173 protein-coding genes (2 of these 173 running past the window's edge) are annotated in these 230,686 nt (G+C 42.7%); 85 read left to right on the forward strand and 88 right to left on the reverse strand.

Annotated elements, in window-relative coordinates; translation table 11 throughout:
- Together BW980_RS06980 and tsaD are read right to left on the reverse strand one after the other, a co-directional pair.
- Positions 1-370, reverse strand: partial view of a 16S rRNA (uracil(1498)-N(3))-methyltransferase gene (locus BW980_RS06980; RefSeq protein WP_076454204.1) — the 5' portion only. The gene continues 338 nt to the left of window position 1, outside the view; only the first 370 of its 708 coding nucleotides appear in the window; it begins with the start codon at positions 368-370; the stop codon falls past the left edge of the window.
- A gap of 74 nt (positions 371-444) precedes the next feature.
- A complete protein-coding gene (gene tsaD, locus BW980_RS06985; RefSeq protein WP_076454205.1) occupies positions 445-1,482 on the reverse strand; it encodes a tRNA (adenosine(37)-N6)-threonylcarbamoyltransferase complex transferase subunit TsaD in 1,038 nt (345 codons plus the stop codon).
- 81 nt (positions 1,483-1,563) lie between these two features.
- Here tsaD and BW980_RS06990 point away from each other — a divergent pair, with 81 nt between their 5' ends.
- The 4 genes from BW980_RS06990 to BW980_RS07005 all read left to right on the forward strand — a co-directional run bounded on the left by BW980_RS06990 (position 1,564) and on the right by BW980_RS07005 (position 9,210).
- Positions 1,564-5,994 (forward strand): translocation/assembly module TamB domain-containing protein, encoded by a 4,431-nt coding sequence (locus BW980_RS06990; RefSeq protein WP_083690398.1) that lies wholly within the window; start codon positions 1,564-1,566, stop codon positions 5,992-5,994.
- 271 nt (positions 5,995-6,265) lie between these two features.
- The gene (pfkA, locus tag BW980_RS06995) at positions 6,266-7,252 is read left to right on the forward strand and encodes a 6-phosphofructokinase (RefSeq protein ID WP_013995063.1); all 987 of its coding nucleotides are present in this window, start codon (positions 6,266-6,268) and stop codon (positions 7,250-7,252) included.
- Positions 7,253-7,274: 22 nt separating this feature from the next.
- Positions 7,275-8,276 carry a type I glyceraldehyde-3-phosphate dehydrogenase gene (gene gap, locus BW980_RS07000; protein ID WP_013995064.1) on the forward strand — a complete coding sequence of 334 codons (1,002 nt, stop codon included), beginning with the start codon at positions 7,275-7,277 and terminating at the stop codon, positions 8,274-8,276.
- Between the two features lie 82 nt (positions 8,277-8,358).
- A complete protein-coding gene (locus BW980_RS07005; protein ID WP_076454206.1) occupies positions 8,359-9,210 on the forward strand; it encodes an N-acetylglucosamine kinase in 852 nt (283 codons plus the stop codon).
- A gap of 61 nt (positions 9,211-9,271) precedes the next feature.
- Here the strand turns inward: BW980_RS07005 and BW980_RS07010 are convergent, their stop codons facing one another.
- Complete coding sequence (locus BW980_RS07010; RefSeq protein ID WP_076454751.1) at positions 9,272-9,652, reverse strand: RidA family protein; 381 nt, start codon at positions 9,650-9,652, stop codon at positions 9,272-9,274.
- 66 nt (positions 9,653-9,718) lie between these two features.
- Complete coding sequence (locus BW980_RS07015) at positions 9,719-12,460, reverse strand: putative LPS assembly protein LptD (protein WP_076454207.1); 2,742 nt, start codon at positions 12,458-12,460, stop codon at positions 9,719-9,721.
- 104 nt (positions 12,461-12,564) lie between these two features.
- On the opposite strand from BW980_RS07015, the gene BW980_RS07020 reads away from it, so the two are divergent.
- The 9 genes from BW980_RS07020 (at position 12,565) to BW980_RS07060 (ending at position 23,774) form a co-directional block, all read left to right on the forward strand.
- Positions 12,565-13,944, forward strand: coding sequence for an N-acetylmuramoyl-L-alanine amidase family protein (locus tag BW980_RS07020; protein WP_076454208.1), 1,380 nt, complete (start codon positions 12,565-12,567; stop codon positions 13,942-13,944).
- A 100-nt stretch (positions 13,945-14,044) separates the two neighbouring features.
- On the forward strand, positions 14,045-15,025 hold the full coding sequence (locus tag BW980_RS07025) for an MlaD family protein (RefSeq protein ID WP_076454209.1): 981 nt from the start codon (positions 14,045-14,047) through the stop codon (positions 15,023-15,025).
- Positions 15,026-16,354, forward strand: coding sequence for a 4Fe-4S dicluster domain-containing protein (locus tag BW980_RS07030; protein ID WP_076454210.1), 1,329 nt, complete (start codon positions 15,026-15,028; stop codon positions 16,352-16,354).
- A gap of 49 nt (positions 16,355-16,403) precedes the next feature.
- Positions 16,404-17,195, forward strand: coding sequence for a (Fe-S)-binding protein (locus tag BW980_RS07035; protein ID WP_076454211.1), 792 nt, complete (start codon positions 16,404-16,406; stop codon positions 17,193-17,195).
- A 39-nt stretch (positions 17,196-17,234) separates the two neighbouring features.
- Positions 17,235-17,717, forward strand: coding sequence for an ABC transporter ATPase (locus BW980_RS07040; protein ID WP_076454212.1), 483 nt, complete (start codon positions 17,235-17,237; stop codon positions 17,715-17,717).
- Positions 17,718-17,824: 107 nt separating this feature from the next.
- Entirely contained in the window at positions 17,825-20,734 is a 2,910-nt protein-coding gene (locus BW980_RS07045) for a serine hydrolase domain-containing protein (RefSeq protein ID WP_076454213.1), read from the forward strand.
- A gap of 151 nt (positions 20,735-20,885) precedes the next feature.
- The gene (bshA, locus tag BW980_RS07050) at positions 20,886-22,031 is read left to right on the forward strand and encodes an N-acetyl-alpha-D-glucosaminyl L-malate synthase BshA (protein ID WP_076454214.1); all 1,146 of its coding nucleotides are present in this window, start codon (positions 20,886-20,888) and stop codon (positions 22,029-22,031) included.
- Between the two features lies 1 nt (position 22,032).
- Entirely contained in the window at positions 22,033-22,476 is a 444-nt protein-coding gene (locus BW980_RS07055) for a hypothetical protein (protein ID WP_076454215.1), read from the forward strand.
- Positions 22,477-22,595: 119 nt separating this feature from the next.
- Positions 22,596-23,774: an OmpA family protein gene (locus BW980_RS07060; RefSeq protein ID WP_076454216.1), complete on the forward strand. Its 1,179-nt coding sequence runs from the start codon at positions 22,596-22,598 to the stop codon at positions 23,772-23,774.
- Here the strand turns inward: BW980_RS07060 and BW980_RS07065 are convergent, their stop codons facing one another.
- From BW980_RS07065 to BW980_RS22550, 25 genes are all read right to left on the reverse strand, one after another.
- A complete protein-coding gene (locus tag BW980_RS07065) occupies positions 23,775-25,826 on the reverse strand; it encodes an HAD family hydrolase (RefSeq protein WP_076454217.1) in 2,052 nt (683 codons plus the stop codon).
- A 299-nt stretch (positions 25,827-26,125) separates the two neighbouring features.
- Entirely contained in the window at positions 26,126-27,307 is a 1,182-nt protein-coding gene (locus BW980_RS07070) for a GNAT family N-acetyltransferase (RefSeq protein WP_076454218.1), read from the reverse strand.
- A gap of 34 nt (positions 27,308-27,341) precedes the next feature.
- Positions 27,342-28,313 (reverse strand): hypothetical protein, encoded by a 972-nt coding sequence (locus BW980_RS07075; RefSeq protein ID WP_076454219.1) that lies wholly within the window; start codon positions 28,311-28,313, stop codon positions 27,342-27,344.
- A 6-nt stretch (positions 28,314-28,319) separates the two neighbouring features.
- Positions 28,320-29,774 carry an MBOAT family O-acyltransferase gene (locus BW980_RS07080; RefSeq protein WP_076454220.1) on the reverse strand — a complete coding sequence of 485 codons (1,455 nt, stop codon included), beginning with the start codon at positions 29,772-29,774 and terminating at the stop codon, positions 28,320-28,322.
- A gap of 60 nt (positions 29,775-29,834) precedes the next feature.
- Positions 29,835-31,079 carry a GNAT family N-acetyltransferase gene (locus tag BW980_RS07085; protein WP_076454221.1) on the reverse strand — a complete coding sequence of 415 codons (1,245 nt, stop codon included), beginning with the start codon at positions 31,077-31,079 and terminating at the stop codon, positions 29,835-29,837.
- 12 nt (positions 31,080-31,091) lie between these two features.
- A complete protein-coding gene (locus BW980_RS07090; protein WP_076454222.1) occupies positions 31,092-32,141 on the reverse strand; it encodes a peptidoglycan bridge formation glycyltransferase FemA/FemB family protein in 1,050 nt (349 codons plus the stop codon).
- 323 nt (positions 32,142-32,464) lie between these two features.
- Positions 32,465-33,121, reverse strand: a complete 657-nt coding sequence (locus BW980_RS07095; protein WP_076454223.1) for an HAD family hydrolase — start codon at positions 33,119-33,121, stop codon at positions 32,465-32,467.
- A complete protein-coding gene (locus tag BW980_RS07100; protein WP_076454224.1) occupies positions 33,105-34,073 on the reverse strand; it encodes an ATP-grasp domain-containing protein in 969 nt (322 codons plus the stop codon). Before BW980_RS07100 ends, BW980_RS07095 begins: the two co-directional genes overlap by 17 nt.
- Complete coding sequence (locus tag BW980_RS07105) at positions 34,070-35,095, reverse strand: glycosyltransferase (RefSeq protein ID WP_083690399.1); 1,026 nt, start codon at positions 35,093-35,095, stop codon at positions 34,070-34,072. Before BW980_RS07105 ends, BW980_RS07100 begins: the two co-directional genes overlap by 4 nt.
- Entirely contained in the window at positions 35,086-35,703 is a 618-nt protein-coding gene (locus BW980_RS07110; protein ID WP_076454753.1) for a sugar transferase, read from the reverse strand. The genes BW980_RS07105 and BW980_RS07110 overlap by 10 nt, the downstream gene beginning before the upstream one ends.
- A 232-nt stretch (positions 35,704-35,935) precedes the next feature.
- On the reverse strand, positions 35,936-37,081 hold the full coding sequence (locus tag BW980_RS07115; protein WP_076454226.1) for a glycosyltransferase: 1,146 nt from the start codon (positions 37,079-37,081) through the stop codon (positions 35,936-35,938).
- Between the two features lie 49 nt (positions 37,082-37,130).
- A complete protein-coding gene (locus BW980_RS07120) occupies positions 37,131-38,270 on the reverse strand; it encodes a glycosyltransferase (RefSeq protein ID WP_076454227.1) in 1,140 nt (379 codons plus the stop codon).
- A gap of 81 nt (positions 38,271-38,351) precedes the next feature.
- Positions 38,352-39,434 (reverse strand): glycosyltransferase, encoded by a 1,083-nt coding sequence (locus BW980_RS07125; RefSeq protein WP_083690401.1) that lies wholly within the window; start codon positions 39,432-39,434, stop codon positions 38,352-38,354.
- The gene (locus tag BW980_RS07130; RefSeq protein ID WP_076454228.1) at positions 39,421-40,371 is read right to left on the reverse strand and encodes an ATP-grasp fold amidoligase family protein; all 951 of its coding nucleotides are present in this window, start codon (positions 40,369-40,371) and stop codon (positions 39,421-39,423) included. The genes BW980_RS07125 and BW980_RS07130 overlap by 14 nt, the downstream gene beginning before the upstream one ends.
- Positions 40,372-40,495: 124 nt before the next feature.
- A complete protein-coding gene (gene asnB, locus BW980_RS07135; protein ID WP_076454229.1) occupies positions 40,496-42,352 on the reverse strand; it encodes an asparagine synthase (glutamine-hydrolyzing) in 1,857 nt (618 codons plus the stop codon).
- Between the two features lie 326 nt (positions 42,353-42,678).
- Entirely contained in the window at positions 42,679-43,725 is a 1,047-nt protein-coding gene (locus tag BW980_RS07140; RefSeq protein ID WP_139327624.1) for an O-antigen ligase family protein, read from the reverse strand.
- Positions 43,726-43,731: 6 nt separating this feature from the next.
- Positions 43,732-44,832, reverse strand: a complete 1,101-nt coding sequence (locus BW980_RS07145; RefSeq protein WP_076454231.1) for a glycosyltransferase — start codon at positions 44,830-44,832, stop codon at positions 43,732-43,734.
- A 265-nt stretch (positions 44,833-45,097) separates the two neighbouring features.
- A complete protein-coding gene (locus BW980_RS07150) occupies positions 45,098-46,003 on the reverse strand; it encodes a glycosyltransferase family 2 protein (RefSeq protein ID WP_076454232.1) in 906 nt (301 codons plus the stop codon).
- A 197-nt stretch (positions 46,004-46,200) separates the two neighbouring features.
- Positions 46,201-47,739, reverse strand: coding sequence for a lipopolysaccharide biosynthesis protein (locus BW980_RS07155; RefSeq protein WP_076454233.1), 1,539 nt, complete (start codon positions 47,737-47,739; stop codon positions 46,201-46,203).
- Positions 47,739-48,752: a glycosyltransferase gene (locus BW980_RS07160; RefSeq protein WP_076454234.1), complete on the reverse strand. Its 1,014-nt coding sequence runs from the start codon at positions 48,750-48,752 to the stop codon at positions 47,739-47,741. The genes BW980_RS07155 and BW980_RS07160 overlap by 1 nt, the downstream gene beginning before the upstream one ends.
- Positions 48,753-48,906: 154 nt before the next feature.
- The gene (locus BW980_RS07165) at positions 48,907-50,715 is read right to left on the reverse strand and encodes a hypothetical protein (RefSeq protein ID WP_139327625.1); all 1,809 of its coding nucleotides are present in this window, start codon (positions 50,713-50,715) and stop codon (positions 48,907-48,909) included.
- Between the two features lie 424 nt (positions 50,716-51,139).
- The gene (locus tag BW980_RS07170; RefSeq protein WP_076454236.1) at positions 51,140-52,420 is read right to left on the reverse strand and encodes a nucleotide sugar dehydrogenase; all 1,281 of its coding nucleotides are present in this window, start codon (positions 52,418-52,420) and stop codon (positions 51,140-51,142) included.
- A gap of 6 nt (positions 52,421-52,426) precedes the next feature.
- The gene (locus BW980_RS07175; RefSeq protein ID WP_076454237.1) at positions 52,427-53,425 is read right to left on the reverse strand and encodes an SDR family oxidoreductase; all 999 of its coding nucleotides are present in this window, start codon (positions 53,423-53,425) and stop codon (positions 52,427-52,429) included.
- Positions 53,426-53,666: 241 nt separating this feature from the next.
- Complete coding sequence (locus BW980_RS07180; protein ID WP_139327626.1) at positions 53,667-54,776, reverse strand: hypothetical protein; 1,110 nt, start codon at positions 54,774-54,776, stop codon at positions 53,667-53,669.
- 270 nt (positions 54,777-55,046) lie between these two features.
- Positions 55,047-57,110: a hypothetical protein gene (locus BW980_RS22550; RefSeq protein WP_083690402.1), complete on the reverse strand. Its 2,064-nt coding sequence runs from the start codon at positions 57,108-57,110 to the stop codon at positions 55,047-55,049.
- A 540-nt stretch (positions 57,111-57,650) separates the two neighbouring features.
- Between BW980_RS22550 and BW980_RS07190 the strand changes: the two genes are divergently transcribed.
- Complete coding sequence (locus BW980_RS07190; protein ID WP_175609865.1) at positions 57,651-59,057, forward strand: DUF2264 domain-containing protein; 1,407 nt, start codon at positions 57,651-57,653, stop codon at positions 59,055-59,057.
- 103 nt (positions 59,058-59,160) lie between these two features.
- Here the strand turns inward: BW980_RS07190 and BW980_RS07195 are convergent, their stop codons facing one another.
- Together BW980_RS07195 and BW980_RS07200 are read right to left on the reverse strand one after the other, a co-directional pair.
- Positions 59,161-60,174 (reverse strand): NAD-dependent epimerase, encoded by a 1,014-nt coding sequence (locus BW980_RS07195; RefSeq protein WP_076454240.1) that lies wholly within the window; start codon positions 60,172-60,174, stop codon positions 59,161-59,163.
- On the reverse strand, positions 60,171-61,568 hold the full coding sequence (locus BW980_RS07200) for a nucleotide sugar dehydrogenase (RefSeq protein WP_076454241.1): 1,398 nt from the start codon (positions 61,566-61,568) through the stop codon (positions 60,171-60,173). Before BW980_RS07200 ends, BW980_RS07195 begins: the two co-directional genes overlap by 4 nt.
- A gap of 403 nt (positions 61,569-61,971) precedes the next feature.
- Between BW980_RS07200 and BW980_RS07205 the strand changes: the two genes are divergently transcribed.
- The 6 genes from BW980_RS07205 to BW980_RS22970 all read left to right on the forward strand — a co-directional run bounded on the left by BW980_RS07205 (position 61,972) and on the right by BW980_RS22970 (position 76,174).
- Positions 61,972-62,958 carry a UDP-glucuronic acid decarboxylase family protein gene (locus BW980_RS07205; RefSeq protein ID WP_076454758.1) on the forward strand — a complete coding sequence of 329 codons (987 nt, stop codon included), beginning with the start codon at positions 61,972-61,974 and terminating at the stop codon, positions 62,956-62,958.
- A 445-nt stretch (positions 62,959-63,403) separates the two neighbouring features.
- Complete coding sequence (locus tag BW980_RS07210; RefSeq protein ID WP_076454242.1) at positions 63,404-64,489, forward strand: DegT/DnrJ/EryC1/StrS family aminotransferase; 1,086 nt, start codon at positions 63,404-63,406, stop codon at positions 64,487-64,489.
- Positions 64,490-64,493: 4 nt separating this feature from the next.
- A complete protein-coding gene (locus BW980_RS07215; protein ID WP_076454243.1) occupies positions 64,494-66,425 on the forward strand; it encodes a polysaccharide biosynthesis protein in 1,932 nt (643 codons plus the stop codon).
- Between the two features lie 46 nt (positions 66,426-66,471).
- A complete protein-coding gene (locus tag BW980_RS07220; protein WP_083690403.1) occupies positions 66,472-67,269 on the forward strand; it encodes a polysaccharide biosynthesis/export family protein in 798 nt (265 codons plus the stop codon).
- Between the two features lie 26 nt (positions 67,270-67,295).
- A complete protein-coding gene (locus BW980_RS07225) occupies positions 67,296-69,677 on the forward strand; it encodes a GumC family protein (RefSeq protein WP_245799986.1) in 2,382 nt (793 codons plus the stop codon).
- Positions 69,678-70,051: 374 nt separating this feature from the next.
- The gene (locus BW980_RS22970; protein ID WP_076454244.1) at positions 70,052-76,174 is read left to right on the forward strand and encodes a malectin domain-containing carbohydrate-binding protein; all 6,123 of its coding nucleotides are present in this window, start codon (positions 70,052-70,054) and stop codon (positions 76,172-76,174) included.
- 89 nt (positions 76,175-76,263) lie between these two features.
- Here the strand turns inward: BW980_RS22970 and BW980_RS07235 are convergent, their stop codons facing one another.
- The 12 genes from BW980_RS07235 to BW980_RS07295 all read right to left on the reverse strand — a co-directional run bounded on the left by BW980_RS07235 (position 76,264) and on the right by BW980_RS07295 (position 88,510).
- Positions 76,264-77,004, reverse strand: a complete 741-nt coding sequence (locus BW980_RS07235) for a tyrosine-protein phosphatase (protein ID WP_076454245.1) — start codon at positions 77,002-77,004, stop codon at positions 76,264-76,266.
- Positions 77,005-77,181: 177 nt separating this feature from the next.
- Positions 77,182-79,413 carry a TonB-dependent receptor gene (locus BW980_RS07240; RefSeq protein ID WP_076454764.1) on the reverse strand — a complete coding sequence of 744 codons (2,232 nt, stop codon included), beginning with the start codon at positions 79,411-79,413 and terminating at the stop codon, positions 77,182-77,184.
- Positions 79,414-79,514: 101 nt separating this feature from the next.
- The gene (locus BW980_RS07245; RefSeq protein WP_076454246.1) at positions 79,515-79,994 is read right to left on the reverse strand and encodes a hypothetical protein; all 480 of its coding nucleotides are present in this window, start codon (positions 79,992-79,994) and stop codon (positions 79,515-79,517) included.
- A 6-nt stretch (positions 79,995-80,000) separates the two neighbouring features.
- Positions 80,001-80,315: a phosphopantetheine-binding protein gene (locus BW980_RS07250; RefSeq protein ID WP_076454247.1), complete on the reverse strand. Its 315-nt coding sequence runs from the start codon at positions 80,313-80,315 to the stop codon at positions 80,001-80,003.
- 160 nt (positions 80,316-80,475) lie between these two features.
- On the reverse strand, positions 80,476-81,780 hold the full coding sequence (locus tag BW980_RS07260) for a DUF3570 domain-containing protein (protein WP_076454249.1): 1,305 nt from the start codon (positions 81,778-81,780) through the stop codon (positions 80,476-80,478).
- Positions 81,781-81,794: 14 nt separating this feature from the next.
- Positions 81,795-82,007, reverse strand: coding sequence for a DUF4266 domain-containing protein (locus tag BW980_RS07265; RefSeq protein ID WP_076454250.1), 213 nt, complete (start codon positions 82,005-82,007; stop codon positions 81,795-81,797).
- Positions 82,004-82,984 (reverse strand): FAD:protein FMN transferase, encoded by a 981-nt coding sequence (locus BW980_RS07270; protein ID WP_076454251.1) that lies wholly within the window; start codon positions 82,982-82,984, stop codon positions 82,004-82,006. Before BW980_RS07270 ends, BW980_RS07265 begins: the two co-directional genes overlap by 4 nt.
- A 109-nt stretch (positions 82,985-83,093) precedes the next feature.
- The gene (locus BW980_RS07275) at positions 83,094-84,122 is read right to left on the reverse strand and encodes a Gfo/Idh/MocA family protein (protein ID WP_076454252.1); all 1,029 of its coding nucleotides are present in this window, start codon (positions 84,120-84,122) and stop codon (positions 83,094-83,096) included.
- Position 84,123: 1 nt separating this feature from the next.
- On the reverse strand, positions 84,124-85,392 hold the full coding sequence (locus BW980_RS07280; protein ID WP_076454253.1) for an MFS transporter: 1,269 nt from the start codon (positions 85,390-85,392) through the stop codon (positions 84,124-84,126).
- A gap of 9 nt (positions 85,393-85,401) precedes the next feature.
- The gene (locus tag BW980_RS07285; protein WP_076454254.1) at positions 85,402-86,787 is read right to left on the reverse strand and encodes a four-carbon acid sugar kinase family protein; all 1,386 of its coding nucleotides are present in this window, start codon (positions 86,785-86,787) and stop codon (positions 85,402-85,404) included.
- Complete coding sequence (locus BW980_RS07290) at positions 86,787-87,431, reverse strand: cyclase family protein (RefSeq protein ID WP_076454255.1); 645 nt, start codon at positions 87,429-87,431, stop codon at positions 86,787-86,789. Before BW980_RS07290 ends, BW980_RS07285 begins: the two co-directional genes overlap by 1 nt.
- Before the next feature lie 14 nt (positions 87,432-87,445).
- On the reverse strand, positions 87,446-88,510 hold the full coding sequence (locus BW980_RS07295) for a tartrate dehydrogenase (RefSeq protein ID WP_076454256.1): 1,065 nt from the start codon (positions 88,508-88,510) through the stop codon (positions 87,446-87,448).
- A gap of 173 nt (positions 88,511-88,683) precedes the next feature.
- On the opposite strand from BW980_RS07295, the gene BW980_RS07300 reads away from it, so the two are divergent.
- Genes BW980_RS07300 through BW980_RS22920 form a run of 4 tightly spaced genes read left to right on the forward strand, consistent with a single transcriptional unit; the run spans position 88,684 to position 93,583 of the window.
- Positions 88,684-89,721, forward strand: a complete 1,038-nt coding sequence (locus BW980_RS07300; RefSeq protein ID WP_076454766.1) for a LacI family DNA-binding transcriptional regulator — start codon at positions 88,684-88,686, stop codon at positions 89,719-89,721.
- A gap of 52 nt (positions 89,722-89,773) precedes the next feature.
- Positions 89,774-92,734: a DUF5060 domain-containing protein gene (locus BW980_RS22735; RefSeq protein ID WP_217694790.1), complete on the forward strand. Its 2,961-nt coding sequence runs from the start codon at positions 89,774-89,776 to the stop codon at positions 92,732-92,734.
- 7 nt (positions 92,735-92,741) lie between these two features.
- Positions 92,742-93,401, forward strand: coding sequence for a 3-keto-alpha-glucoside-1,2-lyase-like domain-containing protein (locus BW980_RS22795; protein WP_076454257.1), 660 nt, complete (start codon positions 92,742-92,744; stop codon positions 93,399-93,401).
- 2 nt (positions 93,402-93,403) lie between these two features.
- Complete coding sequence (locus BW980_RS22920) at positions 93,404-93,583, forward strand: 3-keto-alpha-glucoside-1,2-lyase-like domain-containing protein (protein WP_076454258.1); 180 nt, start codon at positions 93,404-93,406, stop codon at positions 93,581-93,583.
- A gap of 51 nt (positions 93,584-93,634) precedes the next feature.
- Here BW980_RS22920 and BW980_RS07320 read toward each other — a convergent pair whose 3' ends face one another.
- The 4 genes from BW980_RS07320 to BW980_RS07335 form a co-directional block, all read right to left on the reverse strand.
- On the reverse strand, positions 93,635-95,203 hold the full coding sequence (locus tag BW980_RS07320; protein WP_076454259.1) for a sulfatase family protein: 1,569 nt from the start codon (positions 95,201-95,203) through the stop codon (positions 93,635-93,637).
- A gap of 10 nt (positions 95,204-95,213) precedes the next feature.
- Entirely contained in the window at positions 95,214-96,785 is a 1,572-nt protein-coding gene (locus BW980_RS07325) for a DUF4955 domain-containing protein (RefSeq protein ID WP_076454260.1), read from the reverse strand.
- Positions 96,775-97,998, reverse strand: a complete 1,224-nt coding sequence (locus BW980_RS07330) for a glycoside hydrolase family 88 protein (protein WP_076454261.1) — start codon at positions 97,996-97,998, stop codon at positions 96,775-96,777. The genes BW980_RS07325 and BW980_RS07330 overlap by 11 nt, the downstream gene beginning before the upstream one ends.
- Positions 97,999-98,137: 139 nt before the next feature.
- Complete coding sequence (locus tag BW980_RS07335) at positions 98,138-102,217, reverse strand: hybrid sensor histidine kinase/response regulator transcription factor (RefSeq protein WP_076454262.1); 4,080 nt, start codon at positions 102,215-102,217, stop codon at positions 98,138-98,140.
- 194 nt (positions 102,218-102,411) lie between these two features.
- Between BW980_RS07335 and kduI the strand changes: the two genes are divergently transcribed.
- The 3 genes from kduI to BW980_RS07350 are packed head-to-tail and all read left to right on the forward strand — an operon-like array spanning position 102,412 to position 105,249.
- Positions 102,412-103,251, forward strand: a complete 840-nt coding sequence (gene kduI, locus BW980_RS07340) for a 5-dehydro-4-deoxy-D-glucuronate isomerase (protein ID WP_076454263.1) — start codon at positions 102,412-102,414, stop codon at positions 103,249-103,251.
- Between the two features lie 2 nt (positions 103,252-103,253).
- Entirely contained in the window at positions 103,254-104,048 is a 795-nt protein-coding gene (locus BW980_RS07345) for a gluconate 5-dehydrogenase (protein WP_076454264.1), read from the forward strand.
- 4 nt (positions 104,049-104,052) lie between these two features.
- On the forward strand, positions 104,053-105,249 hold the full coding sequence (locus BW980_RS07350; RefSeq protein ID WP_076454769.1) for a DUF4861 domain-containing protein: 1,197 nt from the start codon (positions 104,053-104,055) through the stop codon (positions 105,247-105,249).
- Between the two features lie 52 nt (positions 105,250-105,301).
- On the opposite strand, the gene BW980_RS07355 is transcribed toward BW980_RS07350, so the two are convergent.
- Positions 105,302-105,874, reverse strand: coding sequence for a sugar O-acetyltransferase (locus tag BW980_RS07355; protein ID WP_076454265.1), 573 nt, complete (start codon positions 105,872-105,874; stop codon positions 105,302-105,304).
- Positions 105,875-105,943: 69 nt separating this feature from the next.
- On the reverse strand, positions 105,944-106,417 hold the full coding sequence (locus tag BW980_RS07360) for a nucleoside deaminase (RefSeq protein WP_076454771.1): 474 nt from the start codon (positions 106,415-106,417) through the stop codon (positions 105,944-105,946).
- Positions 106,418-106,813: 396 nt separating this feature from the next.
- Between BW980_RS07360 and BW980_RS07365 the strand changes: the two genes are divergently transcribed.
- The 12 genes from BW980_RS07365 (at position 106,814) to BW980_RS07425 (ending at position 127,226) form a co-directional block, all read left to right on the forward strand.
- A complete protein-coding gene (locus BW980_RS07365) occupies positions 106,814-109,576 on the forward strand; it encodes a helix-turn-helix and ligand-binding sensor domain-containing protein (RefSeq protein WP_245799987.1) in 2,763 nt (920 codons plus the stop codon).
- A 264-nt stretch (positions 109,577-109,840) separates the two neighbouring features.
- Positions 109,841-112,879 carry a SusC/RagA family TonB-linked outer membrane protein gene (locus tag BW980_RS07370; RefSeq protein ID WP_076454267.1) on the forward strand — a complete coding sequence of 1,013 codons (3,039 nt, stop codon included), beginning with the start codon at positions 109,841-109,843 and terminating at the stop codon, positions 112,877-112,879.
- A 12-nt stretch (positions 112,880-112,891) separates the two neighbouring features.
- Positions 112,892-114,430: a RagB/SusD family nutrient uptake outer membrane protein gene (locus BW980_RS07375; RefSeq protein WP_076454268.1), complete on the forward strand. Its 1,539-nt coding sequence runs from the start codon at positions 112,892-112,894 to the stop codon at positions 114,428-114,430.
- Between the two features lie 25 nt (positions 114,431-114,455).
- Positions 114,456-116,252 (forward strand): LamG-like jellyroll fold domain-containing protein, encoded by a 1,797-nt coding sequence (locus BW980_RS07380; protein ID WP_076454269.1) that lies wholly within the window; start codon positions 114,456-114,458, stop codon positions 116,250-116,252.
- A gap of 41 nt (positions 116,253-116,293) precedes the next feature.
- On the forward strand, positions 116,294-117,652 hold the full coding sequence (locus BW980_RS07385; protein ID WP_076454270.1) for a glucoamylase family protein: 1,359 nt from the start codon (positions 116,294-116,296) through the stop codon (positions 117,650-117,652).
- Positions 117,645-119,030, forward strand: a complete 1,386-nt coding sequence (locus BW980_RS07390; RefSeq protein WP_394333490.1) for a glucoamylase family protein — start codon at positions 117,645-117,647, stop codon at positions 119,028-119,030. The genes BW980_RS07385 and BW980_RS07390 overlap by 8 nt, the downstream gene beginning before the upstream one ends.
- 112 nt (positions 119,031-119,142) lie before the next feature.
- Positions 119,143-121,416, forward strand: a complete 2,274-nt coding sequence (gene bglX / locus BW980_RS07395; protein ID WP_076454272.1) for a beta-glucosidase BglX — start codon at positions 119,143-119,145, stop codon at positions 121,414-121,416.
- Between the two features lie 16 nt (positions 121,417-121,432).
- A complete protein-coding gene (locus BW980_RS07400) occupies positions 121,433-123,067 on the forward strand; it encodes a sulfatase family protein (RefSeq protein ID WP_076454273.1) in 1,635 nt (544 codons plus the stop codon).
- A 513-nt stretch (positions 123,068-123,580) separates the two neighbouring features.
- A complete protein-coding gene (locus BW980_RS07410) occupies positions 123,581-125,194 on the forward strand; it encodes a glutamate synthase-related protein (protein WP_076454275.1) in 1,614 nt (537 codons plus the stop codon).
- Positions 125,195-125,205: 11 nt separating this feature from the next.
- Positions 125,206-125,940, forward strand: coding sequence for a hypothetical protein (locus tag BW980_RS07415; RefSeq protein ID WP_076454277.1), 735 nt, complete (start codon positions 125,206-125,208; stop codon positions 125,938-125,940).
- Between the two features lie 2 nt (positions 125,941-125,942).
- On the forward strand, positions 125,943-126,596 hold the full coding sequence (locus BW980_RS07420; RefSeq protein ID WP_076454279.1) for an NAD(P)H-hydrate epimerase: 654 nt from the start codon (positions 125,943-125,945) through the stop codon (positions 126,594-126,596).
- A 6-nt stretch (positions 126,597-126,602) separates the two neighbouring features.
- Complete coding sequence (locus tag BW980_RS07425; protein WP_076454281.1) at positions 126,603-127,226, forward strand: Pycsar system effector family protein; 624 nt, start codon at positions 126,603-126,605, stop codon at positions 127,224-127,226.
- Here the strand turns inward: BW980_RS07425 and BW980_RS07430 are convergent.
- On the reverse strand, positions 127,223-127,582 hold the full coding sequence (locus BW980_RS07430) for a hypothetical protein (protein ID WP_076454283.1): 360 nt from the start codon (positions 127,580-127,582) through the stop codon (positions 127,223-127,225). The genes BW980_RS07425 and BW980_RS07430 overlap by 4 nt on opposite strands.
- 216 nt (positions 127,583-127,798) lie before the next feature.
- Between BW980_RS07430 and BW980_RS07435 the strand changes: the two genes are divergently transcribed.
- Positions 127,799-129,244 carry a sulfatase gene (locus BW980_RS07435; protein ID WP_076454773.1) on the forward strand — a complete coding sequence of 482 codons (1,446 nt, stop codon included), beginning with the start codon at positions 127,799-127,801 and terminating at the stop codon, positions 129,242-129,244.
- A gap of 10 nt (positions 129,245-129,254) precedes the next feature.
- On the opposite strand, the gene BW980_RS07440 is transcribed toward BW980_RS07435, so the two are convergent.
- The 7 genes from BW980_RS07440 to BW980_RS07470 form a co-directional block, all read right to left on the reverse strand.
- Entirely contained in the window at positions 129,255-129,923 is a 669-nt protein-coding gene (locus BW980_RS07440) for an SCO family protein (RefSeq protein WP_076454285.1), read from the reverse strand.
- A 13-nt stretch (positions 129,924-129,936) separates the two neighbouring features.
- Positions 129,937-131,664 carry a tetratricopeptide repeat protein gene (locus tag BW980_RS07445; RefSeq protein ID WP_245799989.1) on the reverse strand — a complete coding sequence of 576 codons (1,728 nt, stop codon included), beginning with the start codon at positions 131,662-131,664 and terminating at the stop codon, positions 129,937-129,939.
- Positions 131,665-131,965: 301 nt separating this feature from the next.
- Positions 131,966-133,309, reverse strand: coding sequence for a hypothetical protein (locus BW980_RS07450; protein ID WP_083690406.1), 1,344 nt, complete (start codon positions 133,307-133,309; stop codon positions 131,966-131,968).
- Between the two features lie 251 nt (positions 133,310-133,560).
- Positions 133,561-134,679, reverse strand: a complete 1,119-nt coding sequence (gene dnaN, locus BW980_RS07455) for a DNA polymerase III subunit beta (protein WP_076454287.1) — start codon at positions 134,677-134,679, stop codon at positions 133,561-133,563.
- Between the two features lie 130 nt (positions 134,680-134,809).
- Entirely contained in the window at positions 134,810-136,480 is a 1,671-nt protein-coding gene (gldG, locus tag BW980_RS07460) for a gliding motility-associated ABC transporter substrate-binding protein GldG (protein ID WP_076454289.1), read from the reverse strand.
- A complete protein-coding gene (gene gldF / locus BW980_RS07465; RefSeq protein ID WP_076454291.1) occupies positions 136,480-137,211 on the reverse strand; it encodes a gliding motility-associated ABC transporter permease subunit GldF in 732 nt (243 codons plus the stop codon). The genes gldG and gldF overlap by 1 nt, the downstream gene beginning before the upstream one ends.
- A gap of 168 nt (positions 137,212-137,379) precedes the next feature.
- On the reverse strand, positions 137,380-138,213 hold the full coding sequence (locus BW980_RS07470) for an SAM hydrolase/SAM-dependent halogenase family protein (RefSeq protein ID WP_076454293.1): 834 nt from the start codon (positions 138,211-138,213) through the stop codon (positions 137,380-137,382).
- Positions 138,214-138,503: 290 nt separating this feature from the next.
- Between BW980_RS07470 and BW980_RS07475 the strand changes: the two genes are divergently transcribed.
- Entirely contained in the window at positions 138,504-139,457 is a 954-nt protein-coding gene (locus BW980_RS07475; RefSeq protein ID WP_076454295.1) for a PhoH family protein, read from the forward strand.
- A 38-nt stretch (positions 139,458-139,495) separates the two neighbouring features.
- On the forward strand, positions 139,496-140,446 hold the full coding sequence (locus BW980_RS07480) for a phosphoribosylaminoimidazolesuccinocarboxamide synthase (protein ID WP_076454297.1): 951 nt from the start codon (positions 139,496-139,498) through the stop codon (positions 140,444-140,446).
- A 4-nt stretch (positions 140,447-140,450) separates the two neighbouring features.
- Here BW980_RS07480 and BW980_RS07485 read toward each other — a convergent pair whose 3' ends face one another.
- Both BW980_RS07485 and BW980_RS07490 read right to left on the reverse strand, forming a co-directional pair.
- The gene (locus tag BW980_RS07485) at positions 140,451-141,107 is read right to left on the reverse strand and encodes a 3'-5' exonuclease (protein WP_083690407.1); all 657 of its coding nucleotides are present in this window, start codon (positions 141,105-141,107) and stop codon (positions 140,451-140,453) included.
- Complete coding sequence (locus BW980_RS07490; protein WP_076454299.1) at positions 141,107-143,032, reverse strand: DUF294 nucleotidyltransferase-like domain-containing protein; 1,926 nt, start codon at positions 143,030-143,032, stop codon at positions 141,107-141,109. The genes BW980_RS07485 and BW980_RS07490 overlap by 1 nt, the downstream gene beginning before the upstream one ends.
- 190 nt (positions 143,033-143,222) lie before the next feature.
- On the opposite strand from BW980_RS07490, the gene BW980_RS07495 reads away from it, so the two are divergent.
- The 7 genes from BW980_RS07495 to BW980_RS07525 all read left to right on the forward strand — a co-directional run bounded on the left by BW980_RS07495 (position 143,223) and on the right by BW980_RS07525 (position 153,755).
- Complete coding sequence (locus BW980_RS07495; RefSeq protein ID WP_076454301.1) at positions 143,223-145,442, forward strand: FUSC family protein; 2,220 nt, start codon at positions 143,223-143,225, stop codon at positions 145,440-145,442.
- Positions 145,443-145,565: 123 nt separating this feature from the next.
- Complete coding sequence (locus BW980_RS07500) at positions 145,566-146,000, forward strand: Hsp20/alpha crystallin family protein (protein ID WP_076454303.1); 435 nt, start codon at positions 145,566-145,568, stop codon at positions 145,998-146,000.
- Between the two features lie 262 nt (positions 146,001-146,262).
- Positions 146,263-146,856, forward strand: coding sequence for a DUF6134 family protein (locus tag BW980_RS07505; protein WP_245799991.1), 594 nt, complete (start codon positions 146,263-146,265; stop codon positions 146,854-146,856).
- Between the two features lie 51 nt (positions 146,857-146,907).
- Positions 146,908-148,344: a cardiolipin synthase gene (gene cls, locus BW980_RS07510; RefSeq protein ID WP_076454305.1), complete on the forward strand. Its 1,437-nt coding sequence runs from the start codon at positions 146,908-146,910 to the stop codon at positions 148,342-148,344.
- 70 nt (positions 148,345-148,414) lie between these two features.
- On the forward strand, positions 148,415-149,191 hold the full coding sequence (locus BW980_RS07515) for a patatin-like phospholipase family protein (RefSeq protein WP_076454307.1): 777 nt from the start codon (positions 148,415-148,417) through the stop codon (positions 149,189-149,191).
- Positions 149,192-149,431: 240 nt separating this feature from the next.
- A complete protein-coding gene (locus BW980_RS07520) occupies positions 149,432-152,710 on the forward strand; it encodes a PAS domain S-box protein (RefSeq protein WP_076454309.1) in 3,279 nt (1,092 codons plus the stop codon).
- Positions 152,688-153,755 (forward strand): response regulator, encoded by a 1,068-nt coding sequence (locus tag BW980_RS07525; RefSeq protein WP_076454311.1) that lies wholly within the window; start codon positions 152,688-152,690, stop codon positions 153,753-153,755. Before BW980_RS07520 ends, BW980_RS07525 begins: the two co-directional genes overlap by 23 nt.
- Positions 153,756-153,773: 18 nt before the next feature.
- Here the strand turns inward: BW980_RS07525 and BW980_RS07530 are convergent, their stop codons facing one another.
- Genes BW980_RS07530 through BW980_RS07540 form a run of 3 tightly spaced genes read right to left on the reverse strand, consistent with a single transcriptional unit; the run spans position 153,774 to position 154,687 of the window.
- Positions 153,774-154,004, reverse strand: coding sequence for a DUF6327 family protein (locus BW980_RS07530; RefSeq protein ID WP_076454313.1), 231 nt, complete (start codon positions 154,002-154,004; stop codon positions 153,774-153,776).
- Positions 154,001-154,351, reverse strand: a complete 351-nt coding sequence (locus BW980_RS07535) for a hypothetical protein (protein WP_076454315.1) — start codon at positions 154,349-154,351, stop codon at positions 154,001-154,003. Before BW980_RS07535 ends, BW980_RS07530 begins: the two co-directional genes overlap by 4 nt.
- Positions 154,352-154,357: 6 nt before the next feature.
- Positions 154,358-154,687, reverse strand: coding sequence for a YtxH domain-containing protein (locus BW980_RS07540; protein ID WP_013995176.1), 330 nt, complete (start codon positions 154,685-154,687; stop codon positions 154,358-154,360).
- 161 nt (positions 154,688-154,848) lie between these two features.
- On the opposite strand from BW980_RS07540, the gene BW980_RS07545 reads away from it, so the two are divergent.
- The 3 genes from BW980_RS07545 (at position 154,849) to BW980_RS07555 (ending at position 156,707) form a co-directional block, all read left to right on the forward strand.
- Positions 154,849-155,352 (forward strand): hypothetical protein, encoded by a 504-nt coding sequence (locus tag BW980_RS07545; RefSeq protein ID WP_076454316.1) that lies wholly within the window; start codon positions 154,849-154,851, stop codon positions 155,350-155,352.
- 91 nt (positions 155,353-155,443) lie between these two features.
- Positions 155,444-156,214 carry a sigma-70 RNA polymerase sigma factor region 4 domain-containing protein gene (locus BW980_RS07550; protein WP_076454317.1) on the forward strand — a complete coding sequence of 257 codons (771 nt, stop codon included), beginning with the start codon at positions 155,444-155,446 and terminating at the stop codon, positions 156,212-156,214.
- 85 nt (positions 156,215-156,299) lie between these two features.
- A complete protein-coding gene (locus BW980_RS07555; RefSeq protein WP_076454319.1) occupies positions 156,300-156,707 on the forward strand; it encodes a hypothetical protein in 408 nt (135 codons plus the stop codon).
- Between the two features lie 363 nt (positions 156,708-157,070).
- On the opposite strand, the gene BW980_RS07560 is transcribed toward BW980_RS07555, so the two are convergent.
- The 9 genes from BW980_RS07560 to BW980_RS07600 all read right to left on the reverse strand — a co-directional run bounded on the left by BW980_RS07560 (position 157,071) and on the right by BW980_RS07600 (position 167,937).
- The gene (locus BW980_RS07560; protein WP_076454321.1) at positions 157,071-158,270 is read right to left on the reverse strand and encodes an ABC transporter permease; all 1,200 of its coding nucleotides are present in this window, start codon (positions 158,268-158,270) and stop codon (positions 157,071-157,073) included.
- Entirely contained in the window at positions 158,267-159,454 is a 1,188-nt protein-coding gene (locus BW980_RS07565; RefSeq protein WP_076454323.1) for an ABC transporter permease, read from the reverse strand. The genes BW980_RS07560 and BW980_RS07565 overlap by 4 nt, the downstream gene beginning before the upstream one ends.
- Before the next feature lie 4 nt (positions 159,455-159,458).
- A complete protein-coding gene (locus tag BW980_RS07570) occupies positions 159,459-160,433 on the reverse strand; it encodes an HlyD family secretion protein (protein ID WP_076454325.1) in 975 nt (324 codons plus the stop codon).
- 7 nt (positions 160,434-160,440) lie between these two features.
- Entirely contained in the window at positions 160,441-161,919 is a 1,479-nt protein-coding gene (locus tag BW980_RS07575; RefSeq protein WP_083690409.1) for a TolC family protein, read from the reverse strand.
- 100 nt (positions 161,920-162,019) lie between these two features.
- Complete coding sequence (locus tag BW980_RS07580; protein WP_076454327.1) at positions 162,020-163,291, reverse strand: MgtC/SapB family protein; 1,272 nt, start codon at positions 163,289-163,291, stop codon at positions 162,020-162,022.
- A 29-nt stretch (positions 163,292-163,320) separates the two neighbouring features.
- A complete protein-coding gene (locus tag BW980_RS07585) occupies positions 163,321-165,003 on the reverse strand; it encodes an ABC1 kinase family protein (protein ID WP_076454329.1) in 1,683 nt (560 codons plus the stop codon).
- Positions 165,004-165,017: 14 nt separating this feature from the next.
- Complete coding sequence (locus BW980_RS07590) at positions 165,018-165,401, reverse strand: hypothetical protein (RefSeq protein ID WP_076454331.1); 384 nt, start codon at positions 165,399-165,401, stop codon at positions 165,018-165,020.
- 189 nt (positions 165,402-165,590) lie between these two features.
- Positions 165,591-167,588: an ATP-dependent zinc metalloprotease FtsH gene (gene ftsH / locus BW980_RS07595; RefSeq protein ID WP_076454333.1), complete on the reverse strand. Its 1,998-nt coding sequence runs from the start codon at positions 167,586-167,588 to the stop codon at positions 165,591-165,593.
- 1 nt (position 167,589) lies between these two features.
- The gene (locus tag BW980_RS07600; protein ID WP_076454335.1) at positions 167,590-167,937 is read right to left on the reverse strand and encodes a carboxymuconolactone decarboxylase family protein; all 348 of its coding nucleotides are present in this window, start codon (positions 167,935-167,937) and stop codon (positions 167,590-167,592) included.
- Positions 167,938-168,238: 301 nt separating this feature from the next.
- Between BW980_RS07600 and BW980_RS07605 the strand changes: the two genes are divergently transcribed.
- From BW980_RS07605 to BW980_RS07615, 3 genes are all read left to right on the forward strand, one after another.
- Positions 168,239-168,892 (forward strand): WG repeat-containing protein, encoded by a 654-nt coding sequence (locus BW980_RS07605; RefSeq protein WP_076454337.1) that lies wholly within the window; start codon positions 168,239-168,241, stop codon positions 168,890-168,892.
- A gap of 146 nt (positions 168,893-169,038) precedes the next feature.
- On the forward strand, positions 169,039-169,824 hold the full coding sequence (locus BW980_RS07610) for a universal stress protein (RefSeq protein ID WP_076454785.1): 786 nt from the start codon (positions 169,039-169,041) through the stop codon (positions 169,822-169,824).
- 56 nt (positions 169,825-169,880) lie between these two features.
- Entirely contained in the window at positions 169,881-170,312 is a 432-nt protein-coding gene (locus BW980_RS07615; RefSeq protein WP_076454339.1) for a hypothetical protein, read from the forward strand.
- 57 nt (positions 170,313-170,369) lie between these two features.
- On the opposite strand, the gene glk is transcribed toward BW980_RS07615, so the two are convergent.
- The 6 genes from glk to ppsA are packed head-to-tail and all read right to left on the reverse strand — an operon-like array spanning position 170,370 to position 177,645.
- Entirely contained in the window at positions 170,370-171,443 is a 1,074-nt protein-coding gene (glk, locus tag BW980_RS07620; protein ID WP_076454341.1) for a glucokinase, read from the reverse strand.
- A 17-nt stretch (positions 171,444-171,460) separates the two neighbouring features.
- A complete protein-coding gene (locus BW980_RS07625; RefSeq protein ID WP_083690432.1) occupies positions 171,461-172,507 on the reverse strand; it encodes a class I fructose-bisphosphate aldolase in 1,047 nt (348 codons plus the stop codon).
- 22 nt (positions 172,508-172,529) lie between these two features.
- On the reverse strand, positions 172,530-173,471 hold the full coding sequence (locus BW980_RS07630) for a 1-phosphofructokinase family hexose kinase (RefSeq protein WP_076454345.1): 942 nt from the start codon (positions 173,469-173,471) through the stop codon (positions 172,530-172,532).
- Positions 173,472-173,502: 31 nt separating this feature from the next.
- A complete protein-coding gene (locus BW980_RS07635; RefSeq protein ID WP_076454348.1) occupies positions 173,503-174,192 on the reverse strand; it encodes a 2,3-bisphosphoglycerate-dependent phosphoglycerate mutase in 690 nt (229 codons plus the stop codon).
- Between the two features lie 7 nt (positions 174,193-174,199).
- Positions 174,200-175,189 (reverse strand): 2-hydroxyacid dehydrogenase, encoded by a 990-nt coding sequence (locus BW980_RS07640; RefSeq protein ID WP_076454350.1) that lies wholly within the window; start codon positions 175,187-175,189, stop codon positions 174,200-174,202.
- Positions 175,190-175,236: 47 nt separating this feature from the next.
- Complete coding sequence (ppsA, locus tag BW980_RS07645; RefSeq protein ID WP_076454352.1) at positions 175,237-177,645, reverse strand: phosphoenolpyruvate synthase; 2,409 nt, start codon at positions 177,643-177,645, stop codon at positions 175,237-175,239.
- Between the two features lie 174 nt (positions 177,646-177,819).
- On the opposite strand from ppsA, the gene atpD reads away from it, so the two are divergent.
- The 9 genes from atpD (at position 177,820) to BW980_RS07690 (ending at position 184,619) form a co-directional block, all read left to right on the forward strand.
- On the forward strand, positions 177,820-179,298 hold the full coding sequence (atpD, locus tag BW980_RS07650) for a F0F1 ATP synthase subunit beta (protein WP_076454353.1): 1,479 nt from the start codon (positions 177,820-177,822) through the stop codon (positions 179,296-179,298).
- A gap of 15 nt (positions 179,299-179,313) precedes the next feature.
- A complete protein-coding gene (locus BW980_RS07655; RefSeq protein ID WP_076454355.1) occupies positions 179,314-179,703 on the forward strand; it encodes a F0F1 ATP synthase subunit epsilon in 390 nt (129 codons plus the stop codon).
- The gene (locus BW980_RS07660) at positions 179,700-180,032 is read left to right on the forward strand and encodes an AtpZ/AtpI family protein (RefSeq protein ID WP_076454357.1); all 333 of its coding nucleotides are present in this window, start codon (positions 179,700-179,702) and stop codon (positions 180,030-180,032) included. The genes BW980_RS07655 and BW980_RS07660 overlap by 4 nt, the downstream gene beginning before the upstream one ends.
- Positions 180,025-180,327: an ATP synthase subunit I gene (locus BW980_RS07665; RefSeq protein ID WP_076454359.1), complete on the forward strand. Its 303-nt coding sequence runs from the start codon at positions 180,025-180,027 to the stop codon at positions 180,325-180,327. Before BW980_RS07660 ends, BW980_RS07665 begins: the two co-directional genes overlap by 8 nt.
- A gap of 1 nt (position 180,328) precedes the next feature.
- Positions 180,329-181,057 carry a F0F1 ATP synthase subunit A gene (locus tag BW980_RS07670; RefSeq protein ID WP_076454361.1) on the forward strand — a complete coding sequence of 243 codons (729 nt, stop codon included), beginning with the start codon at positions 180,329-180,331 and terminating at the stop codon, positions 181,055-181,057.
- 62 nt (positions 181,058-181,119) lie between these two features.
- On the forward strand, positions 181,120-181,389 hold the full coding sequence (locus BW980_RS07675; RefSeq protein ID WP_076454363.1) for a F0F1 ATP synthase subunit C: 270 nt from the start codon (positions 181,120-181,122) through the stop codon (positions 181,387-181,389).
- Positions 181,390-181,396: 7 nt separating this feature from the next.
- Positions 181,397-182,143 (forward strand): F0F1 ATP synthase subunit delta, encoded by a 747-nt coding sequence (locus BW980_RS07680; RefSeq protein WP_076454366.1) that lies wholly within the window; start codon positions 181,397-181,399, stop codon positions 182,141-182,143.
- Positions 182,144-182,165: 22 nt separating this feature from the next.
- Positions 182,166-183,695 (forward strand): alternate F1F0 ATPase, F1 subunit alpha, encoded by a 1,530-nt coding sequence (locus BW980_RS07685; RefSeq protein WP_076454368.1) that lies wholly within the window; start codon positions 182,166-182,168, stop codon positions 183,693-183,695.
- An 18-nt stretch (positions 183,696-183,713) separates the two neighbouring features.
- The gene (locus tag BW980_RS07690) at positions 183,714-184,619 is read left to right on the forward strand and encodes a F0F1 ATP synthase subunit gamma (RefSeq protein ID WP_076454370.1); all 906 of its coding nucleotides are present in this window, start codon (positions 183,714-183,716) and stop codon (positions 184,617-184,619) included.
- A gap of 108 nt (positions 184,620-184,727) precedes the next feature.
- Here the strand turns inward: BW980_RS07690 and BW980_RS07695 are convergent, their stop codons facing one another.
- From BW980_RS07695 to BW980_RS07710, 4 genes are all read right to left on the reverse strand, one after another.
- The gene (locus BW980_RS07695) at positions 184,728-185,180 is read right to left on the reverse strand and encodes a pyridoxamine 5'-phosphate oxidase family protein (RefSeq protein ID WP_076454372.1); all 453 of its coding nucleotides are present in this window, start codon (positions 185,178-185,180) and stop codon (positions 184,728-184,730) included.
- A 291-nt stretch (positions 185,181-185,471) separates the two neighbouring features.
- Positions 185,472-186,452, reverse strand: a complete 981-nt coding sequence (locus tag BW980_RS07700) for an MlaD family protein (RefSeq protein WP_076454374.1) — start codon at positions 186,450-186,452, stop codon at positions 185,472-185,474.
- A gap of 3 nt (positions 186,453-186,455) precedes the next feature.
- The gene (locus BW980_RS07705; protein WP_076454787.1) at positions 186,456-187,241 is read right to left on the reverse strand and encodes an ABC transporter ATP-binding protein; all 786 of its coding nucleotides are present in this window, start codon (positions 187,239-187,241) and stop codon (positions 186,456-186,458) included.
- Positions 187,241-188,017 carry an MlaE family ABC transporter permease gene (locus BW980_RS07710; RefSeq protein WP_076454377.1) on the reverse strand — a complete coding sequence of 259 codons (777 nt, stop codon included), beginning with the start codon at positions 188,015-188,017 and terminating at the stop codon, positions 187,241-187,243. The genes BW980_RS07705 and BW980_RS07710 overlap by 1 nt, the downstream gene beginning before the upstream one ends.
- Before the next feature lie 193 nt (positions 188,018-188,210).
- Between BW980_RS07710 and clcA the strand changes: the two genes are divergently transcribed.
- On the forward strand, positions 188,211-189,542 hold the full coding sequence (gene clcA / locus BW980_RS07715) for a H(+)/Cl(-) exchange transporter ClcA (RefSeq protein WP_076454789.1): 1,332 nt from the start codon (positions 188,211-188,213) through the stop codon (positions 189,540-189,542).
- Between the two features lie 67 nt (positions 189,543-189,609).
- Here the strand turns inward: clcA and BW980_RS07720 are convergent, their stop codons facing one another.
- From BW980_RS07720 to BW980_RS07730, 3 genes are all read right to left on the reverse strand, one after another.
- Complete coding sequence (locus tag BW980_RS07720; RefSeq protein ID WP_076454378.1) at positions 189,610-191,982, reverse strand: glycoside hydrolase family 15 protein; 2,373 nt, start codon at positions 191,980-191,982, stop codon at positions 189,610-189,612.
- Positions 191,983-192,259: 277 nt separating this feature from the next.
- Positions 192,260-192,751: a DUF2271 domain-containing protein gene (locus BW980_RS07725; RefSeq protein ID WP_076454380.1), complete on the reverse strand. Its 492-nt coding sequence runs from the start codon at positions 192,749-192,751 to the stop codon at positions 192,260-192,262.
- Positions 192,752-193,072: 321 nt separating this feature from the next.
- Positions 193,073-193,978, reverse strand: a complete 906-nt coding sequence (locus BW980_RS07730; protein ID WP_076454791.1) for a DUF6607 family protein — start codon at positions 193,976-193,978, stop codon at positions 193,073-193,075.
- Between the two features lie 120 nt (positions 193,979-194,098).
- Here BW980_RS07730 and BW980_RS07735 point away from each other — a divergent pair, with 120 nt between their 5' ends.
- The 4 genes from BW980_RS07735 (at position 194,099) to BW980_RS07750 (ending at position 201,275) form a co-directional block, all read left to right on the forward strand.
- Entirely contained in the window at positions 194,099-196,225 is a 2,127-nt protein-coding gene (locus BW980_RS07735) for a TonB-dependent receptor plug domain-containing protein (protein ID WP_076454382.1), read from the forward strand.
- Positions 196,226-196,236: 11 nt separating this feature from the next.
- Positions 196,237-197,661 carry an HmuY family protein gene (locus tag BW980_RS07740; RefSeq protein ID WP_245799992.1) on the forward strand — a complete coding sequence of 475 codons (1,425 nt, stop codon included), beginning with the start codon at positions 196,237-196,239 and terminating at the stop codon, positions 197,659-197,661.
- A gap of 147 nt (positions 197,662-197,808) precedes the next feature.
- Positions 197,809-198,147 (forward strand): hypothetical protein, encoded by a 339-nt coding sequence (locus BW980_RS07745; RefSeq protein ID WP_139327628.1) that lies wholly within the window; start codon positions 197,809-197,811, stop codon positions 198,145-198,147.
- 629 nt (positions 198,148-198,776) lie between these two features.
- On the forward strand, positions 198,777-201,275 hold the full coding sequence (locus BW980_RS07750; protein WP_139327629.1) for a hypothetical protein: 2,499 nt from the start codon (positions 198,777-198,779) through the stop codon (positions 201,273-201,275).
- A gap of 218 nt (positions 201,276-201,493) precedes the next feature.
- On the opposite strand, the gene BW980_RS07755 is transcribed toward BW980_RS07750, so the two are convergent.
- From BW980_RS07755 to BW980_RS07770, 4 genes are all read right to left on the reverse strand, one after another.
- Entirely contained in the window at positions 201,494-201,889 is a 396-nt protein-coding gene (locus BW980_RS07755) for a response regulator (RefSeq protein WP_076454389.1), read from the reverse strand.
- Between the two features lie 11 nt (positions 201,890-201,900).
- Positions 201,901-205,881 (reverse strand): chemotaxis protein CheB, encoded by a 3,981-nt coding sequence (locus BW980_RS07760; protein ID WP_076454390.1) that lies wholly within the window; start codon positions 205,879-205,881, stop codon positions 201,901-201,903.
- A 184-nt stretch (positions 205,882-206,065) separates the two neighbouring features.
- On the reverse strand, positions 206,066-206,701 hold the full coding sequence (locus BW980_RS07765; protein ID WP_076454392.1) for a response regulator: 636 nt from the start codon (positions 206,699-206,701) through the stop codon (positions 206,066-206,068).
- Complete coding sequence (locus BW980_RS07770) at positions 206,691-208,694, reverse strand: ATP-binding protein (protein ID WP_076454394.1); 2,004 nt, start codon at positions 208,692-208,694, stop codon at positions 206,691-206,693. The genes BW980_RS07765 and BW980_RS07770 overlap by 11 nt, the downstream gene beginning before the upstream one ends.
- Before the next feature lie 254 nt (positions 208,695-208,948).
- Between BW980_RS07770 and BW980_RS07780 the strand changes: the two genes are divergently transcribed.
- From BW980_RS07780 to BW980_RS07855, 16 genes are all read left to right on the forward strand, one after another.
- On the forward strand, positions 208,949-209,371 hold the full coding sequence (locus tag BW980_RS07780) for a hypothetical protein (RefSeq protein ID WP_076454398.1): 423 nt from the start codon (positions 208,949-208,951) through the stop codon (positions 209,369-209,371).
- 6 nt (positions 209,372-209,377) lie between these two features.
- Complete coding sequence (locus tag BW980_RS07785; protein ID WP_139327630.1) at positions 209,378-210,160, forward strand: hypothetical protein; 783 nt, start codon at positions 209,378-209,380, stop codon at positions 210,158-210,160.
- A gap of 128 nt (positions 210,161-210,288) precedes the next feature.
- Complete coding sequence (locus BW980_RS07790; RefSeq protein ID WP_076454402.1) at positions 210,289-211,575, forward strand: PQQ-binding-like beta-propeller repeat protein; 1,287 nt, start codon at positions 210,289-210,291, stop codon at positions 211,573-211,575.
- 158 nt (positions 211,576-211,733) lie between these two features.
- Positions 211,734-213,023 (forward strand): PQQ-like beta-propeller repeat protein, encoded by a 1,290-nt coding sequence (locus tag BW980_RS07795; protein WP_076454405.1) that lies wholly within the window; start codon positions 211,734-211,736, stop codon positions 213,021-213,023.
- A 209-nt stretch (positions 213,024-213,232) separates the two neighbouring features.
- Entirely contained in the window at positions 213,233-213,814 is a 582-nt protein-coding gene (locus BW980_RS07800) for an outer membrane beta-barrel protein (protein WP_076454407.1), read from the forward strand.
- 322 nt (positions 213,815-214,136) lie between these two features.
- The gene (locus tag BW980_RS07805) at positions 214,137-214,565 is read left to right on the forward strand and encodes a hypothetical protein (protein WP_076454409.1); all 429 of its coding nucleotides are present in this window, start codon (positions 214,137-214,139) and stop codon (positions 214,563-214,565) included.
- A 172-nt stretch (positions 214,566-214,737) separates the two neighbouring features.
- Positions 214,738-215,226 carry a YybH family protein gene (locus BW980_RS07810; RefSeq protein WP_139327631.1) on the forward strand — a complete coding sequence of 163 codons (489 nt, stop codon included), beginning with the start codon at positions 214,738-214,740 and terminating at the stop codon, positions 215,224-215,226.
- Positions 215,227-215,253: 27 nt separating this feature from the next.
- Positions 215,254-215,718 carry a hypothetical protein gene (locus tag BW980_RS07815; protein WP_076454412.1) on the forward strand — a complete coding sequence of 155 codons (465 nt, stop codon included), beginning with the start codon at positions 215,254-215,256 and terminating at the stop codon, positions 215,716-215,718.
- Between the two features lie 18 nt (positions 215,719-215,736).
- The gene (locus BW980_RS07820) at positions 215,737-216,090 is read left to right on the forward strand and encodes a tellurite resistance TerB family protein (RefSeq protein ID WP_076454414.1); all 354 of its coding nucleotides are present in this window, start codon (positions 215,737-215,739) and stop codon (positions 216,088-216,090) included.
- 475 nt (positions 216,091-216,565) lie between these two features.
- Entirely contained in the window at positions 216,566-217,129 is a 564-nt protein-coding gene (locus tag BW980_RS07825; protein ID WP_076454416.1) for a sigma-70 family RNA polymerase sigma factor, read from the forward strand.
- Positions 217,130-217,243: 114 nt separating this feature from the next.
- The gene (locus tag BW980_RS07830; protein WP_076454418.1) at positions 217,244-218,404 is read left to right on the forward strand and encodes a FecR family protein; all 1,161 of its coding nucleotides are present in this window, start codon (positions 217,244-217,246) and stop codon (positions 218,402-218,404) included.
- 166 nt (positions 218,405-218,570) lie between these two features.
- The gene (locus tag BW980_RS07835) at positions 218,571-222,053 is read left to right on the forward strand and encodes a TonB-dependent receptor (RefSeq protein WP_076454420.1); all 3,483 of its coding nucleotides are present in this window, start codon (positions 218,571-218,573) and stop codon (positions 222,051-222,053) included.
- A gap of 18 nt (positions 222,054-222,071) precedes the next feature.
- Positions 222,072-223,751: a RagB/SusD family nutrient uptake outer membrane protein gene (locus BW980_RS07840; RefSeq protein ID WP_076454421.1), complete on the forward strand. Its 1,680-nt coding sequence runs from the start codon at positions 222,072-222,074 to the stop codon at positions 223,749-223,751.
- 130 nt (positions 223,752-223,881) lie between these two features.
- Complete coding sequence (locus BW980_RS07845; protein ID WP_175609866.1) at positions 223,882-226,320, forward strand: glycosyl hydrolase family 95 catalytic domain-containing protein; 2,439 nt, start codon at positions 223,882-223,884, stop codon at positions 226,318-226,320.
- A gap of 51 nt (positions 226,321-226,371) precedes the next feature.
- Positions 226,372-228,261, forward strand: coding sequence for a beta-L-arabinofuranosidase domain-containing protein (locus tag BW980_RS07850; RefSeq protein ID WP_175609867.1), 1,890 nt, complete (start codon positions 226,372-226,374; stop codon positions 228,259-228,261).
- A 20-nt stretch (positions 228,262-228,281) separates the two neighbouring features.
- Positions 228,282-230,686, forward strand: the 5' portion of a protein-coding gene (locus BW980_RS07855; RefSeq protein WP_076454425.1) for an alkaline phosphatase D family protein. It continues 214 nt past the right edge of the window; the window shows 2,405 of its 2,619 coding nt (coding positions 1-2,405); its start codon is at positions 228,282-228,284; the stop codon falls past the right edge of the window.

Raw genomic sequence — 230,686 nt, forward strand, 5'->3', positions numbered from 1 at the left:
CCAAGCGTTCCTTTTTGATGACTTTTCGTTCCGATCTATCGCAAAAGATGGGGGTAATCTCGTTTACCCCAATTTCGGTAGCTTTTTCTAAAAACCACTCAAAACGATCATTGTTTTTCGTCGGGGCGACCACCATATGTAGCCAATGTCTTTGAGGGTGCTTCTTTGTTGTCGAGATCACATGGGCCTTGCACCTTTTTGTGTCGGCCAGTAAGATTTCCGATTCAAAAATAAATCCCTTTCCGTTGGTAATGTGTAGAGTATCACCTTCTTTTTTACGTAATACTTTAACTATATGGCGGCTCTCTTCTTGTGAGAAAGTGAACTGTGAAACGCTCTGGTCTAAGTCTGGATTGTAAAATAATTGCATAGGTCTAAGATACGAACAATATGGTGGGAACGAAATTTGTTTAACACTCAAGGCTCCATTGTGGCGGGCTATAGTTAGAGGTTTTTTTGGGAAAGCACATAGCGGGCCTTTGCGGATATGTCCTGTTCTGAGAATTTGTCCTGTTGGTATTTTAAGTAGCCTACTACGCCGATCATTGCCGCATTGTCGGTGCAGTATTCGAATCGGGGTATGAAGGTTTTCCAGCCCCGATTTTTTTCGGCCATTTTAAGTGCCTTCCTGATGCCTGAATTGGCACTTACCCCGCCCCCGATGGCTATTTGGGTAATTCCGGTTTCTTCTACGGCCTTTTTGAGCTTGTCCATGAGAATATGGATGATTGTTTTTTGTATCGATGCACAAATATCTTTCAGGTTTTCTTGGATGAAATCCGGATGCTTTGCGGTTTCCCTTTGTATAAAATATAAAATACTGGTTTTTAATCCGCTGAAACTAAAATTTAGTCCATCGACCTTAGGTTTGGGGAAAGGAAAGGCCTTAGGGTTTCCTTCTTGGGCATATTTGTCTACTAGTGGTCCTCCGGGGTAGGGTAGGCCTAAAATTTTGGCGCTCTTGTCAAAGGCTTCCCCAACGGCATCGTCAAGTGTTTCGCCAAGAATTTCCATGTCGAAAAAATCTTTTATAAGAACAATTTGCGTGTGGCCGCCACTAATGGTCATCGCTAAAAAGGGAAACTCGGGAGTGCCGTCTTGTTGCCCTTCTATAAAGTGGGCCAAGATGTGCGCCTGCATGTGGTTGACCTCGATTAGTGGGATGTTCAGGCCCAATGAAAGCGACTTTGCGAACGAGGTTCCGACGAGAAGTGAACCCATCAATCCAGGACCGCGCGTAAAAGCTATGGCGGATAATTGTTTTTTGTCGATATTTGCTTTGTTCAAAGCTTGGTGTACTACCGGAACTATGTTTTGCTGGTGCGCCCGTGAAGCGAGTTCGGGTACAACACCTCCATATTCTTCGTGAATTTTTTGTGTGGCCGTTATGTTGCTGAGTACTTTTTTATTGCTCAAGACCGCCGCAGAAGTATCGTCACATGAAGATTCTATGGCAAGGATATAAATAGTTTCGTTTTTCACCGAGTTTGGAATAAAAGTTGAACGCGCAAAGGTAAAACATATAGACCTATCAAAAAACTGAGAAAAATACTGATTAGAACCATGATGGTACTCGTGCTGATCTGTATTTTAGCTACGGTCATACTTTCCTTGCCTTTCGTTCAGACAAGCTTTGCCAAATATGCCACGGATACGATCAACAATGACTTTGGTACGAATATCAATATCGATAAACTCAGAATTTCACTGATTACGTGGGATACCAATCTTGAAGGAATCTATATTGAGGACTACAGAAAAGATACCCTCTTCTACGTAAACAAGCTTACGACTTCCATTCTTAGTATAAGAAACCTGAGCAAGGGCAAACTCGAGTTTGGTGACATAAAAATAGATGAGCTGGATTTTAAGTTGAAAACCTACTTGGACAATAGGAGTACCAACCTAGAGGTGTTCATCGATAAGTTCGATGACGGAAAACCGCGTAAACCTGGTACGGATCCTTTTCTTTTTTCGTCTTCGGATGTTGAGATTGCCAACAGTACTTTTCGTCTGATCGATGAGAATTTTGAAAATCAACTCTTGCTCGATTTCGAAGAGTTGAATATCGGGGCGAGCGATTTTCTTATTCTTGGTCCTCAGGTGTCGGCCAAGATCAATACTATGGCCTTTAATAGTCAGCGGGGCATCAACGTTCAGCAAATGGCTACCGAGTTCAAATATACAAAACAACAAATGCGTTTTGATTCGTTGAAGATACAGACTGTTGGTTCGCATTTAAAAGGGGATTTGGTCTTTGATTATGAGCGGAAAGATTTTGCCGACTTTTTGAACAAGGTCAACTTAACGGCCGAATTTGAAGAATCTGTCGTATCATTTGATGAGATAAATATGCTCTATGATCAGTTCGGTAGGGGTAAGGAGGTCAATTTCTCGTCTAAGATATCGGGGGTGTTAAATGATCTTAATACCGAAGAATTGTTCTTGCAGTCCGACAATACGGGTATTAGGGGCAATTTCAATTTCAAGAGCCTGTTCGATCGTAAAAAGCCCTTCATAATGCGGGCCGATATGAAGAATGTTACCTCTAGCTATTATGAACTACGTGCCCTTATGCCGAATATATTGGGAAAATCATTGCCTTCAAGTTTTCAGAAACTGGGGCAGTTCACTATACGGGGCGATGCGGTCATTACCGAAAATTCAATAGATGCTAAAGTAAACCTTAATACAGCTATAGGAAGCAGTTATGCCGATCTTGAGCTTTCCGATATCAACAATATCGACAACGCAACCTATAAAGGTTTTGTGTCCCTTATTGATTTTGATTTGGGCGATTTTACCGAAAACGAAAGATTGGGCAAGACCTCCCTCGATTTCAATGTGGAGGGACAGGGCTTTGTTCGGGAAACCTTGAATACCGAAGTTATAGGTGAGGTGTATTCGGTGGAGTTTAACAACTACGATTATAAGAACCTCAAGGTCTCGGGAATTTTAAAGGAACAATTGTTCGATGGTACGGTACTGAGCAATGATGAGAATATAAAATTCAGCTTTAAAGGGCTTGCCGATTTCGGGGAGGATCGCAATGACTTCAATTTTATAGCTTCCGTCGATTATGCCGACCTCAATAAGTTGAATTTTGTCAACGACAGCGTTTCCATATTTAAGGGAAATGTGAATATGGACGTTACCGGAAATACTCTGGATAATCTTGTGGGGGATGTTAAATTCACCAAGACCATCTTTCAGAATAAGAACGACACCTATTACTTTGAAGACTTTAAAGTGTCCTCGACCTTTGAGAACGATACGATTCGCGTGATCGATATCAACTCGCCGGATATTATCACCGGTTATATGAAAGGAAAGTTTAAGGTGGGTGAGTTGGGGCGCTTAGTGCAAAACTCCTTGGGAAGTATCTATACGAACTATAGACCTTTTAAGATATCGGGAGGGCAGACGCTTGCCTTTAATTTTAAGATCTACAACAAAATTGTCGACGTCTTTTTTCCGGAAGTGAAATTTGACCCGAATACCTTTATCAAGGGGAATATTGTGGCCGATGAGGGCGACTTTAAGTTGAATTTTAAATCCCCTAGTATAGTCGCATTCGGTAATGAGGCCGATAATATCGATATCAAGATCGATAATAAAAACCCATTGTTCAATACCTATATATCGGTTAGCGATCTTTCTACCAACTACTACGATGTGAAAGATTTCAACCTGATCAACACAACTCTAAAAGATACCTTGTTCTTTAGAACGGAGTTCAAAGGGGGGAGCGATTTGAACGATAGCTATAATCTTAACTTTTATCACACCTTTAATAAAGATAACAAGTCGGTAATCGGTTTAAAGACTTCCGATGTAAACTTTAAAGGGAATAAATGGATCCTCAATAAAGATGGCGACAATAAAAACAAGGTGGTCATTAACCGTACGCTCGATAGTATCGATATACGGGAAATCGTAATGAACAATAGCGCCCAAGAACAGATTCGTCTTAAAGGGCGGTTGGCCGATTCTACCTATAAGGATTTGCAGCTTCAGTTCAAGATTGTTTCGCTGAACAAAATAACACCCGCTATAGATAGTCTTAGATTGCAGGGGGAAGTGAACGGAACACTCAATATTTTGCAGAAAGACAATATTTATTTGCCTTCTTCCAACCTTGCGGTCGATGATTTCTCCATTAACGATATGCGCTTGGGGGATCTTACCGTAGGTATTGTCGGCAATAAAGATTTGACGGAGTTCGCGGTAAATTCACAGATTACCGATAAGGGATTGGAGAAATTGAGCGTGGTAGGGAGCGTCAACAATAAGGAAGATATGCCCAAAGCCAATCTTTTGGTAAGCTTTGATCGGTTTGATTTGGAGCCTTTTGCTCCCCTAGGGGAAAACATTATTAGCCATATACGGGGGTATGTCAGTGGTAATGCACGTATCCAGGGCCCGGTAGATAACCCTGATTTTAGCGGTGTACTTACTTTGGATAAGGCGGGTCTGGGTATTCCGTATTTAAATGTTGATTATGATTTTGCGGCCAACTCTAGGGTGAACCTGAGTAAGCAGACCTTTGATTTTGATCAGATAAAAATTACGGACGTAGACAAGAAGACCAAGGCGGTCTTGGATGGAACGATAAGCCATTCCTTTTTTGATAATTGGTTGCTCGATATCGACGTAGATACGAATAACGATAGGCTTTTGATTTTGAATACCGACTTCGAAGAGGAGGTGCTTTACTACGGTACCGGTTACCTAGACGGGAAGGGTCGGATTTTCGGGCCCACCAAGGCTTTGAATATTAAGGTGGAAGGAAAAACGGCAAGGGGGACTTCCCTAAAGATCCCGCTTAGTGATGTGGCTTCCATTGGGGATTATTCCTTTATCAATTTTGTGGAGAAGAACCAGTTGAACCATGTGGAAGAAGAGCGTACCCTAGACGAGTTTCAGGGACTTGAGCTTACTTTCGACCTTGATGTTACCCCTGATGCCGAGGTGGAGATCGTGACCGATACCAAGACCGGCAGTTCTTTAAAAGGAAGCGGGGTCGGTATTTTGTTGATCCGTATCAATACCCGCGGTGCCTTTGAGATGTACGGAGATTTTGTTGTGGTCGAAGGACAGTATAACTATAAGTTCGGTGGGGTGATCAATAAAACCTTTCAGGTGAAACCTGGGGGCACCATCGTATGGGATCGTGAGCCTCTAAAGGCGACCTTGGATCTCGAGGCGGTATATGCCTTAAATGCCAACCCGGCGCCTCTGTTGGACAATCCGGGCTATACGCGGCGTATACCTACGGAAGTGGTGATTAAGCTTACTGATGACCTTGAGAGTCCTGATATCGAGTTTAATATTGATTTCCCAGGGACCAATAGTATCGTGCAGTCTGAGTTGGAATATCGATTGCAGGATCCTACGGTGGAAGAGCGCAATGCCCTTTTCCTGCTGGCGCAGGGTTCTTTCGTGAACGATCAAACGGGCATCGACCAACAGGCGGTAACGGGGAATCTTTTGCAATCGGCCTCGGGATTGTTGAACCAAGTGTTGGGCAATAACGATAAATTTAACCTTGGTCTTTCGTACGAGCAGGGCATTCTTGACCGAAGTGCCGATTACCAGACGGAAAACAGAATTGGGGTAACCGTTTCTACCCGGATCAGTGACCGAATGCTCTTCAATGGAAAAGTAGGGGTTCCGGTAGGGGGAACCACGGAAACCGTCGTAGCGGGAAATTTTGAGATACAATTGCTGCTGAACGAAGAAGGGACCTTGAGTGCCAAGTTTTTCAATAGGGAGAACGAGATACAGGAATATTTGGCCGATAGGCTGGGGTATACCCAAGGTGTCGGTATTTCGTATGAAGTAGATTTCAATAGTTTTAGGCAGCTCTTCCGGAATATCCTAAAAAAGGAAGCGGCTAAAGAAGAACTTCCAGAGCCCGACCAGGTACCTAGTGCCGTAATGGGTAAGGATAGTTTGCTGAAATTTTATCCTAAGGATAAGCGGTTAAACTAAAAGGGGTTATACGGTTCTTTTTAGTGGTAATCTGTCTAAAACGGGTGTGTTTTCTTAAAAACCACCTCTAAAAAGAACGAAAAGTTCACTTCCATAGTAAAATCCCGCTTTTGCCATATTCTCAGTAAGGGGAAAGCGAGGGGCGTAAAAATGTTATAATTGATTACATATTTTAAGAAAATGTGAGCTGAGTTATCAAGACGTTAAATTAGATGGATAACAGGATCGGAATTCGAATAAGTTTGTTAGTTTTGCAACTTAGTTTTTTTTAATGGCTTCAGAAATAAAGAAAATAGGTGTTTTGACCTCCGGAGGTGATTCCCCCGGCATGAATGCTGCAATACGCTCCGTGGTTAGAACTTGTGCCTACATGAAAGTAGATTGCGTAGGTATCTACAGAGGATATCAGGGCATGATCGAGGGGGATTTTAAGCCGATGGACGCGCGTAGCGTCAATAATATAATCAATAAAGGAGGAACGATTCTCAAATCGGCCCGTTGTGATGGCTTTAGAACGCCCGAAGGGCGCAAAAGAGCCTATGAGCAATTAAGGGCAGAGGGTATCGATGCTTTCGTGGTTATCGGGGGCGACGGTAGTTTTACCGGAGCTATGGTGTTTAACCAAGAGTATCACTTTCCGATCATAGGCATTCCGGGTACTATCGATAACGATATATTCGGTACATCTAATACGGTAGGTTTTGATACGGCCATGAATACGGTGGTTGAGGTAATCGATAAGATTAGGGATACCGCCAGTTCGCATAACCGACTTTTCTTTGTTGAGGTTATGGGTAGGGATGTAGGTCATATCGCTTTAAATACCGGCGTTGGTGCGGGGGCCGAAGAGATATTGATTCCTGAGGCGAACCGAGGTCTTGAGCGTTTGCTCGAATCTTTAAAGCGTAGTAAAAAATCGGGTAAGTCTTCTAGTATCGTTGTGGTGGCTGAAGGTGATAAGATCGGAAAAAGTGTTTTTGAACTTAAGGAATATGTTGAGGAACACTTACCTATTTACGATGTGCGAGTGTCCGTATTAGGGCATATGCAGCGTGGAGGGGCGCCATCTTGTTACGACAGGGTCTTGGCCAGTAGAATGGGGGTGAAGGCCGTAGAGAGCTTGTTGGAAGGGCAAACCAACTTTATGGTGGGGGTCCAGAACAACAAGATTATTCTTACGCCGATCAGCAAGGCTATCAAAGGACATACGAAAATAGATAAGGAACTTATTCGAGTTTCAGAAATAATGACAACATAATTTAATTCAAAACAAGAAGAACATGTCAGATTTAAAAATAGGAATTAACGGATTCGGCCGTATCGGAAGATTGGTCTTTAGGGAAACTGTAAGAAGAGAAGGTGTAGATGTAGTCGCCATTAACGATTTGTTGGATGTTGAGCATTTGGCCTACCTTTTAAAGTATGATTCCGTACATGGTAAGTTCGAAGGTACTGTTGAGGTTCAAGATGGTAACTTGATCGTTAACGGAAAAACAGTAAGGATCACAGCTGAGCGTGACCCAAAAAATATCAAGTGGGATGCCGTTGGTGCTGAAATCGTTGCTGAATGTACCGGTATCTTCACTACTTTGGAAACTGCACAATACCATATCGATGGTGGTGCCAAAAAAGTGGTAATCTCCGCTCCGTCCAAAGATGCCCCAATGTTTGTAATGGGTGTTAACCATAAAGAAGTTACGGCTTCTAACACTATCGTATCTAACGCATCTTGTACTACCAACTGTTTGGCTCCAATGGCCAAAGTGTTGAACGATAACTTCGGTATCGAGGAGGCATTGATGACTACGGTTCACGCTACTACGGCTACTCAAATGACCGTTGATGGTCCTTCTAGAAAAGACTGGAGAGGTGGTAGAAGTGCTATGTTGAACATTATTCCTGCATCTACAGGTGCTGCTAAAGCGGTAACTAAGGTTATTCCGGCATTGGAAGGTAAACTTACGGGTATGGCCTTTAGGGTTCCTACTGCTGATGTATCTGTAGTGGATTTAACGGTTCGTCTTCAAAAAGACACTTCTTACGAAGAAATCAAAAAAGCGTTCAAAGCGGCTTCTGAAGGCGAGTTGAAAGGTATTTTAGGTTATACTGAAGAGGCTCTTGTTTCTCAAGATTTCGTAAGTGATAAACGTACAAGTATTTTTGATGCGGGTGCAGGTATCGAATTGAACTCGAAGTTCTTCAAATTGATTTGTTGGTACGATAACGAGGCTGGTTTTTCTAACAAAATGGTAGATTTGACTCAGCACGTTGCCAGCTTATAATTTTTCTGAATATTACTAATGGTAATCCTGAGAGTGGGCAAAAAATTGCTTATTTTCAGGATTATTTTTTTAAACGAAAATTATGATTTTAATTGTAGATAGTGGGGCCACAAAATCAGATTGGATTGCCTTGGATGAAAAGGGAAATCAGTTGTTTATGACCCAAACGTTAGGGTTGAGCCCAGAAGTTTTGACTAGAGAGGTAATCGAAGATAGATTGGCCAATAACTTTGAGCTTTCAAAGAATAGGGATAAGGTTTCCAGATTGCATTTTTACGGGGCGGGATGTGGTACCGACCGGATGAAAAAATTCCTTGGGGATATCTTTAAGGATTTTTTTCCCAATGCAAAAACCGATGTAAAAGAGGATACCTATGCGGCTATTTTTTCGACGACCAAAATAGGCCACCAAGGAATCGTTTGTATCTTGGGGACAGGCTCTAATTGTAGTTACTACGACGGACATCAGCTGTTTCAGAAAGTGACTTCCTTAGGTTATATCCCCATGGATGACGGTAGTGGTAATTTCTTTGGACGAAAGTTGATAAGGGACTATTATTTTCACAAAATGCCCCAAGACTTAGGTATCAAGTTTGCCAAAGAGTATAATTTGGATGCCGATGTCATAAAAGAGAACTTGTACAAGCAACCCAATCCGAATACCTATTTGGCTACCTTTGCCCGGTTTTTAGTGGAAAACAAAAACCATCCGTACTGTAAAGGGGTTATCGATAAGGGGTTCCAGCAGTTTGTAAACAACTATATCATGCAGTTTGAACTGGCGACCAAGGTGCCGATCAACTTTGTGGGGAGTATAGCGCATTACTTAAGGGATGAACTCGTAACGGTCCTTGAGCGTAACGACTTGATCGTTGGGGTTATTAGACAACGACCGATAGAAGGTTTGATGGAGTTTCACGTAGAAACCATCTAGCTTTGTTTATTACAATATGTCACAGGCCTTGATTTTTCATCAAGGCCTGTTTTGTTTTGGACTAACGTACCGCAATCATTGAAATTTCAACATTGACGAATTTGGGTAGGTTTGCGACTTCTACGGTTTCCCTGGCGGGTGCCGTTTCACTGTCGAAATAAGTCGCGTACACTTCGTTGATCTCTGAAAACTGCTTCATGTCCTTCAAGAAAATAGTACTCTTGACTACATTTTCAAAAGTCATATCGGCTTCGGTAAGTACCGCTTTTAGGTTTTCCATAGATTGTCGCGCCTCTTTTGCGATGTCGCCCTCAATGAGCTTTCCGGTGGCCGGGTCTATGGGAATCTGTCCTGATATATAAAGGGTGTTTCCGCTTAAGACGGCTTGGTTGTAAGGACCAATAGGGGCAGGGGCATTAGGAGTATTGATTATTTTTTTCATCGTTTTGTGATTTTTGTTTTTAGCTGTAGGCTGTTTTAGCAAATGTAGCTAAGAATGTCGACCTTGTTAGCGTTGACTTCGGTTTTCCCACTTCAAGTCGCTAAGGATGGAGCTTTTTATTCCGATAAAGAAGTACCATCGGGAGTATTGGCCAAAAGGGGTCCAGTTAAAGTTCATCCTAAAACTTTTTAGGTCGCGTTCAAAGCGTAACTGGGTAAGGGTAAAACCTTTGTTTTTAAAATCGTATCCACTGGAGCCGCCTACCTTCCAACGGGGGGAAAGCTCAATGTCGCCCGAGAACATCAATGAATGGCTGCTGAACTCGTTCTGTCGGGCCGAGTTAAAGTAACTTGCGGAATAGGCCAATCGGAAATTCCATGGGATTTTAGTGGCGTAACGCGGGTTGTCTACGTCTTCGCCCTTATCGTTTTCATCTTCATCGATTCTTCGCCTGTCAAAGTCGTCGGCCCTACCGAAAAGGTCGTCGTCCCTACCTCCACTTTGGGCTACGTAATCGTAGGCACCGGCCTCTTCCTCTTCTTCCTCTTCTTCCTCCTTTTTTCCAAAAGTCTTACTGTCTATGGAATACCCAATGTTTATGTTGGCTTGGGTCAACCTAAAAAGGCTTCCTCCATTATCGATGTTGAATTTATCGATTCTACTGCCATTGTTGTCTATGGCGTATGGGTCAAGGCCTGCAGAAAAGTTAATAGACATTTTATTGTCTAAAATGTTCGTTCCGCCGTTAATTCTAAGAGGGCTTAATTTTAGGGAGTCCGACTCAAAATTATATCCGGTGGAAATATTGAAATTGCTAAGGATCGGAATCTTTTTAGGTTCGGTGGCCGTTGAATCCTTATCCCTTACCTTGGCCTCGAGGGTGTTTGCCAAAGAAAAGCTAAGGCTGTTGCTCTTGCCGAGGCTAGGGGCTCCGTTTAGTGTACCTTCAAAACGGCTATATTGTACGACCTCTCCGGTGTCGTTGTTCAGGTATTCGTCGTAGAACTGGTCAAAGGAAGGGGAGTAGCCGTAGCTTAACGAGGGCCGCATAACGTGGCGTAAGGCTTGTAACTTTTTGTCTTCCCCAAAATTGAAAGTACCGTAGACCGTGGTTCCTATACTGGCACTCATATTGTATTTATTGTAACGGTCAAAACCTGAAATGGTATCTTTTACGACCGAACCGATCTCACCGTCTTCGCTGCGCTCGTAGCGTTGGGTATAGGTTTCCAATGCCCATACATCTTCGTAGCTACCGCCCATGGTAACACTGAAAAATTTGGCGACCTTAAAATTGGTGCTGATGGGTATACGGTGTTTTGCGCCGACCTTGGCATTGTCGAACATGGCCGCTTTTAAAAAGTTTTCATCGTTCGTGGTCAGTGAATTTCGGGCGTTGACGTCGTACTGGAAATTAATATTCTGTATCACCCCTTTTTTGATCCCATCTTTTTTGGCGAATGGGAATATACGTTCCATACTGGCCTGAAAAGTAGGAAGGGTCATCTGTATGTTGTCTTGGTCGGGGTTGGCACGTGCCGTAGGGCTCGTATTCTGTGAGTGACTGGCCGTAAGGCTCATATTGACCGAAGGATAGGCCGGAAAGGTCTTTGAATATGAAATGGATGACGATAGGTTGTTGTTCTGGGTCAAGGGCAGGTTTACCTGGTTCAATGAGTTTTGGTAATACGAACTACTTCCTAGGTTAACGGATGCCGAAAACCGGGAATTGGGACTGGCCTTGGTGTCTTGCGAGTGCGATATCTGAATGTTCCACACCTTACTGTTGCTATAATCGTCAAAACCCTTCTGGCTGGTGACCAAATTCTCATACCTGAAATTGACGTTACCGCGGTAGCGATAGCGCTTGCTGTACACGCTTTGTGTCCTAAAGCCATAACTTCCGTTGGTGTAGAAATCCCCCGTAAGGGTAATATCCGCATAATCGGAAAAGGGAACGTAGTATCCTCCGTTCTGTAAAAAGTAGCCCCTATCGGGATCGTTACCGAATGTGGGCATCATCAATCCTGCGGAGCGGCCCACCGTTAAAGGGAAATAGGCAAAGGGCAGGGCTACGGGCGTTGGCACATCGGCTATGTAGAGGTTACTGAAGCCTGCAATGACCTTCTTTTTGGGTACAAATTTCGCCTTTCGGATCCGAATGTAATAATCGGGATTAATGGTATCTTGTGAGGTGGTCAGTTTCCCTTCGTGAAGAAAATAAACCGAATCGTTTTCCTTTTTTGTAATCTCCGCATAAACCTTCATGGCGTCGCTTCCCAATTGCCCTAGACCGGCCTGCTGCTCGGTTCTCGAGTTCCAGATCAAGGCTTTTTGGGTGTCAAAGTTAAAACGGATACTATCGGGCCGTACTTCGTTATCACCTTGTTTAAAATAGGGTAGCTGGGTGTAATTGCCCAAAGAATCTTTGATCCGCCCCGCGTACACCTCGTTTTTTATATAGTCCATTGTGATAATACCGGCTTTTAACTCGGTATCTTGGTAATATATTTCGGCTTCGTTATAAAGGTAGATCTTTTGGTCTTTTTGGCTCAGTTTAACGTAGTCTTTGGCCTTGTATTTGATTTTGTCGAGTAGTAAGGGTTCCTTGCCATTATTGGGGCCAAGTGAGGTTGAATCTCCCGCTATACTGTCTTTTTGTGCAGGGTCTGGAAAAAGTGGGGCAATAATGGTGTCCTTATCTGCTTTGATGGGTAGGCTTATTAAACCGTCTTCTTGAGCGAGTGAATTGAAAGCGCCAACAAATAGCAATACCAGTAAAAGTAAAAGATGTTTGTTTGATTGCAAGGCTATATATCCTATTTTTGTAACCGTTCGGCTTATTTTTCGGAGCTCAAACTTACATATATTTTTCGTTCCCTATACAGGGTGTTACCATAAATTTAACCATAATGAAGGCTTCTAAATACAGAGTGAATACCCGTGTACAACGGTTTTCCCTATTTCCTATTATTTTTTTAGCACTAATCTTATCTTCTTTTTATACCCAGAATCCTGAAAACAGAAACGATGGAAAATTCACGGTAGTGCTTGATGCTGGGCATGGTGGGCATGATCCGGGCAATATGGGTAACGGATATTTGGAAAAGCAGATTGCGTTGAACATTGTACTAAAAGCCGGTTCAATTTTAGAGAAAAATCCGGATATAAAAGTAATCTATACCCGTAAGGATGACACCTTCGTGGATCTTTATGAAAGGGGACAAATTGCCAATAAGGCCAATGCCGACCTTTTTGTATCGGTGCATTGTGATTCACATACCTCAAATGCACACGGCGCGGGAACCTTTGTTTTGGGACTTCATGCGAACAAACAGAATTTTGAAATCGCAAAAAAGGAAAACTCGGTAATTTATTTGGAGGATAATTATAAAAGCAAGTACGCTGATTACGATATTAATTCCCCAGAGTCGGTAATCGGACTTACCATAATGCAAGAAGAGTTTTTGGATCAGAGTATAGCTTTGGCGAAGGCCATTCAAGATAACTTTACCAAAAAACTCAAGCGAACCGATAGAAAGGTCAAGCAGGCCGGATTTATTGTTTTGCACCAGACCGTTATGCCGAGTGTATTGGTAGAAACCGGTTTTTTGACGAATAAGGAGGAAGGGGCCTACCTGAATTCAAAAAAAGGACAGTCGGAGATAGGGACCTCCATAGCCGAGGCGATCCTTATCTATAAAGAGAATATTATGGCCAATGTTGCCGATTTCGATACTAGTATTATAGCCAGTACGCCCGAACCCGAACCGATGGAGGAAAAGAAAGAAGAACCTAAACCCGAACCGGTCACAGCCTCGAAAAAGGAAAAGGTATCGCGAAAAATCAAAGACGAACCTATTGTCGCCAAGACGACCGAGGTGCCCGTGGAACCAAAGAAGGAGGCTATTCAAATCATCGAAGAGGCCAAGGGAAATGATCGGGCTGTTGCAGTAAAAAAAGAGACTCCCCCCGAAGCACAAAAAACAGCACCTTCGGTTTCTAAGGAAACTACCGTGGCCCCTGCGGAAAAAAAATCCGATGTGTTGTACAAGGTTCAGATTATGGCCAGTGCAAAGAACCTTCCGTTGCGGCCTGAATCGTTCAACGGACTCAATCGAGTGGCCAAGGAACCGTATAAAGGGCTGTATAGATATGTATATGGCAGTACGCCATCATTGGAAGAGGCAAAAATGTTGAAATCGAATGCTGACTTAAAAGGGTATACTACTTCGTATATCGTAGCCTATAGAAATGGCGAACGGATACCTTTTAAAGACAGTCTCAAGTAGGTTTCGATACAATAAATAATTACCTTCCATATTTTATTTCTAATTTTGTTAGGGACCTATATATTGAAAGAAGTCTCTAATTAACCCAAAATCGATCCTTTTGAAACTATCCAGGGAAATCAAAACAGGAATAATAGTAATAGGCGGTATTCTATTGTTCATCTTAGGTTTTAGCTATTTGAAATCATCGCCTTTATTTGAAGATGGTAAAACCATATACGCAGTGTATAATGAGGTCGGAGGACTTCAAGTGGGCACACCCGTAACCATAAACGGTTTTGTGGTAGGTAAGGTGACCGACGTTAAATTTAAGGACCAGAGGGGTCATTTATTGGTCACTTTGTTTATTAAGAGTGATTTTGAATTTAGTAAGAACAGTTTTGCCGAACTCTACGACACTGGAATTATCGGAGGAAAGGGCATTCAGGTTAAACCCGTATTTGACGGGGCCCCAATGGCAACGTCGGGCGACACCTTGACCAGCAAGATTCAGCTGGGGCTAACACAGTTGGTACAGAAGCAACTGACTCCCTTACAGCAAAAAGTGGAAGGGGCCGTCACCAACGCCGATAGCTTATTGATGAACGTGAACGAAGTGCTGGACGATAAGGCCAAAAAAGATTTAAGGGAAACCTTGAGCGGACTGAACGCTACCGTAGCCAGCTTTCAAAAAAGTGCCGATATGCTCAGCCGAATTTTAAGTACCAATGAGGATAACTTGAACCAATCGCTGAACAATTTTCAGGAACTTACCTCTAATTTTGCTAAATTATCAGACTCGTTGAACAATGCCGGTCTCGGCAATACTTTGGCAAACCTAGAGTCCACTATGGTCAATTTGAACAAATTGATGTCGAATATCGAGAAAGGGGACGGTACTTTGGGCAAGCTGATGAAAGACGAAGAACTTTATACAAATTTGAACAATGCATCAAGGGAACTGGATCTATTGCTACAGGACTTTCGTTTGAACCCCAAACGTTACGTTAACGTATCCGTTTTCGGTAAGAAGCAGATAGATTACGAATTACCGGAAGACGATCCAGCCAACCTTCAACCACAACCACAACCCGAACAATAGATGGAATACTTCCCAAATATTTTATTTGTAATCGTACTTATAGCCGGTATCGGTTTTTTTGCCCGAAATGTAAAACGGCTGTCAAGAAATGTTAAGCTGGGTAAAGATGTAGACGTAAGCGATGACAAAGGGCAACGCTGGAAAAATATGGCCAAAATTGCCTTGGGTCAGACGAAGATGGTGGTTCGTCCCATAGCGGGCTTTCTCCATATTATAGTATACGTCGGTTTTATCATTATCAATATCGAGGTATTGGAGATTGTACTCGACGGCATCTTGGGAACACACCGCATTTTTGCGCCCCTTGGTTCAATATACGATGTGCTTATCGGTTCTTTTGAAATATTGGCCTTCTTGGTCATTGTTGCCGTAACCGTATTTTGGGTACGCCGTAATATTATTCGGGTCAGACGTTTTATCAAACCGGAAATGACGGGTTGGCCCAAGCAAGATGGAAATCTTATTCTGTATATAGAATTGGTGCTTATGGTATTGTTCCTGACTATGAACGGGGCCGATTACCAATTGCAGCAAATGGGGGCAGACCATTATTTAAAGGCCGGTATGTTTCCCGTAAGCCAGTTTATGGCACCTCTTTTTGAGGGGATGTCCATGTCTTCGTTGATACTGTTGGAACGTACGGCATGGTGGCTTCATATTATAGGGATACTTTGTTTTTTGAATTACCTTTATTATTCGAAACATTTACATATTCTTTTGGCGTTCCCCAATACCTATTACGGTAAATTGAAGCCAAAGGGACAGTTTAAAAACTTGGATGCCGTAACCGCAGAGGTGAAATTGATGATGGATCCCTCTGCCGATCCTTTTGCCGCTCCTGCCGAAGAAGATGCTGGGGAACCGGAAAAATTCGGGGCTTCCGACGTTACCGACCTGAATTGGGTGCAGTTGTTGAATTCTTATACCTGTACAGAATGTGGGCGGTGTACCGACGAGTGCCCGGCCAACCAGACCGGAAAAAAATTGTCGCCCCGAAAGATCATGATGGATACCCGTGACCGTTTAGAGGAAGTAGGTAAGAATATAGATGCCAACAAAGGGCAGTTTGTAGACGACGGAAAACAATTGCTAGACGATTATATCTCTAGGGAGGAGCTTTGGGCGTGCACCACATGTAGCGCTTGTGTTCAGGCTTGTCCGGTGAGCATAGACCCGCTCTCCATAATTATGGATATGCGTCAATATTTGGTAATGGAGCAATCCGCCGCGCCTACGGATTTGAACAATATGATGGGGAATATAGAAAATAACGGGGCGCCTTGGCCTTTCAACCAAATGGATCGACTGAACTGGGCCAAAGAAGAATAAACAAGGTACTTGGGCCGCGATACTAATTTTAGAATTTGAATTTTTTACAATGGCGAACGAATTGAAAGTTCCAACAATGGCAGAACTCTTTGCCGCAGGTCAGAAACCAGAAGTTTTGTTTTGGGTCGGCTGTGCGGGTAGTTTTGACGATAGGGCGAAAAAAATAACAAAGGCTTTTGTTCAATTGCTCAACAAGGCGAATGTTTCCTTTGCCGTTTTGGGTACGGAAGAGAGTTGTACAGGTGATCCGGCCAAAAGGGCGGGCAACGAGTTTCTCTTTCAAATGCAGGCGGTTACCAATATCGAAGTGATGAATGCCTACGGTATAAATAAAATCGTAACGGCTTGTCCCCATTGCTTCAATACCATTAAAAATGAGTACCCTGGTTTAGGGGGGCAGTATGAGGTGGTTCACCATACCCAATTTTTAAAGACCCTGTTCGAAGACGGAAGGATTACCCTTGAAGGGGGAAAATTCAAAGGAAAGCGTATAACTTACCATGACCCGTGCTATTTGGGCCGGGCCAATAATGTTTACGAAGCGCCACGGGAAATGATCCGAAAACTTGATGCCGAGCTTATTGAAATGAAGAGCTGTAAGCAAAAGGGACTATGTTGCGGTGCCGGTGGGGCACAGATGTTCAAGGAACCGGAAAAAGGGGATAAGGACGTGAACATAGAGCGTACGGAGCAGGCCATGGAGACCCAGCCCGAAATTATTGCCGCCGCATGCCCATTTTGCAATACGATGATGACAGACGGAGTTAAGAATAAAGAAAAGGAGGGTGCCATTGCCGTAATGGATATTGCCGAGCTGATTGCCTCTGCGCAAGACCTATAGCCCCCCTCGATTAAGAACCCCCAATTAGAACACAAGAAAATGCTAGTAGAATTTAATACTTTGCCCGATGCTTCGCGCATATGGATCTATCAGGCCAACCGCAGTTTTACCGAAGCCGAATTGGCCGAGATCCGCAACGAACTCAATGAGTTTATAACCGAATGGACCGCCCATGGTAGCCAGTTGAAAGCGGGATATGAAATAAAATACAAAAGATTTATTGTTTTGGCCCTCGACCAAAGTGCGGTGGCCGCATCAGGTTGTTCAATAGATGCATCGGTTCATTTTATTCAACATTTAGAAAAAAAATACAATGTTGAACTTCTTGATAAGATGAATGTTTCTTACAAGCAAGGCGAGCACATTGCCTATAAATCGCTGATAGATTTCAAAAAAATGGCCAAGCAAAAGGCGGTATCTAAAAACACCATTGTTTTTAATAATCTTGTCGCCAATAAGCAGGAGTACCAAGAACATTGGGAAGTACCCGCAGGGGAGAGTTGGCATGCCCGATTTATGTAGTCGAATCGGTTTTATAAGTTTCCTGAAGTATTGGTTTCATTATATATATCGGATGAAATGCAATATTCCTTTTAGTTTTTAGTTATTGCCATAGATCTATCTGAACAATGCGTTTTTTTTCTGTTTTTTCCTTACTTTTTTTTGTAATTATAGGTGCTGCAGCGCAACATCCTTTGGTGACTAAAGACAGTCTGGCCCAGAGTAAATGGGTCGATGCGCGTTATAGTGAGATGAGCCTTGACGAAAAGTTAGGACAACTTTTTATGGTCATGGTGGGCTCTGATCAGGCCAAATCCAGTACGGATAAAATAAAGGCGCTCATTAAGGAACAACATATAGGAGGGGTAATCTTTTCTACAGGCGGCCCCATGAGACAGGCCAAACTAACGAACGAATTTCAATCGGTTTCAAAACTTCCCTTGATGATCGGCCTAGATGCCGAGTGGGGGCTTGCCATGAGGTTAGACTCTACCTATGCCTTTCCGTGGAATATGACCCTAGGGGCCATTACCGATAACACCGTCGTACAAAAGGTAGGTAGGCGTATCGGGGAGCATGCCAAACGTTTGGGGGTGCATATCAATTTTGCACCGGATATCGATATCAATACAAACCCGAAAAACCCTATAATAGGTAATCGCTCTTTTGGGGAAGACCGTGAGAACGTAGCCAATAAGGGAATTGCCTTTATGAAGGGAATGGAAAGTGCCGGGGTGCTCGCCAGTGGAAAACACTTTCCGGGCCATGGGGATACGGAAACCGATTCGCATAAGGCCTTGCCCATGATCAATTTTACCCGCGAGCGACTTGACAGTGTAGAATTGTATCCTTTTAGAAGATTGATCGACGAAGGCTTGAGCAGTGTCATGGTTGCCCATCTAGAGGTACCTGCACTCGAGCTGAAAAAAGAACTGCCGTCTTCCTTGTCTGAGCAGATCATTTCAGGGTTGTTAAAGGAGGAAATGAATTTTAAGGGATTGGTTTTTACCGATGCCCTAAATATGAAGGGGGTAACCAACCACGGTAAAGATGGTGATGCCGAGTTGGCCGCTTTCATGGCGGGCAATGACATCCTATTAATGCCGACACAAGTGGACAAGGCCAAGGAAAAGCTGGCCAAGGCCTATAAAAAGGGACGGATTACCGAGAGAAGGTTGGCCAGTTCGGTAAAGAAAATTTTAATGGCGAAATATAAGGTCGGGCTAAACAGGTATAGACCGGTGGAGCTCAAAAACCTTTATGAAGACCTGAACTCGAGAACCGATGACCTAATTTACGAGGAGGCCATAGAAAAAGCCTTGACCGTGGTAAAGAACAATTTTTACCTGATGGGAATCAAACAGTTGGAGAATAAGAAAATCGCCTACGTAAAGTTCGGCGAAGCCAATAGTGACCCCTTTCTTGAAGAATTGAACAAATATGCTGCCGTAAAACAGGTGAACGCCAGTGATATTGGAACCTTAAAGACGAAGCTCAAAGATTATAACTTAGTAATAGTGGGACTTCATAAGAGTAATGAAAGTCCTTGGAAAGCGTATAAGTTTTCAAAAAGAGAACTACAGTGGTTGGAAGAAATAGCGAACCAACGAACATCAAACTTGATATTGTCGGTATTCGCTAAACCCTACGCGCTCTTAGACGTACCTTCCTTTAAGAGTATCGACGGGGTAGTGGTAGCGTATCAAAACAGCGAGTTGGCACAGCGTAAGACGGCCCAGTTGATTTTCGGGGCCATTCCCGGTGAGGGTAAGCTGCCGGTTACGGCCCACAACGATTTTCCCGTAAACACCCAAGTTCGTTTAAAGTCGCTATTGCGATTGGGGTACAGCTATCCCGAACGGGTGGGTTTCGATGCGGCCAAATTGGCCCAAATCGATACACTGGTACAGCATGGTATAGATTCTTTAATGTTTCCAGGAGCCCAAGTGTTGGTTGCCCGAAAGGGAAAGGTCGTCTATAACAAAGGGTTTGGTAAGCCGACCTACGATTCTAAAGACAGCATTACCACCGAACATATTTATGACTTGGCTTCCATAACAAAAATATTGGGTACGTTGCCGATGATCATGAAAATGGAAGAGGAGGGGGATATCAAACTGAACAATACCTTTCAGGAACTGATTCCCGAATATGCCGAATCGGAACTGAAGAACGTCACCGTACTAAAGGCTCTGTCACACTATGGAAGACTGCCCGCGTGGATCGCTTTTTACGTCGCTACGCTTGACAAGAACCGAAAACCATCGAAAGAGTTCTATAGAACGGAACCTACCGATGGTTTTTCGTATAAGGTAACCGATAAACTTTATCTTACCGATGCGTATAACGATTCCATCTATAACCGGATTGGGAGACAGAGCTTAAAATCGAATCGCTATAGGTACAGTGACGTAGGTTATTATGTGATGAAAAAATACATTGAAAAGGTCGGCAAGAAACGATTGGACAAGCAGGTGGATGAATTTTTGTATAAGCCTATCGGGGCAATGAATACAAGTTATAATCCTCTTGAGAAATTCCCTAAAAACAGGATCGTACCCACAGAGGTCGATAAATATTACCGTTATGAGACCGTTCAAGGTTATGTACATGATATGGGAGCGGCCATGCAAGGTGGGGTCGGAGGCCATGCGGGACTTTTCAGTAATGCAGGTGATATCGCCAAGATCATGCAAATGTATTTGCAGGACGGCATTTACGGGGGCACCCGTTTTTTGGATGCACGTACGGTCAAAAAATTCAATACCTGTTACTTCTGCGATGAAAACGTCAGGCGTGGGGTAGGTTTTGATAAACCCCAATTGAAAGATGGCGGCCCTACTTGTGGCTGTGTATCCCGAAAAAGTTTTGGCCACAGTGGGTTTACCGGCACCTATACTTGGGCCGATCCCGAAGAGGAAATCGTTTACGTATTCTTATCGAACAGAACTTACCCTTCCTCTTCCAATACCCTTTTGATAAAATCGGGTTTACGAACACGTATTCAAAAAGTAATTTACGACGCTATTGTAAATTGATGGTTTTTAGAAACTATAATTCTATAGCACCTACTTGATAATTAAAGAATTGGGCCATGATGCTCGGTTAACTTGCCATATACTTTGCGGTGTCTTGAAATTAAAAAGAGCTTTTACCGACTTACTTTATAGATTTAGCTAAATTTGACTGATGAAAATAGCAATTGTTTGTTATCCAACTTTTGGAGGGAGCGGTGTAGTAGCCACGGAACTGGGTATAGCCTTGGCCGATAGAGGGCATGAGGTTCATTTTGTAACCTATAGACAACCTGTGCGCCTTGGGCTCTTAGGTAATAAAATTTACTTCCACGAAGTGCATGTGCCCGAATATCCGCTTTTTAAATATCAACCATATGAACTGGCGTTGTCAAGTAAGTTGGTAGATACGGTGAAGTTACACAACATCGATTTGCTTCATGTTCATTATGCCATACCACATGCCTATGCAGGTTATATGGCCAAAAAAATGTTGGAGGAAGAGGGCATATATGTGCCTATGATAACGACCTTGCACGGTACGGATATTACCTTGGTGGGCAACCATCCATTCTATAAACCGGCGGTTACCTTCAGTATCAATCAATCCGACGTGGTGACTTCCGTTTCCGAAAACCTGAAACAACGTACCATGGAGTTCTTCGATATTAAGAAGGAAATCGAGGTGGTACCCAATTTTATAGATAAATCAAATTACAGTCTTACGTTTACCGATTGCCAACGTTCTTTAATGGCTAAGGACGACGAGAAAATTATTACGCATATCAGTAATTTTAGGAAGGTAAAACGTATTCCCGATGTCATCGAGATCTTTGACCGTGTTCAAAAAGAAATACCGGCCAAGTTGGTTATGGTGGGGGAAGGGCCTGAGAAAGAAAATGCCGAAAGGTTGTGCGAAGAGAAAGGTTTGGTCGATAAGGTCATATTTTTAGGAAACAGTAATGAAATAGATAGAATTCTGTGTTTTTCCGATCTGTTTCTTTTGCCTTCCGAATCAGAGAGTTTTGGTTTGGCGGCCTTGGAGGCCATGATTAACAAAGTACCTGTAATTTCTAGTAATGCAGGGGGAATACCGGAAGTTAACGAGCACGGTATTACCGGATTTTTGAGTGATATTGGCGACGTTACCGATATGGCGTACAACGCCTTGCGTATTTTAAAAGATGAGGATACTTTGAATCAGTTTAAAGAAAATGCGGTAGCCTCTGCGGAACGGTTCGATATCAAAAAGGTACTGCCCTTGTATGAAGCACTCTATGAAAGGGCCTATAAAGCAAGGTTTGACAAATCTTTGACGTAATATGAAATGTGCTTTCTTGGTTTTGATTCTACTTTTCTCATCTTGTAAAGGGCAGGAAAAAAGAGGGCGCCAACAAGACGTTTCCGAACAGGAAAATCCAATGCGACTAATTGAAAGCGATTTTTATAGCGGTACCGATGAAGAGGGGGCGATAGTGGTTACCGATAGAAAAAGCCTGCTTAAATTCTACGCACAGGTCAACAGAACCCGAAAACCGGGACTGGCGGTACCCGAAGTTGATTTTAGCAAAGAAATGTTGCTTATCTACTGCGCCGGAAAACAGCAAGGGGCTTCCTTGCCTCGATTGTTCGTTAAGAATACATCTGACAGCCTTTTGATCTTAGGTGTTGAAATAACCAAGGAGGAGGCGTCTTCTACCGCGTTGACGAGTCCGTTTTCAATTTACGGCTTACCACTTACCCAAAAGCAAATTATTGTCGAGTAAAACCGATATATAGCTGGTATTAAACACCCTATCGATTATTGCTGCCATTCGAAGTGTACATTCGGATTCTTGCCCTTATAGTTCTTACTTTGTAGTGAGAACACCCAAATTGTATTCTTATGAAACCCCATATAAAATATATGGTTCTATTGTTATGTGCCACGGCAAACCTATTGCAGGCGCAAGAAGAACCGAAACTTATCGCAAAGGACAGTATTGTAAAAAGTTCGTGGATTATCGGCCTTGGTTATAATATTGTAGATGACTCGGGAGATGTGTTCGATGAACTATTGGCTCCGGGAGATCAATGGAACGTACTGCCGTATCCCTCAAGAATCAGTATAGGAAGATATTTTGAGAGCGGAATCGGCATAGAGGCTATCGGTACCTACAATAAATACGCCGTGGGTAAATTTATCGATGGAAGGACTAACCTTGAGGAAACCGATTATTACGGGATAGATGCCCGGTTGACCTATGATTTGAATAAGATCATAGGGCAGACCGGATGGTTCGACCCCTATTTGGGTGTTGGCGCGGGTTATACGGAAGCGAATAATGAATCTCGGGCCACGTATAATGCCGTAGTAGGATTTAGAACCTGGTTTTCCGATCGTTTCGGACTCGATTTCAGTTCTTCGGGAAAATGGGCGGCGAACAATGACCGTGCCACCAATCACTTACAGCATGCGGCCGGGGTGGTATATCAATTTGGAATTACGAAAGGCTTATCGAAAAAGGGCGAGGCCAAACTTGCATTGATCGAGGAGCTAGATGCCCAAAGGCAGAAGCAACAAGATTCGATCGCGGCAATAGAAAGGGAAAGGGAAGAGGCGGCCTTGGCCGCAAGACGGGCAAAGGAAAAAGAGGAAGCTCGATTGGCCGCAGCCGAAAAAGCTAGGCTAGATGCCTTAAAACAACGTGAAACGGAAATCAGAAATGAGATCGACGCTTTGGGCTTTGCGTATTTCGACCTGAATTCTTCGTATTTAAATGCAAAATCGAAAAAGGTTCTTGACGGTCTCGCCGATATTTTGGCGAAATATCCCGAATTGGAACTTCAAATCAGTTCACATACCGATTCAAGGGGTACATCGGCCTACAACGATTGGTTGTCGGAACGACGTGTGACCCACACCAAGGCATATTTGGTAAAGCGGGGCGTATCGGCTGAACGCCTTGAAACGGAAGCCTATGGCGAAACCCATTTGTTGAACGAATGTGATGACAATACCTATTGTGATGAGGAAAAACATCAGGAAAACCGAAGATCGGAGTTTGTTATCACCAAGTTCTAGTTACGATAGCAAACCTTTGTTCAGCCATTTTCGCTTGGCCCAAAAATTGAACTTAATGTAATAGTAGGTTAGGTTTAACGGCCATGACATCCAATAATAGCCCTTGGCATACATGAATGGTTTGATTTTCACCAAATAGCGGAAGACTTTTTCAGGAGATTTCAAAAACGTCTTGATGAGGGCCACTTTTGAAGTTTTGACCTGGTTGGGGTTGTATTCAAGTCCTACTTTATTTTGGCCTACATTTTGGTAAAACCCTTTTGTAATCTGGTTTACGAACTTTAATTTTTTCCTGTTGGTAAAAATACCTGTTCGTAAGGCCATGTCGGTAATGTATTCTTGTACCATAGCCTGTGAATAGTCAATGGCACGCAAATCGTTGAAAAGGTTCTTGAATTCGGAAAACATATATTCCTGAATCGGACTTACGTATTGGTCAAAAACCATTTTCTCGTTGGGTTCATGGAACTCCACTGTAGGGGATTGACCGTTTTCGCCCATGGTGTACGATAGGGTACTGCCATGTGGCGCTGCCAGTAATTGTTCGTAAAGTTGTCCGTTGGCCATGAGTACGTCATCGGAAAAATCTTGGCTCGGATAGATTGAAAAATTCAAACCGTATCTCTTGGTGCCCTTTTCAATATTGTATATTTCCTTAAGTCCAAGATAGTAGCCCGTTACCGGTATTTTCCTTTTCAGGAACTTGTATATGCTTTCTTGCATGGTACCGCCCCATCCCACATCAACAAGGGCAAGACCGTCTTTGTCAAAATCGGCCCCGAACGATTTCAAATAGTTCAGAAATGCCATTTTTTGGTCGTAGCGGTTTTGGTCGTAGGCTTCTTGAAACTTCGGGCTGTTTCTTAGGTGTTGCATGGTTTCCGACTGAAAAAACGCGATCTGGCTATCGTCTGTAGCTTTAGGGATTTCTTGTTTGATGTTGTTTTTGGTCTCATCGGAAAAAGGAAACCAGTCAAGGAAATGATCTAAAGACATTTTTCCGAATCTTTTGAGTAAGCCCCCAAAATCTTCTTCGGGCAATGGCCGAAGGGCCAGTTGCGTAGCCGATTGCCTTGATGCCTTAAGATAGTGTGTTCGTATTTTTGCCTCGCTCTTGAACAGGTTCATGTCTTGGTAGCAGTCGAACAGCTGTTTTAAAAAATGCCCTTCACGGGCAAGGAAGAATAGGTCGTTTACCTTATTTTTTTTGGCATTGATATAAAGTCGCTCGGTAAAGAAGTAAAAGTGCAGTACGTATTCGCTAAACGGGTGTCCGCTTTTTTTACACCGGGATTCAATGGTCTGGCAAACTCTTTTAAAATCGTTTTTATCGGAACCCAAAAGGTTCTTTTTGTTCCTGAACTTATGGGAAAAGTGTTTCAGGTGCAATGAGGGTATACCGTGTTTATGGGCATTGGTCACATCACTACCCATATTGTCACCGATCATTAAAACCTCTTTGGCATCTAAGGACAGTGTATCTAGTACATAGGGGTATAAAGACCCTTTTTCTTTACTGCGCCCTACGCTGCTAGAGAGAAAAACGGCATCGAATAAATGGTCTATTTTATGGAAGTGCAGAATTTTTTCGATTACCTTTTTTGAAAGGTAGAAATCGGACAATAGATAAATACGATAGCCCTTTTGTTTAAAGTGTTCGAGCGTGGAAATAAGGGTTTCGTTTTTGAACTGCACTGAAATTTCAGCGGTAAAGTCGGCCCTTTCAAATAATTTTTGGAATCTTGGGAAAGAGACACCTTGTAAATTTTCGGTATTCACAAGCCTGTGATACACCTCGGTGATGACATCTTTGTATTTGACCTCTAGCGTAGAGCGCCCTTGTTTTTCGCCTACATAAGCAAGCGCTTCCATCCGGATGGTAAACAATTGTTCGCCTTCCATGGGTATGGCCAACTCACGAACCATAAACTTGGCCCATAACCGTATGGCGTAATTAGGGTGTACGGTACGGTGGACCAGCGTATCAAAAAAGTCCGTAAAAAGAACTTTTCGATCATCAAACCGCGAAATTCTTCGTTTCAGGTCTTTCAAGGGGGACTAAATTAAAACTAGGTTGGGTGCTCTATTACCTAATAAAGAGCAGAAAGATAATGGGGGATTTATGGTAAATAGAAAGAATTATATTTTCTTTTAATTCAGCAAGCCACAATTGTATATTGAAATTTTCAGACGTCTTGGTTAAATCAGCCACAGTGTTCTCTTTTACGGGGTTCAACTGCGAATATATACGGTGAAGTGCAATGTCTGGATTTTTTTTAAGAAAATATTGGGAAAAAACTCGATGAACCGCATAAACACGGCAAAATAAAAGGTTTATTTACGGTTTTTATTCAGAAAATCGGGATATCGGAAGTATTTGAAAGCAGTATTTTACTCTTTTTCCCTACGACCAAGTAAGATTTTGGATGGTCTAAAATTGCGTAAACGTTAATTTCGGACTCTTTTTCGTTGCTCTCATAGAGAAAATCGTAAATACTTCGCCTAAGAAAATCGAATTTGCTATCCTTAAAATCAACGGCTTCTATTTTCGCGAATTCCTTTTCGAAGGGTATGGGGGTCCGTGTAATTTCCGAAGGGTCGTTCGGTAAATTTATGGGTTTTCGATGTTTGTCCCTAAAATCGTGATATTTTTCGATTAGGCCTTTTTCACGAACATATTGCTTCAAGGCTTTGATCAGATAGTACGATGTGGCCTTTAGTCTTCCTTTTAATGAATTCTTTTTGAAAAAGATATGGTAATTGTAGTCGTAGACGGTATTGCACCAGCGTCTTTTCCAATAAAAATCGCCTTTTGAAAAAGTAATCAATCGTACGCCATTGGCAATGCACCATTCTATCTGCTTCATCAGGTCGGTGTATCCGGTGTTGAACTTGGAATAATCGATATCGTAAGTTCGTATATATTGAAAAATAACGTTTTTCATGTGGAAGTTCAGACAGATATCGATGGGCTTTCTTCCATTGTAAATCACATAAAATGAAGCTTTCTTGTTTAGGATCATTTGATAGACGTTGGCCCGGTAAAAATCTTGGGTGGCCAAATTGATATTGTCCTTGATTCCTTTTTCAAGGGAACGCAATTCCAACAGTCGATAGAATTCATCCATTAAAAAATCGTACTCCGGTTTTTCCATGGCCCCAAAGTACATGACATAACGAATATCGAAACATTGTTCTAGTTTTCTTTGCTCACGACGTAGTTTATAGCGGCTCGTTTTACCGAATCGCTCGTTTAGGTAGGCCTTTAAAGAGGGTACATTATCAAAGTTGATCAGAAAACCGGGATATTGTTTTACGGTATGGCAGCCGATGTTTTTGGGAAGTTTTTCGGTCTCTACCTTAAAATAACCAGGTACGTCCTTAACTACGAAGGCCGGTCCTTCAAAGTGAAATTCATCGGTGTCGGAATTGGTAAAGACAAGGTCACCCGTATACCTATTTTGCAATTGCCTGTAATGGGTTGGCAGCTGTTCTTTGGTGTAGGCGTCGAAAAAAAAGTTCGTGGAGTTCATAGGGGCAGGTCGTAAAAGAATTCTGTTAACACGTTCAGTGCTTTTGGGTCTCCTTTACATAATCGGCTATCTCTTTGGCGATCAGGGCTCGACCGTGTGCGTTCCAATGGTGGTCGTATATCAGGGTCGTAGGCCTTTTGGAGTTCTCAAAACTGGATGAAAAATCAATGTATCGTATCCCATTGTTCCTACAGAAGTCCAAGAAGCGTTTGCTGGTTTTTCTACGGTCTAGCAGTAGGGTGGTTTTACTTTTGTCAAAACCGTAAAGGTGGATCAAACTTTTAAAATTGGCTATTCTTTTCTGGTCGCGTTTTAACTCTTCGTCTTCACTATCTAGGGTAAGTTCATTGGTACGGTAGCCTTCTTCGGTGTCGTTAAAGGCTACACCGCGTTGGGCAAGTTTTTTAAGGGGCTCTATAATCCCTATTTTACTACCGTAGGCCAGTAATTTAATGTTGTCGCGTATTTTAAAAAGGGTAGAGGAGAGCATTTGGATCCGATCCTTGTTCGGTTTGTAAACCCCTCGTTTTAAGTCGTTATCGTAATTTAGGTATAAGATGATTTGGTCTATAAGTTGAAAGTCGTTCTTATAGGCGTGTACCAAATGCATCTGGTTGGCAAAATCATAACCGGCGTATCCGTATTCGTATACTTCGATACCTTCGGTCTGGTTTTCAATTTGCTTGCCTATGGAGTTTGAAACGTCTTGGTGAAAGCCTTCAATAAAGGAATCACCTACTAGGGCCAATTCAAACTTGTCAGCTGAAGGTGTGAACTCTCGGTACGAATTGAAGCCCGCCTTGTTGATATGGAATTCAGAGAAGTTTTGGTTTCTATTACCGGTAACGGCGTACCCACTATGGTCGGGCACCCGTTTTTCAACCCCATATGCATCGATAAAGCGAGGAGGGTCTTCGGTATAGAGATGGAATACCCTTACGATTACCTCCAATAACAGGAGGATCAGAAGCATATAGAGAACCGATTTTAGAATAAACTTTTTCATCCTAACTTAAAATTGAAAATAAATGAACGAACGGTTGACCCCATCGTCATAGAACAATAATATACTTAAAACCACTAGGGTATACAAGAGAAAGCGGACTACTGGCGATTTAAACTTGAACGGGTTGCGTTCGTCCCTGCGTATCAGATATTCATAAAAGGTAAACAGGGCTATCAGTAAATAAAAATCGAACATTCTATAGCCCATGGGGTGCATATAGGGTTCGTAATAAAAATTACTTCCTATTCTTTCGATAAAATCGAAGGAAGAGGAAAGGGTGGGGGAACGGAAGAATATTCTCGAGAAGGTTACAAGAATAAAAGTCAGTAACACTTGAAAGATTTCAGTAATGCTCGGAAGCCAAGTGCGTTCAGCTATAACATTGTCGGCATAGATCCTGTTCCGGCCCATTAAAAATACGGGCATATAAAGCAGGGCGTGAATTCCTCCCCAAAACACAAAGGTCCAATTGGCCCCATGCCAAAGTCCGCTGACCAAAAAGATGACGGCAATGTTTCGCAACGACTTTAATTTGCTCACACGGGATCCTCCCATAGGAATGTAGAGGTAATGTCTGAACCATGTGCTGAGCGAAATGTGCCATCTTTGCCAATATTCGGCAATGTTCCGAGAAAAATTGGGAAATTTGAAGTTAGACATCAGCTCTACCCCAAAGAGTTTTGCCGTACCGATGGCTATATCGGTATAGCCACTGAAATCACCATAGACTTGAAAGCTGAAAAGTGAGACCCCTAGAATCAAGGTAGAGGCCGGGTAGTCGGTATAATTGGTAAAAATATCATCAACTATGGGGGCTAGGGAATCGGCGATGACGAGTTTTTTAAAAAAGCCCCAAAGAATAAGTTTTAATCCGCTACTGGCCTGTTCGTATTTAAAACTACGCCGGGTGTTGATTTGCTTCAATAGGTTCGAGGCCCTTTCTATGGGGCCTGCGACCAATTGCGGAAAGAAAGCTACAAAAGCCGCGAACGAGATGAAATTTTTGGTGGGCTCGAGCTTTTTGTAATAGATGTCAAATGAATATGACATGGTCTGAAAGGTGTAGAAGGAGATACCTACGGGTAGGATGATACGTAAGGTCCATACACTTTTTATGTTGTAGCCCAAGGCGCTAACCGCCTCGATAAACGAGTCTACAAAAAAGTTGTAGTATTTAAAGAAGCCTAATAGGCCCAAGTTAAAGGCAACACTTACCCATAGCCAATATTTGGCTCTTTGTTTGTTGTCTTGATTTTTAAAAATTTGCTGGCCGACGAAAAAATCGAGAACGGTACTGAAAAAGATAAGGATAAGAAAACGCCAGTCCCACCAGCCATAGAAGACATAACTGGCTGCAATGACCAATATATTCTGAGCCTTGAGGCTCTTTTTGAAAACGAACCAATATAGTACGAATACTACCGGAAGGAAAATCAAAAAATCGAGTGAGTTGAACAGCACTGTTATCTATTTTTATTGATGTTATTTATCCTTAATTTTTGTAATCTCTTCAAGGTCGAATTAAGTTATGGAAACTTTCACTTTTTTTTTCGTCCCTATAAAATAATATTGGTTGCTTATGTCGGTGAACGCTTTAAGTGAGGTAAAACACTCATCGTTCAGATATAAGAATTCAAACGCAAGCATTCTTAATTTACGGTTCTCGGCTAGGTTTAAATTGACTTCGGTAAGCCCATTGGGTAGGGGGTCCGAAGAAATATCATGAAATGTAAAGGGGACATCTATAGTTTTGACTTCGGTTTTTCTATGCCTTAGTTTATAGGTGAACCGATGCAATCTTTCGTTTATGTTCTTATCGCGGAGCTTTTGTTTGAAATCGAAGAATCGCTTCAAAGCAGAGGCTAGTGTCTTGGCGGTAACGGATGAGGCGTCGTAGAAAATATGATATTCAAAATCATAGGTCGTATTTGACCACCTCGTTTTATAATCAAAATAACCTTTTGAAAAATCGAAGACTTCTATTTTTTCCGCTAGGCAATATTCTATCAGTTTCATAATGGTCACCGAACCCAAATGGAATTTGGCGTAATCAATGTCAAAAACGGTGATAGCATCAAAGAGAACGCTGTCGGAATGATAGTTCAAGGTTACCCCGATCGGTTTTTCCCTGTCGTAAATAACGAATAGGGAGGCTTTTTTTTCAAGAATCAGCGGATAGGCGACATCGTAATAGAACCGCCATTCTTCCGGATTGAGATTATTGTTGGTGATTTGTTTGTCGTCAAATCGTTTGGTGAGTAATTCCTTAAAAGATTCAAATACAAAATCGTAGGTTTCTTTGCTGATGTCTCCGTGGTACATTTTGTACGTAATATCAAAACAGGCTTCAAAGCGCTTCTTGTATTTGTTCAGCTTGTACCTGCTACTCTTGCTAAAGGTAGAGAGCATATACTCCTTGAAGTTGGCGTATGACCCTAATTCAATAGCAAAACCGGGGTATTGCTTGGATCGGAGCAATTTTAGAGTGGTAGTTTCGGGAATGTCGGAAACGGTGTTGAAATATGTGGGGACATCATAAATGAGAAAAACCTTTTTTCTATGGCCGTTTAAAGGTTCAGGGAGTAAACCATAGTCCATACCCTTGGTAAGGGTTTTTCCTGAATTGATATAAAGAGGCAGCCCCGCATACTTGTAAAATTGTATGTTTTCAAAAAAATCAAAGCTTAAGGGCTTCTTGCCTCCGTCAAAATGATTCGACCAAATCGAAGTGTAGCTGTCCGATAGAAAAGGGTTGTTTTTTATCAAAACGAACTGAGATTAATTGGATTTTGGTATTTGTCGGTAGGCGGGAAAAAAGTTGCTCTCACCATCATTAGTACTTTCACACCGTTGGTCCTCGTTCATTTTTACGAGTTCCTTGTACACTTCGGGGTTAACTACATATCTCCAAAATTTGGCAGGTCTGTGGTTTTTTGAAAAAGTGGACTTAAAGGCAAAGAGCGTATCGCTCTTAACGCCTTTTCCACCACCAAGGTTAAAATACTTGTATTTTTCTTCGGTGGCATTGATGCGCATGGTGTCTATGATCAGTTTAATGGCATTGAGGTGCAAGAATTCTTCCTTATGGCCCGATAAATGGTATTGTACTATTTCGTCAGTCTTTATGAACATGGCCCCGCCTATGACTTCGTTGGTTTCGTTTAATACGCATAGCAATAGTTCCGTTTCAAAGAATGAACTGAGCATGAGCTGGTAGAAGTAACGGTCATTGAAGAAGTAGCTTTCATCGGCGTTTACCCTTCTCATATTTTCGTAATAGATTTCGATAAAGGTCCGGATGTCCTCTTCCGTAGTCCCTTTACGAACGGAACAGAGCTTTTGTGATTTATTGATATAAGTCTTTAAGCGACTACTGTATTGTTGTCGTTGCAGATCAAGCGGTAGGGTAAGGTCAATGTAAACTACATCACCAGGGCTATAGATTTCCCCAATATTGGCCAAAATTTCATCTTGGTGTTCAATGTAGGGATGGAGCCTTGAAAAAACGGATACCACTTTGTGTGCCAAGAAAAGCTTTTGTAATTCGCTTTTGAACTTGGTATTGTCGAAATTAAGGTTCTTGGTACTACACAGGGGTCCTGCATAACCATACACGGAGGTAACGTCTTTGTAACAGGTGCCCTCTATTTCCCGTAACATTAGGGGGAGGATGATATGCGTACCTTCTTCTTCGTAGTGAATCAGAATAGGGGTTTCGTCATCTCCTTTTGAGAGGTAGTGGTAGTGGTAGGTATGGTAAAAGTCACAGTGGTCGACTGTTTTTATAAGGTCGTTCCACTCATTCCTTTCAGTTATGATTTTAATCATGTATATGGTCTAAATATCCGAATAGACAGCTACTGGCTCTGTCTTCAGAGTGTTTGGGATTGGTACTGTTGCTAAAATGGGGACTATCCGTAACGTTGACTCATAAATAGGACTAAAAGGGTAATGATAGGTAAATAACTCTTTGTTAAAGCCATTTGATAAAAATTTAATTAAAACTAGTTGTATTCCGTAATTTTGGAATCCGCTGTCCGAACCAGATTATACCTACTGGTATTACCAATATAAATTTACCATTTTGAAATAGACTTTCAAAAAAACCAAGTCAACTTTTTAACCCGATCAAGGAAAAAAGTGAAGGTATTTTATGTAATTACAATATCGTCAATATTTTTAACAAAAGCCTTTGGAAGATGGTCTTCGGTAAAATAGCGAAAAGCATCAGTGTGGATGTTCAGGCCATTGTCGATCAGCCCGATACTATCCCAGCCTAGGGCATTAGGAGCAAGAAAGTCCTTTCTTATATTATCGGCAATGTAACAATAGCGATGATTTGGAAAAGCTTCTTCTACGGCCCGATAGTTGTTTTGGTCGGGCTTTTCGGAACCTAGTTCTTCCGATATCACAATGGTATCGAAGTAGTCGACTACGGCCAGGGCCGAGAGCTTGGCTCTTTGGGTTTTGCTCCTCCCATCGGTTATAATACCCAGTTTTCCACCTTTGTCCTTAATGTTCTTTAACAAGGGAAGAACCCCTTCGAACGGAACGATAGCTGGTTGGTGGTTTCGATAAAGGTTTATGAGCATTTGTTTTTCAACCCCAAAAGTTGCGGTCAAGTATTCGAACACGTTCTCTTTGTTTCGATACATTGAGAACATTTGTACAAAAAGTTTTTTCCATTGCTTTGGGGCGAGTTCCAAGGCAATAGCGGAATAGGCAGATCTTAGATAATCGATTTCATTGTAGAGTGTATCGTCTAAATCAAAAACGATGACCGATTTTTCATCAACCTTTATATCCATGGACTAAAATTTCATCGTCATATCTGATCATGAGAAGATCCTTTTCCCACGAATCAAAATCTTGATCGATTTGTTTTCCTTGGGTGAATTCCTCTATAATCCATTTGGGGTAGTTGGCACCTGCCAAATAAGATAGGGGGTAGCCACCACCAAACCTAGGGTTGATCTCTATGGCCCTAACATTGTTTTCGGTATTATGGACAAAAAACTGGGCTGTAAGGCAACCCACGGCACCGTTTACGGCAGCCATATTTTTTTTGATGTAATCAACGAGAAGGTTCTTCACGGTCAGGGCCTTGTAGACCTCACCGTCCCTTACTTCGATTCTTTTTCGAGGTACGACACATTTCAGTTCATGGTCTTTGCCGTAATAGAGGTCGCACGTAAACTCATTGTATTGATCATGATCGAGGTATTCTAAGAACATAAGCTTATCATTTTGAAAATGATAGTCCGTCAGGTCTTTCTCTTCTTTGATCAGATAGGTGTCAACACTTCTACTGCCATCAATAGGTTTGATGAACAAAGGAAGGCTATAATTGTCTTTTGGATATTCTTTGGCAACTTCTACGTTATGGGCTTCAAAGAACTTGTGGATTTGTCTTTTGTCCCTGCATTTTCCAACGAAATCGGAGGAGGCGACCACAGGTGTAATCCCGTTTTTCTCAAGGAGCAGTCTGTTTTGTGCCAGCGGTAATAATTCCGTATCTATAGTGGGAATCAACAGGCCGATGTCACGCTTTTTACATTCGCTGATCAACACATCGAAATAATCGGCATGGGTCACAAAAGGCACTTTAAAATAGCCATCGGCTATTTGGCAGGCACCTGAAAGTGTGGGATCTGCATCGGATGCATACACTTTGGCCTCGGGATATATTTTTTTAAGTTCCTTTTGAAAGGCCCTAACGAGAGAGACACGCCTCCCGGCAGAAGATATGAGAATATTCATCGTACTAAAGTATAAAAAGATCGGAACATCTTTATGAAAGGATTGATCAAAGGCTTTCTGTTAAATACGAAAACCAAGCACGAATAGCCTATCCCGTGGTAATCTTCCCCTAGAAATTTCTTTAATGGGTATGCGTCTATTTTTTCGAAACCCGTGAGCATGGCCGGAATTTCAGATACTGGAATATCTGATTTCATCAGGCGTACCATTAGAAAGAAGACAAAAGACTGCTGACGCGTTTTTAGTCTTTTGATACACGCCTCTGCATCTTTATGCGTTCTAGGTATGGTTCCTATGAGTTCGTTGAACACGTGGGCTGCATTTGCATTGTCGTAGATCACTTTGTTGTAGTGTTCCGGACTTTTATTGCGCATGGCCGATGTTGGCAAAATACGGTACCGGTGTACGTCTAAGTCGGTATGGGCCATTCTTTTGGCCTGGCAAAAGAGTTCGGAGGTAAGAATGGCATCTTCCATCCATTTGCCTTCGATAAAACGGATTCCGGTATTTTGAATAAAATCACGCTTGATCAAATACCACCAAATTTCGTTTTTATGCTTTTTGTTCGCTATATAGGTAATGCCGTCGCAGATGTCAGGTTGAGCGGACGCATCAAAGGAATCAATGTTTTTAGAATAGGGGTAAGGTTTGGTGACGACCGATCTGCTTACGAAAGTCAAGATGTCTAAATCATTTGCCTTGCATAGTTCGAGTAAAATGGGCAAAGTATTTTGGGCAACATAGTCATCGGGGTCCAGAAAATAAATGTATTCCCCTTGAGCGACATCGTATCCCGAATTTCTTGCCGCGCCGACGCCTGCATTCTTTTTGTCGATAACCTTTATATTGGAATGTTGCGTAGCGTATTCTTGGGCGATTTCTAAGGTTCTGTCTTTAGATTCATCGTTTACAATAATAATCTCATATTCGGAATCCGTCATTTGCTGGTCTAATAAGCTATTGACGCATTCGCATAAATAGAGTTCCATGTTGTAACACGGTATAATAATACTTAATCGCATAGTTCGCTATTTCCTGTAAACAATTCCATTGTGGCGCTAGTATCGGATGAAATCCCATCGGTTTTGATCACTTTTAATGCGGTCAAAAACAATATTTTGAGATCGAGGGGGAAAGAGATGTGGTCAACATACCACACATCATATTCAAATTTTTTATTCCACGATATGGCATTTCTCCCGTTTACTTGTGCCCAGCCCGTTATACCCGGCTTGACCTCGTGCCTTCTCTTTTGATAATCGTTGTAGAGAGGTAAATACGAGACCAATAGTGGGCGGGGCCCGATAAGGCTCATATCTCCCTTGAGCACGTTTAATAATTGAGGGAGTTCATCAAGGGATGTTTTTCTAATGAATTTACCTGCAGAGGTAAGCCTTTTTTCGTCAGGAAGAAGGTTTCCGTTTGCATCTTTTTTGTCGTTCATGGTTTTGAACTTCAATATGGTAAAGATTTTGCCGTCTTTTCCAGGGCGTTTTTGAACAAAAAAGATACTTCCGCGATTTGCTATTCCTAAAAAAAGAACAACGAACAATATAATAGGCAGGGCCAAGGTCAAAATTGACAATGCCATTATAAAATCGATTAGTCTTTTAAAAAAATAACGGTAAATCATGAAGCGTCTAATAACCCTTGCAAAATACAGATAAAAACGCCTTATAAATTTTGGTTATAGACCAAGTACTTGGTTTTTTGTTAAAATGCAAGTTTGCTTGATAATCGAGATTAAATGCTCCGAGGCTAGCCCCGAGGTAGTTTACTGCATATGGGGGGCTGTTGTAATAAGACGAAAGGGAGGAAACCCATACTTTTGGTTATGCTGCCCCATAGGATGCCGTACGGGCCTACTTGAGCAATTGGTATTCTTTGAGCTGCTCGGACCAAACGAACTGTTGGCTATATTTTTCGGAAATCAGTTGTCTGTAGTCTTGATTGTAACCGAAGTAGTCGGATGGGGTGTTTAAGCAGTTTAACATGGCCTGGGTTAGGGCATCGCTGTTCTTTACGGGTATAATCGTACCATTTATTCCGTCTTCGATAATTTCATTAGAACCATTAATATCGGTAACGATACTGTATTTGCCCATTGCACCGGCCTGGAGTAATACATTTGGGAATCCCTCTCTGTAACTGGGAAAGACGAATACGTTCGAAATGGCAAAATAGGGTCTAACATCTTGTTGCCAGCCCACGGATATAATGCCCTCGTTTTCTTCAATTTCCTTTTCTATGGATGGGGGCAAGGGGTCCATGTCTTTTTCATAAGGCCCCACGAGCAATAATTTAGAATTTTTTGATTCCTTTTGTACTTGAAGAAAGGAAGTGATCATTTCCTCTATCCCCTTGTCAAAACCAATTCGGCCCACAAAAGACCATATAAAATCAGATTCGTCGATATGTAGATTTTCCCGTATTTCCTTCTGAATATTGCTCGGATAGAACATAGGGTCGAAGTGGTCTAAATCAATACCGTTTACATTCCCGTGACCAATAATCTTTAAAGGTTTACGGGTAATTTTGTATGAAATAAGATCGTTCTTTACTCCCATGCCCTCGGGATAAATATGGGTAGCACAAAAACAGATGATGCGGTCGAAGAAGATAAGCATATGCTTCATTAGACCTTGTTGGGTAGGAAAAACCAGGCCCGTAAAAGTATGCAGACGATGAGGTACCCCCGCCAGGTAACCGGCAACCATACTCAACAATCCCGCTTTAGGGGTGATGGAATGAATGATATCGGGCTTTTCCTTTTTAAAAAGAACGAACAACTTGTATAGGGATACGATATCGCCCCAAAGATTGATTTTTCGGTCAATATTGACAACTAAGGTACGAATACCTTCGCTGTCCCTTATCGTTTGGTGTTGTGAACCTTCAGAAGCTATACCTGTTACGTCAAAAAAATCGTTCATAAAACGTAACTGGCCGTTGAGTAGAACGGCAAGGGAACCTGGGGCAGCGGCAATTCTAAATAGTTTTCTTTTCATAACCTATGTAAGGAGGTGTTCTATCTAGCAAAACTAAAGCTTCGTGTTTTTATTGTTTGGACAAAGCTAATTCATAGGCTTTTAGAATGCCTTCTTTGCTAAAATCTTTAATCCGTTCAAGAACCTCGGTTTTACAATCGTTTAGGTATTGGGGATTTTCTAGGAAAAACGTCATGCCCTTGGCCATAAGGCCAACATCACCAACCGGAGTCAAAATCCCGTAAGGTGTTTTCATTATATCGTGATCATGGGCTTCTTCGAGCTTCATGATCTCACTTGGACCGGATTTACAATTTGTAGTTAAAATAGGTAGCCCGCAGCACATGGCTTCTAAGAGAACATTAGGGAAGCCTTCGTGATTGGAGCCGAAAACAAATAAATCGGCCGCTTTTAAGTATTGATAAGGGTTGTTGTCAAAGCCAAGGAAGAATACGCGGTCTTTAACATCCAAATCAGCAGCCAGTTGTTCCAGTTCCGCTTGAAGGTGTCCGCGGCCTAAAAGGTACAGTCTTACTTTTGGTACCTTTTGAATGGCCCTTAATAGTAATTTATGATTTTTCACGACCTCCATTCTTCCTACCGTGATCATATTAAAATAGGCAGGATCGAAAAAGTGGTCTTTTTGTTTTATTTTTTTGATTTTATCAATATCAATAGGGTTTTGTATGATACCGGTTAATTCAGGTTTAATACCATAATTATCAATTAAATCCTTAACGTTAGCCTCTGAGTTTCCAATAACAAAATCGGCTTTTGGATAGAGCTTTTTTACCAATATGTTATTAATTTTTGATTGGGCATCACCATACCCATACTGCATACTTGCATAATTACGTTCACTAACAATAATTTTTGGCGGTCTTTTGTTCATATACCGCATTAAAACATTTACGTAATTGGGTCTAGACAATAAGCTGAAGGAGTGGGTGAGTTTTAGTTTTTTAGAGAGTCGAGCATACTTGTAAGCCAAATATGGAAGTTTGATTAGTTTGAAAAAGCCGTTTTCATTGGCCTGTGATTTTTCGATATAATGAACGGGAATGTCTTCAGGAATATCATAACTGACCGTGTTGTTCATTAGCACTAAATGTACGTTGTGTCCTTTGCTTTTTAAATAGGGCAAAAGGTACGAGACTACACGTTCAGCGCCACCGCCAGCTAAGGAGTATATGAAGAGGGCTATTGTCATTTGTAACGTTTTTTCAATTATTGGCTGATAGATTTCAAAAGGATGAGATCTAAGGTACTAGGGATGGATTAAAACTTTCAATTATTTTGATTTGGTGATACTTAGAAAAAAGGACTTGTAATCTTCCAAGATTATACTTTTATCGAACTTAGAGTAAACGGAATTGGAAACGGTTTTAGGGTCAAAGTGCTCTAGATTGTTGAGGTGTTGAAGGTATTCCTTCTCATTCTTTGCAATAAAACCGTTTACGCCATCTTCAACTATTTCTCGAGTTCCTCCAGGAGCGTCAAATACAATAACGGGAGTACCTACTGCACAACTTTCTAATAGAGCATTGGGAAAACCTTCTGCAAAAGAACCCTGAAGATAAAAATCACTTTCCCGAAGATATCGTTCGACATCATTTGTGAAATCCACAAATTTCACCTTACTGGTTAAGTTCAATGTATCAACAGATTTTTTAATAGAATCTTTTTCGGGGCCGCTTCCAATAATGGTGTAAACGAATGGATACTTAATATTTGAGAGTACGTTAAGTATTCTTAAATGCCCTTTAATAATAGCGAGTCTTCCTACTGTGATGAACTGAGTAACCCGATTCTTGTCTATAGGCTCGTTATGTTTTACGCTAAAATTTTCTGTGATGGGGTTGTGGATTATTTTGAGTTTGTTTTCGGGTATTTGGTATTCTTGTTTGCAATCCAAATACATATCATAAGATTGGCAAACGATATAATTCAATTTTCGTAAAGCCCATTTTCTTAAAATACTGAAAAACTTATTGGTACTTTTTGCCTGATAATCTGAACTGGCCTTGCTAACGCTAGCTTGACGACCGACAAATACAATTCGAGTAAAGATAGGGGAAATCATGCCCATTGATACGTTTAGATGATCAATGGAACTCATAATGATTTGCGGTTTTTCTTTTAATAGATGTAAAATTAAGTTTGGAATAGCAGTAAGAACCCTTGTCTTATTTAAAAAGATAACATTAACACCCATTATATCATAAGCGGTATTTGCTTCATGACCTAAGACAAGAAGTGTAGTTTCGAAATCTGAGGAATTTAGATTTTTCGCCAAAAAAGACATGACTCTTTCAGCTCCGCCCGGCATTAAATTAGGGATAATAAAAATAGCCTTGGTTTTATTTTTTTTCAACAGTTTCTATATTTAATAATTGACCTAACTTTTTATCCCAAATTTCGGGTTTTATAGGGAGGTAACCTCCGTCGTGGTGAAAAGTGATTTCTCCAAAAAAAAGCTGTCCGTCGACATCGTACCAGTCAACTCTCGCATAGCAAAAGGGTTGTGCTAGCTTTTCCGATAGTTTTTTCATCAAATCAAAGGTTTTGGGCTTTTCGATATCCGTATCGCTTGGGTCGGTATATTTCGTCCCTTTGTGTGAAGACCATTTGTAAGGTTCTCTAATCCAATCTTGGGAATACCAATTTCTATGATGTTCTTCAGTGCCTCGTCCAGCGTCAACCGATATCATTCTAACTTTACCATTGAAGCAATGCACCTTGTAGTCGAATGGAATGTTGCCGTTTTTATCTTGAAGTAGTTTTTCTACAATAATTCTAGGTTCAATATTTTTATATTGCCATTCCCTAGAGCTCCAGTAGTAATTTTGTTTTAAGCGCTTTTTTAGGTTTTTTCTGGCTTCAATCCAGTTTACTTTACTTTTGTCGTATACAAATATCCCTCCACTACTGTCGTGGTTAGCTTTAATTATACAGGGTGTTTCTGGGATGTTTTCTGGTTTAATTTCGCATGGGTCAAATGTTTCGAAAAAAAGAGGTACAAGATATTCATTCCCGATTTTCTCAATGACATATTCCCTTACTTTGTATTTGTCAGAACACATGGTGTGAAGAGATGTTCTATCGTACAATTTCAACCAATTTATTTTTTCATTGAGTGTTTCCGGGTTTTTGAGGTCAAGGGGATATCCCATATGCCATTTGAATTTCAATTTTATGTAATTCTTGTCCGGTATGAATTTAGTTAAAAGACCAAACAGGAAATATATGGGTTGAATTAAATAATACCCTAAAGTTGTACGATGGTGAAGGTAATCAATCTTTTCTCTCATAATAACAATATGGTTGGGGCTTAACGGTTAATTCTTAGTATTGTAAAGATTTTTCCCTTCATTACATATGTTACAAAATTAAACAAAGATATAGACTTGTATGTAGGTCTATATTAGTCGTTTTCTATTGTATTGATAGGCCAGTTGCATTTTTCGAAAGCCACTGTCTTAATACGAGAATTTTCCATATTACGGCGTAGTGGTTCCATGTACCTTTCATATGTTGCTGAACTAATTTAAAAACCTCATCCGGATTAATACAAGGAATTTTTTTTAAATTTTCATAAGATAATTCAGATAGGACATAATCTTTCAATTCATTTTGAAACCAAATATTCAACGGAACCCCAAAACCTGATTTAGGTCGATTAAAAACTTCTTTGGGAACATGGGAGTAGAGTACCTCCTTTAATATTCTTTTTTGATTATTCGTTTCAAATTTAAAATTTGTAGGAAGAGACTCGGCAAGTTCTACAACCCTATAGTCCAATAAGGGCGATCGGGTCTCGAGGGAATACGCCATACTTGCCCTGTCCACTTTAGTGTTGATATCCCATGTCAAATATGTTTTAAGATCAAAATCAGATACTCTTTCGTAGATATTCTTTTGAGTATGAAAAAGATACTTCATTTCTTTTAGGCCACTAGTATCGTACGCATCTTTTAACCATGATACATCAGGGGTGGTCATAGATTTCACGTAAGCTTCTTCAATATTACTTAATTTTAAATATTGAGATAAGGTTTTTAAACGGTTGTTTTTATAGGGCACATGATGAATCATTTCTCCGACTATTTTACGAAAAAAAATGGGGAACTTGTATACGTTTTTATTCGATTTAACCCATTCATACCGGTGATATCCTAGAAAACTTTCGTCACCTCCATCCCCAGATAAAGCTACGGTAACTTTCTGTTTGGTATGCTTTGCTAGAAGCATAGAAGGAATTGCAGAGGAGTCGGCAAAAGGTTCGTCATAAAAATCGCAAAAATTTTCAATTAGGCCGATTCCCTCTTTATAATCGCATTGAATAACATGATGGTCTGTTTTTAAATGATCGGCTACCTGTTGAGCATAAAGACTCTCGTCAAAACTTTTTTCATTGAATTTAACAGAAAACGTCTTAACCTTTTCGTTATTGTTTTTTGTTGCTAAAGCAGCAATTAGGGATGAATCGACGCCTCCTGAAAGAAACACGCCTACTGGTACGTCGGCTACTAATCTAATTTTTACCGCATCGGTTAATAGTTCCTCTAGTTCTGCGGTTGCATCTTTATAGCTTCCCTTATAAATGGTATTGTTCAAATAGTCAATATCCCAATACTGGTGTGTTTTGAAGTCTGAATTAATGAGGTTATAAGTGAACCAATGCCCATCTTCCAATTTTTTTATTTCGTTAAAAATCGAGTTTGGAGAGGGTATTGAATTCCAGGTTAAATACTCTTGAATAGATTTTTTGGAGATGGATAAGTTGTTATTGAACAGCTTGATCGAAGATATTTGACTGGCGAATTCAAATTGGTTGCCATTTAAGTAATAATAAAAAGGTTTTTGTCCTAATCTATCTTTTGCTCCGTAGAGAATATTTTTGTTTGCATCATAAATCACAAAGGCAAACATACCGTTCAAATGTTTGGCGCAGTCTTCTCCATATTCTAAATAGGCCGCACATATGACTTCGGTATCACTGGTAGTGGTAAAGGAATAACCTTTTTTTTCCAAATCTTGTCTTAAGGTTTTGAAATTATAGATTTCTCCATTGAAAACAATATGAACATTATGGCTAAAGGTCATAGGTTGGTTCGATCTAGGGTCTAAATCGATTATGGATAATCGATTGTGGCCAAAAGTAATATTGCCTTTATGATTAGGATACACTTCCCATCCCATTTGGTCTGGCCCCCTAAAAGCCGTTATTTCCAATTTCTGTTTGACTTGCTCTTCGCTATAGGGTATGGTTGTTCCGTAGATTCCGCACATAAGTTAATATATTTCGTGTTTAGGAGATGTTTAAAACTATATTAGTAATTGAAAAAATCGAAGTTAGCTATTAGTATCGGCTTTTTACGAGCAGTAAGTTTTTAACCTGATATTTTCGACGTATGGTGTTTATTGATTGATGGTATTTAAATTAAATTGAACATAGATAGGGGATTATTAAGGACCGATGAGATAATGTTAACGAATATAGTCCAATTTAATTTTATGTGAATTTGAGTTCTCTGCTGTCATTTTCTACTTTTTTGATTTCTGAATATATCCACATAGCAGTAAATAGTAGATAACCATTAACAAAAAAACTATGATTAGTCATTAGTATATTGGCTAACGAAATAGCCATAAAAAATAATTGGGGGGTGAAGATTAAAAACGTTATAACTTTTTTTTATCAAATAAATAAAATAGAAAACTAAAAGTAGAAAAGGGAATATTCCTGCTTCACCAAGTATTTTTAGATAGGAGTTGTGTACTCCTAAAAAACCTCCTAATCCCCCACCATTAAATGATTCGAATCCATTGCCAAAAAAAGGCTTCTCTAAAATGAAATCGTAAAAGGTAGCCCAAGTATCAAAGCGGGAACCTTCGTTAAGGTCTTTGGCGGCATCAGAGTCACCACTTATCGTACCTGCTAGCTGGGTGAGTCTACTATTTTTAACCGGTAAAAATGAATTATAAGTTATTAGCCCCAATAATAAAACAAAGCCTAGAACAAGTTTATTAATGTTTTTTATTGATAATTTAAGTGATATCAGGTTGATAATTAGCCATATAAGTATAAAGGTTCTGGAGAATGTCAATAAGCCCATAAAGGTAAATGTCCACTGAGCAATGAATTTATATTTTTTGTTTTCTACCGAATAGCTTAAACCATAGCCTAAAATACATATAAATCCTGCTGCATTTGGATTTAGAAAGAAACCGCTATATCTGCCATAATCCTTTAATGAAATGTTAAAGAATAAAATTTGTAGAATTATACTAATAGCACCAATTAAAAGAAAAATGATAAATTCATTGGGGGAGGTGCGCTTCACTACTTCATAGCCACAAATAATAACAATAAAATACTTCACCCAGATTATCAAATGAAATTGTAACTCGGGTATATAAGATTGTCCAGAAAGGCTAGAAATCACAAAGTATAATATGCCTATAATTACAAACCATTTGTGGATGCCTGTTCTTTTATTAATTAGATAAAATACAATTAAAAGACCAAAAGACAAATAGCTTAGAATGGACGATAGTACAGGATTCATATACTTCAACACAAATCCCGGTATATTTAATAAAATCAGAGCTAAAATGCTATATTTTAGAATGTTGTTTAATGTTAAAGGACTAGGTTGCATATGAACTTATACTAGTTGATTAATATACTTTTCCCATTTTTCCGAAATAATATCAACTCTTAAATTTTTGGTGGATTCAATGGCCTTTGTTCTAAATTTATCTTGGAGTTCTTTATTTTTCATTAGTTCAATTAACTTAGACTCAAGTATTTTTTGGTTTCCGACAGGGATTAAAAAACCATTTTCCCCATCAGAAATTAAATCGGACGGACCATAGGGGCAATTTGTTGAAATAGATGGAATACCAAAAAATAGGGCTTCCATGAGTGCATTGGGAAAACCTTCATGCTCCGATGTAAAGACAAAAATACTAGCTTCATTATAATACGTGTGAACATCTTTCTTTTTTCCTACAAACAATGTCTGATTAGAAACCCCTAAGTTTTCGGCCAATTTAATCAATTCCTGTTTTAGAGGGCCGTCTCCCACAAAAATCAGCTTCCAATCAACATTGGGAATGTTAGCGAAAGCATTGATCAACAAATCCTGGGCTTTGCCAGACTTTAAGCTGCCAACATTAAGAATGTGCTGTTTTCTATGATTCGAATTGAGGTTTAACTGTCTTTTTGATTGTAATAATTTTCCAACTGGGTTTTGAATTACTACAATTTTATTGGGGCTAATAATTTTTGTATAATACTCTTTATTGCCTTCAGTCTGTACAATAAGAAAATCACAATATTTGTAGCTGTAATTTCTTAATTTTATTAGGGATTTGGGAGGAATGTCCACATTGTGGTTTGCACGTTCACTTATGATACAAGGTATTTTAGACCATTTTGCTGCCCAGATTGAGTAAATATTTGAGGTGGTCATAAAGCTAATCAATAATTCGATATGGAATTGTTTAATAAATTTTTGAATAGCTTTAACTCTATTAACACCATCTAGTAGTGAGCGGATGACATTGGTGTTCGTTTTGATTTCTTCACTGCAATGGACTATTTGAATTCTTTGGTCCAAGGAATAGAAGGGGGTAGCTTTGATTAAAGTAATTATGATTATATCATGCCTTTTGATTAGGTCGTTTGCCAATCCCGTAACAACTCTCTCTGCCCCTCCAGATCCAAGACTGTAAATGACAAAGGCGATTTTTTTTCTTTCCATGAGGAATTTATTGTAAGTTTAAGTTTGTGGGACTATTTTAAAAAAAGAGTATGGTTTAATTAAAATTGACCTGAGTAATGAGCGGGTATATGGATAAGTAAAGTAGCATAGTTTTATAGCCCTTGTTAGATGGTATAATTGTAAATAATCTCAAAAAACTAAACATACCTTGCTCTATCTGTTAAAATAATTATTGGTTACTAAGTTTTATGCCTTACTAATTACTTCGTATGAAAATATAAAATTTATTTCACCTAAAGATTAATTAGACTTTTAAAAAAAAACGTTTAAAAGCTCTGGAGGGCAGTAAAATCAGGAAGGTTAACAGGCAGGTTATGAATCGTTTTGTGTCGAGGGAATTTTCTTTGTCATAATAGAAATAAGATGATTTTATATATGAAAATGCGGTATTTCGATAATAGGGTTCTTTAATTATGGTGAAAGGAGAAATATGTTTTAATTCTAAAAACGAAGAATAGTAATGTCTTTTTTCTACTTTTAGTCTCGATTTTTTTTGTTGAATATATCCATCTTCAGAAATGCAATAAGTCCGATGAACAATATTTACACATAAAAAATCATAATGTTTGTTAATCCTGTTCCATGAAACACTCGGGTCAACTCGAGAGTTAGGGTTAGTAAATTTTTTATATTTTTTTAAAACAGCAGTCCGCCAACTATGCCATTTCTCACCTTTTGGCGGGCCGTTTCTTTCCAAGACCCTTTGTTTGAAATTTACTTGCCAAAAATTTGACGGAAACTTTTCACCGATAATCTTACCCTGTTCATCCTGCACTAAAGTCCATACTGCTCCTATTTGTAGGCTATTTTCGGTTTTGTCAATAGTGTCCCAAATTAGTTTTAAGTCTTCTAATGTATTCGACGAGAAAGTGTCATCATCATCGGCGATAATTGTAAAAGGTCGGCTACACTTGTCTATGCCAAAATTAACAACAGCAGCTTTGCCTAAATTATGAGGTAATTTATAATATCTTATATTGAATTCTTTTTCAGTTATCTGCCAAGCTTTAACAATCTCTTCTGTGTTATCTTTACTTGCATCATCAATGATAATCCATTCAAAACCTTTGTAGGTCTGATTTTTTAGTGATTTGTACACCCGCTCTATGACATCTGCTCTATTGTGAGTAGGGGTAAGTATGCTAAACATAAGCTAAATTTTAGGTGAATGGAAAATGCCGAAAAAATGTTCCGGACCTTACTGCTTGTTGTTGTAATTTAAGGGACGAAAATAAGGTATTTAAAACGTATTGGGCTAATTATCGGTTTAATTCCCTGTTTGATCGGTCGAATTTGATATCTACGGTATGAGACTTCAAGAAGCAGGTCTACTGTTCAAAAAACTATTTATCGATTCTTTATACCATTTGTGAGACGTTTAATTAAATCTCGAAAATATCTGTCGCTCAAATATAAAATCCCACCGTATAAAACAATTGTAATTATTGTGACACAGAATGAGAAGAAAAGAAAATCATATATATTTTCCATTTTTGACATTAAATAGTTTTTAGTAATATACCGAATGCCCAAGTACACTGGAGAAAATATGAGGAGAAGTTTTAAAAAGCCGAATATGTATTCATAGAAAGGCCATTGAAAAGCCTTGGTAAAAAGAAAAAACGGTCGCCACAACATAATAATCAAAATAAGGCTACAGCTGGTTCCCAATAGTATGCCGGTTAGCCCGAATTTGGTCACCAAGAGCATTGAAACTGAGAGATTGATTATACTTTGGGCTATTGGGGCCCACGTGTCGGAATACAGTCCGTAGGCTTGTTTAAATACATCCACAGGTTGTCTGACCTGTAGCATAAAGAAGTTTATGGCAAATAAGGCTACAGTGGTTTCAGAAAGAATATATTTTTCACCCAGCCATAGTACAATAAAAGGGTCTACAAGCGTGATAATCCCTATGCTGACTATCCCGGCTATAAAAAAGCGGAAGGACATTAATTCCCAAAACACCTGTTTGATGGAGCTTTCATTTTTTTCAGCCACCAAATTTCCTACACTGGCATTGGTCCCTGAAAAGAATTTGTTCAGCAGGGTGGCAAAGTTGAGAATGATCAATTGGTAGTTGCCAAAGAAAGCTACGGTCTCGACATTGATAAAGGAGAATATTAAAATATTGTCCGTGCCGTTGGAGACAAAAGTCCCCAATTTATGTAGGCTGATCTGTTTTATTTTTTTTATGAGTTCGGGGTACGATTTAAAATCCTTGCTTTTTTGCCCGTTGTTGAGAGATAATGATAACCAAGGGTACTGTTTGGTCGTTTTTTTACGTAAGGATATGGTAAACAAGATGGAACTCAACAGTTCGAGGGTCACCCAGGCAATAAAGCTTTGAAAATAGAATACAAGGATGATCTGTATAATAATTTTTGTTATGTTGTAGCTTTGAAGGTACTTGGCTACCATGTATTCTTTTTGATCGGCCTGAAACAAAAGCATATGGTAGTTAAAAAAATACCCCAATAAGGAACTCGCTAAAAAGGTGGAAAAAGCATAGTAGATAAGAGGTAGGGAGATATCTACATCTTCAAATATGAGCGGAAAGAAGGCGGAAAGTATCAATGCCAAACCAATGATTGCCCATCCGATTTTTTTATAGATATTGCCAAAAAATCGGATGATGTGGTTGATTTCTTGGTGGTTTTTATCAAAAATAGGCTTATAGAGGGTATAGCCAATAGCAGTTCCTATTCCCAGTTCGGCCAGATTTAAGAAGCTTAGGAAGCTTTGAAGGGTAGAGGTAAGGCCCATAAAGTCATCCCCGAGGTTTTCAAGGAAAATTTTTCGGGCAAAGAATTGGGTAAAAATAAAAATGACATGAAAAAAAACGCTAACCTTCGCGTTTTGAATAGTATTCTTGAGTCTAGACATTATCGTTTCAACAGCATTAACCGTATTTTAATTCGCAGAGCAACTAGTTTGAGTATCATACCATAGAACCAAAAAGGAGAGTATTTCGCTAATAAGGCATAGAAAGAATTATTTTCATATTTTAATTCTAATTGATCAATAATTTCTGATTTTATTTCTTTCCTATAAGTGTAATCTGGGTCTAAGTAACTGTGGGAAAACAAGCGGTCATAGTGACTTAAAAGTGTCCTGATGAGGTATTGACTAGCCAAGGTCCGCACATTTAGGTTGTGATGCTGTGTACGTTCAAAAACATAATAAGGGGCATCCTTGGCCGCTAATTTTTTCATGTTATAGGGACTTCTCGTGATGCTTTCATTTTCTGTGTTGTAAATATAAAAGGGTTCTGCTATATATCCCTGTTTTTCTACCCTATTTAAGACATCTATAGTGAAAAATACATCTTGATGAATTTTACCAGGTATAAATCTTAAATCACCGATCACTTCACTTTTGTAAATTCGTCTCCAAACCGACCAGTTTTTTTCTCGAATCAAACGTTCAACGGCTTCTTCTTGTGTTTCGATAAAACATTTATGATTGTAGGGGGATAGCTCTTTAGCTTTATTCGATTGGGTCAAACCACACTCGACAACGCTTAGGTTGTTGGTCAATGCATAAGATATCATCGTTTGGAACATTTCTGTTTTTACGTAATCGTCGCTATCTATGAATGCAATGTAATCGCCAGAGGCTTTATTCAAGCCTGTATTTCGTGCGACACTGGAACCAGCATTTGTTTGTTGTATAATTATTATCCTGTGGTCTCGGCTTTTGTATAATTTACAAATGTCCCAACTGTTATCTGTTGATCCATCATCTACTAGTATAACCTCTAGGTTGGAATAGTTTTGTTTCAGTATACTCTGAATACAACGTTCCAAATAGGCTTCTACGTTGTAGACAGGAATTATAACAGAAAGTAAAGGTGGGTGTTTGTTTGATAGTGCCTTAGAGTCCTTACTTTGTGACATGGGTTAGATTAGTCTTTTAAATAAACAATACTGTTGAAAAACATATTGGCAATAGAGGTAATCACGAAACAGTAAACAAAGATGTTTAAAAAAAATGATTTAGACTAAAAAAAGAGTTATAGCGTCTATAAAAGTGGTTTAGGTAGTGAATAAGTTACTTGTTATCCCCCGCTAAAAAGTGTAAAAACTCATCAAGGTTAGTGTATCCGTCCCCATCGTGGTCCCCATTATTGTCTTTTTTTCCTATGGTTCCCCCAATGTTAACTTCCCACTCATCTTCTATTCCATCATGGTCTGTGTCAGTGTATGTCTCTTTATTTGTTGTTATCGACGGATATGCCCCTGATTTATTTGGCGAACCTGTTCTGTTATAAAAGTAGTTAATCAATTCTTTGTCGAGTTCATCTCGAGACAGGCTGGCTCCTACATGAGGTAAGAGGTTGTCTTCGATTGTAGATCCAGAAGCGCTTATTGGAGTATAATCACTTTTGCTTACAGGGTTAGTAAGTAAAATGTTTTTCAGGTCTTTATGGACTTCATTTTGACTTGAAGGGGTGTTATTTCCGGAAACAAATACCCTTGAATCACTAAGTAGTGTATTAGGGTGGTCGGGGTTCCCGTTATGATCAGTTCCGTTGCCAGGATCGTGAGGTATTATTCCAACAACGGAGCTTACACCGCTATTGTCATAGGTATTAGATAAGACATATTTGTTGTTTATAACGTTGAAAGCCTGACCATATTCTCCGGTTGTTGCGTATTTATATCCATACACTAAATTATTAATCATCTCGAAAGTGATTTCTTTGTTCCCTTCAGGGTACTCAGTTTCATTTGAGAGTATGTTTCTCGAGGAATTTAGCGCAAAATAATTATTTAAAACAGATATTCTTTGTCCTTTTTGAACTAAGAAAGTTCTGCTACTTTCAGCAATGATACAATTTTGGACGGTAACATCTTTAGCTAATTTAACATCTAGGTTTTGGTCGGGGCCCCATGCTACTGAGCAATGATCAATTATAATATTTTTTATTGGGGTATTATTACTAGAGCGAATTCTTATGCAATTTGCATTATCGGCATTCACACTCTTAGTATTGTTATAATCCGTGCCAGACATTTGTCTAAATTTAAGGTGTCTTACTATAACATTGCTCGCTTTTATCCACAACTGTCGTTTTTTGATTTGAAAACCTCCTTTTGGAGCTGTTTCTCCTGCAATGGTCAAATTACCTCCATTGGAAGGGACATATAGATTAGAAGTGGGTTCGAGCACTCCCGCGATTTTGAAAATAATAGTTCTAGGTACGCTCATCTCCAATGCATTTCTAAAACTTCCAGGTCCTGAGTCATTTAAGTTGGTGACTTCCACAACGATGCCTCCACGACCTCCTGTCGCATTTTTTCCATACCCTTCTGCAGTAGGAAAGGCTTTTAGTTCGTCAAAATCATTGGATACAATTACCGAAGCTTCTCCAGTTTCTTTTTTTCCGTCTTCTTGTTCGATTTCGGTGGTATAAGTGAACGAGTCTTTTGATTTTTCTTCGGTATCTTCAGAAGGTTCTTCTTCTTCTTCTTCTTCTTCTTCTTCTTCTTCAGTCTCAGCTGTAGTTTCTTGGGGGGTGTTGGTCTCCGGTTTTTCGTTTACGCCATCGGGAACATAAGTAAGGGTGTTGTCGTCGTTGATAATAACCGACCCATTTTTAGGTTGCGAGGTTTCTACGATTTTTACTTTTTCAGGATTTTCCAATATGTCGTTTGACAACACATCTAAGACTATGGCTTCTTTTCCATTGATTACGTAGGAGTCGTTTATTAGAATGTTCCCGGTTAAACGGGCCTGTTCTGCGTCGGAGATAACATACTCAGCGAGTAAATCGGTGTCTTTGCTGCATGAAATACTTAAAAATAGTGCAAGTAATAGCATGGTCAAATTAATGACTTTTAGTTTTATTATTTTCATAAGTAGGTGTTAAGATTTGGGATTTGGGGACCCTTTTCTTATAATTAGTTGAATTACATAAATTAATTTTCTTTGTCTAGAGATTTACAATAGTTATCCGTTGACAAAAATATTAACCTGTAAAGCTAAATATTGTTGTTGAACGATCATTTTAATAGATGAAATGCACTGTATCTTTTTATAAAATCGATGAACGGTACAATTTTCGTATAAAATGAATTTTTTTAACAAAAAGAGTGGAGTAATCTGTTTGGGGAGGTAGGCTGCTTGTTTGCTTTTATTTAATTGTAAATTGTTGGCTGGTAGTATTTTGTGAAAAATAAATCGAGTGAAAAATAATAAGGTCCAACAAAAAAGCCCGACATATGCCGGGCTTTTTTGTTGGACCTTATACAGATTTGTAATAAAGGAACTAAAATTAAGTTTAAAGTCTACCGTCTACCTTACCTTTTAAGATGCCCTTTACATCGTATAGTACGCCGTTTTCATTTAAAAGGGCTCGTAGGTCAATATTTAAAAACTCATTATGGGCAACGGCAAGAACAATGGTGTCGTACTTTTCGTTGGGGACTTGGTTTACTATTTGTAGACCATATTCTTCTTCAACTTCTTCCTTGGAGGCCCATGGGTCGAAGATACTGATATTGGCCCCGTAGCTCTTAAGGTTGGTAATTACGTCTACCGCCTTTGTGTTTCGTACATCGGGACAATTTTCCTTAAAGGTAATACCTAAAACGAGCATTTTGGCTCCTTTTATTTTTATCTCCCGTTGAACCATTAATTTGACAACTTCTGAGGCTACATATTTCCCCATTCCATCATTCATACGCCTTCCGGCTAAGATGATTTCGGGGTGATAACCGAACTCTTGTGCTTTTTGGGCAAGATAATAGGGGTCGACACCAATACAATGGCCACCGACTAGTCCGGGTTTGAAGGGCAAGAAGTTCCATTTGGTCCCCGCTGCCTCAAGTACGGCACTCGTGTCAATATCCATTAAGTTGAAGATTTTGGCCAATTCGTTTACAAAGGCGATATTGATATCCCTTTGAGAGTTTTCGATTACCTTGGCGGCCTCTGCTACCTTTATGGAAGGGGCCAGGTGGGTTCCGGCAGTGATTACCGAAGCATATAGGGCGTTGACTTTTTTTCCGGTTTCCGGAGTAGAGCCCGAAGTAACCTTTAAAATCTTTTCTACGGTATGCTCCTTGTCACCCGGATTGATACGTTCAGGGGAATAGCCAACAAAAAAATCTTTGTTAAAGACGAGTCCGCTCACTTTTTCCAATACAGGGATACACTCTTCTTCCGTTACGCCAGGGTATACCGTAGATTCATAGACTACGGTGTCTCCTTTTTTCAACACTTTCCCAACCGTTTCGCTTGATTTGTACAAAGGCGTTAGAACAGGTCTGTTGGTGTGGTCCACAGGGGTGGGAACGGTTACGATGTAATAGTTACAATCGGAAATTGCCTCCATTTGGTTTGTACAATGTAGCCCGGTTTCCATTTGAGGGGTATCGCGCAACACCTTTTGCAAAATATCGTCTTCTACCTCTAAGGTACTGTCCGTTCCGGATTGCAATTCTTTAATCCGTTCCTCGTTGATGTCAAATCCGATTACCGGATATTTTGTAGCAAATAATCGCGCAAGAGGTAGGCCTACATAACCCAATCCTATTATTGCTATTTTAATATTTTTCATTCTTGTTTATTTTAAATTGTTCCAATACCAACTAACGGCATTTTTGAGTCCGGTTTTTATATCGAATTGAGGCGCATAGCCTAGTAATTTTTCAGCCTTTTCTATAGACGCCAAAGAGTGGGGGACATCTCCCTTTCTTTCTGGGCCGTAAGTAATGTCGATATTTGCAATTTGCGGATCAAATTCGCTTAAATAGCTTTTTAGCAAGCTTACAAGTTCGTTCAAATCGGTACGTTCGCCAAAGGCTACATTGTATACGGTGTTAACGGCTTCTTTGTCTTTTGCCAACAAAGCCCTTATGTTCATTTGAACGACATTGTCGATATAAGTGAAATCTCGGGAAAAACTACCGTCACCATTTATAACTGGCGACTCATGGGCCATAAGTTGCATGGTGAATTTTGGAATTACGGCCGCATAGGCCCCATTGGGATCTTGCCTTTGCCCGAAAACATTAAAATATCGTAGCCCTATAGTTTCCAGTCCGTATGTAGAACTGAAAATGTTGGCATATAATTCATTTACATATTTGGTAATGGCGTAAGGCGAAAGGGGTTTTCCTATAATGTCCTCTACTTTGGGCATTGATTTTGAATCCCCGTAGGTGGAAGAACTGGCAGCGTACACAAAACGTTTCACGTTCGCATCCCGGGCCGCAACGAGCATATTCAGGAATCCGGAAACATTTACATCGTTGCTGGTTATAGGGTCATTTATAGATCGGGGAACGGACCCCAATGCCGCTTGGTGCAATATAAAGTCCACATCCGTACAAGCTTTATGACAAGTGGATAAATCCCTAATATCTCCTTCAATAAGGGTAAAGTTGGGGTTGGAAGTAAAGGGGAGGATATTTTCCCGTTTGCCTGTTGCAAAGTTGTCAAGGCAAACGACACGGTTTCCGTTGTCTAATAGCGCTTCACATAGATTGGAGCCGATAAAGCCGGCACCGCCAGTGACTAGTATTTTATGGTCAAGGGAAAGCTCTAAATCTTTTATGGACATGATTTTCAATCAAATTAATTAGTGGTCATTTATATAAATAGGAGGCAAAGTAAACAAAATGATTAGAGAATTACCGTATTATTGGGAAGATCGTCAAAATTATCCGTTGTAGGACATTACGACCGAACTCTTGAATGAAATTTATACTTGTTGTCTGTTCTGCTTTAAAAAGAAATCCTAGTTTCTTTCTTTTTAACAGAGTCAATTTTTGCTAATAAACCCATTTGAATCTTACATCCGGCTAATTTGGATGATCAGTACTCAATACATCATCTATTTGTTTAAGAGCGATATCCGATATTTTGTGTTGTTTATGGCTGGTATCGGAATAAAAAAGAAATTTGCCACTTTCGAATGCCCTTACTTTTTCTGAAACAAAATCCACATACTTTTTATAATCATCACCTTCAAAACAGCATGAGTCGTATTTGTTGAGTATTTGGAACTGGTATCGGTTTTTCCCGGTTGCCCCCATAATATACATGTCTAGATAGTTTACCTTTTGATAGAGGCCTACATGGGTCTGTTCAAAATCTCCATAATTTTTAGATGGTTTGGAATACCTGACAAACATCGGGTAGGTGCCGGCAACAGGAAAGCTATAGTTTATTCTAGGGTCAAGGGCGGCAGTTACTGTAGTAGTCCATCCGCCACCGCTTATGCCGATCATAGCGATTTCGTTATAATTCTGTTTTTTGGCATAATTGACCATAGTCACTACAGGGGCTATAAAGTATTGTAAGGGGGTATCAAGGTATTTTAGTTCTTCATGATTCTCTAAATGAATTTTCCCCAATTTTTTAACTTCAATTACGGGATGGTTGTTCTTACCCTTAAGAGGCATTGCTAGGGCATATATGGTAAAGCCTTTTTTAAGAAAGTATTGAATCGTGTTTTTTCCAAGGTTAAATCCTCCACTATGGCCTTGATGATAAATTATTAGTCGATTATTCGATGATTTTGGATGAAAAATATAACCGATAGATTTTAGCCCGTAATCTTGTTTTATTTCAAATTGATCAATGTTCTTAAGGTTCTCTAGCTGAGCGAAGTACTCATCCTGTACTTCAAAGATGGTATCGGGTATGGATGTAGGCAGGAATTCTGAGCCAAATATTTCATTTCTTAAAACATTTCTTAAGGAGTCTATATTCTTGGGTGTTACGGATAAAAGTTCCTCAAGGTCTTTTTTTGTATAAACAAAATTCTCTAAGGGGTTAGTGATTTGTTCTTCCGATAAGTCTTGAAAGCTTTTGATTAGTTCATAAGGAAAGACCCTATACTTACCTATCATTATCCCATAGAACAGAGCTGCTGCAACAATGAATGCGAAGAATATTTTTTTTAACATAGTTTACAATTGAACTTTTACTAACACCAACATGTATTTATTAGAAGCTTCTATAGATTGTTTTTCTTAATCGAATGTAAGTTTACGTCGGTTTTTATTGCCAGGTTTGCGCAAATCTATACTAACTCGATTTAAAATAAAATATTTCCTATGAATTAAAACTATTTTTAATTATTTAGTATTTAGTTTTATTTACACTTATGAGTCTAAAAAAAATACCAAGGGCTATTCCCTTGGTATTTTTTTTAGACTCGGTCGGTATGTATTTAATTATTTATTGGCTAGATAATATAGAAAATCTTCTAAGTTGGTATAACCATCTTTATTTCGATCTTCATTACCATCTGCTTTATTGTTCGGGTTTAGACCATGGCTTTTTTCCCAATCATCAGAAATGCCGTCTTTATCACTGTCTTTGTATGCGGTTCCACTACTGATACTTGGGTATGAGCCATTACTTCTTAATGTTCCATTTGAATTTTTGAAATCGCTAATTAAACGACTATCCAAAGCGTCTCGCTTAGGGATACTTGCTCCAACATGAGACAATAATTTATTTTCAAGATTATTTACATTTGTGGCTTTATATGAAGATTTATTTTTCGGAGATGAAAACAGGTATGGTTCAAGCTCTTTTCTGTATAAACCAGTAAAATTAGAATCAAATATATTGTCCTTTAAATAAGCATGAGTTGTTTTGATATTGCCTTTATCGTTGTTTTCTGGATCAGGCGGAGTCAAGGTGATAGGGTATTTGGTTGATGTGTCAAAGTTGTTAGGTAATTTATAAGAATTGCTAATAACATTAAAAGACATACCGTCAGTGCCTGAAGTGGCCCATTTAAAACCATAGACGATATTGTTAATCTGTTCGAAAGTTAAATCTGTATGGGTTACTGTGTTAGCTAAAACGTTCCTGCTGTTATTTAAGATAAATAAATTATTCAATATGGAGATGTTTTTTGATCTTGAGATTAAAACACCTCTTATGCTTTCTCCAATAATGCAGTTTTGAATAGTTACGTTTTCAGCATTTTTGATGTCGAAATTTTCGTCTATAGCCCATGCGACGGAGCAGTGATCGATAATTACATCTTTGAGTTTGTTGTTTTGAAACGAACGGACTCTAATACCATCGAGATTATGGCCACCTTCTGGGTTTGTTCCGGGGCCCATTCTAACCCGTATATGTCTAATAATAACATTGTCAGTTTGGACGGAAAGTTCGCCATTTTTAATAAGAATGCCGCCCCCAGGGGCTGTTTGACCCGCTATTGTTACATTTCCTGAACCAGGTTTAATGTTTAAACTTGACTTGGCGTTAATGGTTCCTCCTACTTTAAAAACAATAGTCCTAGTTTGTTTCATTTCCAAGGCTGCCCGAAGACTTCCCGGTCCCGAATCGTTTAAGTTGGTGACTTCAACCACAATACCCCCACGGCCTCCGGTGGCATTTTTACCAAAACCTTCAGCTGTTGGAAAAGCCTTTAATTCACTAAAGGCCTTGGTTGTTACGGTCACATTGACCTCCTCGGTAACTACATTGCCCTCTTCATCGGTAGTTTCGGTCGTATAAGTAAAAGAGTCATCAACTTCCTCTTGGGCCGCGGCTTCGGCGGCGGCTTTTTCTTGAGCTTCTTTTTCGGCTTGGGCCTTTGCTTCGGCTTCCGCTTTTTCTTGGGCTTCTCTTTCAGCCTGTGCTTGGGCTTCCGCTTCTGCTTTTTCTTGGGCTTCTCTTTCAGCCTGTGCTTGGGCTTCCGCCTCTGCTTTTTCTTGGGCCTCTCTTTCAGCCTGTGCTTGGGCTTCCGCCTCTGCTTTTTCTTGGGCCTCTCTTTCAGCCTGTGCTTGGGCCCCCGCTTCTGCTTTTTCTTGGGCCTCTCTTTCAGCCTGAGCTTGGGCTTCCGCTTTTTCTTGGGCCTCTTTTTCAGCTTCTAGTTCCGCTTGCTCCTGTATAGCTTGGGCTTCCTCTTTTTCACGGGCCTTACGTTCGGCCTCGGCGGCTTCGGCCTCTTCCTGTGCCGATCTATCGCCTAGGACATAGGTAATGGTGTTATCGTCATTAATGACTACATAACCATTTTTAGGCTCCGATACTCCGATGATCTTAACATTGTTGGGGTTGGAAAACCTATCATTGGAAAGTACGTCCATAGTAATACGTCCGTTTTCCCCAACCTTATAAAAATCATTGACCCCAAGTGGGCTTTCATTGGTCGGGGCCGAAGCATCCAAATAGCTTTCAAGGAGTTCGGTGTCTTTGGAACAGGAAAAAAGAGTTAAGGTGGATAACAAGGAAAGGGCTATCCTTTTACTAGTGGGGTGGGAAAAATTCATAAGTGTTCAGTTGAATAGGAAATATGATTTACCGATTTAATTTTGGATCAATACGTTTTTATTGTCGACAAAAGAACAAAAAAAATCGATGAAATGTGTTAATAAATTGTATAGATTATGTTTTTCATCGAGGGTTATACGGATTTTTAGTCCACTTTGGACGTTGAATGGTATAAAAAATCGATGAAATACGTTTTTTATTAACATTTCTTCTGTTTTTTGTTGTTGTATAAGTATGAAGAGGTAAATGAATTAAACGGACAAAGGCATTTTAGAGACCTCTTTTGATCAGGAGGGGAGTAAAAAGAAAGCCTTTGGTAGAAGTTTTATTTTGCAAACAACGAAGGTTTACTTTTTATTTAGGAATTTAGCGTTTTCTAAGAGGGCTGTACCAATGTTGGGATACAAGGGTAATCTAAACCTTGTTTGCCCTAAATTAATTATGTATACGGAATGCGAAAAATAAAACTAGTTTCAATACTTGTAATAGTATTTTTTTTAGGCCTGTGCCTTTATTATTGGAGGTTGCAACGCGTCAAAGTGGAGAATTGGGAAAATAAGATTTCCGCTTTTGAAAATGCAGCATCTTATGATAAAGAGGTGAGAACTGTCTTTCTGGATACACTTTCCTATGCACCACGTGAACGATATAAAGAATTGTTTGAGTACTTTTTTAGGGGGTATCAGAAATACAAGTCTGAGAATGGGGCTTTGGTCTTTTATCCAGGAGAATTTAGTGGAGGTGGTCAAAGTATCAATGCTTTGGAAGGTTTTGCCCGATTCTTCCCCTTAGGGTGTTCATATGTGTTAAATACCCAAAATTCCCCTATGGAAATGGAAGGGGGATCGATTAATGTGGCCGAGCTATTGGGTAAGGCGGTTTTAAAAGGTTCTGACCCGAAATCGGAGGAATATTGGGGTTCGATTGAAAATCGAGATCAAAAAATGGTCGAAGCTGCGGATATTGCCTTAGGCTTGTGGATTTCCAAGGAATTTATCTGGGATACGTTTAATGAAGGTGAAAAGAAGCAAATTTATACCTGGTTGATGCAGGTTAGAGGAAAAAAGCATGGGGACAACAATTGGAATCTATTCCCGGTGATGGTGGTAAAATCTTTAGAGGCTCTTGGAATGGCCGAACCGAAAGATGTGGAGGTTACCCATAAAAAATTCGAGCGATATATAAAAAAAGACTATTTGGGTAAGGGGTGGTTTAAAGATGGGGAAGCTCCCCCTGATTATTATAATGCCTGGGCCATACAGTATTGTTTGTTTTGGCTCAATCAAATGCACCCTGATTTCCATTCGGAATTTATTTGTAAGGCCAATGCGGATTTCTCCGAATTTTTTAAACATTTTTTTGGCCCTAAGGGTTTTCCTATGATGGGACGCAGTGTTTGTTATCGAATGGCGGTGCCCTCTCCAATAATTGCGTCCTCGTTGTTGAATCAAGAAGTGGTTTCTCCAGGAGAGGCATTACGGGCATTGGATTATACCTGGTCTTATTTTATTTCGAACGGAGCCCTGTCCGAAGGGAAGGTGACCCAAGGTTTTTATTCCGACGACGTGAGCATTCTTAACTTGTATTCCGGGGCGGGGAGCTGCTTATGGTCTTTACGGTCACTCGTTACTGCTTTTTACGTGGATTCTAAAACAAACCTATTGGGGACAGAACCTCAGAAATTGCCTGTGGAAATTAAGGATTTTCAATTAAGGAACGATAGGATTGATTGGGTTATAAGTGGAGACCAAGAGACGGGGATAATTACCTTGGAGATTTTATCCAATCCCTTAGAGCCTGTTATAGAGCTCGAACCATATTCGAATTGGGATGCTTTTTTAGAGACCCTTTGGCAGTATCCACATAGGCCTAACAATAAAAAAGCGTTGTATGAAAATAGATTCTACACCAGTGAGAACAAGCTTTTTAGAAAATCGGGTAGGTGATAGTTTTTTAAGATTTAAGGTCGCGGCGGGATATTTTGTGGTATAAAAAATGGCTCAAAATTTAATTTTGAGCCATTCGGTTTTAGAATTGTAAAGTTGATTTTTATTTGTAATAAGTTTTATACCACTCCACAAATTTCCGAACACCATCAACTACGCTGGTATTGGGTTGGTAGTCGTAATCCCTGATCAGGTCGTTTACATCGGCCCAGGTACGTTCTACATCTCCCGGTTGCATGGGCATCAACTCTTTTGTGGCTTTTTGCCCCATACTGCTCTCGATGGCTTCTATAAAATCGGTTAATTTAACGGCATTATTATTGCCGATATTATAGATTTTGTACAAATCCCTATTGCGAACCGTTTTGGTAAGTACACGCACCACTCCTTCAACAATATCGTCGACATAGGTAAAGTCCCGTTCCATCTTACCATGGTTGAATACCTGTATCGGATTGCCTTTTGCAATGGCATCGGTAAACAGGAACAGGGCCATGTCAGGACGTCCCCAAGGGCCATATACCGTAAAAAATCGAAGTCCAGTGGTTGCAAATCCGAACAAATGACTATAGGTGTGGGCCATAAGTTCGTTGCTCTTTTTGCTTGCGGCATACAGGCTTATCGGGTGGTCTACATTATCTGAAGTGGAAAAAGGTATTTTTTCGTTCAAACCATAGACACTGGAACTACTGGCGTACACCAAGTGTTCGACTTTATTGTGTCTGCAGCACTCTAATAAATTCAGGTAGCCCACAATATTACTGTCAATGTAGGTCTCTGGATTTTCAATGCTGTAACGGACACCAGCTTGCGCGGCCAAATTACAGACCCGATTCACTTTTTCTTCCTTAAAAAGCTCAGGGAGGGCGTCCCGGTCTTCCAGGTTCATTCGAACAAATGAAAATTTGTCACCATAGATGGAACCGTAGCATTTTTTATGAAATGTTTTAGCATCGTTCCGTTCAATGCCCAATTGCTTAAGACGGTCGTATTTTAGGTTTACATCATAATAATCGTTGATGTTATCTAGGCCGACGACCTCAAAACCTTGGAGCAAGAGTTTTTCGCAGAGATGATATCCTATAAAACCGGCTGCACCGGTGACAAGAATCTTCATGATTGTCCTATTTTGTAGTATTGGAAGCCTTTTTCTTCCATTTCTTCTTTTGATAATAGGCGACGGCCGTCGAAAACAAAGGCAGGTTTTAGCATTTTTTCAAAAATCGTATCCCAAGAATAGGTCTTGAATTCGTCCCATTCGGTTAGAATGGCAATGGCATGCGCATCTTGAACGGCTTCCATGGGGTCGTTTACTACCGTAAGAAGTTTTCGGTTCTCTTCGGGAGCCCTTGTGTCTAGGTAATCCAAATCGGCATAAATCCTATCGGCCGAAACTTTTGGATCGTATACCACAATTTCCGCCTTTTCTTCAAGTAGGGCATCGGCTATGTTAATGGCAGCAGATTCCCTAGTATCATTGGTATCTTTTTTAAAGGCCCATCCAAAGAAAACAATTTTCTTGCCTGAAACCGTGTTGTACAAGGTTGAAATTATATTTTCAGCAAAACGTCTTTTTTGATAATCGTTCATGATGATGACCTGTTCCCAATAATCGGCAACCTCATTAAGTCCGAAACTTCTTGATATATACACCAAATTTAAGATATCCTTTTGAAAGCAAGAGCCTCCAAAACCAACAGAGGCATTTAGGAATTTAGGTCCAATTCTACTGTCGGTACCAATCGCTCTCGACACTTCCGCTACATTGGCGTCGGTACGCTCGCATAATGCGGAAATGGCATTGATGGAAGAAACCCTTTGTGCCAAAAATGCGTTGGCAACCAGTTTGGAGAGCTCGGAAGACCATACATTGGTCTGTAAAATTCGCTCTTTGGGGAGCCAATGTTCGTAAATGGAACTAAGGGTGTCTTTGGCTTCTTGTCCAGAAGGTGTTTCGTCACCGCCGATCAATACCCGGTCGGCATGGAGCAAATCTTCTATAGCCGTACCTTCGGCCAAAAATTCAGGGTTGGATAGAATTTCGAATTTTACGCCATTCCCTGTGTTCTCCAAAATACTTTTGATCGCGCTAGCCGTTCGTACCGGTAATGTAGATTTTTCTACGACTATTTTATCGGTTTTGGCCACTTTGGCAATATTACGGGCACAGAGCTCTACAAATTTCAAATCTGCTGCCTGCCCTTTCCCTTTTCCATAGGTCTTTGTCGGAGTGTTTACCGATATGAAAATGATTTCGGCCTCATCTATGGCTTTGTCTACTTCAGTGGAGAAGAAAAGGTTCTTTCCCCTGGTTTTTTCAACTATTTCTTTTAGCCCTGGCTCGTAGACGGGTAAATTATCTAGGTCGGAATCGTTCCATTGATCGATTCTGGCTTGGTTAATGTCCACAACAGTTACCGTGATTTCAGGACACTGGCTGGCAATAACGGACATGGTTGGTCCACCTACATATCCTGCACCGATACAGCATATTTTATTTACTTTTTTCATGAATGGGTTCATTTTATTAGGTTGCAAAGATTACTAAATAACTCAAAACTACCTTGCATTTTTTCGGTTAAAAAGATTTAATTCAAGATTATGTGTTAGAAATGGGGTTAATTTATCGATGTATTAATAATCATAAGGTAGAGTACCATCTATTTTTATAGGGCCTGTAATTGAAGCAAGCCGATACTTGTCCGAAATTATATACGAAGCATTTGTAGAATAAGACTATTTACCTTTTATCTTAAATATTTGAAGTTCATAGCATTTTGAGAAAAAAACGTCTTGGGTTTGATACAATGTATTTATATTCGTGCCGATTGTAATGCCAACTAGTGATAAATGGTTCTGCTTTTCGATGTTGAAGCTATCTGGCATTCGTTGAGCGGAATATTAAATGTACGAAATGAAGAAAATACTGATTACCGGGGCGGCCGGTTTTTTAGGATCCCATCTGTGTGACCGATTTATAAAGGAAGGATATTATGTAATCGCTATGGATAACCTGATTACAGGCGACTTGCGTAATATCGAGCATCTTTTTAAGTTAGAGAACTTTGAGTTTTACCATCACGATGTTACTAAATTCGTGAATGTGCCGGGGAAATTGGACTATATTCTTCATTTTGCCTCTCCGGCCAGTCCGATCGATTATTTAAAGATTCCGATTCAGACCTTGAAGGTGGGGGCATTGGGAACCCATAACCTATTGGGCTTGGCCAAGGTTAAAAACGCTAGGATATTAATTGCATCTACTTCCGAAATATATGGGGATCCCCTAGTTCACCCCCAGACGGAAGAATATTATGGCAATGTCAACACCATTGGCCCTAGAGGGGTTTACGATGAAGCCAAAAGATTTATGGAGTCTATTACCATGGCCTATAATCGCTTTCATGGTCTTGAAACACGTATTGTTAGGATATTTAATACCTATGGGCCTAGAATGCGACTGAACGATGGTAGGGTAATACCTGCATTTATAGGGCAGGCCTTACGAGGTGAAGATTTAACTGTGTTCGGTGATGGTAGTCAAACCCGTTCCTTTTGTTATGTCGATGATGAAGTGGAGGGGATTTACCGTCTATTGCTCAGTGATTATGATATGCCCGTAAATATTGGCAACCCACATGAAATCACTATTAAGGATTTTGCAGAGGAAATTGTAAAATTGACAGGAACGGACCAGAAGGTTATTTATAAGCCTTTACCGCAAGATGACCCGATGCAAAGGCAACCTGATATTACAAAGGCCAAAGAGATTCTGGGCTGGGAGCCCAAGGTGTCCCGTGCGGAAGGCATGAAAAAGACCTACGAGTATTTCAAGTCATTGCCGGAAGATGAATTGTATAAAAAGGAACACAAGGATTTTAAGGATTATAATCGAGTCTAAGAAAACCTTGGAAATGAACTTAGAGGAGCGATGGTTCGTATTGGCTTCGCTCTTTTTTTTGTTATAAGCGTTTGATTTTGATATTTTTATAAGGAGAATGCCTTGGGGTTTCCTATTTTTGGGAGGCGGTAGAGGTGAAAAAACACATCTATTTTTTAATTTATATCGTACATATGTGGCTCAAGGTTGATGTTGGAGTTTGGTGTAAGGTGTGATTAGCCGATTTTTTGAGGCGTACAACAAAATTAATGAAGGGTTCTAATGTTAAGGTTTAGTTTTGTTTTTGATAATCAGGAAAGTATTGCTTGGCAATATTGAGATTATATTTATATGTTTGGCCGCCATTGATTTGATGATGTCGGCAACCCCCAAACCATAATGAACTAAAAACCAATTTCCGGTGAAAACTATTGCACAAGAAAAAATATGGCTGTCTTCTCCCCATATGGGAGGAGGTGAACAAAAATACGTTCAAGAAGCCTTTGATACGAATTGGGTCGCTCCTTTAGGGCCTAACGTAGATAACTTTGAAAAATCCATAACCCAGTTTGTTGGCGGAGATATGCACGTAGCCGCACTTAGTTCAGGTACTGCCGCAATTCATCTCGCTTTGGAATTATTGGGCGTAACCCGGGGCGATGAAGTAATTTGTCAAAGTTTTACTTTTTCGGCATCGGCCAATCCTATTATGTATCTTGGGGCCACTCCCGTTTTTGTAGATAGTGAAATAGATACTTGGAATATTTCCCCTGAATTATTGGAAGCTGCCATAAAGGATCGAATGGCCCATGGAAAAAAACCGAAAGCTATCGTAGCCGTCCATTTATATGGAATGCCCTATAAAGTGGATGAAATAAGGAAGGTTTCAGAAAAATATGATATTCCCGTTGTTGAGGATAGTGCAGAGGCTCTGGGTAGTGCGTTCAAGGATGAAAAGTGCGGTACTTTTGGAGAAATAGGGATTTTTTCTTTTAACGGAAATAAAATAATTACCACTTCTGGGGGAGGCGCCTTGGTGTCCAGAAAAGAGGAGGTGAAGAAAAAGGCCGTATTCTTGGCAACGCAAGCACGGGACGATGCGCCCCACTACCAGCACTCCAATGTAGGATATAACTATAGAATGAGCAATATTCTTGCGGGTATTGGCCGTGGTCAGATGGAAGTGCTTCAAGAACGTGTAAGGCAAAGAAGATTTAATTACGATTTTTATAAAAAACATCTTGGGCATCTTTCCCAACTTGAATTTTTAGAGGAACCAGAGGGGTATTATTGCAATAGATGGTTGACTTGCGTGTTGACCCCTTCCTACGAGATTAGGGAAAAAATACGATTGGCCCTTTTAGAGGTCGATATCGAATCTAGACCTTTATGGAAGCCGATGCATATGCAACCGGTTTTCAATGAATTTCCCCATTATAGCGATGGTACATCGGAAGACCTTTTCAACCGGGGACTTTGTTTGCCAAGTGGCTCTAACCTTTCCCAAAATGATCTGGAAAGAATAGTGGAGTTAATTCTAACCAAAATTTAATCTGATGATAAAAGACTATTTAGTAAGTAATGCTCATAAATATGCGTCTAAATGGCTGGTTTTGGCCATTGATGTGGTTATGATCTCTATTTCCTTCGTATTATCGTATATCATACGTTTTAATCTCACTTTAGATTTTGAAATAGACCGATTATTTATTCAACTGCCCATTATTGCATTGATAGCCTTGGCCTCTTTTATTTTTACGGGCTCCCATAAAGGAGTGATAAGGCATACGGGGGTAAGGGATGTATACAACATATTCAATGCCATTTGTCTTTCAAGTATTTTACTGATTTCCATGGTCTTGTTCAATAGGGAGCTTGGTGTATTCGAGAACTTTACGGTTCCCTTGGGGATCATCATTATTCATAGCTTGTTGAGCTTTGTGGCCCTTACCGCTTCAAGGTATGTGTTTAAGGCGCTTTATAACAACCTTATGGCCCGTGATTTTAAGGTCAATAAGAATGTTTTGATTTTTGGGGCAGGGGAGTCGGGTATATTGACCCAGAATGCCCTGGTCAACCATACTAAAAGCCGGGTTAGGGTAGTGGGTTATGTTGATGAGGATGTAAAAAAGGTCGGCAAGCAGATCAATGGGGTAAAAGTGTTTCATAAAGATGTACTGAACCGCGATTTTATTGTAAAGAACAATATTTCGGAAGTTATTTTCTCGATACAGAATATCGATCCTAGAAGCTTAAAGGTATTGGTTGAGGGCTTGGTAGACTTTCCGGTCCAAGTTAAAATTGTTCCACCGGTAGAGCAATGGATCAACGGTGAGTTGAAAGTATCGCAAATCAAGCAGATTCAGATTGAAGACCTGTTGGATCGGGCACCGATCAATATCAAAAATTCTAAAATCGCTGGAGAAATCAAGAATAAGGTAGTTCTTGTTACGGGAGGAGCGGGGTCTATCGGTAGTGAAATCGTACGTCAAGTATGTACCTATAACTACAAATCATTGATTGTTATAGATCAATCGGAATCGGCATTGTACGATTTGCAACAAGAATTAAAACAAAATGGCTACCACAATTTTATGCCTATTGTGGGGGATGTACGTGACAAAAATAGATTGAACAACCTCTTTCAGGAATACAAGCCGAATATTGTTTTTCATGCCGCCGCCTATAAGCATGTGCCCCTAATGGAATACAATGCCTATGAGGCCATCAAGATCAATGTGGCAGGTACAAAGGTCGTGGCCGATTTGTCCATCAGTCATAATGTCGACAAGTTTATATTCATTTCTACCGATAAAGCGGTGAACCCGACCAATGTTATGGGGGCAACCAAACGAATTGCTGAAATGTATATCAGTTGTATGCAGCAAAAGGGAAAGACGAAATTTATAACCACACGTTTTGGAAACGTGCTGGGGTCAAACGGATCCGTTATTCCCCTGTTTAAAAAGCAAATAGAAAAAGGAGGACCTTTGACCGTTACCCACGAAAACGTTACCCGTTTTTTTATGACCATACCCGAGGCATCGCAATTGGTTCTTGAAGCCGGTGCTATGGGAGAAGGTGGCGAAATTTTTATTTTTGATATGGGCGAATCGGTAAAGATATTCGATTTGGCCAAGAATATGATCAAGCTGAGCGGACTGCGATATCCTGAGGACATCGATATAAAAATCACAGGTTTGAGACCCGGTGAAAAGCTGTATGAAGAGCTGTTGGCAAATGGGGAAAACACCTTGCCTACCTATCATAAGAAAATTATGATCGGTAAGACCAGGGAGCTGGATTATACCTTGGTACATGCTAAGATCGATGAACTTTGTGTTTCCAATATGTTCTTCAATGAAAGGACGGTAAGTTTAATGAAGGAAATCGTTCCAGAATTTATCTCCAACAATTCAGAGTTGTGTTTGCTTGATAAAAAGAAGCAGAACACCGCTAAGAATCATCCGCTTAAAAAAGTTTTATAAGTTTTTTATTTGTTATCATTGCACCAAAATTTGAAACACTATGTCTATGAAAAAACGAAGTCTTACCGCGATTACTAGTTCTTTAAGGTCGATTGTGCCCCTTTTGGTATTGTCAGCCGTTCTACTTTCTTCATGTGCCACAAGAAAAGAAGTTGTTTATTTTCAGAATACGGGAGACTTTGAAACCTTGGTCGATAAGAATAGTTTTACCCCTAAGTTTAAGGTAGATGATTTAGTGAGCATTTATGTGTCTACTTTAGATAGTGAGGCGAGTGCGCCATTTAATTTGTTTAGGGGAAGTTCTGAAGGAGGAATTCGTCCGGAACAAGTGGATTATTTGGTCGATAAGGAAGGGGAAATTGATTTTCCGGTAATAGGGAAAATAAAAATTGCCGGCTTATCGGGTGAGGAAGTTAGGGTTTTGCTTAGGGATAAGCTTTCGGATTACTTGAAAGACCCGATTATTAATATCAGGCTTAGAAACTTTAGTATTTCTGTTTTGGGAGAGGTTCACCGTCCAGGAACATACCCTGTAGACGGGGAGCGGATTACCATAATGGAGGCCTTGGGGCTTGCAGGGGATCTTACCATTAAAGGAAAACGGGAGAACGTAATGGTGATTCGGGACTTTGATGGTACCAAGGTATATACGCGTATCGACTTGACAAAAAAGGAAGCCCTAAGTTCGCCGGTCTATTATCTGACCCAAAATGATGTAGTCTATGTGGAGCCGAACAATTCGGCCATCAAATCCTCTACCTTGGATAATCGAGCGTCTATCTACGTTTCTGTGGCTTCCTTGTTGATTACCTCTACGGTGTTATTAATTACCAGAACAAACTAATTTTATGTTGTTCTTAAAAAAATAAAATGAGCTTGAATACTCAAAATTCTATGTCAAATAATTCCTTTGATTTTAAGGAAATACTCAATACTTATATGGCATACTGGAAATGGTTTCTGTTTTCGGTCGTATTGGCCTTGTTGATTGCCTATGTCAATATTAGGTATGCTACCCCAAAGTTTGCGGTGCAGACTCAAATTCAGATTCTTGATGAAAAAAGTTCGGGTTCAGAGCTCGATATGTTTCGGGATTTGGAAGTTTTTGGAGGCCAAAAAACGAAGGTTGAAGACGAAATTCAAATTATCAATTCGCGATCCAACTGGGTAGAGGTAGTCAAGGAATTAGGGTTGAGTACTAAAATTTACGTTCAAGGTAACATTATTGAGTCCGAACTTTATAAGAATCCTCCGGTAAAAGTAAACTTTATCGCCCCTGATTCGGTTATAAACAGGGCAAAATTGAACTTCTTTCTTACCATTTCCTCTTCGACCACCTTTGGTTATACGGAAGAAGAAGACAAACCTGTGAAGATTTATGCTTTTGGGAAGAATATTTCGACTCCTATTGGGGATATTGTAATCACGCCCAATGTGGCCACTTTAGAAAACTACAAAAATAAAACCTTGCGTGTTTCTATTCAGCCAATCGATGATACGGCACAGGCCTATAGGGGGAGTTTGTTGGTTAGTGCGGCGGATGAATATTCGAATATCTTGAATATCCGAATGGAAGATGCGATTCAGGAGAAGGCCAAGGATATATTGGATGCGTTGGTTCGTGTCTATAATAAAAATGCCATAGAGGATAAGCAAATCATAGCGGATAGAACTTCAAATTTTATAGAGGAACGTATCGCGAACATTGCAACGCGATTATCCAGCGTAGATCAGTCGGCCAAAGATTTTAAGACCGAAAAGGGGGTTACCGATATTGCCTCCGAAGCCAATATTAATTTAAATGTAGGGGTGGCAAACCAACAAGAATTGGCGAATGCGCGGAATCAACTTAATATGGCCGCCTCCATGCAGGAAATGGTTCAGCAGCAAGATGGCTATGAAGTGCTCCCCACAAATATTGGACTTTCGGACCCTACGATTGCAAACACAACCGAACGATATAATCAGTTGGTCTTGGAACGGAAGAGACTGCTAAAAAGTTCGAATGAAAAGAACCCGGTAATCGTAAATCTTGATCAGCAAATAGCAGGTCTAAAGCGTAGCATGCAATCGAGTCTTAGTAGTACGGTCAATAACTTAGGGATGACGGTGAACTCCTTGAGTGGTCAACAGGCCCGTTTCAACTCCAAGATTTATTCGGCCCCGGCCAATGAAAAGGCGTTAAGGGATATAACCCGAAAACAACAAACCACCGAATCTTTATACTTGTATTTATTGCAAAAGCGCGAGGAGTCGCAAATAGCGGTCGCCTCAACCTCGCCTAAATCGAAAATCATCGATAAGGCCTATGCGGTCAGTAAAACGCCGGTATCGCCTAAAAAGCCTATTATTTATTTGGCATCTTTTATTCTTGGTCTTTTTATTCCATTTTCTATTATATATGTTAAGGACTTATTGGATAATAAAATTCATAACATGCATTCCTTGGAGAAGTATGTGAATGATATACCGGTACTAGGGGAATTGCCTAGTATAGGTAAAAAAGAAGAAAAGTTGGTCGTAAAGGAAGATCGCTCGGTTTTGGCCGAATCCTTAAGGATAATCCGTACGAACCTCGATTATATTTTAAAGACCAAGAAGAAAGACGGAAAAGGGAATGTAGTGTACGTTACTTCGAGTGTCCCAGGGGAAGGAAAAACTTTTCTTTCTACCAATTTATCAATGATTTTAGCCAGTACCAATAAAAGGGTACTCTTGGTAGGTGCGGATATTCGAAATCCTAAGTTGTATAGTTTTTTTACAAGTGGGGATATTGATAAAATGGCCAAACCTAGTAGGAACAAGGATGCTGGCTTGACCGAATATCTCTATGATAATACATTGAATGTTAAAGATATTGTGAACCCTATGTTGGTCCACCAAAATACCATAGATGTCATTTATTCAGGGCGTATCCCTCCCAATCCGGCAGAATTGCTAATGAGCGGAAGGGTAGAGGAGTTATTGGCCGAGGTGTCAAAACTATATGATTATGTTATTGTAGATACCGCGCCTTTAATGGTAGTGACCGATACCTTGCTGATAAGTGATTATGCCGATTTACTCGTATATGTTACACGTGCGGGGGTTACAGAAATCAGTGCGGTTGAGTTCCCGTTAAAATTGCAACAGGAAGGAAAAATCAAAGGTTTGTCCTTTGTAGTGAATGATGTAGACGCTTCTAATTTGGGATACGGTGGTAAATATGGCTACGGTTATGGTAAGACCCAAAAGAAATGGTGGAAATTTTAAAGAAAAAAAACAACAACACGTAAGAAAAAACCCTGTAGAAATTCAGGGTTTTTCTTTTTATGTCCCGAATGGAAAACTTCTTAACAGTATAGGCTGAACATCTTTTAAAAAAATAGCTATTTTCGCGCCTATATAAAAATCTTCCCCTAGAGAATTTAATGGTAAATGGAACACCACTTCTTATTTATAGAAGGAGGTTCGGAATGTATGTAAAGTAAGGTAAATCATCAGTTTAGACTACGGTTTGTCATTTACCGAAGTTCAGCCCGCTTTTAACGAAAAGAAGTAGGGTATTCAAGCCTCAAGGTGTTATTAGGTTATATTTGTTGGCTGTGGAAGACCTACGCATTAGGATAAAGAAAACACTATTTAATATGAAAAATAATTACATAACAAGTTTTTTAATCACTTGTGTCACCATCTTTTTTGCAGGAAGTTTTCGTGCTGGGGCACAGTTGCCTGATGAGTTTCAGTTAGTAGAGTTGCATTCGGGTTTTACCAATGCGACTTCTATGGAATTTGCTCCCGATGGTCGAATATTTGTACTGGATCGTTTCGGAGAGATTTTTATTCACAAACCTGAACTTTTTACAACGGTGAGTGCGGGAACCATACCCGTATACCATGGGTCGGAAGACGGCCTTTTGGCCATTGCCTTTGATCCGAATTTTGAGTCTAATAATTGGGTCTATATTTATTACTCCCTTGAGAACGAGGACAAGAATAGGATTTCCAGGTTTACAATGAATGGTGACCTTCTCGATCTGTCTTCGGAAAAGAATATGTTGGAGTGGGAGACGCAGCGAGAAGAGAGTTACCATGCCGGAGGGGATATGGGCTTCGATTCGCAAGGTAACTTATTGATTTCTACAGGGGATAATACCAATCATGGCAATTATGGAGCTATAGATGAGGGCTATAGTCCTAATAGTGCGGAAAAAAGTTCGTCGAATACCAATGATTTAAGGGGAAAAATTTTACGTATCAAGCCATTACCCAATGGCACTTATGATATACCTACAGGGAATTTATTTGCAGAAGGCACACCAAATACGAGACCCGAAATATATGTTATGGGCTGTCGTAATCCCTATCGTTTTTTTATCGATAAACAAAACAACGATTGGATTTTTTGGGGAGAGGTGGGGCCTGATGCCAATGACCCGGGGGAGAATGGGGAAGGCCCGGTCGGAATGGACGAAATGAATCTGACCAAGGAAGCGGGTAATTATGGATGGCCTTATTTTACAGGAAAAAACGAACCATATAAGGTTTATCACGCTACACCGGTCTATAATAATCCTAACTCCCCAAAAAACGTTTCGACTTGGAATAAGACTGGATTAGAGGATTTGCCGCCAGCCGTGGAATCTTGGATGGAGTTCAAGAGGGGGAATGGTAGTAAATGGTCTATATTTTCTGGGCCTCGTTATTATTACGATCCGAATTTAAGTGATCAGCAAAGGCTTCCCGCGGCCTTTGATGGGGTCTTGTTCTATTATAATTTTAATAATAGTAAGGTGTATGCGGTTAAGATGGATGCAAATGGTACGATCTTGAGTACCGAACAATTGGCTCCCTCAGTTTTCCCATCAAATGCTGAGGATGGTTATATCGACATGGAAATTGGCCCAGATGGCCATATGTATATCTTGGAATATGGGGTAGGCTGTTGTGAAGATGGGGATGGTAGCGGTCGCCTGGTACGGGTTGATTATACCGGTATTGTTACGAATTCTCCCCCAATAGTTTTGGCCGAAGCCGATGTTACCAGTGGGGCCTTAAACCTAACGGTCAATTTTTCTAGTGACGGCACTTATGATCCTGACGGGGATACCGGCTTAGTATATGAATGGGATTTTGGCGATGGGAGCCCCAAAGTATCGGGAGTAACGCAAACCCAACATACCTATACCACAGAAGGAATATATAATGCCCAGTTAAAAGTAATTGATGGTGACGGGGCACAAGGGGTTAAAAACATAACGATATACGCAGGAAATACCAAAGCTGAATTTACTTTTAATTCGCCACTCGACGGAGGTTTGGTCGGATGGGGTGACGATATTACGATAGATTTGGAGGTTAGCGATGCCGAAGATGGAAGCACCTCAGGTGGGGGGATTGATTGTAAGGACGTGGATATTATTCCTTCCTTGGGCCATTTAAATCATTTTCACGATGGGAATACACTGGATGGTTGCCCGGCAGACTTTACTTTGGAATATAGTGGTCATAACATTGATGGGGGCGATGATCTTTACTATGTTTTGGGAAGTAATTACAAAGACCAAGGCAACCTTATTTCTTTTGGTCAAATTAAATTGCACCCCAAGCGAAAAGAGGCTGAATTTTATGATCAAGAAAGCGGGGTTCAGTTGATAGATAATACCGATCCGCTTGAAGGTGGTGAAGGGGCCATTAGGGTCAACCATAATAGCTATATTGTTTTGGAGGGAAGGAACTTGGCCAATATTTCCTCTGTAAAATACTACGTAGCTTCCAATACGGATGGAGGAACAATTGAACTTCGGTTAGATAGTGCCAATGGTACGCTTTTGGCCACTTCAAATGTGCCAAATACCGGAGGGGCCTCAAATTGGGAATACATTGAGACCAATTTTGTGGAACCGGGAGGAAAGCATGATTTGTACTTTGTGTTTAAAAACCCAACAAGTCAGCAAAACAGTTTTGATATAAATTTCATTGAATTTGTAGGAGCGGGAGTTTCTGTAGATAAATCTCCCCCTTTGGTTAACTCGGTAAGGGTAAATACTCCGACTGAGGTTCGAGTTGTATTTTCTGAATATGTTACCGAATCTACGGCCGAAGAACTTTCTAACTATATCATAAATAATGGAGTGACCATAAGTTCGGCAGAGCTTTTGTCCGATAATCGAACTGTTATTCTGTCTACCTCATCTTTAGATTCAGGCATCACCTATGAAATCAATATAAAGAACGTAAAGAATACTTCGGGAATTTCTATCGTTGCGGAAGACCATTCCCTTTCTACGATAAATGCAATTCGAATCAATGTTGGGGGTGACCAGACCGTTCTTGATGATCATATATTTTTAGCGGATACCTACGCAAGTGGGGGAAATCAGTTTGATGCGGTCATACCTATAAACGGTACTACCGACGATACACTCTACCAAACCGAAAGATATGGTACTTTTTCGTACGAAATACCGGTGCCGGCACCAGGGGAGTATGATATCCGCCTACATTTTGCAGAACTTTATTTTGGTGTGGGGAGTAGGCCGGGAGGACAAGGAAGTCGAGTGTTCAATGTCTCCATAGAGAATAAACCGGTACTTACGAATTTTGATATTCTTTCGGAAGTAGAGGCGGCGACGGCCTTACGAAAGGAAATCGATAATATATCGGTCACCGATGGTTTTGTGAGCATCTCGTTTACCGGAATAGAAGAAAACCCAAAATTATCGGGGATAGAAATTTTGCCTCCGGATACTTTTGTCGGGGAGGGAAGCAGGCCTAAAATAACCATTACTTCCCCAATGAACGGCTGGGAGGTAAATGAGCCTTTTCAGGTAGCTTTTGCCGTAGAAAATTGGGTGATAAACGAAGATGATACCCATTTACATTACTTTGTCAATGGCACATTGGTCGACAAGTATTATGGATATGATCCAATTCCTATCGATGGATACGGGGCAGGGGAACATACGATTAAAGTGGAACTTTTTAATGCAGACCATACAGGCACGGGCATCTATGACGAAGTTGTCGTCAATGTTACCGGTCAGATAACATGTAATGAAACCCCATTTCCCGAATCCTGGTCCGTAAAGCAACTGGAAGAGTCTTCACTGCCTTATCCTTCGGTATATACATTCGCCAAATATGATTTTGATGGAGATGGTCTAAAGGATATTGTAACCGGTAGTTGGTGGTATAAGAATCCGGGCTCTGTGAGCGGGGATTGGGTACGAAACGATATTGGAGAAAACTTTGGAAACGTAGTCCATGTGTATGATTTCGATGGGGACGGTAATTACGATTTATTGGGTACGGCCTTAGGTGTTGCTCCTGATAGCCCATATGAGAGTGAGGTTCTTCTTTGGGCAAAAGGTGATGGCGCCGGTAATTTTACGATCTACAATAACATCCCGGCCGGCAATACCGGATATTGGGAGCCTTTTGTAGCAGGCTTGGCTGGAGGGGTCTTTAGTGTAAACGGACCTTATCAAATGGCCATTAACTGGAACGGGGCCGAAAAAACCGATGCACCGATTCAAATGCTTACCCCCTCGGCCAATCCGACCGAAGGAACATGGACTTTAGTGGACATTAGTGAAGAGGGGGAGTCTTCTGGTGAAGACATTCAAGCGGGTGATATTGACCGAGATGGAGATTTAGATTTATTCCAAGGAGAAAACTGGCTTCGAAATGACGGAAATGGAAATTTTGAGATTTTCGATACGGGGATAAGGTATGCATCGACACCCGATCGGGCCCAATTAGCGGATTTTGATCGTGATGGGGATCTGGATGCTGTCGTAGGGCAATTAAGTGCGGATACTTCCGATCCGGAGCGAGATGAATTTGCTTGGTTTGAAGCGCCTTCCGACCCGACCCAACCATGGATTAGGCACCTATTGGATACGGATATAAAAGGAAGTCTCAGTGTATTTGCATCCGATATTGATTTTGATGGCGACCAAGATATTATTGTAGGAGAGTGGAGAGGTAGTCACCGTCTAATAGCTTTTGAAAACGATCTTTGCGATTCCGGGGAATTTAACCTTAGGGTTCTTGACGCAGGTGGTCCTTTGGAGCATCACGATGGGGCAAGAGTTGTTGATATCGACAATGATGGGGATTTGGATATTATTTCAAATGGTTGGCGAAATGACAATAGACCTAGAATTTATGAAAATACTACTATACGGCCAGAGGACGATCGGCCAATAGCTAATGCGGGAGATGACAGAACCGTCCTTCCCGGGGTAAGCCTAAGTCTGAATGGCCAAGGGAGCGACCCTGATGGTGGGGATATTATTGCATTTCAATGGACACAAGTGAGTGGGCCGAACGATACCAGTATGAGCGATACCGATACTCAAAATGTAACGATCAATGGTTTGGTAGAAGGTATTTATGTTTTTCGTTTTAGTGTGACGGATGACGAAGGGGATACGGCTTTTGACGATGTGACTATTACCGTAAGTGATAGTCAAACATCCGTATCTCGTGTTAATGCGGGAGGACCAAGTTTTACCTTTGACGGTAATAGTTGGTCTGCGGACCAGTATTATAACGGGGGAGGAACGATAACCAATATCATAGATATAGCCAATACGGAGAATGATCAACTGTATCAAACCGAACGTTATCGTGCTACCGGAAGCCTGATTTATGAGATTCCTGTAAATAACGGAGAGCTTAGTGTCAACCTCCATTTTGCTGAGATATATTATGGTGTGGCAGGAGGAGCCGCAGGAGGAGCTGGATCGCGTGTTTTTAATATTGATGTAGAAGGTCAGCAGCAAAAGGAAAACTACGATATTTTTGTAGCGGCTGGAGGTGCGGCAACGGCTGTAGTAGAAACCTTTAGTGGTATAAACGTTACCGATGGCAGTTTGACCATTACCTTGACTCCGGTCAAAGAATATCCGAAAATATCCGGTATTGAAATAATTGAACCGGTAGTGGAAGGGGCACCTACGGCCGATGCCGGTGATGACCGAGTATTGACCTTGCCAATAAACAATGTCGTGCTTAATGGATCTGGATCGGACCCTGATGGGGGAGAAGTTTCTTATGCTTGGAACCAACTAAGCGGACCTGGTTTGGCAACGTTGAGTGGTGCCGATACGGCAAGTTTGACCGTTAGCAATTTGAGTGCCGGAGTCTATGTGTTTACTCTTGTCGTTACCGATGATGAGGGAGAATCGGATTCTGATACCGTTACGGTCACTGTCGTAAATGAAAATGGACTCTTGGCCGTTGCCGAAGCGGCTCCTACGGAAGGAAGTGCGCCGCTTGAAGTAACCTTTACGGGTAGTAAGTCATTTGGTGATGTCGTTAGTTATTTATGGGATTTTCAAGACGGAAAAACATCGACTGATTCGGATACGGCAAATACCTTTGTCGAAAACGGTACTTACAATGTAGAGCTTACCGTTACCGATGCCCAAGGGATTACGGATACCGCAACGGTGACGATAATCGTATCGGAAACCCTTGAAGGGGATAAGATGGGGTATATTTTGAAAGACAATCCGGTTACCGAAGGCGTCTTGAGCGTTCGGGTGCTCAACCAGGCTGCGGAATTTATGATGTTGGAGGTTAATTTACACGATCAGCAAGGACGATTGATAAGTGATATTAAGGCCAAGGACATTGTTCTTTCCGGAGATAATGCCTATAACATACCCGTTTATCTATTAAGGGATGGAATTTACTTCCTGAACATAGTAAACAATATGGGCGACCCGGTTACCATAAAGTTCTTGGTAAAGAACTAGGTCATATTGAACTGAATATAAAAAAGCCGCTACATAGCGGCTTTTTTGTTTGAATATAAGGCTGTTCCTTTTCTTCGATTTGACATATCTCAATAGAAGGTCTCGATGGTATTGTTGATCAATGGTAACAACTGCTCCAAGGTCTTTTTCGATACCGTAAGTTTTTTAAGGGCGTTGAATTGATTCATATTATGGATATCCGAACCCAAGAAATCGATAAAGCCATTTTCTAAAAGTTCATGGGCGACTTTTGGCACTTCCTTGCCGTAATACTCGCTCAGCGACAATAGGTTCATCTGAAACAATATCCCGTTGTCTTTGTATTGGTTATATCGTTTCATCCGATGGTGTAGAAAGCCATATCTCTCTGGGTGGGCCAGAATCGGAAAAAAACGATTGGAGGCCGTTTTTATAATAGCGTCATCAAAATTTATCGGTGGCTGTAAATAGGACATCTCTACAAGAAGGTAGTCCTTCTTCATGGGCATTACGCCCGAGCTCTCCAATAAAAACTCATAATTGTCATCGATCATGTGTTCGGCCGAAGCTTCTATGGAAATATCGGTCAATCCGTTTTGTAAAAGGGCATTCTTTAATTCCGATAGGGCGGCCTGAATCGTCTCTTTTGTGTTGGGGTAATAGTTAGACATGATATGTGGGGTGGCAATAAAATGCTTTACGCCCAGTTCGGAAAATGCTTTGATAAGGTCAATTGACTCGTCTACGGTTTTGGCCCCATCATCAATACCCGGTAAGATATGGTTATGGATATCGATAAACCCTTCTAGGTAATCGGACAAGAATTTCTTTTTATTGAAAAAGTGAAACATTTATAAGGGTTTCGTTAGTAACGTAAGAGTTATAACGGACAATGCCGATATTTATGATGTTTTGTTTGGTTCTATACAAAGATAAGTTAGAACCGCTATAATCGGAACAATTCTTAAAAACAAAAACGATGGTATGGCATATTCGCTATACCATCGTTTGTTCAAAAATTGAAAAAACTAAAAGTTGACCGAAATTTTTCCCCTTAAATAAAAAGGTGTACCCGGCGTAAAATGAATTTCTTCTACGGGTTCGGTTTCGTTAAAAAGTCGACTTTCAGTGGCAAATTGGGTTTCGTTCCATTCGGTGTCAAACAGGTTTTCTACAATTATGCCCAAGGTCCAATTTTTAATGGAATAGTTGATGTTCAAGTCGGTTACAAAATATCCTTCCGCCACAATGGAATTATCCTCGTTGGCAGGTCTATCCTTCACGAACTTATAATTGATCCCTCCTGAAAAATTATTGATATTACTAAAGGAGAGTCCCGCCGAAGACGTTAGGTCGGGGGCCAAGGGAATATAGTCTTGGCCGCTTGGGTCTTCACTGCTTCTCGCGTAGGTGTAGTTGATATCGCCATTGGCATAGAGCCAGTCGGTAAGCTGGTATCTTAAACCGAAATCCAACCCAAGGCGCTTGGTTTTTCCGCTAGGTTCAACGATGCCGGCATCACCAACGTAAACGAATTCCTGGTCAAGGAAGAGGGACCATAGGGCTACATTGATGGCAAGTTTGTCTATGGGTTTATAAATAGCACCTAGATCCGCCCCATAGGCCAAGGGTAGAATTTCCTTGCCATTGTTGGCTGTAACCACTCGGGTGTCGTTTGAATGATAGCCTATACCTGACTTGGCAAATAATTGCAAGTTTGACGTGGGGGCATAGATTATATTGAGTTTGGGCCCGAGAAAAAGTTTATTTTCACTTTTGCTATCGTAGGTTTCTGAAAGTTTATCGATATAATCGAACTTAAAATAGTCTAATCTGAGTCCTGTGTTCAAGGTCCATTTGTTTTTCTTGTAGGTTATGTCAAAAAAACCGTAGGCATTAAGTTCGTCTACATCGCCAAAAGCCAGTCGCTCCAATAGGGTTTGGCGATTCTTGGTATGGGAGAGTTGAACGTCATTGACATCGTCGTACCTAAACCCTATACCGGACTCATACTTGAGCTGTGAATCGTGATCGCCAATATGAATGGAATGCTCATAACTCGTTTCGGCCCCGATTATGGTGCGGTCTTCAGATTGCCTTATTTGGTCACCGTTTACGGGATCTTCCAAAAAGAACGTAAAATTAGAGAAGAGTTCGAAGTCATATTGGGTCAGATAGGCTTTAGATTTTACCCTTGAATGTTCATCGAGTTGTTTGGTGTGGTTCAAAAGAAGGTTGCTCCTGCTGGTATTCCCTCCTTCCGTATCGTCAATGGCCCCAAACCTGCTGATGGTACCCGCGTCAACGCTACGTTGTGGTATCTGGCCCGAAGCATCCCATTTACTTTGAAAATGTGATAGGGTAAGGGTCAGGTCCTGATCTCTTCTATTATTGAATGAGTACCGCCCCATAATATTGATGCGATTGAAATTTTGCGATGATTCAAAAGGACCGTCGGTCAGAACCAGCTCAGAAGCCAAATAAGCGTTGCTAAAGTCGCTTTCGGCAACTTTGAACATACCTAGGGTCCGGAGTGTATTAAACTGCCCTAGCTCAAGGGAGACCGTGTTCTTATCGATTTTTCGTTTTGTTTTTAAATCGATGTAGCCGGCCGTATTGAAATTTCCCTTGTGGGCATAATAGGGTCCCTTTCCGAAGTCGATGTTATCTATGGTTTCAGGGATAATGAAATGCATATCCGAATAGCCCTGTCCGTGCGCATGCGATACCATGTTTACGGGAAGTCCGTCTACATTTATGGCCAAATCGGTCCCATGGTCGATATCGAATCCCCTTAAGAATATTTGTTCGGCTTTTCCTCCACCCGCATGCTGCCCTATAATTAACCCCGGTACCTTACGCAATATTTCTTGTGAAGATTTTACGGGATTTGCCTTTACGTCTACATTGACAAAATTACTAAGGGCGTTTACTTTTGAAACCAATACGACTTGGTCGAGTGAAACGGCCGATTCTTGAAGGATGATTTCTACTGTACTATCCAATTGGGCTTCGGTAATAGTAAGCTGTTGGTTTTTATAGCCCAAACTGTAGAAGTAAATAACATCACCGACAGAAATATCGTCGAGTTCAAAATATCCTGAAACATTGGTGTAGGTATATCCGCCTGTAGTCTTGTTATAGACCCCGACACCTTCTAGGGCGGTTTTATTTTCGCTCAGCACTTTGCCGTTCAGGTCATGGGCATAAGTGGTCGCACAAAAAAGCATTATTAATATATATATAATCTGTTTTTTCATCGTGTATAGTTTGATGTATATAATAGAAGCCATAGGCACCCCCCCCCACATAAAGATAAGGGGGGTACACGGCAGTATTGTCAGACCTAATCAATAAGGTCTTATATCAAAAAATAGGGACAGATAGGCTTCGGAGGTTCTTCTATGGCGTTGTAGTAGCTTGATTCAAGAAAGCTGTCGGAGGAAAAACAAGCTATTCGCGGTGCTGTGAATACAATAATATCGTAGTCGTCAGAATCCGTACCCAGATGTTTGTCGAATTTGAAATCGGCGTGCAGTTCTTCATCGGGGTGTCCCTCTTCGTGGGATGTGTGAAAGAGTGCGCTAAAAACATCGATGAGTTCGTGTTGGTGAAGTGTTCCTTGACCGGAATGTTGGTGGGCCCGATGATGTTTTTCCGCAACCGAGGCATGGGAAATGACGTTATCGGGAATGGTCAATATATGCGAGATTTCGTGAAGTACGGTTTGGATTTGCTGGTGCAAGGGATTGATGATATAACAGAGCGCAATAATCAAGGCCGCATATTTGACGAGCTTTGATTTTAGGACTTTAGCCGAATTTTGTTTGGCGCTATGCATACGATCCTATTTTACGTAATCTTGAACGGGCACGTTCTGTTTTTCTAATAAAAAGGTTAAGGTCTCTTCTATATATTTTAAATATTCTGCAATAGTAGGTAATTCAAATATCTTTTTTAAGGGAAAATTACATTCTATTTCCACATTGATTCGGGCCGTAAGCCGTATGGCAGCCAAAGAATGTCCTTCTAAAGAAATGAAATTATGGTGAACCCCTATTTTGCCCAATGGTAAAATTGGTAAAAGGCAATTGGCCTTGGTCGAAGTGAATACACCTACTGTTGAAGAGGATATAGGGGAAGGGGGCTTTAGACTAATCAATTGTTTGAACACCAAAGCATTGCGGCCGTGGCAAGTTATTTGGAAAATGATAGGCTGAAAAAGACCCTTTTAAAAGGAATATCCGAGCTGAAACATTGGGCAGCCATACGATCCAAGGGCACCAACCTCCTTTGTTCTGCCTGCATACCGGTCTTGTTTTTTAATCCATTACAAACTTAAAACCTGCCGTAACAATTTGATAGCCAAAGGAAGTATCGCGATCGTATCGATAGAACTTAAGGTCGATACTTTTTAGTCCGAATTTAGAAATATGTAGTTGGGTAAAAATATCGGTATACGAAACCCCTAAACCGTATTGATGGGCATTATACTTCGAAAGGTCGTAGTCCGAAGTGTAAAAATTTTCAGTAGACAAATGGGTTTCGTAGGGCGCAAAGTAATCCGCTGCCGTTTGATTGTAAAAACGGTAGGAAGGATATACGGTAAACTTGTCCGATAGTTTTACGGGGATTTCAACGCTTGCCGTATGTGAGTTGATGCCCCAGTCGTCGAAGTAATAGCGATAATAGGTGCGTAGTGACAGTACTTCGTTCAGATACCAGTTCAAGCGGCCTCCTATAGCGATTTTGAAGCGGTTGTCAGGAAGGCGTTCAATATCGTCGGCAAGATGGAAATCTTCAATAAAGCTATCCGCTACATCGCTAAAATAAACCCTTTGAAAAGGCGTGGAAAGTAGACCTTGTTGTTGCACGAGGTCTATCGATATCAATCCCTGAACATTCTTATGCAATATTTGCGAAAGTCCAAAACCCAAGGAATATGAGTTTCTGTTCTTCTTTGTCAACTCCGTGAATTGCGGGCTATAGTTTGGGTTTCCTGAAATTTCGTCGGGTCTGAAAAAACCTAGGCCCCCATCGGAGAAAGGACGAAGTTCTATTGGGTACACGGTGGTCCAGCTATCTAAAAAGACATTGGCATTTATACTGGCTTCAGTATTTTTTTCATTGAATAGTTTGGAGTAGCTGCCGCCAAAGCCCAAAGAGAAGTAATCGTATTCCGAAGCGAGCGCAGCGTTGGCCGACCAAACATCGTTTCTGTCATCTGAACTATGGGTATAACTACCTTTTAGGTTGACCCAATTATCTCCTTTTGAAGCCCCGCTACTGGCTACAAATGCATTGGCACTGCCTTTTCCGTCAAATGGATCGACATTGCTTGAAGAGGCCGAGGTATAGGCCGAGACGCCTGCGTCTATGGTCAGTACATCATCGTCGTTTAAGGGAATCGACACTACTATGGTGCCCGTAACATCCGTTAGTTCTTCCGTTCCAATACCCCCACTGACCGCGGCATTATCTCCAGCTTGCGAGTAGTAGCTTGATAAAATATCGACTTCGGTACTCTCAAGAACGCGTTTTTTGTAGGTGGGTTCTTCTTGTGACCTTGCTTCCGAAAAAGCGAAAAGCAGTACGATCAAGAATACATTTTTTATGTGGATCATCATGTGTGACACTCTTTTTAGTTGCAGCCGCATCCGCCACCGGTTTTCCCTCCATTTGCCCCTACGGCCGCTTCGCGATAGGAATGCGCAATCGTTACATTTCGGTCGCACGTTTTGTCCGACAAGGCCATATCGGGATCGTTGAGGTTTACTTTGTCGTATTCTTTTACCACCACACAACTGTTTAGGGTGATGACAAACAATGCTACTGTCAAAAATCGAGCTGTCATAATTTTTCTATTTCTATTTTGTCGGATGTATGGATGTTTCCTTTCCCGTCAATTAAAATGCATTCAACATTCGGTATCTGGTTGATCCTATTGAGTCCGACTTCCTTTCCCATAACAAAGACCGAAGTGGCCAAGGCGTCGGCAAGTTCGGCTTTTGGGGCGAACACGGTTGCGCTGATGATGCCCGTAGACGGATAGCCTGTTCTCGGGTCGATTATATGGGTATAACGAATACCGTTAAACCTTACGTATTTTTCGTAATTGCCAGAGGTTACAACGGCTCCGTGTTGTATGGGAAGCAGTGCAAACACCTTGGTTTTATCCATGGGATTGGTGATGGCCACTTTCCAGGGCTCGCCATTGGCTTGTTTGCCCCATGTATTCATATCGCCCGAGGCATTGATGATACCGGAAACTACTCCTTTGCTTATGAGCAATTTTTTGGCATGGTCGGCCGCATAGCCTTTCCCTATGCCCCCAAAACCTATTTTCATGCCCTTTTCCTTTAGAAAGACGGTGCGGTTTTCTTTGTTTAAAACGATTTTTTGATAACCGACTCGGGAAACGGATCGTTTTACGGCTTCGGGGTCGGGAATTGTGGTCATACTCCCGTCAAACTTCCAAAGGGCATCCATGGAGGCATAACTGATGTCAAAAGCACCATCGGTGAGTTGGCTAATGACAATGGACCGTTCGATAAGGTCGAACAGTTCTTTATCGACTTTTACCGGTCTGATTCCCGCATTTTTATTGATCCGAGAGGTTTGTGACAGACTGTCCCATGAAGAAATCAATTTTTCAATTCTTGAAATATCGGCAACGGCCATATCAATATATCTATGGGCCTTGGCCGAATCGGTATCGACCACGGTGATGTCGAACCTGCTGCCCATAAGCTTTAGGGTACGGCTATAACTTTCTTGTGATCGAGCGTATATAGCGGTAAACACGCATAGGGCTAGTAATATCCTTTTCAAGATCGGGCAGATTGAACTCTATAGACTTTTGTTAGATGTATCAACAAAGATACTGGGCAAAGGTATGCCTCTATCTTAAACAAATGTAAAAAGTGCGGAAATATTGTGTTTACGCTATGTTGATAGGCGATTTTTCATCGTTGGAACGGTAGATGGCATCTTGAACCTCTATGTTCTTTAGGTATTTAGATACCTCGGTCTCAAAGGGCCTGTTATCTCGCAGTCGATCTATGAAGTGCGATTGTGTGGCAAAGACACAGTCGCCCGAAAAGTTTTTGTTTTCAAAGTGGTAGTCGTGCTTGGTCTCTTCTTTGCCGAGGGGCTGCACGGTAATGGTGCCATCGTCATAGAGCCTTATGCTGCCCTTGGGGCCATCGATGAGTACCGTGCCAAAGGTCAACCTAGGGTCTTCGGCCGTATTTTCATTATAACGGCTCGCATCTAAAAAGCCTAGGGTTCCATTTTCAAAATCAAAATTTACCCAAGCAAAATCCTCCCCTTTAATATTGGGGTTCAAGGTGCGCAGCTTGGCGTAAACGCTTTTGATGTTTCCTCCCAAAAAGCTGAAGACGTCAATAAAATGGATGCCGGTCTCATAAATAAGCAGACGTTCCATTTTACGGAAATAGGGTTGCCGGTTCATATAAGCGTCGTCTTGCCAGCCATCTCCCATGCGCATACGAAGTTGAATGGTCTGTATTTTTTCGCCGATGGTATTCTGTTCCAATAGCTTTTTGATTTCGCGGTACCACGGCATAAACCGGAAATTCTCGTGTACCATCATACGGACTCTAGAGCTTTTAATCATTTCCGAAATCTGAACGGACTCCCTATAAGTAGGGGCCAAGGGTTTTTGACAGATGATATCGATCTCGTGTGCAATGGCAAGTTTACAAAGTTCAAAATGGGTTTCGGGAGGTGTTATAATATCAACGAAGTCGGGTTTTTCCGTTTTGAACATGGTAGCTACATCGTCGTAGGCCTCTTTGAAACCATAGGTGTCACAAACGGTTCGGGCCTTTGCAAGTTGTTGGTCGCAAATGGCTGCTATCTCTACATTCGGTATGCGTTGCCAAGCATCAAAGTGAAATTGGCTGAAATAACCTGCCCCGATACATACTCCTTTTAACTTTGTCATTTTAGTATAGTGAAAAGTGTTTTGATGGTTTCATATTGTACCAAATGAATATGGCCATGATGTTGAGGGTCGCACCTACAATAAAAAATAGGGTAGTGGAACCTGTCCATGCCAATAAATAAGGGAATAATAGGGCCGTAATAAAGGCGCCTATGTTTCCGGCCATGTTCATTGTACCCGATACCGTTCCCGAGTGCTTTTGGCCAATATCTACACAAAAGGCCCAAGATGGGGGAAGGGTCATATCCGCCCCAAAAATAGCGATACTTAGAAAAACAATGGCTCCAACGGCCGAATCCATGTAAATACTTCCCAAGAGACCAATGGCCGCCAGGGCAAAACCAATAGATGCGGGCCATATTCTAGATTTGTTCCAATTGCCATTTTTGAATATCCTATCGATCAACCAACCCGAGACCCAATTGCCTATGGCCCCAAAAGTGAGGGGTATGGCCGAGTAGAATCCGGCCTCAACCGTTTCGAGTCCGTATTCGCTTTTTATATGTGGAAAGAGCCAGGTAAGGGCAAAGAAAAAGGTGAAATTACTGGCAAAGTACTGGGCCATGGCCAACCACATGTTCTTTGATTTGAGCAGGGTTCCGAAATGGATTTTTTCCTTGGTTTTGGTGGCTTTTTTGTTTTGTCGGGAGGCAATGATAAATTCCTTTTCCTCCTTTGAAATGCCATTGTGTTCCTCGGGGGTGTCACGGAATAAAAAATACCAGGCCAATGCCCAGAGCACGCCAACGGCACCTAAGATGAAAAAGGTGACCCTCCATCCGAAGTCATTTACCATCCAGGCAACGGCAGGTAGGGCGAAGGCCGCACCCAGTCGAGATCCCGAAAAATTAATACCGGTTACCAAGCCGCGTTCCTTTAGGGGAATCCAACTAAAAATGGCCCTTGACATGCCGGGAAAGGCACCCGCCTCACCGGCGCCAAAGAGAAAACGTACGATCAAAAGCGATACAAAATTAAATGCGGCTCCCGTCAATGCTGTAAACACCGACCATAGGGTAACGATCATGGTAAGCACGCGGCGCGGTCCGAACCGATCGGCCAAAATGCCCGATGGGGTTTGAAAAAAAGCATATCCCAGGGAAAAGGAAGCCAAGATCCATCCCATTTGTTTGTCGCTGAGGTTCAGGGCTTCCGAAATGGGGTCTTTGGCAACAGAAATACAGATGCGGTCAATATATAAAAGCAGGGCTAGCAAAAACGTGCCGACCACCATAAAATAACGTTTAGGGAAATAACCGTGTTCTTTCATCTTTATGTATTAATTCAAAAGTTTTATTACTTCGGCCACTGCCGTTTCATCACCTACATTTCCAGGGAAAACGATATAGGGTAAATTGGGGAATTTTGATTCATCTCCCAATTGCCATACGGGAACCCCTTTAATGACCTGTCCGAGAACCATGGCGCGTTTTACGCCCAAACCCTTGGTTGCGATATCGCTAGACGTTATCCCTCCTTTGGCCAATATATATCGCGGCCGAACCCGTAGCTGTTTTATAAGGGTGTTAAGTCCGTTTGCCACTTCGTTTACAATAGCCAGGCTCTCTTTTTTATCGGTGCCCTTTACGATGGTGCGACTGGTGTAAATTACTACGTTTTGTCCTTTGTCTATGGCTTTGTCGGCTTGTTGGGTCAAATCGGATATTTGGGCGTAGAAGGCGTTTTTGTCAAAGACCAAGTTTGCGTTCAGCTCAAGGAACAGGGCCGAGCTTCTGTTTTTGAGATAGTTTAATTGGGCCGTTGTTTTGGGGACGTAAGAACCGACAACGGTCAGGGCCCCATTGGTAACTTCGTTCTTTAAGACCTCTCCTTTTTCAAGGCATTTTTTAGGGGCGATTCCCCCCAAGGCATTTACAAAGGAGGCGGCGCTTCTAAAAACGACATGCCCCTGATGTAAAAGACAGGACAAGGCTATGGCCTGTAAGTCGGAATAACTTGTGGCGTTGACCACAAAATGTGTTTTTTGCTTAGAGGCTAAAGTTTGTTGGACCTTGGTTAAATCCGATGCGCGTAAGTCGGACAGCGATATCGACCCAATTTCGTCGGCAGATATGCGGTGGTCATACTTTTCGAGAATGTACTCCTTAAGGTTGGATGAGGAATAGCCGAAAGTATTGTCTTGGGCAAACGGTGTTTCGGATGCCGGTACAAATTGTTGTTTTTCGGCAACGTAGTGCACGTCATTGAAGGTGTATCTTCCCCCTTCAAAAAAAGCGGGAATCAACAGTTGTTTGGTGTTTTTCCATCCTAGTCCCTTTATCAGGGCCTCGACCTCGTTCGGATAATGGCCCCGTAAGGTGGAGTCGCTACGGCTGATAACCAAAACGGACTTATCGAGTTTGTCGGCCGCTATCTTTAAGCGTTGACCGATGCACTCGGCAAGGGTATTGGCTTCTTCGGCCTGTAAACTTCTTGAGTTGGTCAGGATAAAAAAAATACGGTTATCAGCTAGTTCCCGTTCTAATATCTCTTGGGTCCATTCCGTTATTACGGGTATGTCGTATATGGTTTGGGTACCGGTGGGGTCATCATCTAGAACGACTATGCTTTTGGGGGATGTCTCCAACGCATTAAGAATTGCCCTTTCGTATCCGGGTAGCGCATCACCCTCCGTAATCGAACGTAAAATTGCCGTTTGTTCCATTAATTTTCAGTTTCTACAGCTATGACCCGGGCCGGGGCGCCATCGCCTTTTGCTACTTTTAAAGGAAGGGCGATGAGGGTGACCTTGGGTTTTGAGAGGGCCTCAAGATTGGTTAGCCCTTCTATGATGATTACCTTGTTCTGAAATAGGATCGTGTGTATTTCGGTAACTTCTTCAATATTATTGACGTCCGCCACCGATGGAGGTTCCACACCCAATATGTTAACGCCGTTGTTGCCGAGCCAAAGGGCGAGCTCCTTGCTGATACGCGGTAAGCTGTTTCTATAGCTATCGGTACCCGCCCGCTTGCTCCAACCGGAATGCAATAAGATGCTTTCCCCTTTTCTGAACGAATGGGCCACGTCTCCCAAATGGGAAACCTTTATTTCTTCGCTAGGGGAGATGGAGGTGATATCTACGACCCAGGCTTCTGAAATAAAATGGCTTACCGGCAACTCGTCTATGGTCTGCTCTGAGGTTTCAAAATGAATCGGGGCGTCCATATGGGTACCACTATGCGAGTATAGGTGCAAGGTGGTGGCGTTCCATCCATCATCGGCTACTGTTTTAGCACTTTCTATGGATACCCCGGGCATATGGTTGCCAATGGTTTGCGTTAGGTCTATGATTCGTTTTTCACCCATTTGGGAATTCAGTTTTAATTGGCCTTTATGAATGCGACTACACTTTCCGCTACTTCGGAAGTTGTGGCGTTTCCTTTGAGATCCTTGGTTAAATTGCCCTTGGCGGTAGTGTGTTCAATACCGGCAAGAATATCCTGGGCAGCCTCTGATTCGCCCAAATGCTCGAGCATGATGGCCGCGGACCAAATTTGACCTATAGGGTTGGCAATATTCTGTCCTGCAATATCGGGCGCAGAACCGTGAATAGGCTCGAACATTGAAGGAAAATTGTTTTCGGGGTTGATATTTCCGCTACCGCCTAGGCCTAAACTTCCCATTATGGCACCACCAAGATCGGAGAGGATGTCGCCCATCATATTGGTGGTGACGATAACATCAAAAACTTCAGGCTTTAGAACAAAGCTGGCCGAAGCATTGTCGATGTACATTTTTGTATAGGTCACATCTGGATATTGCTCCGCAACCTCCGCGATGACCTTGTCCCAAAAGCCCAGGGTATAGATCAAGGTATTCGATTTGGTTACATTGGTCACATGCTTACGGCGTTTTCGGGCCAATTTAAAGGCGTAATGGGCGATGCGTTCAACGCCTAACCGGGTGACCATGCTGGTGTCGACGGCGACGCCATTGGGGGTGTCAGGGTAAAGTATTTTACCGTTTTGGACAAATTCCCCTTCGTTATTCTCACGAAGAATGACAAAATCGATGTCTTTTTCGGTTTTGTCCCTTAGGGGACTTTTTACTCCAGAAAACAGCTTTACCGGTCTGTAGTTGACGTATTGCTCCAACTGGGTACGCACTTTAAAAGTGTAGTCCCTTGCCGGAAGGGTGTCATCGACCACGGGGAGGCCCACCGCCCCAAAGTATATGGCATCAAAGGCCTTTAGTTGCTCTATGCCGTCCGAGGGCATGAATTCCCCGTGTTTTAAATAATGACCGGCACCCCATGAAAAATCGGTAGTGTCTAGGGAAAAATTATGTTTTGCCGCCACGGCCTCTAATACAGATACGCCCGCTGGCACAATTTCGGATCCTATGCCGTCTCCTTTTACAACGGCTATTTTATATGTTTTGCCCATAGTTCTTGAATAAAGCTAAGTTTTATTGCACAAATTTGCACAAATATTAAATGTTAATTTATAGATTAATTAAGGATTTTTGACAAATATATGTAAATTTGGCTATCATTTTTGATAAAAGCATAAATTATTGCGCAATAATTTGCTCAATTGATTTTACTAAAGAACATCTTTTGAAACAACGTCCGAACAAACGAAATGCCACTTTACAAGATATAGCCGAGAAGTTGAACTTATCGGTATCGTCCGTTTCGCGTGCGTTAAAAGATAACCCCCGTATCAGTGGTTTCACCAAAGAAAAGGTTCGACGTGCGGCCGAGGAACTGGGCTATGTTTCCATCGATACCTTGGGGCTTAAAAAAGGGAGTGCCTCTAAATTGATCGGGGTAATCGTGCCTAAGATCGGTTATCACCTATATGCAACGGCTATCAGTGGTATTGAACAGATAGCCGAGCAGTTCGGTATGCGCATTGTCGTCTGCCAAAGCAATGAATCGAGTGAACGCGAAAAAGATTTGGTAAACGAGCTGATCAATATCGGGGTCAAGGGCGTAATTGTGTCCTTGGCCAGTGAGACCAAAACTTTTGGGCATTTTGAGAAGTTGAAGCGCAATGGAATCCCATTGGTTTTCTTTAATAGGGAATGCAATGAGGTCTTGACCCATAAGGTAACAATAGACAACCAATTGGCCGCTTATAATGCCGTACAGCATTTGATTTCCATAGGATGTGAACGAATAGCCTACTTGGGCGGACCTGAAATCCTTCAGATCAACCGAGACAGGGCGCAAGGCTATAAGGAAGCTTTAAAGGAGGCCGGACTAAAGCAAGATACAAACTTACTAAGGTTCAGTACCTTCGATCGTGAAAGTGCGATGAGCGCCGCTAGGGACCTGCTTTATCAGTCGGAATATCCCGACGGTATCTTGGCCTTCAGTGACCAAATGGCCATCAGTGTTATGTTGGCCGCAAAGGAAAGGGGGATTTCCATTCCGGAGCAACTCTCCATTATAGGTTTTAACAACGAACCTGTGGGTGAGCTGTTAGAACCCTCGCTAACCAGTATTGACCAACCCGCTTTCGCTATGGGGCAGGAATCGGCAAAGCTATTGCTGCAACCCTCCACCGAGTTTAAGCTGAATTATGAAAAGAAGGTGCTCAATTCTTTCATCGTGATACGGAATTCTACAAACAAGAATAAAAAAAAATAAACCCAGCCTTTATGGCATTGATATTAGACATGAACTCAAAAATAATGAACCTATGAAACTACGACACATGAAAAAACAATTCACGCTTTTTTGGTCCCTGATGACCTTATGCTTACTTTTTTCCGCATTTAAACCCCATCGACAAGAGGTCAAGGTGCATACTGAAGAAAAAGGCCATGTGGTTGTAGAAGCCGAAGATTTCTATAAGCAAACCAATACCGATCAACGAAAATGGTTTGTGGTCGATAAGGGCTTTACCACCGATTTAAAAGCCAACGACGGCGATTTACACACCCAAGGAGCGAATGGCGGTAAGTATATAGAGATTTTACCCGATACGCGAACCAACCATGACGAAAAGCTGATCGTTGGGGTCAACTTCTCCAATGAGCCTGGTAAAATCGGTATCTTACACTATAAGGTCAATTTTTCTACACCAGGGAGATATTATGTTTGGGTACGGGCCTATAGCACGGGTAGCGAAGATAACGGGGTTCATGTGGGAGTTGACGGAACCTGGCCTGAATCGGGGCAGCGCATGCAATGGTGTGAAGGTAAAGATGCTTGGACTTGGGGCAATAACCAGCGTACAGAAGAAAGGCACTGTGGTATTCCAGGGTTTATTTACCTCGATATAGATAAGGCGGGCGAACACGACATCCAGTTCAGTATGCGTGAAGACGGTTTTGAAATGGACCAGTTTATTTTAACCAAGGACAGTACTTTCCATCCCCAGAAAGAAGAGACGGATTCTTCGGATAATAAGGGCTTATTGGCTACCGTAAAGGATGTGAGGCCGAGCGCTAAAATTTATCCTGCACAATGGTTCAAGAGTACAAAAAACTCTTTTTATAACGATAAGGAGTGGTTGGCCATAGACCCTGAAAAATTTAAAGAGGCCGAAGCCTCCCTTGCCTTTGATGGAGCCCAAGGAGACTATGACGTCGTATTGTTTACCGTAGGTGAAAACGATGGCCGCTCGGTTTATACCTTGAAAAAGAACGATCAAAGTTTTCAAGATTTTAGAACGCCCCTTAGCAGTAATATGTTTGAGGAAGGACTTGAGTACGCGAAAGTATACTCCAATATAAAGCTAAATGCCAATGATGTTATAGGGGTGAAGGCGGTTCCCAAAAGCAGGGACGGTAAGGAGTTTAGCCGTGCCCGATGGAGCGGATTGGTATTGGTGAAGGCCGGTACGGGTAAAAAATTGATACAAGAATTACAGCAAGAAATGGCAGCCCGAACCCAAATGCAAATTACGGGCGAGCTTAAGAAGTGGCACAAGGTAACCTTGACCTTCGACGGCCCAAATACCTCTGAGGATGCAGATTACAATCCGTTTATGAACTATAGGTTTAATGTAACCTTTACCCATAAGCAGAGCGGTAAATCATATTTGGTACCGGGCTATTATGCCGCCGATGGGGATGCCGGACAGTCTTCCGCCAAGGAAGGCAACAAATGGCGTGTACATTTTGCACCCGATGAAACAGGTGAATGGACCTATAAAGTTGATTTTAGAAAAGGAAATTATGCGGCCGTGAGCACCAAGCCCAATACAGGGTTAAGCGGTTCTTATATGGATGGCGCAACAGGTAGCTTCAAAATAGGGGAAACCGATAAAACCGGTAAGGATTTTAGGGCAAAAGGAAGGCTGCAGTACGTAGGCGAACGTTATTTGAAATTTGCTGAAACTGGCGAGTATTTCTTGAAACAGGGCCCCGATGCTCCCGAGAATTTTCTATCGTATGCCGACCTTGACGGAACTTTTAAGAACGACGGACATAAAGATAATATGGTGAAAACTTGGTCGGCCCACTTGCAAGATTATAAGCAGAACGACCCTACATGGAAAAACGGAAAGGGGAAAGCCATTATCGGAGCCTTGAATTACTTGGCGTCTAAAGGCTTGAATTCCGTTTCGTTCTTGACCAATAATATCGCTGGAGACGATCAAAATGTTTTTCCGTATGTCGATTACGATACCTATGATCGAATCGATATTTCGAAAATGGACCAGTGGGAAATTATTTTTGAGCACGCCCAAAAACTGGGATTGTTTTTACACTTTAAGATGCTTGAAGTGGAAAACCAAGGTCTATTGGATAATGGAGGGGTAGGAGCAAACACTAAACTGTACTACCGAGAGCTTATGGCACGCTTCGGACATCACTTGGCATTGAACTGGAATCTTTGTGAGGAAAACGGGGAGTGGGTAAGCAATCCTACAACACCGCCGCAGGAAACGGAACAACGTTTGGCCATGACCGCGTATTTTAAAAAGAACGACCCTTATCACCATCATTTGGTCATCCACAACGGAATTGAGTTTGATGATTTGTTAGGGCCTGACAGTGGTCTTACGGGACCTTCGGTACAGACCAACAAAGATGACTTCAGTAGGGTCCACAAGTCGGTATTGCATTGGCTCGATGCCTCTAAAAAAGCAGGTTTCCAGTGGGCCGTAGCGGTCGATGAACCCGGTGATGCCCAGCATTCATTGATTACCGATGGAGAAGATCCGGATCACGATAATGCCCGTAGAAATGCACTTTGGGGCACTTTTATGGCCGGCGGATGGGGCAATGAATGGTATTTTGGATATGCGCATCCCCATTCAGACCTTACCTGTGAAGACTATCGTTCTAGGGACCTCTTTTGGGACCAAGCGGTACATGCCATGGATTTCTTTAAGAACAACGATATTCCTTTCTGGGAAACAGAAAATAGAAACGACCTGGTGGGCAATAGCAAGAATGAAAACACGGTCTACTGTTTGGCCAAGGAAAATGAGGTCTATGTGGTATATTTAAATTCACGGCCCACGGCCCAACTAGATTTGTCCCATGCTTCCGGAGAGTTTGAGGTACTTTGGTTCAATCCTAAAAAAGGAGGAGACCTTAAAAAATCGAAGGTTAAGAAAGTAAGTGGGGGAGGTATGGTCGACCTTGGGAAATCTCCCGATAAAAAACAGCTTGATTGGACTATTTTAGTGCGAAGGGCTAAATAAACGCTAGATGCAATACTTGAGATTTATTGCCGTAGCGGGTATAACCGTTTTCCTTTTCTCTTGTAAGGCCAAGAACGTTTCGCCGTCCGATTCCGCTAAGGATGAGGACGGTTACGTTTCCCTTTACAATGGAAAGGATATGGCGAACTGGAACATTATGTGCCGAGACAAAGCACCCGGCTTGGCCGAAAAGGTGTTTTCTGCGGGCGATAATGGGGAAATGCATGTATATAAAAATTTCCCCAATGGAGACCGAAGGGGTACGGGAAAAAATGGTACCCATTGTATGTTTTTTACCAAAGAGAAGTACAGTCGCTACAGCTTTAAGTTTGAATATAAGTGGGGTGATAAAGTGTTTAATAATTATGATAAGTTTCAGTACGATGCCGGAATGTACTTTCATGTTTTCGACGTGAATATTTGGCCGAAGGGATTGGAATATCAAGTGCGTTACGATGATATTCGTAACGAGAACCATACCGGCTGTGTGTGGAATTCGGGGGCGAGCTTTGATTGGTACGGAGATCATTCGGAGGCGAACCCTAAACTAAGGACCTATCTTTCAAAAGAGGATGGGGGCGTGGCCCAAGAACATCGCGGAGGGGAAAGGCCCATAAAGATGCGGAGTACCATGCGCTTGATGGACAATGGAACCAATGCGAGGTAATCGTGATGGGTAACGCGTATGCCATTTACAAACTCAACGGAAAAGTGGTAAATGTGCTAAGCAACCTCAGTCATTCCGAAGGGGAAATAGGCTTACAGGCAGAAACCGCTGAAATATTTTATAGGAACATAAAAATCAAGGTCTTCGATGAAGCAAGGCCTATGAAAGACTTTTTAAAGTAGTTTTTATAGTTTAAGTAATAGTGTTGTTAAGTTCAAAGATGTAAGGGTACCTTATTCGTACCGTATAACATCTTTGAACTTTTTTTGTTGGTACCAAGGGTCGTTGGTCCGCTTTAATTCCGAGCCTAAAAGCTGTAAAAGCGCGGCGGCTTCTTGGGGCCTTTCGTCAAGACCCAACCTTTTCAGCTGATAAGGGTCTTTTAGGTTGTCGTAGAGATAGATATCCTTATCATCGGGTGTTCCGTTCTTGGGGGCCGCCCTTTGGTTTACGCAAAGGGTGTAGCGGTCGGTAAGTATGCCCCTCGATTTGGCAAGCATAAGTAAAACCCCTTTTGGCTTTTCAATTTTTTTATTGTTGGAAGCGACTATAAGAGGGGAGAAATCATATCCCTGAACCGCTTCTGGAATTTTTTGTTCCATACCCGCCAATCCCATAACGGTAGGCAGCACATCCGGAACGCTGAAAAGTACATCGTTGATGCCTCCGGCCTTTATTCCCTTAGGCCAATGTACGATATAGGGTATGGCCAAGGCTTCGGTCTCAAATACATTTTTACCCTCCTTACTATGACTGCCCAGCATTTCACCATGGTCTGAACTGAAGATGATGATGGTGTTGTCAAGTTCGCCGATTTCTCTTAGGGTTTTCATTACTTCACCAATATAATGGTCTACGCTAGTGAGGTTGGCAAAATAATGGCGTACATAGCTGGCTACGTTTAAATCGGTATTTTCACGTACCGCCAATAAGCTGTCTTGCGGAAACTTATCTTTATTGTAATATTTAGCCAAGGTTTCCATGTCGGTGTTTTCATCGTTCCAAGGATTATGTGGCGGGTTGATCGACCACATCATAAAAAACGGCTTGTCGGAATCGCGAACTTTCTGCTTGTTTTCAAGGTAAGCCTTGATTTTTTCGGCTTCGTTCTTGGGTGTAAATGTTTTGGGTTGGTGCAATTCGCCATCTTTTTTTCCCGCTATAGTATTCGGGTCGTTGCTGTAGACCAAGGGATCATAATGCGTATCTCGAATAGATTGGTAAAAATACTCGATACTATGGCGAGATTTCCCTGGAGGCACATAAGTGTCGTACCGATTGATGTAGTGCCCTCCCGGTTCCTCGGTAGCGCCTACGTAAGTCCCGTTTTCATCGAACAGGGGTTCGTTCTTAAGCCAGTGGCATTTGCCAAAGTAGGATGTGTTGTAGCCCGCTTCATAGAACAAATCGGTTATCGTGGGGATGTCGTCTCTTAAACTTTCGCTCCGGTCTTTTCTGCAATTGTTCCATATCCCGTTTTGTTCGGGATATCTTCCCGATAAGATCATACCTCTTGCGGGGCTACATAGGGGGAAATTGCTCACCGCTTGGGTGAAGACCATCCCATTTTCGGCCAATTGGTCAATATTAGGGGTGATTACGGGGTCGGGTTTTCCTATGACGTACTTTCGGTATTTCTCCTTAGACCAAAAACCGGCACTGTAGCGCCTTAATTGGTCAGGGTAAATGATCAAAACATTGGGCTGCTTTGTATCCTTTGAAGCGGTAGCTATAGTTTCTTTCTTTTCGGCACATCCCACAGTAAGAAGCAAGGCTGTCATTATCGTAACTATTCGTATCATGGCAGGTCGTTTATATTTTTTTGCTAAGCTGTTTTTTTAAGTCTTGTATCCATTGGGGCAATTTGCCCAAGCGCAATTGCAGTTGTGCTTCGAACAAGGATTCGGGCCGTACGGGGCTGCCTAGGCCTTCTATCAATTGCACTTCGTCTTCTTTAAAGGTGGTGCCGGCCCCATGAAATCCTACGATAATAGGGGGAACCATACGCCAGTAATAGGTTTCGGTAGCGACAAAAGGAAAATGGGTTTCAGCTTCATCGGTTTCCTTATAATTCCACAATACGAGATGGCGTCCGTGGTTCGGTAAGTTTTGTATAGCGCCGCCGGCCCTTCCCTTGAAAAATCCACCTTCAACCTTGTCGAAAAGGGTACAGCGAGGTTGTGAGGCATGCGATTCAAAACTGGTGTGTGCGGGGTGTTTCGACCGCCAGATTACCGTACCTGTAGTGCTGCCCCCGCCAACGCCCGAGGCATGTTGCATGCCGGCCTTGTCAACGATATGGGCCAGTAGAACCCCTGTGGAGCCACCGCCTACGGTAATGGCGCTATGTCCTATTTTTCCGTCGATGACTACGTTAATGGCGGTAGTTGCCGCCGAATGAGAAAAATATATGGCCCTGTTGATATTGGTGAACCTACAGTCTTTTACCCAAGAATCTACGAGTCCCGATAAGTTTAAAATACTCCACCCGCCATCGTCTTGTGCCGATCTATGGTGTACGAACTCTTTTTTCCAATTGCCTTCGAAATTTAGGTTTTCAAAGCCCACATGGGAAAGATGGGGAAAGGTATATAACTTCCAGTTTTGTCGCTCGGAAATGCTATAATGGATAGGGTCGACGAAAGTAAGGGTATTTCCCGATACCGAAGCCACCTTATGGCGTTCGTTGACCTGTACGCCCTCTTCTATGATAGTCTTCCATTTGGGGTTTAACGGAAGCGGGTGGATGTCTTGGGCAACAAATTCAGGGTCGTTATCCTTAAGCTGTACAATGACCCAATCGCCCTTTTTAATTTGTGATGCATCGGCAACCTCTATGGTATGGGTTTCCCTTGTGGCATTTCCTCTGATATCGGTTATGAACCGACTTTTTTCGGAAGCCTTGGTCTGTATGGCATAGGGGGAGGTCCATATTTTTTTGGGAACAGTGGGGGGCATATCGCGTTCAAAGAACAGGATGGCCTTTTCGGAAGTCTTTTTCGGTCCCCGAAGAACGATGTTGGATGATCTGATCTGTATGGGGTCTAAATCGTCGGTAGGGGTGTTGAAATGATATCTTCCCGCAGGAAAATAGACTATTCCGCTTCCGTTTGCCTCGGCAGCCTTGATGGCTTCAACGACAGCCTTTTTATCGGAAATACCGTCATCGGCCCGCGCCCCGAAATCCTGTACGTTAAAAACTTGGTGTTTTTCTTCGGGAATACCGGTTTCACTGAACTTGTAGCCGGCATAGGAAAAATTGGGCAATATGGGTTCGGTATGCGATTTCGTGGCATTCTTATAATTGGTCCATACCGGGGTTTCCTGTGCAGCGCAGCCCATCCCTATAATACAGGAGAACAAGCCAACAAGTTTAATCTTCATGATACTGTTCTTTATATCTTAGTAAAGCTTCAAGGTAATAATAATCGGCATAGTTCAGCGGAACATCGATTTCAGCTTTATGAGGAATGCTGCCCACACTATGCTTAAGGATAAAATTGTGGTTGGTGCCGATCGGGGCGGTGAATTCATCTGAAGCCAAGGCGGTTAAAATGGTTTCCACCTCATTTTTATAGGCATCATTGGTATATTGGTTCAATTCTAGCAGTGCCGATGCGGTGATGGCCGCGGCCGATACATCATAGGGTTCGTCAGGTATATTTTCGGCGTGATAGTCCCAGTAGGGAATACCGTTTTTTTGCGCCTCCTGACCGTTGATATAGGCAGCGATTTTCTTTGCCATATTCAAGTATTCGGGATTTTTGGTATAACGGTAACAAAGGGTATAGCCGTAAAGTCCCCATGCCTGGCCACGCGACCAAGAGCTTTCGTTGGAAAAGCCCTGTGCCGTTTGTTTCGATCGTACCGCTCCGGTTTCGGGGTCGTAATCGATTACGTGATACGAGCTGTTATCGTCCCTGAAATGATTTTTCAAGGTAGTTTCGGCATGTGTAATGGCTATCTCTTTGTACTTGGGGTCGCCTGTGTATTCCGAAACCTTAAAGAGCAGTTCAAGGTTCATCATATTGTCTATGATCACGGGAAACATCCAACCTCGTGTGGCCTGCCACCCTCGGTCAACGTCCCAACTTTTAATGCAACCTACTTTGGGGTTAAAACGGGAGCAAAGCGAATCGGCCGCTACGATCATCACTTCTTTAAAGGCTTCATTTTTGGTAAGAAGGTATCCGTTACCGTAGGAAGTGTTAAAGACAAAGCCCAGGTCGTGATTGGTGGTTTTGTATTTATGGTCTTCGTAAAGGGCTTGGAATTTTTCGGCCCTTGTTTTCCAAATATCATCATCGCTTGCTTTGAAAAGGTACCATAAGCTACCGGGAAAGAAGCCCTCGGTCCAGTCAAATTGTTGTCCGGTCCAATGCATTTCCCCCTCTGGGGTCACTGTTCTGGGGATGCGGTTTGCTTGTTCCGCAACTTTAGATTGCAGGTCTAATTGTTTGGCCGCTTTGATGAGAATTTCATCGACATTAATAGCGGTTGTTTCTTTGTGGTCAGGTTTAGTCCCTTCTTTTTTAAAAGCACAGCTGCACATTAACAAGGCCATTGCGGCATGTAAAACGATCTTTGTTAGTTTCATTGCTATAGATTATGAAGGCAGGTCGCGATTAAATGTATGGGCGTATTTTGTTTCCTGTCTTCGGTTTGGTGCTAAACTACCACCGATACTGCTTTTCAAGGGGGTGGAAATGCGTTTTTAAAGGGGTGTTTTTAGATTTTTAGACACGCTCAGGGTCAAAAGGCTGTTGTTTTTTATAGGCGGAAGGCGTTTTTCCGTAGACCTTCTTAAAACAGGCCCTGAAATATTTGATGTCGTTAAAGCCTACTTCATAGGCCACATCGTTAATGTTCAATTCGGTTTCCCGTAAGAGTTGGCCCGCTTTCTTGAGGCGAATGCCACGAATGAATTCCGATATGGTATTGCCGGTTAGGGCCTTGAGTTTTCGGTATAGTACCGATTGGCTCATGTTGATATGTTCACTAAGGAAACTGGCATTGAGTTCGGCGTTCGAGAGATTTTTCTCTACAATGTCGACCGCATTTTTTAGAAAGACCTCGTCGGTAGATACCAACTTCAGTTCACTGGGTTCAAGAACCAGGTCTTTTCTGAATTTCTTGGCCAGTTTTTTTCGGGTAGCTAGCAGGTTTTGTACCTGTAATTTTAAGAGGTGGGCTTCAAAAGGTTTGGTAACGTAGGCATCGGCTCCCGTTTCGAATCCTATTTTCTGAATTTTGGAAGAGGTTCTAGCCGTGAGAAGGATTACGGGAATGTGACTGGTAAGTACGTCGGACTTCAAGGACTCGCACATTTCAATACCGCCCATTTCCGGCATCATCACGTCGCTAATGATCATATCTATGTTCTTGGTCTTGGCCAGTTCTATTCCCATTCGACCGTTATTGGCCTCTATCACGTTAAATTCGTCATTGAAGATTCCCTTTACAAAGGTTCTGACCTCTTTATTGTCTTCGACCACCAATATGGTCTGTTTGCTGTCGTCTAGGTTCGGGGCGGTTTCGATTTCATCTTTGACCCAAGTCGATTTTAAAATTGAGGGGTCGTAATAATCTAAAAGGTCGTTTTCTTCGGAACGTTCATCATAAGTGAGGTCTTCGGGTTTTAAATGGGCTTTGCCCAAAGGAAGGCGAATCGTAAAACATGAGCCTTTACCGAGTTCACTTTCTACGGAGATTTCACCGTGGTGCAGGTCTACTATATCTTTGGCCAAGGCTAGCCCTACACCTGTTCCCGAACGTAAATCGTTCTTCTGGCCCAATTGAAAATAGCGGTCAAAAACAAATTCGATGTCTTTTTGGTTGATGCCGCTTCCGGTATCTTTTATTAGGATATCGACCGAATCGTCTTTAGCTTCGATTTGTATACTTATTTTTCCGTTCGGAGGGGTAAATTTAAAGGCATTGCTCAAGATATTCAGAATCACCTTTTTCATTTCGATACGGTCAAACCAAACTTCCAATGGCGGTTCGGGGGCTATAAGCTCAAATTTGATGCCTTTGTCTTGGGCAAGTTCGTCAAAGGATGCCTTGGTGTCTTCTAAGAACGGTATCACATCATTCTTTGAGAAGGCCAGTTTCAGCTTTCCGTTTTCGGCCTTTCTAAAATCTAATAATTGATTTATAAGTTGAAGTAAAATACGGGCATTTCGTTGCATACCGCTCAATTGTCTATGTAGCCTCGGATCATCTTTTTTCTCTGCGAGAAGACGCTCTAGTGGGGCCGTAATTAAGGTTAACGGAGTTCTAAAATCATGCGATATATTGGTGAACAACTGTAGCTTTAAGCGGTTCAGTTCCTGCATTTGGGTCTTTTCCTGTCGTTCCCTTCTGAGATCGTGCCGTTCTTTGATGCGGATAAGGGTATACCTTCTCACCAGCAAGAAAATCCCCCCAAGGGCCAGGAAGTAGAGTAGGTAGGCCCACCAAGTCTTCCAAAAAGGTGGGTTTATGGTTAATTCAATGGATGATACTTCCCCATTGAAGATACCGTCACTATTGGAGGCCTTTACGAGAAAGGTATAGTTCCCCGGGTCTAGATTGGTATAGGTGGCTTTTGTTTGGTTGCCACTGAAATTCCACTTGGTATCGAAACCATCGAGTTTATAGGCGTACTTATTGTTTTGGGGCCTTGAAAAATCGAGGGCCACATAATCGAAGGTAATGTCGTTTTCGTTGTGCTTCAGTTCAAAATGTGAAGCGGAGGGGGCTATGGTAATTTCCGAGGCATTGGCAATTTTCAATTTTTCAATAACGACGGGAGCGATAAAAGAATCGCGTTCTATCTCTCTAGGGTCGAAAATGGTAAAACCATTGACCCCGCCAAAAGCCAATTTTCCGTTTTGCGTCCGTAAATGGGCGCCGTAGTTGAATTCATTGTTGACCAAGCCATCGGCCCGTGAATAGTTCTTTATTTCCCCGCTGTCGATGTTCAACCTACTGAGTCCTTTGTTCGTACTAAACCATATATGGCCCAGATCGTCGGGTAAGATTCCGTAAATGACTTCATCGGGAAGGCCGCTGTTGATGCCATAGCGGGTGGTCTCACGGGTTTCTAGGTCGTATTGGTACAGGCCGTCACCTTCGGTACCGATCCACAATAGGGTGGGGGTAGAGGCGTAAATACTAATTACCTTCTTGATGTCATAAGGGTCATCACTTTCTTTTTTAAATGCTATCCGGGTGATTTCCCTTGAATCGACCGAAACGGAACCTAGGCCGTTTTCTCCTCCAACCAGTATACTACCATCGGGTTGGGACTGGGTAATGACCGAAACAAAGGTGCCCAATATGTTTTTAGGGTCTCCTACCCTGAAGCTGTTTCCTGATTTGATATCGTAAAAATTCAATCCTCGGTTGTCGGTGCCCATCCAAACATTGCCGTAGCGATCTTCGAACAGACAGGTAATACGGTTTTTGTTAGGCCTTGATGTGGGGGTGGCTATCGAGTTCCAATCTTTAAACGAAAGTTTGTCATCTTGAAGCGAGGCGTAAGAAAGTCCTTGGTCATGGGTGCCTACCCAAAGGTTGCCGAACCGGTCTTTGGTCATGGCCTTGACATTGTTGCTGGCAATGGAATTCTTTTCGGAATTGACATGGGTAAAATAGGTAAACTTCTTCTGTGAGGTGTCGAAGTAATTGAGCCCGCCGCCTTCGGTTCCGATCCAAAGGTTGTTATGATCGTCTTCAATAATCGAGCTGACCACGGGATAATTTAATCCGTTTGAGCCGATTTGGTAATTTTTGAAAATGCTTGATTTTCGGTTCAGGTAGCTGATTCCGCCCGCCCAAGTACCGATCCATAGGTCTCCCCTAGAGTCGGCCGTGATGTCGTATATGGAATTCTGGCTTAGGCTCTTGGGATTGTCCGGATCGTTTTTGTAAAGGGCCCAACGCTTGGTTTTACGGTTGAAGATATAGAGTCCGTTGTACGTCCCTACCCATAAGTCCCCTCCGTCTTCTTCATGGATGGTGCGAACGGGACTGTCTATGCGTAAGGCTTCTTGGGGAGCCAGAAGGTTTGTAAAGGCTTGTTTTTCTTCATCAAAGTACGCCAGGCCTCCGTTATAGCCCAGCCAAATAGTGTCCTCTTGGTCCTTAAATAGAACGGTGTGGTAATTTTTAGTTTTTTCAGGCGATTGGTCCGAAGGGTAGTCGTAGGTTTCTACTTGCTCATTGGTATCGTTATAGAAGCAAACTTTTTTAGGGGTGCCAAACCAAAGTTGGGTCTTTTTAGGGTTTAGAACGGAAAGTACCTCTAAGTCGCTGTGCAATTGGTTGAAATGGTAGACTTCCCCTGATACCGTATTCATACGTATAAGGCCTTTTTCGGAAGCCACCCAAATATGTTCTTCATCGGCGGGGACAATGTCGAAGGTTTCCCCTTCAAAAGGTCTGTCTCCATTATTGGGCATACGCACACGGGTAAAGTCATCCGTATCGGGATTGTATTTGTTGAGTCCGTTTTTGGTTCCCACCCAAACGGTGCCCTTAGGGCCGAGGTAGAGCACTTTTATCCAGCTGTTGCTAAGGCTGTTTTTGTTCGTAGCATCGTAGTAGTAGTTTTTGAACTTTTTGCCGTCGAACCTGTTGAGTCCGTAGCGCGTGCCGAACCAAAGGAAACCTCTGGTATCTTGAATTATTGAAACCACGGAACGCTGTGAGAGTCCGTCTTCGGTAGAGTAATTTTTAAACTCCAGTTCGTCTGCAGTTGCATCAGGTATTTGGGCCTGAGCTTGTCCGAAAAGGGTCAAAAATATAAGAATGGTGAAATGAAATTTCATGGACTGATTTGGTTTCTTAGGCCAAAAGTTAACGAATCTTTTGTTACCTCACCAGTCTATATTGTGCTAGGGAGGCTTATAGGCGATAAAAACGTATACACCCCCTGTTTTAAAACGATATCCCCCTTATGTTTAGTACGGTTAAGGCTACTTTTATGTGCTGAAATTCTAAGAAAAACAAACCCTTATTAGATATGAATGTGAATTATGAAACGCGCTATGCCTCGAGTCCGGAAGCGGTAAAAAAATACGATACGACTCAATTGCGTGAAGAGTTTTTGATTGAAAATTTACTGGAGCCGGGAAGAATTAACATGACTTACTCCCATTACGATAGATACATTACCGGGGGAGTCGTTCCGGAAGCGCCTTTGACCCTTGAGGCGATAGATCCGTTAAAATCGGACTATTTTTTAGAACGAAGGGAAATAGGTATAATCAACGTTGGGGCTTCGGGAAGCATCGAAGTTGACGGTAGCGTATACGAACTCGATCATAAAGATGCCCTTTATATAGGTCAAGGGGCCAAAAAGGTAATATTTGAGAGTAATGATGCCAATGCCCCGGCCTTGTTCTATTTTAATTCCGCTCCCGCACATAGGGCCTATCCCACTAAAAAAGTAAGTAGGGCAGAGGCCAATACATTAGAGTTGGGTAGCTTGGAAACGGCGAATCACCGAACCGTCAACCAAATGATCATTGGGGGAATCGTTACCACCTGCCAACTTCAGATGGGAATGACCGAACTAAAGACCGGAAGTGTTTGGAATACCATGCCGGCACACGTTCACGACCGTCGTATGGAAGTCTATTTTTATACCGATGTGCCTGAAGACCAATCGGTTTGTCATTTTATGGGGCAACCTCAGGAAACCCGTCATATTTGGATGCAGAACCACCAAGCGGTCATCTCCCCACCGTGGTCTATCCACTGTGGGTCGGGTACCTCGAATTACACTTTTATTTGGGGTATGGCCGGAGAGAACCTCGATTACAACGATATGGATGTGGCAAAAATAACGGAACTACGATAGATATGAGCATTTCTTTATTTGATTTAAAAGGAAAAACAGCCTTGGTTACGGGCAGTACACACGGTTTGGGTATGGCTATGGCCAAAGGTTTGGGCAATGCGGGCGCTACACTGATTGTGAACGGAAATTCATCACAAGAAAAGATAGACGCAGCCTTAAGGGAATATAAAAAAGAAGGTATTACCGCCCACGGATACAAGTTTGACGTAACGGATGAGCAGGCAGTGATAGAAGCGATCCAAAAAATAGAAAAGGAAGTCGGTGAAATCGATATTCTGGTCAACAATGCGGGAATCATCAAAAGAACGCCCCTTGAGGATATGGAAGTGTCCGATTTTAAGCAAGTTATCGACGTTGACTTAGTGAGTCCGTTTATTGTTTCAAAGCACGTGGTAAAAGGCATGATGGCCCGTAAAGAAGGGAAGGTCATCAATATTTGCTCAATGATGAGCGAACTGGGGAGAAATACGGTAGGAGCCTACGCCGCAGCCAAGGGCGGACTCAAAATGTTGACCCAGAATATGGCTACGGAATGGGCCAGACACAATATACAGGTGAACGGAATAGGACCGGGGTATTTTGCGACTTCCCAGACCGAACCTATTCGGGTCGATGGGCATCCGTTCAATGAATTCATTATCAATAGAACACCGGCCGCCAAATGGGGCGACCCCAACGAGCTTCAAGGTGCCGCAATCTTTTTAAGCTCCAAGGCCAGTGATTTTGTCAACGGACATGTACTGTATGTCGATGGGGGGATTTTGGCTACCATCGGAAAACCTTCTAACGAGAAATAAAGCTATGACACGAAAATTCTTTTTTACCTTGGGTGTATGCGGGGTCTTCTTGCAGTTGGGATGTACTGAGGCCACAGAGGACCGCTATCGTATTGAAATCGTCAACCCCTTGAATGAACCGAGGGCGCTTGAAACGGTGGAAATCGATTTAGCGGCAATACCTTTTGAGGACGCTATTCGGGCGTCAGCAAAATCGTACGAAATCCTTGATTTGACTACCCAAAGTAAAGTCACCTCACAAGTAGTCGATTTGGATGGTGATGGAAGTTTGGACCAACTCTTGTTTCAGCCCGAGGTCGATGCCGGAGAGAGCAAACTATTTGAAATAATCGCTTCCGAAGAAAAAACAATTGAGGAAGCCGATCCCCTTTGTTATTCAAGGTTCGTTCCCGAACGTACCGACGACTATGCATGGGAAAACAATCGGGTTGCTTTTAGAACCTATGGTCCAACAGCGCAAAAATTAAACGAAGACGGGGTCCCCGGCGGTACCTTGTCCAGCGGGATTGATGCTTGGTTGAAAAAGGTAGATTATCCTATCATAAACAAATGGTACAAAAAGGAACTCGAAACCGACGGCAGCTATCATGAGGATACCGGGGAAGGTCTTGACAATTTTCATGTAGGTGTGAGTAGGGGAGTAGGCGGTATAGCCGTAAAGAGGGATTCAAGCTACCACGTTTCCAAGAATTTCACCGGTTATGAAACACTTACCACGGGACCTATTCGCACTAGCTTTGTTCTAAAATATGAGGATTGGAATGCCGGGGAAGATATAATAAAGGAAGAAAAGCGCATTTCACTCGATTATGGATCCAATCTGTCTCGATTTGAAATTAAGGTTAGGGGAACGGATCAGGTTTCAGTAGGCTTGACCATGCATGAAAATGACGGCCAAGTGAGCGTAGCCCAAGATAAAAGCTATGTAAGCTATTGGCAGCCACATGAAGATTCGGAATTGGGAACCGCCATTGTAGCCGGGCCCAAACGTATTGTAGCGGTGGAAGAATACCAAAACGGCCGCCCTGATGAAAACAATGTCTATGCGGGCCTTGGTGTACAAGAGGGGAGCGTAGTATACTATGCAGGTTTTACATGGAAGGAAAGCAAGCAATTTGCCAATGCGAAAGAATGGGAAAATTACTTGGAGGACTTCTCGAAAAAAATACAGTTTCCCCTTCAGGTAAAGTATCTGAAATAAAGGGATGCCTCGATAGGGATAAAAAATGGGGATTTCTTGTTTCTCCCTTTACTTACAGGCTTCTGATAACTTTACAAGGGTTGCCATAAGCTAGTACATTATCCGGTATATCCTTGGTGACAACGCTACCGGCACCTATGGTTACGTTGTTGCCAATGGTTACACCGGGAAAGATAACGGAGTTGCCGCCGATCCATACATTGTCACCGATCATAACAGCTTTGGTATGGGTTAAATAGCGGGAGCCGCCTCCTTCTTCGACTATCCGGTCCGAAGCCTTTATTGGGTGTGTGGCGGTATAAATCTGTACATAGGGAGCGATCAGGCCATTTTGGCCAATGCTGATCTTGTTGTTGTCTATAAAGATGCAATTGGTGTTTACAAAGGTGTTTTTTCCAATAGAAATATTGGAGCCATAATCACAGAAAAAGGGTGCTTCAATCCATACACCGGAAGCCTTGAACGATAGTAATTCGGTCAAGAGCCTTTCCCTTTCCTCGAGTAATTCGGAGTCTAGGCTATTATAGGCCTGTAGTAGTTTACGGGCCCTGTGATACATTTTGAGTAATTCCGGGTCACGCGAATCATATGCATCGCCCTTCATCATCTTTTCTTTTTCGGTCATGGTAGTTTAGGTTGGGATAATGGATAAAGGGCGAAACTATTGTTTCGTTTTTGTCTTCGGATATTTCCTCTAGTACTTCGTCTTGTCGTTTTTTGAGGCCCAATTGTCAAAGACCTCTACGGCTTCGTCCCGAAGCATTTGTTTAAAACCTATTTGCCGGTCTTCTATATTTTTGTCCAGTTCGTCATAAATAAATTGGTCATCGAAATCTATGGCTTTGGCATCTGCTTTGTCACAACCGTAAAAAACCGCTTTGGGTCGGGCCCAGTAAATAGCGCCAAGGCACATGGGGCAGGGTTCGCAAGAGGTATAAATAATACAGTCGGTCAATTGAAAACTGTCCAATTTTTGACAGGCTTCCCTAATAACTACCATTTCGGCATGGGCGGTAGGGTCGTTCGTAGAGGTAACCTTGTTATGTCCTTCCGCAATTATTTCGCCGTCTTTAACGACTACGGCGCCAAAAGGACCGCCTGCATTTGAGTTCATTCCCTTTGCGGCCATTTCAATGGCACGTCGCATAAACATCTCGTGTTCTTTCATTAAATCCATAAAATAAAACTATAAGTTGTTGATACCGTGACTGTACGAAAGAAAAGTGCTTGTTCAAATGTACTTCCTTACAAGTGTCTCGTCCAGAAATAAGGGTATATGCATCAATTTAATAAAGGTGTAAATTACATTTTTTTACGGGTTTTTGTAAGCCTTTTTTAGAGGCTGTGCCCGTTTATATCTATGGGATGAAAGCGTATAAAACGATTCTTGGTAAAAACTAGTTTTTTACAACTTGGCTTGTGGTATTTTAGTCACATTTTTGTAAGATCACGATATACGCAGGGTTTTCGCCTAAGAACAGCGTACCCAAGCTTCCATAAACTACCTATCTTTGTTCGTAATTTTGGTGGCTTCGAAGCCCTTTGTTTAATATGTAAAGAAGAGATGTTGATGAGATTTGGGTATTACATATGTTCCCTTATATTGTTTTGGTCCTTAAGCCTAGGCGCCCAAACCTTGCTGCCCCCAATTTATAATTATAAAGTCTTTGAGTACAACGCCGGGGCGCAAAACTGGGGAATTACGGTAGATGATAACGGAAGGGTTTTTGCGGCCAATGACAAGGGGCTACTTTCCTTCAACGGCGAAGAATGGCTACTGAACAAACTGCCCAATGCTACGATACTTCGTTCGGTGGCTTCGGTTAAGGATAAAATCTACACCGGGTCTTACGAAGAATTCGGATATTGGCAGACCACGGATGAGGGAGGACTTGATTATACTTCGTTGACCCACCTTATTAAGGACCATACTTTTACGAGTGAGGAATTTTGGCAGATACAGCCTTTTCAAGATGCTATATTTTTTCGTTCATTTTCCACCCTATACAAATATGAAGAGGGGCAGATAAGCGTTATAAACCCCGATTTCGTTATAACGGGCTTGGCCGTCTACGATAATAAGGTCTACGTAGCGGCAAAAAATATGGGACTCTATTGGCTCAAGGGACAAAAATTAGAGCCCATAGCTAACAATGGGATATTTAGGGACCAGACCATAACTGACATGGTATCTTTTGAAGGGGGACTTTTGATTGGAACGCAATTGAATGGTTGTGTGGTTCTTAATAATGGAAAATTTACCCCTATTGACAAAAATATGAACGACCGGTTAAAGGAATACCAGTTGAACAAAATTCTGCCTTTGGACACCGGAGAAATTGTTTTTGGAACAATCAAGAACGGACTATACCTTTTTGATTACAACAAAGGAATATTTCGCAACCTCAATAGAAAAACGGGACTTCAGAACAATACAGTGCTTTCTTTGGCTAGGTTCAACGATCAGTTCTGGGTGGGTTTGGAAAATGGTATCGACCGTGTACAAGTGAATTCCCCCATTACCTTTTATACCGACCATACGGGAGCCTTGGGCACGGTACACGATGTGGCCATACAGGAAAACACCATGTATTTGGGAAGCAATACGGGTATCTATTACTTTAAGGAGGATGAATTGCATTTTTTTGAAGGTTCACAAGGCCATGTTTGGGACGTTGAGTCGATCGGTGGCGATGTTTTGGCCGGCCACAATACCGGAACCTTTAAATTGGAAGGTGAAAAGCTGGACAAAATATCGGATCGGGCAGGTGGGTATCAGTTTGTTAAAGTACCAGAAACGAACGATGTCTTTTTGCAGGGCACCTATACGGGGGTGGCCAAATTCAAAAAACAGCCTAACGGACAATGGGATATTAGTACGGTTTTAGGCATCGATTTTCCGGTGAAGCAACTGTGCTTTGAAGATAAGCGGACCATTTGGGCCGCCCATCATTATAAGGGACTGTTTCGCTTTCGGTTGAACGCCGATTTATCGAAGGTAGAGGAAAGGAGGGTTTTTGATACGTCGGTACTCCCTAATATTTATAATGTAAAACTGTATCACATCAAAAACCAGATTGTTTTACAGAGCGAGGGCCAATGGTTTAAGTATGACCCCTTGGTAGGTAAAATAGATGTTTTAAAGGAGTTTGAACCCTTTACGGCTAAGTCCTTGATCTATGCCGATGGAGAGCATTTCTGGTTTTTAAAGGACGGCGAAACCAAAGAACTTTTATATACCGATTTACGTGAGAATGCCATTGCTATCAGCGAGGTTCAGTTGAACCAGCGCTTGATGCCCGATATGGAACGGGCCGTTAGGCGAAACGATTCTACATATCTTTTGACTTTGAGCGATGGCTTCGCCCAAATGAACCTGACCCAATTGCAACGCCAGTTGCATAGCGCGGTGATCCCCGTGCCGGAACTTTCGTTTTTTCGAGGCCATGATAGGCGCTATTCCGTCAACGATACGGTGTTTGAGGTAGCCTATGCCGAGTCCCATGATTTACGGTTTCAGTTTGCGGCCCCGCGTATGATCCAACCGAGATACTACTATGAGCTCAAAGGGCCGTTGCGTCAAGGAGCATACACTACCGAGGGTACCCTTAATTTTCAAAATTTACCCCATGGGAGGTATGATTTGAACGTTCATACCGTAAGTATGGATAACCGAAAGAGCGCCCCAAAGACCATTACCTTCAATATAGCTCCGCCCTGGTACCTTTCAAATTGGAGTATGTTGGGGTACTTGATGTTGGTAATAGCCGTGATTTTGGGGGTGAGAGGGTACAATCGACAAAAATTAAAAAGAAAGCACGAACTTTTAAAAATACGTTTACAACGCGAGCAAGACGAGCGTTTGGCACAGTTGGAGAAAGAAAAGTTGGAAAAGGAAATCAAACGCAAGCAGACCGAACTGGCCCGAACCACCATGAGCGTGGCCAAAAAGAACGAGCTTATATTGGAGCTTAAGGATTTGATGGTGCTGAACAAGGATGCCTTTCCGAACAAGCAACGTTACCGCTCCCTGACCAAGAAGCTAGATGGTTCGATCAATGAGAATGAAGATTGGAAGAATTTCGAGGTCAATTTTAAAGAACTTCACGATGACTTTTTTGACAATTTATTGCAACAGTTTCCAAAACTTACACCTAAAGATTTAAAACTTTGTGCCTATTTGAAGATGAATCTGACCAGTAAGGAAATTGCCCCGCTTATGGCTATTTCTATTCGCGGAGTGGAAATACATCGGTACCGTTTACGAAAGAAATTGGGGATAGATAGTTCGCAAAACCTATCGAATTTCCTCATCAAGTTCAAATAGGGGGGCTTAAAGTAAGTCCAATTCCTACATATCTAGTTTCTATGGAATTAAGGCACTACATCACTACTACATCATACTGTTAAAGTTTTAAGTTTATTCCGCTTTCACATTACTGCAAATATCGTGTATTACTGGGTTTAAGTGCCTTAATGGGCTTGATGTACTTTTTATGTAGCCTTTCTCAAAAGTGTGAGGGGGTGGAATTGATAACTTGTGCTTGAATTTAACGTATTGATAAATTTATAACTCAACTTTTAGACAATTATGAAAATAAGAAACATTTTTTTGTTGATATGCTTCTTTTTGTTTCAGGTGGTATCGTTTGCTCAAGACGATATTACCGTTACGGGTACAATTAGTGATATCAATGGAGAACCATTACCGGGAGCGAGTATTGTGGTCGAAGGTACCACGTCGGGCACCCAAACTGATTTTGATGGCAACTACCTTCTCAACGGTGTGTCAAACGATGCGACATTGGTAATTAGCTATATAGGTTTTACCACACAAAAAGTTACCGTGAACGGGCAAACTAACATCAATGTAAGTCTATCTGAAGATGCACAAGCCTTAGACGAGGTGGTCGTTATCGGTTATGGTGAAATGAAGTCAAAAGACCTTACGTCTTCCATTACAACGGTAAAGGCGGAAGAACTAGCGGCTACACCTACCAGTTCGCCCATGCAGGCGCTTCAGGGCAAGGTGGCGGGCCTACAGGTGGTGAGTAACGGTAGTCCGGGCCAAGGGCCTACTATTCGGGTGCGTGGTATCGGTTCGTATGATACCGATGCCTCTGGTCCACTTTATGTTGTGGACGGAATGTTCTTTGATGATATCGATTTTTTGAATACTGCCGATATTACCTCTATCTCAGTTTTGAAAGATGCTTCGGCCGCCGCAATATATGGGGTGCGCGCCGCAAACGGGGTCGTTCTCATCGAAACCAAATCGGGGGCATATAATAAAAAGGCAGAGATTACTTATGATGGGTATTCGGGTTTTCAAGTGGCACAGAACGTTTTAAAACTCGCCAACTCCGAGCAATTCGTGACCTTGGCACAAGAATCCGGTTCGGCACCTGATATCGAATTTATCGACAATGCCATGCAGCGCTATGGGCGGAGCAGGATTAACCCTAATGTGCCTGATGTCAACACCGATTGGTACGATGAAATTTTAAGACCGGCCTTGATACAAAACCATAGTTTGGGGGTTACGGGAGGAAGCGATAATGCTACCTATGCCATTGGTGCCAACTATTTTGGACAACAGGGTATCCTTAAAATGAAGAATGAATATGAGCGTTTTAACCTTAGAAGTAAGATCGATTTCAAGGTAAACGACCATTTGACCATTGGGGGAAATACCGTCATCAGTAACGCAACCCGTTACGATGCCGAAAACTCGGCCTTTCGCTTAGCCTATTATGCGGTTCCGATCCTTCCTGTATATGATGAAAACCTAGTCGGAAATGAAAATGTATTTCCTACCAACTATGCCAATGCCCAAGATTTGGGTTACCGCGGTGGGCAGAATCCATTTCCGACCATGGACAATAGTGAGCTCCGCTCTAAAATCAGGAACGTACTGGCCAATTTTTACGCCCAGGTACATATCATTCCTGAAAAATTGACCTTTAAGACGGCCTATAACCACAACTTTGAGACCGTTGAGCGTAGAGAAGTGCGTTTGCCCTATTTTATCGGCAACGGATTTCAGCGGGAAAATGCGGAGCTTATCAAGCGCAACGATACCTATTCCAATCAAATATGGGACAACACCTTAACCTATACCGAGTCTTTTGGTAAACACAACCTAACCGTTCTTGGAGGTTCTTCTTTCAGGGATGAATCCTTCGAGCGATTGGAGGCCAAGGGCTTGAATTTTCCATTGTCGGGTGAAGAGGCTTATTATTTAGATCAAGCGCAGACTATCGTGCAGGATGATGTGAAGGATGATGGTCGCCGTGAGTATGGTTTATCATTTTTCGGTAGGGTTTCCTATAACTACGATAATAGATACCTGTTGTACGGTACTTACCGTGCGGATGGAACCAATAAGTATCAGGAAAAATGGGGGTATTTCCCAACGATCGGCGCAGGATGGGTGGTTTCCGAAGAAAACTTTATGCAGAACAACGGCGTTTTCGACTTTTTAAAATTTCGAGGCAGCTGGGGTAAACTGGGGAACGATAAAGTACCTGGTAGCGAAGGCGCCATTACCTCTTCTGTGGTCACCACGGCTTTTGGTGATACTATGGTTAGCGGGGTGAATACGACAAGTAATTTTACGGCCCTAAAATGGGAGGTTACCGAAGAGGTGAACCTTGGCCTATCGGCACGTACCCTTAAGAACAGGCTTTCATTGGAGGCGGATTATTATGTGAGGGATACCAAAGATGCCGTAATTCCTATTGAAGTTCCTTTAATTCCTGATGCAACGCGACAGAATGTAGGTGAAATTAGAAATCAGGGTCTGGAATTGGCGTTAAACTGGAATGACCATGTTTCGGATGACTTTAGTTACTCATTGGGGGCCAATTTTTCCACCTTGAAAAATGAAGTACTCGACACCGACCGTCAATTGAATATTGATACAGGTTCTGCCGAATTCAGACAACGGACCCGGGTTGGTGATCCCGTTTTCTCCTTCTTCGGTTTGGAAGTCGACGGCGTCTATCAAAACGATGCGGAAATTGCTGCCGACCCTGCAGCACAAATAGAAATCGCCAATGGAAATGCCATTGTTCCCGGGGATTTGAAATTTAAGGATCAAGATGGGGTAGATGGTATTACCGCAGATGACCGCGTTATGTTGGGCAATTATTTGCCAACCTATTCCTTTGGCTTCAATATGGGATTTAATTATAAGGGATGGGATTTCTCGGCAGCGGCATTGGGCCAAGGCGGAAACAAAATTTTAAACCGTAAACGAGGGGAGGTCATTTTTACCAATGACACCAATTGGGATCGCGATTTTGCCTTGAACCGCTGGCATGGTGAAGGTACGTCAAACAGTTACCCTTCTTCGGCAGGTATCAGAAAGGGATGGAACCAGCAATTGAGCGATTTCTTTATCGAGAAAGGCGACTTCTTTAGGATCCAGAACATCACCTTAGGGTATACCATCAATAAGAACGGGGCTGCAAAGGGTATTCCGCAGACCCGGATCTACGTAACGGCCGAGAAACCTTTGTCGGTTTTCAATTATAACGGTTTTAACCCTGAAGTATCCAATGGAGTAGACAACGAAACTTATCCAATTCCGGCTATCTATACGATAGGTGTAAATATTAAAATATAAAAAAGAGCGACTATGAAACGATTTATAAAAATTTCAAAACCTTCCCTAGTGTTGCTTTTCGTCTTAGCTGTTTGGGGATGTACCGATAAGCTTGACGAACCTGAACTGAACAATAATTTTGCCGGGGGAACGGACTTTACCGATTCATCGGGGATGTTACTGTCTGCCGTTGGGGCCTATGAGGCTTTTTATTCGAGGGGGTGGGAGCAGCCTTTGATCATTTCCGTTCGGGGCGACGATGTAAATTCCGGTGGTTTGGGCGATCAGCCCGAGTTTACCGAAATGGATAAATTCAACTACAGTAAAGATCATTGGATGGTGAATTCCCTATGGGAAAATATTTATGCCGATGTCATTTCCGCCCATACGGCCATGGAACAGATTGTACGCTACCAAGAATTCGGTTCCGATGAGGAAATTGCCTTGGGGAACCAGTACATAGCCGAAATTCAGGTGTTGCGCGGTATGATGTTGTTTCAGATTTCGCAGGTGTATGGCGATGTATTCATTCCTGAGTCCTCCGATACCGAGCTATTGTTAGAGGTGGAAAGCTTACCGACCAAGGCGGAAGTGATGCAACATGTTTCCGATCAGATGGATTTGGCCATTCCACTTTTACCCGAAATGCGTCCCAACGAACGCACCGATTTAAAAGGTGGGGTGACCAAATATACGGCCTTGGCAATTAAGGCCTTGGCAAACCAAGAGCTGGAAAATTACCAAGCTGTGGCCGATGCCACCGGAGAGATCATAGCTTCGGGTAAGTTCAATCTTTACCCAGATTTCTATGAGTTGTTTAAAACTCCGGGCAAGTTGAGCGACGAGAGTATACTCGACCTGCAATATTCCGATTTTAATCAAGGGGAAGGTGACCGATTCGCCCATTTGTACGCTCCTTACGGTCCGCTAAACTGGACACCCGCTGTGGAAGGGGCCGCAAGTGGATGGGGATTTTATGAGCCTAGCTTCAAGTTTATCAAATTTATGTTAGACCGTGGCGAAACCGTGCGTTTAGAGACTAGCGTACTCTTTACCGACCGAGGTATTGCCGAATTACAAACCGACCCCGCCTATTCCGATCTACCTTCTTTTATGACCAATGTTACTAGGGACGGAGATAAGATAAACGATTTTTCAAGGGGCTATTTTTCAAGTGGGAAACACTACCTGCCGTCCAATCAGCTCATTGCGGGAAGAACTGCCTATGGTAGTAATAAAAACTATACCCTTATCCGTTATGCCGAAATCCTACTGATGTATGCCGAAGCTTTAAAGCAAGGGGCTTCAAGTTCTGTAATGACTGCCGATCAAGCGGTAAACTTGGTACGGGAAAGGGCCGGAATGCCCGCTTTGTCCGGTGTGACCTTGGATCAGATTGTAGATGAAAAATTTGCCGAACTGGCTATGGAATGGGGAAAACGTTACTACGATATGCTCCGATTGAAAAGATACGATGAGCTAAGCTATGACGGACGAACCTTTACGGAAGACAAGAAATACCTTCCTTATCCACAGCCGCAAATAGACCAGTTTCCCGTATTGGGCAATTAATCGAATCAACTAACAAATCAGAAAGATGAAAAATATCAAAAACATAGTATCGTGTCTGATGGTCGCTACACTTTTTTACAGCTGTGACCAAGGTATCGATGCCTTAACAGAAGTCGAGCCTGGTACAGATGCCTCGGCTCCGACCATTACCGTTACGTCACCCGCTGAAGGTGCTGCCGTAAAAGTGAATGAAGAATTGGCTACCATAACCGTAAGGTTTCAGGCCGAAGACGATATTGAGTTGGGTTCTGTAGAGGTTCTGCTTGACGGAAAAAGAATAGGCAACTACAGTACTTTTAAAGATTACCGTAAGTTGATCGTAGATGATTTAGTGTACGACCAGCTTGAAGATGGAACGCATCAACTTACGGTTATTGCTAAAGATTTAGACGGCAAATCGACTAGTGAGGTAATCAATTTCACCAAAGAACCGGCCTATATATCAAAGTACCCTGGTGAGATATTGTACATGCCCTTCGATGGGGGATATGTCGACCTGCTCAGCTTCGAAGAAGCCGAACAAGTCGGGTCTCCGGCCATCAGTGAAGAAAGTTTGGCTGGAAGTGGAGCGTATGCCGGTGCTGAAGGGGCTTATCTTACCCTAGACCCCGAACGATTTAAGAATACGGAGTTAAGTGCCATCTTTTGGGTAAAGTTAAATGCGGTGCCCGACCGTGCCGGTATTTTGGCCATGAGTCCGCCGCTCGATGATGCAGGAGGAAATGTACTGACCAGTGGTTTTAGGTTCTTTCGTGAGAATGCCAATGGCCAACAGCGATACAAGCTAAACGTAGGGGAAGGGGACAAGAATACTTGGTTTGATGGTGGTGAAGCTGCGGAAATAGACCCAGCTTCGGAAGAATGGGTCAATCTTGCCTTTACCATTTCCGGTTCGGAAGCCGTGGTGTATATCGATGGACAAATTGTTTCTCAAGGACCTTTGGGAGGAATCGATTGGAGTGAGGTCAATGTACTTTCCATAATGTCGGGAGAACCTAATTTTTCGGGATGGAACCATAAATCGGACCTAAGCTTAATGGATGAGTTGCGCATATTTGACCGTGCGATTACCCAAGATGAAATCAAACAGATCATTCAAGATGATTCGGGGATCGTAGTTTCTGATTACCCTCCCAATTTTCCGGGCGAGATGTTCTACATGCCTTTCGATGGTAGCTATAAAAATTTGTTTACTGACATAGCGGCTGATCTTGTCGGCACCCCTGGTTTTTCTGAGGATGATGTAATTGCCGGTGATGCTTCCTACATGGGGGCTACGGATTCTTATTTGACCCTTCCTTCAAACGGATTGACTACCGATGCATTTAGTGCTACACTTTGGTATAAAGTGGATGCCTCATTGGGTAATGGGGGCATCTTGGTAATGAGTCCCCAAGACACTGAAAAAGAGGGCTTCCCCGAAGTACAAAATTTAAGGACCAGTGGTTTTCGTTTCTTTAGGGAAGGGAATGCTACAAGACAGGTCTTTAAACTGAATGTTGGTACCGGTGAATCTGACGTATGGCTCGATGGGGCAGATGCGGCAGCTATAGATCCGACTACGGCGGGTTGGGTTCATTTGGCCTTTTCTATTTCAGAAAGCGATGCCGTACTCTATATTAACGGAGAGCTCGTTGCCCAAAATAGCGTAGACGGCGGTATCGATTGGTCGGGTTGCGATATACTTTCAATAGGTTCGGGAGCACCTCGGTTTACCGAATGGGGCCACTTGTCCAACGAAAGTCTGATCGATGAGCTTCGGTTTTTCGATAAGGCCTTGAGCCAAGAAGAAATACAGGAGATTATGAACCACAATTTGTAATTCCCAAGAAAACCTGTCTGAAAATCATTTTAAAAAAATATATGAGATTAGTTTTATTGGCCCTGATTATGGGCACACTTTCAATAGGTTGCGGCGGCAATCCTTCTAAAAAAGACCAGCAAGAGGTAAAGGCCGATCAAGAACTGACCGATGACCAATTGTTCGACTTGATCCAAAGACAGACTTTTGATTATTTCTGGGATGGAGCCGAACCTACTTCGGGTTTGGCCCGGGAACGCATCCACATGGACAATGTGTATCCTGCACATGATAAGGATATCATTACTACGGGAGGTTCGGGCTTTGGACTTATGGCCATTCTAGTGGGAGTCGAACGGGGATTTATTACCCGCGAAGAAGCCCTTGAACGCTATGAAAAATGTGTTTCCTTTCTTGAAACCTCCGATAGGTTTCACGGGGCTTGGCCCCATTGGCTTATGCCCGATGGAAAAATGACCCCTTTTAGCAAAAAGGATAATGGGGGGGATTTGGTTGAAACCGCTTTTCTGGTCCAGGGCCTATTGACCGTCAAGGAATACTTTGAAGTCGGTAACGCACGCGAAAAGAAATTGGCAGACCGCATTCAAAAACTTTGGGAAGAGGTCGAATGGGACTGGTATACCAAGGGTGGGGAGAATGTGCTCTATTGGCATTGGTCCCCTGAGTACCAATGGGAAATGAATTTCCCGGTAGGGGGATATAACGAAGCCTTGATTATGTATATTCTGGCTGCGGCATCGCCTACACATCCTATCGGTAAAGAGGTTTATGAGCAAGGGTGGGCCCAAAATGGGAAAATCACGAACGATACCACTTTTTATGGCCTTCGTACGGTACTCAACCATTACGAGCATGATAGGTCTCCCGTAGGCCCCATGTTTTGGGCGCATTATTCGTATTTGGGACTTAACCCCAAAGGGCTAAAAGACCAATATGCCGATTATTGGGAGCTGAACGAAAACCACGCCCTGATCCAATATCGTCATGCGCTTGAAAATCCGCATGAATATAAAGGCTATGGAAAGAATCTTTGGGGCCTGACCTCTAGCTATTCGATGAAAGGATATGCAGGTCATAGACCTGATAGGGACTTAGGGGTCATCTCTCCTACGGCCGCCCTATCATCAATGCCGTACACACCGGAACAGAGCAAGGATTTTTTACGGTATATGTATGCAGAACAAGACTCCTTGATCGGACAATACGGGCCCTATGATGCCTTTAGCCTTGAAAACAAATGGTACGTACCTCGATACTTGGCCATTGACCAAGGACCTATTCCGGTGATGATCGAAAACTATAGAAGTGGACTCCTATGGAAGCTGTTTATGAAGAACGACGATGTTCGCAAGGGATTGAAAAAATTAGGGTTTAGCTCTGAAAATATTGATGATGAGTAGGGCTTTGGGTTTCGTTTTGGTGTTTTTGGTTTTTGCTTCTTGTTCTTCGGATGATGCAGGTGGTGGTGGGATCGGGGTTTCTGAACTTCCGGAAGTACCCGAGGAAAATGAACCCGAAATAGAAGTGGAGTTGACCGATGAGGAGCTTCTCGACCTAACCCAAAAAGAAACCTTTAAGTATTTCTGGGATTTCGCCCAGACTGAATCGGGTGCCGCCCGTGAAAGGTATCACCCCCAAGACCCGTTAAACGACCCTAATACGGTAACGGTTGGGGGAACGGGCTTTGGCCTTATGGGGATTTTGGTCGCTATGGAAAGAGGTTTGGTGTCCCGTAGCGAGGGAGTCGAAAGACTGGAGAAAATCATTTCTTTCTTAGAAGGAGCCGATAGGTTTCACGGGGCATGGCCCCATTGGTTGGATGGACGTAACGGGAATACCCTTCCCTTTAGTGAAAAGGATAATGGGGCCGATTTGGTGGAAACTTCCTTTTTGGCACAAGGGCTGATCTGTGTAAAAGAATATTTGAAAGAGGGCAATTCCAAAGAACAAGCAGTGGCCCAAAAAGCCGATGAACTATGGAAAGCTGTTGAATGGGACTGGTTTACACAAAATAAAAACACCTTGTACTGGCATTGGAGTCCTGATTTCGGTTTTGATACCGGTCTTGAGTTGAAGGGGTATAATGAAGTATTGATTACCTATGTCATGGCAGCGGCTTCCCCTGATTTCTCAATTGCCAAAGAAGTTTATGAAAACGGTTGGGCCTCCAACGGGGCGATTGCCAATGGGGCTTCGGCCTACGATATTCCAGTTATTGTCAATCATGCAGGTAGTTCCTCAAAAGGCGGGCCATTGTTCTGGGCGCACTATTCCTATATGGGCTTAGACCCTAGTAACTTGGCCGATGCCTTTGTGAATTATGGGGATGCCACGCTAAACCATGTCAAGGTCAATTATGCCTATTGTGTGGATAATCCCAAGAATTATAAAGATTACGGTAAAGATTGTTGGGGGCTTACGGCCAGTTATAGTAGAAATGCAGATGGAAACTTAGGCTATAATGCCCATAGTCCCTCAAATGACACTGGTGTAATTTCCCCTACTGCGGCTTTAAGCTCTATGCCCTACACACCGGAGGAATCCATGAGGGCGCTACGGTATTTTTATAGTAACAAGGAGCAACTTTTAGGTCCGGCCGGTTTTTATGATGCTTTTAGTCCCCAATACAATTTCTGGGTGGCCGATGCGTATTTGGCCATTGACCAAGGTCCTATTTTAGTAATGATCGAGAATCATAGATCGGGATTGCTATGGCGGCTCTTTATGCAAAATGAAGATGTGCGGCGCGGACTCGATCGTTTAGGTTTTACCTATTAGATAGTCACTTTAAGAATCAAGGAATACCATGTGGGGAATCGGTTTAAACTGATTGGCCAAAGGGATGGTTTTGCCAAAATTTAATTCGACATAAAAATATAAATAACAGAAAATGAAGAATATAAAGAGAAGAATCTGTTTTTTGACGCTTGTAGTCGGCTTTTCGACTTTTGTGCGTTCCCAAGAAACGATAGAAGCGGTGGAGCAGCTTCTATCCCAAATGACCTTGGATGAAAAAATCGGCCAACTCAATCTATTGACTCCCGGAGGGGGCATTGCCACAGGTTCGGTAGTGAGCGAAAATGTAGAGGCTAAGATCAAGGCAGGACAGGTGGGGGGACTTTTTGGGGTTTCCGGGCCTGAAAAGGTAAGGCAGGCCCAAAAAATAGCCATTGAAAATTCACGGCTAAAGATTCCCTTACTTATTGGTTCAGACATCATACATGGCTACAAAACGACCTTTCCCATACCCTTGGGAACGGCCGCTAGTTGGGATGTTGGGCTAATTCAAAAAATGGCGGAAACCGCAGCCAAGGAAGCTACGGCAGATGGGATCAACTGGAATTTCTCACCTATGGTAGATATAGCCCGAGATCCCCGTTGGGGGCGTATTGCCGAAGGGGCGGGTGAAGACCCGTATCTGGGGAGTGCCATTGCCAAGGCGATGATAAGGGGCTATCAGGGAAGCGATCTTTCAGCTCCTAATACGATGATGGCCACGGTAAAACACTTGGCCCTGTACGGTGCGGCCGAAGCGGGGCGTGATTACAATACCGTAGACATGGGCAGGTTGAAAATGTACAACCAATACTTACCGGTTTATAAGGCGGCCGTAGATGCCGGGGTAGGTAGTGCCATGACTTCGTTCAACGATATCGATGGGGTTCCGGCTTCGGGCAACGAATGGTTGATTACCGAACTTTTGCGGAACCAATGGGGCTTTAAGGGCTTTGTGGTTTCCGATTATACCTCGGTAAACGAGATGACCGCCCACGGACTGGGAGATTTACAGGCAGTATCCGCTTTAGCCTTAAATGCAGGGCTTGATATGGATATGGTTGGGGAAGGGTTTCTTACCACATTAAAGCAATCGGTGGCCGAGGGCAAGGTTACCGAAGCGGCAATCACCGGGGCATGCCGTAGAATATTGACCGCTAAATATAAATTGGGACTCTTTGACGACCCTTACCGCTATTCCGACGAGAGTAGACCGGCAAAAGACATTCTTACGGAGGGGAACAGAAGTTTGGCCCGTGAGGCGGCAAAGCGCTCTTTCGTACTGCTGAAAAAACAAGGCGATATACTTCCACTGAAGAAGAAGTCCAAAATAGCATTGATAGGGCCTTTGGCCAACAATAAGAACAATATGTTGGGAACTTGGGCCCCTACAGGTGACCCACAGTTGTCCGTTCCTGTTTTAGAAGGTTTTAAGAATGTGGCCCCAAAAGCAAAAATAAGCTATGCCAAAGGCGCCAATATTACAGATGACCCCGATTTGGCCCAACGGGCCAATGTGTTCGGAACACGGGTAGAAATAGACGGGCACCCTTCGGCGGCCCTGTTGAAGGAAGCCTTGGATTTGGCAAAAGATGCCGATGTCGTTGTGGCCGTAGTAGGCGAGGCCAGTGAGTTTAGTGGAGAGGCGGCCAGTAGAACCGATATTTCCCTTCCAAAAAGCCAAAAGCGACTTTTAAAAGAATTGGCAAAGATCGGAAAGCCTTTGGTAATTGTCCTGATGAGCGGAAGACCCTTGACCATTGCCGAAGAACTGGAACTTCCTGCCAGTATACTTCAAGCATGGCACCCTGGTGTAGAAGCGGGCAATGCTATAGCCGATGTAGTTTTTGGGGATTATAATCCCTCAGGAAAGTTAACGGCGACCTGGCCCAGAAACGTAGGGCAAATTCCTGTATATCACAGTATGAAAAATACGGGCAGGCCCATAGAGGGAGATAATTTTCAAAAGTTTAAATCGAACTATCTCGATGTGGAGAATACGCCGCTCTTACCTTTTGGGTATGGCCTGAGCTATACCGATTTCAGTTATTCGAATATCCAATTGAACGAAGATGAAATCGAACAGGGCGAATCGATTTCGGTTTCGGTTGAGGTAAGCAATATTGGTGCATATGACGGGGAAGAAGTGGTACAGTTATATCTACGGGATGTTGTACGTACGATAACCCCGCCTATGCGCGAACTGAAGGGTTTCAAGAAAATATTCTTAAAAAAGGGGGAAACAAAAACGGTTGAATTGACCTTGCGGCCCGAAGACCTGAAGTTTTATAACGCTGCCTTGGAATTTGTTGCCGAGCCAGGGGAATTTGAAGTTTTTGTGGGGACCGACGCTACGGCAGATTTGAAAACATCCTTTAGATTAAAATAGCCTCAATCGATTTACTATGCTTTTACGATCCCTCTTCCTATATGTATTTTTTGCCTTTGCTTTTCTAGCTTGTAAAGAGAATCCTCCACTCGCGGAAGAGACGGTGCCAAAGACGAATATTCTGTTCATCATGGCCGACGACCATGCTATTCAAGCCATAAGTGCCTATAATCATCCGATTGCACAATTGGCCCCTACACCGAATATAGATCGGCTGGCCAAGAACGGCGCCCTTTTTACGCATAGTTATGTAACGAATTCCATTTGCGGTCCAAGTCGGGCCGTTATTCTTACGGGCAAGCACAGTCACCTGAATGGGTTTAGACAGAACGGAGACCATTTTGACGGTAACCAAACCACCTTGCCCAAAATACTCGGACAAGCAGGTTATCAGACTGCTTTGATTGGAAAATGGCATCTAGACAGCGCACCCCAAGGCTTCGATTACTCCAAGGTTCTCGTAGACCAAGGGAATTACTATAATCCTGATTTTGTTCAAAATGGGGATACTACAAGGGTGGAAGGCTATGCTACCGACATCATAACCGAAGAAGCCTTGACCTGGTTGAAAGATCAACGGAAGGATGGTCTTCCCTTTTTTATGATGGTGCATCACAAGGCCCCACACCGCAACTGGATGCCCGCCTTACGTCACGTGAATAAATATGACTCCGTACAGTTTCCCCTTCCCGACAGCTATTTTCCTTCCTTTAAAAAGCAAAAGGCGGCAGAAGCGCAATTACAGACCATTTATGATGATATGTACGAAGGGCATGATTTAAAGATGACCCAAGGATACGGCAGCACCGAATTGGCCCACAACCCATGGACAACCGATTTTGAACGTATGACGCCCGAACAGCGCAAGGCTTGGGATAAGGCCTATTTGCCCAAAAACAATGCTTTTCATAAGGCAAAGCTGAAAGGAAAGGCCCTTGCCGAATGGAAGGGACAGCGCTACCTACAAGACTACATGGCTACCATTGCCGCAGTAGATGAAGGTGTGGGTGAGATTTTAGATTACCTAGAGGAAAGCGGACTCGATAAAAATACCTTGGTGGTTTACACTTCCGATCAGGGATTCTACCTGGGAGAGAACGGTTGGTTCGACAAGCGTTTTATGTATGAAACCTCCTTTGGTACACCTTTGTTGATGCAATTGTCAGGTACGATTCCCCCGGGGACCCAAATAGATGCCATGGTCCAAAACCTAGACTTTGCACAGACCTTTCTAGACTTTGCTGGGGTGACGGATAAAACTGAAGCCATGCAGGGGCAATCATTCAAAGGCTTACTCGATGGAAGTATGGATCCCGATGATTTTCGTGATGTTATCTACTATCATTATTACGATTACCCTGCTTTTCATATGGTCAAGAAACACTATGGGGTTCGAACCAAACGGTATAAGCTCATGCATTTTTATGATGATATAGACAGTTGGGAGTTTTACGACCTATACAAAGACCCTAAGGAGTTGAATAATCTCATCGATGACCGAACCTATACTTCCATTATCGATCAAATGCATCATAAAATCGATAGCCTTCAAAAGGTATACAAGGTAAGCGAAAGGGAATTTCATAAAGCACCGAAAGAAGCCGTCGATAAGGCCTATAAACAATTCAAGCGGTTACGCGGTAAACCGTGAAGCTTGGGTTTGTTATGGGTAGGGGGACTTCTTTTTTTTTTATAAGTTATCCTATTCATAAACATATAATTGAAAGAAAGTCCTGTTTTTTACGACAAAAGGTCGAAACCGACCTATTGTGAAGTGTTTTAGAATCGACCATTTTATTGCCTACCTTCTTTTTTCTGTTGCCACTGCAGTGTTTTTCCAACAAATTGAAAGGTCGATATACATAACTGCAAATACAGCAATTCATAATGATTCGGGAGTATTGGAACATATGGTTTCAGCAGTTAACGGCCAAGCAACTTCATCCCTTATTGTTACGGTCGATCGTATAACGGCTAGTTTTGATTACGCTAAGGTTTGGCTCCAAAATAACACTTCCCACATCTGGTATAATTCCGTTGGAGGTTCGCTTTGGCTCATTGGGCAGAGGCATTTACAACTAATTTAGGTTATTTTAGTAGTGCAGACGGTGGGCGAATTGTATTCGTACTCGGCTTTTCTTTTTAATATTTAAAAACACATCTTATGAAAAAACCAATTGCAATTGCCCAAGTATCATCCTTAGAAAATAAGAAACCGGAACACGCACTGGTCAACGGTTTGGATTTGGTTATTGTAAAGTTTGACGATGATATTTATGTATTGTACGGTAGATGTTTGCATAGGGGAGCTTTGATGTCAGACGGCCATGTAGATGGCCATAATCTTATCTGTGGTGTTCACGGTTGGGATTATAGAGTAGATACCGGGGTCTCGGAATACAATAATGCTGAGGTTTTACATAAGTTTTCTACTAAAATAGAAGGCGACAGTCTTTTTGTAGATGAGGAAGAGATAGATGCTTATTTGATAGACAGTCCCCAACCCTTTAACAGGGAAGCCTATTTGGGCGCTTACGCAGATACCCACCCCGAAGAAACGGAACCGTACACCGGCTATATAAAGGAATTGGCTACCAACGGATTGAAGAATCTAGGTCACCATGGTTTTTCCGCCTCTATGGGAGTGGATAGAAATACCTTGCCAAAATGGAGCGATATTCAATTTTTGCCGGCCCAATTGGCGAGCAGGCCTTTGCTAGACGAAGACGAGGTGGCAACAAAGGTGGTAATCGGACCTAAAGCAAAGAAGCCATTGACCTTAGATATTCCTTTGTTTGTCAGCGATATGAGTTTTGGTGCCTTATCACGTGAAGCTAAAATAGCTTTGTCAAAAGGAGCACAATTAGCGGGTACGGGTATTTGTTCGGGAGAAGGCGGAATGCTGCCTCAGGAACAGGAAAATAACAGCAAGTATTTTTACGAACTGGCATCGGCCAAATTCGGATTTTCTTGGGATAAGCTAGACCATGTACAAGCCTTTCATTTTAAAGGCGGACAAGGTGCTAAAACAGGTACGGGCGGTCATTTGCCGGGAGCTAAGGTTAGTAAGGAAATTGCTGAAGTTCGAGGGTTGAAAGAAGGCGAGACGGCAATCTCACCGGCTACTTTCCCCAATTTTCACGGGGTGGAAGATTTTAAAGCCTTTGCGGCCCAAGTTAGGGAACGCACAGGGGGTATTCCAATAGGATTCAAAATTGCGGCCAGTCATATCGAAAAAGACATTCAGTTTGCCCTAGATGTGGGGGTAGATTATATCATTTTAGATGGTAGAGGGGGAGGTACCGGTTCTGCGCCTACCATTTTAAGGGATAATATCAACATACCCACTATACCTGCTTTGGCAAGGGCAAGAAAATATCTGGACAAAGTCGGTGCAACCGACATAACTTTAGTAATTACCGGAGGCTTGCGAATTGCAGAAGATTTTGCAAAGGCCTTGATGTTGGGGGCGGATGCCATTGCGGTTTCCAACTCGGCTTTGCAGGCTATCGGTTGTTTGGGCATGCGGGCCTGTGGAAGCAACAACTGTCCGGTAGGAATCGCTACACAAAAAGAATCGCTGCGCAGTAGGTTGATAATTGAGTCGTCGGCAAAACAATTACACAACTATTTCGATGCAACAAATAACTTGATAAAAGTGGTTGCTAGGGCTTGTGGTCACGATGATGTTTCAAAATTCAATTTTGATGACCTCGCTACTTACAATTATGATATGCATAAACTAACTGGAATTAATTATGCCGGTGTGAACGCCTAAAAAAATATACTATGGAAAAAATGATGTATTTAGCAGCACAATATTTAGCTGCGGCTGGAATAAGTTTTGTAGGGAAGAAAGCAGATGATAGCCATACGAATCTTGGGTGGTCAATTGATAAGCAATGTTTGGAAACACACCCGTTATCAACAGACGGAGATGTTCTTGCCTTAAACTATAATACCTTTTCTTTAGCGTGGAATTCCCCTAAGAACAATGCTTCTTTTGCCTTGGATGGAAAAACCCATGGGCAGGTATTGGGGTGGCTAACGAATTCGGCCGATGCATTTTTGGGTAAGAAGTATACCTATGATTTTCATTACGACCTGCCGTATTCAATTGATGATTCTTTCACCTTTAAATTCCATGCCTCCAAATTAAAAGAGCTTGCTGGTTTAAGGACTTTGGCGCAATCGAGTTTAGAAAAGACCCTTGCGGAAAATGATTTGGTATCGGACATCCGTATTTGGCCCCATCACTTTGATTCAGGCGCTTATGTTGGTATGGGCGATGATTTGGCCCTGGGCTTTGGTTTGGCCGTTCCCGATTCGATGGTCACTGAACACTATTTTTATATCAGCGGATACCAAGGTCATGATGGCATAGAAACATCAAATTTTGGTTCACTTTCTATGGGTGAATGGAAGAACGAAGGGTTTAAAGGAGCGGTTTTACCGGCTGTAAACATTAACGAAACTCAAGTCGTACAGTTTTTTACGGAAGCTATAAACACCTATAAAAAGTAAATATGCAGGTATCAAGTCTTTCCCTGGAAGCCTTTAAGGATATGGATTATTGGGCAGTTGAAAAATATAAGCTGTCCATTGAATTGATGATGGAAAATGCCGGACTTCAATTAGCTAGATTAGTCGCCAAGAAGGCAACCAAGAACTCAGTCGTCACTATTGGTGTGGGGAATGGAAACAATGGTGGTGGCGGATTGGTAGCAGCCCGTCGACTGGCTGCTTGGGGGGTTAAGGTATATTTAGATGTGGTAGTGCCTATTACCAAAGAGCTGCCAAAAGCCCAATTGGAACGAGCCTTGTTATTCGGTGCTATAAAAGGCATACCGGAAACAACGGATATTTGGGTTGATGCCTATTTAGGGTTTTCGCAACGCTTGCCCTTGTCAGATGCCTTTGTCAAAAGTATTGGGCTGGCCAACACATCATCGGCATTTAGAATAGCATTGGATATTCCCATAGGTATTTCCAAAGATGGGGAGTTGTCAGGGTTCAAGGCAGACCAGGTAATGACCTTGGCGGCGCCTAAAACGATATTGGAAGAATTGCCAAATCGAATAGAAGTGTTTGTGGCCGATTTGGGGATTCCTAAGGCTGTTTATCGGCATTTTGACGTAGAGATGCCTGATTTTTCAAAGAATCAACTAATCGCTTTATAATATGATATGAAAGAGGCTAAGGCGAGAGCTAAAATAATCGATAAGCAATTGATTGCCGAATTGGGAATTGATAAGGAGAAGCTAAAAGAACTAAAGAAGAAGCTCTTAAAAGTAGAACCGCGCTCGGAACGTGGTGCGGAAACATTGTTTCGCTTGGTATCGAGAAACCAATATACCTTGAATACCATGATCGATAGAAAATCGAACATTCTTATTTCCATCAACGCCCTTATTCTTTCCATTATCTTGGGAACGGTACTCACGCAATTGGACAAAGACCCGCATCTTATATTTCCGGCAATCATAATGTTGGGAACCAATCTCATTTCTATCGGGTATGCCATATTTGCTACGAGACCCGAACTTACGCACGGAAATAAGGCAACGAACAACCTTTTGTTCTACGGTAATTTTAATACCATGGAAGAAAGGCAGTACACCGAAGAGCTCACCAGCTTAATGTACAAAGGAGACGAACTTTACAAGACCATAGCAAAAGATACTTTTCATTTGGGAAAGACCATAGATAAAAAGTTCAAACTCCTTAGAACCTCTTTTCATGTCTTCCTGGTCGGCATCGTCTTAGCGGTTATAGGGTTTATTGTTTGCCATATTATGTTTGCCTTTTAATTTAGTAATTCGGGCTTGGTAGAGACCCTAAAACAACGCTCTTCCCCTAAATAAAGCGGATTCCCGTGTTTTTCGGACCAAAAGCCATCGAGAATGTCCTTGTTGATGCATTGGTATACGGCAACGCCCTTGTAAATATTTTGGTCTTCGCCAACATACTTGAAGTTTATAACAAGGATATTGTTTTTGAAGAAGCCGGTGCCGGTTTGCCCTTGGTTGGTACCGATGGTCCATTTGGCAACGATTCTGGCATTCCTATCTAAAGATAAAACCAGTTTTCCCTTATAGGAATGTGCTTCGGCATCTTGATTGCTTCCTATAATCGTATACTCACCAACGAGGTCCTGAACGGTCATATCATTTTCTTTGGAGCGCAAAACTATTGAAAATTTAGTTGGGCTTTTTCGATTCTAGGTTTCAATTATCCATTACAATGCAGATATCCCTAGTTCTATCTATATTTCAATATATTTAAGGGGAAGTAGTCGCGCCTATGTTTTTAGAAAGCTATGGGAAACATAATCGGTCTTGGGTTCTCGATCTATGATTACGGAGAAATAAATATAGAGATAATGAAAAACGGAATAATGACCCTAGTAGCCCTTTGTCTATGTGTTATAGGCTGTAAAGAGACAAAAACGGCAGGTGAAGTACCGGAGGCTAAGGGTGAAACGAAACCTAAAAATGTAGTTTTTATTTTAGTCGATGATTTGGGGTGGAAAGATTTAGCTTGCTATGGTAGTTCCTTTTATGAGACACCTAATATTGATAAGTTGGCGGCTCAAAGTAATCGGTTTACCAATGCCTATAGCCCCAATCCTGTTTGTTCGCCCACTAGAGCGGCACTAATGACGGGTAAATATCCCACTAGGGTTGGGATAACGGACTGGATTCCCGGTTATGAAAATAAAAACACCCTACTACAAGGTCCTGAAGATTTATTTGAATTGCCTTTGGAGGAAGTTACTTTTGCGGAGGTCCTAAAGGAAGCGGATTATAAAACGTTTTTTGCAGGTAAGTGGCACTTGGGCGACACCGGTTTTTTTCCGGAAGACCAAGGATTTGATATAAACAAGGGCGGTCATCATAAGGGACAGCCGCCAGGAGGCTATTATTCGCCCTATAAAAACCCGAAACTTTCAGATGGCCCGGAAGGCGAATATTTAACCGACAGGCTTACTGATGAATCTATGGCATTTTTAGAGGAGAATAAAGACCGTCCGTTTTTACTATATCTATCTTATTACACCGTTCATACGCCAATTCAGGCCTCAAAAAAACACATAGCCAAATTCGAGGCAAAGAAGCTGGCCTTAAAGGATAGTGTGGCATTGTTTAAAAAAGAAGGAATGGGGCAAACGGTAATCAACCAATACAATTCAGCCTATGCTTCTATGGTATATGCGCTAGATGAGAATGTAGGTAGGCTTCTGGAAAAAATGGAAGCTTTGGGTGTAATGGATAACACTTTGGTGATTTTTACTTCTGATAATGGAGGGCTGACCACGCTTATGGCCAATCGAAAGGCGCCAACCAGTGTTAGGCCATTAAGGGCGGGTAAGGGTTGGGCTTATGAAGGAGGTATCAGGATTCCGCTATTGATTAAGAGACCGGGACAAAGGAAGGGAAATAAAATTGAGGCTCCCGTTATTAGTATGGACATGTTCCCTACCATTTTAAGTGAACTTGATTTACCGCTTCGGCCAGATTTACATCAAGATGGGCGTAGTCTTACCCCCTTATTGAATGGAGATAAAAATGTGGCCCATGAGAGTTTGTTTTGGGATTATCCGCATTATCACGGTAGTGGATGGACCCCAGGGCAAGCCGTTAGAAAAGGGGATTGGAAACTCATCTATTTTTATGAGGATGACCTCTATGAATTGTATAATTTGAAGGACGATATTTCAGAGGAACATAATGTGGCGCAAACCCGACCTGATAAATTAGAAGAGTTGAAAGAAGAGTTAAAGTATTATAATGAAAAACTAGAGGCACCTAGGCCTACACGAAAATAAGGGGATGGCCTTATAAGTCCTCCGCTTGTAAGGTCGTGATATCAATGGCCAACCGGCTTATATCTTTGTCGCTTGTGCCGTTATAAACACCCCGGATTCTATTCTTTTTATCGATTAAGATAAAGTTCGGGGTATGGATAAAATCCTGTAGTCCACCGTCCCCTTGATTTACCACGGCAAAGTAACTTTTACGGGCGAGCTCGTAAATGTGTTTTTTGTCGCCCGTGGTAATATGCCACTTTCCGTCAATGGCACCGTGTTTGTCGGCATATTCCCTTAAAACCGATACGCTGTCAATTTCTGGGGTAACGGACATGGATAGGAACATCACATCATCGTCGTTCAGGAAGGCCTTTTGCAATTTTTCCATGTGGTTGGCCATAATAGGGCAAATATTGGGGCATCGCGTAAAGAAGAAATCGGCCACGTAAATTTTGTCTTTGTAATTCTCTTGGGTAACGGTGGTATTGTTCTGGTCGATTAAACTGAAATTGGCGACCTTGTGTTTTTTTAAACTGCCCTGAATGGAAAGGTCTACCAATTCGGAATTGAAGTCGGTGGCGTTAAAAATGGGGAGTTTTTTCTCCGTGGAAAAAAGAAGGAATACAAAAAGACCGACGCAAATAGGTAGAAAGGCTATGGCTATAAAAGAATACTTCGTTTTTTTTGATGCACTCATGGCAATGTCAAATTTATAGTACCGATGTTTCGATTTTTATATCGGCATGTTCCCAAGCTTTGTCAAATTCTGTTTTAATGGTTTGGGCCTCCTCTTTCTTGCCTTGAAGTCGTAAGCTCTGGTAGAGTCCCATGAGTGACCATCCGTTCTGTCTTAAGATGTTTAGGTCTTCGGTATATACCTTTTCTGCCTTTTCGTATTGTTCGGCCTTTAAAAGCACCGCTCCTAAATTTTGTCGGGTGGGGATGTGCCAGGCCGCCGGTTCCGTATAGGTAAGCCCATCTTCGAACCGAACGGCTCTTTCCAAATGTTCTATGGCCCGGGTATAGTTGCCTTGAAAGGCTTCGAGTTCGCCCGATACAACTTCATAGGCGATGTTGGCGGCATGCACGGAGGCATTGTTGGCCGTTGCTACAATAGATTCAAGTGCAGGGTCTTCTTTAAGGACGGCAATGGCTTTAAGTTCCTCTTGGGCCTTTGTAATATTTCCCTTTTTAATGAACGCGATCCCTCTGGCGTAATGACGTATAAGGTTGAGGTGTTTTATTTCGGCATTCGGTGCCGGAATGGTCAAAATTTCGTTCCACTTCCCGAATCTGGTATAGGCCAATAAGGGGGTTGCGGCGAAGTCTTGAAGAAAGGGTAGGTCTTTTAGTTCTCCTACGGGTACCTTTTCCGCGGTTTTTTTCGCGGCGTCAATGGCGATTTCACTGGCTCCTAAAAGACTGGCGGACGACCATAGAAAGTGAATGTTATGGGGATAATAGGCTAGGGGGTAAAGCCCTTGGGCAAAGCATTGGCTAATGTAATCTTCATCGGCGACAATGGCCAATTGGTTTGTTTTTACGGCGTCTAGATATCGGCCTACCCGAATGTAGATATGGGAGGGCATGTGTACAATGTGGCCCGCCCCGGGCATTAAGGAAGCGAGTTTGTCGGCACTCTTTACGCCCTTGTCCGGATAGGGCAGTTCAACCATATGAATGTAATAATGGTGCCCACCGGGGTTTTCGGGTTCAAGCTCCATGGCCTTCTCCAAAGCTTTCTTGGCCGCTTTGATATTCGGACTCGGATTTCCTTCTTTATCCCAATAATTCCATCGCACCGTATTCATGGCCGACTGTGCGAACAAGATTTGAATATTGGCATCGTCGGGAAATTGTTCGACCACCTTTTCCATTTTTTTGAAATAGGCCATATCCAGAAGATCGGGATCCTTATTCAAGTCCGTACTATACCGCGCCGATAAGGCTTCTATGAGTGCTTGTTCCTTACGGCTGGCACCCGAGACCAAACCATGGGCCATGGACAAGGCTTCGTTAATTTTGTTTTTTCGGTCCTCAAGGGGTAAAGGGTCATTGATATTAGGCCCCAGTGCATAGGCCTGACCCCAGTAGGCCATGGCCGATTCGGGATCTAGACGGGCGGCTTCCATAAAAGAGCGATGTGCTTCGGCATGGTTAAAGGCGTAAGAAAGTTTTATTCCTTGGTCAAAAAAGGCCTGGGCGCGTTTGTTTTTTGTTGTAATGGAAAAATGAAGGTTCCCGAGATTGTTGAAAAGGGGTGAAATTTGCTTTGTGGTATCTATATCGCCCAGCATAAACTGGGCCGGGGTGCATTTTATAAAGCTTAATGAGGCCTTGGTATAATCGGTTCTGTCGGATCGCTTTTCGTTGAAAAAATGGGCCAAGGCCAAAAGGGAAACGATGGCGAGTGTAAGGTTTGTTTTTGTGTTCATCATATCAGCGGCTCAGTTGGTGTCTATTTTGAAGGTGGAGAGTCCAACAGGGGCATAGGACCTCCCTTATGAGATCATCCCAACCTAAGTTGCACAGAACTATGTAATTACTAATATATCAATTAAATAAAAAATACAATGAAGTTCTGTGTAAAGCGAAGTGTTTTATGTTCACTTGGCCCCGTTTTCTGTGTAAATGGAATGGGTATAAACGAAAACAAGCCCTTTTTGGGGGCTTGTTCTTAAGTGTGTTAAAAGAGCAAGGTGCTAACCTTGAATGTCTCGCGGTAGAATAATTTAACGGTTAAGGTTGGTAGGAAGGTAATTCTACTACGTATGATTCTACGGATTTACCATCTTCGCTACCGCTCCAATCCGAACCGAAAAGTACGCGTGTTCCTGTGGGACTGATGACGGCATGCGGCTCGCCCCAATAATCGAATTCGTCCTCGTCGGCCCTGTGGTGTCCAATTCGGTATACTTCTACATTTCCGGGTTCAACCCGGGCAATGACCAATTCTTGGTCTAAAAGTTTTTGTCCGTCTCCTTCAAAACCGATCATAGAGGCTGCGATCCATCCCGGATTTTTATGGGCTACGGCAGAGATGTGCGTGCCACTTTTAGGGTAGTCATACCCTAGGTTTTCAGATATTACGGGGATACAATCGCCCGTATTCAAATCATAGGCAATGATATTGCCCAAACACCCACCACGTGGACCTTCGCCAAAACTTACCGAAAAATCAGTATCGCTTCCGTTGGCCATTTGACCTAGGCACGAATGCTCGGGCTTATTTTTGTTCAGTCGGGCCTTCACATTGCCATCAGTATCGTATGATGATACATTGTGATAAAAAAGATTACCGCTTGGCGCAGGCATGGCGGCCGTATAATTAACATCGCCTACCTTGAGAAGGGTTAATTTTTTGGTCGAAAAACGATAGGAATAGGTTTGGTCGTTATTACAGCGGAAACCTATGACATCCGAATCCCACGACATCATCTGTACATCGTTGCCCATACTGATGCTTCCGTTACAGCCTGTAAGTTCTTTTAGGTTTACCATGATTTCTTTGTTGCCCGATGATACGGTATACTTGATAAAATCGTCGGTAGATTTATCGAGGTAATATAGGATGTCGGCTTCATTAAAATCCCAAAACAGTTGCTCTAGGTCATCGGGTCGAACATCGTCGAGGTTTCTGATAAAGGCGTAGGTCTTACCGTCTAGCAATTGATGTACGCCATTGGTCTGGTCGTATAGGATCATTCTACTCTCATCGGCATTCCACGCTTGAATGGTACTGTACATGGGTTTAATGACACTACCGTTGCCGCCATTTGAGATTCTACGGATGATCGTACCAAAGGAAGGGTCGACAATGGTCTTTAAGTATTCGGGTTTTGCTACATCTTGCATGGGGTGTGGCTCTAGATCATTGGCGATTAGTTCCGTTGCTACATCAATAGGGATTTCGTTTTCGTCCTCGGTATCTTCCTCGTCCTCAGGGTTCCCTTCTTCGGTAGGGGTTTCCGTTTCTTCTTCCTCGGAATCGTCATTCGTAATTAAGCTTAGGTTGTCGTTCGTACAGCTTATAACACAGAAACCGATGGTAAATAAAAATAGATAAGTCTTCAACTTTTTCATACAATTTTAATTTCGGGGTTTAAAGATGTACGAAATAAACGGCGGTCTAGTTGTTGTATTATAATTTTTTGGGGGAATTATCGAGTGGTAAGTTGATGATTTGCTTCGTGTTATGTTTCTCGCTTTAGCAATTGGCAGGCGTGTCGGGAGATGTCTACTTAATGTAGGGGAGAATGGATCGTAAGACTTTTTTTCAATAAAAAAGCCCCGGAATGAATTCCAGGGCCCCACTATATATTATAATAATATTCTTAGCTATTAAGCATAACCGGCATGACCAACATGGTTACATTTTCACCTTCGTCAAGTCCGTCGATAGGGGTAAGTATACCTGCTCTGTTCGGTAAGCTCATTTCCAAGGAAACATCATCGGAATTGAGATTGTTCAACATTTCGGTCAGGAATCGGGAGTTAAAGCCAATTTGCATATCGTCACCTTGGTAAGAACAGGTCAAACGCTCTTCGGCCTTATTGCTGTAATCGATATCCTCGGCAGAAATATTCAATTCGGCCCCTGCGATTTTTAAACGTATCTGGTGGGTAGTCTTATTAGAGAAAATAGCGACCCTTTTTACCGAGCTCAAAAATTGGTTTCTGGCAATGGAAAGCACATTTGGATTCTCCTTAGGAATTACAGCTTCGTAGTTGGGGTATTTCCCATCGATCAAACGACAGATAAGTTCGGTGTTTTCAAAACTGAACTTGGCATTACTGTCATTGTATTCAATAATGACATCAGACTCGCTACCGGCTAAAATTCCCTTTAAAAGGGTCAAGGGTTTCTTGGGCATTATAAATTCGGCTACTTGGGAAGCCGTAACATCCGTTCTTTGGTATTTTACCAATTTGTGGGCATCGGTGGCCACGAAGGTTAGGTTTTCGGGCGAGAACTGAAAAAAGACACCGCTCATCACCGGTCTAAGGTCATCGTTACCGGCCGCAAATATGGTTTTGTCTATGGCCGTGGCCAAAATATCGCCGACAAGGGTAGTGGAACTAGGGTTGGCCAGTTCAACGGCTTTCGGGAATTCGGCACCATCGGCATAGGCCAAGGCATACTTACCATGGTTTGAGCTGATCTCAACCGTGTTGTTGTCCTCTACAACAAAGGTCAAGGGCTGTTCGGGAAAAGTCTTTAAGGTTTCCAATAAAAGACGCGCCGGAACGGCAATGGTCCCTTGGTTATCAGAATCCACATCCAGTACCGAACTCATTGTAGTTTCAAGATCCGAAGCGGAGACCGTTAGTTTGTTGTTGTCAAGGTCGAATAAAAAATTATCTAAAATAGGTAGCGTGTTGCTATTGTTGATAACACCACCTAAAACTTGTAACTGCTTTAAGAGATACGTACTGGATACTATGAATTTCATAGGAGAATCGTTATTTCAATTTGTGGGATATAGTGTCTAAAAATGTCTCGAAATTAAACCAAGTTTCAAAAAACTCAGTGAAACAAAGATATTTGAAATGCATTTTTTACCGAAACAAACTTATTAACATCTAGGCCCCGTATTTGCGCTTTCTAAAATAGTTGAAAAAGGCCCCAAAAAGAAGTGTCAATCCTACGGGAAGCCCAATATTTATTAGCTGCCAATAGCTTTTCTGGTCAGCGATCTTTTTGGCATCCATAAGGGGTACGGCCACTTTTTTATTTCGAATGTTTATAAGTCCTTTTTCGTCTAAAAGGTAATTCAAGGCGTTTATTAAAAATTCTTTGTTTCCATAATAGTTGTTTGTCCACTTGTCGTAACCCAATTCCAAGGGCCTATTGTTTCGTACCTGGTTGCGTATGATGTCGCCATCCGAAATTACCAACATGGCATTTTCTTGGCCTTGTTCAAGGGAGCCTTTCAAGGCCACCGGTTTGACCCGATTGGCAAATGCCGATGTGAATTTACCGGTGATAAGAACGGCCAAGGGGTTGTTGCCCTTGTTGTAGCGTTCTTTGTCGGGAGGGGTGTTTAGGGCTATGGGGTCTAAACTGATTTGCTTGGGCGTACCGTCTAATTTAGACAGGGGCGAACTCGATAGAAGTATGGTCTTTTTATTGCTATTGTCCAAGATGTCTATAGAGTTGGCAAATTGAAACCGTATGGCCTCGAGGTTATTATTTATAGGATGGTCGTTTTTTGAAAAGACCATCGGGTGGTAATACCAAGGAACGGGATTGTACTGTGAATCGTTTCCTTCTCCCAATGCAATTACGATTTGGGTGAAATACATATCGTTTACCAAATTGCTGTTGATCCGTACACCGTATTTAAAGAAGAAATCAGTAAGGTTTAAGTCTCTCGGAAGTGCCATGGCCGTGCCACTTTGATTAAGAAGGCTGTCCAATTCCATGTTCACCTGATCAATAAGCCACATTGATTTGCCCCCATTTACAATGTACTGGTCGAGCACATATTTTTCGGCATCGGTAAAGGCTTCGGTAGGTTTGGCGATAAGGGCAAGGTCAAATTCCTTTAATTGGTCTAGGGTCCCCTGCGGATTGTTGGCTACGGAATCAAGTGTAATGGCACCTATATTATAATACTCACGAATGGAGGTGAGAAAATCGGCCAAATAAATATCATCAAGTTCGCCATTCCCTTTTAATATGGCAACTCGTTTTTTTTCGGTAAGGTTCACCTTGGCAAATGCATCGGTAAAGGCATATTCTAAGTTCTGTACCGAATTGTTGACGCGGTCTTCGGTGGAGGCCCCTAATTTATTCTTGAGCAAGGGCACCTTAACGGTCTTGTTCTTATAGTTGACCATGGCCCAAGGAAAAACGATTTCTTGTGACACCTTGCCATTGTCCTCTACGGTAACCTGTGCGGGCTTTAGGCCCAATGCCTGTAGGTCGGTAAGCGTGCCTTCAATGTTTTCGGCATCTTCAAGCGGATCTACAAAATTGAATTTTATATTGTTGTTCTTACTGGCGAATTCCTCCAGCAACTGTCGTGTCTCGGTCTTTAGTCTTAAGAATTCGGGAGGGAGGTTGCCCTCTAAAAGCACATCTACGATAACCGGCTGTTCAAATTTCTCTACCGTATTTAAGGCTTCTTGCGATAGGGTATACCTTTGATCTTCGGTAAGGTCAAAACGGGTATACACCCAACCGGAAGCAAAATTGATTATCAGTAGAACGATCAATGCGGCAACTACGCCAATGGCATTTTTCTTCATTATCGGTTTGTGTTTTTAAGCTTTTCTACCGTAAGAAAAAGAAAGAAAGCGGTCAAAGAAACAAAATAAACCAGGTCTCGGGTGTCGAGTACGCCCCGGGCAATGCTTTCAAAGTGATGCTTCATGCCCAATTTTTGTACAAAAACGACGGTTTCACTGGTGCCTATAACGGTAGCCAGACCATCAAAACCATAATACAGTATAAAACAGAGTACGAGTCCCGTGATAAAGGCTACAATCTGGTTTTCCGAAAGCGTAGACGCAAAAAGCCCTACGGTAGTATAGCAGGCCATTAGGAAGAGGGTACCAAAATACGAACCGATAACCAGACCTGTATCTATATTACCTTCCGTAGTGCCCAACTGCGATATGGTATATGCATAGAGCAAGGTTGGGATTAGGGCAATTATTCCCAAAACCAAAGTGCCGAGAAACTTGCCTAAAACGGTTTGCCAAATGGTAAGTGGCTTGATAAAGAGCAATTCTAAGGTGCCCAGTTTTTTCTCCTCCGAAAAACTTTTCATGGTAATGGCGGGAATCAAAAAAAGAAAGACCCACGGGGCCAACAGAAAAAAGTTGCCCAAATCGGCAAATCCGTAGTCGAAAACATTAAACGGTCCCTTGAAAACCCATAGAAACAGTCCGTTGAGAACAAGAAAAAGGCCAATGACCAAATACCCTATGGGTGAAGTAAAGAACGATTGTATTTCACGTTTGAAAATGGCGAGCATATATAAAGCTTCTAGATTGTGGTGTATTTCTTCCGGTCGGTCTGAAATACAGCTAAGTTTGAGGTTGTTTTATGATGAAAGCTTAAAACCATGTCATCAAATTTATAAACAATTTCAATTTAAACCAGTATTTGTTCAATTCATTCTTAATCGGTTCGTAGGCGATTTCTATACAAAACTAATGGTAACGGTATCCCTGTAATCGAGCCCGAGTAGGGTAGAGGCCCCACCTACGGTGTTCAGGTCGCTTTTGTATATGGACAATTGCACATAGCCGGCACTGTTAAAAAGGGCCAAAAGATCACCGGCTCCCTTCCGCTGGCTTCTTTCTAGGTCAAAATTGATAATGTCGCTATACTTATTATGTATCTTCTTGATTTTGGTCGTACGGGCGTTGAGTTCAAAATCGCGCCCTTTACGGTAGGCTTCAAAATAGTTCCTATGGATATTGGTTACCACGTTTCCATAGTTGTCTATGTAGATAACACTACCGATGATTTTATTACCGTTATCGGTGGCACTGGGGGCAAACTCCCTAAGCTCCTTCAATCCGTCAAAGGGCTTGCCCACAACTTCCAAGGTGCCTCCACGGGCTATATGGCAGGCTACCTGTACAAAAACATCAAGCACGGGAAAGGAACCGTGGCTAGGGTTGGGTATATTCAATTCCACTACTTTTTCGGGTTGGACCTCACTGGTAATGAGTCCGATCACCCCATTGTTGGCACTGACAAAATAATGGCCGTTTACCAGAACCGCAATATGTTGGTTCTCGGGGGTGGGTTCCGAATCTACACCGACAATATGTATGGTGCCTTCAGGGAAATGTTTGTAAGCATTTTCTAAGATATAGGCACATTCCTGAATGTTAAACGGACTTATATCATGTGAAATATCAACTATTTTTGCATCGGAGAGCTCTTTGTAAATAGTTCCCTTAAGGGTACCGACAAAGTAGTCTTTTAGACCAAAATCTGTAGTAAGCGTTATAATCGGAGTCATGAATTCTTTTCATTAATATCAAGAAAAGTAGGTGTTAAGCGAGTTTGGGTGGGGTAAACAATGAGGCGTGCAACGGTAATAACTACGCTAAACCGATATAGAAAGGAATGCAGGATGCTACTGGAAAATGTAAAAATCTGATTATTTGAGTTCGCTATCATACAGTAATGTTGATATGTTTTGGTTAGGCAAACTGAAATTTTCGTTAAGTTTGTTAAACAAAATTATAACAAAAAAATAGTCAGGCGAAATATTATGTTCACGGGCTCTCATTTTAACACCTCCACTTTTTGAACGAACTGATAATAGAACTTACAGAGATTAGCCCACGCGAATTTTTCGGGCAACAAAATCAAAATATAGATTTACTGAAAAAGTATTTTCCAAAGCTCAAGATCGTAGCAAGGGGAAGCAAAATAAAAGTATACGGTGATGAAGAGCTCCTAGAAGAGTTCGAACGCCGCTTTGATATGCTTACCGCCCATTTTGGCAAGTACAATAAATTGGACGAAAACAGCATTGAACGTGTGCTGACCAGCAATACGTCCCTAGACTATGAGTCTCCCGAAAACAGTGGGGAAACTTTGGTACATGGGGTGAATGGCCGTCTTATAAAACCACAGACCCTCAATCAACGTAGGTTGGTCGATGCGGCCAAGAAGAACGATATGGTCTTCGCCATTGGGCCGGCAGGTACGGGAAAGACCTATACCGGCGTAGCCTTAGCGGTTAAAGCCTTGAAGGAGAAGCAGGTAAAGCGCATTATCTTAACAAGGCCCGCAGTCGAGGCCGGTGAGAACTTGGGCTTCTTGCCAGGGGATTTAAAAGAGAAATTGGACCCCTATATGCAACCTTTGTACGACGGACTTAGGGATATGATCCCTTCGGAAAAGTTGGCACACTTGATAGAGAACGGAATCATTCAAATAGCCCCATTGGCCTTTATGCGCGGACGTACCTTGGACAATGCCTTTGTTATTTTGGATGAGGCCCAAAACACGACCCATGCACAAATGAAAATGTTCCTTACCCGTATGGGAAAGAACGCCAAATTTATGATTACCGGTGACCCCGGACAGATCGATTTGCCGAGAAGGGTGATTTCAGGACTCAAGGAAGCCCTTTTGATCCTTAAAAATACCCAAGGCATTGAAATTGTTTATCTCGATGATAAAGATGTGATACGTCATAAGCTGGTAAAAAAGGTGATTGACGCATACAAGAATATAGAACACCAGAATTAATACGAAACCCTCTTTAAGTAAAAAATTACCCGCATAGAATGAGCAGTACCATTACAGATACGAATTTTGAATTTCCTGGCCAGAAAAGTGTTTACAAGGGCAAGGTGCGTGAAGTATATGAACTTGAAAATGGAATTTTGGTGATGGTTGCCACCGATCGCCTATCGGCCTTTGATGTGGTGATGCCCAAAGGTATTCCTTATAAAGGGCAGATCTTGAATCAGATCGCCACTAAAATGATGGATGCCACCAAGGATATCGTCCCCAATTGGCTAATGGCTACGCCAGACCCCAATGTAGCGGTGGGGCACGCCTGTGAACCTTTCAAGGTGGAAATGGTCATTAGGGGCTATCTTTCAGGGCACGCGGCACGTGAATACAAAGCAGGTAAGCGTATGTTGTGCGGTGTGGCCATGCCAGAGGGAATGAGGGAAAACGATAAATTCCCCCATCCCATTATTACCCCGGCTACCAAGGCTGAAATGGGAGATCACGATGAGGATATTTCAAAAGAGGATATTTTAAAAAGAGGTATCGTTGCTAAGGAGGATTATGAAGTTTTAGAGCAATATACACAAGCCCTTTTTGAAAGGGGCACCCAAATTGCGGCCGAAAGAGGACTCATACTGGTAGATACCAAATACGAATTCGGAAAGACCAGTGACGGTAAGATTGTTTTGATAGACGAAATCCATACGCCCGATTCTTCGCGCTATTTCTATGCCGACACCTATGCGGAATTGCAGGACAAAGGTGCGCCCCAAAAACAATTGTCGAAGGAGTTCGTTCGCCAATGGCTTATAGAAAACGGCTTTCAAGGTCTTGAAGGGCAAACCTTGCCCGAAATGACGGATGAGTATATAGAAACGGTTTCCGAACGCTACATAGAACTGTACGAAAACATAACGGGCGAAGCTTTTCAAAAAGCCGATATATCGGATATCCAAACCCGTATTGAAAAAAACGTATTGGCTTATTTAAAGGCTTAAAACGCTATTTCAGTAGTTTTTTAACCGAGAAATTTTTCTTTGTTTTTAATTTTTGCATAATTTTCATAAAGGCAATGGCGGTAATGTAGGCATCGCCTAGTGCCGTATGCCGGTCTTTTTTGGAGATATCGAATTTTTCGGCCAGCTCATCGAGTGAATATTGGGGCTTGACCGGTAACAGTGGCGATTGGATCAGGGTTCGCTTGTAAAGGACGGAAGTATCGAGAAACTTATTTTTTAGGTCGGGCATCCCGTGCCGGTTGAGAGCCTTGTTGATCATGGTTCGGTCGAAGCCGGCATGATGGGCCACAAGAACCGAATTGCCGATATAATCTAAAAATTGGATCAGGGCATCCAACTCCGTAATACGCTCCTTGGGCTCTTCCTGTAAAATACCGTGTATCTGAATGTTCTTGGCGTGATAGAAGTGCTGGTACAGATAGACCTCAAGGCTTTGGTTTACATTGATATGGTTGTTCTGAAGGCTTAGGGCGCCAATAGATAATATACGGTCGGTTTCGTAATCAAATCCCGTAGTTTCGGTATCGAGTACCACAAATCGGATCTTTGAGAGGTCGTTCTCCGGTTTGGCGTTGAACCGCTCTAAGTAATCCATCCAAAAATCGGGATAGTTCTTTTTTCGTTTTTTAAACAGGTTCATTAGCCCAATAGGTTTGTCACTTTAAAGCGTATTTTTAAAAGCTCCTGAAGGTCTTTAATGGTCTTAAAGCATCGCTTCAACTTGATTTTTTCTTCTTTGGTCAATTTGTTAAGCGCTATAAAACGCCCCGAGTCATTGTGCAAGAGACCATGTCTCGTCCTGAATTTCAAAAGGGCTTTTGTTGCGTACGAACAGGCCATGAACAATTCTTCGTTGTTGGGTTCCAGTTCGGCCAATTTTTCAAATCGCTCCGCCGTATTATTGATCGACTTCACCTTATGGGATAGGGTCAACACACGTGCACCATCGATCAAGGGCATCAAGGCCCTTCGTTTTACATCGAAAAAGTCTTTGTACTCACCATCTTCCTCTACCAGGAAACTTCTGAAAAAGCCACTAGGGGAAGGACTCTGCAATGCGCCACTGGCCAAGTGTAAAAAGAAGTTCGGGAATTTTTCCGTCGTATCGAATATGTGGGCACTAAGCTCGCTTACCAAATCGGGATCTCCGTACGATAGGTTGTAATCAAAAAATATGGAAGACAACAAGACTTGATCCGGACCGGGATTGGTGATCCAATGGTAAATACGCTCCTTCCATTCCGAAATACTTGAACACCACTCGGGGTTGGAAGCCATCATTTCGGCCGGGCAATACTCATATCCTATACTAAAAAGACCTTTTGTAACAATTTTGGAGAGATTCAAAAAATAGGCCCGGGTCGACCTTAATAAATAATCGGGCACGTCTTCAAAGACCAGGGCGTTATCTTGATCCGTATGCAGCAATTGTTCGCTGCGCCCTTGACTGCCCATGGCCAACCAAGCAAATTTGACCGGAGGGGGACCCTCCATTTTATCAAGCGCGATTTTGATGATCTGTTTGATACAGGCGTCGTTAAGCTCCGATATGATTTTCGAGGTCAGGGTCAAGGGGATGTTCTGGTCGAGATATCCCTGAAGAAGGTTCATGATCTGTCGGCGTACGGCCTTTAGCTTTTTGAAACCATTGGCACGTTTGATGGCCTTGATCAATACCGCAGGGTTGTTGCCCAACTCGAACATGATATCGTGCTTGCTTATGATACCTACGGCTTCTGTATTCGTTGTACCATCCAAGGTTAGGCATAGATGGCTGATGTTACTCTTCATCATGGCCATCTGGGCCTGGGTCACGGTCATTTTTTTGGGATAGGTAATGACGGGAGAGCTCATAATACTTTTGGCCCTTGAAGTGATAGGAAAGAGTCCCGTTGCAATTTTATTCCTAATGTCCTTATCGGTTATGATCCCCACCGGAAGCTTTTCTTTTAAGACCAACATGGCCCCGACTTTTTTTTCGGTCATGGTAGAGGCAATGGTCTTGATCATGGTATTTTCGGTGCAGGTGACCAGCTTTTTTGAATAGTGGACGCACTGCAGGTCTAAAAGTTGATTGTCGCCTACCTTAGCATTTTCCGACGATTCAGAGGCTCCGTAAAGTTTGCCCCTGTGGCTCTTTGAATAGGGATTTCTGGTATTTGACGCAAAGCTTTCGATAAGAAAGGTGCCTACTTCGTCGTACTTTTTTATGATCGGTTTGAAATCCACTATCGGAATGGCGTAAAGAATGGTCTCTTCATAGGCCTTGGCCCCGATCTTATAATTTTCATTGGCGATAAGGGGCCTCAGTCCGAAGATATCACCCTCATCGCACAGGTCTACAACCTCGTCATTGGGTTCTTTGGTAAGTATGACCGCCCCTTTGTGTACGACATAAAAATACTTGTGCGCTTCTTCATCGATGGCGAAAATAGCCTCTCCCTTTACTTTGTAGACAATGCTTATTTCTTCCGATAGGCTTTCTATTTCTTTGATGTCTATTTCATTGAAAGGCGGGTAGTTCTTTAAAAAATCGGCTACCCTTGCCGAAATCGTGTTCTTCATGCGGCTAATTTAGAGCTAAAGTTAGGTCAGGATTTGCATTAAACAAAGTAAAACCGACTAAAGAAACGCCTGGCAATTATCTTTGGCCCCTCCTTGGCGTTCTAGGGAAAGATTCGGAAAAGAAGCTTCCGCAGTTGATGTGAAGCCCTGTTTATAACTTATCTTTGCCATTGTAAAGGGCCGTTTTAGTATGTTGAACAATACCATAGCAGTAAACTTTAGGGAACTCTTACAGTTTTTGAAAAGCACCGATTTTTCAAAGGCCATACTAGTAGGGCTTGCCGTTACCGTACCTATTTTATTGGGACTCTATTTTGATCAGCTCGAGATTGGGCTGGCACTTTGTTTTGGGGCCTTTTGGAGCTCGCCCAGTGATGTCAGTGGTAGTTATAGGCATAAAAAGATTGGAATCCTTTGCTCTGCCGCACTAGTGGTTGTCGTTAGTTTTATTGGGGGCTATCTCGATTTGCCCCTGTTTGTCTTGATTCCCGTTTTAGGGCTGTTGACCTTTTCCATAGCCTACCTTTCCGTCTTTGGTTTCCGTGCCTCTTTGATCAGTTTTTCGGGGCTTTTGGCCTTGGTGTTGAGTTTTGCCCACCAACTTCAAAACTTAGAGGTATATCAATATGCGCTTTTTGTTGGTTTGGGCGGTCTGTGGTATTTATTTTTGGCCGTAGTTTGGCACCGTATCAACCCCACTGGGGAAGTTGAAGAGGTGTTTACGGATACCTATCTCTTAACATCAAAATTCTTGCATATCCGAGGGCGCTTGATCGAATCGAATACCGACCGAGATGACTTACTGCCCGAATTACAGAAAATACAGGTACAACTCACCGAGAACCACGATAGCTTACGCGAGATGCTTATCGTCTCGCGAAAAAGTTCGGGACAATCCATGTACAACGGAAAACGCTTGTTGGTACTTACCCAGTTGGTGGAGATGCTGGAAACGGCCATTTCCAATCCCGTCAATTATGCCAAGATGGATGATATTTTTTCAAGGCATCCAGGGTATATGGAAATGTTTCAAAGGCTTATGTTCCGAATTTCCGACCAATTGGAGAAAATCGGCTATGCCGGTAGTGATAGGAGGAAGTTACCGAACAATAGGGAGTTGAAAGAGTGTGTCGCGAGAATCAAGGAAGAGATTACCAAATTAAGGTCCATACCAAAGAACGAAAACTTGGAAGGCTTCTTAATGCTTCAAAATCTTTTTGAATATCAGGAAAAACAGGTGGAAATCCTTAGGAAGATCAAATGGCTGCTCGATGATCCCAAACCTGAGGAACTAGAATTAATTGACGAGGAATACGCCCGTAAATTTGTAGCCTTACCCGATTATGACCCCAAGGTACTGGTTCAGAACTTTAGTTTTGCCTCGCCTATATTCAAGCATGCGTTACGCTTGGCGGTCACCGTGATGATCGGTTATGGGGTGGGTACGATTTTTGAGTTTCAGAACCCCTATTGGATCTTGTTGACCATCATCATTATCCTTCGTCCGAGTTATGGCCTTACCAAGGCCCGTTCAAAAGACAGGATCATCGGAACCCTTATCGGTGGGGCCATTGCATTCATTATCGTTTCCCTTGTACAGAATACCTATGTTTTTGCCGTATTGGGCATTGCTTCCTTGGTAGCGGCATTTTCTATGCTACAGCGAAATTACAAAACGGCGGCTACCTTTATCACCTTGAGCGTCATATTCATATACGGTATTTTAAGGCCCGATATTTTGACCGTCATTCAATTTAGGGTCCTCGATACGGTAGTGGGCGCGGCACTATCCTTTTTAGCCACCTTATGGCTTTGGCCTACGTGGGGCTTTCTGAACATCGGTAAGAATTTTGAGGATAGTTTACGGGCCCATAAGAACTTTTTAATTGAAATAGGCCGTTTTTACAGTGCGAAGGAAAATACGGTCGCCCCGCTTCGCATTACCCGAAAGAAGGCTTTTGTAGAAACCTCTAACCTGAGTTCGGCCTTCCAACAAATGGTTCAAGAACCTAGGTCAAAGCAGAGGAACATAGACGAGGTGTATGAGTTTGTGGCACTTAGCCATGCTTTTTTGGCTTCCTTGGCCTCATTAAGCTCTTACATCCAGAACCACAGTACTACTGAGGCTTCCGAAGGTTTTAAATCGGCCATAGCCCAAATAGGTGAGAATATGGATCGGGCCATACATGCCTTGGCCCAAGAGGGAGAAAATGCCGATTTTTCAATCACAAACCTCGAACGTTCATTTGAGGACAATCGTTCTAGGTTCGATACGATGGCCTGGGATTTCGAAAATGCCGTAAAAACCGGTAAGGTGAGAAATTTGCAGGAAGCCTATCTCATACTCGAACAGCTGCGTTGGCTCTTTTCCCTCAGTGCTAAAATGCTAAAATTGAGTTCAAAGATCTAGTTTTTTCAAAGACCTCTTATTTTTTTTGTTAAAATCCTACATCCTGACCTAGGTCATTCTTTTGGCTGTGCTTCCATTATACTTTAGCCGTACGTTAATTGTTTAACTAAAAAAGTTGAGATTATGTCACTAATGAAATTTAACAAAAGACCTTGGGGAAATCTTGTAAGTAATGATTTTTTCAACAACGACGATTTTTTTAATGGAGGTTCTTGGTTGGGAAAACTGGAAGAGCCGGCCATGAACGTTAAGGAAAACGACGATAATTTTGAAATTGAACTTGCGGCACCTGGTTATGACAAGAAAGATTTCAATGTGAGCATCGATAACGGATGCCTGAACATTTCGGCGGAAAATTCCAATGTTAAAAAAGAAGAGGAAGACAACTATAGCCGCAAGGAGTTTAGTTATTCCTCTTTTCAAAAATCACTCCGATTACCTGAAAGCGTAGCTGACGATAAAATAAAGGCGAGCTACAAAGATGGCCTTCTCAAATTCAAAATTGCCAAAAAGGAAGAGGCTAAAAAACACAGTCCGAAAACTGTAGAGATATCATAAGAAACACTAATCGTTAGAACAGCCTTCTTATCGAAACCTGTATGCGTCCATGTAGGTAGGTTAGATTTGAGGGCTTTCTTTTTTGTGATAATTCTTCTTCTCGGGTTTGGCGATAAGCCCTCCGGTATTCGATATGTAACTGTCTTTTACCAATTTTTATGTCCCCAAAAAACTTCACGTTCTTTTATGATACAGGTCAGGGAGAGACCGTAAATAATTACGGTAATTTGTATTTGTGCAAATGCTCTTCCATATATTTATTATGATGTTCAAATATGTAATCGGACTTATTTTTTGTATTGGTGTTATGGGCGATAGCCTTGTTCCCGATACGGTACTGCAATACGACATCTTAATGAGAAACAAGCTTATAGGTAGTTTAGAGGTAAGCCGAAAGACTGTAGGCACGGTGACTACTTATCAGAGTTTTACCCGTATCAAAACCAAACTATTGACACCGATAGCGGTAGATTATAAGTATGTGGTAAGCTTTGACAATGAGCTCCTTCAAAGGGCCAATGTCAATATTTGGGTCAACGATAGGCCCCACGCGGAGACCAGCACCTCGTGGAAAAATAATCAGTATCGTATCGTAAAGAACAAAAAGGAAAGTAACTTGGAAGATTCTATCGACTATACCACTATATTGCTGTACTTTAAGGAGCCGAAGCATATCGATTATTGTTACTCCGAACAAGATGGTACTATGAATACCATAGTGGCCCTAGGAAACCATAGCTACAAGAAAATCAATGCGAATGGCAAGGAAAACTTATACTTTTATAAAAAGGGTGTTTTGCATCATGCTACTATTGATGGCGGAGTGGTAAGTTTCGAAATGCGCATCAGTGAGTAAGTTCTCAAGATAAGATGATTTGTTTGCATTGGATAAAATAACATTTAGAATATGACCATCGCACTTATCGTTTACTTTTCGTTGGCCCTGTTCTTGGTAGGTCGGTTATTGCTTTATGGTATACGCCCCACAAAGACCCTAGCTTGGCTTTTGGCCATCTTTACCATACCGGTCGGAGGTATGTTGTTCTACTTCGTTCTGGGACGTAACAGAAGAAAAAATAAGTTTTACCGCCTTAAAAAGACCGAAGAGATCTCGGCATACCTAAAAACGGTCGAGGCCTATTGCGATGATATAGATCGAAATAATGGGGAAAACGTGCCCGAACCGATAAAAGGCCACCTCAAATTGGTAAAACTTATCGCTAAAAACTCCAACTTTTTACCCAGTTTAGGCAATGAGCTGACCCCCCTAAAGGATGGACCGGCAACCTTTGAGGCTATTTTTCAGGCTATGGAAGGAGCCGAAAAGTTTATACATGTTCAATATTATATTTTTGAGGAAGGCATATTGGGCGATAGGTTTCTGTCCCTTTGGCAACGAAAAATAAAGGAAGGTGTTGAAATCCGTTTCCTATACGACGGTTTGGGAAGCAATACCTTAAGCAAGGCCTATGTCAACCAACTCAGGGAAGCTGGGGTGGAGGTCTTTAGTTTTTTGCCCATTCGGTTCAAAAGGCTACTCTCGTCCATTAATTACAGAAACCATAGGAAGATAGTCGTGGTTGATGGGCATACGGCCTTTACGGGCGGTGTCAACGTATCGGACAAGTACATTAAAGGTGACTCGGTATTAGGTACTTGGCACGATATGCATTTGCGACTTAGGGGACCTGTAGTCAATAGCCTTCAGGCAGTATTTGCCATGGACTGGAGTTTTGCCAGTGGAAAGGATGATATGCTGACATTGTCGTATTTTTCAACCATACCCAAAATCGGAAATTCTATTGTACAGACCGTTTCAAGCGGCCCTGATTCCGATTTTCCGTCGGTACATCAACTGTATTTTTCATTGATCAACGGTGCCAAAAAGTATATCTACATCGTAAACCCCTATATTATTCCGGGAGAAGCCCTTATGGAAGCTTTACAGGTAGCCGCTCTGGGCGGGGTCGATGTTAGGATTTTGCTTTCTTCCAACTCCGATAGTTTTTTGGTCAGATGGGGCGTACGCTCGTATTTTGAAAACTTTTTGGAAGCTGGGGTTAGAATTTATCAATATCCTGATGGCTTCTTGCACAGTAAACTCATGTTTACCGACGATGAACTGACGACCATTGGTACCGCCAACCTTGATGTAAGGAGTTTTGAACAAAATTATGAGGTCAATGTTTTGGCCTATGATAAAGAACTTACAAAGCAGTTGAAACGTGATTTTTTAAATGATTGCAAAATTAGCCGTGAATTAGATTATAAGGAATTTACACAGCGACCCAAGTCCGAGCGTTTTAAAGAAGGACTCGCAAAAGTGTTTAGTCCCGTCTTGTAGTATCACCTATGACTTGCATCATTTTCAGGCACGGGTGTAGTTCGTAAATTCGCATAATTATCATATAGCAATGAATATAGGTCTTGTACTTTCAGGAGGAGGAATTAGGGGAGTGGCGCATATTGGCGCTATAAAGGCTTTGGAAGAGCACGGGATTTTCCCGACACATATATCGGGTACCAGTGCCGGAGCCATAGTGGGGGCACTCTATGCAGGAGGCGTCGGTTGGGCCGAAATATTACATTTTTTTAAAACCATCCCCCTTTTTCGTACACAGAAGTACGCCCGTAGCAAACCGGGTTTTTTAGATACGGAAAAGTACTATGATAATTTCAAGGAGTTTTTCCCTAAGGACGATTTTAGTGTATTAAAGAAACCGCTCTACGTAACCGGTACCGATATCATAAAGGGTACGCTCAAAATATTTCATAAAGGGCAACTCATTCGACCGGTATTGGCCTCGGCTTCCTTTCCGGGTATGTTTACCCCTACCAAAATAGGCGACGCTTATTATATTGACGGAGGGGTTCTCAATAATTTCCCCATTGAACCGCTAAAAAATAAGTGCGATAAAATTATCGGGGTTTATGTCAATCCACTCAAAAAAATAAGAATGGAAGATCTAAAACATTCTTATACCGTGGTGGAGCGGGCCTATAAATTAAAGTCCGCTTCCGAATCCATGCTAAAATTCCCGGAATTCGATATGATTATCTCCCCTGAACGCCTTTCTGCTTTCGGCACTTTCGATATGAATAGCATCGATGCCATATTTGACTTAGGTTATCGGGCCGCTAAAGAAAATCTTGAAGAAAACGACGCAGCATTGCAGTTTATAGTAGAATAGTATAGTAAATAATGACGGTTAAAACAGAAATCATGACAAAGGTCATGTTTCGGTAACCAAGACCATTATACATTTGCTAAAACCATACATGGACGCTTTTCACCTCTATAATATTCGGTGGCCTATTACGCCCCACTATTCGGAGTTGGTCTAGGTATGCATATTTACAGGCCTAGTATTGCAACGTGGCCTTGCCTTTTTGTAATTTAGTTTGAAAATAAGGCTTCTAGACTGTACCCAATGGTAGAAAAATTCAAAGACAATGACCTTTTCAAAGGAATATTTGAATCTTCGGTAGAAGGTATTATGGTGGTGGACTATAGGGGGCGCATTTTTAAGGCCAACCCTTCAGTCGAAAAAATGTTCGGTTATGCACCGGGTGAATTGGTGCATAAAACGGTAGAAGATCTTGTGCCGGACCGATACGGAAAATCTCATCAAAACCACAGAAAAAACTTTTCCAAAAAACCTATATCTCGACCTATGGGGAAAGGGGGAAATCTATGGGGCCTGAGAAAAGACGGCTCACAGTTTCCCGTGGAAATCAGTTTGAGTCCTACCCAAATCAACGATGAAAACCTTGTGGTAGCCTTTATTATAGATATAACCGATCGTTTATTGGCCGAAAAAAAGGCCGCCGTCAGTGCCGATAAAATGAACGAGGCACAAAGTTTGGCCCATATCGGTAGCTGGGTATGGAACCTGAGGACCAATGAAAGAAACTGGTCGGACGAATTTTATAGAATATGCGGCCTGCCTCCTGGTGATAGGCGATTGAACGCCGATACGGCCTTAGAGTATATCCATCCCGACGACCGTCAAAATACCCTAGATGGTATTGCATATGCCATTGAAAACAGTACTTCCTATTCTAATTATAAACGTTTTGTTAGAAGCGATGGTACTGTACGATATATTACGGAAAAGGGTAAGGCCACATATGATAATGACGGCAAGCCCTTGGAGTGGTTCGGCACCATACAAGACGTCACGGAACAGAAGGCAACCGAACAGGAACTCGAAGAAAATCTGGCCAAGAATAAAGCTTTGTTAGAGGCTTTGCCCGATATGATGTTCATATTGGACCACCACGGAAAATTTCTCGATTGTTATGCCCCTAAACCTGAAAAATTGTTTGCTCCCGCCAATAGTTTTATAGGAGGCTATATAAATGACATGCTACCTTCCCATATACGCGAGGTGGTCCGCCATGGGGTCGATAAAGCTATAAGAACCAAGGAAATACAACTTGTAGAGTACAATTTTGACGGGGAGAAGGGGAGGCAGTTTTATGAGGGCCGTATTGTCCCTATGGATAAAAACCGCCTGCTGACCATTGTCCGTGATATTACGAACGAAAGGGCCATAGAGAATATTTTGTATGTGCGCAATCAGGCTTTGGCGGCAACGGCCAACGGTATTATTATTTGCGATGCCCAAGAGCCCGACCACCCCATTATCTATGCCAATGAGGCCTTTTGTAAGACCACGGGATACGATGAAGACGATTTTATGGGGAAGAATTGTCGCTTCTTACAGCGTGAAGACAAGGATCAGTCGGAAATCAAATTAATGTCCGAGGCGATTAAAAAAGGAGAGAATTGCCGTGTGGTATTGCGGAACTATAGAAAAGATGGTTCCTTGTTTTGGAACGAGGTCAGCATTACGCCCATATACAATGAAGAAAAGGTACTGACCCATTTTGTAGGGGTGCACAACGATGTTACGGCCCATAAGGTAGAAGAGTTCTTTAAGATCGGTCAATCGCATGTTATGGAAATGATCATTCAACATGAACCCTTGGAACACATTGCCAATAAAATTGTAGAGACCATTGAGACCGCCATTCCCAATTGCCAGGGATCTATTCTATTATTGGATAAGGAAACGGGCAGTTTACGGCAATTGGCGGCACCAAACGTACCAAAAAGCTTTACAGATGCCATTGAGGGAATACAAATAGGGGCGGAAAATGGATCTTGTGGAGCGGCAGCCTATTTGAAAAAAGAGATTATTGTTTCCGATACCTCTAGTAATCCGCTTTGGAAGGCGTTTAAGGAAGCGGCAGAGGAGGCCAATCTTAAGGCGTGTTGGTCCTTTCCTATATTTTCGTCTAACCAGGAATTGCTGGGCACCTTTGCCATTTATTTCAATGTTTCGAGAATACCGCTCGATACCGAAAAGGAAATTATTTATAATATCACCCAAGCCACAAGTGTGGCCATTGAGCAGCACAATATTAGTGCGGCACTACGGAAGAGTAGGGAAGAACTGGCCGTCTATGCCGAAGCACTCGAAAACAAGGTAGCCGAGCGCACCGTTGAATTAAAGGATATGGTGCGGAAGTTGGTGGAATCGAATATGAATCTCGAAGATCAAATCCAGATTACCAAAAACGCAGAAAATAGCGCTATTGCCAGTCAGGAGTTGTTGGTCACCATTTTCAAAAATTTTCCCAGGGGCTTTGTGGGGGTGGTAGATATGCATTTACGTGTTGTGTTCATAGAGGGCGAAGATCTTGATACCCTAAATTTCAGGAAGGCCATACACGTAGGGGATACCATTGACGAGTTAAGTAATGTTCCCGTAGAACTTAAGAAAAAGGTGAAGCAAAACGTGCTAAAGACCTTGAAAGGCGAACATTGTTCCTTTGAGGCGAAAGTACAAGGCAAATCATATTTGGTCAATACCACACCTTTGTTCAACGAGGAGCATGAGGTGGTTCAGGCCTTGATCGTCTACAATAACATTTCCGACCAAAAACGGGTAGAGGTCGAGATTCGCAATACGCTGCAAAAAGAAAAGGAACTCAACGAGCTGAAATCGAGATTCATTTCAATGGCTTCCCATGAATTCAGAACTCCCTTAAGTGCTATTTTATCGGCAACCAACCTTATTGAAAGGCGAAATGGCGACGGTCAGGAAGAAAAGCGAACAAAGTATATTCAAACCATAAAGGGCAGTGTAAAAAACTTAGTCGACATACTGAACGATTTCCTATCTTTAAGTAAATTGGAAGAAGGCAAGGTAGTGGCCCAGCCTACCTTGTTCGATTTCGTTGAGTTTATAGAGGCATTGGTAGAAGAGGTCCAGGGTGTGAAAAAGAACGGCCAGACCATAGATGTCATCAACAGCCGTTCCCGTATAGAGGTTGGGCTAGACACAAAATTACTAAGACATATTGTACATAATTTATTGTCTAACGCCATAAAATATTCTGATGAACACAAGCCTATTACGCTAAAAATCACCACCAAGGACAGCAGGCTCTTTATTGAGGTTACGGATCGGGGTATCGGAATACCGGCTGAAGATCAAGATTACCTGTTCCAGCGTTTTTATCGGGCAAAAAATGCCACCAATTTTCAAGGCACGGGATTAGGTTTGAATATCGTAAGGCAATACACCCTTTTAATGAACGGCACTATCAGCTTTCGTAGCCAGCTAGGCCAAGGCACCACTTTTATCGTAGAACTCCCCATAAATCTTTTGACAAATGAAGAAAATACTACTTATTGAAGACAATTACGATGTACGTGACATGACTGCGGAAATTCTGGAACTTGAAAATTACCAGGTAGCCACAGCCGAAAACGGCAAGATCGGTATTGAAAAGGCACGGACCTTTGCCCCCGACCTTATTCTGTGCGATATAATGATGCCCGAAGTAGATGGTTATGGTGTTTTTGAAGAACTAAGCCAAGACCAAAAAACGGCCTGCATCCCCTTTATCTTTTTAACGGCCAAGTCGGAAAAATCCGATTTGCGGAAGGGAATGGCCATGGGGGCCGATGATTACTTGACCAAACCTTTTGAGGCAATAGATTTGATCGAAGCCATAGAGGCACGGCTCAAGAAGAATTCCTTTTTGCGCAAAGAGTTTTCCAGAAATGTTCAAGGGATCAACGACTTTATAAAGGAGGCCTCAAAATATCAAAACCTAAAAGATCTTTCCGCAGACCGTAGTTTGACCCGGTATAGGCCTAAAGAAGCGATTTTTTCAGAGGGGAGCATGGCCCATAACCTTTATTTTATACAAAGCGGGGAGGTTAAAACATACAAGCACAACGAAAACGGAAAAGAGTATGTGACCGGCATGTTCAGTGCGGGCGATTTTATCGGTCAACTTTGTATCTTGGGCAGTTTGGGTATGTATACGGAAACGGCGGTGGCCCTTAGCCACTGTGAAATATGCAGTATTCCCAAGAAAGATTTTACCCAACTATTGTTCAACAATAAAGAGGTTTCGCATAAGTTCATCGGTATGATTTCGAACAATGTCATTCATATGCAAAACCAATTGATGGGCCTGGCCTTCGATTCGGTACGTAAAAGAGCCGCTACCGCTTTATTGGAGCTGTACGATAAAGGGCTTATCAAAGATGATGATATGGGTATCAGTATCTCTAGGGAAGATTTCGCGGGCTTGATCGGTACGGCGACGGAGACGGCCATACGGGTGCTATCAAGCTTTAAGGATAAGGGATTGATCCAATTGGGCGAATCGCGTAGAATTATACTCGCGGATAAAAAACAATTGCAGCAAGTAGCCGACTTTGGCTAATGGCCCTGCTAGCTAGGGCTATGCTTTCCGGCCTAGGCGGCGTAACCATTCGAGTCCCTTGCTCAGGGCGAAATCGATTAACGACCGTTTAATGTCAAAGCTCGCGGCTTGTATCATTTGCTTTGGCTCGAGATGGTCTTTTGTGGTTTTTAGGTCTAGTTTCAGGCTTTCCTTGGCAATTTCACGCTGAAGCCGTAAAATTTTCAGGTCATGGTCTATTTCCAAAAACGAAGTGTATTTTTTTGTCATGGCCGATCGAAATAATGTTTCGAGAATTTTTGTAGCAATGGCCGTTGCAATACCCTTCTGAAAAAATAAAAGATAAGGGCCACTACAATATAAAAGGCACCCACGATCAAAAAGCCCGAATAGAAACTTTCCATAGCCTCATTAAGGGCAAGGGAGATACCCAAGGATATCATGGACAGGGCCAAAAATAGTACGGCCCCTATGATTAAAGATTGGGCCAGGGTCGTAACCGAAGCCATAAGTACCTTAAAGAGCTTGAGCTTGTAATATTCTTCGCTGGTTTCGAGATAAGACCTCATATCCGCATCTACGTCAACGAGGTCTTTTTTCAATGTTTCAAATGCCATATCGCATTATTTGTGTAGTTGGGCGTTTTTCTTCTTAAGGTCTTCCAGCTTGCGTTCTAAAGTAGAAATGATGTCATCGGCCTTGTAACTCATATTGCTAATGGTCTCATCTAATTTTTGCTCGAACTCTTCTTTCTTTTCGTTGGCCGTTTTGGTCAGTTCGTCTTTGGCATGTGCCATTCGTTCGGTTAGGTCGTGTTTGGCATCTAAAGCCTTGTCTTTGATTTTATGCCTTGTTTCAACTCCTTTGTCGGGGGCATAAAGTATTCCTATGCCCGCACCGATTGCTGCTCCTGTCAATAAAGCGAGAAGAATATTTCCACTATCGTTTGCCATGATTTTAGTTTTTAATTAGTATCAATTGTGAATGGTAAAATTAGTCAGGTAAAATTTTTGGCCATATGACCTAGGTCAGGCATATAGAAAATATCTACTTGTACTTTAGCAAAGGAGAATGCTCCGAGTTTATGACCATGCGGTCTCTAATTTAAAAGAATATGCACGTCCCGAAAACAGAACAAAAACAGGTTTTTCTAAAACCGTACGACCAAATTTCAGATTTGGAAAAGGCCTTAAAAGTGGTCGGTCAGATGGATTTTGATAACATTGTAATATCGGTAATCGGTAATCTACGAGATGACTATACGGACAATTCGAAAGAATTGACGTTCAAAGAAACGCAATTGAGACATTTTTTTATGGAACTTCTAGGGGAGGATACCGCCTTCAACACCTTCTATAACCCCGAATTGGGGCGTTTGTTCGTTGCGGGTTTTTTGGTTTCTACCTTTCTTGACCCCGTGGGTAGCCGCGCGATAGGGGTACTTTCCGGTGGACCTTATGGTATATTAAGGGGACTGGGGGTGAGCGAGGAACAAGCCTTGGCCAGTGTTGAAAAGTTAAATGAAGGGGTGACCCTGTTCGTGGCCAGGGGCCATCGTTTCGACCTTGAAAGATTGGAATTGAAATTGGACACTTCGGTCGATATGGATAAACACTGATACGCTTTATACGTAGCGACTGACCTAGGTCATAGTTTTCTAGCCCATATGGCCGCAATTTTATGGTGTATTCTAATCAAAAACACATAGCATGGACACTCTTGAATATTATGAAAGTAAAAAAGAATTTAACGTATTCGTAGCGAGTACCTTTTCTGATCTTACCCGCTTCAAAGAGCAGAACGACCAAAGCTCGTTCAATAACCTGCTGCTAAAAGATCTTTATCAGGTAAAGCGCTACATTGGCAAAAGGTTGGCCGCGGCCCTGACAAAAGGGAATCTTCCGAAGGGAAAGTATAAAGTAGATGATTTTGTAGATCAACTCTTTATAGAAGCTTATACCAACTTTTATGAAGTGGAGAGCAAAGAACGGTTGCATCCTTGGTTGTTCAAAAAAGCCGATGAGCTTTTGGAAGAGACCATTGTTGATGAGGAGTTTGACGACTACTTCCTGAAGAATATCGATGATTATTCCCGACCTGAATGGGATGCTATGGAGGAAAAGTTCAGTACCGATGGTGACGGTGATTTTGTCATGATCGACGAACTCGACGATATCTCTTACGCTAAGAACGACTACGTTTTGAACCATGTCTTTATTGAAGACAATAATAAGGAACTTATAGCGCAATTAGATAAGGAATTGGGCCAGGAAAATATTAGGAGGCATACTACTATGGTACTGCACAATCTACCATTGCCCATGCGTACCGTATTTGAATTGGCTACGGAGTTTCAATTTTCACCGAATGAAATTGCCATGATCAGAAACCAAAGCTTGGAAGAAGTGAAGCAACTTTTGGAAAATGCAAGAAAGATCCTTGAAGTCAGTTTTTTCAACAGGTATGATGTTAAAAAATAAGCAGGCTTTCTACAATTGAAAAATGTTTAAGACCACCATGGGTTTATTGGTGTCATGAATATAAAACTTTTAAAAGCGTGAGATTATGAAAACACAAACACTGAATCCAAAAACCGAGTTACTTTTAGGGGCAAGTTTAGATGTGCTTCATTTTGAGAGTAGGGAATGGTTGAGCAACATAGCCTTTTATAAGGATGAAGCCCGATTTTTTGCCGATTTGATAGAGAAAGGGAAGACCAAAGATGCCGCAGAAACGGCATACAACCAAATTCTTGAAAATTTAGATGCGGTACATTCCGAATTGTTCGATTACTTGTCCGATGATATCGAAGGGCACGAAAGATTGCTCTCTCGCTTGGAAATGGGAGAAAGCGGTCTGGCCGATGCGGATTATCGGGAAAAGCACCGTCAGCTCAAAAAACGAATGGAAACCTTTACAGACAACTTTCGTGAGTTTAAAAAGATGGTTTTCGGTTATGTGAAAAATCTCTAAGTTTCTAAGCTTACGGGTATAACGTTGTGGGGATGGGGTATCCGTAAGCGAAAGAAACAGTATCCATAGAGTATCGTAACGGGCGCAGTAGCATAAAGAAGTTGCATTATTCTATATAGCTACTTCGTTGTGATAAGAATGGAAAAGGGTTAAAAAATACGATGATGATAGTCTTAAAACTGGGAGAAGCAAAAATGCCGGTTTTAAAATCATAGTTTGGAATTTTTCGCCCCGTAATAAAACAGCCTTTAGTTTTACCATAAAACTAGAGGCTGTTTTTATTCAATAAGCCAGTGCTTTATATGGCATTGGTTCATGGAGCAAACTGCTTGGAAAGAAAGCGGTACGCGGAACACAAAAGATTTATGGGGTCGATAGGGGAGCGCGCCTGTTGTTCCCTAGTTTTGGCTCTCTTTTTTGTAGGTAGCGAAACCTAAAATATGCGGCCACATAACCTACAAGCAATAAAATCAAAAGGTGGATGATCTCATTGAGATAAAGGGGGGCGTCAACCCCCATAATGGCAAGCTTTTTTACAAAAATGAAAAAGGGCCTTAAGGGAATAAGGTTTGATATAAATTGAACGATCAATGGCATCTCATTTATAGACCAGGTTACCCCCGTAATTAAAAATACGGGATATGAGGTAAAGGCAATGACCTCCATAGCTCCAGTTTCCGTATTAAAGAAAGAGGCAAAGAACCATCCGTATAAGGTGGTGGCCAAAAGAAAAATGACGGAGCCGCCTATTAGGGCCATGAGGTTTCCGTGGATAGGTAAATCAAAAAAAGGAAACACCACCAAAAGCACAAAGAAACTATAGGCCAGGAACAAGAGGAGGTAGAGTCCAATTTTTCCTGATATATAATTGATAAAGTTGTTATTACTATCCTTAAAACCAACTTTCATGAGTCCTTTCTCACGATCCGAAGCTACGCTCTCCGACAGCCCTATGAGTAGGGTTTGATGTAGTATGAGAAACAGCACGAAGGGCAATAAAAAATCGCCGTAATTATTGGTAGGGTTGTATACCGAATTGACCTGTACGCTTATCGGGTCGGCGTTACTACGTGCCAATTTGGGCAGGGTAGCCTTTGATTCAAAGAATTTTTCCCGAGATGTCATGGCATAGTCCAAGGAGACTAAAGTCACGGCTTTGTTAATGTCGTTAGAGGGTAAAAAACGGGTGTTGTTCAACACAAGTCCGATAGGGGCGGTTTCCTTTCTTTTTAGTTTTTTTTCAAATCCGTACGGGATATAGACATAGCCTTGCACATCAAAGGCGGAAATACCCGTATTGGCTTCGGGCAGACTGTAATACGCATGGTTCAAGTCTACTTTTTGTGTTGCATTGAGCTTGTTCAAAAATGTTCTGCTACTTTTTGTATGGTCCATATCGACCACGCCGACGCTTACCTTTTCCTCGTCTTTTTTGATGTAAGTGGTCCCTATCAAAAAAAGATATAGAAAGGGGGCAACGAAGAGAACAAGCAGGATGCTTTTGTCGTTGAGCACTAAAAGCGCTTCCTTTTGTATGAGTTTCCAGATGATTTTTAAGTTCATATCGCTTCCATTTTTTTTACTGGAAAAATGAGCTTTCTGTTCAAGGCCAATCCTCCCAAAATCAATAGAAATCCAACCAAGAGAAATACCAGTAACTTCCCTATTTCGGGCCATATAAAATGAAGCGGAGTATCTAACTGGTAAACCTTAAGGAAACCGGTCAGAAAATGGGTAAATGGAATGATATCGGCATAAGCCCGGTTGAACCAAGGCATGGCCCAAATGGGGAAAGTAAATCCACTAAAGACAAATGCCGGTGAATTGTAGAATATGGCAAGGTCAAGTGCTATAAGCTCATTTTTAAATAATAGGGAGAGCCCAAACCCCAAAAAGATATTTACCGTAATCAGCAGAAAGAGTAGGGTCATTAGACTACCTATGTTACCATAAATCGGTATTCCGAAAACGGGAAACAAAACGGCCAGAACAATTCCACATAGACTAAGGCCATAGGTCAGAAACGCCAAGTATTTTCCAAAGAGCATAGAAAGGAAGTTCCCTTTTGAAGCCGCAACCAGTCCTTGAAAAGAGTTGTTTTTCCATTCGTTGTTAAAGGCCCTAGAGGCGGCAATAAATACGATCATTTGCAATAGTACGATGCTTAGCCCCGGAATTAAGTAGTAACTATAATTGTATTGGGGATTTCCTAGAACCCGGGAGTTTACCTGAATGGGGAGAAGCGTTCCCGATATTTTACTTGGGTCTATACCCAAGGGTGCCATTCGTTTGATGGCAACGGAAGCACTTACCAATTGGCTTATCTGAACCGCTGATCGGTACACCAGGTTTCCAAAGACAATATTGGTAGAGTTGCTGTATATTTTTACTTGTACCGGTATTTTTTTTAATACGTTTTTATAAAAATCCTTAGGAATGTAAAATACCGCCTCGACATTATTTTTTACAAAGGCGTTTTCAATGTCTTCATCAGAGGAAATGTAATGGGTGATCTTAAAAGTGGGCGAGGCTTCTAAAAACCTGATATAGGTACGGCTCAAAGTACTGTTGTCGTTATCGTAAACAGCAATGGGCAGCTCTCTTAGCGCTCCCTTATAGTATATGGCGCCAAGTAAAAAGAACGCCAAAAGCGGTACGATAATAAATAGGTTCCGAACGGATTTTTGCTGTGCCAGTCGCAGCAATTCCCGCTTAAAAACACGATATATACCCCAGTTGCCTAACATAATCCTATTTGTGAAAGTGTATGGACATGCCCGGTCTTAGTTCCAATATTCGGTGTTGGGGCTTTAGGTGAATTTCAAAAGTTTTCAGGTCATATTCCCCCTTTGCCTTTACTGGAACCCAAGTGGCAAAATCGGCCATGGGAGCAATGTAACTGACTTTAAAATCTATTTCTTCATTGCTAAGTCCTGGCACGGTGGCCTTATAGACTTTGCCCATTTTAAAATCGGCCAGGTCGTCTTCCCTTACATTAACAATGGCATAGACCTTTTCGGGAATTTGTATGGTCACGATAGGATATCCGGCAGCCATGACTTCTCCTTCTTCCGCGATCTGATTACTGATAATTCCTCCGGCAGGGGCTACGATTTGTAGTTCATCATAAAATGCCTCTACTTCGTTATAGGCGCTTTTGGCACTTTCGTAACTGCCGTAGGCCGCACTTATATCTTCTTTTCTTGCCCCTTTTTGGGCCATTTCCCAAACCGATTTGGCCGCATTCATTTGCTCTTTGGCCGCATCGTATTTGAATTGGAGTTCATCCATTTCCTGTTTTGAGATGATGTTGTCAGCATAAAGGGCTTGGTACCGCTTATAGGTTTTTTCGGCAAAGTCAAATTGACTTTTAGCCATTTGATATTGATTTTGAAGCGCACTTATCTCTTCTTGTCGAGCTCCGTACTCCGCTTTGTTGAAAAGGGATTTAGCAGCTTTGACCATGCCCTGGGCCTGGCCTTTTTTTGCATTCAATATGTCGGGTTCCAACTTGGCCAGTACATCCCCCTTTTCTACGGTGCTTCCTTTTTCTACCAATAGGTTGAGTACCCTCCCGGAAATCACGGAGGACACATTTATTTCTGTGGTTTCCAACATGCCGGAATAGATGGTTTCTTCCTCGCTGTTCGCCTTAACGAAAAAGAAGACAATGGCAAAGACGATGATCAGTATAGGTAGGGCTAATGTTATATATGCTTTTTTCATGATGGACCTATTTATTGATAAACGGTATTATTTTTTCGGGTTCTCCTATGGCGGTATAGAGATTGGCAATAGCTTGGTAGTATCCATTGAGGGCTACTAATTGCTCTATTTTGGATTGCTTGTACAACAGTGATGCATCGATTACATCTATGGATTTTCCCAGACCTTCTTCAAACCTTCTGGTGTTGATCCGTAAGTTCTCTTTCGCCAATTCTACGGTAGCTGTTAGGCTATTGTATAGTTTTTGCTGGTTACGTGCGGTAACGTAGTTTGATTGTACCAATAAATGAATTTGCTTAAAGGCATAGTCCTTGGCATTTTTGACTTCCTTTTTCAAGTGTTTCTTTGATTTCAATTGGTTGATGTCCTTAAACCCGTTAAAGAGATTGATTTGGGCCTGAACGCCGACCATAAATTGGGGAGGGACTACGGGCAGTTCATCACGGAACATATTGTACGTACCAAAAGCCGCTATGTTGGGCATAAACTTCGATTTTTCCAAAGCCAGTGCCTGATTGGCCATTTCCTCTTTTTGGTCTATTAAACCTAAAACAGGCTGTTTCGCATAGGCCGTGGTCAACAGCTCGTTGAAATCGAGATACAGTTCTTTGTATGAAATGCTGTCCATTACCTTAAAAGGGATAGTATCCGCTAAGTTCATGGTAGTACGTAAGCCCATGGTGGCCAATTCTTCTTTGTTCAGGTCGTTGTTCAAATCCTTTTGGGCATCGGCTACCGCTACTTGGGCCCTTAGCAATACGTGTTTAGGGAGAATTTCTAGTTGGACCGAACGCTCTGCCTGCTCTTTATGCTTGAGCATTGCGTCATAAACCTCCTGTCGGGTCTTGACCACCTGTTGTAATAGCACTACGTTTAGATAGCGTTCGATAAGTTCGTTCGCAATTTCATCCTTTACCTGTTTTAATTCAATATCGGCGGAACGTAACTCCGCCTTGGCGTATCTCTTGGCGGCAATGATTTTCCCTCCGGTAAATAAGGGTTGTGTCGCCGTTAATGCCGCTGTAGGGAATTGCCGGTTGTCTATTTCCATATTCGGATACGAAGGAAATTGGCCCAATACACTTACCAATGTACTATAGGCGTTTTCTGTGCTTAGCCCTGACAAGCCTATTTGTTCGCCGTATGCGGCTACAAATGCGGCACCGTACTTTCCGCCCAGATCATCTAGGGAAGTGGCGATTTGAGAGGTATTGACCTGAATGTTTTCGTTGAGATAAGTATAACCGCCCAAGAGGTTCAAGGAAGGAAGAAAGTTGCCTTTGGCCGCTTTGTTGTCGTATACTTTCTGCTGTACACGCTCGTTATATTGTTTGATTTTTTCATTGTTGGCATAGCTGAGTTCCAATGCTTCTGAAATGCTTATTTCTTGTTCCTGCCCTTGTATATGTGTCGAGAGCATTATCAACAGTAGGAGCATTATATTGGCAAATGATGCTTTCCACCTTTTTCTAACCCGATTTTTCATCTGTCTATAAGAGTTTCACCTTATGAGGTGCAAAGGTGCTTTGTCTCGATACCAATTGAAATGACCTAAATCATGCCAATGGAATAATTGGGATATTTTGTTAGATGCTATGGGAAAGAATATAGATTATGCTGACAAGAATGATGGCACCGAAAGTATAGGCTACGAGTTTTCCGGTAGTTTTTGAGCCTTTGAGGAGGCTGATTCCCAGTTTGACCAGCATGTTGCTCAAAACAGCGGCAATGATTACCAAAGAAGCCAAATTGAGCTTGTCGGAATCGAGTGAAAATTTAGCCATACTAATGGTAATGGCATCGGTATCGGCCAAGCCTGAAATAAGGGCGGAATAATACAATCCGCTTTCGCCAAAGAATTTATTGCTATAGAAAACAGCGAATAGGATGACCACATAAATGGCTCCAAAGCCAATGGCGTTCAGTATATTGAGCGGGTTGCCCAATTTGATGTTGGTATCGGGTTTTTTGGTGTCCCTTTGGATCAGTACCAAGGATACGACCAGGCATATCAAGGTCAGTACGGTAAACGGAAGTGCCAAATAGGTCAAAAGGGCGCTGTTGAAGATATATACCAAAAAAGCCAATCTTGGGAACATAATGGCCGATGCAATAATGATTCCGGCAGCGTATTTTTTTGAGAGTTCGGGTGATTCCTCACTGCGGGAGGCGTAACTCCATGCAACGGCAGTACTCGATATCAGACCGCCAAGGATCGCCGTTAGCAATATGCCCCTTTTAGAACCTACATATTTCACCAAAAAATAGCCAATAAAATTTAAAAAGGAGACGATTACCACTATAGAGCCGATTTCAAACGGATTCAATAAGCCATTTGATCCGTAGCTTTTGTTGGGCAGGGAGGGCAATATCAAAAGGGCGATAATGGAAAACTTGATAAAGGCAAAAAGCTCTTCGGAAGTGATGTTGCTGATTACCGTTCGAAACCTTGTCTTTAGGGAAAGTAGCGTTACGAGAATGACCGATGTGGCCACTGCGTCCCTATAGTATTCGGCCGATACCATGACCCCTAAGATAAAAGTGGCGATCAAGGCTAGATTGGTGGTCAGGCCCTTGCTATATTCTTCTTGTTTTTGATAAATATGGTTGAAGGCCAAGAAGAGTATAAACGAGGCAAGGCCGATGATCAATAACCAAACCGTAAATTTGTCGGTCAGGTTTTCTAGGGTAAATCCCAATATGGCTACAATGGGAAAGGTACGGATGCCGGCAAAACCCTGATCCTTCAATTTATTATACTCCCGTTCCAAGCCGATGATAAGGCCTATTCCCATACTGATGAGTACGCCGAGAATATAGCTGTCCATAAATTCGTTGATACCTTCAAAAGTGATCATAGGCTTTTAGATTAGTGGTCGTAGAACATTTAGAATTGATCGTTCCTGAATATGGATATCACAATATAAAATCCCAATAGGGCCGAAAGAACAAAGCCAATGGCTCCCAACAAGGGAATGCCGTTGACCAAGGGGGGCATTTGTGCCATAACCAGAATAGACGACCCGATGGAAAGGGCGGCTATGATGACGGCAAAGACCAAACGGTTTACCGATTTGCTGGTGGCGGTCTGGAATTCTTTTAAGCCCTTATGTTCATGTACCACCACTAATTTACCATCTTTTATCTTTTTTAAGATGGTATTGAGATCTTCGGGAAGGGTGTCTAAGAGCTCATTAAAGTCTTGAAAGCGGCTTAGGTTCTTTTTAAAGAGCCTTTTTAGGTTGAACCTTCTGCCGATGATTTTCGCGGTATAGGGTTCTAGATTATCGGAAATGTTGAATGCGGGGTCTAGTTTTCGGCCTACGCCCTCTATGATGATAAGTCCCCTTATCAACATGTAAAGATAGTGGGGCAAGACTATTTTGTTTTCGTACAGTACGGTTTTGAATTGAGTGAGGGTGCTTCCGATTTTTACGTTCCCAAGGGCGGTATCGCTGACCCCTGATACCAATTCATATATATCTTGTTCGAGCTTTTTTTGATCGGGAATATCGGTTTTTACGGCAATTTTCTCAAGGAGGATCCTAATTTTTTTGACGTCCTTCCTCAAGAAATAGAGGAGAAGGTCTCCTAAGACTTCCTTGTCGTTCGGCATTATAGTACCCATCATACCAAAATCTAAAAAGGAGATTTGTCCGCTTGTAGGAAGCACAGAAATGTTTCCCGGATGTGGGTCGGCATGAAAGAATCCGTGCTCAAGAATTTGGGCCAGGTAGAGGTCGACCCCAACTTTGGCCACGGCCGAAGGGTCAATGTTTGCCGCTTTGAGCCTATCGATTTCAGAGACTTTGATTCCGTCGAGAAATTCCATACAGATAAGGCTGTCGGTACAAAAGTGGTGATAGATTACGGGTGCATGGATCAGCTCATTGTCCTCAAAATTCCTCGCGAACCTTTCTGTGTTTTCTATTTCCCGTAAAAATTGAAGCTCCTCGTGAATACTTTGTTCAAAGGAAGCGATGATACGTACGGGCTGTAAGGCTTGTGCATGGGTACTGTATTTTTCAAGGGCGCGGGCTACCTGTTTCATGATCAGCAGATCACTTTCTATAATTTCTCTTATAAGGGGGCGCTGGATCTTAAACACCACTTCTTCGCCGGTCAACAGTTGTGCCCGGTGCACCTGGGCCAAAGATGCAGCGGCCAAGGGTTCGGGATCTACCGAGAGAAAATGGTCGGGGAGGGAAATGTTCAGTTCTTCTTCAAGTACCTTTTCTACATCAAAGTTTTTTAATTGGGGCGCATGGTCTTGTAATTTCTCAAGCTCCTTAATAAGTTCAGGAGGAAGCATGTCTTCCCGATTGCTAAAGATCTGGCCTAGCTTGACATAGCTGGGCCCCAGATCTTCGAGTACCATACGAATACGTTCGTAAGTAGAAAAAGAAAGGTTTTTTTCGGTATCGGGGTGTTGGTTTAAGTAGGATTTTGGAATGGCCTTTGTAATACCGCTATTTGCCAAAACGTCCTCAAAACCATATTTGGCGAGGACGTTGAACAGTGTGGCGTACCTTTTTATTTCTTGTTGCTTCGGGAGTTTGAATGCTGCCATATGCTATGGGTGTATTACATATACTTCGTTAGAAACCGAAAGAACTCTTTTTTAAGGTCGGCGTAAATCTGTCTTTGGGTTTCCATTTTCTCGCGAAACTGTACGTGTTTCTTGACCATGGCAACATCCATCGACTCATGGTTATCGCTGTGCTTTGAAATATTCATTTCGTGTTCCTCTATGGTTTCCTGTAAATCTTCAATAACGCCTCCGTGCAAGATAAATTCGTTTTGAAAATGTTCTAGTTGCATAAGTATGTCCTTATCGCTCCATCGGCTTACCAGTTCCTTCAATCGGTTGTTAAAAGATATTAGCTCATCTTTCCAAAAGGCCAGTTCAGATTTCCATTGTTGATGTTCAAAATGTAAGTCGGAATTGTAAATTGTTGCTGTTTTCATAATCTTTCTATAAAATATAGGTTCGTAAAAATTTCATTTAGAATAAATGCTATGACCAAAGGTGTAATTATTTGGGCACAATAGATATGACGAAAGTCATGCTTCCGGCCCAAAGCCCGTTTTTATCGAGACCAGTTATATTCGAAGCTTCGGTTGGTCGGGAATTAAAGTTCGATGGAACCGTTGGCCTTAAGATTTATGGGTGTTTAGAAGGGATAATGGGCTGTCGTCATGGGAGCTGTTATCCTTGGTTTTATTTTCTATTCTTTTTCCTAAAAGTTTTTCCAGATCGTCTTTTTCCACAACCTCTTGCTTAAGTAGAAGTTGGGCTAGGTTTTCCAATTCGTTTCGGTGCTTCAACAATAGCGTTTTGGTTTTCTCATAGGCCCTATGGATCAGGGCTTGTGCCTCATTGTCTATCAGTTCGGCCATGGCTTCGCTGTAAGGTTTGCCTAGCAGTTGATTGTTTTGACCGGAGGAGTCATAAAAACTCATTGGTCCTATCTTTTTGTCAAGTCCGTAATAAGAAACCATGGCATAGGCCTGCTTGGTGACTTTTTCCAGATCGTCTAGGGCGCCTGATGAGATTTCATCAAATACAATTTCCTCTGCGGCCCGCCCGCCTAAGGAGGCGCACATCTGATCGATGAACTGTGCCTTGGTAACAATTTGTCTTTCTTCGGGGAGGTACCAGGTAGCACCTAACGATTTGCCCCTCGGAATAATCGATACTTTTACCAAAGAATCAACATGTTTTAAATACCAGCTTACTACGGCATGACCCGCTTCATGATAGGCTACGGTTTCTTTTTCTTTTGGGGATATGATTTTACTTTTTCGTTCCATTCCGCCTACGATACGGTCCCGTGCCTCGAGAAAATCGTGGTAGTGTACTGTTTTTTTCTTTTTTCGGGCGGCAATAAGGGCGGCCTCGTTACAGATATTGGCAATGTCGGCCCCTGAAAATCCAGGACTTAATTCGGCCAAGCTTACCACATTTACATCCTTGGCCAGTTTGAGTGGGCGAAGGTGGACCTTGAATATTTCCATGCGCTCCTCCTTGGTGGGGAGTTCGAGATAAATATGGCGATCGAACCTTCCGGGGCGCAAGAGGGCTTTGTCCAGTACGTCGGGGCGGTTGGTAGCGGCCAAGACAATGACCCCGGTATTCGGGCCGAAACCGTCCAATTCGGTCAGGAGTTGGTTAAGGGTGTTTTCCCTTTCGTCGTTAGACTGAAATCCGCCGCCTTTACCACGTGAGCGGCCCACGGCATCTATTTCGTCGATAAAAATAATGCTCGGGGTCTTTTCCTTCGCCCTTTTGAAGAGGTCGCGAACCCGAGAGGCTCCGACGCCGACGAACATTTCAACGAACTCGGAACCGGACATAGAAAAGAAAGGTACTTGGGCCTCTCCCGCCACGGCTTTGGCTATCAGTGTTTTTCCCGTTCCCGGTGGGCCTACGAGCATAACTCCCTTGGGAATTTTAGCGCCCAATTCGGTATAGGTTTCAGGGTGTTTGAGAAAGTCTACGACCTCCATAACCTCGGCCTTAGCTTCCTTGAGACCGGCTACGTCATTAAAGGTGACGGTACTCTTGGTTCCCTTTTCCACCAGTTTTGCCGTTGACTTGCCCATGTTGAGCATTGAACCACCCATAGGACCTCCGCTTCCCATGCGCTTGAGTATAAAGAACCAGAATAGGATCAATAGGGCAACGGGAAAAATCCATGATAACAGGCTTATCCAGCTTGTTCTGTTTTGGTATTGAATGTCGATTTTGTCCTCAGGCGAAAAATCGGCTTGTGCCGTCTCTAGCTTACCCTCAAAATTCTCTACCGAGCCGATGGTTATGCGGTATTTCGGACTTTCAACGGAGCTGAACCAACTAGGGTCTTGACCTGTGGGGCCGGGGTCTTTATCGGCTTGGTTTTTGGTGTAGATCTCTGCGAACTCCCTGTTGACCACGGTGATTTTAGAAACCTTCTGTTGCGTCAAAAGTGAATCTTGAAGAAAGGTCCAACTGATTTCCTTGGCACCTGAAATAGGGTTGGAGAAAAAGGTAAATGCCATTAAAAAGGCAAAAAGTGTCAAGTAGATCCAATAATATCCTAGTCCGCCAGAAGGCGGGTTTGGCTTTGGGTCTTTCGCTCCCTTGGGGGTATTTGTGTTCGATTGCTGTTTCATATTATTCCATTACCACAAATTGGTTCAATGCTTCCAAAGCTTCACAGCCATACATAAGGGCCGGGCCTCCGCCCATCATTACCGCAACGCCTATGGTTTCTAGAATTTCCTCGGCACTGGCTCCCGATTTTAAGGCGTCGTGAACGTGAAAGGCAATGCAACCGTCACAGCGGACCGTAATGGCGATTCCGAGGGCAATGAGTTCTTTGGTCTTTGAAGAAAGCACGCCTTCAGCGGTACTGGCCTTGTGTAGACCGTCGAAAGCCCCTATGGTTTGGGGTATTTTGCTGCCCAATTCCTTTACCAGTTGTGAGAGGTCGTTATACCTTTTTGAATAGTCTTTAATCATGGCGCTATATTTTTCAGTTTAAACTGTTGAAGTGATTTATCGTGTACTTAAAACAAGCTCAAAACTATTTTAAAGGATTATAGGAAACTATGATTTAAATCAGGGAAGGAAGGGAATTTATGCGTTTGGAAGGGGGAAACAACGCTAGGCATGGCCATAATAGGGTAGAAGCCTATACCAGATAAGGCCGGGTATAACATTTTCTTCTAGGCTTTATAAAACTATGAAGCAACTGACCCAGGTCATTTCCGGCCAAACGAGCAGCACATACCTTTGGGTGAACACAAAAAATTAATGAAAGATGAAACACTTACTTATTATCACATGTTTATTGTTGATACCTTATTTAGGTATTTCACAGACGGTAGACCAAATCAATAAACCCACAGTGGCCGAACTCGACCAAATCACGCCTTTTAGTGATGGTTTGGCGGCGGTTAGAAAGGGAGACCAATGGGGATTTATTGATGAAGAAGGACAATTGGTTATTGATTTTAGGAATGACTTGGTTTGGAATAAAAATCCACAAACCGATAATCTGGGGGTCGAAGGTATGGGGTATCCCCAGTTCAAGAACGGACGCTGCGTGGTTAGGGACGTAAAAGAAGATGGTATTGCGCGTTACGGATTTATAGATAAAAAGGGAAACATGGCCATACCCGCTGAATTTTTGAACGTTAGCCCCTTCGTTGATGGTCATGCTGTGGGGATTTATGAAAGAAAATCGCTTAGAGGAAAAAACACCTTTCAGTTAAAGATTTACGATTATGACTTTACCGAGGTCGTGGTCAATGAAGCGGGGGAAATGATATGGCCCGTACAAGAACGGCAGAACATCGTAATGTCTGGTAAACTATATAAGTTACCGGAATTACAGGCCAAGATGATTTCGGACCGTCTCTTGGCCGTAAAGGACAAGGCGAACAAATGGAAAATTGTAAAGCCTAAATTTTAGGACCCCCAAAAACCAGGCACATTGCCCCGAATATTTAGGTCGTATGCCCGAAATAAGGGCATATGACACAGGTCATGGGGTTTCTTGAGACCCTAGGGTACTTTTGGTTTAATGGGATTATAAAACCTTATTCAAAGACAAATTATATGGACAGAATATCAACAATATTAGTACCGTTCGATTTTACGAAGGCATCAAAAAAGGCATTGGAATATGCCATAGGCTTTGTAGGCCGGCTTGATGATATCAAAATTGTATTGGCATATGTTTCAGGAAACTGTAATCTTGAGCTATTACCAGAAAATTTCGAGAAATTGGAAAAAGAATATAGAGCAAAACTGAAGAACAAACTTGAATGGAAAATTCAAAACGGAAGCCTCGTCCAAACCTTGTTCGACATTAAGAAAACCGAGCGGATAGACCTCATTATAATGGGGACATCGGGTATTGAAGGCCATGAGGATAAGCAGCATACCAATACAGAAGAACTTGTGTTGAGCAGTAAATGTCCGGTTTTGGTGGTTCCGGATAGTTATAAGGAGTATAATCTCGCCCATATAGCCTTGGTTTTGGGCAAGGAAAAAATCGATGATCCCGAGGTGTTGGGGACCCTCTTAAGGGTAGCTAGAAAGTGCAATGCCAAAGTGCATGTGCTGACCGTTGAGAACAAGCCCGGAATCTATGGTTATAGCAAAGAGGAAGAGCAGAACGAAAAGGCTATTGAGTATTATCTCGAAACCTTTTATAAAGAGCGTGTGTTCATTAAAAATGAAGACGTTTTAGAAGGAATTTCCAATTATGCCATAAAGCACGATATAGACCTTGTCGCCATCCTTCCCCGAAACCATGTGAAACACAGTGCCCCTTCAGAGGGACAGCTGACACAATCCTTGGTCCAAAACTCCAAGGTGCCCATTCTTGTTTTGGAGTAGCCTTGATTTATATTGAAGAAAAGGGAAATCATTGTTTTCTATAAAATAGTTACTACATGGATAATTTTAGATGTAGGCCTAAGGGCGATTTTATCGAGAAAGGCAATTGGCAAGAACTGTATGTCTTGACCGAGCATTGGAAGTCTGACCTTTTGTTCTATAGGGACGACCTAAAGTTTTTGCGGCATCTTGAGGATAAATATTTTTTATGGATAAAGGCCGAAGCCGATTTGGAAAACATCCGTAGAGTAGGAGAGAGTATCTTGAAAGACACAAGGGATTGTGACCAACTCTTAGAGCGGGTAGATACCCATCTATCACATCTTTCCAACATTATTGGCAATCCCGAAAGCCAAGACGAAAAGGCCTTTAGGGAAGAACATGCCGAACTCGAGGAAGACATGGCGGAATTTGTCAAAAATGTCAGGGAAAATAGAAGGCGACTTTTTAAAGTGGTCGAATACGATGTTGAAATGGATAAGCTATAGCTAAAAAAGGCCGTGAACCCCTTAAGTCCACGGCCTTTTTTATTTACTTGCATTGGGTTACTCAAGTGACATGGCCGCATAGTAGCCCGCTCCGAGCAAGGCCGTATTGTCGTTGAGAATAAGGTTTACGGGAACCATTTGTAAAAGGGAGTTTAAACGCCCTGATTGCATAAAATTATCGTTGAATACTTCTCGGTTTATTCCCTTTATTATTTTGGGAATAATGCCCCCACCAATAAAAATCCCTCCGGTAGCCTTGAATTTTAGGGCCAGTTGTGAAGTCTCTATGGCCAGAAATCGGACAAAAAGATCAAGGGTTTCCATACAGACCGGATCTGTCCCTTCTATAGCGGTCTTGGTAATTACGGCCGCAGGATCTTCCTTGGCCATTTTCGCCTTAAAGGCATCAGATTCTTTTTCACCACTGACATTGCGGATGAGCTGATAGGTATCGCGAATGCCTTGACCTGACAATAGGCGTTCCCAGCTTACATGCCCATATTTCTGCTGAAAGTACTTCCAAATCTCATAATCAAAATCATTTCTCGGGCTAAAATCGCAATGACCGCCTTCGGAGGCAAAAGGGTGGTAGGCTTCACCGTCCCAATACAGACCGACTTCCCCTAAACCTGTGCCCGGGGATATGATTACGGCATTACCCTCTATTTGCGAGCCGTATTTTAAGGGGTCTAGGTCTTTTTCGCCTAAGGCCGCTAAACCATAAGCATTGGCCTGCATATCGTTTATTAGAAAAACGGATCTAAGGTGAAGTTCACGGGTCAGTTCTTGGGCATCGATGCCCCAGGGAAAATTAGTGCCGTACACCTTGCCATTGATTATAGGTCCCGCTACACCAAAACACATACTGTCGATTCGGGTCATTTCCTTTACTTCAAACTCATGTATGATTTCGACTAAGGAATTGTAGTCTTTCGTTTTATACGAGTTTTGTTTTAAGGGAGAGAGATGGCCGTCTTTGTATTCAAAAAGGGCAAGATTGGTTTTTGTGCCCCCTATGTCTCCGGCCAATACATTGCCGTTTTTATGGCCTAGGTTTTTTCGTGACCCTATGGCCAATGGTATTAGGGGATTTCGGAGTATAGGAAAAGAGCGTCCTTCTGTCATTTTCATAAGGGTCTATTTTTATTTTAAGCTATCGTAATTGATGGGTCTAAATAAATATCCTGAATAAGGTTTAGTAATTTGATTCCTTCCTTGATCGGTCTTTGAAAGGCCTTTCTACCGGAAATCAATCCCATACCACCCGCTCTTTTATTGATGACGGCCGTACGTACGGCTGCGGCAAAATCGTCTTTGCCCGAAGCCCCACCAGAGTTAATGAGTCCCGCCCGGCCCATATAGCAATTGGCCACTTGGTAACGGGTCAGGTCTATGGGGTGATCGCTGGTGAGTTTACTGTAGACAAGGTCGCTGGTTTTTCCAAAGTCTTTTAAGGCAAGAAAACCGCCATTGTTACTCGCTTGCTTTTGTTTGATGATATCGGCTTCTATGGTTACCCCGAGGTGGTTGGCCTGTCCGGTCAAATCGGCACTAAGGGCATAGTCCTTGTCCCTTTTAAAGGCATCATTGCGCAGGTAGCACCAAAGAACCGTGGCCATGCCCAATTCATGGGCGTACTTAAAGGCTTTGCCGGTTTCCTGTATTTGCCTGTCAGACTCTGGAGAGCCGAAATAAATGGTGGCACCAATGGCTACGGCGCCCAAATTCCAAGCTTGTTCTACTTGGGCAAAATAAATTTGATCAAAAGTGTTGGGGTAGGATAGGAGCTCATTATGGTTCAATTTGACCAAAAAAGGAATTTTATGGGCGTATTTCCTTGAGACGGCACCAAGAACACCGAGGGTCGAGGCAACGGCGTTGCACCCTCCTTCCATAGCGAGTTTTACAATGTTCTCGGGATCAAAATACGCGGGATTTGGTGCAAAGCTGGCCCCTGCGGAATGTTCTACGCCCTGGTCGACAGGTAGGAGCGAAAGGTAGCCCGTACCGGCCAGCCTACCGTGATCAAATAACTGTTGTATGCTTCCTAAAACTCGGTTGGACCTATCTGTCGATGCCATAATGCGATCGGTGAAATCAGGTCCGGGCAGGTTGAGTTTATCGTTGGGAATAGTCGTACATGAATGATCTAACAAAGACGCCGTTTCTTCTTTCAAATAGTTTTCAAGTTCCATTTTGGATGCTTTAGTTTGTATTTTATGTAGATTTTTGTTCTTTGATCCAATCGTAAAGCCGGTCTGCATCTTCCTTATGACAGAGTTGGGTGCCGGGGTGCATGGTAGCGGCAGTTCCACATGCTACGCCGTATCTGACCATATCGCTCAAGGGCTTGTCCCATATCAAGCTCATGACCATTCCGGCAACCATACTATCTCCGGCACCAATGGTACTTTTTTGATGAACCACGGGGGCAGGTATCTGTTCCATTGTATTTTTTGTGGCCAATAAAGCTCCTTTTGGCCCCAAGGAGACGACAAGAATTTCGCAATCATGACGCTCTAAAAACTGTTGGGCCAAGGGTTTCAAGTCTAAATCGGTTATAGAAGCGACCCCACATAGGGCCCCTAGTTCGGCCAAATTGGGCTTCAACATATAAACTTTTGACTTAGCGGCTTCCATAAGCGCTTCGCCCGAAGTGTCAAGAATAAACCGAGCTTCTTTTTTTTCGGCCATACGACCTACTTTTAAATAGAAGTTTTCTGGTACATGGGGAGGAAGTTTTCCACTGGCCACCAAATAGTCTCCTTTATGGAGTTGTTGTTCGAGTTGGGTTAAGGCAGATTTCCATTCTACTTCCTTTACGGGCGGACCCGGCATCCCAAATCGATATTGCTGGTTCGTAGTGGTATCGGTTACCGCAAGGTTTTCACGGGTCCATCCCTCAATGGGAATTACCGATTGTTCTATGTTTTGTTCGGTTAAGAGTTTTTTTAAAAATTCTCCCGTTGGTCCACCTGCAAAGTAGCTGCAAAGTGATGTTCCCCCTAATTTGCGAATGGCCCGGGATACGTTAATGCCTCCGCCGCCGGCATCATAACTGGGTTCGGCACAGCGTAATTTTGTATTGGGGCTCATGCCTACCACGGTAGTGCTTTTATCTATTGCAGGGTTTACGGTAAGTGTGATTATATGTGCCATCTTAGGAATTTTTAATACTGCTTCGTTCGTTTTATCGTAATGGGTAATGCTCGGTAATATTGAGTTTGTTGTCGAAAGTGTACATATGGGGTACACCCGTGGCCACTGTTACTTTGGCGATCTCATCGGATGAAATATGTTCTAAATATTCGATAAGGGCCCGTAATGAATTTCCGTGAGCGGCAATCAATACGGTTTTGCCCTTGGCCAATTCAGGAGCAATGGCCTCAAAAAAGTAATTGACCACTCGTTTTGAAGTATCCTTGAGCGATTCGCCCAAGGGTAGGACGGTGGTGTCCAAAGCCTTATAATTAGAATCGTATTCAGGATTCCTTCTATCGGTGTTGGAAAGGCAGGGAGGGGGCGTATCATAACCTCTACGAACGCTTAAAAAGAAGGCTTCACCCACCTCTTTTAGCACTTCGTCCTTGTTCTTTCCCTGCCAATCGCCGTAATGTCTTTCGTTCAACTTCCAGCTATAGCGGGTGTCTACGTGCATCATCCCCGCCGTTTCCAATATGATCCAGGCCGTACGGATGGCTCTTTTTAGATATGAGGAAAAACAAAGGTCGATCTCAATAAGGTTGGATTTGATCAGTTCCCCGGCTTTTCTGGCCTCTTCTATTCCTTCCGGAGCCAAGTCAATATCCGTCCATCCTGTAAAAACATTTTTTACGTTCCAAAGACTTTTTCCGTGTCTGACCAATATTAATTTTCCCATGAATGGCTTATTTTATTTCGTTTTTGCAAACATTTCCTTTTTCCATACATTCCAAATTGTCAAAGGTGATTTGTGAAATGTTTTCAAGGGCGGTATCGGTCAGAAATGCTTGGTGACTGCTGATCAATACATTTCTAAGGGTCATTAAACGGGCCATGGCATCATCTTGAAGTATATCATCGGAATGATCTTCAAAATAGAGTCCTTTTTCCTCCTCATAAACATCCATCCCGAAATAGCCTATTTGTCCCGATTTGATTGCGCTTATGACATCTTGGGTTTTTACTAAGCCTCCACGGCCGGCATTGATCAACATTACCCCTTTTTTCATTTTCGAAATCCTATCCGCATCAATAAGATGATGGGTCTTTTCGTTTAGGGGAGCATGTAGGGTAATAATATCTGATTGCCGGCACAAGGCATCCAGATCGGTGTAAGTGGCATCGTATTTTTCTACCAAGGCTTTATTTTCAACAATGTCATAAAGCAAGAGCTTGCAACCAAATCCGTGTAAAATCTTGGCCACTACACGTCCAATTTTCCCTGTGCCTATGATGCCTACGGTTTTTCCGTTCATATCAAAACCGACGAGTCCGTTCAATGAAAAATTCATTTCCATTATCCGGTAGTGGGTTCTGACCAATTTACGGTTGAGGGCCAGCATAACACCTACCGTAAACTCGGCAATGGCGTATGGCGAATATTCGGGCACCCGTGCCATGCGGATACCTAATTTTTTTGCATGGGCCACATCTATATTATTAAAACCGGCCGAACGCAGGGCTACATATTGAATACCAAGTTCGTGCAATCGGTCTAAGATGGGGGCGGAAGCATTGTCTTCGGTGAAGATGCATATGGCATCACAGCCTTTGGCCAAATCTACCGTATCTAAGCTCAGGTAGGTGTCGAACATTTTTAGGCTATGCTTGCCGTTATTGGCATTTTGCAGATAGTCCCTTTCCCAATTATGTACATTGAATATTGCTATTTTCATTTTTGAGTTCTAGTATAATTCAAAGCCTATGAATATTGACCTTAGGATTAATTACCGCTTTCGGCCATACCATATTCGATTTTGTTTTTCTCGGCTTTAGTAATGTTCTTGATACCCGAAATCAATGCATCGGGATTAAAGGATATGGAGTTGATGCCTTTTTCCACAAGAAACTGGGCAAACTCGGGATAGTCACTTGGCGCCTGGCCACAAAGTCCTATTTTAGTATGGGTCTTATGGGCCGATTCGATGACCATGGCAATCATCTTTTTCACCCCAATATCGTTGATATCAAAGATGTCGCTCAACAATTCGGAGTCTCTGTCTACTCCCAAGGTCAATTGGGTCAAATCGTTGGAGCCAATTGAAAATCCGTCAAAGAACTCAGCAAATTGTTCTGCCAAGATGATGTTGTTGGGTATTTCGGTCATCATATACAGTTGGAGTCCGTTTTCCCCTCGTTTCAAACCGTTTTTTTCTAAAACCGATACGACTTTAGCAGCTTCTTTTAAGGTACGGCAGAAAGGGATCATAACTTTTACGTTGGTAAGGCCCATAGTTTCCCGTACCCTTTTTAATGCCTTGCACTCTAGGGCAAAAGCTTCTTGGTATTTGGGGTTATAGTACCTCGATGCCCCCCTGAACCCTAGCATGGGATTAGATTCTACGGGTTCGAACTCTGTTCCCCCTATTAAGTTGGCATATTCGTTGGTTTTAAAATCACTGGTACGGACGATAACGTCTTTGGGGTAGAAGGCTGCCGCAATTGTGGCAATGCCTTCCGCTAGTTTGTGAACAAAATAATCGGACTTATCAGGGTAGTGGTGGGTCAACTTCTGAATCTTCTCCTTAATGGCCGGATCTTTCAGCCTATCAAAATGTTTCAAGGCCATGGGGTGGATTTGAATGGAGTTGTTGATAACGAACTCTAAGCGCATTAGGCCCACTCCTGCAGAAGGGTAAAATGAATATTTGAAGGCTTGTTCGGGATCGGCCAAAATAAGCATAGCTTGGGTTTTCGGATTTCCCAGGGCGGCGATATCCACTTCGTTTTCATTCCATTCCAAGAGTCCGTCATAAACAATACCGGTATCGCCCTCGGCACAAGAAATAGTGATGTCTTGTCCGTCTTTAATGACCTTGGTCGCATTGTTGCTGCCAACTATTGCTGCGGCACCTACTTCCCGTGCCACGATGGCCGCATGACTGGTTCGTCCGCCTTGGTCCGTGATAATACCTGCTGCTTTTTTTAGAATGGGGTCCCAATCGGGATTGGTACGTTCGGTAACCAGGATTTCTCCTTTTTGTAGTTTGTCGGATTCTTCAGGACTGTGCAATATACGGGCCTTACCGGAAGAAATTTTATTGCCGAGGCCCATTCCACGGGTAATTTCCTTCCCTTTTTTTAGTAAGGTATAGGTGTTGATTTTGAGTTTGTTCTTATTGGCACTCTGTACGGTCTCGGGCCTGGCCTGCACGATAAAAAGTTCATTGGTGAGTCCGTCCTTCGCCCATTCAATATCCATAGGGCGTTGGTAATGCTCCTCAATAATCAATGACCACTGTGCCAATTTTACCACTTCGGCATCGGTAAGTACGTATAGCTCTTGTTTTTCCATGGGAGTATCAAGGTTCAAGGTACCGCTTCCCGATTTATCGTAGACCATGGTTTTTTCCTTACTGCCCAAACGTCTAGAGACAATAGGTTGTTCAACGCCATTTTTTAGACTGGGCTTAAAAACAAAATAATCATCGGGGTTTATGCTGCCCTGTACGATATTCTCGCCCAATCCATATATGCTGGAGACCATTACCACTTGGTCAAAACCCGTATCGGGATCTAGGGTGAAGTTTACCCCGGAAGCGGCCAAATCTGAGCGGACCATCATTTGTACACCAATGGAGAGGGCTACCTTGGTATGGTCAAAACCCTTGTCTTCCCTGTATTTGATGGCCCGGTCGGTAAATAATGAGGCATAACATCTTTTACAGGCATCTATAAGCTCATCTTTCCCTTTTACGTTTAAATAACTTTCTTGTTGGCCCGCAAAACTGGCGTTGGGTAAATCTTCCGCCGTAGCGCTGCTGCGTACCGCCAGTGAAATATCCCCTTTATACTTTTTTGCCAAGGAATCGTATCCTTCTTTAATAGCTTCCTTTATATCTTCAGGCAGCTCCGTGCCCAGTATAGCCTTTCTTACCGATGCGCCAATTTCCCTTAAGTTCGAAAAATCTTTGGTATTCAATTTCGCCAAAAGGCCAAAAATCTCATCTTGTATATGTACTTCTTGTAAAAAGTGCCAGTATGCTTCCGCTGTGGTAGCAAAGCCATCAGGTACCTGTACGCCTTTAGAGGTCAGCTTTTGGAACATTTCACCTAAGGATGCATTTTTTCCACCTACGGTAGGTACATCGTTAATGTCAATTTCGTTAAAGTGACGAATGTAATTTTTCATGGCTATGTATTTATACGGTCGTTCCCGACCCAGATTTCAGAATACGAATCTCCGATGATTCCCTGCCAATGGAAATGACCTAGGTCATACCCCATTTTTTCTTCCATGACTTAGGTCATTTCCTCTGGAACTATGGGGCCATACTTTTACCTCCTCATTTACAAGTAGAGAAGTATGGCAAGCGATGTAAATCATAACGGTACCCCCATTTTCGGTAGAGTAGTTGCCGTACAGGGAAGTGTAGTGGACATTTGGTTCGATAGCGACTTACCCTCAATCAATACTGTAATACGTACGGGCCCCGATAACGGCATTGTGGTCGAGGTATTATCACAATTAGATGAGCATAGGGTCAGGGCCATCGCCTTAACGCCTACACAGGGTTTGGCAAGGGGAATGGTGGCCGAAACCGATGGCGGGCAGTTATCCGTTCCGGTAGGTAGGGAGATTATGGGGCGGATGTTCGATGTCTTTGGAAATACCATCGATCACGGGGAGGCGCTTCCGGTAATAGAGCGAAAAAGTGTACACCAATTGCCGCCCCCCTTATCTAAACGCTCTACTAAATCTGAAATTTTTGAAACGGGAATAAAGGCCATCGATGTCATGGTGCCCTTGCAACATGGTGGTAATGCCGGTTTATTCGGTGGGGCAGGCGTTGGAAAAACGGTACTGTTGACCGAGATGATCCATAATATGGTGGGCTATCACCAAGGGATAAGTATGTTTTGTGGTATTGGTGAACGTTGCCGCGAAGGCCATGAACTGTACCACGATATGAAAAAGGCCGACGTGCTGAAAGATATGGTGATGATGTTCGGACAGATGAACGAACCGCCCGGAGCGCGCTTTCGGGTAGGTCATGCCGCTTTGACCATGGCAGAATATTTTAGGGACGACGAACATCGTGATGTGCTTTTGCTTATCGATAACGTGTTTCGTTTTATTCAAGCGGGGATGGAAGTTTCCGGCCTTATGGGGCAAATGCCATCGAGATTGGGCTATCAGCCGACTTTGGGCACCGAACTTTCAAAATTGGAAGAGCGTATCGCCAATACCGACACAGGGGCCATAACCAGTATACAGGCCGTATATGTACCTGCCGACGACCTTACGGATCCCGCGGCGGTACATACCTTTTCCCACCTTTCGGCCTCGATCACTTTATCAAGGAAGAGAGCGGGCGAAGGACTTTTCCCTGCGATAGACCTATTGCAGTCAAGCTCCAAAATGGCAACACCAGGGATTATAGGTGAACGACACTACCACCTTCTACAGCAAATAAAGCAAACCTTGGCCCAATATGAGGAGCTAAAGGATATCATAGCCATGTTAGGTCTGGAACAACTCTCGGTAAATGACCGGGCTATCGTAAACCGGGCGAGGCGCCTAGAACGGTTTTTTACGCAACCCTTCTTTACAACGGAACAGTTTAGCGGACTCAAAGGGAAAGGCGTAAAACTTGAAGAGGCCCTTGATGGTTGCGAACGTATTCTCAAAGATGAATTTAAAGATTTGCCAGAGCGTGCTTTTTATATGGTGGGCACCATAGACGAAGCTATCGAAAAGGCTAAAGTGGAACAAAGGAAAAAAGAAAGCAAAGCTAAGACACAAAACGCGAATACTTCCGATAAAGAGGTAGCAAAGGCATAGAACGAAATAAAAAGCATGGAGCTACATATTTTACTTCCGTTTAAGATATTCCTGAAAATTTCAGGGGTGCGGCGTATCGTAGTAGATACCAATGCAGGTTCCTACGGTTTTTTACCCCATAGGCTCGATTGCGTTGCCGCGCTAGTTCCGGGTATATTAATATATGAGACGGAGGATGGACAAGAACACTATGTAGCGGTAGACGAGGGTATACTCACGAAAAGGGATGCCTATGTAGGGATATCGGTGCGAAATGCCATTGCGGGGACTCATCTAGGAAAATTACGGGATGCCGTAGAGCGGGAATTTATCGATCTAGACGAAAAGGAAAGGGAGGTAAGAAAGGCCGTAGCCAAATTAGAAACTGAATTTATTCAAGGGATTAAAAAACTTCGTCAATCATGAGTGGGAATACCGCGAATAAGAAAAGGGAAAAAGGCTTTTTGGATCAAGTGGATAGGAAGGAAAAACAAATGCTTCACGCCCGAAAAGAAGAGAAAAGGAGTGAGTGGAGGGGCTTTGGCACTTTTGGAATGGTGGGTTGGTCCGTTGCCGTACCGACCGTATTGGGTGCTGTGTTCGGACTATGGTTGGACAAGAGGTACCCACAGACTTTTTCATGGACGCTAACCCTGTTGATTGCCGGTCTGTTTATCGGTTGTGGCCTGGCCTGGCAGTGGATAGACAAAGAAAATAAATCAATGCACGAACATAAAAATAAAAAAGATGAATGATTTAGTAATGACCTTATCGGTGCTCTTTGGCGGAGCTGGCCTTGGATTCCTATTCTTTGGAGGTCTCTGGTTTACATCAAAAAAGATGCTATCGTCTAAAAAGCCGGTATTATGGTATTTGGGAAGTTTGTCCATAAGGGTGGGCCTTACCCTTTTGGGATTCTATTATTTGGGCCAAAACAATTTTAAGTATATGTTGATTTGTCTTTTGGGCTTTGTTGCCGCCCGTTTTATAGTCATTCGGATGACCAAGACCAAAGCGATGAAACCCGTACCTGTAGAAAAGGATTATTGATATGGAACTGAGTCCTGACGAAACGATTTTTTGGCAAAATGGCTTTATCACCATTAACCTAACCTTGGTCACCACTTGGGTGTTAATGTTTGTGTTGGTGCTGGCATCTGTTTTGGTAACCCGAAAACTACGTAGCGATTTAAAGATTTCGCGGTGGCAATGCATTTTGGAAATGCTCGTAACCGGAATGAACCAACAGATAAAGGAAGTGGGACTAAAGAAGTCTGAAAAGTTTTTGGGCTTTATAGGAACCCTGTTCATTTTCATTGCCTTTGCCAATTTGTGTATTATTTTCCCAGGCTATGAACCGCCCACCAGTTCCCTGTCTACCACCGTGGCTTTGGCGCTCTGTGTTTTTCTGGCGACACCCCTTTTCGGTATTGCGGAAAACGGTGTCTTGGGCTATTTGAAAACCTTTATAGAGCCTACGTTCATAATGCTTCCCTTTAACATTATTAGTGAAGTGTCGCGTACCTTGGCATTGGCGGTTCGCCTCTTCGGTAATATAATGAGCGGGGGACTCATTGTGACCATCCTCTTGGGCATAGCGCCCTTGTTCTTTCCGGTTTTAATGACGGTTTTAGGACTCATAACAGGGGTTATACAGGCCTATATATTTAGCATATTGGCAACGGTTTATATTGCCGCCGCAACAGAGGAATCGGATAAAAAGAAGGCTCGGACCAAGAAAATGAAACACAAATCTATAGGGGTAACGAACTCAAAATGACAAGGATGGGAATTCCTTTTTTTAATTAATTCAAAACTGGTTTAACAATAAAATTTAACACTATGGATAATACTACAATAATCGCTATGGTCTCAATCATTACCGCAGGTATAACAACGGGAATCGGTTGCATGATACCGGCACTGGGGCAGGGTAAATCTATTTCAACGGCATTGCGTTCAATGGCCCAACAACCCGACGCAAGTCAGACGGTAACGCGAACACTTTTTGTGGGGCTGGCCATGCTTGAATCTTTGGCCATCTATTGTTTTGTGATTTCAATGATCTTGATTTTCGCCAATCCCTTCTGGAACCATTTCATCGCTAAATAATTAAAACATGAAAATCGACTGGTTTACCGTAATAGCCCAAATCATCAACTTCTTGGTGTTGATGTGGTTATTGAAACATTTTCTCTATAGGCCTATTTTAGCTTCCATAGATGAACGGGAAACGAATATAAAGAAGCAATTGTTGGAGGCTGAATCGCAAAAAAAGGAAGCGGCCAAGGCAAGGGACGAATTCAACCACAAAAATGAGATTTTTGATATGGAGAAGGATGAGTTGATGCGAAAGGCGGCTATAGAGGCCAAGAACGAAGGGGATAGGCTAAGGGAAGAGGCGAGAAACGAAGCGAATGAACTCAAGGAACACTTGGAAAAGGCTTTTGCCGAAGACCAAACCATCAAAAACAATGGTATGGCGAAAAGGATTAAGGGCGAAGTGCTTGATATTGCCCGAAAAACCCTGAAAGACCTGTCGTCCGCTAGTCTGGAAGGGCAAACCCTTGAGGTCTTTTTAAATAAAATAAATGGCTTGCGAGCCGATGAAAAAGTAAAACTTTCAAAAGCCCTTGAGGGAGGCGAACCCATATTGGTACACAGTACTTTTCCCCTATCGAAAAAACAACGGGAAGCCATACGAACCACGGTAAAAAGCTTGCTGAAAACAGAAGCTGTTATTGAGTTTAAAACCCGACCGGAATTGATCAACGGAATAGAAATGTTGTCGAATGGTTATAGGCTGTCTTGGAGTATAAAGGACTATTTAAAACCTCTTGAAGAAGCTGTAGGGATAGAAAGCTAGATAAAACGGAAATCGAAATGAAATGGGAGCAACGGATTATAATGGTTTAGTAGACGATACGTTTAATGAACTTGCCAAACAAACGGAACGTCACGAGTTCAAGCTATCGCCAAAAGAAATAGGGCGTGTTACCAGCGTTTCCGCCGGTGTGGTAAAAGTATCCGGCTTGCCTAATGTGGAATATGAGGAGTTGTTGAAATTCCCGGGAGACTTATACGGTATTGCCTTTAATATCGATGAAGACGAAATTGGTGCCATTCTCTTGGGAGAGGATTCCGATTTAAATACCGGTGACCTTGTTGAACGTACGAATCGCGTAATGGACGTTCCTGTGGGCAAGGCCCTTCTTGGAAGGGTCATTGGGCCATTGGGCCAAGCTATGGATGAAAAAGGGGCGATTTCCTATGAAAAAAGGCTTCCTATAGAAAGGAATGCGACACCCATTATGGACCGTGCCGGGGTCAGTATGCCCTTACAGACTGGAATTAAGGTAATAGATGCCCTGATTCCCATAGGGCGCGGGCAAAGGGAATTGATTTTGGGTGATCGGCAAACCGGGAAGACGGCCATTGCTTTAGATACCATAGTCAATCAAAAAGATAAAGATGTCATTTGTATCTATTGCGCCATTGGGCAACGGGCTTCATCGATTGCCAAGGTTATTGCCGATTTAAAGGAAAATGGCGCCATGGTGTATACCATCGTTATGGTAACCGAAGGAAATAATTCACCAGGGCTTCAATATATTGCTCCCTATGCGGCTACGAGTATAGCCGAATATTTTATGGAGATGGGGAAGGATGTGCTTATCGTTTATGATGATCTAACGAACCACGCAAGGGCGTATCGCGAGCTTTCCCTTTTACTAAAAAGACCTCCGGGGCGTGAGGCCTTTCCTGGCGATATATTTTATATCCATTCCCGATTGTTGGAGCGTTCTACGCATCTAAGCGAAGAACTCGGAGGTGGTTCACTGACGGCCCTTCCTATAATCGAAACCGAGGCACAGAACATTTCGGCCTATATACCTACCAATTTGATTTCAATAACCGATGGACAGATTTACCTATCGCCCAAACAATTTGAATTGGGCATTCTACCCGCGGTTGAGGTGGGGAAATCGGTTTCTCGAGTGGGCGGTAAGGCCCAATTGCCGGCTTATAGGGCTATTACGGGCGACTTAAAACTTGGGTTTTCACAGTTTGAGGAATTGGAGACCTTTGCCCGTTTTGGTTCCCACTTAGATGAAGAAACAAAAAAGGTGATCGAACACGGTAAGCGTATTCGGGAAGTTCTCAAACAGAATGAACTAGAGCCCTTATCCGTAGCGGAACAAATCGGTGTACTTCTGGCGCTCACCCAAGGCCTTTTTGATAGGGTTCCTATTGAAGATATGCGTGAGGCCGAAAAGACGGTCATAAAAAGTATAGACACCTTGCCTGAGTCCGTTCAAAAAAGCTTTTACTCCAATAATATTGTAGACGAGACTGGGCGGGAAAGCATGTTAGCGGCCGCCAAAAGGGCACTTGCTGCCTTTCAAACGGAAGGGTAAGCACCAAAAATAAGAGCCATGGATTCATTGGAAAGTTTAACGAGACAGATTACCGGAGCCAAGGAGCTCAACTCCATAGTGCGTACTATGAAGGCTATGGCCGCCGCTAATATCGGACAGTATGAAAGGGCCATGGAGTCTTTAGGGGATTATTGGACCAATGTTTCTTTGGGACTTGTGGCCTATTTAAGGCACATCGGATTGGAAAGCCCTATTGTAAAACAGGGTGCAAACCCTAAAAAAGGCCCGAAATCTATTTGCGCTATTGTTTTTGGATCGGATCAGGGCTTTGTCGGGCAGTTTAACGATGCCCTTTCGGAATACGTGCAAGAGTCCTTGTCCGCTCACCAGGGGAAAATGGAAATCTGGACCGTGGGGGTGCGCATACCTCTATTGTTAAAGGATAGGGGCATGACCGTAACCAAGGAATTCAATCTACCCAATTCCATTCATGCCATTACCGCCCTTATTGGGTCTATTTTACTACAGGTAGAAGAAAACCGCGAAAATGGAAACATAGATGAGTACTACCTTTTTCATAACCATTTGGAAAACGAAGGTTCTTATCGACAGGAAAAATCACGTCTATTTCCCCTAGATGCAAAGTGGCAACAAGAAAATGGACGCTTAAAATGGCCTTCCCAAAAACAACCCGAAGTGATAGGGGACAGTGCTAAGCTTATAGGAAGTTTAATTCGTGAATATCTCTTTGTTAGCCTATATAAAACCTGTACGGAATCATTGGCCAGTGAAAATTTAAGCAGGTTGAATGCCATGCAACGCGCAGAAAAGAACATTGAAGAATTGCTCGATGATATAGGCCACACCTATCATCGTTTAAGGCAAAGTTCAATAGACGAGGAACTTTTTGATGTAGTCTCGGGGTTTACGGCCCTTAAGAAAGACAAGAAGTTGGGAGTTTAAAACCAAGCGTATCAACTAACGGTACTATGGCAAGCTAAAGTCCGGTTTACATCTGTTTCTAGATGTAAATAGGTGTTTCCTGTCCACTAGTCCCACCAAAGCTTTTTTTTAGGTCTCGCGACGCCTACCGGTAATCTCAAGGATTTTGATTATGTATATGATAGGATTACCCCTAGAATAGGATTTACTTGAAAACTCATTGATGAATTCAACGTTTTTATGCTCTTGCCTGTGGATAATCCCCTTTATGCCTTCTATAAAGGTGTGAAGCTTCTCTTTCGCCTTTTCGCCATCAAGCTCTTCAAATTCGCCAAGGACAAGGGCAGATTCCCAATTTACCATGGAATGGATTTCTTCCACTACCAGGGAAACGGATGAATTTTTTCTCAATGCATTTACTTTATGGCCTTCCGTGGTGTAGCTTATGAGCGTATTGTCCTCAGGGTCGAAATAGTAGGTGATGGGAACCACATAGGGTTTTCCGTCTGATATATAGGCCAGATGGCCGGTGTAATTTTTTCTAAGGATACCGGTACTTTCACTAACTGAGATTTCCTTCATAAATGGGGTGTTTTATAAGTATTAGGGTTTGAATGATGGGGCATCTATTTTCTTTGGGGGAGAGAACTTCTTGTTTAAGTTAAGCTAATTATTTAATTCAGCCATCTGTTTTTCACTTATTTAGGAAGGTCTTAATTGTTTGTAGACCATTAATTACAAGGTTTTTGGTTCACAGGGATGAAGGTATTACAGTATTAAAAAACGCCCTATGATTTATATCATATCATCATGAAGCGATCATAGGGGCATAGCTTACATGCTTTGTTACTTGGTGTTTATGAGGGTGCCCTGTTATTCTTTTTGATTCTTTTCTTGTCGTTTTTCCTGTTTTTTGAAATAGCCACGGGTCAAAAAATTATGTTTTAAGGCTTCCATGTTTTCGTTGAATTTGACCAGTCCCTCATCTGCGTTCTTTACGGAGTTTTGAAGCTGGTGTACCAAGGTGGTATCCGTTGTCAAATAGTTTATGGCGCCTTTCCCTTTGTTTATCCGGTCGACTACCGCGTTGAGGTTTTTTGCGGTCCCCTCAATTTCAACGGATGCGTTTTCAAGGTTATCGATTACATTCCGGATTTTTGCCCCGGAAAGGGAGTCGCCCAATAGGGTTCCGACAACACTTTCCTTTGAATTGAAATGTTGTACAAGATCATTCAGTTTATGCATGGTCGTACGGGCATCGTTACTGGTCTGTTTCAGGTTGGCCAAGGTCTGTTTTAAGTCGTCTCCCATAAGCGTGTCATTGAGTAAACGACCCAAGGTTCCGCCTCCCTTATTGATAGAACGGGTAATATGAAGGAGCTGCTCGGTCAATAGGGCGGCATTTTCATTGGTTACGCTTAAGGTATTCATCATATCTGCAGTGGCCACTCCACTAAACGAATTGATTTCATCCCCGGATTGAACATAGGATGCTTCGCCTATGCCAGGAACGATGTTAATGATCATACTCCCCACTAGGCCATCTGAGCCGATATTGGCTATGGCATTTTTTTTGATATGTTTTTGCATTTTGGCATCGATGAGCATATCTACCTCGATCGTGGTGTCGTTGATCATTTCAATATCCTTTACCGTACCGATGCCGATACCGGCATAACGAACATTGTTGCCATTCTGCAACCCCCGTATGTTCTTAAAGGTGACCTTAAGGGTAAAGCTATTGCCGAACATGTTTTGTCGGTTTCCGATGAAATAGATGACCAGAACCAATAAGGCCGTACCTATGAGGACAAAAATCCCTAACCTAAATTTCTCCGATGCTGATTTTTCCATAATCTATTTTTTAAAGAAGGCCTCTATTTTGGGGTCCTTAGATTGTGAGAGCTGGGCGTAGGTACCTTCGGCGTAGTTGATACCATCGACCAATAAGATCATTCGATCCGAGATGACCCTGGCACAATCGACATCGTGTGTAATGATCAATGAAGAGGTGCCATATTTTGACTGTATGTTGCGCATTAATTCAATGATTTCCTTGGAGGTAATCGGGTCTAAGCCGCTTGTAGGCTCATCGTAGAGAATGATTTTTGGGCGTAAGATCAAGGTTCGGGCCAAGGCTATCCGTCTTTTCATTCCTCCCGACAGTTCTTCGGGCATCAAGTCGATGGTATGTGCCAGCCCCACATTTTCCAAGGCTTCGACCACCAAGGCCTTGGTATCTGTCTGTTTTCCGAATTTCTCCTTGTGCCGTCGTAAAGGGAACTCCAAATTCTCTCGTACCGTCATTGAATCGTACAATGCGCTTCCCTGAAATAGGAAACCGATATCGGAGCGGAGTTCATCGAGTGTTTCTCGATCTAGGTTCTTAATTTCCTTCCCCATAACCGAAATATATCCCGTATCGGGTTGTATAAGACCTACCAAGCACTTTATCATCACTGATTTTCCTGAGCCCGATTTCCCCATGACCACTAGGTTCTCGCCCTTATGCAATTTCATATGGAAGCCATTGAGCACCTTATGGCCCGAAAAACTCTTATAGAGATCTTTGATTTCCATTATTACCTCTTTTGTAGGGGATTTGGAACTATCTTTTACAGCTATGTTTTTCTCTTCTTCCATCATACGTCATAAAATATATTCGAGATAAAAACCGCTACAAAATCTATAACGAACAAGAGCAAGGAAGCCATTACTACGGCCGTATTGGCGGCAATACCGACACCTGCCGTTCCCTTTTTACTGTAAAAGCCCTTGTAGCAACCAACGATTCCAATGGCAAAACCAAAGAAGAAGGTCTTGATGGTAGCCGGTATAATGTCGGTATAGGTCAATACCTCAAAAACAGTATTGAAATAGAGCTGAAAGGAAACGTTTCCTTCTATATTTTCAACCAAGGCCGATCCGAAAAGGGCAAGGGCATCACTCACGACAACAAGAAGGGGGAGCATCATTACAGATGCCATAACACGTGTGACCACCAAAAATTTAAAAGGGTTGGTACCCGATACTTCCATGGCGTCAATCTGTTCGGTAACGCGCATCGAGCCCAGTTCCGCACCTATGCCCGAAGATATCCTTCCAGCACAGACCAGGGCGGTGATTACGGGGCCGAGTTCTCGTACGATCGAGATTCCCACCATATTGGGCATCCAAGAAACCGCACCGAACTGTATCATGGTCGGTCGTGATTGTAGGTCCAACACCAGACCTATGATAAAACCGGTGACCAATACCAAGGAGAGGGATCGATAGCCAATTTGATAACACTGCCTCAAAAACTCATTGAATTCATACGGTGGCCGCAAGGCTTCCTTAAAAAAACGAGCCGCGAAATAGGAGAGCTCACCGATCTCGATCAGCCATTGCCTTATCTTTTTTGGAGTCTTGAAGTTCAAATCTATTTTCTGAATCGGTGACGGTGCGTAACCTCAAAAGTAAAGGTCTGGCAAGGGAGTTTGGATGATTTGGGTCATGCCAAGGAAAAAAAGCATATGGGGCAAAAAGCTGATGTGGGTCATTCTTGCTGGCATAGGCAAGGTTTAATTTTGTGCCATCTCGTTTTTCTAAGGGAGAGTTTATATGAAATCAATGGGCGAAAGAAACGGAACAAGTAGTAAAGATCGGTCGGTAAACCTTGACGTAAGGAATTATAAGCTTTTGTTGAATGCCCTTTTGATAGGAGTGATCACCGGCCTTTTGAGTTCGCTTTTTAGATTGGTGCTCTCGCGGTTATCGGCTTTGAGGACAACCTTTCAAATAGGAGGGGCCGATCAGCTTTGGCAAGATTGGTTTTGGTCTATGCTTTTTACTTTTTTTGGTATATGGTTTTCGATATTCTTGGTAAAAAAATATGCGCCTGAAGCCGCGGGCAGCGGCATTCAGGAAATAGAAGGGGCCCTTGACGGTGTGCGACCTGTGAGGTGGCGTAGGGTATTACCGATAAAGTTTTTTGCCTCAATATGCTCCTTGAGTAGCGGCTTGCTATTAGGCCGTGAAGGACCGACAGTCCAGATTGGAGCCAACGTAGGGAAAATGGTGGAGGATGTTTTTAAGCAATCCGTGGAAGAAGATAACCCTTTGATCAGTACAGGGGCCGCATCTGGTTTGGCAAGTGCCTTTAATGCTCCTTTTTCGGGAATTATTTTTGTCATAGAAGAAATGAACGGGCATTTTAAGTTCAATTTTTATTCGCTTGCGGCACTTATGATCGGTGCCGGTTCTGCCGATATGGTGGTTAGGTTCTTGGTTGGAAGCGGGCCGATACTAAAAACCACGATTTTTACTTTTGAAAATTTAACGGGACTATGGCTATTTGTGGTATTCGGATTGATACTCAGCTGCATGGGAATTGCCTTTAATAAACTATTGATCGAAGCTTTGGATTTCTTTAAAAAAATAAGGATAAACCCTATTGTCATTGCTTTAAGTATCGCCTTTGTCATTACTGCCGTAGGGTTGTATTCCGAAGATATGATCGGTTCGGGATATAGCACCATTGCGAATGCTTACAACGATTCCTTTACCTTGAAATTTCTACTGGCCCTGTTTGTGGTTCGGTTTTTCCTTTCGATTATGAGTTATGGGTCAGGGGTGCCAGGAGGTATTTTTACCCCCCTTATAACGTTAGGGGTAATTTCCGGAATGCTTTTTGGCGGGATGGCCCAATATTTTTTTCCGGACCTAGTTCAAGACCCGGCTATCTTTGGTGTAGCGGGTATGGCCGGTATCTTTGCCTCGACCATTAGGGCCCCGCTTACGGGCTTGGCCCTTTCAGTTGAAATGACGGCAAACTATGAGTTGATTTTACCTTTGATTTTTACTGCGGTTACGGCTTCGGTCTGTACCACAATGCTGGGTAATGCACCGATTTACTCCATTTTGCTCAAACGAGTTTTACACAAGGGGGAGACGGCCGTTTAGGGCAGATGCTTCAGGGTAAGCGCAATGCTTCCTATGTAGTTAGGTAGAGAAGGCCCTTTCTTAAAACTCATTCGTTTTCAATACGCACCGAAAAATTTTTGCATTCCCATTTCTTCGCTTCTTTCCAATAAAATGTGAACTCCAGGGATGTGGCCTCTTTGTGGCAGGGCTGAATGTCGATAATAAATAGTCCGATATTAAGGTGCTTTGCCTGCGTTTGATAGGTGGTTTTCCAATGGTCGTCCGTCCAATGTAGGGTACAATCGGCCAAGGTCTCGACCCGTAATGTTTTTCCCTTGGGTGAGATGCGGGTTCCGTTATCAAATCGCCACACTTGGTAATCCGATATGGTTTTTTTGCATAGATACCGTTCACAGGTTTGTTCGGGCATATCAAATACCTTTTTATGGTCTATAGAAATACAGAGTTTGATGTATTCGGCATGGGCCCATGTCAGGGGCATTGCCGACCCTGTATGTCTACCCCGATATAGTCCCTTTTCGGGTATATCGTCTTTGTCCCATATCTGTTCGGGCAGTAAGCCGTTATTGGCAAAGGCATCCATAGCATTTAGGAGCTTCCGGGCCGATTCGATATGGCCCGCGGCGATTTCATAGTGGGCCCTTTCTCCTGTCAATAGGGGCCATGCCCGACCTTTTCCCGTACCGTCATAAGGATCGCCGTTTTCATGTTCCCCATAGCCGTCATTATTGTAGCGGTACCAACAGCTGCCATTGGGGGTATCGACCTTTAGTTCGGCATCGATTACTTTTAGGGTATTTAAGATTCTTTGGTCATCGGGTGCGCGAAGGCCGAACCTGACCAAGGCCAATGCGTCTACGCTGATTAGTTCGTTAATGGGCGTTTTGCCATGGTCAAAATGGTGATTTTTTAAATTGATCGTTCGGTCTCCCAATTCAGCAGCGGGAATATCGGTAAAAGGGTTAATGCGGATGTAATAGCCGTCTACCCCATGTTTTTGCGCCAAGGGCGTACCGGTCACATAGGTTCGGTATTCGATAGTATCGTTCCAGGTATCGGCTGTCTCACGACAATAGGCAGCTAAGGTTTCTTCCCCGTTTATTTCGGCCAGTTCTGCCCCGGCCAATAAGGCGGCAATTTCGGTGGCCATGGTAAAGGGCGAAAAACCACTTTCTTCTTCCCATCGGTCTTGGTCGGTATAAGGGCCGTTTATCAATAGGAAGGTAAGGGCCTTTTTGGCCAAGGGCCAATATCGTTTCATACGATCTTTTCCAATGGTGTTGCGCAAATAACCTTTGAGCATTTCCAAAATAGGCAAGGCAATTTGGTCCATTTGAATGCCGGTCCAGTTCGGTTCCCCTTGAAGCCACATATTCTGCGGCCAACTCCCATCGGCATTTTGGGTAGACATCAGATAGTTTACAATACGCGATATGTCCGCCTTGGTTTCAAGGGCGTTGAACCCACCGGCACTTTCCACAAGGTCACGGGGCCATACAACGTGGTAACCGCTTTTATCGGAGTCTCCCTTTGTGTTTCCCCAAGGAATGGAAAGGCTCGCTATAATGCCACCGGGAAAGTTTTTGGCCTCGTGCATACGTAGGGTAGCGGCACTTGTCTTAAAATTTTTGGCAGCTATTTTGGGCAAGGTATTTTGCCAGGTTTGCCACTCTTGTATGTATCGTCTTTTTGCCGAGTTAAAACCGTTTAAGATACTTGATCTGGCATGATTGGCGGCCTCTAAATGGGTACGGCCAAAACTTATGGCCAAAACAAAGTCTTTTTCGCTTATGTCTATTTCGCCGGTAAGGGCGATATTTCCATGGGAAGCACGCTCATATTGCCATTTTAATTTACGGTGTTGGTGTAAATCCGTCCATCCGTCCGAAATACCTACAAAGCCGACGGACCGATGCAACCATTTGGAGGAACAGGCCATGGCTACGGCTATATCGCCATTTTTGGCAAATAGCATTTCATCCCCCTTATACTCGCCAAGCCAACCCGAGTTGTGGCCCCCTTCATTGTTTAAATGGGGTGCGAGCAAAGCGAATAATTGAAAAGGGGATTCGGGATGGATCGGTTCGAACCTTATATGTTGCAGAATAGTATTGCGAAAAGGATCGGCAATGATTTCCTTGGTGATCTTAAATTTCCCGGAGGGATCGCTATTGACGATATGATAGGCGGGAATCCCCTCTTCGATTGTTTTTGTAAAGTGTTCCGTATCTCTTTTTTCCTCAGAAAAAAATCCATGTCCATCCGTAACGATGAGTCCCATATCACGTATACAGGCAATATCTTCACGAGGGTAGTAGGCTTCGTTCAGAATACCGTGGCTAAGGGTGAAAGTTACGTCGGAAGCCGAATTGAGGGCCTTTCCGATTCCTGATTTCGTACTAGAGCTCCATCTGGCCTCAATTCCTGGAGCACCTGGTGCTTCTCCGTTTTTAGACATATTTTGATAGGATGTATTGAGGTTTTTTATTTGCTTATGGCTTCCTGTCCATCAGCATACATTAGATAAATAGGAGCCTCAATTTTAGGCGAAAGTTACTTCTTGTTAGGGTGGTGGAACATGATTTGGATCAGTTCCTTTTGAAGCGGGCCGGAAGCAATGGCTACGTATCGAAGAAGTGGAGGCTTTTGGTAGTTAAGAGCTGAGGAAAAGAGAGCTCGCTCCTTAGTGGTATTGGGCGTTGAGGGGTGAAGTAGGGAAAGGGCCGAGGGTAGGTTTACTGAGGAAGCAAACGTACATAACGGATAAAGCCCCTACCTTTTATCTTCGATTTTAGGTTTTCGCTAGTAAGTTGAAATTCCACATCGTTTTTATAATACTCTTGGTCTTCAACGGCAGATTCAAAACGGATTTTGTAGCCCGCATCTATCTTGTCTAGGGGAATTCCCAATACGGTCATTTTACGCTGTCCACCCGTTACGGTTTCACCTACAATAGCATCGATGTCCGGTCTTTTTTTACCGTAAAGTTGTTTCCACCATTCCTCTAGGTCGCGGTACCATTCGTTATCGTCGCCTTGTACATACAGGGTTTCTACGTATTCTTCCTTGCTGTTGAGCAAGGATACTACGATATAGGCTCCTTCTCCCGTATAATTCGTCAGTTGGATCAGACATTTGTAACCGATTCTTTCCTGGGGAAAGGTAAAGCTGGTCAATCCCACTAGGCATAGGGTAAAAAGGACAAAGGGTAGATATCGTTTTTTCATGTTTTTTGTGTTGTAGGAGTCAGATACTTATTACAATAATCAGTTGGTGTTGTATGTGTTTTCAGGGCCTAAGTGATAAGCAATGTCCATAATTTGGTTTTAGCGATTATATGCCCCCGTATGTCAAACGATATGCTAAACGGGAAGGTTTTTGACCCAAGGAGGGGCCGCAACGAAAGGGGGTGTCTTCCTTTGCGGCCATGTCAGATTCTAGGGCCGAAATTTCCTTATGGGCGCAATCGAAGAACATCGTTTTCGAGATAGCTTACCAATTGGAAAATAATGGGGGCATAAACCGCATACAGTCCTTTTGTTTTACCTCTATTTTACAAATGATTCGATTACTTTTTCTATATGCTTCTTTTTTACCATGTCCTCATCAAAGAGATACTTGTAGAGAACTTTGTTGTCTACTTTTTCGGCGAGGTGCAAATCTGTTTTACGAGCAAAAACCTCGTCCCACTTCGTACGAACTATGGCCCATTTTTTTGCATTGGACTCCCACCACTCGGCGCTAGGGGCGCAGCGCGAGTCATCTACCTTTACATAGGTGTTATAGCCTTTTTCTTTGGCGATGATGACATCTTCTTGCCCTTTTTGCCGCAAAATTTTAGCGTTGTCTTGGTCATGTACCCAACCGTAGTCGGTTATTTCGTGCCTATTGCCCCGTAGGGTCAAATTGTAATCGCCTCGGGTGGTGTATTCCCTACGGGGAAGGGGGGCGGGGGTTGTGTTTTCCCAGTAACTTTTTCCATCTACATGCACCCATGTGGCGGAGCCTTCGTATCTGGGACTATCATCTACTTGATACACTTTTTGTGTCCATTGTCCCGTTACCTCTTCTTCTGTTTTTTGTTGGTAGACCCATTCATTATCGGCATTGTACAGATAGAGGTCCCTGTTTTCAAATAACCAATCTTGACGCCAGTGCTTAATGATCATAGGGTCGGCGGGATTTCCTACCTGTAGGATATGCTGTATGGATATTTTATCGGACTCATCGGTTACGAGCTGCGCCCACTCAAGGCCCTTGTCGATCTTGGTTTTTGAAGGCTTGTACAGGGAGTCCTGACTATAGTTGAAGGTTTCGGCAAAATTGAAGCTTACCTCGTAACAGCCACACATTTTTTTTATGGCTTCGGCATCTTGTTCTTTTTTGTCTTTTTGGGCACTTCCTTGAAAGCTTATAGCGGTACAGGCAAGGGCTAGAAAAAGGGATGTTTTCATGATGATCATAATTTATTTTTTGGTCAAATGTTTCAGCCGCAAAATTATAAAATTTATTTAGACTGATTAAAAATAATACATATATTTGCTCACTATTAAGAATCAATCTAAACAATATTCATGTCCCTTCGCGTATCGTTTACCGTGTTATCTACCCTTTTTTGTGTTACCATAAATGCCCAAGAACAGCGCGATTCTACAGGTACGACAGCGTTGGAAGAAGTTGTGGTAACCGGACAGTACCATAGGCAGAGTGTCGATAAATCCGTATTTCAAGTAAAGGTTATCCCTCGTCGGGTTATCGATAATCTAGCGGCGAACAATTTGGCCGATGTACTGAACCAAACCTTGAACATCAATATTGTTCCGAATCCTTCAAGTGGAAAAAGTGGGGTTCAGTTATTTGGATTGGACTCACAGTATTTCAAGATTTTGATAGACAATGTGCCCCTGATCAATGATGAAGGTCTAGGGAATAATACCGACCTGACACAATTGAACTTAGATGATGTGGAACAGGTGGAAATTGTAGAGGGCTCTATGGGGGTACAATACGGATCGAATGCCGTATCGGGTATAATCAATATAATTACGAAAAAATCTTCCGCCTATAAATGGCAGATTAACCCCTATGTTCAAGAAGAGACTATTGGTAGTGAATATGGATTTGCCCATAAGGGACGCCATATCCAATCCTTGAAAGTGGGGCATAACATTTCGGAAAAGTGGTATATGAACGGCACCTATACCCGCAACGATTTCGCCGGTCACTTCGGAGATCGAAAGGGTCGGGATTACGAACGGAACGACGGTCATAGGGGACATGAGTGGTTGCCCAAATTGCAGAACAATGCCAAAGCCCTTGTGCGTTATAATGGTGATGGCCTTAAGGCTTTTTACAGGTTCGAGTATTTTGACGAGGAAGTTTCGCTATATGACTCACTGGTGCGTACCAATCTAAATTCGGCCACTCAAACCACGAACCCTACCGCATCCGATGAAATCTTCTTATCAAAACGCTTCAACCACCACTTCAACCTCTCGGGAAAGCTTACCGAGACCATAAATTATGACGCTTCATTCTCATATCAGCAACAAAAACGCGACGTTGAAACCTATAATTATAGGATCAGGTCAAATGAAAAGTTTGACCAAGAGTCTTTTGAATATGAGTCCCGTAAAGGGTTTTATTCTCGGGGAACCCTCAATAACCTGTTTCGAAATAGGTGGTCTAATTACCAGTTCGGATACGAGGTGAGTGCGATTGATGGTTATTCTTCTTCGCTGGCGGGCGATTTTGAGACAGACCATATCAAACGACGATTGGAATCGTACGATGTATTCGCCTCGGCCGAGTACGTAGTAAGCAAAAAGTTTTCCGTACGGCCTGGGGTACGCTCCCTTTTTTCTTCAAAGTTCGACCCTCAGACCGCCTTCTCTTTAAGTACGCGCTATCTTTTTGAGAACGCTTATCAATTGCGCGCGGTACTAGGCACTTCACCTAGGAGTCCTAATTACGATGAATTGTTCTCCTATTTCGTAGATATCAACCATGACCTTAGAGGCAATGAAGACCTGGATCCCGAGCGGGGTTACTCGGCCTTTTTACATTTAAAAAAGGAGTTTTGGGCGGAAGATAGCGCATGGTCCTTAAAAAGTAAACTATCCGCTTGGTACCTTTCCGTAGATGATCGAATAGAGTTGACGATCGTCAATACCAATCCCTTGGCTTTTCAGTACAACAATATTGACAGTTATAAGACATGGGGGCTCTCTTATACGAATACGTTATCTTATAATAAGCTGCAACTGAGCGGTGGCATCTCTTTCTCCGGGCAATCCAAAAACTTGGAAAGTCAGGAAGATTTCAATGATGACTACCTCTATTCCGTACAGTTGAATGGAAACCTATCGTACCGTCTTCCGAAGTGGAATACCGTTTTTTCGGCATACTACAAGTTCACGGGGAAGCAATATCAGTTTTTACAAGATCAGAATGAAGAGGGGGAGGTCATCTTTATCAAGGGGGAACAAGATCAATACGCTTGGCTGGATGCTACCGTAAAAAAATCTTTCTACGACAACAGACTTCAGCTAACCCTTGGCGCTCGAAACCTCATAGACATAACCCGGGTGAACACCGTTTCGGGTGGGGGAGGGACCCTCCATTCGAACGCTACAAGTAGCGTTTTACTCGGTTATGGAAGGTCATACTTTTTAAAACTATCGTACAATCTTAATCTCTAATTACTATACTTATGAAAATCACCATCAAACCTATTTTAACCCTTTTGCTTCTTGTGTTGGTCTCGGCCTGCAGTTCTGATGATGCTACTGTTGTACAGGAAGATTTTGTTGTCGCTTTTGAAAATCCGTCAGTGAGTTTCGGGGCCTCGGAAGACGAAAAAAATATCGACCTGGTGTTTTCAACGGCGGCACCGGAAAACGGTTCTGTAGAAATTTCGTTTACGGGTACCAATGCCACCTATGGCGATACCGAAGATTTTGTAACGGTACCTGCCGCTGTGAACGGGGTCGTTACCCTAGATATCGCAAGTGGGGCAGAGCGTGCTTCCTTTGTTTTTAAGAAGTTAAAAGATGCAGTTGAAGGCACCGAGAAATCGATAACCCTAGAGATAAGTGCTGTTCATCTTTCCGATGGTCTGTCGAATGGAACCACAAGTATGCAAGTGGCCTTTGAAGAAACTGCGGCCCTTGGAGGTCAAATGGCACCTGAGGTAGGAGGCCCCAATGAGCCGAATCAGGTCTACATTGACCTTAGTGCCCAAAACCAAAGCAGTATAAGTCGTGAAGCCTGGGACTTGGCATTTTATAATGGGGATGCGTTTAGGGTAGCCATTAACAGCTCCCTTTACATGGCTGTGGCCGAGCATGATGAAATCGATATCGATGCCGTTACGGCGGAGCAGGTAGCCGGGCTTCAGGCCAGTGTGGCCGTTGGGACCTTTGATGCGGCCAATACGGCATATGTAGATGTGCCCAGTGGTGATATCAAGGGAACGGCCATTAAAGAAGTATCCGAAGTCGATGCGGCGAACAAAGTGTATTTGCTCAACATGGGATCAAAAATAGGTACGGAAGAACCGGAAACCGGTGGGGTGAATACTTCAGGTGATTCCCGTGGATGGATGAAAATCAGGGTGCTGAGAAACGGTAACGACTATACCTTGCAATATGCCCGTCTTGAGGACACCACGCATAAGGAAATAAGTGTTTCCAAGGATGCGGCATTCAATTTTCAATTTGTCAGTCTTATATCCGATACGCTCGTTAGTGTTGAACCCGAAAAGGATAAATGGGATCTCAATTTTACGGTTTTCACCAATGAGATTGAAGGGTATGGGTCTTATGGCTATGCCGATTTTGTTGCTACCAATAGCAAAGGCGAGGTTTCGGCCTATAAGGTAGATGCCGAAAGTAAGCCTTACGAGGAATTTACGATATCCGACATTGATACGGAAGCCTTGGACACCGACCAAAGAGCTATTGGAAGCAGTTGGCGAAATGGAGGCGGACCAGGAACCCTGCCTTCCTTAAAAGAAGATGTATTCTTTATCGTAAAGGATGGCGATGGCAATTACTATAAATTGAAATTTACGGCTTTGGTAAATGAAAGTGGTATTAGGGGATACCCCGCTTTTGAGTACACACTTCTTCAATAGCCCTTGACCTTAAGTCTGTTTGAAAACATTGAAACCGGACATGGACAGGTGTCCGGTTTTTTTAACCTAAAAAAGTGTAGAACAGCTGCGAACACAGTGACTCAAACTAAACGAAATAGTTTTTATGAATCAATAAATAGGATAAAAATGGAACTACTATATCAAAATGGTTATGGAGCGATGTATAAAATGAAGAATACAACAACGGGGGTGCACGAACTGCAAATGATTGTAGATACCGTAGGCGTGTTTATGTCTAGGGACGACCTAGACCATCTTTTGGGCATTGTTCGTAAATCTAACGAACCCTGTACCTGTGCCGATTGTGGAGGGAATCATTGCAATAAGATTTGGTGCTCCAGTCCTTTGGTCGATATCTGCTTAAAAGTCGACGAAGCTATTATTGACCATATGGAAGACCTGATCCAAGGGGCCCAGTTTATGTTGGATATGGATGCTACCTTAGAGAAATACCGATTAAAATAAAGCTGATACCACAAAAAAGCAGTGTCAAACACTGCTTTTTTATTGGAGATGGGGTAAACCATTAATACTTGATTCCCGGTGTGGGCTGCATGGCCGTTTCTATATGTAGGGTATTTGTTCCCTTTGAAAGACTTTCCAAGGGACCTACTTTGGGGTGGGCTCCTATTCTTCTACTTCGATTGAAATCCCCGTTTACTCGATAATCGAGATTAAATGCGCCCAGGCTTGCCTCAAAATCAAGGTGTATTCCTTTTAAGGCCTTGCGCGCTTGCCCTGAGGTAGTTTACTATAATAGAGAAGTGGGACTTATCGGCTATATTCTGTTCGGCACACCGGATCCTTAATGTAATGGAGCGTACTGTCTATACAAAAATGCCGACGGTCCATACAAATTAACTCCGCAAGATTCGGGAGTCCGTATATATTTGATTCGTTGATTTCCGTGATACGGTAATTGACAAGACCAACCACCTTCCTTACGATACAAGCCGATTCTTAAGCGCTTGATGCAGCTTTCTCCCGATTATTCCCCCTAGAAAATTTTAAGGTCCAATGCCCTTATCAATTAGGTATTACGGACTTCGAAACATAGGAAAAAGGATAATAATCTATATAAAAATGAAAGTGTTATGGTAAAATCATCATCTAAACAGATGCTTTATGGTAAGGTATCTAGTAAAAAGGACGGTAGCTCGTTAGAAGGCTTGGCCGTAGAATTGGTAGACGGGAATCTTCTTAAAATGAAAGGGATAAAACCGGCAATAACCGATAAGCAAGGGCGGTTCAGTTTGGCCGTTGAAAGCTCGAAAAAGGAATCGGAAGAACCCAAGGGGTATTTGCAAGTGTTGAACAAAGACGGGGCGCCCATTTTTGTTTCTGACTCCGAAATTTTTTCTAAAGGGGGCGGCTTAGACCAGATTGAGCTTGTCGTACCCGATGAGGCGATACAAGCGGCATCTTACGACTTCTCAAGGTTTCAGTTCAAATCATTGGTAGGCATCAACCCGAATTATTTTGGGGCCTTCGAAAAGCTAAAGCTACCGTTAAAGGTACCGGTCATACAGCCAAAGAAGGGAGATACCAAGTATGAAGAACTGGAGTGCATAGGGCTCTATCCTGAAACCGACGAACTCGAGGCGGTTTTCAAAGTGAAACTGCCTTACGGATATGGAGGTGAACTATGCGGCTCTGGGAGTAAGGAATTTGTTGCTTTTTATGTGGACTATGGTTCGGGATTTGAACCTGTAGGCCCGGCGGTTTCGGTAAGCGCACATAACCTGGGGGCGGCCCGAAAAGGCCCCTTGTGCTATGCGGTAAAACAGGTTGTGGATTTCGAGAAAAAGAGCTGCAAAACGCCTTACTTGGTAAAGCTAAGGGCTATTTTAAGTTGGAATACCCCGCCAATGGGTCCCAATTATATACCTACTTGGGGTAATGTAAAAGAGGCTTGGGTACAAATTAACCCAAGTAAAAAAGCATGGGAAATCCTTACGGGTGATTTCAAGGAACTAAGCCTTGTAAAATCGTATAGCGACTTGCAACACCTCAAGGAAGAGCTTATAGAAAAAATGAAAGCTTCGCTTGACTATAACAAAAAAGGACTTGATGAAGATCGTATCGACTTTAAGGAAAATATCTTAAAGAACCCGAATTATTACGCCGGAATGGCGGATGAAAACGAGATCCAGAATGCCTATGACCAAATCCATATGCTACCGCCCGAGATCTTGGAAAAATTTAAGCCAAAGTTGATCGACCCCAAATGGCTGTTTCCGATAAAACCCTTAAAGTACAACACTTCGTTTGAGGAACTGAGCTGTGTAGGTCTGTTCCCCGAACAAAATACGCTAGAGGCCGTAGTAGCGGTAAAACGCCAAAATGGTTATAAGGGGGATCTGTGTAGCTTAGGTAGTGAAGAGTATGTTGCCTTTTATGTCGATTGGGGCGATGGGCTGGGCTATCGCCACGAGGGTACCCGATTTTTTAAGGTACATGACATCCCAAGAAACGTAAACCCCTTAATGTATGCGGTCAATCTTCGGGTAGACGATATGGATAGAAAGTTGAAGTCATGTAAGGTAGAAAATATAATAAAGGTAAGGGCCATCCTCAGCTGGGAAGTCGCACCTACCGGACCGAACTATAGACCTGCATGGGGGAATGTCAAGGAATGTCGCGTTCAGGTAAGGACATATGATGGGGCCAATAATCAATGCGAGATCCAACATGTGAACAAGGTCTTGGTAGAAGATATTAATACCGATGGCTATGCTCGTAAATACATCAACAGTACGACCTTATCGCCCAATCTGTTCGACCGTCCGTTTGGAAATATTATAGCGATCTGGGGCCACATCAATGTGCCGACAAGCAAGTATTTTCGAATGCTTTTCCGGAAAGAGAGCGAAAGTTCATGGACTGTAGTCGAGGACGGAAGAAGGTATAAGCAAGGACTGTTCACCATAGGCCTGCGCCTACCCGATGAAAACGGATGGTTCCGTATAGATGAATACAATTATGATTTGGGGAATTATAGCGATACCCCTCTGGCGAATTGGGCCTCGGGAAGTAGAACGGGAAAATATCGCCTGCGTTTAGAGTGTGCTGACGCCTCAAAAACACCGATTCAATCTTGTGAGGTCTCGGTTTTCTTAGACAACCAAAACCCGGAACATTATGGCTTTACCGATAGCCCCATACCACAATTGGGACTTACCGTAAAGAACAGTTCGGGTGAGGTAAAAGAATGTGGCAAGTACAAAGGAGCTGAAAAAGTACTGGTTTATGGTAATTTTAAAGATGACCACTTCAACGAATTTTCGTTAGAGATATTTGGTGGGAACTTGCCCTCTGCAGGTAAAAAGATAACCCCTGCCGTAAATCGCTACGATGAAGGGGGCAAACTCGATACCAATGGGATTGTAGGAGCTAGCGATCCGGGAAAAGGCAAGCTGTTGATGACGATCGACAATATGGCTTCCGCTCCTATTAATTCCAATGTTGATTGTGCCTATGGAATACGAATGGTAACTTCGGATAGGGCAATTCTGGGAAGTTTTTCTGGCTATGTCTTTAGAAGTACCTCACATTCCAAGGCGTCTTATGTAACCTTTAACTGGGCGCCATAAGAAACGCGTTATGATTAATGAAAGGGCCAACTCCGATATATTGGGGTTGGCCTTTTTTGTTTATCGGTGGTGGCAATAACGGCCTTATAGAAAAGCAAGACCTCTTCGGTAGGGGCTGCCGTAAGCAGAAAAGGGGAGGGTAGGACAAGACCTAAGGGTTTAGGGTAAGACTAGGCCATGATGCGGCGGATATATAAAAGAACAAAAGTGAAGGCAGTCTAGAAGGAAAGGTCGAAGTGCTCGTTCATTATTCCCCTAATAGCGTCTTCGTTTAAAGGCTTGTACATCATATCCTTGATTTCCCTGTACTTTGACATTTTTTCGGCATCGCTCGGTATTATGGAAGTAGTCAATAAGATTACCCGTGTATTGATCTTTAATTTTGGGTCTAGTTCGCTATATAGGTCCATAAATTCCCATGCATCCATTGTGGGCATATTGATGTCGATAAATATGAGCTCGGGAAAGGCCTCCGCAGTACTGAGATAGTCAATGGCTTTTTGCCCCATAGTAAAAGCCAAGATGTTTTCTGCACAATTAACACGTCTCAGGTAAGTTTCATGAATGAAGTTTGTAGCGTTGTTATCGTCTACAAGTACGATGGTTTTAATCATAGTAACGAAAATTATAGATTTAAGTTAAAGTGAAAGGTACTTCCCTTTCCCATTTCCGATTCCACCCAAATTTTCCCGTTATGTAGCTCTATAATCTTTTTGCAGTGGGCCAGCCCTATTCCGGTACCTTCGTAATCTTCTTGGTTGTGCAATCTCTTGAATACTTGAAAAATATGTTCTTGGTTTTTTTTGTCTATTCCTATTCCATTGTCCTTTATATAAATATGTTGTCCCTTTTCACAAGGCAGGGTACCTATTTCTATTACGGGACTATCGTTTTTGTTTACAAATTTGATGGAATTACCTATGAGGTTAAGGAAAAGGGAATGTAGCTCGACCTTATGTCCGGTTATGGTCGGTAGTTCCTTAAGAACAATTTTTGTATTTGTGGATTCGATACGTTTACGGAGGTCTTTCTGTACATTTTCTATCACTTCCTTTATATCAACGACTCCTTTTTCGGTGTTGCTTCCTATTTTTGAATAGGCCAAGATTACCCTTACCAATTCTCCCATTCTAGAGGAGGCCTCTTCTATAAACTCGAGATAAGTGTTGGCCCTAGTGTCGAGAAGGGTATTGTACTCATCTTTGAACAGTGCCACAAAATCGCGTATGGTACGCAAAGGTTCCTGCAGGTCGTGGCTGGCAACATAAGCAAAACGTTCTAGCTCCTTATTGCTTCTTGACAGTTGCTTTAACTGGGTTATGTTGATATGGCTACCCACCATTCTCAAGGGTTCGCCGTTGTCGCCCCATTCTATGACCAAGCCCTTGCACCATACCCATACAATGCTGCCGTTTTTGTGGAAGTATCTGATTTCATTGTCGTAAGGTATTTCCCCCTTGCTTTTTACATGGGCATCGAATTTTTCGAGTACACCGGGCAAGTCATCAGGGTGCATGATTTTCTGCCATGATTCTGGGGAGTCCTCCATTTCGTCTTCCTCATAACCGAACATTTTTTTAAAGGTAGGACTTAGGTATTCGGTGTTTTCGGCAATGTTCCAGTCCCAAAAACCGGCCATGGTGATTTCCAAAACCTGTTCAAAGACCATGTTTCTGTCGAACAGGTCCTGTTCCAGTTTGGGCAACTTTTTCAACATGGAAACATCGGTCGTGGTCCCTATCATTCTCTTAGGCTGTCCGTCTTCCGTCCACTCCATAAGCTTACCTCTCACTAGCAAGGTAACATAATGGCCCAATTTATGTTTGTATCTTGTTTCCACTGCATAAGGTACCTTGCCTTGAGATTCGATATGTTTTTGCATGGCCTCCCTTTGAGCTTGTAAATCTTCAGGATGGGCCAAAGTGCTCCAAAACTTGATAGTTTCTTCGATTTCATCCTCCCTATAACCCAAAACCTCGGAGATTGAACGACTTACGTAATAAGAGTTGTCGGGTATATTCAAGTCCCAAAAGCTATCGGTGGTTTGCTCAATGGCAAGTTGTTGGTTTTTCAGTCGTTGCTCTGCAGATTTAAGCTTGTTGATGTCAATATAGCTTAAGGTGGCACCGGCCACATTTCCGGTACCATCGTGAAAAGGCACTATTTTTTGTAAGAACCACCGACCCTTCACATCTTTTACTTCATCTTGTTTAGCGATATTGTTGATCATTACAGACTTAATATCGGAAATGAACCTTTTATAGTTGTTCTTGTGAAAGGAACTGGCAAAATGTTCCAAGGGCCTATTAATGTCATTTTCTAACAGATTAAAGTGTTGGGCTACGCTAGGGGTAAATTTTCGTATCCTTAGTTCCTTGTCTAAAAATACGGTGCCAATATCCGTACTCTTGAAAAGATTGTCCAAATCTGAATTGAGGAGGGCAAGCTCCTCTATTTTCTCCTGAAGCTCGGTATTTACCGTATGTAACTCTTCATTGACACTTTGCAATTCTTCATTGGTGCTTTGTAATTCTTCGTTGGAAGCCAAAAGTTCTTCATTGGTAGCCTGCAGCTCTTCATTGCTGGTCTCTACCTCTTCGATCATATTTTTCAGGCTTTCCCTGGTCTCCTTTAATTCGGACTCTAGTTCGCGCTCCCTTATATTTTTCGGGGTAATATTTGTCTCTTCGAGCACTGCGACGTGTGAAGATTGAAGGTCGACCGGTTTAATGATCACCAAAAAGTTAGGCGGGTTGCTGTTTAAGGGGTTTTGGAAGGAAGCAACATGCATATTGGCCATAACAGGCTTTTTACCCGTTGAAAAATTAAGATTTTCATGTCTTAGTTTTTGGGTTGTACCCCCAACTTTTCTTAAAGAATAACTCAATACCGTAGCAACACTCTCGGGCACCATTTTTAAGAGGTTCATACTAAAGCCTTTGTTGGGCAGGCTTATGTAGTTGTTCAATTCGCCAAAGGCGTCAATAATATTGAAATTACCATCGATTACGATGGCAGCTAACTGCAGATTATCGGTTATCGCTTCTACTATAAGTTGTCTCGTATTTCGTTCGTAACTTAAAGGTTTGTGGCCGAATGAACTGCGTTGTGCACTACTTGAATTGTAGGGTTGAAGGCCTAAGATTTTGGCCGGGCGTATGTTCCTATATATTTTTTGTTTTCGATGTAACTCCTCAAAAGCATTTTTCTGCCGCCCCAATGATTCACTGCTGCCCAATACCAGAATACCGTTCATGTTTAAGGAGTAGTGCAATACATCGAGCACCCTGTTTTGGGCCGCCGGTTGTAAATAAATGAGCATATTTCGGCAAAAGGTAATATCCATCTTGTTAAAAGGAGGGTCCTTTAGCACATTGTGCTTACTAAAGATGACCATACGCCTGATGTTTTCGTTGATATGGTAGTTATCGCCTTTTTTTGTAAAATTTGTAAGCAAACGCCTTTCCGAGATATTGGAAACCGCACTTTCATTATAGACCCCTTTGGATCCGTCATCTAGGTGATTTTTCTCTATATCGGTGGCGAAAATTTTGACTAGGTTTTTCTTATTTTGTTTGATTAGGGCCTCGTTGATAAGAATGGCCAAAGAATAGGCTTCCTCTCCGCTACTAACCCCAACACACCAACATTTTATGGTTGCATCTTTCTTTTTGTCGGAAACTAATTTAGGGATGGTTTCATTTACCAAAATATCCCAAACCGTATCATCCCTAAAAAAACTGGTCACCCCGACCAAAAATTCCCTTACCAAAAAGTGGGCTTCCTCGGGTTTTTCAAAAAGGTAGTCTTTATACTCCTGAAGGGAATCAAGACGTTTGATACCAATTCTACGGGCAATCATTCGAATAAGAGTGGGTCTCTTGTAATATTCAAAATCTAGTTTGGTCTGACTGTTTACAAAGGTCAAGACTTTGACAAGGGTCTCCTCGTCCTTTAAAATATTTTCTTCGAGCGATCCGTATACGGCAGGGTGCTGTACGAAGCGTTGGAGTTCTTCTCCCATTTGCTCCGTAGATAAAACGTAGTCTACTAGATGGGTGTTAATGGCATTTTGAGGCATGCTATTGAATTCTGCCTGTTCGGGGTCTTGTACCATTACCATTCCACCGTATTCCTTAATGTCCCTAGCACCGGATGTACCATCGCTACCCGTTCCGCTGAGAATGATCGCTATGGCTTTATTGGTCTTTTCCCTTGCCAAAGATTTGAAAAATAAATCGATGGGCAGGTTCAAGGTTCTATCCGTGGGCTTGTCCTCCAAGAGGAGGTGTCCATCCTTGACGAAAATGTTCTTCTTTGGAGTTAAAAGATAAATCCGACCAGGTTCGACCTTTGTTTTCTTCTTGACCTCAATTATGGGCATGTCCGTGTTTTTGGACAAGAGTTCCCGCATAAGACTTTTGTAGTCTGGACTCAGGTGTTGAACAACAACAAAGCTATGGGCAAATTTGGCGGGTAGATGCTCAAAAAAGGATTTTAAAGCCTCCAATCCTCCTGCACTTGCTCCTACACCTATTATTGAAAACTCGTTTTTGTAAGTGTTAATTTGCTGTATTTCAGCGTCTGAGGAGGTCAATTTGGTCATGTAAAGATGGTTTTCTTCCTAATAAAAGTAATGAAAATCTTACGGATTTGAAATGGAATAAATATAATTTTATCAAATATTATGGGTACTACCATAGAAGTCTAGGTTCGACTATAGTTTTTTTTGGCCCCTATCTTCAGCTTTACTCTTATATTTTCCTTTTTAAGGGCCTTTCCCCTTGCTTTTATATCAATTGTTTCTCTACGGCCACTTTGATCAGGGAGGCAGCGTTGGAAACCTCTAATTTCTGCATCAGGTTTCGTCGGTGTGTCTCTACCGTAAGGGGACTGATAAACAGCTCTTCAGCTATGGTATTGGTGGTCTTGCCATCGGCGATCAAGGTGAGAATGTGTTTTTCCCTTCGGGTCAATCTGGGTAAATCGTTGTGTTCTTGTGCGACCGAATCGGCAAGTATCTTTTGCACCTCGCTCCCAAAGTAAAAATGGCCTTGGTGTACTTGCGAAATGGCATTGACCAGCTCGTCGGCCGTGGCGTTCTTGAGTAGGTATCCCTTGACCCCGTTTTTGATCATTTGGTTGATAATGCTCGGCTCGCTGTAGGTGCTCAGCCCGATAATACCGATATTCGCCCTTATATTTAGGATTTTGCTCACCATTTCCACCCCATTGATATCGGGCAGGTTTACATCGAGTAAAACAACATTGACGGTGTCTTTCGCTAAAAACGTAAGCGTATCGGTACCGTTCATAAAATGGGTCTTGACGGTAACCCGGTCGTCATCGCTCAATAGGGTTTTAAGACCCTCGATTACCATGGGGTGGTCATCTACTATTAAAATTTGTATAGGTTTATGCTGCATCTACGGTAATTTGTACATTAACGGTGGTACCCTCGTTTTCTTCGGAATGGAATTCCAAGTCACCCTTTAGGTAGGCGACCCTGGTCCTAAGGTTGGAGATGCCCATACCACCTTCCTTTTCTTCAAAATCGGTTTTATTTAAGCCTATGCCGTTATCCTCAACGGTAATATCGACCCTATTGCCGTCCCTCATATATTGCACGAGTACTTCCGTAGCCTTGGCGTGTTTGACGGCATTATTGATCAATTCTTGAATAACCCGGTACATGGTAACCTGTTGGTTGAGGCTGATGCCCTTTTCGGTGCCGTAAAACTGCAGGGTAACCTTGGTACCATTACCGGTCATGCTACTGCAATAGTCTTTTAAGGCGGCCTGAAGACCGAACTTCACTAAGGTTTCCGGCATCATGTTACGGGCAATGGAACGCAATTCGGTCAGGGCGTCATTCAGGTCCTTTGTTACCTTTTGCAGTTGGGCCTTGGGGTATTCCTTGGGCTCGTCTTTGTTCAGCTTTGAGAGGTTGAGGCTAATGCCCGAAAGCCTTCCGCCCAAGCCGTCGTGAAGGTCTATGGCCAGCCTTTTTCGTTCTTTTTCCTGGCCCTCTATCATCGCCGAGAATATCTTGTTCTGTTGCTCTTGTTTTAGAAGGGAAACCTCGGCCTCGCGCTGTTCCTCTTGTTTACGGGCCCTTCTAAGTTTTTGGTTATACGCGTAAAAGCCAATGAACAATAACAGGGAAAGAATACTGGCCACGGCACCGAGCATAAAGGTTTGCGATCTCTTTCTTTCAAGGGCAAGGGCCGCCTCGTTTTTTTCGTTTTTGAGGGCTAGTATTTCCTTTTCCTTGGTTGCGGTCTTGTACTGTATTTCAAGTTGTTGCATATCATTGCCCAATTGCCTCACCCGAATGCTGTCTACGGCTATTACAAAATCCCTTAGGTAGTGGTATGCTTCCTTGTAATTGTCAAGTTCGGCCTCATATTTGGCAAGCATAAAATAAGACCCTACTTTGTCGGAAGGGGAGTGTTCGCTATCGGTAAAGTTGATGTACTTTAAAGTGTAGGCTTTCGCTTTTTCAAAATCGCCTATTTTGTCATAAGTTTTGGCATACCTTTGGTACAGTAGTTTTAAATGCGGATGCGATTTTTTGCCTTGATAAAACTCATAGGATGTATTTAGGGCCTCCAAGGCCTTGTCGTACTGGCCGGAGCGTCCATAATAGTTTCCCAACTCTGCATAATAGGAACCTCGGTAGTAAGAATTCGGAATCTTGTCCAAGTTCTTTTTCGCTATATCGAGCAACGTTTTCATTTGCGCCAGGGAATCCATGGCCGATAAGCAGATGGCAAAAGACAGACTGTGATATAATAGGTCCTCGGGGGTGCCTATTTCCTGAAACTGTTTTTGGCTGATCTTGAACATTTCGTAAGACTTGTCCAACAACGATAGACCGTTGTATTTTATGGCCAAATTGGTATTACCGTTGGCCACAAACAATTTGTCGCCCATTTGCTGGGCAATGGGTATTGTTTTTGCGGCATATTCAATTTCTTTGGCAACATCACCTTCATAACCGTAGGCCACCCCTAAATTATAATAGCCCCGCAACCATATTTTCATATTGGCGGGAGAAGAATCCTTGGCCACGAGCTTATCGGCCAAACGGTTTCCGACCTCAAAATACTTTTTGGCATTTTCAACGTCGAAATAATCCAAATAACCACCGGCCAGATTGATATTGGCATCGGCCATACCTCTTAAATAATTGATTTTTTCACTTAGGGCGATGGCCTTAAACCCGTTTTTAAAGCATTTTAAGGAATCTACACCTCCATAGCTTCGCGCCAGTTCACTAAGGACAAGTACACGGGTGGTATCGTGCTCCGCCATTTTAAGTGCATTTTCCAGACTATCGATTCGCGTTTCACGTCCCGTTTGCGACCTCCCGAAAAACGATAGGAGAAGAATGAAAACAAATACAGCTGCACGCATTTAGTCCGATGGTTTTTTTAGTTATCAAAAGCCAAGATACCATATCTATACCGCACCATAAACACCCTATAATCAATATACCGGAAAACCAGTAGAAAAAAATACAACGAAGGTGGTATTTCATGGGCGGGCTTTTCAAAATACCTTGCCATCAACAAACCCGTATGGGCCCAAATTATCGGGCCATAGGCATAGAAGTCAATGACAACGGTGTCTCGCGAAGGTACCTTCAAAGAACGAATATATAATAACTAATGAAACGGACCCTAGTATTTTCTATTTTACTTTTCTTGGCCCTACTTAGATGTAAATCTCCGCAGTACTCTTTTGACGAGCTTCCCAACAAGCAACTGGTCTTCGGCAAGCGGGGCGGAATGGCAGGAATGGTAGAGACTTATATCCTCCTTGAAAACGGGCAATTGTTTCATCACAATTCCGTAACCGAATTGACCGAAGAACTACAACCCCTGCCCAAAAAGGAGGCCAGTGCCTATTTTATGGGAATCGATGAACTCGGCCTTTCGGAAATCGATTTCTACCATCCTGGCAATAGCTATTATTTTTTGGAGGAAGTCAAGGAAAACCAAAGGCACAGGATCGTATGGGGATCCAAAGACCACAAACTTTCCAAAGACTGCTTGGAATTTTACCGGGAATTGAACAGCCACATTAAATAACCGACCATGAAAAATAGATCTTATCTACCCATCTTTATTCTTGTCCTATTGATGGCCCCTTCATTAAGGGCACAAGATACCTTTGACTATTTCAATGAGATCGAAGACGAATACAACATCATCACCGCGAACATCAACCCGGGGAAGTTGGTGGCCCCCTTCGCCACATCGGCCAGGGCCACGGTTACCTTACCGGCCAAGGGGGAATCGTGTATCGGCAGCCAAAACGGGCGTATCGATATTTCAGCAAACAGTAACCATAACTATACAGCTACACTAGCCGGAAACGGGGTGAGTGAAACCCAAAGTTTTACAAGCTCCGTTTCTTTTTCAAACTTAAAAAGCGGTTTGTATTCGGAGTGCGCGGAAGGCGCCCTTGTCGACGACCTGCAGAGTGCCGTTACCTTTCAATGGGAAGCCTCGGAAAGCGCCGATTATTACGAGGTGAACCTAAAAAATCTAATCGATGGAAGTACGCAGCTAACCGAGTCCGGCCATAACGAATCGACCATTACCCTTGCGAGCAATACCCCCTATGAATGGTTTGTGGTCAGCAAAAGTAAGGCCTCCGATACGGGCCTTAAAAGCGCCACATGGAAATTTTACAATGCCGGTGGCGGGGTGGTAAACTATGCACCGTTTCCTGCCGAGGCCTTGTATCCCAAAAGGGGAGGAAGCATTCCCGCTACTACCAAGTTAAGCCTTCAATGGCAGGCCTCGGACGTTGATGGCGATATAGAAGACTTTGAAGTGTTTTTGGCACGGAAACGCTTCCGTCCGCGGCCATAGGCACTACCGAAGCGGACACGATCGAGGTCAAGGTGACTTCGGGAAAAAGCAATTATTGGCAGGTAAAGACCAAGGATGGCGAAGGGAATACATCACAATCGGAAGTATTTAATTTTAAAGTGCAGTAAATGAAAAAGCAATTTTTGTCAAGAACGATTTTTTGGGGTATCATGCTTGTTTTTGTGGCGGGCTGTACCACGGATGACGGGGTGGAACTCAATGAAAATGGGGAAGTAATCGATCCGGAAAAAGGCGGGCAGATCGTATCGGGAGACCCGTCACTCAATGATTTTGTTATCGCGGCCAAAGACGAAACCATTTATACGGTCGATGCCCAGACCGGCGAAGAAACCGTGATTTATGCCTTTCCGGACCTTACGGATTTTGTAGGACCAGCGGATTATAACAAGGGTACTATTTACGTAACATCCGATGATAATTCAATAAATGCGCTAAGCGTAGCCGATAGGCGTTTTTTATGGGACCGGTACATGCTGGAATTTAATTTTGGCAGTATGGGGACGACCCGGCCCATATGCATTGATGGGGTCTGTTATGCCTCAGGGGGATCAGGGGTGGTAGTTGCCGTAGATGAGGTCACCGGAACTTTAAAATGGTACTATACCACCGATCCCAATGGGAAATTGGACAATGTTTTGAACGTTAACAGAACTCCTGTCGTTTATGGGGATAAGGTCTATGTATTTTCAAATAAGGGCTATTATTCCAATGTGCCCGCCTACCTCCATATTCTGGATAAGGAAACAGGACGCCTTGTACAAAAGCAAAAACTACCCTACGAACCATCGGGAGTCCCCGTATTTATGGAAAATACCATGTACTTACCGGCTAAAAATCTCTATGTAATCGATTTGGATACCTTGAACACCCTTTGGATGTTCGAAGTCAACGGTGTTGGAACCCCGTTTGTTTCGGGCGATAAATTGGTCGTAAGTGCCATACCGTACGGGCAGAGTATCGGTTCGGTGCTGTATTGTTTGGATAAAAACACCAAAAGTATTCTTTGGGAGGTAGAAACCGGTGCGAACAGTCTTTGGGCGCCCTTGATCGTAGGGAACGTGGTCTTTAGTAATTACGATAAAGGCACAAGTTTTCCGGGCGCCACCAATGCAAATCCTTTTGCCCTAGACCTGAGAAACGGGGAAGAATTATGGAAAAACGAAGATGTAAGTGTAGATTTTAGTCCCGTATATGCCAACGGTATGTTGTTCACCCATGGCCATGATATTTTAAGGAACAATAACGATCAAAACAGTGTGGGATTGTTGGCCATGGATGCCAATACCGGTGAGGTCTTATGGCTCAACTCCTTGTTTCGGTTTGGCTCCCATATCGTGCCTTTGGTCGTAGCCGATAATGGGGTTTTCGGACCTTCTTATTATCGCGGAAAATAGAAGGGGCATAAGTGTTGGTTTGTTGTTTTGGGGCCTGTAGTGAAAAATAGGGCGAAGGCGATGTGGTTTCCGAACTAACCTATTTATTGGTAGGTAAAGACCAAGGACGGCAAGGGCAATACATCACAATCGGAAGTGTTTAATTTTAAATGCAGTAAATGAAAAAGCAATTTTTGTCAAAAACGGTCTTCTGGGCCATCACGCTTGTTTTTGTGGCGGGCTGTACCACGGATGACGGGGTGGAACTCAATGAAAATGGGGAAGTAATCGATCCCGGAACAGGCGGACAGATCGTATCGGGAAATCCGGGGCTGAACGATTTTATAATAGCTTCGCAAGAGGAAATTATGTATACGGTCGATGCCCAAACAGGCCAGGAAACGGCCATCTATACCTTTCCTGACGGAATCGATTTTGTGCAATTGCCCGATTATAGCAATGGAAAGATCTTTGTAACGGCCGATGACAACTCTATAAACGCATTGGACGTGGCGGACAAAAGTTTTTTGTGGGACCAGTACATGCTCGAATACAACTACAGCAATGTAGGCGCCACATCGACCGTCTGTAATGATGGGGTCTGCTATGCCTCGGGGCACAGCGGCGTGGTCGTGGCGGTCGATGAAAGCTCCGGAAAACTAAAGTGGTATTATTCTACCGACCCGGAAGGGGACTTGGACAATGTGCTGAACGAAAACCGGACGCCCATCGTTTATGGCGATAAGGTCTATGTGTTTTCCGATGAGGGCTTTTACGGAGACCGTCCACCCTCCCTTCACATTTTGGACAAGGAAACGGGAGTTCCCGTTAAAAAACTCGAATTACCGTATGAGGTAACCGGAACCCCCTTGTTTGTAGGTAACACGATGTACATGCCGGCCAAAAACCTTTACTTCGTCGATTTGGAGACCTTTGCCATCAATTGGAAATTGGAGGCGGACGGTATGGGTACACCTGTCATTTCCGGCGATAAACTGGTAGTAAATGTCTTGGTGGAGGAAGGTATTCGGTCTGCCCTATATTGTTTAGACCTGGAGACCAAGAATATTATTTGGCAGATCGATACCGGTGTCAACACCCTGTGGAGCCCCTTGATCGTAGAGAACGTGGTCTATACCAATTACGATAAGGGAGCCCTACGACCGGAGTACAACAATGGTAAGCCCATTGCCCTAGATCTGCAAACAGGGGAGCAACTATGGTTTAACGAAGACCTTAGCCTAGATTTCAGCCTCGTATATGCCAACGGAATTTTGTTTGGTTATGGCCACGATATTTTACGTACCGAAAATGACGAGGACAGTGTGGGCCTGTTGGCCATTGATGCCAATACCGGTGAGGCCTTATGGCTGAACCCCCTCTTTGAGTATGGTTATCATATGCTGCCTTTGGTCGTAGCCGATAACGGGGTCTTCGGCCCATCTTTTTATCGGGGAAAGCAAAATTGATTGTATAAGTCGATGTATTGTTAAGGGTCCGGCTTTATTGAGGTCGGACTTTTTTTGTAAAACCCCAAGCGGTTTCTACAGGAAATCAGGTAGAAAAAAATACAATAAAGGCGGTATTTCACAAAATACGGCCTTCCTATACCTTGCCATCATAAATTAATCGGGGTTTTCGAGAACACGGACATCCACAAAAAACAAAAAACAGAATTATGAAAAAATCGGTAAAAGTACTAATGTTGGCAACAATGGCATTCATCAGTTTTTCTTCAAATGCCCAAATTTTCGGAATCGAGGCCGGGATAGGGCTGAGCAATGCCGTTTCGCCCGATGACTATGTGAATGATTTGTATGGTCGGACTTTGGGCGTTAAGTTGGGAGGAACCATTGAATTTGATGTTACCGATGACCTCTATTTGGGCTCCGGGTTGATGTTTGCCAAAAAGGGGGCATCGACTACGGAAGACAATCTAAATATGTACTACCTTCAATTGCCGTTAAGCGCCCGATACAACATTTTTGAATTGGGTGGTTCGGGGTCTTTCTATGCCGCCTCTGGCTTTTACCTAGCTACGGCACTATCGGCCAAACAAGGGAACACTACCTACAAGATCGGAACGGATGTAAAGGGATTTGATTTTGGTTTGAACGTTGGATTGGGGGTTCTTTTCAACGACCAAATTCAATTGGGCCTGTCTTACGAAGGCGGGTTTTTAGATTTTTCGGGTAATGAAAACAACGTTTTGAAAAATACAGCCCTATTGGTGACCTTCGGGTACAAATTTGGCATGTAGGGTATTCGAAAATAACCTGATCGTTGTAGGATAGGTTCGTTTGTGTCAAAAAGGCGCTGTAGCAATACAGGGCCTTTTTTAATTTTCGTTGGTCACATTGATTTTTAGCGTACACGACACCTCACATTCTGCGGACTACGATATTTTTTATATTTTTCCTATGGAATAGGAACTTGTATTTATGAACGGTTTAGTGTTAATTTAAAGAATGTAAAAATAGAGCCTTCCATTTCGGATAACCATAATCTTTGGCCTGACATAGAATTAGAAAACACCCACAACATCACTACTTGTAACCCCCACGAAAAAAAGATAGATTTTAATGCCCAGTCGTAAAACATTACAGAGCATTTCACATAATTTTGCACGTTCATTTACCAGCTTGGTCAATTATGTGGAGACCGACTATTTTCTCGATCTTTTGTTGAAAAAAATGCGCCAAACCGGGCGAAACCGTCTTGAAGTTGATATTTTAAAAAATGAGATCACACCAAAAGAATTGATTACCACTGAAATTGAAGCTTCCATACGAAGCTGGAACAAATGGTTTCCCGAATTGGTCAAAAGCAATGGCTCGTCCATGGACTTTGTTATATCTGCGAAAATGACCATAACCTTTGATTTAAGTATGGGTAGACCGTATGCGAAGGACTCCCAATATACCGAAAGCCCCTTTTTCTGTGAAATAACGATTATAGACGACAGGGGTAAGGAATACAGGCATGAGCATAAGGATGTTGTTCTTTCTTGAATCCAAAATTTACTACCCAGACCACCACACCCACCCTTATACCTTCTGCCCAGAACAATAAAACACTTACAGGCCTTTCGGTTTAGTTTTTATTTTCTTTATCATATCGCTAATTATCAGTAATTTAACAATGCCAACTGCATTCTGTTATTTACAACTAAAACAAACCATTATGAAAAACTTGCAATTACAATGCTTGCTATTGATCCTAGTCTCCTGTTTTATTATGGGATGTAAAAATGATAAGAAAACAGAGCCTCTGACCAAAACTTCCGACGCTGAGCTAACGGCCCTAATAACCAAACAAGTGGACAGCCTTTACGCGGTCTATGAACGGTTCGGTTACGATTGGATCGAGTTTTATGCCGACAACTACGTAGCTATTTACCCAGATTCGCCCATTCAAAATTTGACCAAAGATTCTTTAATAGCACAGTGGGAACAGATCTATGCCAAATACGATGTGCAGCTCGTCCATCGGGGAAGGCCAACAATTATACCATCGGAAGATATGGCCATATCCTATAACACCTTTAATGAGATTTTCATTAATAAGGAAAGCTTGGATACCATTAAAAATACAGGAACCTACATTGTCAATTGGAAAAGACAACCGGATGATTCTTGGAAGATAGTATTTGAGACCCTGCAAAATCATTAAAAACCACCTTGGCAAAAACAGCGGGGTATGGGGGTTCTTGGCCTTGCCTTTTTGTACCGTTCAAAAAGCGGAAGGTCGCTTTTTAATGCTTCCTATAAAAATTGGAAGCACTTTCGCAGAATTTACTATCTTACCGGAATAAACAAAAACCATTACGCATTTATGCAAGAGAAAATAGCGGTCTTTACATTGGCCGAAAAACTGGCCATGGTACACGTGGTAAATTCCGTTATCTTGGCGGACGGACATGTGCATAATGGGGAAATCAACGCCGTTTCCCAACTGATGCGGCAAATTGATTTTGATAGTAATTTTATCATGCAGGCCCGGAATATTGAAAGTGAACAGGCCCTTTCCATTTTGAGGCAAATGCCCCAGAAAAAAAAGAAAAACCTAGAATCGATTTTAGAGATGACGGCTATTTCCGACGGTTTTAAGCATACTAAGGAAAGCAGCTTAATGGCCTATATCTTTGAATCTATGAACAAGTGAAGCTGATATAAGATCCCTATGAAAACTAAGAATTTAGAAAAAGCACAATTTGAAGCCATTGAAAAGAAAGCGATCTATGTTATGGCCCATGAGGTGGTAATGGCCGATGGAACCGTGCATCCGGGCGAGCTTGAAGCTATGAAACAACTTCAAGAAGATATAGATATGGACCATAATTTAATCAATGAGGCCAAAAATACAACGGTTGACGAAGCATTAGTGTCCCTTCATAGTATGACCTTTCCTAAAAAGAAGGTATTGGCACAGATTCTTGAAAACATGGCGATTTCCGATAAGCACCTACACGAAAAGGAAATGCAGCTGATCATCCAGACCTTTAAGAATATCGGTATTGGCGAGGAGACCGAGTAATCGGTAAACCTTGCTGACCTATAAGGTCACTTGGGCATACGTCCATAGACTTTCTAAAATCCCCTTTCGTTTTAAGGGGAAGGATTTTGCTATGCTTTCTATTAGCATACTACCATGGCGTACGAACCCCGCTTAACGATTCTCCATACGTTTTTTAGTCCGCTTTTGGTTTTACCATAAAGCGGTATAAGTTTCTTTTAGGTAGGGAAATCAATATTTTGACGCTGTTTAAATTATGGTTTTCTTATAAATACCTAAAGATATTTAAGAAAATTACAAACCCGCTTGGGGGATTGGGGCTTGATAGGGATATATCTGGTAAGGGAATACCCTCTGGTTCAAAATTTATGGAAATTTTCTAGGGCGTACAGGCGCATTGTCTTTCTTTTTTTTAGACAAGCTTACCATGTACGCACGCTGTACAGAGGCTATTGTTCTTCTTTACCATTAAGGCTCTTGTGAACGGATGGAATCAATGAAAATAACAGCTAATAGCTCCTTACGGAAACCTGTGGATACCAAAGACGAACATGGTATACGGGTAGAGGTGCAGGTTATTTTCAAGGAATGCTATAGTGAATTCTGTTTGTTGTCTTATAGTTACGTGGCTTGTATGGACCAGGCAAAGGACATTGTTCAAGATGTGTTCGTAAAAATCTTGGTCAAAGATCAGGCAGCCGAAATTTTAAACCTAAAGGCCTATATCTGGAGGGCCGTCAAGAATACAAGCCTGAAACATTTGGAACGTTCCAAAAAATTAGAGCCCTTAAATCAAAATGCCTTGATAATCGCCTCAGAGGAAGAGAAGCCGGATGATGAACTGAGGTTGAAGATGCAAGATGCGCTCGAAAAACTTCCTCCCCAATGCAAGAACGTTTTTGAACTTTGCGTGGTAAAGGGCCAGAAATACAATTCTACTGCCGATTCCTTAGGGATATCGGTGAATACGGTAAAGACCCAAATGAAAAAAGCATATCGCATTTTGCGAAATAATTTGGGAAATGTGCACTACACCCTCTTCTTTTTTTTGGTTTTTTAGTTTTTATTGAAAAAATTTTAAACTTTTTTCAAAATAGCATCACCCTCTTTTACTATTTCTGGGTCATATACCAAAGCGATCAATTTTTAAGTTTGATCGAACGGAATAAAGACTATGGATATAGCCCCGATTATAGTAAAAAAACTAAAGGACAAACTTACCGATGAAGAACGGTTCTATTTTGATGCTTGGATAAATGATTCCGAGGAAAATAGATCCTTGTTTCGCCGCCTTCAAGCTATTGAAAAGAAGGGAGGAAACGTTTCAGAGGTTTTGGAACTCGATATCGAAGCGGATTGGCATCGTATCGTAGCGCGCTCACAAACGCAAAAAAGGAAAAAGCAGCTCCGTTCTTTCCAACGGTTTCCATTGAAATATGCCGCACTGCTTATCGTGGGACTGGCCTTGGGTCTGGGCTACTTGAAATATGGCGCTGATACCGATAGCCCCGTGGTACCGACCGATGCCATTACCTTACAACTGGGCAATGGTGAAGTCAAGGTGATTGCCCCCAACGAGATAAAGTCCATTACCAACAAAAAGGGAAGCGTATTGGTAAAACAGGTAGAAGAACAATTGGACTATTCCATACATAGGGAGGCCACGGAACTTTCGTATAACACCTTAAAAGTGCCCTATGGTAAAAGATTTACACTGATCCTGTCCGATAGTACCATAGTACATCTCAATGCAGGGTCTTCCCTAAAGTATCCCGTTAAATTTATACCGGGGCAAAACCGACAAGTCTTTCTTTCGGGCGAAGGCTATTTCAATGTATACAAAGATAAAAGGCACCCATTTGTTGTAAGTGCCGGAGGAATGGATGTTCAGGTCTTGGGCACCCAGTTCAACATATCGTCTTATAGTTTAGATAGAAAAGTAAGTACCGTTTTGGTGGAGGGGTCGGTAATGCTCTATCCTGCCCAAAAAGGGAACAAGACCGGGGAGGGGACATTATTGCAGCCCGGATATAAGGCCGACTGGGATAAGTTCCATGAACAGATAGATTTTGAGAAAGTCGATACCCATACCTATACCGATTGGGTAAAAGGGGTGTTGGTACTAAAGCGTACTTCCTTTAAACAGATTATAGAAAAGCTACAAAGGCATTATAACGTGACCATAGAGAATAGGTATGAAAAATTAAATGGCCAAGTGTTTACCGCCACTTTTGATGTAGAGACCATAGACGATGTGTTAAATTCCTTTACGCTCGAAACCCCTTTTAAATATCAAATAACAGATAACCATATTACCATTTTCCCACCAAAATAATCACAAAACCAACTAATACCAAGTGCCTATGAAATAACCAAAAAAGAGTGAATTGAACAAAATCGAATAGGTGGATGTCGAACAAAAAAAATCGGAAAATGCGCTAACATTTCCCGACTTACGATAATCAACTATTTAATAGTCAACTAAAAAACTTTACAAAAATATGGAAAAATGTACTGGCATGGGTACCTACAATGCCCATTCGTTAAAATTAAATTTAAGAATGAAACTTTCGGCAATTCTTATAATGCTCTCTATTTTCTCCGTACAGGCTAACGGATACGCGCAAAAAACAAAGATCAGCCTTGACCTGAACGAGGTAGAAATACGCCAGGTCTTTGAGGAAATAGAGTCGAAGACGGATTTCAAATTTCTTTACAATAACCAAAAATTGGATATAAAGAAATTGGTCTCGGTCAAGGTTACCAATCAGCCGGTAGCGAAAATATTGGACATACTCTTTAAGGGAACGCACCTTAATTATGTCATCCTGAAAAAGCAGATCGTAATCAAGGTCGATGCTTCCAAAGCCCAAACAACGCGTGTCGTGCCAGATAAATCGAAGGTAGCCACAGTGGTCCAAAGGCAAGTACAGGGCGTCGTATTAGATGCGAACCAAGAACCGCTTCCAGGGGCGAATATTGTGGAAAAGGGCACTACAAATGGGGTTACGGCCGACTTTGACGGTAATTTTGCCATAAACGTGGCCAATGAAAATGCCATACTGGTAATTTCCTACATAGGCTTCGCGACCAAGGAGGTCAGCCTAATGGGACAGACTTCGGTAAGTGTACAAATGGAGGAAAGTGCCTCGGGTTTGGATGAAGTCGTTGTTGTGGGATACGGAACCAAGCTAAAAGGGGAATTGACAGGTTCGGTGTCGAAAGTAGGCGATAAAATATTTGAAGACCGTCCGGTAATCAACACCTTGGATGCCATGCAAGGGGCCATGCCAGGGGTTACCGTGACCCGAAGTAGCGGGCAACCGGGGCGTGAAGGCTACTCCATTAATATTCGGGGTGCCTCGTCCATAGCGGGTAGTAGTCCTTTGATCTTGATCGATGGAATTCCCGGAGATCTCAACACCATAAACCCTAATGATATTGCAAATGTTACCGTTCTAAAAGATGCGGCAGCTTCGATATACGGTGCGCGCGCGGCCGATGGGGTGGTGATGGTGACCACGAAAAAGGGAAAGAAAGGGCGCTTGTCGGTTAATTACTCCTATAACTATGGGGTCAATATTCCAACCTACATAAGCGAAATGACCAACACCTTGCAAATGGCGGAAATGTACGATGAGGGAATGCGCAACATCGGGCAGCCCGGGGTGACCGAAGAAGTGTTCGATAAAATCAGAAACAACGCCGCGCCCGAACCGGGCAATGGGTGGATGAAGTATTTGGAAAACTATCCAGGTTTTTACGGCTCCCACGATTGGTTGAAGGATATCTACGGAACCGGAACCCAAAGCATGCACAACCTATCGATTTCAGGTGGGGAAGAGAATCATGATTACCTGATTTCGGCAGGCTATAAATCGAACAATGGCGTCATCACCCATGGCGTATCAAAATCGGACCTGTACAACCTCAGGGTGAATTTCGGCTTCAATCTTTTTAAGAACAAGCTAAAGGTGAACCTACGTACGGCATTCGACAACAATGTGGTAAAGGAACCATCGGCCTTGGGAAGCGCCATAGAGAGTGCACACCTAATGTGGAGCTATGCCCCTACATATACACCCGATGGCCAGTTTTACTGGTATCAAAACTATCAGAATCCGGTACAATTATTAGAGGAAAACGGAGAGAAAAGCTCAGACCTAAAGAAATTTCAGACCAACTTAAAGGCCGACCTTAGTATTACCGATGATTTAAAGCTGGTAACCCAAGTAGGGGTGAATTTCGAATTATACGATTCCAATGCTTCTAACCGTACCTTCGACCTGATCAATTGGGACGACGAAACCTTCGGTACGCGAAACAACCCGAATTCCGCGACCTATTTCAATTCTAAAAATACCTATGGTTCATATACGGTATACTTAGATTACAATAAAACCCTGTTCGACAAGCATCGTATTAATTTGATGGGAGGTGTCTCGCACGAGCAGAACGAATATGAAAGCCAAAGTATAACGGGCTATAACTTTAAGTCGAACGACATATTTACCCTAAACTTGGCCGATAGGACCGATGTCGCCTTTATGGATTATACGGGGTCGTTGACCGATTGGGCGTTGAACTCCTATTTCGGAAGGTTCAGTTATTCGTACAACCGTAAATTCTTTGTCGATGTAACCACAAGAATAGACGGAAGTTCAAAATTTGCGGCCAGCGAAAGATGGAGTGCCTTGTTTCCCGCCGTATCTGCCTCATATAATTTGGGAGAGGAGAATTTTATAAGGAATTCGAATACGGTCAACGATTTAAAATTGAGGGCCTCTTGGGGGCAATCGGGAAACCAAAACCTAAGTTTCGGTAACTACGATTATATTCCCCTTATTACGGTATCGGGGAACTATCCACTGGGCTCGCCCAATGTTGGTTTGCCAGGTGCGGTGGCCAGTATAGCCTCCGAATCGCGTACATGGGAGACGATAGAGACTTCCAATATCGGTGTCGATTTTGCCTTGTTTGATTCAAGGTTGGCCGGTAGTTTCGATTATTTCGTAAAGAAGAACAGCGATATGTTGGTCAATGTAACCTTGCCGGCAACCCTTGGTGGTACGGCCCCTACATTGAACATCGGTGATTTGGAAACCAAGGGATGGGATTTCTCCATAGGTTGGGGCGATACCAAGGGCGACTTTAAGTATTCCATTTCCGCCAACGTGAGTGATGCCAAAAACAAACTGACCAAACTGGAAGGAAACGATTCCTATGCCGAAGGATTGGTGTCCACAAGACAAGGCTACCCCATAAATTCGTATTTCGGATTTGAATCCAATGGCTTTATTCAAAATCAACAGCAGTTGGACGAATACAAAAAATTGGAAAACGTTCCTCAGAATATCGGTATTGGCGATGCCATGTACAATGATTTGGACGGTGACGGAAAAATTACGGCATTCGGCAACCCCGAAGCGGGTACCACGGGCGATATGAAGTATTTAGGAAATACCAACCCTAGGTATACGTATTCTTCGAACATCAGTTTATCGTACAAGAACTTTGACTTTAGCATGCTCTTTCAGGGAGTGGGCAAGAGGGTCGGTATTAGGGAAGGCGTACCTAGCATGCCCTTGTACTACGTATGGCACCCTTCCATAAGCTACTTTCACGGAAAAACATGGACGCCCGAAAGAACCGATGCCGAATTTCCTAGAATTATCCCCGGTGGTGTAGGATGGGATGAACTAAGGGACTGGAACTACAAATATTCCGATCGGGTGGTAAACAAGCTTTCCTACCTAAGGGTCAAGTCCTTGGTGCTTGCCTTTAACCTACCGGAATCGATTTGTGAATCATTGCGATTGGAGAGCTTTAGACTTTATACAAGTGCCGATGACCTTTTTACTTTTAGTAAGGGCACATGGGGCAATTCTTATGATCCCGAAAGTTTGTTCGCGGGTAGAAACAAGACGTACCAGAATTACCCATTTACCAAAACCATTTCACTGGGCGTTGACCTGAAATTTTAAACCCTAACAAATAGAAAAATGAAAAAGTTATATAATTATATTATTTTGGTTGTTTTGCTAATTTCCGGGTGTACCAAAGACTTGGATCTATATCCTCTTGACTCTATTTCAGATGCCACCTTCTGGGAGACTGCCGACGATTTTAAATTGGCTTCCAACAACCTTTACTATTCGCTGTCACAGCAAAAGATAGAAGCCGATGTAGAGTCTGAAATCGCGTATTTTACCGATAATTCCATAAGTAACGGAACCTATGTGGTTTCTGATACCGATAGTAAATGGAATACCCCTTATACCTACATTCGTCAGTGCAATAAGATTTTTGCCGAAGCGGAAAATTCTGGAAAATTAGAGGATGCCGATGTAAAAAGGTTTGTTGCCGAAGCTAAATTTTTCAGGGCTTGGAACTATTGGATGCTTTTTAGGTTGTATGGGGGAGTACCCTTGATAAAGGATGTTCCCGATATCGATTCGGAAGGATTGTACGACGCAAGGGCCACAAGAAAGGAAACTGTCGATTTTATGCTACAAGACCTTACCGATGCTAGCCTAGACCTGCCTTTAAAATCAAGTCTTGCCTCAGCTGACGTGGGTAGGATTACCAAGGGTGCCGCCTTGGCATTAAAGGCTAGAATCGCCCTTTTTGAAGGAACCTGGGGGAAATATCATGGCGCTGATGATGGTGGATATTTAGATGTAGCCATAGCATCGGCCAGTGAGGTCATCGATAGTAATGAGTTCAGCCTGTTTACGGGTAAGGGTGCCGAAAGTTATAGATACCTCTTTATCGAGGAAGGAGATGACTCTCCAGAGAGTATATTGGACAGTCGCTATGAGGTAAACGTACGCGGTCAGAATTTCAGTGACCGTATTTTAGGTGGAGAGTATATCCCTACCAAGAAATTGGCCGATGAATACTTATGTACCGATGGACTCCCCATCGATAAATCGGATGACTTCAATGGGTATGATACAAGGACTTCGGAATACGAAAACCGTGATCCCCGTATGGAAATGACCTTTGTGCGTCCCGGTAGTTCCGTGGTCTGGTCACTTTTTCCGGAACCTATTGAAAGTTGGCCATTTTTCCCATCAAGAAATGGGAATACGGGCTATATGACCAATAAATACAGATCTGAAAATGAGTTTGGGAATACCACCCAACAGAACCAATTCGGATGGGATACCCATGTAATTCGCTATGCCGAAGTATTGCTTATCTATGCGGAAGCCTTGTACGAAAAGAACGGTAGTATCAGTGATATCGATTTAGATAAGTCGATCAATGTAATCCGTGATAGGGTAGGCATGCTTCCTCTAAAAAACACCTTTGTTAGTTCGAACGGATTGGATATGAAGGAGGAGATACGAAGGGAGCGTACCGTTGAACTTGCCTTGGAAGGCTATCGCTACGACGACTTGCGAAGATGGAAGATCGCCGAGGAGGTTTTACCACAGACCGTCTTAGGTATCAAAATAGTAGGTTCACAATGGGGTACCGACCCTATTATCATCAATGACGATGATAAGAACATCTATCTCAAGGAAGACTACCAGAGCCGAACCGATGCGAATGGCTTCCTTATTGTAGAGCCTTCTGAAAGACGTTATTTCGACGCAGGAAAACACTATTTGAGGCCCTTGCCTACAAGGGAGATCAATATAAACCCAAAGTTGGAACAAAACCCGGGTTGGTAAACCTTGTTTTACCGCTATTTATAATTAAAATTGGGGCGATAACTATCGCCCCAATATTTAAATTTTTATTCAGGCGCATTGGGTTTTTGAACAGGTAACTTATTGGAGGAAACCGGAAAAAGAAAAAATGATGAAATACAACATTGTCAAATTATTTATAGTGGCCATAATATTTCTTTCTTGTCACCGTCAAGACGATAACAAGAAAGAAATCTATTCCAAAGCTATATATAGTATGCTACCCGCGGATATGTGGCAAGATGCCCTCGTGAGTGGTAATGGGGCAATGGGCATAATGGTATTTGGTCAACCTGAAAATGAACAGGTCATCTTTAATCACGAATTCCTCTATGAGCCTATCGGAAATGAAAATGTAGAGCCACCGAATATTGCGAAGTACTTGCCGCAGACCAGAAAAATGTTGATGAATGGCGACTATGAAGGGGCCATTAATTATTCCATTGATAGGGCAAAAGATGAAGGACTCCCCAAATTGTTATGGACGGATCCCTACCATCCGGCCCTTGTCATGAACATCCAACAACCCCAGATCAATGCTATCGAGGATTACAGAAGAAGCCTAAATTTTGAAACGGGGGAAGTGGTGGTAAGTTGGAAAGATGGCGGACAGCGTTTTGACCGCCGATCTTTTGTGAGCAGAAAAGACCATGTCATTGTTCAAAAAATTGGCGGTGATGGGGCTATCAATTGCGAAATCTCAATGGATATGCAGGGGGCAAAACCGGAAGATTGGGCCACTAGGGAAGAAGTCCCCTACGGGGTGTCCGATGTTACGCGGTCGATGAGTCCCGATTGGCTTTTATTCCGCGTGAATTACCGGGTCAACAAACGCGGTTATGACGTGCTTACCAAGGTCGTTGTTAACCAAGGGCATACGGCTGTAAACGACAGTGTTTTGAGTATTCGCGATGCGGAAGAAGTACTGCTGATCAGTAAAATAATTCCATTGGAAGATTTTGGAAAAAGCCAAATTGAAGAGGCCAAGGAAGCCATAAACGAAGTTGGGCTAGACTATGGAACCTTATTATCGCGTCACACCAAAGTCCACCAAGAAATCTTTAATCGGGTAGACTTTGACATTTACCCCAACGATTCGGTGCGGCACGCGACAGAAGAACTGATTGCCCAACAGATTGAAAACCCCGATCGTATTTCTCCCGAATTTCTAGAAACCATGTTCTATATGGGGCGGTACGCCCTATTGTCTTCGAGTGGCGAAAACCCGCCCAATTTAATGGGGATATGGAACGGGCAATGGAGACCGGAATGGTCGGGTGACTTTACCACCGATGCCAATGTCAACCTACAGATTTCCTCGGCGAACATTACCGACATGCCCGAGGCGATTGATAGTTATATGAAAATGTTGGAGCGGATTGCCCCCGATTGGGAAATAAATGCTAAGAACATTTACGGTTGCAGAGGGTATTTATCAGGATTCAGGACCTCGGGGAGAAGGGGCTTGCATACCCATTTTAACGCCTCCTTTCCAGGTCAGTTTTGGGTGTCGGGGGCAGGATGGCTGCTCTCCCCATGTTATGAGTATTATCAAACGACAGGGGATGAGAAGTTCTTGAAGGAACGCTTGTTGCCGATGATGGAAAAGACCGCTCTCTTTTATGAGGACTTCCTCACCGTTAAGGACAGTGCGGGAAATTTTGTTTTCGTTCCTTCCTATTCTCCGGAAAATACACCGTCAAACTTAAAGGTGGGCGGGGTAATAAACGCTACCATGGATATTGCCGTAGCCAAGGAGATTTTTACCAATCTGATTACCGTGTACGATAATTTGGGCATTAAATCAGAAAGGAGAAAGCAATTACAGGAACTAAGGGACAAGCTTCCTCCTTACCTTATCAACGATATTGGAGGATTAAAGGAATGGGCCGCCCCCAATTTAGAGGACAATTATGACCATCGCCACGCATCGCACTTTTATCCGGTGTGGCCGGGACATGAGATTAACCCGGAAGAAACGCCCGAGCTTTTTGATGCGGCCATAATAGCGGCAAATAAGAGAAAATCCGGCAACTTTTCCGCGCATGGACTTATGCATCGGGCCCTGATCGGCGCAAGACTGAAACAGGCCGATTTACTGTATAAAAACTTGGGCTATATGCTGTCTAAAAAGTTTATTTACAGGGGAATGTTTACCTCCCATAATCCGGATCTCGAAATTTTTAATTCCGATGCACTCTGTAGTTTGCCCACCGTAGTGGCCGAAGCCTTGGTATACTCTCGCCCTGGGTTTATTGAGTTGTTGCCGGCATGGAAGGAAGATATCGCTGTGGGCAAGATCACAAATATAGCGTGCCGTACCCAAGCTCGAGTGAAGGAGCTGTCCTGGGATTTTGACAAGGGTGTTGTCCGCTGTACCATTTATTCCAATAAAAAGCAGCATATCAATCTATTGATCAGGGGCTATCATACCACTTGGACCAGCGAGGATAGCTCGGGGAAAGCGCTTACAAGCAAAGGCGAAGCGTTGGAAATTTCATTTGAAGAAGGAGAGACCAAGACCTTTACGATAAGCTTGGGGAAGCGCTGAACAACAAAATTATAAGGATAGATGAACAGTAAAAATTTAAACCATAAGATAATGAAAAGTACTCTTGTTTACATCGCTTTAGTAGCGGTATGTATCCCTCTGCTCCATGCCCAAGATGCTGTACCGGCAAAAGTTTCGGATGAGTTTCATCAAGTTTTGGTCAAGAACGTCAAGATAGATGGCGAAATCGGAAGGCGACTTGATGTGACCATGGACAACAACATCAAAAAACTCCACCTCGATAAAAACTTCACCGATCATTTCAAGGCCAAAACCGGACCCGAAGTGGTAGGGGCCTTTATCGGTATGGGAATGCTTATAGATGCCTCCGTACGATTGGCGGCTTATTCCCATGATCCGAAAATGATAGAAATAAAGAACGATATCGTCGATAAGGTTATTGACGAACAGCTGAAAAATGGGTATTCTGGATTTTATAAGCCGGAACGTAGACTGTGGAACAGTCAAGGCGGTGGTGATAATTGGGATATCCATGAAATGGCCTTTATTATTGATGGCCTAACTTCCGACTACGAACTCTTCGGAAACAAACGCTCGCTCAAAGCGGCCATAAAGACGGCTGATTTTATTATGGAACATTGGCATGAAATGCCCGATGATTACGCCGCCGAAGTAGATATGCACGTGCTCGACACGGGAATCGATTGGGCCATTTTCAGACTGTACAAGACCACGGGAGAAAAACGCTTCCTCAATTTTTCGGAAAAGACCAAGTCTTTGTACCAATGGGATACCAAGATCGAGATCGGCCGTAGACCTGGGGTAAGCGGACATATGTTCGCCTATTTTGCCATGTGTATGGCACAAATTGAACTTTACCGGTATACGGGAAACAAAGAGCTCTTACAACAGACCGAGAATGCCATGCGGTTTTTTTTGGCGGAAGATGGTCTGACCATTACGGGAAGTGCCGGACAACGTGAGATTTGGACCGACGACCAAGATGGCGAAAACGAATTGGGGGAGACCTGTGCCACGGCATATCAAACCAGGGTGTATGAAAGCCTGTTGCGTTTAACCGGAAAGGCCGAATACGGCGACCTCATTGAAAGAACCATGTATAACGGACTCTTTGGCGCCCAATCGCCAGACGGGGAAAAGTTACGCTACTATACCCCCTTTGAAGGGGAGCGTCATTATTACGATGTGGAATACATGTGCTGCCCCGGCAACTTTAGAAGGATTATTTCCGAACTGCCCGGAATGGTATATTATCGGTCGAAAGAAGATGGGGTGGCCGTGAACCTATACGCCCAATCCGAAGCAAAGCTTGAGCTCGATAAAGGTATTACGGTAGACTTGCAACAAAAGACTAGTTATCCGACCTCGGGAAGGGTAGAACTATCGGTCTCCCCGAACAAGGCATCGACCTTTCCGCTTTCCTTGAGGATCCCCTCTTGGGCCAAGGAGGCAACTATTACGGTCAATGGCGAAAAATGGCAGGGAGAAATTAAGCCGGGGACTTTTGTGAATATTACGAGGGAATGGACTTCGAAGGATCAGGTGGTTTTAGATTTCCCTATGGATATCCGTTTTATAAGAGGAAGGAAAAGAAATTCGGGACGGGTGGCCCTTATGCGTGGTCCCATAATCTATGGGTTGAACCTTGATAAGAATCCGGAAGCTACCGCAAACGGGAAGCGTTCCTTTTACGACCTGAGAAGGATTTTGTTGGATCCCAGAACCTTGAGCGGCCCTGAAAGTGACGATTCGGTGCGTCCTGATGGTACAGCCCTTTTTATTAGCGGTTGGAGGGAAAACAATAGTGGAAAGGCAGATCGTAAACATGAATTTAGGTTGAAACTTACCGAATTTCCCGATCCCGATAGCCAATTCATTTATTTCAAAATACCCGATTACAGCATAGAAGTAGAAGATGAATTGGTAGATAAATCAGGGAATTATTTGAATGTGGATTAGTCCACTAAACTATAAACAACATGAAACGTAGGGATTATATAAAGACGGTGTCGCTGGGAGCGATCATACCTATGGCGTTTTCGGGCCATGGGATGTCTAGGTTTTTTAAAAAGGAATTAGGGAAGAATGTTCCCGTACAGTTTAAGAGTGCTTGGGAACTGTGGTACGACATGAAGTGGGTAGGCCCCGAATATTGGGGAAACAGGTTACAAGACTGGGAAATACGTGACGGCAGGTTGCTTTGTAATATAACGGCAAGGAACAGAAACTTGCAGTTGCTGACGGTGCAAAACCACAACGGCGATGCCGGGGTGCGTATCACAGTCACCATTGAAGTGGTAAACCCTGAAATACAGCAATTGAACAAGGGTTGCGTAGGAATGCTTTTAGGGGGGAAAGGCGATTTTGAAGATTATAGGTCCGCCATCTTTGGAAAGGGATTAGTTATAGGGCTGACACCAAGGGGTAAGTTAAAGGTGGGCGAGGCGATCATTGAAACGGGTTTCGAGGAGCTGCCCAAACACTTTACCTTATCGGTAAGTACTTCCCTTGGGGCAAATGACAGCCAGAACCTTCAAGTTGAAGTGTTGGCAGAAAATAAAACCCTCTTCCTTAGCAAGGACTTGACCGTACAAAAAACGGAGGTACTTGGCAATTTTGCCCTTATGGCAGATTTTCAAGGGAAGGGCCTAACCGAAGATCGCCCATCGTGTGCCTTCTCCGATTGGACCATTCAATCCTCATCACTGTATGAAAACGAGGACCAGATATTCGGACCCATTTGTTTTACCCAATACACCTTACATAGAAAGCGATTAAAGCTTAAGGGACAGTTTGCCCCGTTTGAAAAGATACCGGGACATAAACTACGATTGGAATTTAAAAAAGAAGGCGGATGGGCCGTAGAAAAGGAAATAAGCTTGACGCATGCCGGGAGAACGGAACTTTTTGTAATTGACCATTGGGAAGGGGACAAGGATGTGCCTTATCGTATTGCCGTAGAACTGCCCAGAAAAGATGGGGTTCTTCAATACTACTATGAAGGGACTATCGCCGAAGAGCCCAAGGATAAAGACGAGCTTAAACTGGCCGTATTGAATTGCAATGCCGATTACGGTTTTCCCGATAGTGATATCTATGAGGCCTTGAGTAAATTGGACTACGATATATGTGCTTTTCTCGGGGATCAGTTTTATGAGCGGAACGGGGGGTACGGATCGCAATTTACGGGCGACTTCGACAAACGCTGTCTTGATTTTTTAAGAAAGTGGATGATGTTCGGTTGGTCGTACCGCGAAGTGTTTCGGCATAAACCCTGCGCCGTCATCACCGATGACCACGATGTGTACCAAGGCAACCTATGGGGGGCGGGAGGAAGCCATACGGACCCTAGTTTGGGCTACGGTTCAGATGCCCAGGATACGGGAGGATATAAAATGGATCCCGAGTGGGTGAATATCCTTCAGTTTACCCAAACCGCGCATTTGCCCGACCCCTACGATGCTAGGCCTGTAGAGCAAGGAATCAATGTATACTATACACAATGGGATTATGCCGGGCTGAGTTTTGCCATTTTGGAAGACCGTAAGTTTAAATCGGCCCCAAAAATGGTATTACCGCCCGAGGCCGAAGTCTATAACGGTTTTATCGTGGGCGAAAATTTCGATATCAAAAAATACAGGGATATAGAGGCCGACCTACTGGGGGAACGCCAAGAGGCATTCCTTGAAGATTGGGTACAAGACTGGCAAGAAGACACCCAGATGAAGGCCCTTTTGTCACAGACCATTTTTGCCGCGGTCGCAACCTTGCCCAAAGACAATAATACGGGCGAAACCATGGTGCCGACCTTGTACGTGCCAGAAAAAGGGGAATACATTGAAGGAGATGTGATGACCGTAGATGCCGATAGCAACGCCTGGCCACAGAATAAAAGGGACAAAGCCTTAAGGACTATCAGAAAAGCCATGACCTTTCACATCGCGGGAGACCAGCATCTCAGTACATTTATCAAATATGGGGTAGACGAATTTGGCGATTGCGGTTATGCTTATACCGGTCCTGCGCTAAACAATGTTTGGCCGAGAAGGTTCTGGCCTCCGGTCGATGGTAGTGGACATAGTCATGATAAACCCGCCTACACGGGCGACCATATCGATGGATTTGGAAACAAGATTACCGTAGAGGCTGTGGGCAATCCGTATAACTCGCACAAAGAACCGGTTATTCTACACAACCGGGCCTGTGGCTACGGTATAGTGAGCTTTAACAAAAAGGAACGCACCATACGGACCGATTGCTATAAACGTTTCTACGACCCCTTACAAAGCGATGCACAATACCCGGGTTGGCCGATAACCGTGAAGCAGGAAGATAATTACCTTTCAAAGGCTGATCTGTTTTTGCCGGAATTGCATATTACTTC

It is taken from the genome of Zobellia uliginosa, from assembly GCF_900156625.1.
GTDB lineage: Bacteria > Bacteroidota > Bacteroidia > Flavobacteriales > Flavobacteriaceae > Zobellia > Zobellia uliginosa.

Bases quoted from the DNA above. Each gene is read 5' to 3' on its own strand.
- BW980_RS07205 (WP_076454758.1), top strand. From the start codon at position 61,972: ATGAAGAAAATACTGATTACCGGGGCGGCCGGTTTTTTAGGATCCCAT.
- BW980_RS07440 (WP_076454285.1), bottom strand. From the start codon at position 129,923: ATGAGTGCATCAAAAAAAACGAAGTATTCTTTTATAGCCATAGCCTTT.
- BW980_RS07785 (WP_139327630.1), top strand. From the start codon at position 209,378: ATGAAAAATAGATCTTATCTACCCATCTTTATTCTTGTCCTATTGATG.
- BW980_RS07365 (WP_245799987.1), top strand. From the start codon at position 106,814: ATGTTGATGAGATTTGGGTATTACATATGTTCCCTTATATTGTTTTGG.
- BW980_RS07780 (WP_076454398.1), top strand. From the start codon at position 208,949: ATGAAACGGACCCTAGTATTTTCTATTTTACTTTTCTTGGCCCTACTT.
- BW980_RS07805 (WP_076454409.1), top strand. From the start codon at position 214,137: ATGCCCAGTCGTAAAACATTACAGAGCATTTCACATAATTTTGCACGT.
- gap (WP_013995064.1), top strand. From the start codon at position 7,275: ATGTCAGATTTAAAAATAGGAATTAACGGATTCGGCCGTATCGGAAGA.
- BW980_RS07500 (WP_076454303.1), top strand. From the start codon at position 145,566: ATGTCACTAATGAAATTTAACAAAAGACCTTGGGGAAATCTTGTAAGT.
- BW980_RS07535 (WP_076454315.1), bottom strand. From the start codon at position 154,351: ATGGCATTTGAAACATTGAAAAAAGACCTCGTTGACGTAGATGCGGAT.
- BW980_RS07725 (WP_076454380.1), bottom strand. From the start codon at position 192,751: ATGAAAAAACGATATCTACCCTTTGTCCTTTTTACCCTATGCCTAGTG.
- BW980_RS07540 (WP_013995176.1), bottom strand. From the start codon at position 154,687: ATGGCAAACGATAGTGGAAATATTCTTCTCGCTTTATTGACAGGAGCA.
- BW980_RS07275 (WP_076454252.1), bottom strand. From the start codon at position 84,122: ATGACAAAGTTAAAAGGAGTATGTATCGGGGCAGGTTATTTCAGCCAA.
- BW980_RS07260 (WP_076454249.1), bottom strand. From the start codon at position 81,780: ATGATGATCCACATAAAAAATGTATTCTTGATCGTACTGCTTTTCGCT.
- BW980_RS07655 (WP_076454355.1), top strand. From the start codon at position 179,314: ATGGAGCTACATATTTTACTTCCGTTTAAGATATTCCTGAAAATTTCA.
- BW980_RS07635 (WP_076454348.1), bottom strand. From the start codon at position 174,192: ATGGGAAAATTAATATTGGTCAGACACGGAAAAAGTCTTTGGAACGTA.
- BW980_RS07580 (WP_076454327.1), bottom strand. From the start codon at position 163,291: ATGATCACTTTTGAAGGTATCAACGAATTTATGGACAGCTATATTCTC.
- BW980_RS07685 (WP_076454368.1), top strand. From the start codon at position 182,166: ATGGGAGCAACGGATTATAATGGTTTAGTAGACGATACGTTTAATGAA.
- BW980_RS07840 (WP_076454421.1), top strand. From the start codon at position 222,072: ATGAAAAAGTTATATAATTATATTATTTTGGTTGTTTTGCTAATTTCC.
- BW980_RS07290 (WP_076454255.1), bottom strand. From the start codon at position 87,431: ATGGGTGAAAAACGAATCATAGACCTAACGCAAACCATTGGCAACCAT.
- BW980_RS07330 (WP_076454261.1), bottom strand. From the start codon at position 97,998: ATGAAACTAACAAAGATCGTTTTACATGCCGCAATGGCCTTGTTAATG.
- BW980_RS07615 (WP_076454339.1), top strand. From the start codon at position 169,881: ATGGATAATTTTAGATGTAGGCCTAAGGGCGATTTTATCGAGAAAGGC.
- BW980_RS07045 (WP_076454213.1), top strand. From the start codon at position 17,825: ATGCGTTTTTTTTCTGTTTTTTCCTTACTTTTTTTTGTAATTATAGGT.
- BW980_RS07675 (WP_076454363.1), top strand. From the start codon at position 181,120: ATGGATAATACTACAATAATCGCTATGGTCTCAATCATTACCGCAGGT.
- BW980_RS07020 (WP_076454208.1), top strand. From the start codon at position 12,565: ATGAAGGCTTCTAAATACAGAGTGAATACCCGTGTACAACGGTTTTCC.
- BW980_RS07320 (WP_076454259.1), bottom strand. From the start codon at position 95,203: ATGATACGAATAGTTACGATAATGACAGCCTTGCTTCTTACTGTGGGA.
- BW980_RS07055 (WP_076454215.1), top strand. From the start codon at position 22,033: ATGAAATGTGCTTTCTTGGTTTTGATTCTACTTTTCTCATCTTGTAAA.
- BW980_RS07495 (WP_076454301.1), top strand. From the start codon at position 143,223: ATGTTGAACAATACCATAGCAGTAAACTTTAGGGAACTCTTACAGTTT.
- BW980_RS07295 (WP_076454256.1), bottom strand. From the start codon at position 88,510: ATGGGCAAAACATATAAAATAGCCGTTGTAAAAGGAGACGGCATAGGA.
- BW980_RS07795 (WP_076454405.1), top strand. From the start codon at position 211,734: ATGAAAAAGCAATTTTTGTCAAAAACGGTCTTCTGGGCCATCACGCTT.
- BW980_RS07670 (WP_076454361.1), top strand. From the start codon at position 180,329: ATGGAACTGAGTCCTGACGAAACGATTTTTTGGCAAAATGGCTTTATC.
- bglX (WP_076454272.1), top strand. From the start codon at position 119,143: ATGAAGAATATAAAGAGAAGAATCTGTTTTTTGACGCTTGTAGTCGGC.
- BW980_RS07640 (WP_076454350.1), bottom strand. From the start codon at position 175,189: ATGAAAATAGCAATATTCAATGTACATAATTGGGAAAGGGACTATCTG.
- BW980_RS07155 (WP_076454233.1), bottom strand. From the start codon at position 47,739: ATGTCTAGACTCAAGAATACTATTCAAAACGCGAAGGTTAGCGTTTTT.
- BW980_RS07700 (WP_076454374.1), bottom strand. From the start codon at position 186,452: ATGGAAAAATCAGCATCGGAGAAATTTAGGTTAGGGATTTTTGTCCTC.
- BW980_RS07605 (WP_076454337.1), top strand. From the start codon at position 168,239: ATGAAACACTTACTTATTATCACATGTTTATTGTTGATACCTTATTTA.
- BW980_RS07850 (WP_175609867.1), top strand. From the start codon at position 226,372: ATGAAAAGTACTCTTGTTTACATCGCTTTAGTAGCGGTATGTATCCCT.
- BW980_RS07530 (WP_076454313.1), bottom strand. From the start codon at position 154,004: ATGACAAAAAAATACACTTCGTTTTTGGAAATAGACCATGACCTGAAA.
- BW980_RS07600 (WP_076454335.1), bottom strand. From the start codon at position 167,937: ATGATTAAAGACTATTCAAAAAGGTATAACGACCTCTCACAACTGGTA.
- BW980_RS07570 (WP_076454325.1), bottom strand. From the start codon at position 160,433: ATGAAAAAAGCATATATAACATTAGCCCTACCTATACTGATCATCGTC.
- BW980_RS07170 (WP_076454236.1), bottom strand. From the start codon at position 52,420: ATGAAAAATATTAAAATAGCAATAATAGGATTGGGTTATGTAGGCCTA.
- BW980_RS07750 (WP_139327629.1), top strand. From the start codon at position 198,777: ATGGTAAAATCATCATCTAAACAGATGCTTTATGGTAAGGTATCTAGT.
- BW980_RS07060 (WP_076454216.1), top strand. From the start codon at position 22,596: ATGAAACCCCATATAAAATATATGGTTCTATTGTTATGTGCCACGGCA.
- BW980_RS07680 (WP_076454366.1), top strand. From the start codon at position 181,397: ATGAAAATCGACTGGTTTACCGTAATAGCCCAAATCATCAACTTCTTG.
- BW980_RS07200 (WP_076454241.1), bottom strand. From the start codon at position 61,568: ATGAAAAAAGTAAATAAAATATGCTGTATCGGTGCAGGATATGTAGGT.
- BW980_RS07705 (WP_076454787.1), bottom strand. From the start codon at position 187,241: ATGGAAGAAGAGAAAAACATAGCTGTAAAAGATAGTTCCAAATCCCCT.
- gldF (WP_076454291.1), bottom strand. From the start codon at position 137,211: ATGCTCGCCATTTTCAAACGTGAAATACAATCGTTCTTTACTTCACCC.
- BW980_RS07235 (WP_076454245.1), bottom strand. From the start codon at position 77,004: ATGTTTCACTTTTTCAATAAAAAGAAATTCTTGTCCGATTACCTAGAA.
- BW980_RS07090 (WP_076454222.1), bottom strand. From the start codon at position 32,141: ATGATTAAAATCATAACTGAAAGGAATGAGTGGAACGACCTTATAAAA.
- BW980_RS07095 (WP_076454223.1), bottom strand. From the start codon at position 33,121: ATGGATATAAAGGTTGATGAAAAATCGGTCATCGTTTTTGATTTAGAC.
- BW980_RS07345 (WP_076454264.1), top strand. From the start codon at position 103,254: ATGAGCATTTCTTTATTTGATTTAAAAGGAAAAACAGCCTTGGTTACG.
- BW980_RS07355 (WP_076454265.1), bottom strand. From the start codon at position 105,874: ATGACCGAAAAAGAAAAGATGATGAAGGGCGATGCATATGATTCGCGT.
- BW980_RS07245 (WP_076454246.1), bottom strand. From the start codon at position 79,994: ATGCATAGCGCCAAACAAAATTCGGCTAAAGTCCTAAAATCAAAGCTC.
- BW980_RS07665 (WP_076454359.1), top strand. From the start codon at position 180,025: ATGAATGATTTAGTAATGACCTTATCGGTGCTCTTTGGCGGAGCTGGC.
- BW980_RS07165 (WP_139327625.1), bottom strand. From the start codon at position 50,715: ATGAAAATAATAAAACTAAAAGTCATTAATTTGACCATGCTATTACTT.
- BW980_RS07445 (WP_245799989.1), bottom strand. From the start codon at position 131,664: ATGATGAACACAAAAACAAACCTTACACTCGCCATCGTTTCCCTTTTG.
- ftsH (WP_076454333.1), bottom strand. From the start codon at position 167,588: ATGAAACAGCAATCGAACACAAATACCCCCAAGGGAGCGAAAGACCCA.
- BW980_RS22970 (WP_076454244.1), top strand. From the start codon at position 70,052: ATGAAAAATAATTACATAACAAGTTTTTTAATCACTTGTGTCACCATC.
- BW980_RS07825 (WP_076454416.1), top strand. From the start codon at position 216,566: ATGAAAATAACAGCTAATAGCTCCTTACGGAAACCTGTGGATACCAAA.
- BW980_RS07435 (WP_076454773.1), top strand. From the start codon at position 127,799: ATGAAAAACGGAATAATGACCCTAGTAGCCCTTTGTCTATGTGTTATA.
- BW980_RS07810 (WP_139327631.1), top strand. From the start codon at position 214,738: ATGAAAAACTTGCAATTACAATGCTTGCTATTGATCCTAGTCTCCTGT.
- BW980_RS07740 (WP_245799992.1), top strand. From the start codon at position 196,237: ATGAAAATCACCATCAAACCTATTTTAACCCTTTTGCTTCTTGTGTTG.
- BW980_RS07485 (WP_083690407.1), bottom strand. From the start codon at position 141,107: ATGAACCTGTTTAAAAAACGAAAAAAGAACTATCCCGATTTTTGGATG.
- BW980_RS07480 (WP_076454297.1), top strand. From the start codon at position 139,496: ATGAGCAGTACCATTACAGATACGAATTTTGAATTTCCTGGCCAGAAA.
- gldG (WP_076454289.1), bottom strand. From the start codon at position 136,480: ATGAAGAAAAATGCCATTGGCGTAGTTGCCGCATTGATCGTTCTACTG.
- BW980_RS07420 (WP_076454279.1), top strand. From the start codon at position 125,943: ATGCAGGTATCAAGTCTTTCCCTGGAAGCCTTTAAGGATATGGATTAT.
- BW980_RS07695 (WP_076454372.1), bottom strand. From the start codon at position 185,180: ATGAAGGAAATCTCAGTTAGTGAAAGTACCGGTATCCTTAGAAAAAAT.
- BW980_RS07730 (WP_076454791.1), bottom strand. From the start codon at position 193,978: ATGAAAACATCCCTTTTTCTAGCCCTTGCCTGTACCGCTATAAGCTTT.
- BW980_RS07830 (WP_076454418.1), top strand. From the start codon at position 217,244: ATGGATATAGCCCCGATTATAGTAAAAAAACTAAAGGACAAACTTACC.
- BW980_RS07360 (WP_076454771.1), bottom strand. From the start codon at position 106,417: ATGAAAGAACACGAGATGTTTATGCGACGTGCCATTGAAATGGCCGCA.
- BW980_RS07525 (WP_076454311.1), top strand. From the start codon at position 152,688: ATGAAGAAAATACTACTTATTGAAGACAATTACGATGTACGTGACATG.
- BW980_RS07760 (WP_076454390.1), bottom strand. From the start codon at position 205,881: ATGACCAAATTGACCTCCTCAGACGCTGAAATACAGCAAATTAACACT.
- BW980_RS07280 (WP_076454253.1), bottom strand. From the start codon at position 85,392: ATGAAAGAACACGGTTATTTCCCTAAACGTTATTTTATGGTGGTCGGC.
- BW980_RS07100 (WP_076454224.1), bottom strand. From the start codon at position 34,073: ATGAATATTCTCATATCTTCTGCCGGGAGGCGTGTCTCTCTCGTTAGG.
- BW980_RS07285 (WP_076454254.1), bottom strand. From the start codon at position 86,787: ATGGAACAAACGGCAATTTTACGTTCGATTACGGAGGGTGATGCGCTA.
- BW980_RS07790 (WP_076454402.1), top strand. From the start codon at position 210,289: ATGAAAAAGCAATTTTTGTCAAGAACGATTTTTTGGGGTATCATGCTT.
- BW980_RS07120 (WP_076454227.1), bottom strand. From the start codon at position 38,270: ATGACAATAGCCCTCTTCATATACTCCTTAGCTGGCGGTGGCGCTGAA.
- BW980_RS07415 (WP_076454277.1), top strand. From the start codon at position 125,206: ATGGAAAAAATGATGTATTTAGCAGCACAATATTTAGCTGCGGCTGGA.
- BW980_RS07375 (WP_076454268.1), top strand. From the start codon at position 112,892: ATGAAACGATTTATAAAAATTTCAAAACCTTCCCTAGTGTTGCTTTTC.
- BW980_RS07835 (WP_076454420.1), top strand. From the start codon at position 218,571: ATGGAAAAATGTACTGGCATGGGTACCTACAATGCCCATTCGTTAAAA.
- BW980_RS07560 (WP_076454321.1), bottom strand. From the start codon at position 158,270: ATGAACTTAAAAATCATCTGGAAACTCATACAAAAGGAAGCGCTTTTA.
- BW980_RS07140 (WP_139327624.1), bottom strand. From the start codon at position 43,725: ATGCAACCTAGTCCTTTAACATTAAACAACATTCTAAAATATAGCATT.
- BW980_RS07575 (WP_083690409.1), bottom strand. From the start codon at position 161,919: ATGAAAAATCGGGTTAGAAAAAGGTGGAAAGCATCATTTGCCAATATA.
- BW980_RS07585 (WP_076454329.1), bottom strand. From the start codon at position 165,003: ATGGCAGCATTCAAACTCCCGAAGCAACAAGAAATAAAAAGGTACGCC.
- BW980_RS07630 (WP_076454345.1), bottom strand. From the start codon at position 173,471: ATGGCACATATAATCACACTTACCGTAAACCCTGCAATAGATAAAAGC.
- BW980_RS07845 (WP_175609866.1), top strand. From the start codon at position 223,882: ATGAAATACAACATTGTCAAATTATTTATAGTGGCCATAATATTTCTT.
- BW980_RS07555 (WP_076454319.1), top strand. From the start codon at position 156,300: ATGAAAACACAAACACTGAATCCAAAAACCGAGTTACTTTTAGGGGCA.
- BW980_RS07590 (WP_076454331.1), bottom strand. From the start codon at position 165,401: ATGAAAACAGCAACAATTTACAATTCCGACTTACATTTTGAACATCAA.
- BW980_RS07800 (WP_076454407.1), top strand. From the start codon at position 213,233: ATGAAAAAATCGGTAAAAGTACTAATGTTGGCAACAATGGCATTCATC.
- BW980_RS07610 (WP_076454785.1), top strand. From the start codon at position 169,039: ATGGACAGAATATCAACAATATTAGTACCGTTCGATTTTACGAAGGCA.
- BW980_RS07350 (WP_076454769.1), top strand. From the start codon at position 104,053: ATGACACGAAAATTCTTTTTTACCTTGGGTGTATGCGGGGTCTTCTTG.
- BW980_RS07030 (WP_076454210.1), top strand. From the start codon at position 15,026: ATGGAATACTTCCCAAATATTTTATTTGTAATCGTACTTATAGCCGGT.
- BW980_RS07820 (WP_076454414.1), top strand. From the start codon at position 215,737: ATGAAAACTAAGAATTTAGAAAAAGCACAATTTGAAGCCATTGAAAAG.
- atpD (WP_076454353.1), top strand. From the start codon at position 177,820: ATGGCAAGCGATGTAAATCATAACGGTACCCCCATTTTCGGTAGAGTA.
- BW980_RS07490 (WP_076454299.1), bottom strand. From the start codon at position 143,032: ATGAAGAACACGATTTCGGCAAGGGTAGCCGATTTTTTAAAGAACTAC.
- BW980_RS07660 (WP_076454357.1), top strand. From the start codon at position 179,700: ATGAGTGGGAATACCGCGAATAAGAAAAGGGAAAAAGGCTTTTTGGAT.
- ppsA (WP_076454352.1), bottom strand. From the start codon at position 177,645: ATGAAAAATTACATTCGTCACTTTAACGAAATTGACATTAACGATGTA.
- pfkA (WP_013995063.1), top strand. From the start codon at position 6,266: ATGGCTTCAGAAATAAAGAAAATAGGTGTTTTGACCTCCGGAGGTGAT.
- BW980_RS07690 (WP_076454370.1), top strand. From the start codon at position 183,714: ATGGATTCATTGGAAAGTTTAACGAGACAGATTACCGGAGCCAAGGAG.
- BW980_RS07545 (WP_076454316.1), top strand. From the start codon at position 154,849: ATGCACGTCCCGAAAACAGAACAAAAACAGGTTTTTCTAAAACCGTAC.
- BW980_RS07195 (WP_076454240.1), bottom strand. From the start codon at position 60,174: ATGAAGATTCTTGTCACCGGTGCAGCCGGTTTTATAGGATATCATCTC.
- BW980_RS07150 (WP_076454232.1), bottom strand. From the start codon at position 46,003: ATGTTTAGCATACTTACCCCTACTCACAATAGAGCAGATGTCATAGAG.
- BW980_RS07745 (WP_139327628.1), top strand. From the start codon at position 197,809: ATGGAACTACTATATCAAAATGGTTATGGAGCGATGTATAAAATGAAG.
- cls (WP_076454305.1), top strand. From the start codon at position 146,908: ATGACCATCGCACTTATCGTTTACTTTTCGTTGGCCCTGTTCTTGGTA.
- BW980_RS07035 (WP_076454211.1), top strand. From the start codon at position 16,404: ATGGCGAACGAATTGAAAGTTCCAACAATGGCAGAACTCTTTGCCGCA.
- BW980_RS07220 (WP_083690403.1), top strand. From the start codon at position 66,472: ATGAAAAAACGAAGTCTTACCGCGATTACTAGTTCTTTAAGGTCGATT.
- BW980_RS07765 (WP_076454392.1), bottom strand. From the start codon at position 206,701: ATGCAGCATAAACCTATACAAATTTTAATAGTAGATGACCACCCCATG.
- BW980_RS07115 (WP_076454226.1), bottom strand. From the start codon at position 37,081: ATGAAAAGAAAACTATTTAGAATTGCCGCTGCCCCAGGTTCCCTTGCC.
- BW980_RS07390 (WP_394333490.1), top strand. From the start codon at position 117,645: ATGAGTAGGGCTTTGGGTTTCGTTTTGGTGTTTTTGGTTTTTGCTTCT.
- BW980_RS07175 (WP_076454237.1), bottom strand. From the start codon at position 53,425: ATGTCCATAAAAGATTTAGAGCTTTCCCTTGACCATAAAATACTAGTC.
- BW980_RS07335 (WP_076454262.1), bottom strand. From the start codon at position 102,217: ATGAAATTTCATTTCACCATTCTTATATTTTTGACCCTTTTCGGACAA.
- BW980_RS07755 (WP_076454389.1), bottom strand. From the start codon at position 201,889: ATGATTAAAACCATCGTACTTGTAGACGATAACAACGCTACAAACTTC.
- BW980_RS07325 (WP_076454260.1), bottom strand. From the start codon at position 96,785: ATGAAGATTAAACTTGTTGGCTTGTTCTCCTGTATTATAGGGATGGGC.
- asnB (WP_076454229.1), bottom strand. From the start codon at position 42,352: ATGTGCGGAATCTACGGAACAACCATACCCTATAGCGAAGAGCAAGTC.
- BW980_RS07625 (WP_083690432.1), bottom strand. From the start codon at position 172,507: ATGGAACTTGAAAACTATTTGAAAGAAGAAACGGCGTCTTTGTTAGAT.
- BW980_RS22735 (WP_217694790.1), top strand. From the start codon at position 89,774: ATGAAACTACGACACATGAAAAAACAATTCACGCTTTTTTGGTCCCTG.
- BW980_RS07240 (WP_076454764.1), bottom strand. From the start codon at position 79,413: ATGAAAAAACAGATTATATATATATTAATAATGCTTTTTTGTGCGACC.
- BW980_RS07720 (WP_076454378.1), bottom strand. From the start codon at position 191,982: ATGTCTAAAAACGGAGAAGCACCAGGTGCTCCAGGAATTGAGGCCAGA.
- BW980_RS07180 (WP_139327626.1), bottom strand. From the start codon at position 54,776: ATGTTAAAAAAAATATTCTTCGCATTCATTGTTGCAGCAGCTCTGTTC.
- BW980_RS07265 (WP_076454250.1), bottom strand. From the start codon at position 82,007: ATGACAGCTCGATTTTTGACAGTAGCATTGTTTGTCATCACCCTAAAC.
- BW980_RS07145 (WP_076454231.1), bottom strand. From the start codon at position 44,832: ATGGAAAGAAAAAAAATCGCCTTTGTCATTTACAGTCTTGGATCTGGA.
- BW980_RS07105 (WP_083690399.1), bottom strand. From the start codon at position 35,095: ATGCGATTAAGTATTATTATACCGTGTTACAACATGGAACTCTATTTA.
- BW980_RS07010 (WP_076454751.1), bottom strand. From the start codon at position 9,652: ATGAAAAAAATAATCAATACTCCTAATGCCCCTGCCCCTATTGGTCCT.
- BW980_RS07425 (WP_076454281.1), top strand. From the start codon at position 126,603: ATGAAAGAGGCTAAGGCGAGAGCTAAAATAATCGATAAGCAATTGATT.
- glk (WP_076454341.1), bottom strand. From the start codon at position 171,443: ATGAAAATGACAGAAGGACGCTCTTTTCCTATACTCCGAAATCCCCTA.
- BW980_RS07075 (WP_076454219.1), bottom strand. From the start codon at position 28,313: ATGAAAAAGTTTATTCTAAAATCGGTTCTCTATATGCTTCTGATCCTC.
- BW980_RS07005 (WP_076454206.1), top strand. From the start codon at position 8,359: ATGATTTTAATTGTAGATAGTGGGGCCACAAAATCAGATTGGATTGCC.
- dnaN (WP_076454287.1), bottom strand. From the start codon at position 134,679: ATGAAATTCATAGTATCCAGTACGTATCTCTTAAAGCAGTTACAAGTT.
- BW980_RS07565 (WP_076454323.1), bottom strand. From the start codon at position 159,454: ATGTTAGGCAACTGGGGTATATATCGTGTTTTTAAGCGGGAATTGCTG.
- BW980_RS07770 (WP_076454394.1), bottom strand. From the start codon at position 208,694: ATGCGTGCAGCTGTATTTGTTTTCATTCTTCTCCTATCGTTTTTCGGG.
- BW980_RS07215 (WP_076454243.1), top strand. From the start codon at position 64,494: ATGATAAAAGACTATTTAGTAAGTAATGCTCATAAATATGCGTCTAAA.
- BW980_RS07430 (WP_076454283.1), bottom strand. From the start codon at position 127,582: ATGACCGTTCAGGACCTCGTTGGTGAGTATACGATTATAGGAAGCAAT.
- BW980_RS07130 (WP_076454228.1), bottom strand. From the start codon at position 40,371: ATGAGAGAAAAGATTGATTACCTTCACCATCGTACAACTTTAGGGTAT.
- BW980_RS22550 (WP_083690402.1), bottom strand. From the start codon at position 57,110: ATGAATTTTTCCCACCCCACTAGTAAAAGGATAGCCCTTTCCTTGTTA.
- BW980_RS07515 (WP_076454307.1), top strand. From the start codon at position 148,415: ATGAATATAGGTCTTGTACTTTCAGGAGGAGGAATTAGGGGAGTGGCG.
- BW980_RS06990 (WP_083690398.1), top strand. From the start codon at position 1,564: ATGATGGTACTCGTGCTGATCTGTATTTTAGCTACGGTCATACTTTCC.
- BW980_RS07210 (WP_076454242.1), top strand. From the start codon at position 63,404: ATGGGAGGAGGTGAACAAAAATACGTTCAAGAAGCCTTTGATACGAAT.
- BW980_RS07385 (WP_076454270.1), top strand. From the start codon at position 116,294: ATGAGATTAGTTTTATTGGCCCTGATTATGGGCACACTTTCAATAGGT.
- BW980_RS07815 (WP_076454412.1), top strand. From the start codon at position 215,254: ATGGGGGTTCTTGGCCTTGCCTTTTTGTACCGTTCAAAAAGCGGAAGG.
- BW980_RS07380 (WP_076454269.1), top strand. From the start codon at position 114,456: ATGAAAAATATCAAAAACATAGTATCGTGTCTGATGGTCGCTACACTT.
- BW980_RS07520 (WP_076454309.1), top strand. From the start codon at position 149,432: ATGGTAGAAAAATTCAAAGACAATGACCTTTTCAAAGGAATATTTGAA.
- BW980_RS07070 (WP_076454218.1), bottom strand. From the start codon at position 27,307: ATGAACTCCACGAACTTTTTTTTCGACGCCTACACCAAAGAACAGCTG.
- BW980_RS07160 (WP_076454234.1), bottom strand. From the start codon at position 48,752: ATGTCACAAAGTAAGGACTCTAAGGCACTATCAAACAAACACCCACCT.
- BW980_RS07505 (WP_245799991.1), top strand. From the start codon at position 146,263: ATGATGTTCAAATATGTAATCGGACTTATTTTTTGTATTGGTGTTATG.
- BW980_RS07400 (WP_076454273.1), top strand. From the start codon at position 121,433: ATGCTTTTACGATCCCTCTTCCTATATGTATTTTTTGCCTTTGCTTTT.
- BW980_RS07550 (WP_076454317.1), top strand. From the start codon at position 155,444: ATGGACACTCTTGAATATTATGAAAGTAAAAAAGAATTTAACGTATTC.
- BW980_RS07450 (WP_083690406.1), bottom strand. From the start codon at position 133,309: ATGAAAAAGTTGAAGACTTATCTATTTTTATTTACCATCGGTTTCTGT.
- bshA (WP_076454214.1), top strand. From the start codon at position 20,886: ATGAAAATAGCAATTGTTTGTTATCCAACTTTTGGAGGGAGCGGTGTA.
- BW980_RS22795 (WP_076454257.1), top strand. From the start codon at position 92,742: ATGCAATACTTGAGATTTATTGCCGTAGCGGGTATAACCGTTTTCCTT.
- kduI (WP_076454263.1), top strand. From the start codon at position 102,412: ATGAATGTGAATTATGAAACGCGCTATGCCTCGAGTCCGGAAGCGGTA.
- BW980_RS07040 (WP_076454212.1), top strand. From the start codon at position 17,235: ATGCTAGTAGAATTTAATACTTTGCCCGATGCTTCGCGCATATGGATC.
- BW980_RS07410 (WP_076454275.1), top strand. From the start codon at position 123,581: ATGAAAAAACCAATTGCAATTGCCCAAGTATCATCCTTAGAAAATAAG.
- BW980_RS07470 (WP_076454293.1), bottom strand. From the start codon at position 138,213: ATGACTCCGATTATAACGCTTACTACAGATTTTGGTCTAAAAGACTAC.
- BW980_RS07735 (WP_076454382.1), top strand. From the start codon at position 194,099: ATGTCCCTTCGCGTATCGTTTACCGTGTTATCTACCCTTTTTTGTGTT.
- BW980_RS07370 (WP_076454267.1), top strand. From the start codon at position 109,841: ATGAAAATAAGAAACATTTTTTTGTTGATATGCTTCTTTTTGTTTCAG.
- clcA (WP_076454789.1), top strand. From the start codon at position 188,211: ATGGGCGAAAGAAACGGAACAAGTAGTAAAGATCGGTCGGTAAACCTT.
- BW980_RS07225 (WP_245799986.1), top strand. From the start codon at position 67,296: ATGAGCTTGAATACTCAAAATTCTATGTCAAATAATTCCTTTGATTTT.